204 protein-coding genes, 4 tRNA genes and 1 pseudogene (1 of these 209 only partly in view) are annotated in these 225,164 nt (G+C 59.1%); 61 read left to right on the top strand and 148 right to left on the bottom strand.

Annotated features, from left to right (window positions below):
• Positions 1–1,260 carry the 3' portion of an LCP family protein gene (locus tag HMPREF2860_RS05630; RefSeq protein ID WP_371199666.1) on the top strand. 375 nt of this gene lie to the left of the window's left edge, so only the last 1,260 of its 1,635 coding nucleotides appear in the window; the start codon falls outside the window, past its left edge; it ends in the stop codon at positions 1,258–1,260.
• Here HMPREF2860_RS05630 and HMPREF2860_RS05635 read toward each other — a convergent pair.
• Together HMPREF2860_RS05635 and HMPREF2860_RS05640 are read right to left on the bottom strand one after the other, a co-directional pair.
• On the bottom strand, positions 1,257–1,517 hold the full coding sequence (locus HMPREF2860_RS05635; protein WP_038627884.1) for a HypC/HybG/HupF family hydrogenase formation chaperone: 261 nt from the start codon (positions 1,515–1,517) through the stop codon (positions 1,257–1,259). The genes HMPREF2860_RS05630 and HMPREF2860_RS05635 overlap by 4 nt on opposite strands.
• Before the next feature lie 4 nt (positions 1,518–1,521).
• The gene (locus tag HMPREF2860_RS05640) at positions 1,522–2,877 is read right to left on the bottom strand and encodes a nickel-dependent hydrogenase large subunit (RefSeq protein ID WP_070628650.1); all 1,356 of its coding nucleotides are present in this window, start codon (positions 2,875–2,877) and stop codon (positions 1,522–1,524) included.
• Between the two features lie 40 nt (positions 2,878–2,917).
• Between HMPREF2860_RS05640 and HMPREF2860_RS05645 the strand changes: the two genes are divergently transcribed.
• Entirely contained in the window at positions 2,918–3,277 is a 360-nt protein-coding gene (locus HMPREF2860_RS05645; RefSeq protein ID WP_187271236.1) for a hydrogenase maturation nickel metallochaperone HypA/HybF, read from the top strand.
• Here the strand turns inward: HMPREF2860_RS05645 and HMPREF2860_RS05650 are convergent.
• From HMPREF2860_RS05650 to HMPREF2860_RS05675, 6 genes are all read right to left on the bottom strand, one after another.
• Positions 3,274–3,858: a hydrogenase maturation protease gene (locus tag HMPREF2860_RS05650; RefSeq protein ID WP_070628791.1), complete on the bottom strand. Its 585-nt coding sequence runs from the start codon at positions 3,856–3,858 to the stop codon at positions 3,274–3,276. The genes HMPREF2860_RS05645 and HMPREF2860_RS05650 overlap by 4 nt on opposite strands.
• Before the next feature lie 61 nt (positions 3,859–3,919).
• Positions 3,920–5,188, bottom strand: coding sequence for a Ni/Fe-hydrogenase, b-type cytochrome subunit (cybH, locus tag HMPREF2860_RS05655; protein WP_052155583.1), 1,269 nt, complete (start codon positions 5,186–5,188; stop codon positions 3,920–3,922).
• Positions 5,185–6,933, bottom strand: coding sequence for a nickel-dependent hydrogenase large subunit (locus HMPREF2860_RS05660; protein ID WP_038627878.1), 1,749 nt, complete (start codon positions 6,931–6,933; stop codon positions 5,185–5,187). The genes cybH and HMPREF2860_RS05660 overlap by 4 nt, the downstream gene beginning before the upstream one ends.
• Positions 6,934–6,944: 11 nt before the next feature.
• Complete coding sequence (locus HMPREF2860_RS05665; protein WP_038627876.1) at positions 6,945–8,183, bottom strand: hydrogenase small subunit; 1,239 nt, start codon at positions 8,181–8,183, stop codon at positions 6,945–6,947.
• A 337-nt stretch (positions 8,184–8,520) separates the two neighbouring features.
• Positions 8,521–9,327 carry a hydrogenase nickel incorporation protein HypB gene (gene hypB / locus HMPREF2860_RS05670; protein WP_038627874.1) on the bottom strand — a complete coding sequence of 269 codons (807 nt, stop codon included), beginning with the start codon at positions 9,325–9,327 and terminating at the stop codon, positions 8,521–8,523.
• Between the two features lie 16 nt (positions 9,328–9,343).
• A complete protein-coding gene (locus HMPREF2860_RS05675; protein WP_038627871.1) occupies positions 9,344–9,661 on the bottom strand; it encodes a hydrogenase maturation nickel metallochaperone HypA in 318 nt (105 codons plus the stop codon).
• 76 nt (positions 9,662–9,737) lie between these two features.
• On the opposite strand from HMPREF2860_RS05675, the gene hypF reads away from it, so the two are divergent.
• Positions 9,738–12,128 (top strand): carbamoyltransferase HypF, encoded by a 2,391-nt coding sequence (hypF, locus tag HMPREF2860_RS05680; protein ID WP_052155582.1) that lies wholly within the window; start codon positions 9,738–9,740, stop codon positions 12,126–12,128.
• Here hypF and hypE read toward each other — a convergent pair.
• The gene (gene hypE / locus HMPREF2860_RS05685; protein ID WP_070628651.1) at positions 12,125–13,267 is read right to left on the bottom strand and encodes a hydrogenase expression/formation protein HypE; all 1,143 of its coding nucleotides are present in this window, start codon (positions 13,265–13,267) and stop codon (positions 12,125–12,127) included. The genes hypF and hypE overlap by 4 nt on opposite strands.
• 123 nt (positions 13,268–13,390) lie before the next feature.
• Between hypE and HMPREF2860_RS05690 the strand changes: the two genes are divergently transcribed.
• Both HMPREF2860_RS05690 and hypD read left to right on the top strand, forming a co-directional pair.
• The gene (locus HMPREF2860_RS05690; protein ID WP_038629409.1) at positions 13,391–13,660 is read left to right on the top strand and encodes a HypC/HybG/HupF family hydrogenase formation chaperone; all 270 of its coding nucleotides are present in this window, start codon (positions 13,391–13,393) and stop codon (positions 13,658–13,660) included.
• A gap of 16 nt (positions 13,661–13,676) precedes the next feature.
• Positions 13,677–14,828 carry a hydrogenase formation protein HypD gene (hypD, locus tag HMPREF2860_RS05695; RefSeq protein ID WP_038627869.1) on the top strand — a complete coding sequence of 384 codons (1,152 nt, stop codon included), beginning with the start codon at positions 13,677–13,679 and terminating at the stop codon, positions 14,826–14,828.
• Here hypD and HMPREF2860_RS05700 read toward each other — a convergent pair whose 3' ends face one another.
• The 14 genes from HMPREF2860_RS05700 to HMPREF2860_RS05765 all read right to left on the bottom strand — a co-directional run bounded on the left by HMPREF2860_RS05700 (position 14,829) and on the right by HMPREF2860_RS05765 (position 31,968).
• Positions 14,829–15,692 (bottom strand): HpcH/HpaI aldolase/citrate lyase family protein, encoded by an 864-nt coding sequence (locus HMPREF2860_RS05700; protein WP_038627866.1) that lies wholly within the window; start codon positions 15,690–15,692, stop codon positions 14,829–14,831.
• Between the two features lie 129 nt (positions 15,693–15,821).
• A complete protein-coding gene (locus HMPREF2860_RS05705) occupies positions 15,822–17,030 on the bottom strand; it encodes an acetyl-CoA C-acetyltransferase (RefSeq protein ID WP_049182283.1) in 1,209 nt (402 codons plus the stop codon).
• Between the two features lie 58 nt (positions 17,031–17,088).
• Positions 17,089–17,757 (bottom strand): 3-oxoacid CoA-transferase subunit B, encoded by a 669-nt coding sequence (locus HMPREF2860_RS11245; protein ID WP_038627860.1) that lies wholly within the window; start codon positions 17,755–17,757, stop codon positions 17,089–17,091.
• Entirely contained in the window at positions 17,758–18,510 is a 753-nt protein-coding gene (locus HMPREF2860_RS11250; protein WP_038627858.1) for a CoA transferase subunit A, read from the bottom strand. It lies immediately after the preceding gene.
• A 4-nt stretch (positions 18,511–18,514) separates the two neighbouring features.
• On the bottom strand, positions 18,515–20,269 hold the full coding sequence (locus HMPREF2860_RS05720; RefSeq protein WP_038627856.1) for an AMP-binding protein: 1,755 nt from the start codon (positions 20,267–20,269) through the stop codon (positions 18,515–18,517).
• 103 nt (positions 20,270–20,372) lie between these two features.
• Positions 20,373–21,251 (bottom strand): HpcH/HpaI aldolase/citrate lyase family protein, encoded by an 879-nt coding sequence (locus tag HMPREF2860_RS05725; protein WP_070560895.1) that lies wholly within the window; start codon positions 21,249–21,251, stop codon positions 20,373–20,375.
• A gap of 7 nt (positions 21,252–21,258) precedes the next feature.
• A complete protein-coding gene (locus tag HMPREF2860_RS05730) occupies positions 21,259–21,801 on the bottom strand; it encodes a MaoC family dehydratase (RefSeq protein WP_038627852.1) in 543 nt (180 codons plus the stop codon).
• Between the two features lie 2 nt (positions 21,802–21,803).
• Positions 21,804–22,973, bottom strand: coding sequence for an acyl-CoA dehydrogenase family protein (locus tag HMPREF2860_RS05735; protein ID WP_049182292.1), 1,170 nt, complete (start codon positions 22,971–22,973; stop codon positions 21,804–21,806).
• A 62-nt stretch (positions 22,974–23,035) separates the two neighbouring features.
• On the bottom strand, positions 23,036–25,129 hold the full coding sequence (locus tag HMPREF2860_RS05740) for an acetyl-CoA carboxylase biotin carboxylase subunit (RefSeq protein ID WP_070628652.1): 2,094 nt from the start codon (positions 25,127–25,129) through the stop codon (positions 23,036–23,038).
• Positions 25,130–25,183: 54 nt separating this feature from the next.
• Positions 25,184–26,764, bottom strand: a complete 1,581-nt coding sequence (locus tag HMPREF2860_RS05745) for a carboxyl transferase domain-containing protein (RefSeq protein ID WP_049182293.1) — start codon at positions 26,762–26,764, stop codon at positions 25,184–25,186.
• A gap of 309 nt (positions 26,765–27,073) precedes the next feature.
• Positions 27,074–27,667, bottom strand: coding sequence for a TetR/AcrR family transcriptional regulator (locus HMPREF2860_RS05750; protein WP_038627845.1), 594 nt, complete (start codon positions 27,665–27,667; stop codon positions 27,074–27,076).
• A gap of 198 nt (positions 27,668–27,865) precedes the next feature.
• A complete protein-coding gene (gene purH / locus HMPREF2860_RS05755; RefSeq protein WP_016422167.1) occupies positions 27,866–29,413 on the bottom strand; it encodes a bifunctional phosphoribosylaminoimidazolecarboxamide formyltransferase/IMP cyclohydrolase in 1,548 nt (515 codons plus the stop codon).
• Positions 29,410–30,063 carry a phosphoribosylglycinamide formyltransferase gene (purN, locus tag HMPREF2860_RS05760; RefSeq protein WP_016422166.1) on the bottom strand — a complete coding sequence of 218 codons (654 nt, stop codon included), beginning with the start codon at positions 30,061–30,063 and terminating at the stop codon, positions 29,410–29,412. Before purN ends, purH begins: the two co-directional genes overlap by 4 nt.
• 57 nt (positions 30,064–30,120) lie before the next feature.
• Positions 30,121–31,968 carry a cell division protein PerM gene (locus HMPREF2860_RS05765; RefSeq protein WP_070560889.1) on the bottom strand — a complete coding sequence of 616 codons (1,848 nt, stop codon included), beginning with the start codon at positions 31,966–31,968 and terminating at the stop codon, positions 30,121–30,123.
• 531 nt (positions 31,969–32,499) lie between these two features.
• Between HMPREF2860_RS05765 and HMPREF2860_RS05770 the strand changes: the two genes are divergently transcribed.
• Both HMPREF2860_RS05770 and HMPREF2860_RS05775 read left to right on the top strand, forming a co-directional pair.
• A complete protein-coding gene (locus HMPREF2860_RS05770; protein ID WP_083300229.1) occupies positions 32,500–33,207 on the top strand; it encodes a M23 family metallopeptidase in 708 nt (235 codons plus the stop codon).
• A 152-nt stretch (positions 33,208–33,359) separates the two neighbouring features.
• The gene (locus tag HMPREF2860_RS05775; protein WP_049190290.1) at positions 33,360–33,851 is read left to right on the top strand and encodes a hotdog fold domain-containing protein; all 492 of its coding nucleotides are present in this window, start codon (positions 33,360–33,362) and stop codon (positions 33,849–33,851) included.
• Between the two features lie 67 nt (positions 33,852–33,918).
• On the opposite strand, the gene HMPREF2860_RS05780 is transcribed toward HMPREF2860_RS05775, so the two are convergent.
• Positions 33,919–36,618 (bottom strand): UvrD-helicase domain-containing protein, encoded by a 2,700-nt coding sequence (locus HMPREF2860_RS05780; RefSeq protein WP_070560885.1) that lies wholly within the window; start codon positions 36,616–36,618, stop codon positions 33,919–33,921.
• A 65-nt stretch (positions 36,619–36,683) separates the two neighbouring features.
• Here HMPREF2860_RS05780 and HMPREF2860_RS05785 point away from each other — a divergent pair, with 65 nt between their 5' ends.
• Positions 36,684–37,058, top strand: coding sequence for a chorismate mutase (locus tag HMPREF2860_RS05785; protein WP_038627823.1), 375 nt, complete (start codon positions 36,684–36,686; stop codon positions 37,056–37,058).
• A gap of 22 nt (positions 37,059–37,080) precedes the next feature.
• On the opposite strand, the gene HMPREF2860_RS05790 is transcribed toward HMPREF2860_RS05785, so the two are convergent.
• Complete coding sequence (locus HMPREF2860_RS05790; RefSeq protein ID WP_070628653.1) at positions 37,081–38,562, bottom strand: NAD-dependent succinate-semialdehyde dehydrogenase; 1,482 nt, start codon at positions 38,560–38,562, stop codon at positions 37,081–37,083.
• Between the two features lie 213 nt (positions 38,563–38,775).
• Between HMPREF2860_RS05790 and pgi the strand changes: the two genes are divergently transcribed.
• The 5 genes from pgi (at position 38,776) to HMPREF2860_RS05815 (ending at position 43,388) form a co-directional block, all read left to right on the top strand.
• Positions 38,776–40,413, top strand: coding sequence for a glucose-6-phosphate isomerase (gene pgi, locus HMPREF2860_RS05795; protein ID WP_070628654.1), 1,638 nt, complete (start codon positions 38,776–38,778; stop codon positions 40,411–40,413).
• A gap of 394 nt (positions 40,414–40,807) precedes the next feature.
• The gene (locus HMPREF2860_RS05800; protein ID WP_070628655.1) at positions 40,808–41,563 is read left to right on the top strand and encodes a 3'(2'),5'-bisphosphate nucleotidase CysQ; all 756 of its coding nucleotides are present in this window, start codon (positions 40,808–40,810) and stop codon (positions 41,561–41,563) included.
• Positions 41,564–41,579: 16 nt separating this feature from the next.
• Positions 41,580–42,416, top strand: a complete 837-nt coding sequence (locus HMPREF2860_RS05805) for a thymidylate synthase (RefSeq protein WP_049182304.1) — start codon at positions 41,580–41,582, stop codon at positions 42,414–42,416.
• A gap of 23 nt (positions 42,417–42,439) precedes the next feature.
• Positions 42,440–42,970, top strand: a complete 531-nt coding sequence (locus HMPREF2860_RS05810; protein WP_038627807.1) for a dihydrofolate reductase — start codon at positions 42,440–42,442, stop codon at positions 42,968–42,970.
• 139 nt (positions 42,971–43,109) lie between these two features.
• A complete protein-coding gene (locus tag HMPREF2860_RS05815; protein ID WP_038627805.1) occupies positions 43,110–43,388 on the top strand; it encodes a mycoredoxin in 279 nt (92 codons plus the stop codon).
• A 122-nt stretch (positions 43,389–43,510) separates the two neighbouring features.
• Here the strand turns inward: HMPREF2860_RS05815 and HMPREF2860_RS05820 are convergent, their stop codons facing one another.
• Together HMPREF2860_RS05820 and HMPREF2860_RS05825 are read right to left on the bottom strand one after the other, a co-directional pair.
• Entirely contained in the window at positions 43,511–44,920 is a 1,410-nt protein-coding gene (locus HMPREF2860_RS05820; RefSeq protein WP_038627803.1) for an NAD(P)H-quinone dehydrogenase, read from the bottom strand.
• A gap of 75 nt (positions 44,921–44,995) precedes the next feature.
• Positions 44,996–46,246: a M20 family metallopeptidase gene (locus tag HMPREF2860_RS05825; protein WP_191622307.1), complete on the bottom strand. Its 1,251-nt coding sequence runs from the start codon at positions 46,244–46,246 to the stop codon at positions 44,996–44,998.
• Between the two features lie 172 nt (positions 46,247–46,418).
• On the opposite strand from HMPREF2860_RS05825, the gene HMPREF2860_RS11045 reads away from it, so the two are divergent.
• Positions 46,419–47,102, top strand: coding sequence for a hypothetical protein (locus HMPREF2860_RS11045; RefSeq protein WP_141737476.1), 684 nt, complete (start codon positions 46,419–46,421; stop codon positions 47,100–47,102).
• A gap of 9 nt (positions 47,103–47,111) precedes the next feature.
• On the opposite strand, the gene upp is transcribed toward HMPREF2860_RS11045, so the two are convergent.
• Entirely contained in the window at positions 47,112–47,747 is a 636-nt protein-coding gene (gene upp, locus HMPREF2860_RS05840) for a uracil phosphoribosyltransferase (RefSeq protein ID WP_070628656.1), read from the bottom strand.
• Positions 47,748–48,094: 347 nt separating this feature from the next.
• Between upp and HMPREF2860_RS05845 the strand changes: the two genes are divergently transcribed.
• From HMPREF2860_RS05845 to HMPREF2860_RS05855, 3 genes are all read left to right on the top strand, one after another.
• Positions 48,095–48,415 carry a hypothetical protein gene (locus HMPREF2860_RS05845; protein WP_038627794.1) on the top strand — a complete coding sequence of 107 codons (321 nt, stop codon included), beginning with the start codon at positions 48,095–48,097 and terminating at the stop codon, positions 48,413–48,415.
• Positions 48,415–49,458: a C40 family peptidase gene (locus HMPREF2860_RS05850; RefSeq protein ID WP_070628792.1), complete on the top strand. Its 1,044-nt coding sequence runs from the start codon at positions 48,415–48,417 to the stop codon at positions 49,456–49,458. The genes HMPREF2860_RS05845 and HMPREF2860_RS05850 overlap by 1 nt, the downstream gene beginning before the upstream one ends.
• 132 nt (positions 49,459–49,590) lie before the next feature.
• On the top strand, positions 49,591–50,832 hold the full coding sequence (locus HMPREF2860_RS05855) for a hypothetical protein (protein WP_038627792.1): 1,242 nt from the start codon (positions 49,591–49,593) through the stop codon (positions 50,830–50,832).
• A gap of 30 nt (positions 50,833–50,862) precedes the next feature.
• On the opposite strand, the gene HMPREF2860_RS05860 is transcribed toward HMPREF2860_RS05855, so the two are convergent.
• Positions 50,863–52,092, bottom strand: coding sequence for an adenosine deaminase (locus HMPREF2860_RS05860; protein ID WP_038627790.1), 1,230 nt, complete (start codon positions 52,090–52,092; stop codon positions 50,863–50,865).
• 156 nt (positions 52,093–52,248) lie between these two features.
• Here HMPREF2860_RS05860 and HMPREF2860_RS05865 point away from each other — a divergent pair, with 156 nt between their 5' ends.
• The gene (locus HMPREF2860_RS05865) at positions 52,249–53,499 is read left to right on the top strand and encodes a D-alanyl-D-alanine carboxypeptidase family protein (RefSeq protein WP_070628793.1); all 1,251 of its coding nucleotides are present in this window, start codon (positions 52,249–52,251) and stop codon (positions 53,497–53,499) included.
• Here HMPREF2860_RS05865 and HMPREF2860_RS05870 read toward each other — a convergent pair whose 3' ends face one another.
• From HMPREF2860_RS05870 to HMPREF2860_RS05880, 3 genes are all read right to left on the bottom strand, one after another.
• Positions 53,500–54,525 carry a YhjD/YihY/BrkB family envelope integrity protein gene (locus HMPREF2860_RS05870; RefSeq protein ID WP_049182310.1) on the bottom strand — a complete coding sequence of 342 codons (1,026 nt, stop codon included), beginning with the start codon at positions 54,523–54,525 and terminating at the stop codon, positions 53,500–53,502.
• Positions 54,526–54,587: 62 nt separating this feature from the next.
• The gene (gene trpS / locus HMPREF2860_RS05875) at positions 54,588–55,643 is read right to left on the bottom strand and encodes a tryptophan--tRNA ligase (RefSeq protein WP_038627786.1); all 1,056 of its coding nucleotides are present in this window, start codon (positions 55,641–55,643) and stop codon (positions 54,588–54,590) included.
• A 143-nt stretch (positions 55,644–55,786) separates the two neighbouring features.
• Positions 55,787–56,218, bottom strand: a complete 432-nt coding sequence (locus HMPREF2860_RS05880) for a hypothetical protein (protein ID WP_070560858.1) — start codon at positions 56,216–56,218, stop codon at positions 55,787–55,789.
• 190 nt (positions 56,219–56,408) lie between these two features.
• On the opposite strand from HMPREF2860_RS05880, the gene HMPREF2860_RS05885 reads away from it, so the two are divergent.
• Positions 56,409–59,096: a DUF6541 family protein gene (locus tag HMPREF2860_RS05885; protein WP_070628657.1), complete on the top strand. Its 2,688-nt coding sequence runs from the start codon at positions 56,409–56,411 to the stop codon at positions 59,094–59,096.
• 25 nt (positions 59,097–59,121) lie between these two features.
• Here HMPREF2860_RS05885 and HMPREF2860_RS05890 read toward each other — a convergent pair whose 3' ends face one another.
• Positions 59,122–60,078 (bottom strand): exodeoxyribonuclease III, encoded by a 957-nt coding sequence (locus HMPREF2860_RS05890; protein WP_038627780.1) that lies wholly within the window; start codon positions 60,076–60,078, stop codon positions 59,122–59,124.
• Positions 60,079–60,121: 43 nt separating this feature from the next.
• Positions 60,122–61,432 (bottom strand): MFS transporter, encoded by a 1,311-nt coding sequence (locus HMPREF2860_RS05895; protein WP_038627777.1) that lies wholly within the window; start codon positions 61,430–61,432, stop codon positions 60,122–60,124.
• A 395-nt stretch (positions 61,433–61,827) separates the two neighbouring features.
• Here HMPREF2860_RS05895 and HMPREF2860_RS05900 point away from each other — a divergent pair, with 395 nt between their 5' ends.
• From HMPREF2860_RS05900 to HMPREF2860_RS05915, 4 genes are all read left to right on the top strand, one after another.
• Complete coding sequence (locus tag HMPREF2860_RS05900) at positions 61,828–62,865, top strand: molecular chaperone DnaJ (protein WP_070628658.1); 1,038 nt, start codon at positions 61,828–61,830, stop codon at positions 62,863–62,865.
• A 265-nt stretch (positions 62,866–63,130) separates the two neighbouring features.
• Positions 63,131–65,353: an NADP-dependent isocitrate dehydrogenase gene (locus HMPREF2860_RS05905; protein ID WP_038627773.1), complete on the top strand. Its 2,223-nt coding sequence runs from the start codon at positions 63,131–63,133 to the stop codon at positions 65,351–65,353.
• A 452-nt stretch (positions 65,354–65,805) separates the two neighbouring features.
• Positions 65,806–67,128, top strand: coding sequence for an O-acetylhomoserine/O-acetylserine sulfhydrylase (locus HMPREF2860_RS05910; protein ID WP_038629393.1), 1,323 nt, complete (start codon positions 65,806–65,808; stop codon positions 67,126–67,128).
• 45 nt (positions 67,129–67,173) lie between these two features.
• Positions 67,174–68,310, top strand: a complete 1,137-nt coding sequence (locus HMPREF2860_RS05915; RefSeq protein ID WP_038627771.1) for a homoserine O-acetyltransferase MetX — start codon at positions 67,174–67,176, stop codon at positions 68,308–68,310.
• On the opposite strand, the gene HMPREF2860_RS05920 is transcribed toward HMPREF2860_RS05915, so the two are convergent.
• From HMPREF2860_RS05920 to HMPREF2860_RS05940, 5 genes are all read right to left on the bottom strand, one after another.
• Positions 68,307–68,675 carry a DUF3017 domain-containing protein gene (locus HMPREF2860_RS05920; protein ID WP_038627769.1) on the bottom strand — a complete coding sequence of 123 codons (369 nt, stop codon included), beginning with the start codon at positions 68,673–68,675 and terminating at the stop codon, positions 68,307–68,309. The two genes, HMPREF2860_RS05915 and HMPREF2860_RS05920, sit on opposite strands and share 4 nt — an antisense overlap.
• A 20-nt stretch (positions 68,676–68,695) precedes the next feature.
• A complete protein-coding gene (locus tag HMPREF2860_RS05925) occupies positions 68,696–69,553 on the bottom strand; it encodes a bifunctional methylenetetrahydrofolate dehydrogenase/methenyltetrahydrofolate cyclohydrolase (RefSeq protein ID WP_038627768.1) in 858 nt (285 codons plus the stop codon).
• A gap of 68 nt (positions 69,554–69,621) precedes the next feature.
• Positions 69,622–70,161 (bottom strand): tRNA (cytidine(34)-2'-O)-methyltransferase, encoded by a 540-nt coding sequence (locus HMPREF2860_RS05930; protein ID WP_038627766.1) that lies wholly within the window; start codon positions 70,159–70,161, stop codon positions 69,622–69,624.
• Positions 70,162–70,192: 31 nt separating this feature from the next.
• Positions 70,193–72,157, bottom strand: coding sequence for an alpha/beta hydrolase family protein (locus tag HMPREF2860_RS05935; protein WP_038627764.1), 1,965 nt, complete (start codon positions 72,155–72,157; stop codon positions 70,193–70,195).
• A gap of 18 nt (positions 72,158–72,175) precedes the next feature.
• Complete coding sequence (locus HMPREF2860_RS05940) at positions 72,176–75,415, bottom strand: error-prone DNA polymerase (RefSeq protein ID WP_038629391.1); 3,240 nt, start codon at positions 75,413–75,415, stop codon at positions 72,176–72,178.
• Positions 75,416–75,662: 247 nt separating this feature from the next.
• On the opposite strand from HMPREF2860_RS05940, the gene HMPREF2860_RS05945 reads away from it, so the two are divergent.
• The 3 genes from HMPREF2860_RS05945 (at position 75,663) to HMPREF2860_RS05955 (ending at position 78,341) form a co-directional block, all read left to right on the top strand.
• A complete protein-coding gene (locus HMPREF2860_RS05945; protein WP_038627762.1) occupies positions 75,663–76,529 on the top strand; it encodes a MetQ/NlpA family ABC transporter substrate-binding protein in 867 nt (288 codons plus the stop codon).
• Positions 76,530–76,593: 64 nt separating this feature from the next.
• Positions 76,594–77,643, top strand: a complete 1,050-nt coding sequence (locus HMPREF2860_RS05950; RefSeq protein WP_038627760.1) for a methionine ABC transporter ATP-binding protein — start codon at positions 76,594–76,596, stop codon at positions 77,641–77,643.
• A 65-nt stretch (positions 77,644–77,708) separates the two neighbouring features.
• Positions 77,709–78,341 (top strand): methionine ABC transporter permease, encoded by a 633-nt coding sequence (locus HMPREF2860_RS05955; RefSeq protein WP_224433327.1) that lies wholly within the window; start codon positions 77,709–77,711, stop codon positions 78,339–78,341.
• A gap of 24 nt (positions 78,342–78,365) precedes the next feature.
• On the opposite strand, the gene HMPREF2860_RS05960 is transcribed toward HMPREF2860_RS05955, so the two are convergent.
• Positions 78,366–79,277, bottom strand: a complete 912-nt coding sequence (locus tag HMPREF2860_RS05960; protein ID WP_052155580.1) for a sucrase ferredoxin — start codon at positions 79,275–79,277, stop codon at positions 78,366–78,368.
• Between the two features lie 163 nt (positions 79,278–79,440).
• Here HMPREF2860_RS05960 and HMPREF2860_RS05965 point away from each other — a divergent pair, with 163 nt between their 5' ends.
• Positions 79,441–80,121 carry an AMIN-like domain-containing (lipo)protein gene (locus HMPREF2860_RS05965; RefSeq protein ID WP_038627758.1) on the top strand — a complete coding sequence of 227 codons (681 nt, stop codon included), beginning with the start codon at positions 79,441–79,443 and terminating at the stop codon, positions 80,119–80,121.
• Positions 80,122–80,160: 39 nt separating this feature from the next.
• On the opposite strand, the gene HMPREF2860_RS05970 is transcribed toward HMPREF2860_RS05965, so the two are convergent.
• From HMPREF2860_RS05970 to HMPREF2860_RS05980, 3 genes are all read right to left on the bottom strand, one after another.
• Positions 80,161–81,825, bottom strand: coding sequence for a Y-family DNA polymerase (locus HMPREF2860_RS05970; RefSeq protein WP_038627756.1), 1,665 nt, complete (start codon positions 81,823–81,825; stop codon positions 80,161–80,163).
• On the bottom strand, positions 81,825–82,520 hold the full coding sequence (locus HMPREF2860_RS05975) for a hypothetical protein (RefSeq protein ID WP_038629380.1): 696 nt from the start codon (positions 82,518–82,520) through the stop codon (positions 81,825–81,827). The genes HMPREF2860_RS05970 and HMPREF2860_RS05975 overlap by 1 nt, the downstream gene beginning before the upstream one ends.
• A 215-nt stretch (positions 82,521–82,735) precedes the next feature.
• The gene (locus tag HMPREF2860_RS05980) at positions 82,736–83,041 is read right to left on the bottom strand and encodes an antibiotic biosynthesis monooxygenase family protein (protein WP_038629377.1); all 306 of its coding nucleotides are present in this window, start codon (positions 83,039–83,041) and stop codon (positions 82,736–82,738) included.
• Positions 83,042–83,190: 149 nt separating this feature from the next.
• Here HMPREF2860_RS05980 and HMPREF2860_RS05985 point away from each other — a divergent pair, with 149 nt between their 5' ends.
• Positions 83,191–83,868 (top strand): hypothetical protein, encoded by a 678-nt coding sequence (locus tag HMPREF2860_RS05985; protein WP_038627755.1) that lies wholly within the window; start codon positions 83,191–83,193, stop codon positions 83,866–83,868.
• Positions 83,869–83,872: 4 nt separating this feature from the next.
• Here the strand turns inward: HMPREF2860_RS05985 and guaA are convergent, their stop codons facing one another.
• The 4 genes from guaA to guaB all read right to left on the bottom strand — a co-directional run bounded on the left by guaA (position 83,873) and on the right by guaB (position 90,057).
• Positions 83,873–85,447: a glutamine-hydrolyzing GMP synthase gene (guaA, locus tag HMPREF2860_RS05990; RefSeq protein ID WP_038627753.1), complete on the bottom strand. Its 1,575-nt coding sequence runs from the start codon at positions 85,445–85,447 to the stop codon at positions 83,873–83,875.
• 13 nt (positions 85,448–85,460) lie between these two features.
• Entirely contained in the window at positions 85,461–87,209 is a 1,749-nt protein-coding gene (locus tag HMPREF2860_RS05995) for an FAD-dependent oxidoreductase (RefSeq protein WP_038627751.1), read from the bottom strand.
• Between the two features lie 119 nt (positions 87,210–87,328).
• Complete coding sequence (locus HMPREF2860_RS06000) at positions 87,329–88,477, bottom strand: GuaB3 family IMP dehydrogenase-related protein (protein WP_038627749.1); 1,149 nt, start codon at positions 88,475–88,477, stop codon at positions 87,329–87,331.
• A gap of 50 nt (positions 88,478–88,527) precedes the next feature.
• A complete protein-coding gene (gene guaB, locus HMPREF2860_RS06005; protein WP_038629376.1) occupies positions 88,528–90,057 on the bottom strand; it encodes an IMP dehydrogenase in 1,530 nt (509 codons plus the stop codon).
• Between the two features lie 263 nt (positions 90,058–90,320).
• On the opposite strand from guaB, the gene HMPREF2860_RS06010 reads away from it, so the two are divergent.
• Positions 90,321–90,689 (top strand): DUF5319 domain-containing protein, encoded by a 369-nt coding sequence (locus HMPREF2860_RS06010; RefSeq protein ID WP_038629374.1) that lies wholly within the window; start codon positions 90,321–90,323, stop codon positions 90,687–90,689.
• A gap of 137 nt (positions 90,690–90,826) precedes the next feature.
• Entirely contained in the window at positions 90,827–91,150 is a 324-nt protein-coding gene (locus tag HMPREF2860_RS06015) for a WhiB family transcriptional regulator (RefSeq protein WP_083309519.1), read from the top strand.
• Between the two features lie 125 nt (positions 91,151–91,275).
• On the opposite strand, the gene groL is transcribed toward HMPREF2860_RS06015, so the two are convergent.
• The 9 genes from groL to HMPREF2860_RS06060 all read right to left on the bottom strand — a co-directional run bounded on the left by groL (position 91,276) and on the right by HMPREF2860_RS06060 (position 101,486).
• Positions 91,276–92,880: a chaperonin GroEL gene (gene groL, locus HMPREF2860_RS06020; RefSeq protein WP_038627745.1), complete on the bottom strand. Its 1,605-nt coding sequence runs from the start codon at positions 92,878–92,880 to the stop codon at positions 91,276–91,278.
• 19 nt (positions 92,881–92,899) lie between these two features.
• The gene (gene groES, locus HMPREF2860_RS06025) at positions 92,900–93,199 is read right to left on the bottom strand and encodes a co-chaperone GroES (RefSeq protein ID WP_005510054.1); all 300 of its coding nucleotides are present in this window, start codon (positions 93,197–93,199) and stop codon (positions 92,900–92,902) included.
• A gap of 458 nt (positions 93,200–93,657) precedes the next feature.
• The gene (tsaD, locus tag HMPREF2860_RS06030) at positions 93,658–94,731 is read right to left on the bottom strand and encodes a tRNA (adenosine(37)-N6)-threonylcarbamoyltransferase complex transferase subunit TsaD (protein ID WP_070628794.1); all 1,074 of its coding nucleotides are present in this window, start codon (positions 94,729–94,731) and stop codon (positions 93,658–93,660) included.
• A 58-nt stretch (positions 94,732–94,789) separates the two neighbouring features.
• Positions 94,790–95,218 (bottom strand): hypothetical protein, encoded by a 429-nt coding sequence (locus HMPREF2860_RS06035; RefSeq protein WP_038627743.1) that lies wholly within the window; start codon positions 95,216–95,218, stop codon positions 94,790–94,792.
• 55 nt (positions 95,219–95,273) lie between these two features.
• Positions 95,274–97,010 carry a pyruvate dehydrogenase gene (locus HMPREF2860_RS06040; protein ID WP_049182318.1) on the bottom strand — a complete coding sequence of 579 codons (1,737 nt, stop codon included), beginning with the start codon at positions 97,008–97,010 and terminating at the stop codon, positions 95,274–95,276.
• Between the two features lie 38 nt (positions 97,011–97,048).
• The gene (gene rimI / locus HMPREF2860_RS06045) at positions 97,049–97,528 is read right to left on the bottom strand and encodes a ribosomal protein S18-alanine N-acetyltransferase (protein WP_038627739.1); all 480 of its coding nucleotides are present in this window, start codon (positions 97,526–97,528) and stop codon (positions 97,049–97,051) included.
• On the bottom strand, positions 97,525–98,175 hold the full coding sequence (tsaB, locus tag HMPREF2860_RS06050; RefSeq protein ID WP_070628660.1) for a tRNA (adenosine(37)-N6)-threonylcarbamoyltransferase complex dimerization subunit type 1 TsaB: 651 nt from the start codon (positions 98,173–98,175) through the stop codon (positions 97,525–97,527). The genes rimI and tsaB overlap by 4 nt, the downstream gene beginning before the upstream one ends.
• A 30-nt stretch (positions 98,176–98,205) precedes the next feature.
• The gene (alr, locus tag HMPREF2860_RS06055; RefSeq protein ID WP_070628661.1) at positions 98,206–99,819 is read right to left on the bottom strand and encodes an alanine racemase; all 1,614 of its coding nucleotides are present in this window, start codon (positions 99,817–99,819) and stop codon (positions 98,206–98,208) included.
• Positions 99,816–101,486 (bottom strand): NAD(P)H-hydrate dehydratase, encoded by a 1,671-nt coding sequence (locus HMPREF2860_RS06060; protein ID WP_070628662.1) that lies wholly within the window; start codon positions 101,484–101,486, stop codon positions 99,816–99,818. The genes alr and HMPREF2860_RS06060 overlap by 4 nt, the downstream gene beginning before the upstream one ends.
• A gap of 24 nt (positions 101,487–101,510) precedes the next feature.
• Between HMPREF2860_RS06060 and HMPREF2860_RS06065 the strand changes: the two genes are divergently transcribed.
• Positions 101,511–102,599, top strand: a complete 1,089-nt coding sequence (locus HMPREF2860_RS06065; protein ID WP_070628663.1) for an esterase/lipase family protein — start codon at positions 101,511–101,513, stop codon at positions 102,597–102,599.
• Positions 102,600–102,818: 219 nt separating this feature from the next.
• Complete coding sequence (locus HMPREF2860_RS06070; RefSeq protein ID WP_070628664.1) at positions 102,819–104,171, top strand: HNH endonuclease signature motif containing protein; 1,353 nt, start codon at positions 102,819–102,821, stop codon at positions 104,169–104,171.
• Here HMPREF2860_RS06070 and glmS read toward each other — a convergent pair.
• Positions 104,154–106,028: a glutamine--fructose-6-phosphate transaminase (isomerizing) gene (gene glmS, locus HMPREF2860_RS06075; RefSeq protein WP_038627727.1), complete on the bottom strand. Its 1,875-nt coding sequence runs from the start codon at positions 106,026–106,028 to the stop codon at positions 104,154–104,156. The two genes, HMPREF2860_RS06070 and glmS, sit on opposite strands and share 18 nt — an antisense overlap.
• 111 nt (positions 106,029–106,139) lie before the next feature.
• On the opposite strand from glmS, the gene HMPREF2860_RS06080 reads away from it, so the two are divergent.
• Positions 106,140–106,991 carry a dienelactone hydrolase family protein gene (locus HMPREF2860_RS06080; protein WP_049182332.1) on the top strand — a complete coding sequence of 284 codons (852 nt, stop codon included), beginning with the start codon at positions 106,140–106,142 and terminating at the stop codon, positions 106,989–106,991.
• A gap of 15 nt (positions 106,992–107,006) precedes the next feature.
• On the opposite strand, the gene HMPREF2860_RS06085 is transcribed toward HMPREF2860_RS06080, so the two are convergent.
• The 17 genes from HMPREF2860_RS06085 to HMPREF2860_RS06165 all read right to left on the bottom strand — a co-directional run bounded on the left by HMPREF2860_RS06085 (position 107,007) and on the right by HMPREF2860_RS06165 (position 123,717).
• Positions 107,007–107,288, bottom strand: a complete 282-nt coding sequence (locus HMPREF2860_RS06085) for a hypothetical protein (RefSeq protein ID WP_049182333.1) — start codon at positions 107,286–107,288, stop codon at positions 107,007–107,009.
• The gene (locus tag HMPREF2860_RS11155; RefSeq protein ID WP_070628665.1) at positions 107,288–108,526 is read right to left on the bottom strand and encodes a hypothetical protein; all 1,239 of its coding nucleotides are present in this window, start codon (positions 108,524–108,526) and stop codon (positions 107,288–107,290) included. The genes HMPREF2860_RS06085 and HMPREF2860_RS11155 overlap by 1 nt, the downstream gene beginning before the upstream one ends.
• Positions 108,526–108,861 carry a hypothetical protein gene (locus HMPREF2860_RS06095; protein ID WP_049182335.1) on the bottom strand — a complete coding sequence of 112 codons (336 nt, stop codon included), beginning with the start codon at positions 108,859–108,861 and terminating at the stop codon, positions 108,526–108,528. The genes HMPREF2860_RS11155 and HMPREF2860_RS06095 overlap by 1 nt, the downstream gene beginning before the upstream one ends.
• A 99-nt stretch (positions 108,862–108,960) precedes the next feature.
• Positions 108,961–110,151 carry a hydroxymethylglutaryl-CoA synthase gene (locus HMPREF2860_RS06100; RefSeq protein WP_070628666.1) on the bottom strand — a complete coding sequence of 397 codons (1,191 nt, stop codon included), beginning with the start codon at positions 110,149–110,151 and terminating at the stop codon, positions 108,961–108,963.
• A gap of 194 nt (positions 110,152–110,345) precedes the next feature.
• Complete coding sequence (locus HMPREF2860_RS06105; RefSeq protein WP_070628667.1) at positions 110,346–111,401, bottom strand: hydroxymethylglutaryl-CoA reductase; 1,056 nt, start codon at positions 111,399–111,401, stop codon at positions 110,346–110,348.
• Between the two features lie 93 nt (positions 111,402–111,494).
• Positions 111,495–112,592 (bottom strand): phosphomevalonate kinase, encoded by a 1,098-nt coding sequence (locus HMPREF2860_RS06110; RefSeq protein WP_049182337.1) that lies wholly within the window; start codon positions 112,590–112,592, stop codon positions 111,495–111,497.
• 12 nt (positions 112,593–112,604) lie between these two features.
• A complete protein-coding gene (gene mvaD, locus HMPREF2860_RS06115; protein ID WP_038627703.1) occupies positions 112,605–113,582 on the bottom strand; it encodes a diphosphomevalonate decarboxylase in 978 nt (325 codons plus the stop codon).
• Positions 113,579–114,604, bottom strand: coding sequence for a mevalonate kinase (mvk, locus tag HMPREF2860_RS06120; protein ID WP_224786608.1), 1,026 nt, complete (start codon positions 114,602–114,604; stop codon positions 113,579–113,581). Before mvk ends, mvaD begins: the two co-directional genes overlap by 4 nt.
• 4 nt (positions 114,605–114,608) lie before the next feature.
• On the bottom strand, positions 114,609–115,265 hold the full coding sequence (gene idi / locus HMPREF2860_RS06125; protein WP_049182338.1) for an isopentenyl-diphosphate Delta-isomerase: 657 nt from the start codon (positions 115,263–115,265) through the stop codon (positions 114,609–114,611).
• Between the two features lie 16 nt (positions 115,266–115,281).
• A complete protein-coding gene (gene glmM / locus HMPREF2860_RS06130; protein ID WP_038627699.1) occupies positions 115,282–116,625 on the bottom strand; it encodes a phosphoglucosamine mutase in 1,344 nt (447 codons plus the stop codon).
• Positions 116,626–116,726: 101 nt separating this feature from the next.
• On the bottom strand, positions 116,727–118,415 hold the full coding sequence (locus HMPREF2860_RS06135; protein WP_070628795.1) for a VanW family protein: 1,689 nt from the start codon (positions 118,413–118,415) through the stop codon (positions 116,727–116,729).
• Between the two features lie 43 nt (positions 118,416–118,458).
• On the bottom strand, positions 118,459–120,381 hold the full coding sequence (locus tag HMPREF2860_RS06140) for an acyltransferase family protein (protein ID WP_070628668.1): 1,923 nt from the start codon (positions 120,379–120,381) through the stop codon (positions 118,459–118,461).
• Positions 120,382–120,601: 220 nt separating this feature from the next.
• Positions 120,602–121,162, bottom strand: coding sequence for a 30S ribosomal protein S9 (gene rpsI / locus HMPREF2860_RS06145; protein ID WP_038627693.1), 561 nt, complete (start codon positions 121,160–121,162; stop codon positions 120,602–120,604).
• Entirely contained in the window at positions 121,159–121,602 is a 444-nt protein-coding gene (gene rplM / locus HMPREF2860_RS06150) for a 50S ribosomal protein L13 (protein WP_005509852.1), read from the bottom strand. The genes rpsI and rplM overlap by 4 nt, the downstream gene beginning before the upstream one ends.
• Before the next feature lie 320 nt (positions 121,603–121,922).
• Positions 121,923–122,210 (bottom strand): WXG100 family type VII secretion target, encoded by a 288-nt coding sequence (locus tag HMPREF2860_RS06155; RefSeq protein WP_005509924.1) that lies wholly within the window; start codon positions 122,208–122,210, stop codon positions 121,923–121,925.
• Between the two features lie 73 nt (positions 122,211–122,283).
• Positions 122,284–122,610 carry a WXG100 family type VII secretion target gene (locus HMPREF2860_RS06160; RefSeq protein WP_005510029.1) on the bottom strand — a complete coding sequence of 109 codons (327 nt, stop codon included), beginning with the start codon at positions 122,608–122,610 and terminating at the stop codon, positions 122,284–122,286.
• A 396-nt stretch (positions 122,611–123,006) separates the two neighbouring features.
• A complete protein-coding gene (locus HMPREF2860_RS06165; protein ID WP_070628669.1) occupies positions 123,007–123,717 on the bottom strand; it encodes an ASCH domain-containing protein in 711 nt (236 codons plus the stop codon).
• Positions 123,718–123,764: 47 nt separating this feature from the next.
• Here HMPREF2860_RS06165 and HMPREF2860_RS06170 point away from each other — a divergent pair, with 47 nt between their 5' ends.
• Positions 123,765–124,358 (top strand): Type 1 glutamine amidotransferase-like domain-containing protein, encoded by a 594-nt coding sequence (locus HMPREF2860_RS06170; RefSeq protein ID WP_070628670.1) that lies wholly within the window; start codon positions 123,765–123,767, stop codon positions 124,356–124,358.
• A gap of 18 nt (positions 124,359–124,376) precedes the next feature.
• Here the strand turns inward: HMPREF2860_RS06170 and HMPREF2860_RS06175 are convergent, their stop codons facing one another.
• Both HMPREF2860_RS06175 and eccCa read right to left on the bottom strand, forming a co-directional pair.
• Positions 124,377–125,765, bottom strand: a complete 1,389-nt coding sequence (locus tag HMPREF2860_RS06175; RefSeq protein WP_049180787.1) for a type VII secretion-associated protein — start codon at positions 125,763–125,765, stop codon at positions 124,377–124,379.
• A complete protein-coding gene (gene eccCa / locus HMPREF2860_RS06180) occupies positions 125,765–129,538 on the bottom strand; it encodes a type VII secretion protein EccCa (protein ID WP_070628671.1) in 3,774 nt (1,257 codons plus the stop codon). The genes HMPREF2860_RS06175 and eccCa overlap by 1 nt, the downstream gene beginning before the upstream one ends.
• 247 nt (positions 129,539–129,785) lie before the next feature.
• Here eccCa and eccD point away from each other — a divergent pair, with 247 nt between their 5' ends.
• Positions 129,786–131,201: a type VII secretion integral membrane protein EccD gene (gene eccD, locus HMPREF2860_RS06185; RefSeq protein ID WP_224786682.1), complete on the top strand. Its 1,416-nt coding sequence runs from the start codon at positions 129,786–129,788 to the stop codon at positions 131,199–131,201.
• Between the two features lie 14 nt (positions 131,202–131,215).
• Positions 131,216–132,454, top strand: a complete 1,239-nt coding sequence (gene mycP, locus HMPREF2860_RS06190) for a type VII secretion-associated serine protease mycosin (RefSeq protein WP_222867342.1) — start codon at positions 131,216–131,218, stop codon at positions 132,452–132,454.
• Here mycP and eccB read toward each other — a convergent pair.
• A complete protein-coding gene (gene eccB, locus HMPREF2860_RS06195) occupies positions 132,413–133,855 on the bottom strand; it encodes a type VII secretion protein EccB (protein ID WP_070431969.1) in 1,443 nt (480 codons plus the stop codon). The genes mycP and eccB overlap by 42 nt on opposite strands.
• A gap of 115 nt (positions 133,856–133,970) precedes the next feature.
• Between eccB and HMPREF2860_RS10885 the strand changes: the two genes are divergently transcribed.
• Positions 133,971–135,125 (top strand): hypothetical protein, encoded by a 1,155-nt coding sequence (locus HMPREF2860_RS10885; protein ID WP_083309506.1) that lies wholly within the window; start codon positions 133,971–133,973, stop codon positions 135,123–135,125.
• A gap of 589 nt (positions 135,126–135,714) precedes the next feature.
• On the opposite strand, the gene HMPREF2860_RS06205 is transcribed toward HMPREF2860_RS10885, so the two are convergent.
• The 9 genes from HMPREF2860_RS06205 to map all read right to left on the bottom strand — a co-directional run bounded on the left by HMPREF2860_RS06205 (position 135,715) and on the right by map (position 143,720).
• The gene (locus HMPREF2860_RS06205) at positions 135,715–137,856 is read right to left on the bottom strand and encodes a DUF6541 family protein (RefSeq protein WP_070628673.1); all 2,142 of its coding nucleotides are present in this window, start codon (positions 137,854–137,856) and stop codon (positions 135,715–135,717) included.
• A gap of 59 nt (positions 137,857–137,915) precedes the next feature.
• On the bottom strand, positions 137,916–138,785 hold the full coding sequence (locus HMPREF2860_RS06210) for a tRNA pseudouridine synthase A (protein ID WP_049180801.1): 870 nt from the start codon (positions 138,783–138,785) through the stop codon (positions 137,916–137,918).
• Positions 138,786–139,098: 313 nt separating this feature from the next.
• Complete coding sequence (gene rplQ / locus HMPREF2860_RS06215) at positions 139,099–139,575, bottom strand: 50S ribosomal protein L17 (RefSeq protein ID WP_038627680.1); 477 nt, start codon at positions 139,573–139,575, stop codon at positions 139,099–139,101.
• Between the two features lie 37 nt (positions 139,576–139,612).
• Complete coding sequence (locus HMPREF2860_RS06220) at positions 139,613–140,638, bottom strand: DNA-directed RNA polymerase subunit alpha (protein WP_038627678.1); 1,026 nt, start codon at positions 140,636–140,638, stop codon at positions 139,613–139,615.
• A gap of 73 nt (positions 140,639–140,711) precedes the next feature.
• A complete protein-coding gene (gene rpsD / locus HMPREF2860_RS06225; protein WP_038627676.1) occupies positions 140,712–141,317 on the bottom strand; it encodes a 30S ribosomal protein S4 in 606 nt (201 codons plus the stop codon).
• A 24-nt stretch (positions 141,318–141,341) separates the two neighbouring features.
• Positions 141,342–141,746: a 30S ribosomal protein S11 gene (gene rpsK, locus HMPREF2860_RS06230; protein WP_016422078.1), complete on the bottom strand. Its 405-nt coding sequence runs from the start codon at positions 141,744–141,746 to the stop codon at positions 141,342–141,344.
• Positions 141,747–141,749: 3 nt separating this feature from the next.
• The gene (gene rpsM, locus HMPREF2860_RS06235; RefSeq protein ID WP_005509836.1) at positions 141,750–142,118 is read right to left on the bottom strand and encodes a 30S ribosomal protein S13; all 369 of its coding nucleotides are present in this window, start codon (positions 142,116–142,118) and stop codon (positions 141,750–141,752) included.
• 296 nt (positions 142,119–142,414) lie between these two features.
• On the bottom strand, positions 142,415–142,636 hold the full coding sequence (gene infA / locus HMPREF2860_RS06240) for a translation initiation factor IF-1 (protein WP_016422077.1): 222 nt from the start codon (positions 142,634–142,636) through the stop codon (positions 142,415–142,417).
• A gap of 283 nt (positions 142,637–142,919) precedes the next feature.
• Positions 142,920–143,720, bottom strand: a complete 801-nt coding sequence (gene map / locus HMPREF2860_RS06245; protein ID WP_038627674.1) for a type I methionyl aminopeptidase — start codon at positions 143,718–143,720, stop codon at positions 142,920–142,922.
• Between the two features lie 226 nt (positions 143,721–143,946).
• On the opposite strand from map, the gene HMPREF2860_RS06250 reads away from it, so the two are divergent.
• The gene (locus tag HMPREF2860_RS06250) at positions 143,947–144,528 is read left to right on the top strand and encodes a hypothetical protein (RefSeq protein WP_049180781.1); all 582 of its coding nucleotides are present in this window, start codon (positions 143,947–143,949) and stop codon (positions 144,526–144,528) included.
• Between the two features lie 179 nt (positions 144,529–144,707).
• On the opposite strand, the gene HMPREF2860_RS06255 is transcribed toward HMPREF2860_RS06250, so the two are convergent.
• Both HMPREF2860_RS06255 and secY read right to left on the bottom strand, forming a co-directional pair.
• Positions 144,708–145,259 (bottom strand): adenylate kinase, encoded by a 552-nt coding sequence (locus HMPREF2860_RS06255; protein WP_005509947.1) that lies wholly within the window; start codon positions 145,257–145,259, stop codon positions 144,708–144,710.
• Positions 145,259–146,590, bottom strand: coding sequence for a preprotein translocase subunit SecY (secY, locus tag HMPREF2860_RS06260; RefSeq protein WP_141737477.1), 1,332 nt, complete (start codon positions 146,588–146,590; stop codon positions 145,259–145,261). The genes HMPREF2860_RS06255 and secY overlap by 1 nt, the downstream gene beginning before the upstream one ends.
• A 354-nt stretch (positions 146,591–146,944) precedes the next feature.
• Between secY and HMPREF2860_RS11405 the strand changes: the two are divergent.
• A pseudogene (locus HMPREF2860_RS11405) lies at positions 146,945–147,607 on the top strand (6-carboxyhexanoate--CoA ligase); the annotation flags it as partial.
• Between the two features lie 9 nt (positions 147,608–147,616).
• A complete protein-coding gene (locus tag HMPREF2860_RS11410; RefSeq protein WP_370547474.1) occupies positions 147,617–148,804 on the top strand; it encodes an aminotransferase class I/II-fold pyridoxal phosphate-dependent enzyme in 1,188 nt (395 codons plus the stop codon).
• Positions 148,805–148,906: 102 nt separating this feature from the next.
• Here HMPREF2860_RS11410 and rplO read toward each other — a convergent pair whose 3' ends face one another.
• The 10 genes from rplO to rplN form a co-directional block, all read right to left on the bottom strand.
• Positions 148,907–149,353: a 50S ribosomal protein L15 gene (rplO, locus tag HMPREF2860_RS06270; protein WP_016422071.1), complete on the bottom strand. Its 447-nt coding sequence runs from the start codon at positions 149,351–149,353 to the stop codon at positions 148,907–148,909.
• A gap of 7 nt (positions 149,354–149,360) precedes the next feature.
• Positions 149,361–149,546: a 50S ribosomal protein L30 gene (rpmD, locus tag HMPREF2860_RS06275; protein ID WP_038629359.1), complete on the bottom strand. Its 186-nt coding sequence runs from the start codon at positions 149,544–149,546 to the stop codon at positions 149,361–149,363.
• Between the two features lie 5 nt (positions 149,547–149,551).
• A complete protein-coding gene (gene rpsE / locus HMPREF2860_RS06280) occupies positions 149,552–150,169 on the bottom strand; it encodes a 30S ribosomal protein S5 (protein ID WP_005510059.1) in 618 nt (205 codons plus the stop codon).
• A gap of 34 nt (positions 150,170–150,203) precedes the next feature.
• Positions 150,204–150,602, bottom strand: a complete 399-nt coding sequence (gene rplR, locus HMPREF2860_RS06285) for a 50S ribosomal protein L18 (RefSeq protein WP_038627668.1) — start codon at positions 150,600–150,602, stop codon at positions 150,204–150,206.
• Positions 150,602–151,138 carry a 50S ribosomal protein L6 gene (gene rplF / locus HMPREF2860_RS06290; RefSeq protein WP_005509895.1) on the bottom strand — a complete coding sequence of 179 codons (537 nt, stop codon included), beginning with the start codon at positions 151,136–151,138 and terminating at the stop codon, positions 150,602–150,604. The genes rplR and rplF overlap by 1 nt, the downstream gene beginning before the upstream one ends.
• Before the next feature lie 15 nt (positions 151,139–151,153).
• Complete coding sequence (gene rpsH, locus HMPREF2860_RS06295) at positions 151,154–151,552, bottom strand: 30S ribosomal protein S8 (protein WP_005509822.1); 399 nt, start codon at positions 151,550–151,552, stop codon at positions 151,154–151,156.
• 403 nt (positions 151,553–151,955) lie between these two features.
• Positions 151,956–152,852, bottom strand: a complete 897-nt coding sequence (locus tag HMPREF2860_RS06300; protein WP_038627665.1) for a GDSL-type esterase/lipase family protein — start codon at positions 152,850–152,852, stop codon at positions 151,956–151,958.
• Between the two features lie 378 nt (positions 152,853–153,230).
• The gene (gene rplE, locus HMPREF2860_RS06305) at positions 153,231–153,785 is read right to left on the bottom strand and encodes a 50S ribosomal protein L5 (protein ID WP_005509901.1); all 555 of its coding nucleotides are present in this window, start codon (positions 153,783–153,785) and stop codon (positions 153,231–153,233) included.
• 2 nt (positions 153,786–153,787) lie between these two features.
• Complete coding sequence (gene rplX / locus HMPREF2860_RS06310) at positions 153,788–154,102, bottom strand: 50S ribosomal protein L24 (protein WP_005509963.1); 315 nt, start codon at positions 154,100–154,102, stop codon at positions 153,788–153,790.
• The gene (gene rplN, locus HMPREF2860_RS06315) at positions 154,103–154,471 is read right to left on the bottom strand and encodes a 50S ribosomal protein L14 (RefSeq protein ID WP_038627660.1); all 369 of its coding nucleotides are present in this window, start codon (positions 154,469–154,471) and stop codon (positions 154,103–154,105) included.
• A 297-nt stretch (positions 154,472–154,768) separates the two neighbouring features.
• Here rplN and HMPREF2860_RS06320 point away from each other — a divergent pair, with 297 nt between their 5' ends.
• Both HMPREF2860_RS06320 and HMPREF2860_RS06325 read left to right on the top strand, forming a co-directional pair.
• Complete coding sequence (locus tag HMPREF2860_RS06320; RefSeq protein WP_070628675.1) at positions 154,769–156,010, top strand: multidrug effflux MFS transporter; 1,242 nt, start codon at positions 154,769–154,771, stop codon at positions 156,008–156,010.
• A 129-nt stretch (positions 156,011–156,139) separates the two neighbouring features.
• On the top strand, positions 156,140–156,856 hold the full coding sequence (locus tag HMPREF2860_RS06325) for a VIT1/CCC1 transporter family protein (protein WP_038627657.1): 717 nt from the start codon (positions 156,140–156,142) through the stop codon (positions 156,854–156,856).
• Positions 156,857–156,900: 44 nt separating this feature from the next.
• On the opposite strand, the gene HMPREF2860_RS06330 is transcribed toward HMPREF2860_RS06325, so the two are convergent.
• From HMPREF2860_RS06330 to HMPREF2860_RS06430, 21 genes are all read right to left on the bottom strand, one after another.
• Entirely contained in the window at positions 156,901–157,683 is a 783-nt protein-coding gene (locus HMPREF2860_RS06330; RefSeq protein ID WP_038627654.1) for a formate/nitrite transporter family protein, read from the bottom strand.
• 102 nt (positions 157,684–157,785) lie between these two features.
• The gene (locus tag HMPREF2860_RS06335) at positions 157,786–158,442 is read right to left on the bottom strand and encodes a class I SAM-dependent methyltransferase (RefSeq protein WP_049180779.1); all 657 of its coding nucleotides are present in this window, start codon (positions 158,440–158,442) and stop codon (positions 157,786–157,788) included.
• 53 nt (positions 158,443–158,495) lie between these two features.
• The gene (gene mgtE, locus HMPREF2860_RS06340) at positions 158,496–159,845 is read right to left on the bottom strand and encodes a magnesium transporter (RefSeq protein WP_038627650.1); all 1,350 of its coding nucleotides are present in this window, start codon (positions 159,843–159,845) and stop codon (positions 158,496–158,498) included.
• 198 nt (positions 159,846–160,043) lie between these two features.
• Positions 160,044–160,322: a 30S ribosomal protein S17 gene (gene rpsQ, locus HMPREF2860_RS06345; RefSeq protein WP_005509926.1), complete on the bottom strand. Its 279-nt coding sequence runs from the start codon at positions 160,320–160,322 to the stop codon at positions 160,044–160,046.
• Entirely contained in the window at positions 160,319–160,555 is a 237-nt protein-coding gene (rpmC, locus tag HMPREF2860_RS06350; protein WP_005509851.1) for a 50S ribosomal protein L29, read from the bottom strand. Before rpmC ends, rpsQ begins: the two co-directional genes overlap by 4 nt.
• A complete protein-coding gene (gene rplP / locus HMPREF2860_RS06355; RefSeq protein ID WP_005509813.1) occupies positions 160,555–160,971 on the bottom strand; it encodes a 50S ribosomal protein L16 in 417 nt (138 codons plus the stop codon). Before rplP ends, rpmC begins: the two co-directional genes overlap by 1 nt.
• Before the next feature lie 3 nt (positions 160,972–160,974).
• A complete protein-coding gene (rpsC, locus tag HMPREF2860_RS06360) occupies positions 160,975–161,715 on the bottom strand; it encodes a 30S ribosomal protein S3 (RefSeq protein ID WP_005509954.1) in 741 nt (246 codons plus the stop codon).
• On the bottom strand, positions 161,715–162,077 hold the full coding sequence (rplV, locus tag HMPREF2860_RS06365) for a 50S ribosomal protein L22 (RefSeq protein ID WP_005509775.1): 363 nt from the start codon (positions 162,075–162,077) through the stop codon (positions 161,715–161,717). Before rplV ends, rpsC begins: the two co-directional genes overlap by 1 nt.
• A gap of 3 nt (positions 162,078–162,080) precedes the next feature.
• On the bottom strand, positions 162,081–162,359 hold the full coding sequence (rpsS, locus tag HMPREF2860_RS06370) for a 30S ribosomal protein S19 (protein ID WP_005509882.1): 279 nt from the start codon (positions 162,357–162,359) through the stop codon (positions 162,081–162,083).
• A 14-nt stretch (positions 162,360–162,373) separates the two neighbouring features.
• Entirely contained in the window at positions 162,374–163,216 is an 843-nt protein-coding gene (gene rplB, locus HMPREF2860_RS06375) for a 50S ribosomal protein L2 (RefSeq protein ID WP_005509800.1), read from the bottom strand.
• A gap of 37 nt (positions 163,217–163,253) precedes the next feature.
• Positions 163,254–163,559 (bottom strand): 50S ribosomal protein L23, encoded by a 306-nt coding sequence (gene rplW, locus HMPREF2860_RS06380; RefSeq protein WP_038627647.1) that lies wholly within the window; start codon positions 163,557–163,559, stop codon positions 163,254–163,256.
• A complete protein-coding gene (gene rplD, locus HMPREF2860_RS06385; RefSeq protein ID WP_038627645.1) occupies positions 163,559–164,206 on the bottom strand; it encodes a 50S ribosomal protein L4 in 648 nt (215 codons plus the stop codon). The genes rplW and rplD overlap by 1 nt, the downstream gene beginning before the upstream one ends.
• The gene (rplC, locus tag HMPREF2860_RS06390) at positions 164,203–164,859 is read right to left on the bottom strand and encodes a 50S ribosomal protein L3 (protein ID WP_005509762.1); all 657 of its coding nucleotides are present in this window, start codon (positions 164,857–164,859) and stop codon (positions 164,203–164,205) included. Before rplC ends, rplD begins: the two co-directional genes overlap by 4 nt.
• A 31-nt stretch (positions 164,860–164,890) precedes the next feature.
• Positions 164,891–165,196: a 30S ribosomal protein S10 gene (gene rpsJ / locus HMPREF2860_RS06395; RefSeq protein WP_003938093.1), complete on the bottom strand. Its 306-nt coding sequence runs from the start codon at positions 165,194–165,196 to the stop codon at positions 164,891–164,893.
• Positions 165,197–165,866: 670 nt separating this feature from the next.
• Positions 165,867–167,057: an elongation factor Tu gene (gene tuf, locus HMPREF2860_RS06400; RefSeq protein ID WP_038627641.1), complete on the bottom strand. Its 1,191-nt coding sequence runs from the start codon at positions 167,055–167,057 to the stop codon at positions 165,867–165,869.
• A gap of 504 nt (positions 167,058–167,561) precedes the next feature.
• Positions 167,562–169,694 carry an elongation factor G gene (gene fusA, locus HMPREF2860_RS06405; protein WP_038627639.1) on the bottom strand — a complete coding sequence of 711 codons (2,133 nt, stop codon included), beginning with the start codon at positions 169,692–169,694 and terminating at the stop codon, positions 167,562–167,564.
• Positions 169,695–169,992: 298 nt separating this feature from the next.
• A complete protein-coding gene (rpsG, locus tag HMPREF2860_RS06410; RefSeq protein WP_016422052.1) occupies positions 169,993–170,463 on the bottom strand; it encodes a 30S ribosomal protein S7 in 471 nt (156 codons plus the stop codon).
• A gap of 3 nt (positions 170,464–170,466) precedes the next feature.
• A complete protein-coding gene (rpsL, locus tag HMPREF2860_RS06415) occupies positions 170,467–170,838 on the bottom strand; it encodes a 30S ribosomal protein S12 (RefSeq protein WP_038627636.1) in 372 nt (123 codons plus the stop codon).
• A gap of 447 nt (positions 170,839–171,285) precedes the next feature.
• The gene (locus tag HMPREF2860_RS06420) at positions 171,286–171,774 is read right to left on the bottom strand and encodes a hypothetical protein (RefSeq protein WP_038627634.1); all 489 of its coding nucleotides are present in this window, start codon (positions 171,772–171,774) and stop codon (positions 171,286–171,288) included.
• A 50-nt stretch (positions 171,775–171,824) separates the two neighbouring features.
• Positions 171,825–173,129: an SAM-dependent methyltransferase gene (locus tag HMPREF2860_RS06425; RefSeq protein WP_038627632.1), complete on the bottom strand. Its 1,305-nt coding sequence runs from the start codon at positions 173,127–173,129 to the stop codon at positions 171,825–171,827.
• Between the two features lie 72 nt (positions 173,130–173,201).
• On the bottom strand, positions 173,202–174,740 hold the full coding sequence (locus HMPREF2860_RS06430; RefSeq protein WP_080972800.1) for an FAD-binding oxidoreductase: 1,539 nt from the start codon (positions 174,738–174,740) through the stop codon (positions 173,202–173,204).
• A gap of 316 nt (positions 174,741–175,056) precedes the next feature.
• Between HMPREF2860_RS06430 and HMPREF2860_RS06435 the strand changes: the two genes are divergently transcribed.
• A complete protein-coding gene (locus HMPREF2860_RS06435) occupies positions 175,057–175,704 on the top strand; it encodes an SDR family oxidoreductase (RefSeq protein WP_038627630.1) in 648 nt (215 codons plus the stop codon).
• Positions 175,705–175,713: 9 nt separating this feature from the next.
• Here the strand turns inward: HMPREF2860_RS06435 and HMPREF2860_RS06440 are convergent, their stop codons facing one another.
• A complete protein-coding gene (locus HMPREF2860_RS06440; protein WP_070560804.1) occupies positions 175,714–177,408 on the bottom strand; it encodes a purine-cytosine permease family protein in 1,695 nt (564 codons plus the stop codon).
• Positions 177,409–177,675: 267 nt separating this feature from the next.
• Here HMPREF2860_RS06440 and HMPREF2860_RS06445 point away from each other — a divergent pair, with 267 nt between their 5' ends.
• The 6 genes from HMPREF2860_RS06445 to HMPREF2860_RS06470 all read left to right on the top strand — a co-directional run bounded on the left by HMPREF2860_RS06445 (position 177,676) and on the right by HMPREF2860_RS06470 (position 183,273).
• Positions 177,676–177,984, top strand: coding sequence for an urease subunit gamma (locus HMPREF2860_RS06445; protein WP_038627628.1), 309 nt, complete (start codon positions 177,676–177,678; stop codon positions 177,982–177,984).
• Positions 177,985–178,914: a hypothetical protein gene (locus HMPREF2860_RS06450; RefSeq protein WP_049180775.1), complete on the top strand. Its 930-nt coding sequence runs from the start codon at positions 177,985–177,987 to the stop codon at positions 178,912–178,914. It begins immediately after the preceding gene.
• Positions 178,901–181,027, top strand: coding sequence for an urease subunit alpha (gene ureC / locus HMPREF2860_RS06455; RefSeq protein WP_080972809.1), 2,127 nt, complete (start codon positions 178,901–178,903; stop codon positions 181,025–181,027). Before HMPREF2860_RS06450 ends, ureC begins: the two co-directional genes overlap by 14 nt.
• A 9-nt stretch (positions 181,028–181,036) precedes the next feature.
• Positions 181,037–181,744: an urease accessory protein UreF gene (locus tag HMPREF2860_RS06460; RefSeq protein WP_038627626.1), complete on the top strand. Its 708-nt coding sequence runs from the start codon at positions 181,037–181,039 to the stop codon at positions 181,742–181,744.
• A gap of 63 nt (positions 181,745–181,807) precedes the next feature.
• Positions 181,808–182,443: an urease accessory protein UreG gene (gene ureG, locus HMPREF2860_RS06465; RefSeq protein WP_141737478.1), complete on the top strand. Its 636-nt coding sequence runs from the start codon at positions 181,808–181,810 to the stop codon at positions 182,441–182,443.
• Between the two features lie 2 nt (positions 182,444–182,445).
• Entirely contained in the window at positions 182,446–183,273 is an 828-nt protein-coding gene (locus HMPREF2860_RS06470) for an urease accessory protein UreD (RefSeq protein ID WP_049180773.1), read from the top strand.
• A gap of 86 nt (positions 183,274–183,359) precedes the next feature.
• On the opposite strand, the gene HMPREF2860_RS06475 is transcribed toward HMPREF2860_RS06470, so the two are convergent.
• From HMPREF2860_RS06475 to HMPREF2860_RS06550, 16 genes are all read right to left on the bottom strand, one after another.
• On the bottom strand, positions 183,360–184,085 hold the full coding sequence (locus HMPREF2860_RS06475; protein ID WP_049180772.1) for a type 1 glutamine amidotransferase: 726 nt from the start codon (positions 184,083–184,085) through the stop codon (positions 183,360–183,362).
• 316 nt (positions 184,086–184,401) lie between these two features.
• Positions 184,402–188,373 carry a DNA-directed RNA polymerase subunit beta' gene (locus HMPREF2860_RS06480; RefSeq protein ID WP_005509745.1) on the bottom strand — a complete coding sequence of 1,324 codons (3,972 nt, stop codon included), beginning with the start codon at positions 188,371–188,373 and terminating at the stop codon, positions 184,402–184,404.
• Positions 188,374–188,521: 148 nt separating this feature from the next.
• Positions 188,522–192,010, bottom strand: coding sequence for a DNA-directed RNA polymerase subunit beta (locus HMPREF2860_RS06485; protein WP_038627624.1), 3,489 nt, complete (start codon positions 192,008–192,010; stop codon positions 188,522–188,524).
• 434 nt (positions 192,011–192,444) lie between these two features.
• A complete protein-coding gene (locus HMPREF2860_RS06490) occupies positions 192,445–193,410 on the bottom strand; it encodes a cell envelope lipid trafficking protein PgfA (RefSeq protein WP_049180771.1) in 966 nt (321 codons plus the stop codon).
• Positions 193,411–193,633: 223 nt separating this feature from the next.
• Positions 193,634–194,017: a 50S ribosomal protein L7/L12 gene (gene rplL / locus HMPREF2860_RS06495; protein WP_038627619.1), complete on the bottom strand. Its 384-nt coding sequence runs from the start codon at positions 194,015–194,017 to the stop codon at positions 193,634–193,636.
• A 124-nt stretch (positions 194,018–194,141) separates the two neighbouring features.
• Positions 194,142–194,654 (bottom strand): 50S ribosomal protein L10, encoded by a 513-nt coding sequence (gene rplJ, locus HMPREF2860_RS06500; RefSeq protein ID WP_038627617.1) that lies wholly within the window; start codon positions 194,652–194,654, stop codon positions 194,142–194,144.
• Positions 194,655–195,041: 387 nt separating this feature from the next.
• On the bottom strand, positions 195,042–195,674 hold the full coding sequence (locus HMPREF2860_RS06505) for a hypothetical protein (RefSeq protein WP_038627615.1): 633 nt from the start codon (positions 195,672–195,674) through the stop codon (positions 195,042–195,044).
• A 254-nt stretch (positions 195,675–195,928) separates the two neighbouring features.
• Positions 195,929–196,633, bottom strand: a complete 705-nt coding sequence (rplA, locus tag HMPREF2860_RS06510; RefSeq protein ID WP_016422044.1) for a 50S ribosomal protein L1 — start codon at positions 196,631–196,633, stop codon at positions 195,929–195,931.
• A 102-nt stretch (positions 196,634–196,735) separates the two neighbouring features.
• Positions 196,736–197,173 (bottom strand): 50S ribosomal protein L11, encoded by a 438-nt coding sequence (gene rplK / locus HMPREF2860_RS06515; RefSeq protein ID WP_016422043.1) that lies wholly within the window; start codon positions 197,171–197,173, stop codon positions 196,736–196,738.
• 350 nt (positions 197,174–197,523) lie between these two features.
• Entirely contained in the window at positions 197,524–198,372 is an 849-nt protein-coding gene (gene nusG, locus HMPREF2860_RS06520; RefSeq protein WP_070560802.1) for a transcription termination/antitermination protein NusG, read from the bottom strand.
• A 191-nt stretch (positions 198,373–198,563) separates the two neighbouring features.
• Positions 198,564–198,872, bottom strand: a complete 309-nt coding sequence (gene secE / locus HMPREF2860_RS06525; protein ID WP_016422041.1) for a preprotein translocase subunit SecE — start codon at positions 198,870–198,872, stop codon at positions 198,564–198,566.
• 511 nt (positions 198,873–199,383) lie between these two features.
• Positions 199,384–199,456 (bottom strand) — tRNA-Trp (locus HMPREF2860_RS06530).
• 103 nt (positions 199,457–199,559) lie between these two features.
• Positions 199,560–199,633: transfer RNA gene (locus tag HMPREF2860_RS06535), tRNA-Met, on the bottom strand.
• A 39-nt stretch (positions 199,634–199,672) separates the two neighbouring features.
• Positions 199,673–199,745 (bottom strand) — tRNA-Thr (locus HMPREF2860_RS06540).
• Positions 199,746–200,106: 361 nt separating this feature from the next.
• Positions 200,107–200,188, bottom strand: a tRNA-Tyr gene (locus tag HMPREF2860_RS06545).
• 179 nt (positions 200,189–200,367) lie between these two features.
• Positions 200,368–201,423, bottom strand: a complete 1,056-nt coding sequence (locus HMPREF2860_RS06550) for a polyprenyl synthetase family protein (RefSeq protein ID WP_070560799.1) — start codon at positions 201,421–201,423, stop codon at positions 200,368–200,370.
• 118 nt (positions 201,424–201,541) lie between these two features.
• Here HMPREF2860_RS06550 and HMPREF2860_RS06555 point away from each other — a divergent pair, with 118 nt between their 5' ends.
• On the top strand, positions 201,542–202,894 hold the full coding sequence (locus HMPREF2860_RS06555) for a geranylgeranyl reductase family protein (protein ID WP_222867343.1): 1,353 nt from the start codon (positions 201,542–201,544) through the stop codon (positions 202,892–202,894).
• Between the two features lie 51 nt (positions 202,895–202,945).
• On the opposite strand, the gene HMPREF2860_RS06560 is transcribed toward HMPREF2860_RS06555, so the two are convergent.
• The 5 genes from HMPREF2860_RS06560 to HMPREF2860_RS06580 form a co-directional block, all read right to left on the bottom strand.
• The gene (locus HMPREF2860_RS06560; protein ID WP_070560795.1) at positions 202,946–203,638 is read right to left on the bottom strand and encodes a demethylmenaquinone methyltransferase; all 693 of its coding nucleotides are present in this window, start codon (positions 203,636–203,638) and stop codon (positions 202,946–202,948) included.
• Between the two features lie 10 nt (positions 203,639–203,648).
• Positions 203,649–204,857, bottom strand: a complete 1,209-nt coding sequence (locus HMPREF2860_RS06565; protein WP_070560793.1) for a glycosyltransferase family 4 protein — start codon at positions 204,855–204,857, stop codon at positions 203,649–203,651.
• Positions 204,858–204,861: 4 nt separating this feature from the next.
• Positions 204,862–205,353 (bottom strand): DUF3592 domain-containing protein, encoded by a 492-nt coding sequence (locus tag HMPREF2860_RS06570; protein ID WP_038627602.1) that lies wholly within the window; start codon positions 205,351–205,353, stop codon positions 204,862–204,864.
• A 112-nt stretch (positions 205,354–205,465) separates the two neighbouring features.
• Positions 205,466–207,205 carry a 2-succinyl-5-enolpyruvyl-6-hydroxy-3-cyclohexene-1-carboxylic-acid synthase gene (gene menD / locus HMPREF2860_RS06575; RefSeq protein ID WP_168165001.1) on the bottom strand — a complete coding sequence of 580 codons (1,740 nt, stop codon included), beginning with the start codon at positions 207,203–207,205 and terminating at the stop codon, positions 205,466–205,468.
• A 338-nt stretch (positions 207,206–207,543) separates the two neighbouring features.
• The gene (locus HMPREF2860_RS06580; RefSeq protein WP_070628676.1) at positions 207,544–208,569 is read right to left on the bottom strand and encodes an o-succinylbenzoate synthase; all 1,026 of its coding nucleotides are present in this window, start codon (positions 208,567–208,569) and stop codon (positions 207,544–207,546) included.
• 13 nt (positions 208,570–208,582) lie between these two features.
• Between HMPREF2860_RS06580 and HMPREF2860_RS06585 the strand changes: the two genes are divergently transcribed.
• The gene (locus HMPREF2860_RS06585; protein ID WP_016422029.1) at positions 208,583–209,563 is read left to right on the top strand and encodes a 1,4-dihydroxy-2-naphthoyl-CoA synthase; all 981 of its coding nucleotides are present in this window, start codon (positions 208,583–208,585) and stop codon (positions 209,561–209,563) included.
• Positions 209,564–209,614: 51 nt separating this feature from the next.
• On the opposite strand, the gene pdxY is transcribed toward HMPREF2860_RS06585, so the two are convergent.
• Both pdxY and arfB read right to left on the bottom strand, forming a co-directional pair.
• Complete coding sequence (pdxY, locus tag HMPREF2860_RS06590; RefSeq protein WP_239392963.1) at positions 209,615–210,541, bottom strand: pyridoxal kinase PdxY; 927 nt, start codon at positions 210,539–210,541, stop codon at positions 209,615–209,617.
• Between the two features lie 41 nt (positions 210,542–210,582).
• A complete protein-coding gene (gene arfB, locus HMPREF2860_RS06595) occupies positions 210,583–211,026 on the bottom strand; it encodes an alternative ribosome rescue aminoacyl-tRNA hydrolase ArfB (protein ID WP_038627596.1) in 444 nt (147 codons plus the stop codon).
• Positions 211,027–211,165: 139 nt separating this feature from the next.
• Here arfB and HMPREF2860_RS06600 point away from each other — a divergent pair, with 139 nt between their 5' ends.
• The 6 genes from HMPREF2860_RS06600 (at position 211,166) to HMPREF2860_RS06625 (ending at position 216,982) form a co-directional block, all read left to right on the top strand.
• A complete protein-coding gene (locus HMPREF2860_RS06600) occupies positions 211,166–211,948 on the top strand; it encodes an SDR family oxidoreductase (protein ID WP_048759274.1) in 783 nt (260 codons plus the stop codon).
• A 16-nt stretch (positions 211,949–211,964) separates the two neighbouring features.
• The gene (locus HMPREF2860_RS06605; RefSeq protein ID WP_070628677.1) at positions 211,965–212,645 is read left to right on the top strand and encodes an alpha-ketoglutarate-dependent dioxygenase AlkB family protein; all 681 of its coding nucleotides are present in this window, start codon (positions 211,965–211,967) and stop codon (positions 212,643–212,645) included.
• A 33-nt stretch (positions 212,646–212,678) separates the two neighbouring features.
• Positions 212,679–213,932, top strand: coding sequence for a sensor histidine kinase (locus tag HMPREF2860_RS06610; protein WP_070628678.1), 1,254 nt, complete (start codon positions 212,679–212,681; stop codon positions 213,930–213,932).
• A gap of 52 nt (positions 213,933–213,984) precedes the next feature.
• Positions 213,985–214,692: a response regulator gene (locus tag HMPREF2860_RS06615; RefSeq protein ID WP_070628679.1), complete on the top strand. Its 708-nt coding sequence runs from the start codon at positions 213,985–213,987 to the stop codon at positions 214,690–214,692.
• 116 nt (positions 214,693–214,808) lie between these two features.
• Entirely contained in the window at positions 214,809–215,552 is a 744-nt protein-coding gene (locus HMPREF2860_RS06620; protein WP_070628680.1) for an ABC transporter ATP-binding protein, read from the top strand.
• Complete coding sequence (locus HMPREF2860_RS06625) at positions 215,549–216,982, top strand: ABC-2 family transporter permease (RefSeq protein ID WP_070628681.1); 1,434 nt, start codon at positions 215,549–215,551, stop codon at positions 216,980–216,982. Before HMPREF2860_RS06620 ends, HMPREF2860_RS06625 begins: the two co-directional genes overlap by 4 nt.
• 33 nt (positions 216,983–217,015) lie before the next feature.
• Here the strand turns inward: HMPREF2860_RS06625 and HMPREF2860_RS06630 are convergent, their stop codons facing one another.
• Both HMPREF2860_RS06630 and msrA read right to left on the bottom strand, forming a co-directional pair.
• Positions 217,016–218,197 (bottom strand): YkvI family membrane protein, encoded by a 1,182-nt coding sequence (locus HMPREF2860_RS06630; protein ID WP_070628682.1) that lies wholly within the window; start codon positions 218,195–218,197, stop codon positions 217,016–217,018.
• Between the two features lie 99 nt (positions 218,198–218,296).
• On the bottom strand, positions 218,297–218,953 hold the full coding sequence (gene msrA / locus HMPREF2860_RS06635; RefSeq protein ID WP_070628683.1) for a peptide-methionine (S)-S-oxide reductase MsrA: 657 nt from the start codon (positions 218,951–218,953) through the stop codon (positions 218,297–218,299).
• A gap of 134 nt (positions 218,954–219,087) precedes the next feature.
• Here msrA and menE point away from each other — a divergent pair, with 134 nt between their 5' ends.
• From menE to HMPREF2860_RS06650, 3 genes are all read left to right on the top strand, one after another.
• Positions 219,088–220,248, top strand: coding sequence for an o-succinylbenzoate--CoA ligase (gene menE, locus HMPREF2860_RS06640; protein ID WP_070431977.1), 1,161 nt, complete (start codon positions 219,088–219,090; stop codon positions 220,246–220,248).
• Between the two features lie 85 nt (positions 220,249–220,333).
• On the top strand, positions 220,334–221,230 hold the full coding sequence (locus tag HMPREF2860_RS06645; RefSeq protein WP_038627576.1) for a 1,4-dihydroxy-2-naphthoate polyprenyltransferase: 897 nt from the start codon (positions 220,334–220,336) through the stop codon (positions 221,228–221,230).
• 9 nt (positions 221,231–221,239) lie between these two features.
• Positions 221,240–222,409, top strand: coding sequence for an alpha/beta fold hydrolase (locus HMPREF2860_RS06650; protein WP_049180760.1), 1,170 nt, complete (start codon positions 221,240–221,242; stop codon positions 222,407–222,409).
• A 9-nt stretch (positions 222,410–222,418) separates the two neighbouring features.
• On the opposite strand, the gene HMPREF2860_RS06655 is transcribed toward HMPREF2860_RS06650, so the two are convergent.
• Positions 222,419–222,778, bottom strand: a complete 360-nt coding sequence (locus HMPREF2860_RS06655) for a DUF4229 domain-containing protein (RefSeq protein WP_038627574.1) — start codon at positions 222,776–222,778, stop codon at positions 222,419–222,421.
• A gap of 194 nt (positions 222,779–222,972) precedes the next feature.
• Between HMPREF2860_RS06655 and HMPREF2860_RS06660 the strand changes: the two genes are divergently transcribed.
• Positions 222,973–223,275: a hypothetical protein gene (locus HMPREF2860_RS06660; protein WP_049180758.1), complete on the top strand. Its 303-nt coding sequence runs from the start codon at positions 222,973–222,975 to the stop codon at positions 223,273–223,275.
• Here HMPREF2860_RS06660 and rfbA read toward each other — a convergent pair.
• Both rfbA and HMPREF2860_RS06670 read right to left on the bottom strand, forming a co-directional pair.
• Positions 223,272–224,147 carry a glucose-1-phosphate thymidylyltransferase RfbA gene (rfbA, locus tag HMPREF2860_RS06665; RefSeq protein WP_070560770.1) on the bottom strand — a complete coding sequence of 292 codons (876 nt, stop codon included), beginning with the start codon at positions 224,145–224,147 and terminating at the stop codon, positions 223,272–223,274. The genes HMPREF2860_RS06660 and rfbA overlap by 4 nt on opposite strands.
• 20 nt (positions 224,148–224,167) lie before the next feature.
• Positions 224,168–224,857, bottom strand: a complete 690-nt coding sequence (locus HMPREF2860_RS06670) for a dTDP-4-dehydrorhamnose 3,5-epimerase family protein (protein WP_070560768.1) — start codon at positions 224,855–224,857, stop codon at positions 224,168–224,170.
• Positions 224,858–225,164: the final 307 nt, after the last annotated feature.

The raw sequence follows: 225,164 nt of genomic DNA on the forward strand, positions 1-225,164 counted from the left end.
GCCACGAATACAGACACGATTATTGTGATTCGTGTTCCTGCCGATGGCTCTTCCGCGACGGCGATTTCCATTCCGCGCGATACCTATGTCCACACCAATCGCCTAGGCAACACAAAGATTAATGGTGTCTACGGCAATACAAAGCAGATGGTGGAAGAGGAACTCGCAGGAAGCGGGGCTTCGCCGGATGAGATTGAGCGTCGCTCGACTGAGGCCGGACGTAGAGCTCTGATTGAAACCATTAGCGACCTCAGCGGTATCACCGTTGACCACTACGCAGAAGTTGGCCTGCTCGGCTTTGTCCTGCTCACCGATGCCATCGGTGGTGTCGATGTATGTCTGAATGAGGCTGTTTACGACGAGTTCTCTGGTGCGGACTTCCCGGCGGGCTCACAGACGTTGATGGGTGCCGACGCGCTGTCATTCGTCCGCCAGCGCCACGGTCTGCCCCGCGGTGACCTCGACCGAATTACTCGCCAGCAGGTCTTCATGGCCTCGTTCACCAATAAGCTGCTCGGCGCTGGCACACTGTCCAATCCCGCGAAGCTGTCTGAACTGGGCAACGCTGTCCAGCGCTCGGTGGTGCTCGACGACAACTGGGATGTCACCGGATTTGCTACCCAGATGCAGGGCCTCAGTGGTGGCAACGTGAAGTTTGAAACGATCCCGGTGACCTCGATTGACGGTGTCGGCGACTATGGCGAGTCGGTGGTCACAATCGATAAGGGCCAAGTCCACCAGTACTTCGAGACCCTGCTGGGCACCAAGGAAGAAGAAGCTCCGACGAAGGAAGAAGACGATAAGAAGGCTGACCCCAACGCGGCTGAAACTACAGTCAGCGTTTACAACGCCACAGGCATTGAAGGTTTGGCCAGCGGCGTCTCAGGTTTCTTAACGGAAAAGGGCTACACCCAGGGAGAGGTCGGCAACGCTGAGTTCGCCGGCGTTGCCTCCAGCCAGATCAATGCGGCTGACCCAGAGGATCCGGCAGCTCAGGCCATTTCTGAAGCACTCGGTGGCGTACCGATTGTCCACGATCCATACCTCGATCCGCACCACATCTCAGTGACGATTGCCGGTGACTACGACGGCCCAGGATTGACATCAGAGGGAATGGACACTGATTCGGGCGAGAGTGCCGAACCCGCACCTGACGTCGAAGATGGTTCCAATGGCGACATCATCGGCCAAGAGGGCGGCGAAATTCCGCAGGAAGATCGCCCCGCTATCGACGCCGCTGGCGTGACCTGCGTGAACTAGGTCCGTCTCTTCGGGGAGACCTCAGCGACATGTTCGATGAGGTTATATTCCTCAATTGCGGCTAAGGAGTCCTTGGCCTCCTGTTCGTCCAGCACGTTCATGATGAACCCGTTCTGGACGAACACCCAATCACCTACCACCAGCTCAGGCACGTACATTGCCGAGCATTGCCGCTTCTGCCCCGCCATATCCACCATCGCCATCGGCAGTGGACCATCGGCGATTGCCAAAACCTTGGCAGGAATTCCAAGACACATCGTGTTACTTCGTCCTCTCCACTACGGTCGGGGCATCCGCCGAACTACGGCTATCCGTTGTCATATTGTCCGCAGGTGCACCGGCATGTTCCTGCATCTTGAATGTCATCACTCCCGCAGGTGCCGAGCTACACGGTAAGCACGGATCAGCGGCCCAGATGGACTTCTCGACCCCCGCAGTCTCCCCGCCACCGCACATCTGCTCGGTGAGCATACGCGTCAGCCAGGGTTCATTCTGCGCAGTTGGCGTCATAATCTGACAATCCGTGATGATGCCGTCAGCCCCTGCCGTATAGCGATGTACTAACAGCCCACGCGGACCGTCAATCATCCCGACACCACTGCGATGCCCTTCAAAGTCAGCGTTCTCAATCGCTGTCGCGGCATTCGGATCGCACACATGCTCGCCGAGTAGTTCCCCGTCGGCAAGCACCCGCCTCGCCCAAGCCGCGGTGTCGGCGAGGAGCTGGCGTTGGGCGTCGCGTGGGCTCACCCCACGCTTATCGACGACAACCTGCCTGGAGACCGGCCCCACCCGGTAGAAATCGGCCCGATGACCTTCACAGCCATGTTTGCCCAGCTGCTTCGAGGCATCAAACACCGGTCTGGGAGCGGCATCGCCCGGACGGGATTCACGAACACGTGTGGGCCAATCAGCAGCCGGGAAAATCTCCGCCGCGGTATCGGTGTCATGCCGCGCGACTGCCAGGTAATTTCCCAGCGGCGCAAGCTCACCGTCGGCATCGACAACTGCCACATCGAGGCCGTCAAAAGTATCTGTCCAAGCATCAGGAGCATCGGGAGTGGGAAGAAGCTCCACTTCCTTGATTACCACCGTCTCAGCCAGTACCTCCAGAGCAGTTTCTGCCTCAGAAACCAGCGTCTTATCCACTGTCGCGCGCACACCGCCGGGGACGGCGACATCCGGGAAGTGCGACGGTGCCCCCGCTGCACGCATCAGAGCTTTTCCGGCACGCTTCATTGCCCGCGCCCCCTCGCGGTCGACGGCCACAAATTTGGTCGCTAGATTATCCAAGGTCGACCCGGCCGCCAGCAGCTCTCGAATCAACTGTGCGGTTCGAGGAATGTCGGAGATCCCGTAGAGGTCCTCTACCGCCCGCACGCCTGCAAGATGATGCACAACCGGGCACAGGCCACACAGCCTCTTGGTGATATCTGGTACAGCCAGCGCCTGCTTGCCCACGAGCATCCCGTCGATACGCGGTAGCCCTGAAAGGTCGAAGGCCACCTGTGTGATGGCGCCGTTGTCATCGCGATAGACATCCAGTCGTGCCTCGAATGGGTCAACAAGCTCATCGAGCTGGATGTGCTGGGTAACCGGAACGGATTTGGATGACATGGTCCGCCTGCGCCTCCTTTGCGCTGAGTGCTTCGCCATAATGGTATCTGTGCATGAGCTTGGATTGTTGACCAGCGTGGTGGAAAAGATTGCCGAGGTCTGCCCGGGACGCACCGTGACAAAGGTGTCAATGCGTGTGGGCGACCGCTCCGGAGTCGTCTACGATTCCCTCATCGCCGCGTGGCCCGTGGCCAGTGCCGCGACGCAGTGTGAGGGCGCCGAGTTAGACGCCGAGCTCATTGTGTCGACGGTCTACTGTCCCACCTGCGAGGCCGAGCATGAAATCGATGAATTCTATGCTCTAACCTGCCCCGTCTGCGGCACTCCAACTGCGGATCTACGGCACGGTCGCGAGTTTGAAATCTCCAGTATTGAGGTCAACGCTGAGGGCGAGAGTTAGACGCCGCTGTCGTGCTCGTCGGCAAGCCAGCTGTCGATGAGCTCGCGCGCAACCTCAGTCGCTTCCTCAATGCCGACAAGTGCCGTGTCACTGAGCCCCACCACCATGTCAGCCGACTCGTAGACCACTCCCACCACACCGACGCGCGCAGGCTCCTGCCCCAACAGGCGCGCCGCGGTGAGCAAATCCAACAAGCCGACCTGGTGCGCGGACAGCTTTGCCGCCAATAGTCGAGGAATCTGGTCACCGACGAGCTTAACGACGGTACCGGGATCCCCCGGACCAGCGAGAGCATCGAGCAGCAATAAGTTCTTGGCCTCCTGCACGAGGGGCAGCAACTCCATACCGCAGGTGCCGCCATCGATGTAGGCAACCGCACCCGTCCATTCGTCCCCCCGCCCGGCGATGTTCGCAGGATCATCGAGATTAGAGGGCGACCAGACCAAATGCGCAGAATCTCCGGCCTGAGTTGTCTGCCTCATGCCTGCAGATTCCAGTTCCGGGGCGAGGCGCCTCAGCAGTTCGAGACCAATGCCGTCGTCGCCCATGACGGGGTTGCCGATGCCAAGAACCGTCACCAACGGGGTTCCAGTATCGGCGCCGGTGGCTGCGTCAGACGTCTTATCGTTACCCAATGATCTCCTATCCAATGCGTGGAGAGTCAACCGGTTGCGTGCCGCGCGGTAGCCAGACAGAGCCACCAATCATCGAGGACAGACCACCGTGGTTGTGCACCGCATCGGAGCGGATGACCAGGTAGACGTGAATGATGGCGAAGAGCCAAATCAGGTACATGATGATTGTGTGAATCAGGCGGAAGTAACCGATGCCAATCCAGTGCGTGGGCATAGCCAACAGCTGGAAGAACCAGTTGGACTGATCCATCATCGCATATAGCGACAAACCTGTGAGCATCTGGATGAAACACATCGCGTAAATACCGGTGTATGCCAGCTGCTGCAGCGGATTGTGCGCGAAGTAGAACGGCCCTTCCTTGCGCAGGAAGAGGTAGTACTGCATCGTGTGCCAGAGGTCTTTAACATCCTGCTTGTTATAAATCGGCCATAGCGCACGCCATCGTGTTTGTCGGTCGTGGGTAACAAACAACAGAATGGCACGCCACAATCCCACCGCAATCCATAGGAATCCGGCTAAGAAGTGCGCGAAACGCACATACCCCATCGCAAAACCCGCGGCCGTGCCGTCATAGGTGCGCTCGGTCAAATAGGGCTGCATGATGTACCAGCCAGTAAAGGTCATCACCAACATCAGCGCCAGGTTCAACCAATGTTGAACGCGCAGCGCCCATCCCCACAGGTGAACCTCGACCCACGAACCGGAACCCTTCTTGTTCTCCGCAATGGCCTCGTCGAGTTTCCGCAGCCCCATTGCCACGAATCCTTCGAAGATGAACTCTCCGATGATATTTCCGTCTTTGTCAATGGGCGCGAGAGCGACCCCCATGCTGCGATGACCGCGGCCATGGTGCATGTTCGCGTTACGACGAAGTAGAACACCTTCCTCGCGGGACATCGTGGATGCCTCTACGACTGAGTCCAGTTCACCACGCATGATTGCCACATCGACCGTTTGATCGGCGATATTGAGACCGTGCACCTTAGCGATGGAGTAACGGCGATCCGGTGTTGCCGGATCGTACGAATCCGGGGTCAATTTCATCAGTGGCGTGCCGTCGAGGTGGAAAAGATCGTCACGACGACGACGCAAGCTGACCTTCAGCGCAAGGTCGACAGGATCGCGGGACTCGTCCGGGACAATTGCTGCGGCCTGAATGACCTCAGATGGCGACAACCAGTGGCTGGTGTGTGCGTCAATAACCGCAATAACCAGGGGGTTGCCCTTGGAATCCTTTAGTCGCAGTTCCGGATTTTCACTCACTGAGGGGGTCATGCCGTCGTCACCTTAAACATCTCCTGACCAGACGGATCCAAAACATGGACTGCGCAGGCCATACATGGGTCGAAGGAATGAATCGTGCGAAGTGGCTCAAGCGGCTGCTCAGGATCGACCAGCGGATGCGTGCCATCGCCAGCCAGCGCGTGCTCGTACGGGCCAAGCTGCCCCTTGGGGTCACGGCCACCGGCCAGCCACGTGGTAGGAACCACGGCTTGGTAGTTGGTCACCTTGCCATTTTCGATTTTGACCCAGTGGCTGAGCATGCCACGAGCGACCTCGAGAAAGCCCACGCCCTGGCACTTTTCCGGCCACGAGGACGGCTCCCAACGGCTGTTGTCGAAGACATCAATATCGCCGTTCTTCAAGGCCTCAACGAACTCTGGGAAAATGTGATCTGCCAAGTAATTGGCGGTAGTCACAGATTCCACGGCACGAGCGTAGGTGCGTCCCGCAGTGGAGTTCATCTGCTCAATGCGTAGGTCGAGCTTGTCCATAACCTCGTCGACCAGGCGCACCGTCTCCGACTCCTTCTGCAGGTACGCCAACAGCACACGTGCAACCGGGCCGACTTGAACAGCGCGACCGTCGTAACGCGGCGCTTTCGACCAGGTGTACTTTTCATTGTCGGACAGCCACTCGTACGGCGGTTTCGGTCCGGTGTAGTTCACTGTGGTTTCACCGTCGTACGGCTTGAGGCCGACATCGTCGCCTGCTTCCTGCGTGTACCAGGCGGAGTTAATGAATTCCTCGATCTTCTCCGGCTGGAATGGGTGGAGCTTGGTGTAATCACCGTCGAGAATGACACCGGGCTTGATGTTTGGATGCACGGTCTGGACACGGGACTTAGCCGGGTCGCCGGAGTAAGTGGCACCGGCCATGCCGACCGCCAGGAAGCTGTCGGAGGAGCGACCGATGTCGAAGTAATCCTTGTAAACGCTCATAATGGCGACTGCATCTGGGTAGAAGCAGTCATTGACGAACTCCACGATCTCATCGATCCAGGACTTGATCTGGTCAATGCCGACTTGGTTGACCGTCTCCGAGCGTTCCGGGTCTATGGAGCACGCCATACCTCCGACCAGGAAGTTCGGGTGGGGATTCTTACCGCCAAATACGGTGTTAATGCGGATGATAGAGCGCTGGAAAGCCAAGGCGTCGAGGTAGTGCGACACTGCCATCAGGTTGGCCTCGGGCGGCAAGCGGTAGTCCTCATGCCCCCAGTAGCCGCCGGTGAAGATGGACAGCTGGCCGGAGTCCACAATGCCCTGCACGGTGTCCTTGACTCGGGCGAAGGTTTCTTCGTTATTGCCCTTCCACGTCGAGCCGATCGACTGCGCGAACTCAACGGTCTTCTTCGGATCTGCCTCGAGAGCCTTCGTGACATCAATCCAGTCCAACCCGTGAAGATGGTAGAAGTGCACGACGTGGTCGTGAATCTCCTGCGAGCCAATCACCAGGTCGCGAATACGACGTGCCTGCGGGGGCGGTGTCGAGCCAATGGCATCTTCGACCGCAGCAATAGATGCCACCGAGTGAGTACCCGTGCACACACCACAGATACGACCAACGAACGCCCAGACATCGCGAGGATCGCGGTTTTTCACAATGGTTTCGATGCCGCGGAACTGAGTGGTCTCACTCCACGCGGTTTTAATCTGGTCTCCCTCGCGTTCCAGCTCAATGCGAAGGTGTCCCTCGATTCGGGTAATCGGGTCAATTACAACTTTTTCCGTAGCCATGTCCTATGCCCTTAGTTGTCCTTCGAATCGGATGCTGTCTCACTCTGCGTGCCCGGTGAGTTTGAAGGAAGGTCGACCATCGGAGGCTTTCGGCCTTCCACACCACCAAACGCAGCCAACACCTTTTCTTCGCCGTTGGAGCGCCTTATCTTCAGTTCCTTCACCAATGTAAGTCCGCCATGGACTGCGGTACCCGCAGCAGTAGCAGCCAGCAGTCCAACGCCGACCTTGTTCACACTGGACTCCACCCCAATACCCGGGATACCCGGCAGCTTGTCATAGAACGGAGTGAACTGGTCGAAGAAGTCCTTCTCAGTACAGCCAATACATGGGTGACCAGCACCGATTGGCCAGCCAGACTTAAGGTTCCACTGCACGATTGGGCATGGGCTAAACGTGGATGGCCCCTTACAGCCGACCTCGTAAAGGCACCAGCCGTTGCGTGCACCCTCGTCATCGAAGGTTTTCACGAACTGACCGGCATCATAATGTGCGCGGCGCGGACAGGAGTCGTGAATACGCTGGTCGTAGGCAAACTTTGGCCGCCCCTCAGCGTCAACCTCCGGAGTCTTGCCATAAGTGAGCACGTACGTCAGAGTGGCGGTAATAACCTCACCAATCGGCGGACAACCAGAGACATTAATCACCGGCTTGTCCTTGATAATCTCATCGACGCCCTTAGCGCCGGTCGGATTCGGCTTAGCGGCCTGAACAGAACCCCAGACAGCACAGGCACCAACGGCCAGGATTGCCGTGGCCTTCTCAGCAGCCTCGAGCAGCACTTGTTCTGCCGACTTACCGCCGATGGTGCAATACGCACCGTGCTCGCCGGTCGGGATCGAGCCATTGACCACCAGAATGTGGTCCTCGGCATTCATGTCATCCAAAGCCTTTTCGGCCGCGTGCCCGGACGGCGCCATGAGCAGCTCGTTATAGTCCATCGAAACTAAGTTCAGCACCACGTCTTCAGCAGTAGTGCCTCCGGAACGCAATACGGATTCCATACATCCGGTGCACTCCTGCAATTGCAACCAAGCCACCTTCGGCTTCTTTACAGCTGAGAGCTTGTCTGCGATTTCCTCCGCCGAGGGAGTCAGCGACTGCGCCGCGGCCTCACCGACATTCGGAGTTCCCGCGGCAAAAATTGCCGCCATGGTGCCACAAAACTTCATGAAACTGCGCCGTGAGACACCAGCTCTAGCGAGGTTGTCGCCGAGGGTGCCTTCCTGCCAATTCGCGCCACTAATCATTTTTTCGCTGCGCCTTCTGCTTAGTTATTAGGAATATTGGTTTCGAGGTTTTACAACTACCCAGGCCCATTGCCTATACATGGCCAAGTATAGCGACCTAAGAACAACCTGAATAATGGCGCTGCGCTGCGGTTATAACAAAATAATATGCAAGATAACTGTTGCGTAAATATAGCTCCAGGTACAGGGAATGAACGTGAAAAACCGCCGCAGATTACAGCGGGATATCACCTATCCCCCACTAAGGTGGAGCGAAACGAGGGGGTGGCGGGACCGTCGTCAAGCATGCCGTAATGCCCCCCCCATTGCTTCACGACGCCCCCCCCCCGGCGCGCGCTTAATCAACCAGCGCAGGGTTGACCCAACGGAGCCATTCGTCGATGCCCTCCCCGGTCTTAGCGGAGACCTCAATCACCTTCACCCCTGGATTGACCTTTTCCAGGTTGGCGCGGAAGAGCTCCATGTCGAAGTCAAGGTACGGGGCAAGATCCATCTTGTTGATAACCACTACCTGCACAGAGCGGAACATCACCGGATACTTGACCGGCTTATCCTCACCTTCAGTAATGGAGTAGACCATTGCCTTGCGAGTCTCACCGACCTCAAACTCAGCCGGACAGACGAGGTTTCCCACATTTTCAATCATGACCAGGTCAAGCGTGTCCAGATTCAGCCCCTCGAGCGCGCGGGAGACCATGGGAGCATCCAAGTGGCATTCGCCACCGAATCCGTTGCCCGTGTTCAGCAGCGAAATCTGTGCCCCGTAGCCCTCCAGGCGATCGGCATCGAGGGCCGTCTCAATATCGCCCTCGATAATGCCGACGCGCAGCTTGCCCTGCGCAGCCACCAGTGTCTTCTCCAACAGCGCGGTCTTGCCTGAACCCGGGGAGCTCATCAGGTTGATGGCCTCAACACCATGTTCGGCAAGCAACTCGCGATTATGCTCCGCGCGGTGGTCGTTCTCGCTGAAGATGTCCTCGAGGATGGTCACGCGTTCCACACCAGTTTCATAACCCGAGTGGTCGCCGTGGCTGGTGTCATTGGGGTCGGCGAGATGAACGTGGTCATGGCCGTGGTGGTGGTCATGGTCATGATGATGGTGGTGGTGTGCGTCATCGCCGTCGTGCCGGTGGAAACGTCCCATGATTAAACCGTCTTTCCTACTTGTGCGCGTCGACGTCGATGTCGACGATTGTGAACTCTTCCCCCGAGATTACGCGTCCGGGCTTTCCGCACGTGGGGCACAGCAGACCGTCGAGTGGCCCGACCTGTTCGCGATGGCCGTGCGCGCATTCGACAACGGCAGGTACCCAGTCAATCTCCAATTTCGCGTGCCCCAAACCGGTATCGCGACTGACGAAATCCCACGCGTATGAAAGGGTTTCTGGAACAACCTGACGCAGAGCGCCTATCCGCAGGTGCACAGTGCGTACATTCCGCCCCTCGGCTGCTCTCGTGACAACCTTCGCCAACTGCATGCTCAACGCTACTTCGTGCACAATCTCCAAAGTAGCAGTGCGAACGGACCCGAGTCGCTTACGTAAAGTTGAACGCATGGAAAAGGCAGGCACGACCGGGGCGGGGATGGGCACGGGCATTCAACGCATTCGCTGGCGTATCGAAGGAATCGTCCAGGGGGTCGGATTCCGCCCTTTTGTGGCCACCATCGCCCGGCGCGCGGGTCTCGTCGGCTTCTGCGGCAATGATGAGCAGGGCGTATTCATCGAGGTAGAAGGCACGTCGGACGCCCTCGCGGCCTTCCGCAGCCAGCTTTTCACCGAACTGCCGGCGCTTGCCCGCATCATCAATCACTCCGCCGAGCACATCGCTGCGCTGGGCCATGAGCGCGAGTTCACCATCGTGTCCTCTCGCCACAGCTACCCCGGCCGCGCGCTGCTTCCGCCCGACACCGCACTGTGCCCGGACTGCCGCCGTGAGTTTTTCGACCCTACCAACCCGCGCTACCTCTACCCTTTCATTTCCTGCACCAACTGCGGGCCGCGTCTGTCCATCATCACTGAACTGCCCTACGACCGCCCGCGCACCACTATGGCGGCCTTTCCGATGTGCACCCCGTGTGAGCGCGAATACACCGACCCCACCGACCGCCGCTATCACGCCCAGCCAATCAGCTGTTTCGACTGCGGACCGCATCTGAGCTGGCACGATGCAGGCGGCACCACCACCGCTACCTCCCGCGAGGAGGTTCTCGCACTCTTTCGTCGCGCACACGCGCTGCTTGACGACGGCGCCTTGCTCGCCGTCAAAGGTATTGGTGGTTTTCACCTGGTCTGCGATGCCGCCAATGGCGCTGCCTGCGAGAAACTACGGATGCGCAAGCGTCGACCCGACAAACCGCTGGCGGTAATGGCTCCCACTGTTGACACCGCTGCCCAACTGGTTGAGTTAACTGAGCAGGAGAAGCGTTTCCTCGACTCCCCTGAGGCACCGATTGTGATCGCGCCGAAGCAGCGGTCGGGGCCGCTTTCCGATCTCATCGCCCCTGGCCTCGACAGCTTCGGCATTATGCTTCCATACTCAGGCATTCACCTGTTGCTTTGCGATCGCCCGCTCGTGGTCACCAGCGGCAACCTCAGTGGCGAGCCCGTGTGCACCGACAATGCCGACGCGCTGAAGAAGCTCGGTCACATCGCCGACGCTTTCATCCTCCACGACCGCGAAATCCACGTCCCCGTTGAAGATTCGGTTTTCATCGGCACCGCCCCATCGCGCCGGTCCCGTGGCTTCGCTCCCATCCCCGTTTCAATCACGGCCACCGATTCTCGTAGCCACACGGGCACTAGCACCGGCACCAGCGCCCGTAGTACGTCGCAACCCACCATTTTCGCGACTGGCGGGGAGCTGAAGAACACTTTCGCGATCGCGCATGGGGACCTCGTTCACGTCTCCGCACACATTGGTGACATGGGTTCGTGGGCCAGTCAGAAGGCCTACCAGAAAGCAGTTGATCAGCTCCTTTCCATGCGTGACGCGACCCCGGATTTTGTCGTCTGCGACCTTCACCCGGACTACGCCACTACCGCCTTCGCCGAACGCTTCGCTGCCGAGCACGACATCGAACTGCTCTCGGTTCAACACCACTTCGCCCACGCGCTCTCCCTACTCGCCGAACACCGCCTCCTTTCCCCCAGTGCCGGTCGCGCAGTCGTCGCTACCCTCGACGGCACTGGCTATGGCACTGATGGTTCCATCTGGGGCGGCGAGATCCTCACGCTCAGTCGCAGTTCCGCAAACTGGGAACGCACCTGGCACTGCCCCTCTTTCCCATTGGTAGGCGGCGATCGTGCAGTCACGCATCCGTGGCGGCTAGCCCTCGGTCTCGCGCACGAGTGGGAGCTTGACGACGACCGTCTCTTGCGCAACCTCTCCAACGAACACGAAGTAGCGCTGGTTAAAAGCCAGCTGGCGACGGGAATTGGCACCGTGCAAACTTCGTCTCTAGGCCGCATATTCGATGCCGCCGCAGCTCTGCTGCTGCCTCGCTGGCGCGGTGGCGCGGCCATCAGCTACGAGGCGCAAGCGGCCATGGAGTTGGAGGCAGTGGCGACTCGCTACGTGAGGTCACATGCGGAAGCGCTCGGAGCGATCAGTTCAGAGACGAAGCCGGTGCCCCTCCAGGACGTCATCCCGGAGGCGGCAGCATCGCCTGACGCTGAGCAGGCCGCATTCTTGTTTCACAGTGGGGTTGCGGGCGTCGTCGGCAAGCGACTGGTGCAGGCGGCGGAGGAAGCTGGAACCGATGTTGTCGGTGTCAGCGGGGGTTGCGCGAATAATGCGCTGTTAATGGAGTTGCTACGGCGCGAAGTTGCAGCTGAGGGCTTTACTCTGTTGCAGCATCAAATCGTGCCGCCGGGCGATGGCGGCTTGAGTCTTGGCCAGGCGGTGGCCGGTCGCCTGCTGGCGGCAACCGGCATGGATGTCTAGCAGATGCGCGGCAGCGGGTCGCCGACCAACATGTCCACCATGCGGGTGCCACCGAATCCGGTGACCAGCACCACGGAAGCGGCGGGATCGTCCTCGATGGAGCCGATATCACGAGCCTCGGAAGCCCCGGCTGCGTGGAGCGCACTGAGCGCTGCCTCGGATTGCTCAGCCGGGACAACGGCGACGAAGGTGCCTTCATTGGCGACGTAGAGCGGATCGATGCCGAGCATGTCACAGGCGCCACGGGTCATTTCACGGACTGCAATGGATTCGTCGTCAAGCACGACACCAAAACCGGTGCCACGGGCGAGCTCGTTGGCGACCGTGCCGAGGCCGCCGCGGGTGGCATCGCGCATCCAGCGAGTGCCGGGTGCAGCTTCAAGTAGCGCTTCGACCAGACCGTTGACTGCGCGGGTATCGGTCTCGATAGGCGCGGCCAGAGCCAAGTCGCCGCGGGCGAGCATGACGGCCATGCCGTGATCGGCGATTGGACCGGAGACGAGGATGCGGTCTCCGGCCTCGATGTTTGTGTAGACAGATCCTTCCGTAGCGGCACCTGCGTAGTCGCCGCGGACCACGCCCACCCCGGCCGTGGTGATGTAGACCTGGTCACCTGCGCCCTTCGGCACAACCTTGGTGTCGCCGGCGACGATGCTCACCCCTGCGGCATCGGCAGCGGTGCGCATACTCGCCACGATGCGACGGAGAGTCGCGATCTCCAGCCCCTCTTCCAGGATGAACGATGCGGTCAGCGCCAGCGGCCTGGCTCCGGCTACCGCCAGATCGTTGATCGTGCCGTTGACGGCCAAATCGCCGATGTTGCCGCCCGGGAACTCGATGGGATTGACCACGTAGGAGTCAGTGGACATTGCCAAACGCGCCCCGCCATGTGCAGAAGCTGTCGCAGCCTTGACGACGGCATCGGCAGCGAAGAGCCCGGAGTCGCCACCCTGCCCTAAAACTTCATTGCCATAGGCATCGAAAAAGACCTGTTCAACCAGAGCTGCGGATGCCTTTCCGCCGGAGCCGTGTTGCAGGGTGACGTAGTCGTCGAGAAGCCTGAACGGACGTGCCCGAACGCGACCAATATTGGTGTTTACCTTGGCTTCGTTGGTGTTCAGACGATTCTTCGGCTGCATGCTCACTATCCCTAACTTCACAGCTGCTGGCGGACAAAACTGCTTGCGTCACTCGTCCTTCGAAAACGAGGCTCGCTGCTCCTGATGGTAGTCTCGAAAAGTATTGCAAACGAGGAGAAGCGTATGTGTCTTGGTGTCCCCGCCGTCATCACGGAAGTCCACGATGCTGCCCGTGCAACAGTGGAAATTGGTGGCGTCGCACGCATGATTTCCACCGATTTACTTATTGACGAGAACCTCACCGCCGGTGATTGGGTTCTCGTACATGTCGGTTTCGCCATGAGCAAGATCGACGAGGAAGAGGCCAGGCTCTCGCTCCAGCAAATCAAACAGCTAGGTGGCGACGCTTACGAGGATGAGCTGGAATCCTTCTCATCGTCACAGATCAACTAAGGGGCTGGACGGCACCATGAAATACGTTGACGAATTCCGCGATCCCGCCGCTGCGAAGAAGCTGCTCGCACGCATTGAACGCGAGGCCACCAAGCTGGAAAAGCCCATCGCACTGATGGAAGTCTGTGGCGGGCACACGCACACCATTTACCGCTACGGCTTGGAAAACCTCCTGCCGGAGAACATCGAGCTGATTCACGGACCCGGCTGCCCCGTCTGTGTCATCCCCATGGGGCGCGTCGACGATGCCATCTGGCTGGCACAGCAGGAAGACGTCATTTTCACGACCTTCGGCGACATGATGCGCGTGCCGGGGTCCGAAACGTCGCTGATGCAGGCACGTGCGCGCGGCGCCGATGTACGCTTTGTCTACTCGCCTCTCGACGCGCTGAAAATTGCCACCGACAACCCCGATAAGCAGGTCGTTTTCTTCGCCGTCGGGTTCGAGACCACCGCCCCGTCGACTGCCGTGACCGTTGAGGCCGCACGCCGGCAGGGTGTGGAAAACTTCTCCGTGTTTTCCAACCACGTACTTATCGAGCCGCCGCTGCGCGCCATCGTCAACGGCGGCGAAACCAAGGTTGATGGGTTTATCGGCCCAGGCCACGTGGCCACCACCACCGGCACGGACGCTTTCGAGTTCCTGCCGCGCGAGTTCAATCTGCCAGTGGCGGTCACCGGTTTTGAGCCATTGGATGTACTCCAGGCCGTCGTCATGCTGCTAGATCAATTCGTCAGCGGCGACGTTGCTGCCGGTAAGTCGCGGGTGGACAACCAGTACGCGCGCGTTGTGCGCTCCTCCGGCAACACCACCGCGCAGAAACTTATGGACCGCGTCTTTTCCCTCCGCGACATCTTCGAGTGGCGCGGCCTCGGCTGGATTGAAAACTCCGGCCTCGGCATCTCTGAGGAATACGCAGCATTCGATGCCGAGCGCCGTTTCCAGGTGCCGGGGCGCCGGATCCCAGACCCCGTGACCTGCGAATGCGGATCTGTGCTCACCGGCCACATCAAGCCGTGGCAATGCGCGGTCTTCGGCACCGCCTGCACCCCGGCGACCCCCATCGGCACCTGCATGGTCTCCCCCGAAGGCGCTTGTGCGGCGTACTACAACTTCGGCCGCATCGACCGGAAAGTCACCGAGAACCTGGCGAAATCCCGCCGCTAGTTACTCCGTAATTCCCGCACGCGCGAGCGCTGCCACCGCCTGCTTTACGACGGGCGCGTCAATCATCTCGCCATCGAGCTGGAAGGCGCCAGTGTGCGTACCTGCGTGATCGACAATCTTCCGGGCGCGGGCGAGCGTTGCTTCCGACGGCTTATATGCCTTGCGCACCGGCGGCACCATCGCCGGGTGGATGCAGGCCGTAGCCAAGAAACCACAGCCCACGGCATCGAGAGCCTCTAGGTACTGGCCGCGCTCATCGCGAAAGTCAGTATGAACGGCATCAATGGCGGCAATACCCGCTGCAGCTGCATGCACCTGAACGAGTGCACGAGCCAATCGCTGCGGATCGCGGTAGTGGCGACGAGGGTTTTCATCCACACTCTGACGCGAGGACGCCCCACCGAGTTCGGCGGTCAGGTCTTCGGCACCCCAGAACAGCCCCACAACGTCCTGGTGCGTGGCAATCTGCTGGATATTAATCATGGCCTGCGGGGTTTCAATCATCGCGATGATCTTCAACCCTTCGAGCTCTGCGGGAATGGAGTCTCGAATCTTGGGCACCATGACGATGTCGTAGTCACATGTACGGGCAAAGGCGACATCCTCCGCGAAGGTCGGAGTCCCAGGACCGGTAATCCGAAGAATAGTCACCTCCGGGTCGAGCGGATTGTTGATGATGTTCGCACGTGCCTGCTCGTGATTGTCAACGGCAGCGCCGTCCTCCAGGTCAATAATGACCATGTCCGATCGTTCAGCAGCTTTCTGGAAACGTTCCGGACGGTCAGCCGGGGCGAAGAGTAGCGCCGGGCCAGAGGGAAGCCAAGGGAAGGTCTGTTCACCATCGAGGGAGCTAAAGCCTGTCATAGCTCCTAACCTAATTGAAAACTCGAATCACCTTCGCGCAGGCTCTCCCAGGAGACAACAAAACCCGCGTTGTGGGGTCCATAGAGTGGAAACCACAACGCGGGTTTACTGAGTTTTTAACCTATGCGATTAGTCGCGGTACAGCAGCAGCGCGTCGCCCTGGCCGCCGCCACCACACAGGGACACACCAGCGCGACCCGAACCGCGACGGTTCAGCTCCATTGCAGCGGTCAGAGTCAGGCGGGCACCGGAGCAGCCAATCGGGTGGCCGAGGGCAATCGCGCCACCGTGGATGTTGGTCTTTTCCAGCGGGTAGTCCAGCTCACGCAGGGACTTGACGGCCACCGCACCAAATGCCTCGTTGATCTCGATGAAGTCAAGCTCCTGCGCGTCCCACTCAGCGCGACGCAGAGCCTCCTTCAAAGAGTCCGCCGGCTGAGCGTGCAGGGAGTTATCCGGACCTGCGGTCTGGCCGGCCTTGCCCACAACTGCGAGGTAGTCCAGGCCGTGCTTCTCTGCGTAGGCACGCGATGCCAGCACAACTGCTGCGGCACCGTCGGAAATCGGCGAGGAGTTACCGGCAGTGATGGTGCCGTTTTCCTTCAGGAAGACCGGACGCAGCTTAGCCAGGGTCTCCACAGTGGTCTCCGGGCGAATGCCCTGGTCGGTGTCGACAACTACCGGGTCACCCTTGCGCTGCGGAATCTCGATTGGAGCGATTTCCTGCGCGAAAATGCCGTCTTCCTGCGCCTTGGCTGCACGCTGGTGAGAAGCGGCCGCAACTTCGTCCTGCTGCTCGCGGCTAATGCCGAGGTCGCTGTTCGGACCGTCGGTAAGCGTACCCATGGACACACCATCGAAGGAGTCGACTAGACCGTCGCGCTCCAAGGTGTCCTCCAGCTTCAGCGCACCGAAGGACTTGCCCTGACGAACACCGCGTGCAACGTGCGGAGCGTGCGTCATGGACTCCTGACCACCTGCAACAACAACGTCTGCATCACCGAGACGAATCAGGCGAGCGGCGTGAATGACAGCGTTTAGGCCTGAGAGGCAGACTTTGTTAACGATCTCAGCGGTCGTATTCCATGGCAGACCTGCCTTAATGGCGACCTGTCGGGCCGGGTTCTGGCCAGCGCCTGCGAGAATCACCTGGCCCAGAACGACGTGCTGAACCTCTTCCGGGGCAACGCCGGAACGCTGGACAGCGTGCTTGACAGCATGTGCGCCGAGTTCGACGGAAGTAAGCGGTGCCAGCTGGCCGAGCAGCTTGCCCTGCGGGGTGCGGGCACCGGCGAGGATAACGACATCATTCGGGCTGGGAGTTGGAAGGTTACTCATGGATGGATTCTCCTAAGTCAAATCTGATGAGTGTGGACTGACCATGATTGCTGCGTATTTAATTCTCGAGGTCAACCACGTATGCGGCTTCGGTGTTGGCCTCGATATCGGCTAGCGTCACCCCAGGTGCCAGCCTGCGTAACACCAGGTGATCATCAGCGACATCGAAGCTTCCCAGGTTGCTAATAATCCTTTTCACTACTTTTGCACCTGTGAGGGGCAGTTCGCAGGCTTTTACCAATTTTGGTTTGCCATCTTTGGAAACGTGATCGGTCAAAACCACCACTCGAGGGGTACCAGCGACTAAGTCCATCGCGCCGCCCATGCCCTTGACCATCTTTCCTGGAATCATCCAGTTGGCCAGGCCACCGCACTGGCTAACCTCCATTGCACCCAACACGGCCATTTTCACAGCACCGCCGCGAATCATGCCGAAGCTGGTGGCGGAGTCGAAGATTGCCGCGCCCGGCACCAATGTCACGGTCTGCTTGCCCGCATTGATAAGGTCGGCGTCCTCTTCACCTTCATATGGGAAGGCGCCCATTCCCAGAATTCCGTTTTCACTCTGCAGCAGAACACGCACACCTTCGGGAATATGGTTTGCCACCAGTGTCGGAATGCCGATACCCAGATTCACATAGTCGCCATCGCGCAGCTCTTCGGCGGCCTGCTGTGCCATCTCGTCACGGCTCCAGCCCTTGTCCATAATTGTCTTCGCAGGTGCCATTTAAATCTCCTCCCCTGCTGCCGCGTCACCGGCATCGTGGCTGGAATCGGTATTGCGTGGCCGAGTTGTGCGCTTTTCAATGAGCTTCTCACGGCCGTCACCGCGGACGATGTGCTGGATATACACACCCGGAGTCATCACCAGATCCGGGTCGATCTCACCGCGGCCAAGCAAGTGCTCCACCTCCGCAACGGTCACCCTGCCGGATGCTGCGCACAGCGGGTTGAAGTTCTGCGCGGTCCGGCGATAGACAAGGTTGCCCTCGATATCGCCGTGGTAGGCGTGCACCAGGCCAATGTCAGCAACGATGCCACGCTCCTGCACGTAGGTCTGCCCGTCGAAGTCGGCGTGGGGCTTGCCCTCTGCAACGAGCGTGCCGACGCCGGTTGCGGTGTAGAACGCGGGAATACCTGCGCCCCCTGCGCGAAGCCGCTCAGCCAGAGTTCCCTGAGGGGTGAACTCCACCTCGATTTCTCCTTCGAGGTACTGGCGGGCAAACTCCTTGTTCTCGCCGACGTAGGAGGCCACTACCTTTGCCACCTGTTTGTTCTCCAACAGAATGCCGAGTCCAGTACCGTCAATGCCCATGTTGTTGGACACGATGGTGAGGTCTTTTGCCCCGGAGTCGCGCACGCCTTCGATGAGGGTATATGGCACACCACACAGGCCAAAGCCGCCAACTGCCAGGGTCATTCCATCAGTGACAAGGCCTGCGACAAGCTCTCGGCCGGTCTGATCAGTTGTTTTTGACATTGTTCTACACCCAGCCCAGGATTCGCGGAGCCATCTCACGCATCTCGACCTTGCGGACCTTGCCCGACGCGGTCATCGGGAACTCTTCGACGACGTGGACGTAGCGCGGAATCTTGTGACGCGACAGCTTGCCGTGGGCAAAGGCCGCCACATCGTCAGCGGTGAGGTCTTCCACATCGTCGTGCAGAATTACCCATGCCATAATCTCTTCGCCGTACTTGTCATCCGGCACACCGATGACCTGCGCATCGACGACAGCCGGGTGGGTGAACAGGAACTCTTCAATTTCGCGCGGGTAGATGTTCTCACCGCCACGGATGAGCATGTCCTTAATACGTCCGGTGATGGACAGGTAGCCCTCGTCGTCAAGCACACCCAAGTCGCCGGTGTGCATCCAGCCGTCGGCGTCGATGGCCTCGGCGGTTTTTTCCGGGTGTTCCCAGTACTCCTTCATAACGGAGTATCCGCGAACGACAACCTCGCCCTGTTCGCCTCGCGGCAGCGTCTCACCCGTTTCTTCACAAATGATGCGGGCTTCCAAGTGCGGCATGATTTGGCCGACGGTGTTGACGCGCTTTTCCAGCGGAGAATCCGCGCGGGTCTGGAAGGACACCGGCGAGGTCTCCGTCATGCCGTAACAGATGGCAATCTCGTGCATATTGAGTTTGTCCATCACATCACGCATGGTCTTCGACGGGCACGAGGTACCTGCCATCACACCTGTGCGCAGCAGCGACAGGTCGTAAGGGGATCCGTATTCCTCCTGATCATGAGCTTCTTCAAGCTCATTGATGAACATCGTCGGCACGCCGTAGAGGCTGGTGGCCTTGGCCGAGTGCACAGCCTTGAGTGTTTCACGCGCCTTAAACGACGGGGCCGGGATGACAATAGCGGCACCGTGGGTGAAGGCGGCGAAGGTGCCAATCACCATGCCGAAGGTGTGGAAGAACGGCACCGGCACACAGATGCGGTCGGTCTCGGTGTAGCCCAACAGCTCACCGATGAAGTATCCATTGTTCAGCAGGTTGCGGTGCGTTAGCGTAGCGCCCTTGGGAAAACCTGTCGTGCCCGAGGTGAACTGGATGTTGATCGGATCATCCGGCTTCAGCTGGGAGGTGTACTCGCTCAAGTCGTCGATTTCGCTGTGCATGTGCTCGTACCATTCGGACGAACCGAAGTAAATGACCTTGTCCAAGCGCACACCGCGCTGCTTGGAGGCCTCGATCAGCATAGTTCGGTAATCGGAGTCCTTGTAGCGGCGAGCGGCAAAAACCATACGCACACCTGCCTTTTCCAGCACGTAGTTCAGCTCGTGCTGGCGGTAAGCCGGGTTGATGTTGACCAGCACCAAGCCGATGTGGTGGCAGGCGTACTGCACCACGGTCCACTCCCATCGGTTGGTAGACCAAATGCCGATGCGGTCTCCTGGACGGTAGCCCTCCCGGATGAAAGCGCTGGCCAGGCGCAAAACTCGGTTGTAGAAACGCTCAAAGGTAAAGGAGACATCCGCGTAGACGTCAACGACGGCGTCGCGGGAAGGGAATTTCTCCACAATCGCACGCAGGTTCTCACCGAGGGTCTCATCGCGAAGTGGAGCGGCACCTTGCTCGACACCGGCGCCGAACACGTGGCTCATCTTGTTGCCATCGGCATCGACAACATCCTTGCCGTATGGTGCCGGCACAGTGGTGAAGCCCTCCGGCAGCTTCGAAGGATCAGCAGTGCGCTGTTCTGCGTGGTTCTTCAATGTCGCGGTCATGGGGAGATCTCCTTGGTTTAAGTGACTCCGCAGAGTGCGGAGTGTGTGAGAGGAAAATGTGTTCTTTAGGCGGATAAATCAGTGGTCGTTACCGGCCGTGGGACTAACCGGTTACAGCAGCTCGCCGAGCAATGGCTTCTGCTTGACGGAAGAGCGGCGCATCCACCATCCGGCCGTCAAAGCTGAAGGCACCGGTGTTCTCTTCCGCTTCCGCCAAGAGCCGACGCGCCCAGTCAATCTCCTCGTCGCTGGGGCGGTAAGCCTGGCGAATTGTCGGGACCTGACCGGGGTGGATACAGACGGTGGCGGCAAATCCCAACGCAGCGGCATCCGCTGCCTCCGCAGCTAGCCCATTCGCGTCGGAGATATTGACATAGATGGAATCCAGACTGGCCTTACCGTGCGCCGCTGCAGCCAGGTGAACGTGGCTGCGGGTATGTACCGCCACACTGCGGTAGCTACCCGCATGGATACGGCCCGGCACGAGTGCAGCCTCTGCTTCGCTAAAGCGTGATGACGTTCCCGCCAATCCCGCCACCAGGTCCTCTGCGCCCCAGAACAGTGCAACGACACCATCGGCCCGTGCCAGCTCTTCGGCGCGCATGACCCCAAGCGGAGTTTCAATAAGGGCAATGACCTGGGTCTTCTCCCCCAGTGCCGCTACCAACTCATCCACTTGCTGAGCCGATGAAGCCTTGGGCAGCATCACCTGGCGGAAAGCGGTGCCACGCAGCATGTCAATATCCGCTGCGTAGTCCTCAACCTCCGGTGGATTGACACGCACAATCGTGCGGGCCGGGTCGAGGTCACAGGAGGCGATAGCCTCGCGGGCGGCCTCACGGTTTTCTGCGCGACAGCCGTCCTCCAGGTCCAGAATCACCATGTCGGCACGGTCAGCAGCTTTAGCGAATCGTTCCGGCCTGTCTGCCGGCGCAAACAGAATTGCAGGGCCCAGCGGCTGCCAGGAGTTATGCGTAGACATGGGCCACTCACTTCCCCGCTGAAGCTGCGTTCTCGGAGCCGTCGTCAAGCGAAGTCGGTGCGCATTGGACGAGCGTGGACCGGACGGCGCGGCAGACGACGGTGCCGTCCTGATTGCGACCGATGTGCTCGAGCTCGACAATGCCCTGGTTGGGGCGGGACTTGGACAGACGCTTGTTACGGCAGACGGTCTCTGCATACAGGGTGTCGCCGTGGAACATCGGTGCGGGAAACGCCACTTCGGTGAAGCCGAGGTTGGCGACGATGGTGCCGAGCGTCAGCTGCCCGACGGACAGCCCGACAACCGTCGACAGCGTCCACATGGAGTTGACCAGCCGCTCGCCGCCGAATCCCGGCTGCTGGCTCGACCAATGCGCATCCAGGTGCAGTGGCTGGGTGTTCATGGTCAGCGTCGTGAAGAGGACGTCATCGGTTTCAGTGACGGTTCGCCCCGGACGGTGCAGGTAACGCGCGCCGACCTCGTACTCTTCGAACCACAGTCCGCGCTGGACGACGTCGTGGGTGACTTCGGTTACGTTGTTGTCAGCCATTTTTACAGCCCCAATCCGCGTGCGATCAGCATGAGCTGAACTTCGGTGGTGCCCTCGCCAATCTCCAGAATCTTGGAGTCGCGGTAGTGACGTGCCACGCGGTACTCGTTCATGAATCCGTAGCCACCGAAAATCTGTGTCGCGTCGCGCGCGTTGTCCATCGCGGCCTCGGAGGCAATCATCTTGGCGATGTACGCTTCACGACGGAAATCTGCGCCCGCGGCCATCTTTGCGGCTGCGTCGTACCACGCCATACGTGCGGCATGCGCACGCGCTTCCATTCGTGCGATCTTGAAGGAAACAGCCTGGTACTCACCAATCGCTCGGCCCATGGAGTGGCGTTCCTTTGCGTGGCGAACAGACTCGTCGACACAGCCCTGCGCAGCACCAGTGGCAAGAGCTGCAATCGCGACTCGGCCCTCCGCCAAGATGGACAGGAAGTTAGCGAAGCCGCGACCACGGGTGCCCAGCAGGTTCTCCTGGGGGACGCGGACATCGGTAAAGGTCAGTGGGTGGGTGTCGGAGGCATTCCAACCGACCTTGTCGTAAGCCGGTTCCGCGACAAAGCCCTCCGTGCCACTCGGCACGATGATGGTAGAAATCTCCTTCTTTCCATCGTCCTTCTGGCCGGTGACTGCGGTGACAGTAACCAGCGAAGTGATGTCGGTACCGGAGTTGGTGATGAACTGCTTGGCACCGTTGATGACGAAATCATCGCCGTCTTCACGGGCTGTCGTGCGGGTGGCACCGGCGTCGGAACCTGCATCCGGCTCGGTGAGACCAAAACCGGCCAGCTTCTTACCAGCAGTCAGCTCGGGCAGGTAGGTCTCCTTCTGCTTGTCATTGCCGAAGTGGAAGATTGGCATGGCACCTAGGCCAACGCCCGCTTCCAGGGTGATAGCGACCGACTGATCGACTTTAGCTAGCTCCTCCAGAGCAATACCGAAGGACAGGTAGTCACCGCCCATGCCACCGACTTCCTCGGGGAATGGCAGACCGAACAGGCCCATTTCTCCCATCTGCGAGACAATCTCGTACGGGAAGGTGTGGTTGCGGTCATGCTCGGCAGAAACCGGATCGACAACTTCATTGGCAAATTCGCGAACTACTTTCTGCAGTTCCACGTATTCGTCGTCGAGGATGGCGGTTGCAATCTTGGTGCTTTCGGACATGATGAGTGCTCCTTAAAGATTTTGTAGGTGTGGGACCTGATTGGTGCGTTTTGTGTGGGTTTTTATTCCTCGGCTTCGGCTACGGTGATGACGGCCAGCTGCTGGTCACCGGTGACCTGATCGCCCGGCGCGACGGTGAAGCTAACCTCACCTGCAATTTCGGCGGTGAGAGTGTGCTCCATCTTCATGGCCTCCATGACCAACAGAGCGTCACCAACTTCGACGCGGGTTCCCTCCTCCACCGCCAGCGCGATAATCGCGCCGGGCATCGGAGCTTGGATAACTCCTGAGCCACCGGCATCGGCTTCGGCGCCGGTGGTGACTACCTCGGTGCGGGGCAATACCCAGGTGCCGTGGGCACCGGCGACGACGTATTCTTCGTGGTTCGCTGACCCAGCGTTGTCGATGGTTTCGACCAGGAAGTGCTGTGCAACTCCGTCGCGGACGATGCGCAGATGTTCCCCGTCGCGATAGACCGAAACTTTGTAATTTCGCGGTTCTGGAACGTCGATATCTTCGTTCTCCGCTTCGGCCGACAGACCTGCGACTACGTCACCGACAACGACGTCGGTACTCGACGGGGTGCCCACAATCGAGATCAGACGCGAGTTCTCCCCTGCCCCGAAGCGAATGCGCTGCGCGGCAGGCGCACTGGCACGCCAGCCATCCGGGGTGAGCCACGGTGAGTCGGTGGCCTCTTCAAAGCGAGAAGCCAGCCAGTCCATCGCGGCGGCGAGGTACACATCGTCCGGTGTTTCGGTGGTGGCGAAACCTTCGGCAACGCGGTCGAGCAGACCGGTATCGAGATCGCCGGCGCGAACCTCGGGGACGTTCAGCAGATAGCGACAAAAATCGATATTGACTCCGACACCTGCGACAACGGTGTCTCCCAGCGCCTTGTCCAGTCGCTCGAGCGCCTGCTCGCGGTTTTCACCGTAGGAGATGATCTTCATCAACATCGGGTCATAGAGAGATGAGACCTCGGAACCGTCGACAATGCCGGAATCCACCCGGATCCCCGCCCCGCTCGGCTCGACGACACGTGTGACCGTGCCACCGGTGGGCAGGAATCCCGCCGCCGGGTCTTCGGCGTATACGCGAGCTTCAATCGAGTGACCGGTAAGAGTTACATCTTCCTGAGCAACCGGCAGTGGGCGTCCCGAGGCAATGTCAACCTGCAGCGCCACCAGATCCAGGCCGGTGACCTGCTCAGTCACGGGGTGCTCAACCTGCAGGCGCGTATTCATCTCCATGAAGAAGAACGACGACGGGTCCTTCGCCGGCACAATGAACTCCACCGTGCCCGCGCCGACGTAGCCAACCGAGCGTGCCGCGTCACAGGCCGCTTCACCAATTGCGCTGCGCGTTTCCTCATCCAGCAGAGGGCTCGGCGCTTCCTCGATGACCTTCTGATGGCGTCGCTGCAGCGAGCACTCACGCTCGCCCAAGTGGATTACATTGCCGTGTTTATCTGCGAGAATCTGCACCTCGATATGCCGCGGGGTGTCGACGAAGTGCTCGATGAACAGGGAATCATCGCCGAAGGCACCCGCCGCTTCACGACGAGCTGTTGCGAGTGCCGCCGGCAGGTCAGCAGCATTTTCCACGCGGTGCATCCCCTTGCCGCCACCGCCTGCCGACGGCTTAATCAGTACAGGAAAGCCAATCGATGGGGCTGCCTCAATGAGGTCCTCGTCGCTAAGCCCGGGGCGAGAAAGACCCGGCACGGTGGGAACATCGCGGGCTTCGACGGCAGCGCGGGCGGAGATTTTGTCACCCATGATGTTGATGGCGCTGGCCGGTGGGCCAATGAATTCAATACCTGCTTCCTCACAGGCGGTCGCGAAGTCTGCGTTTTCAGACAGAAAGCCGTAACCGGGGTGGATTCCGTCTGCGTCGCAGCGGCGAGCGGCATCGATGATCTTGTCGATAACCAGATAGGACTCGCGTGCCGGAGATGGGCCAATGTGGATGGCCATATCCGCCATGCGGACGTGAGGGGCGTCGGCATCGGCATCCGAGTAAACCGCGACGGAGCGAATTCCGTTGTCACGAAGGGTTCGAATAATGCGGCAGGCAATCTCCCCGCGGTTTGCGACCAATACGGTACTCAGGCTGCCGCCAGCTGCGTGGGGCTGCGTGTTGTGCGCTGTCATGTGCCCTGTGTTTCCTTTCCAGAAAATGCGGTGTCGAGAGTTTTTAGCTGGTTACTACATGCGGAAGATGCCGAAGCCCTGTTCATCCAGGGGCGCGCCACTTGCCACATCGAGGGCCATGCCAAGAATTCGGCGGGTATCTGCGGGATCGATGACACCGTCATCCCACAGGCGAGCCGATGAGTAATAGCAGTGCGACTGGCGCTCAAACTGCTCGCGGATCGGAGCTTCAAACTCCTCCTGGTCTTCCTGCGACCAGCTCTCACCTGAGCGTTCAATCTGGTTGCGACGAACCGTCGACAGCGTCATCGCCGCCTGTGGACCGCCCATGACGGAAATGCGAGCATTCGGCCACATCCAGAGGAAGCGCGGCGAATATGCGCGACCGCACATAGAGTAGTTGCCGGCGCCGAAGGCACCGCCGATGACTACGGTGAACTTGGGCACGCGGGTGGTAGCCACGGCGTTGACCATCTTGGCGCCGTGCTTTGCGATACCGCCGGCCTCGTATTCGCGACCAACCATGAAGCCCGTGGTGTTCTGCAGGAATACCAGTGGGATGCCGCGCTGATCACACAGCTCGATGAAGTGCGCACCCTTCTGTGCAGATTCCGCGAAGAGAATGCCGTTGTTGGCGATAATGCCGACGCGGTGCCCGTGAATGCGGGCGAAAGCAGTGACCAGGGTCGTACCAAATTCGGCCTTGAACTCCTGGTATTGGCCTCCATCCACAATAATTTCAATGACCTCGTGAACGTCGTAAGGCACTTTGGCATCGACGGGGACGACATCGTAAAGATCGGTCTGGTTGCGAGTCGGCGCGACGGTGGGCTCTGTGTCCCACGGAACTTCCGGGTCCTTGGGGAGCGTTGCGACGATATCGCGGACACGACGCAGTGCGTCGGCATCGTTAACTGCGAGATGGTCAGTAACGCCGGAGGTCTTGGAGTGCAGTTCGCCGCCACCGAGTTCCTCTGGTGTGACATCTTCACCAGTTGCAGCCTTAACCAGTGGTGGGCCTGCCAGGAAGATGGTGCCCTGGTTTTTCACAATGACCGCTTCATCACTCATTGCCGGCACATAGGCGCCACCGGCGGTACAGGATCCCATCACGGCGGCAATCTGCGGAATCCCGCGAGCGGAGAGGTTGGCCTGGTTGTAGAAAATGCGACCGAAATGATCGCGATCAGGGAAAACTTCATCCTGGTTGAGAAGCATGGCCCCGCCGGAGTCGACCAGGTAAATGCACGGCAAGTGGTTAAGGCTGGCAATCTCCTGTGCGCGCAGGTGCTTCTTGACAGTCAACGGGTAGTACGTTCCGCCGGAAACGGTTGCGTCATTGGCTACAACCAGGCAGCGACGACCTTCGATGATGCCAATGCCGGCGATGACGCCAGCAGCCGGAACCTTGCCGCCATACATTTCGTGGGCCGCTAGAGGTGCGACCTCAAGGAAAGGGCTGCCGGGGTCAAGCAGTTGGTTGATGCGCTGACGTGGCAGCAGCTTACCGCGGGAAATATGGCGAGCACGGGCACGTTCGGAACCACCGCGTGCTGTCGTGCTGAGCAACTCTTTGAGCTCTGCGACGAGCTCTTCGTGGCGCTGTCGGTTGGTCAATGCTGGGGCGTGAGTCATGGGCGAAATACTTTCCGTTAATGACTATTAACTTTCTTGACGGAAAGGTTAATGTGACCACAGTCACTTCACAACAAGTTTTGTTTCCTAGGTCATACTTTTACCCCCGGATGCCTTTCAGACAGCTTGAAGTACACACCCCTCCCCGAGGTCACAACATGTTTCCAATAGAGATTTAAGTTTCTCCTAGAAATCTGTTTCGGGGGGGGTAAATTCACTTGGATAAGACCGACCGCTCCACACAATAAAACCGCCTGACCTCACACTGCTGAGCACAGTGAGGCCAGACGGCAGAAGAATAAATACGGATTATTGGTTGTTAATGCCCAGCGCAGCAAGGGCCATCTCAAAGGCATTATCCCTTGTCGCCTCGGGACCCGCCCATTTGAGCACATGTCTGGAAGAGTTAATCAACCCAGCGGTGAGCTGGACTTTAAGCTGCGCCTCGTCGGAGGTGAGTTCGGGCTGTAGTTCACGCAGAGCGTCCACCCATAAGACCATGTAAAGACGCTGCAAGGAACGCACTTTTGCGCTCTGCTCTGGCGCTAGATTTCCGCCTTCACGTTCTTGGACACGAATGCGATCGGGCTCCGTGACTGCAAAATGCACGTGATGCGCAAGGAGGCCCCGAAGAGTCTCCTCTGGACCCCAATCATTGCTCTTTGCTCGATCGAGAACTGCTCGCGCACCATCGACAAGTCGGATAGAAATATCGATGAGGATCTGCGCCAACAGCTCTTCCTTGCCGCTGAAGTAGCGGTAAAGAGCTGGGCCAGAAATGCCAACAGCGGAGCCAACATCCTCCAACCGAGTCTGATGAAACCCTCGGTCGGCCAGGATCGCAGCAGCAGCGGAGAGAATCTCTGCTTCTCGACGCCGTCGCGCTTCGGTTCTACGTGACATAAGCCCTTATGTTAAACGCATTGGAGCTGTTACGTCTGCATAATTCTCACCAATACCTGCCCCAACATGTGTCTGCATCGTCCGCCGCTCAGCAACGGACACGCATCCTCGCCCACAGGTCCCCACACGTCCGGGGATAGAAAAACCGCCGAAGTGACAGTTAGCACCTCGGCGGTTAGCCCTTAGCCCGTGAAAGAATTAGTGGAAGAAGTGGCGTGTACCAGTCATGTACATGGTGACGCCAGCTTCCTTGGCAGCAGCGATGACCTCTTCGTCACGGATGGAGCCACCTGGCTGGACAACTGCCTTCACACCGGCATCAATCAGGACCTGCAGGCCGTCAGCGAACGGGAAGAAGGCATCGGACGCAGCGTAGGCTCCCTGAGTACGGTTTTCTCCGTCGGCAAGCGTATTTGCGCGCTCAACGGCGAGCTTTGCGGAGTCCACGCGGTTGACCTGGCCCATGCCGACGCCGACGGTGGCGTTGTTCTTGGACAGCAGGATGGCGTTGGACTTCACGGCGCGGACGGAGCGCCATGCAAACTCGAGCTCAGCCAGCTCTTCAGCATTCAATGCCTCGCCGGTTGCCAGCTCCCAGTTCTCCGGCTTATCGCCCTCTGCCTGGTAGGTATCCGGATCCTGGGTAAGCAGACCACCCGAGATGAACTTGTTCTCGGTGGTCGGTGCTTCGTACTCGGCGACGAGAATACGCAGATTCTTCTTGGCCTTCAGTACCTCAACGGCACCGTCTTCGTAGGACGGAGCGACGATGACCTCGGTGAAGATGTCCTTGACCTGCTCGGCCATCTCAACGGAGACCTCGCGGTTGACGGCGATGACACCGCCAAATGCGGACATCGGGTCACATGCGTGAGCTGCGCGGTGAGCTGCGGCGATGGACTCATCCGAGACTGCGATGCCGCACGGGTTAGCGTGCTTGATGATTGCCACACACGGACGCTCGTGATCCCAGGCGGCACGCCATGCGGCGTCGGCATCCTGGTAGTTGTTGTACGACATCTCCTTGCCGTTCAGCTGCTTGGCGTTTGCCAGCCCCTTGGTACCAATGCGGGTCAGAGTTGCCGACTGGTGAGAGTTCTCGCCGTAGCGCAGCGGAGTCGGAGTGGATCCCTCAGCGCCACCGAGCTGCTCAACAAACCAGTTGGACACAGCTGCGTCGTAATCAGCGGTGTGCAGGAAAGCGTCGCGAGCGAACTCACGGCGCTGCTCGAGGGTGAAGCCGCCTTCCTTCACGGCGGTAGCGACATCGCCGTAACGAGCCGGGTCGACGACGATGGCGACCGACGGGTGGTTCTTCGCCGCAGCGCGAACCATCGACGGGCCTCCAATGTCGATCTGCTCCACGCATTCGTCGTAGGAAGCGCCCGAGGCAACGGTCTCCCGGAACGGGTACAGATTAACGACAACGAGCTGGAAAGCCTCCACACCGAGCTCCTTAAGCTGAGCCAGGTGGTCTTCCTTGCGAGTATCAGCCAGAATACCGGCGTGAACACGCGGGTGCAGCGTCTTCACACGGCCCTCGAGACACTCCGGGAAACCAGTGAGATCCTCAACCGGGGTCACAGGCACGCCAGCTGCAGCAATCTTGCCAGCCGTGGAACCGGTGGAAACGATTTCCACGCCAGCCTCGTGCAGGTCGCGAGCCAGCTCCTCGAGCCCAGTCTTGTCGTAGACGCTAATCAGAGCGCGCTTGATCGGTTTACGCTGCGTGTTGTCGTTGGTCATTTCAGATAAGCCTTTCGTCCGTCACGCTCAATTCCGTGATCGGCAATCGAGTGCAATACATCAACCAGGAGTCGGCGTTCGACAACCTTGATTCGTTCGTGCAGGGTCTCCACCGTGTCGTCGTCCTCGACGGCCACTGGCTGCTGCGCCAGAATCGGCCCGGTGTCCACTCCATTATCAACAATATGCACGGTCGTGCCGGTGACCTTCACCCCGTAGTCAAGTGCATCCGGTACCGCACGCGCCCCTGGGAAGGACGGCAGCAGCGCAGGGTGCGTATTAATGATGCGATTGCTGTAGGCCTCCACAAATGATGGCCCCAGAATGCGCATGAAACCCGCCGAGACAACGATATCCGGCGAAAAACTGTTCACGGCCTCTAAAACACGAATATCCCAACCTTCTCGGTCCTTCTTTGCCTCAGCATCGAAAGGCACCCGAAAAGTTGGGATATTGAGGTTTTGAGCCCTCTCCAGCGCCGGACAATCCTTGTCCGAACCAACCGCGACAATCTGAACCTTTTCAGCGTCCAGCAGTTCCAGCATCGACTGCAAAAGGGAGCCCAGGCCAGAGGCCAGGACTACGATGCGTAGCTGCTTGCTGGAGGAATTATTGTGCGAAATTTCTGCGACGGGCTGTGCTTCAGTCACGGCGTTTAGCTTACCCAGCCCGACAGAGACCCCAAATTCCGCTCCCCCTAAGTTGGCTTAGCTCTTTTGGCTTGACGACGGTTCCCCATCGCCACCCTCCTCCGAGTCTTCGGTGTCCTCATCGGATTCACCCTCATCGGTCGCATCTACTTCGCTCGGCTCTCCTCCGCCTGCGGCGCTTTCCGAATCCTCTTCAGAGTCGTCCGATTCCTCAGCGTCTTCTGAAGCATCTTCAGACTCAGCACCGGACTCTGATTCCTCCTCTGTGTCGGACTCGACTTCGTCTTCGGAGGTCGCTTCATCTTCGGAGGTCGCTACGACTTCCCCGTCGACAATCTCCTCCGACTCCTCTGACTCCTCCGAGCTGTCCCCGTCATTGTCGGACTTATCGGCGTCGCCGGCATCCTCAGCCTCAGCATGACCGTTTCCATCTCCCGCAGGCTTCGGCGGGAACTTTTCTGCGGCCACTTCCGAGACTCTCTTGTCCCTACCAAGTGACGGCAGACCGGTCATCGCAACAACCACGATGGCCCCCGGAACAACCAGCCACATCGAGCCGAGCAGTCCAGTCAGCCACCAGGAGGCACCGGCCCACCCAAAGATGCCAACCTCACCGCCGAGCAGCCAAGCCAGCCCCATGAGGAACATGATTGACCACACGGCAGCGAGAACGACGACCAGGTAGGGCTGCTTCGGTGCAGATTTCTTCAGGAATGCCACGACGCGCCAAGCTGCGACGGCTGGCGGTAGCACAATCAGCACTCCGAAAGCCCAGTGCGCCAGCGACTGAGGCATGGCAGCCAAAATCGGCAGGGGTGGCAGCTGAGCCGGGTGCACTGCGAATAGTCCAGCCTCCGCAGGCCCGAACGTCGATTTTCCACCTACCAGCACACCGACAGCACCGAAGGCTACATTCGGCAGGTACAGCAGCGAGAGACCGCTGACCGCAACACTTTCACCGGCGGTATCCGTGATTGCAAATGTCTCTGCCAGCAACTCTCGATGCCAAATCAGCGAAACGAGTGTCACCGCAACACCGACCAGCCACAGCCATGCCACGTAGCTGACCGCCAGTCGCGCAGACCCGAGCAACCATTCCGGCAACTTCCGGCGCAGCAGTAGTGCACGCAGCAACCGCTGCCCCATTCCCAGCACCAAGGCCACGAGATTTACGAGCAGCGCAGCCGCAATCGCCAGACCGAAACTGGGGGTCTGAACGCGGGGAAACACCTTCGACGCGTCGTAAAGCATGAGCCACGCGATGATGGTGAGAACAATGGGCGTGCCCAAATACGCGCCGACCAACGCGCGCACGTCCTTGATGCTGATGCGGTCAGCGACCTCGCGGCGCACCCGCCAAGCGATGAATGCCACCGTCAGCACTGCGGGTAGCGCCGGCGTGAGCCCCAGCGTCGTGCCGTTAAAGCGGAACGGGGCAAGGTTAAACATCATCCACAGCGACGCGATACTCGCTGGAAGCGGAGACATTCCAGCGCCGCTGACGATGACGCCAATCAGAGCTACCGAGATGATGAACAGCAATACGACGCCGTAAGAACCGGCAACAGACAGCCCAAACCGGCGCACACGGGGAGAGTTAATGAAACGACGGAACCCCGAGGGACGCCCCTTGCGTGACGACGTTCCGGAGCCCCCCGCTTTCATCTTCGTCGTGGCGCCTCGATTGCTGTCGGCACCGACGCTGCGCGCACCGCCAGTCCGGCCGGCCTGCGTGTTCTGCCATGCGCGGGCAGTGCGCTCACTGTGCTCACTGCGGACGCTACGGGAACCACCGCCGCTGCCACCGGCACCGGTGCGGCTTCGCCGATTTCGATCGCTACCGGAGGAACCTCTCCGCGAATCCGCGCCTTTCACAGTGACATCGTCCTTCCCGCGTCTAATCATTGACAGCTGATTGCCCACCTATATAGATAGGGTGCCACGCAAGGGTGCGTCACAGCCATGGCCATATAGTGCCATACATACAACGCCTCTTTGTTTAGGCATTGCAGAGTCTAATTTGAAGCTACGGATCCCAGGACGGACGGTATCCGTTGAGTCCGATCTCCTCCGCTGCCCCCCCCCAAAGTGGCTTCGCCGTTGGTTTCCATTTGCCAACGTCGATGGGTTACCTTTTGTCACCCCCGCTACCACACCCTTAGTTCACCCGGAAACTACTTGCCGACCTCCCTACCCACCCCCTCGATTAAGGGGCATCCGCCATAAATCCCCTGGCAACACACCGGTTGCGCTTCACCGGATCCGTGATACAAGACAACAGCCCCACGGTCGCAGCACGGCTCTATTGAACTGAAACTGACAAATTAGTGAACAAGTTCTCTAAATATGAGTTGCTTGCCCTATATCGAACCGTTATTATCGCAGAAGTTAGATAACAGTTGGGTTACAAAGAGTTTCGTTGGCAGGGAGATTGAAGTGACGTTTTTCAATGCTCGTCGCGGAGGCGGAAAGCACCGCAAGGTAGAGGTTTCCGCAACTTCTCGCGCAGCACTGGTCGCGCTGTCCGCATCGACGATTGCTTCTTCCAACGCGGTCGCCCACGCAGCTGAGACCGAGAATAAGGCTCCGGAGAACTCAGCTTCGACTCAGACCCGCGCTGCTCAGCCGAAGAACAATGCTCCGATGGTGCTGGCCTCCAGCTCCTTCAATCCGAGCACTAACCTCAGCGACCACCTCGCTACGGCGTTGCAGTACAACCAGGAGCGCGTTGCTCGCGACCAGGCTGCCCGCGCTCCGAAGCTCTCCATCCCGACCGTGGGGCTGCTGACCTCACCGTTCGGTTCGCGCTGGGGCACTTTCCACTATGGTGTCGACCTGGCTAACGTCACCAACACCCCAATCATGTCCGTCATGGACGGCACTGTTATCGATGCAGGCCCGGCTCAGGGCTACGGTCAGTGGATCCGCGTTCGCCATGACGACGGCTCTGTTTCCGTCTACGGCCACATTGAGTCCATCTACGTTGCTGTCGGCGAAGCTGTCCGAGCTGGCCAGGTCATTGCTGGTATGGGTAACCGTGGCTTCTCCACCGGTACGCATCTCCACTTCGAGATTCACCCGGATGGCACCACCCCGGTCGACCCGGTGACCTGGTTCATCGAGCGTGGTCTGAACCTGAACTAATCAGGTATCGGCACAAATACGAGCAGGCCTGGCCGCTCTGCGAGGGCTCTACTTGTGCACTGTCCCCCTGTTTGACTGCGGCTGCAAGCCTCGTCTGATTAATTTTTCAGAAACCGACATCACCGCCGGTACTGGGGCTTTACTCTTGACACATGGCAGAGACTCAAACATTCCGCATGTGGAAGAAGTTGGCTGCGACTCCGGTCGTCGGCAAGCGTTTATTTTCCTTAGCCGCCGCATTGACGGCGCCATATTTCCGCACGATCTGCCCCAAGTTAGAGACGATGCAGCCTGGACTGGCGGTAGCGCATATGCCCGCTTGGTGGGGCGTGCGTAATCACATTAAGTCCGTGCATGCGATTGCTGCGTGTAACCTCGCTGAGTTCGCGATGGGCATGCTCTGTGAGGCCAGCGTACCGACAACGCATCGCTGGGTTCCAAAGGGCATGACGACGAACTACAAGCGCATCTCCGTTGGTGGTCTGACGGCTGTGGCCAAGGCTGAGTTGCCGGACTTCTCCACCATCACACCGGAGACTGGCGGGGTAGATTTTCCCGTCCACATCGTGCTGACCGATGCCAACGGCACCGAAGTGCAAGATGCCACCATCAACTGCTGGGTGACGGCGAAGAAGCCTAAGTAGCCTCCACGCGATAGTGGCACGTGCACGGCCGCAGGTAGGGACGGCCAATCGGGCGGTGGTTGTTCTTTTACAACTTCTCCATGGGCACGCCGCCGATAAGCATCATGCGGACCTTACCTGCGGATCCAAAGTCAATCATCACAGTTGCCCGGGGCGCGGCCCCTTGGACCTCAAGCACAGTGCCTAAGCCGTACTTGTCGTGAACAACCTTGTCACCGGGCTCTAGGTGCAAGACCTGATTCTTCTTTCGGGATGACGCACCAGAGTTAGAGGATCCACCAGAGCCGAAGCCCGAGCTGGAACCGAAGCCCGACGAGGCACCATGGCCACGACCAAACGCGCTGCCTGCGCCGTAGCCACCAGAGCCGAAACCACCAGAACCGGAGCCCCAGCTTCGAGCCGGAGCCTCGCGCAGCCAATCGATCAGGTCGCTTGGGACTTCCCCCAGGAAACGTGAAGGCGGATTATTCTGCGGCGACCCCCACGAGGACCGAGTCACAGCGCGCGTGAGATACAGCTGCTTGCGAGCTCGGGTAATACCCACATAGGCCAGACGTCGCTCTTCAGCCAGCTCCTTCGGACCGCCCAGGGCGCGCAGGTGCGGGAACAGTCCGTCTTCCCAGCCAATGAGAAATACCACCGGAAACTCCAGGCCCTTGGCCGTATGTAACGTCATCAGTGTCACTACACCGGTGTCATCATCCGGAATCTGGTCCGCATCGGCGACCAGAGAAACTCGCTCGAGGAATGCCTGCAGACTTCCCGGTACCGCTTCCCCATCGTTGTCGAAGTCGGCCGCGAAATCACGCGCGAGGTCATTCGCGATTCCAGATTCCACCTCGGACTCGCCACTAGTATCAGTACCGCTTTCAGCATCAGCTGCAGCGCCAGAGCCTTCATTTACATCAGCGCTAATATCCACCGATGACATCATCCGCGCCTCTGCAGAGAACTCCCGCGCAACGCTGACGAGCTCATTGAGGTTGTCCAGGCGCGTGGCATCTTGCGGATCATTGGAGCGCTCGAGCTCCGACTTGTACCCACTGCGATCAATAATCGCGTTGACCAGATCACCGATATCGGCCAGTTCACCGGATGCCATATCCGCCGCCAAGCCATCAATCATCTCGACGAACGCCGCCATCGCGTTTCGACTCCGCGCCGCCACCGCCGGAACCTTGCCCTCCGCTACGGCACGTAGCGCCGTGCCGAACGAGCATCTCTCGTCCTCGGCATAGAGAGACACATGCGCCACCGCACGGTCACCGATTCCGCGGCGCGGCGTATTGATAATGCGACGCAGCGAAACATCATCGTCGAAGTTCTCGATAACGCGCAGGTAGGCGACAATATCGCGTACTTCCTTACGCTCATAAAACCTGGTGCCACCAACCACCGTGTACGGCACGCCCATACGAATGAAGACATCCTCTAGCGCACGAGAGGAATTATTGGTGCGGTAGAAAATCGCCACATCCGAATACGAGTACGGCCCGTAGTCGACCAATTGCTCAATCTCGTTAGCGATAAACCGAGCTTCATCGTGCTCATTGTCCGCTACGTAGCCCTTGATCTTGCCGCCCTCACCGAGATCGGTCCACAGCTTCTTCTCCCGGCGATTCTCATTCCGCGCAATCAACGCATTGGCCGCCGACAGAATCGTCTGCGTCGAGCGATAGTTTTGCTCCAGCAGAATCGACGTGGCCTCGGGATAGTCCTTTTCAAACTCTTCAATATTTCGAATAGTCGCACCACGGAAGGCATAAATGGACTGGTCCGAATCGCCCACCACACACAGCTCACTCGGAGGCACATCTCCACCGGGTTTGCCGACGAGCGTCGAGACCAAAACATACTGCGCATGGTTGGTGTCCTGGTACTCATCCACCAACACATGCCGGAAGCGGCGACGGTAATACTCTGCAACCTGCGGGTGATTGGTGAAAATCCGAACGACCTCACCGATTAGGTCGTCAAAGTCCACGGCATTAGCCGCCCGCAGCCTGGTCTGGTACTCCAGGTAAACCCGTGCAACAACATCATCAAAAGGATTGCGCGTCGTCGAGGCATCCGCGAGGGCCTTCTCCGGGTCAATCAACTCATTCTTGAGATTGGAGATACGCGACGAGAGCACGCGGCCCGTGAACTTCTTGGCATCCAGGTCCATGTCCTTAGCGATCATGGACAGCAAACGCCGGGAGTCGTCCGAATCATAAATAGAGAAATTGGAATTAAGCCCCGGTACTAGCGCATGCTGCATGCGCAGTATGCGCACACACATGGAGTGGAACGTGGACACCCACATACGCCGCGCCTGGTCACCGACCAGTCCCGCCACACGCTCGCGCATCTCGGCTGCGGCCTTATTGGTAAAGGTAATAGCCAAAATTTGGCTTGGCAGGACCCCACGCGCACCGATCAGGTATGCAATCCTGCGCGTCAGCACAGACGTCTTTCCCGAACCCGCTCCAGCCACAATCAACAGTGGTGAGCCAATGTGCTCCACTGCTTGGCGCTGCTGCGGATTAAGCCCCTCTAACAGCGACTCTGAATCAAAACTGGGCTCGAAGCCACCGCCAAAACCGCCGCCAAAGCTGGCAGCGCCACTCGGCGCACTATTGCTACCAGCGCCGGCGAAGTGGCCGAACCCACCACGGCCAGGCGTAGCACCGCCCGACTCACCGTGGTTCGAACCACCATGGCTATCACCACGACGGCCATCGTCAGCATTGAAGGACCCGAACAACATTCCAGTTTCATTTCCCATGATGGCTACTACAGTAGCCGAGCCCCCGGATTGGACTGTTCGAATCCTTTGGCACAATAAGAACTATGAGCGAAAACCCTGCGGACACTCCCGCCGCACACACCGACAACACCAACGGCGCTGAGCACAGCCAACAGGCTGCGGCAGTATCCCCTTTTGAAGTCCGCACCCCCACCGGCACCGATGACCCGTTGAGCTCCGCGGAGATCGAACAGTACCGCAAGGAAATCAACCGCCTTGACGGGCTGATTATCGATGCCATTCAACGCCGCACCGCAATCAGTAAGGCCGTCGGCAAAACCCGCCTGGGATCTGGCGGCACGCGTCTCGTGCACGGCCGAGAGGTGCAGATCATCAACGAGTTCCGTGACGCCCTTGGCCCAGAGGGCCCAGCGATCGCATCGGCTCTGCTGCGCATGGGACGCGGTCGCCTGGGCTAACCCTCGCCAACTACCTGTCCGGCTAGCCTTCCAGGGAAATCAGCTTTTCCTCTAGGAACTCATCGATACCGGTGAAGCCGCCCTCACGGCCAAGACCGGACTGCTTGACACCACCGAACGGCGCCGACGGGTCCGACAGCGAGCCCTTATTGACCGCAACCATGCCGGACTCCACTGCCTCTGCCGCACCGAGCGCCTTGGTCAGATTCTCACTGAACACATATGCAGCCAAACCAAAGATGGTGTCATTTGCCTGCTCAATCGCCCGGTCATCGTCCGTGAAGGTCGTCACCGCAACCACCGGACCGAAAATCTCTTCGCGGACAATATCCGCATCCTCGGGCACATCGGTCAGAACTGTGGGCTCGAAAAAGTAGCCGTCGGAAAGCGCACCGCCGAGATCTGGAATCTTGCCGCCGCACTCGACCTTCGCACCGCGCTTGACCGCATCGTCAACCAGATCACGAACCTTTTCCTGTTGATCGCGCAGCGCGAGTGGCCCAAGGTCCGTCGCAGGGTCGGTGCCCTCGCCCAACTTCAGCTCCGCAAAACGCTTGACGACGCCCTCGACGAACGCATCCTTCTTGGATTCATGAACAATAAAGCGATTCGGGGCGATACACACTTGGCCGCCATTGCGGAGCTTGGCGTCACTGACTGCCTGCACAGCCTTATCGACATCGCCATCAGAGAGAATGACAAACGGTGCATTTCCGCCGAGTTCAAGGGAGACCTTCATCGAGGTTTCCGTGGCCTTCGCAGCGAGCATCTGGCCAACTTCGGTGGAACCGGTGAAGGTGAACTTGCGCAGGCGGTCATCGGAAAGCAGAGCCGAAACGTTGGCTGAGTGCCCTGTTGGCAGGACGGAAATCACGCCTGCGGGAACACCGGCCTCGATAAGTAGTTTGCCCAGGTAGAGCATGGTCAGCGGAGTTTTGGACGCGGGCTTAATAATGACCGGGCAACCGGCGGCGAGTGCCGGGGCAATCTTGCGAGTCCCCATAGCCAGCGGGAAATTCCACGGCGTAATAGCCAAAACCGGGCCGACCGGCTGCTTAATCACCGCGACGCGCGAGGTTCCGCTCGGAGAAATTCGGTAATCACCGGAGATACGCACGGCCTCCTCAGCGAACCAACGGAAAAACTCGCCGCCGTAGCCGACCTCAGCTTTGGAATCCGGCAACGCACGGCCCATCTCCAGGGACTGCAGCTGGGCCAACTTGTCTGCATCCCGACGGATGAGTTCAAAAGCGCGGTAAAGAATCTCGCTGCGCTTGCGGGGCGGGGTTACCTTCCACTCCTTCTGGGCTGCGACGGCGTCGTCAAGCGCCTGCCTGGCGTCCTCCTCTGTGGCGGAAGTGACCTGGACCAGCGGCTTATCTGTCGCGGGGTTAACGACATCGAAGGTCTCACCATTCGACGCGGGACGGAACTCGCCGCCGAGGAGAAGGCCTGTGGGGACATCTTTAAGGATGTTGTCGTAATCAGGGGTGAACTCAGTCATATTTTCCAGGGTAGGTGCCTTTGCTGAAGCGGGCTAGGGGCTCGTAGGTGGCGGATGGTCGGCGCATAGGCGAAGCATAGGCATCGCGGAATCGAGTTGCCAGCAGATTGTGGTCACGCCTGATCGAATACTGTCGCCCGGCGAGAGCGCCAAAACGCAACTAGTCTGGGGAGGTATAAAGTGCATTTCGTCAAAACTCACCTGGGAGCAGGAATGACTGTAGATATCACCGCAACCGAACAGTGGGCTCAGCTGGCTAAGCGCGTGGACAATGTTCGCGCCACCTCGCTGCGTGAGCTTTTCGCCAATGAAGATGGCCGCACTGAGAAGCTGACTTTCGATGCGGGCACTCTCCACGTTGACCTTTCCAAGAACTTGATGTGCCTCGACGGTTTTGCCGAGCTGGTTGAGCTCGCTCGCGCCGCTGGCATCGAAGAAGCACGCGAGAAGATGTTCCGCGGTGACAAGATCAACACCACTGAAAACCGCTCCGTGCTGCACACAGCGCTGCGCCTGCCAGCAGAGGAAAATCTGACCGTCGGTGACCAGGATGTCGCTGCCGACGTGCATGAGGTGCTCGGCCGCATGCGCGACTTTGCTCGCAGCCTCCGCAGTGGAGACTGGCTGGGATACACGGGTCACACTATTAAGACTGTGGTCAACATCGGCATCGGTGGCTCCGACTTGGGCCCGGCAATGGTGACCAAGGCGCTGCGCACCTACGCCACTGCCGGCATTGATGCCCGCTTTGTCTCTAACGTTGACCCATCTGATCTACATGCGGTTCTGGATGAGGTCGATCCGGAGTCCACGCTGTTTATCGTCGCTTCCAAGACCTTCACCACGCAGGAGACGCTCTCCAACGCTCACGCAGCTCGCCGCTGGCTTATCCAGCAGCTGGGTAGCGAAGAAGCCGTCGCCAAGCACTTCGTCGCCGTTTCCACGAATGCCGAAAAGGTCGCCGAATTCGGCATCGACACTGAGAACATGTTTGGCTTCTGGGACTGGGTCGGCGGCCGCTACTCCGTCGACTCCGCCATCGGCCTGTCCATCATGGCCGTCGTTGGTCCGATGGACTTCATGCGCTTCCTGCAGGGCTTCCGCGCAATGGATGAGCACTTCCTCAACGCTCCGCTGGAGCAGAACGTGCCGGTACTGATGGGCATGCTGAATGTCTGGTACTCAAACTTCCTTGACGCCCAGTCGCATGCCGTGCTGCCCTACTCTGAAGATCTCTCTCGCTTCCCGGCGTACCTTCAGCAGCTCACCATGGAATCGAACGGTAAGTCCGTGCGTACCGACGGCAAGAGAGTGGACTACAACACCGGAGAAATCTTCTGGGGTGAGCCGGGAACGAACGGCCAGCACGCTTTCTTCCAGCTCCTTCACCAGGGAACTCGCCTGGTTCCGGCTGACTTCATCGGCTTTGCCCGTCCACGCCAGGATCTGCCGACGGCTTCCGGCGAAGGTTCTATGCACGACCTGCTGATGAGTAACTTCTTCGCACAGACCAAGGTGCTGGCCTTCGGTAAGACCGCAGAAGAAATTCGCGCAGAGGGCGTTGCCGAGGAACTCGTAGAGCACAAGGTCATGCCGGGTAACCGTCCGACCACGACCATCATGGCCGAGGAACTGACCCCGGACGCTGTCGGTGCGCTGATTGCACTCTACGAGCACATCACTTTCGTCGAGGGCATTGTCTGGGGCCTGAACTCCTTCGACCAGTGGGGCGTGGAGCTGGGCAAGCAGCAGGCCGGTGACCTGCTGCCTGCGGTCACTGGTGAAGTAGCACCGGATTCTGGCGATACTTCCACCGATGCGCTGCTGACGTGGTACCGAGATAAGCGCTAGCGGCTCTTAGACAGCTGGCCTAAATAGCTAACAGCCCGCCCTCGGCTTCTCGCTGCGGGCGGACTTTTGTTATTTGTATCCCTCTAAATCTTCACCGCGTAACCGTCAGCGCGATAGCCCTTAACAATCTCCTTGCCAGATGGGAAGCAGGTCACCGGGATCATCTTGACATTGGCCACAGGCCACCGAACAAAAGCCAAATGATATTCAGCAAGGTCTTCATGCCACTTAAGTCTAGTCAGGATGCGTAGTCGGCAACTGGAGCTAGCAAGGCTCAACTAACACCTGCGCAAGGTCTGGAGCTAAGCCAATGAGGCCACCTGGCCGCGGTGAGAATAAGTCGCGGCATCTCGTCGTAAAGCGGGGTTGGGAAAAAGTGAATAGTATCTAAGTCATGTCTGCCTACATTGAAGATGATGTTCTTGCCTATCGACTTGCCGTGGGCGCCAGTGAAATTCTCAAGGGTGTCCGCAACGTAGGCCTGCTGCGTGGCCGCATTCTGGGAGATGCCGGCGACGCACTGGCACAGGAGTGGATTGCCCGCGTACTGGAGCAGCACCGTCCGGACGACGGACTGCTGTCGGAGGAAGCCGCGGATAACCGTGAGCGCCTGGACTCAAAGCGTGTGTGGATCATTGACCCACTCGATGGCACTCGAGAGTTTGCTTCGGGCCGTCAGGACTGGGCAGTTCATGTCGCTCTGGTAGAGGACGGTCAGCCGACCCACGCTGCTGTTGGTCTGCCGGATCACTGCCAGGTTTTCCACACGGGTGAGGCCAAGGCTGTGCAGGGGCCGCGTGCGGGCAAGATTGTCGTATCGCGTACTCGCCCACCGGCTGTGGCGAAGTACGTCGCTGACAAGCTGGGCATGGAGCTGGTGGAGATGGGCTCCGCTGGCGCGAAGGCAATGCACGTGCTGCTCGGTGACTACGACGCCTACATCCACGACGGTGGTCAGTACGAGTGGGACTCGGCAGCGCCGGTTGGTGTCGCTAAGTCCGCCGGTTTGCATGTCAGCCGCCTAGACGGCTCCGCGCCGACCTACAATAATGTCGATACTTTCCTGCCGGATATGCTGTTCTGCCGACCGGACCTGTCGGAGGAGATTCTGGCAGCGGTGAAGGAATTCAAGAATCAAGAGCAGAAGTAGGTAAGTTAGGGCGGCTATGACCGACTCCACTGACATCACGACACAGCCTCATCAGGGCATTAAGACTCCGTACGAGGATTTGCTGCGCGAAATTCTCGCTGACGGAGCAGCGAAATCAGACCGCACTGGCACGGGCACTCGCTCAGTGTTCGGCCGCCAACTGCGCTTTGATCTGAGCGAGGGCTTCCCGCTGATCACCACTAAAAAGGTGCACCTGAAGTCCATCGTGTACGAGCTGCTGTGGTTCCTCCGCGGCGATTCAAACGTCCGGTGGCTCCAGGACCGCGGAGTGACTATTTGGGATGAGTGGGCAGACGACAACGGCGACCTCGGCCCGGTCTATGGCGTGCAGTGGCGCTCCTGGCCCACTCCGGATGGGCACCACATCGACCAGATTGCACAGGCGCTGGAGACTTTGAAGTCCAACCCGGATAGCCGCCGCAACATCGTCAGCGCCTGGAATGTCTCCGAGATTTCCAATATGGCGCTGCCGCCATGCCATCTGCTGTTCCAGTTCTACGTCGCAGATGGCAAGCTCAGCTGCCAGCTCTACCAGCGCAGCGCGGACATGTTCCTGGGCGTGCCATTTAACATCGCTTCCTATGCACTGTTGACGCACATGATGGCGCAGCAGGCGGGCTTGGATGTTGGTGAGTTCATCTGGACCGGTGGTGATTGCCACATCTATGACAACCACATTGAACAGTGCGAACTGCAGGTCTCCCGTGAGCCACGCCCCTATCCCACGCTGAAGCTTCGGAAGGCCGACAGCATTTTCGACTACGCTTACGAGGACATCGAGGTCATCGGCTACGACCCGCATCCTCTGATTCGCGGTCAGGTGGCTGTCTAAGTCAGCGAAAGGTGAGTGTCGACATGAACGAGTCCACCGCTTCCACCAGTGCAAGGCCCCCGTTTGTAGGGATGATTTGGGCGCAGTCTCGGGCCGGCATTATCGGCGACGGCGCGACTATGCCCTGGCATCTGCCTGAAGATCTCCAGCATTTCAAAACAACGACGATGGGCGCACCAGTCATCATGGGGCGCCGCACGTGGGACTCGCTGAATCCCAAGTTCCGTCCACTCCCGGGTCGTCGAAACATCGTCCTTTCACGCTCCGTGTCCGATTTCCCCGGCGGTGAATCCGCAGCCAGTCTCGAAGCTGCACTCGCAGCCGTCGCCGACGAGCCCGCAGCATGGATTATCGGGGGCGGACGTGTCTATCGCGATGCACTTTCGCTTGCCGACGAATGCGTGGTCACCGACATTGATACTGATGTCAATGTCCCGGTACCGGTCATGGCTCCCGACCTCTACGACTGGGTCCGCATTGAGGATGGCCCGTGGCAGACGTCAACGACCGGCCTACGCTACCGCTTCTGCACATGGCGGCGCATAGAGGATTAGCTTCCTTTAAAAGCCTCGGAAGGAAAGCCTCCGAAGAGCATCTGGGAAGGCTGCCTAGCAAGGCTCTGAGGTGGGGCTACTGCCCGGCGGACGTATTGCGCAATGGAATATCGGCCTTGGTCCGCGCGTTGGACTAAGTATGACTGATGTGAAGACTCCACAGACCACCGAACACGTGACCATTTACGCTGCGGCCTGGTGCCCTTTCTGCCAGAACCTCATTGCTGGCCTGAAGGAAAACGGCACTCCGTTTGAGGCTTGGGACGTCGAAAAGCACGACGACCTTTCGAAGTGGGTTGAGTCCGTCAATGACGGCAACCGCGTTGTGCCGACTGTGCTGTACTCCGATGGCGAGCACGCCACGAATCCGTCTGTGGAGGAAGTCACCGCTAAGTACGCTGAGCTCTCCAGCAAGTAAGCACAGCATAAGCGCATCGGTACGTTCTTATTGCACAACCAAAAAGCCGAGCCCCACTTTCGGGGCTCGGCTTGTTTTAATTACGAGTGCGGCCGGTCATGCTGCCAGTCGCGATACCAGCATTAATCCAAATCGTCGTGTGCCATCAGCTGACGAGCAGCCTCAGTAATCGAGCCAGACAGCGACGGGTAGACAGAGAAGGAGCTTGCCAGGTCATCGACGGTGAGCTGGTTGGAAACACACACAGCAATTGGCAGAATCAGCTCCGAGGCGGTCGGAGCGACCACCACACCACCGATAATCATGCCGGAATTCTTACGGCAGAACAGCTTGACGAAGCCGTGGCGCAGCGAGCGCATCTTCGCACGCGGGTTACCTGCCAGCGGGAAAACCTCAACACGAGCGGAGACCTCACCGGACTCAATCTGAGCCTGGGAGACACCAACAGTCGCAATCTCCGGGCGGGTGAACACTGCCGAGGAAACGGTGCGCAGGCGAATTGGCGAAACACCTTCACCGAGGGCGTGGTACATCGCAATACGACCCTGCATAGCTGCAACGGAAGCCAGCGGGAACAAGTCGGTGCAGTCACCGGCAGCGTAGATACCCGGCACGTTGGTGCGGGAAACACGGTCAACGTGAATGTGGCCAGACGGGGTCATTTTCACACCACTTGCGTCCAGCCCCATATCCGCAGTGTTCGGAATCGATCCAACGGTCATCAACGCGTGGGAGCCGAAGACCTCACGGCCGTCGGAAGTGACGACGCGAACGCCGCCGTCCTCAGTGCGTTCGACAAGATCACAGCGGGCGTTCTTCACAACGTCCACACCGCGCTCCAGCAGGACCTCCTCCAGGGCATCTGCAGCGTCAGCATCCTCGTGCGGCAGGATACGGTCACGCGAAGCGACCATGGTGACCTTCACACCCAACTCGGTGAAAGAGGATACGAACTCAGCGCCGGTAACACCAGAACCGACCACAATGAGGTGCTCCGGCAGCTCCTCCAGTTCGTAAACCTGACGCCAGGTCAAAATACGGTCACCATCAGGAATCGCACCCGGCAGAATACGTGGGGACGCACCGGTGCAGACCAGCACCAGGTCGGCTTCAAGAGTGACCTCGCCGCCCTCGAGCAAGTCGACGGTGACGTAGTGAGTTACACGGCCCGGGTCGTGGTCATCGAGACGACCGCGGCCCTGCAGCATCTTGATGCCCTCGCGCTCCATCTGTGCGCGAACATCGTCAGACTGCTGCTGCGCCAGGCGCTTAACGCGCTCGTTGACCGCAGTGAAGTCGATTTTACGCTGGGAGAAGTCCGGGCGAAGACCCATCTCGTCCGCACGGCGCATATCGGTACGAACGCCCGTCGCCGCGATGAAGGCCTTAGAGGGAACGCAATCCCACAGGACGGAAGAACCGCCCATACCGGCATCCTCAACCACAGTGACTTCAGCACCGTACTTGGCGCCAACCAGCGCTGCTTCGTAGCCGGCTGGGCCGCCGCCAATGATTACGATCCTCTGTGCCACAAATCCTCCAAAGTTGCCGTGGATATCACAATGTAACTACCGCGGGAGGCATTTTCCCCGCTTTGCCCCAATATTCTAACGGACAGTCATGGTTGGCTGCGCGCCATCCTCATAGCGTGCGACGATGCCAGCGAAGAGTTTCACACCAACGCCCAGGCAACGCTCGTCCACGATTAGATCATCTCGGTGCAAATCGTGCTTGTCTCCACGACCGGACCAGCAGCCCAGACGAGCCATCGCACCCGGGACGTGCTCGAGATACCAACCGAAGTCCTCGCCGCCGGACGACTGTGGGGCCTGAATGACAGCATTCTCGTCCACTCGTCGCACCGCTTCCGCAATCAGGGCGGTGCAGTATTCGTCGTTAAGCACAGGCGGCACGCCACGCTCGTAGTTGATGGTGCAATCGGCGCCGGTCGGAGCGAGGACCTGTTCAATCAGTTCGCGCACAAGTGGATCGATGTCGCGCCAGGTCTTGATGTCCGCGGTGCGCAGGGTGCCACTGACGCTGCCTTCCGACGGAATCGCGTTGTGCGCGTACCCGGAGTGAACGGAGCCGAACGTCAGCACGGTGCCCGTACGAGGATCGACGCGTCGCGACAGCAAGCCCGGCAAATCTACAATCAATTTACCCAGCGCATAGACAACATCGGCCGTCATCTGCGGACGAGAGGTATGCCCGCCCGGACCATGCACCTGAATCTCCAGGGTGTCGGCTGCAGAGGTGATGGCACCTGTTCGAACGCCAACGTGACCGACACGTAACTTCGGCTCACAGTGGACAGCAAAAATACGTTCAACACCATTGAGCGCACCGGCAGCGATAACTTCGGGCGCACCGCCAACCATGACTTCCTCTGCCGGTTGGAAAATGAAACGCAGCGGAGTAGGCAACGTGTGCTTCTCGTGGTACTCAGCCATGGCCAATGCCGTCGCGAGCGTAATCGCGGTGTGAAAATCATGCCCGCAGGCATGCATGACGCCATCGTTGGTGCTGGCAAACTCCAGCCCCGTGGTCTCAGTAATTGGAAGCGCGTCTATGTCACCACGGAAAGCGAGACGCCCTGGGAGTTCACCTCCGGCGTCACTACCGGCGAGTTCGGCTTCACCAATGTCAACCATCAAGCCGGTGTTGGGAAACAGCACTGGTTTCAGCCCTGCAGCACGCAGCTTCTCCTCCACAAAAGCCGTGGTGGCGTGCTCCATGTGAGATAGCTCTGGGTGCGCATGAAGATGCCGCCGCCACTCGAGAATCTCGTTCGCATGCTCGGCCCACCAGTGCTTAATAAACTCCTCAATCACAACTCTCCAGTGTAAGCGCTCCATCGACAGGCCGTAACAAGAGGCCTACCGACGACTGGGCCAGCGATAGCAGTGGCCGGCAAGCGCTTGAATGTCAGCGCCAGACGTACACATGACCAGGAGTCACTTCTTTAACTTTGACCTCTTCAATTATCAGATGTTTCACATTTTGAGGAAGTCTGCGATGATAATAGGCATGTCCGGCAATGGCACACCTAAGTCTCTCAGCATCCCCATCATCATCGTGGCCACAGCACTCGTGGTCGTCATCGGCATCGCCATCGGCCTGTCGCTGAACAATAGTGATGAGCCCCAGCGTCCGGAGGTCCCCTCCTCCTCGCAGCCGACGTCGCCCAGTTCGACACCGCCGTCCTCGACGAGTTCGACTTCTACGAGCAAGACGACCACCACGACGACAACTACGTCGAAGACCTCCGAGACGTCGTCAAGCACGCCGAGCACTTCGACATCTTCCTCGTCGTCGACGCCGAGCACCACGTCTTCGTCATCCACGACGACGAGCTCCGAGCCGACATCAGCTCCGGAGGGACAGGACTTCGGCACTGGGCGCTCCGACCTGGACGGCCTGGGCTTCGTGGGCAGCTCCGCACGCTGCGACAGCGGCGACCGTGCTTTTGCTGTTGTCGCCGCTGAACAGGGAATTAAGGCTGCTGCTTGTGAGACACGCTCCGGCGAGAAGTACTACCGCTCCGATACACCACAGGGTTCCGGATCGATGGACATCATCGTCGATGAGGGCGACCGCGTTGTTGCACAAAACGGCTCGTACAAGTACCAGATGTCCCCCGACGGAGTTCTTGTGACCAAGGACAACGAGGTCGTCAAAAAGTACGCTGCAGAAGCCTGGGGCACTGCCTAAGAAATCAACTTAAAGATCAATGTTGCGGGGACCGTAGAGGCGGTCGCCCGCATCTCCCAGCCCCGGCACGATGTAGGCCTCCTCGTTAAGATCCGGGTCCACCACAGTGGTGACAAGACGCACCGGGAAACCGGATTCCTTCAAGGCGTCGACACCCTGCTGTGCGGAAATGATGCACACGGCCGTGATGTTGTCCGCTCCGCGATCTGCCAACAGCTTCAGGGCATGCAGCAGTGAACCACCGGTTGCCAGCATTGGGTCGACCAGGAAGACAGTGCGCCCGGACAAATCCTCCGGCAGCGCCTCGAGGTACGGCACCGGCTCATGGGTTTCCTCATTACGAGCCAAGCCAATAAATCCCACCTGCGCATCCGGAATCATCGACAGCGACGGATCAATCATGCCAAGCCCCGCACGAATGACGGGAACAATAATCGGCGGATCCTGCAGACGGTAACCCGGCGCGGTGGTGATTGGGGTCTGAACATCGAAGTTATCGACGGGCAGCTCCCGGCTTGCCTCGTAAATCAGCATTGCGCCCAGATCGGCGAGTGCCGCACGGAAGCCCGCGTTATCAGTGCGCGCGTCGCGCAGAATGGTCAAACGTGACTGTGCCAAGGGATGGTTGACAACGGTAATCTCCATGCCTTCCAAAATACATTGCTTTGCTTTTGCCGCTCTGGTGCCGGCATCGCAAGTTTCTGAAAACGCGTTCCGCAAAAAAGATGGAACCGAATCGGCCTTTTTCGCGCCTAACAATACGAGGGCTTTTTACTGCGCCCCATTTGTGTAAGCCCGCTTACTACCAAATCCACTTGCCACTCAGTCGCCGTCCGAACCTCGCTAGCCGTTCTGCCACAGCACTGAGTGTTTAACCACACGCGAATTTCCTAGAGAGGCCGTAAATCTTGTCCCGTCCATCACCGCACAGTCCCCACAGCCAATCATTTCTCTCTCCGGCCACTAGCGGGAATGACTCAGTCTTTACGCTGGTGCCAGAGCTTATTTCTGCCAATGCCGCGCGCCTTGACGCATTGTCGCAGCAGGACAGCGGCACTGCCTTGGACATCAGCGCACTGCACTCGCTTGGCGACGTCCCGTTTGCCGGCCCCTTCTGTCACGCTGCAGCCACTGCTCTACAGCGCCAACATGAGCATGTGGCTGAGCTGAATGAGTACGGCACCAGCGCTGCTCGTGCACTGAACGCTCTTGTCTCTGCGGTGTCCACTGCTGAAGATGCAGGCGCACATGCGTTGCAGTCCATTTCACCGAAAATGGGAGCCGTTGCAGCTCGCGGGATTGGCGGTGCGTGATGCTTCCCACCAATCTACTTACGGAAGTCCCCAGCGCGATTGCACAACAGCTAAGTCCTGCCATCGCGCCCGCACTGGCAGGACTTGCTGGGGCCGCAATCCCCGCCGCGAGTACTGCCTGGCGCTCTGTGGCAGATTCCGTTGACCGCAACTGGGGCGATGGTGCTCGTTCCGGGGCAGGAGCCGCGGGAACAAGCCTCAAACAGGCTGCAAATGCGGCAGCCGACTTGGAAGCTCGCGCCGGAACCATTGACAGTGACATTGCCAAGGGCCTAGCCGCAGTAATGTCAGCGGCCACTGATTTGGCCCGGATTGCCATGGATTTTGTTACTTCCGCCATGGGCTCGCTGACTGCGACGGCTGCGGGGCCCGCAGGTCTCGCCGCAACCGGTGCCAGCCTAGTCTCAGCGGCCAGTTCCGCGATCTCACAGGCCATTGCGCGGCTCATGAAACTAGAACAAGAACTGCGGCCTCTGGTGCAGTCGCTGATACAGCAGGCAAGCACCGCGGTGGACACCCCTGCCCCACCCCGTCCGACGCAGTTGGAGGCCCCAGCAACCACTCAAGCCGCCTTCGCTTCTACGTCTACGAACACCCCAGGATTGGCCAGCGCTACCGACGCTGCAGATGGTTCGTGGGCGTCGTCCGATTCGGGCGGCGCGCCGGTGCCTGCGGATGCGGGGGCTGGCGCGCCGACACCAGAAGCCCAAGCTGCGGTGAAAGCTGCACTCAGTGCCGTGGGAACGCCCTATGGTTGGGGCGGAAATACTCCGGGGCAGGCGCTCGATTGTTCAGGCTTGACGCACTGGGCCTACGGGCAAGCTGGTGTTGATATTCCCCGCACGGCAGAAGCACAGGCCGTCGGCCGACAGGTGAGCCAGGATGAACTGCTGCCTGGCGATCTTGCAGTGTGGGACGGCCATGTCGCCATGGTTATCGGCGACGGAAAGATGGTCGAAGCGGGCGATCCGGTACAGGTAAACCCCGTGCGTACAACCAACATCGGCATGCCGTTTAAGGGGTTCTACCGCCCGACCGGATAGTGCGGTGGGTATCTGCGTCGTAAAACTTCTAAGATAGGACTACGCAAACTTGCCACCCGTGGGGGCGCTGCAGGTATGACAATTTTTGAGTTTTAACAATCACCGACAAGCAGAAGGGCTGCGACGAAAACTATGGCCAGGAAAGGCATCGTTCCTATCGAACTCGAGCTGACCTCGGGCACCTTTTACACGTTGTGGGCTCCAAGCTGGCGTGAAGGTGGCTCCGAGTGGCAGGCTCTGCTCGGCCGCGGCGATGACATCTATTTGTTCTCATCAGCGGCAAAGCTCCTGGCTTTCCTTCAGTCGGATGCTCCTCACGACTTCACGCAGCACCCCAGCTGGCGCAACTTCAACCAGCAGCTACCGGGAGCGGCCATCGCGGCGCCACGCCACCGCTATGACCTGATTGGGCTGCCAGAAATTTTGGCTGGCCGGGCCGACTACGACCATGTTTCGCGCGCAGACCGCATTCTTGCCATCACTCGCTCGATTGGTGCGATCGCGGATCTCAATCCGATCAACCAGATGTTCGCCTCTCACTCTGTCCTGGCTGCCACACAAAATGGTGCTGATCACTTCCAGGGCGGTGGCGCCGCTCAGTGGTCAGCTATCGGCAGTGTCATCTTGACCAACTGGGACAATTGCATTGACGCTATCGACGCCATCGGCGCAAATACTCCGAACATCGATGAAGAGTCTGAAACCACTGCTGCAGTCGCACTAAAGGAAGCAGAGGCCGCGGAGCGTGAGCGTCGTGAAGCAGCGGAGAAGAAGCGCGAAGAGGAAAAGAAGGCCGCAGAGGAGACCGCCGGCGATCCGTACGATCAGACGGTGTGGGCCAACGCTGGCATCGACCCGATCAAGATCTCCATCGCTGGCCGCACGCTCTACACCTTGCGTTGTTACATGGGGCGTCGCCCGCTATTCCTGGGCAGCGCCGGTGAGATTCACACGTTCTCGCAGCCACGCACGATGGTACGTTGGCTGCTGGAGAACAAGCATCACGACATGTCGGCGCTGACGACGTGGGATGAAATCATCACTGCAGCCAACGCAGGTGAGCTAGAGGCCGTGGTGCACGAGGACAATGAGTACTCGTTTACCGGTCTGGCCGAGGATATTGAAAAGGGCCCGAACGCCGTGGACACCGCCCAGCTCGCCCGCGCGTACGAGCTACTCGCAGATGCCGCTGACTGGGCTGGTGATGATGCCGTGAACGAGGTACTGGCGGGCAATCAGCAGCTGCAGTGGCTGCTGAACTTCCTGCTGGACACCGGAGAGCTGTCCGAGCCAGTTCCGCCTTACGACGATGAGGCCAAGGGCTGGAGGCAGCTGGAGAAGGACTTGGCCGCTCGGTTTACGACCAAGATCTAGCTCCCACCCAGCAAAGCTGGCCGGCGCTGGCTAGTCCAGCGTCAGGTTCAGCTCGTCTTCGGCACCGAAACCCGCACCGTTGACATCAGTTTCGATGTCCTCGTCGCTGTTGTCGATAAGCTGCAGGTAAGCGGGGTAAATAATGGTGTCCATGATGTGTTCGCGGGTCGGCAGATCCACGAATGCATTGTTTAGCGCATTCGAGGTCAGTTCGAACAGCTCGCTGTAGCCGTAGCCGAAGTTCTCCACCAGCTCCATGCACTCCCTGGTCATGGAAGTCGCACCAATCAGACGGTTATCCGTGTTGACGGTGCAGGCGAAACTCATATCGTCGAGAAGCGAGAACGGGTGATCCGCAACGCTGTCACAGACACCCGTCTGAACGTTGGAGGTCGGGCAGATTTCCAGCGGAATCTGGCGGTCACGAATAGCGGAGGCAACCTCCTGACATTCGATGCCCTCGAGGGAAGCACCGAAGTCCTCGTAGATGCGCACACCGTGCCCCAGGCGGCGAGCACCTTGCACGACAGCGTCCTGCAACGAATCCACACCGGCGTCTTCACCTGCGTGAATGGTGACCGGAATGAGGTTCTCCCGCAGCATAGTGAATGCTTCGGCGTGGTTAGCCGGCGGGAAGCCGTTTTCCGGTCCAGCGATGTCAAAACCGACAACGTACCCGTCGGAGTTCTTCCCGTAGTTGTCGATGACCAGCTGTGCGACTTCCTTGGAATTGTTATTCTGGCGCATCGCACAGACCAACAGACGTGCGGTGATGTGCTTTCCCTCAGCGGCGGCATGGGCTTCACCCTGCGCCAGGCCTTCGACCAGAGCGTCGATAACAGCCTGCATATCCAGGCCCTTTTCCAGATGGTTTTCCGGAGCGAGGCGCAGCTCAGCGTAGACAACGTTGTCGGCAGCCAAATCCTCGACGGCCTCACGCGCCACGCGCGTCAGCGACTCAGCGGTCTGCATGACGGCGCAGGTGTGCGCGAAGGCAGTCAGGTAGCTCGGCAACGAGCCAGAGTTGCCGGTGTCAATGAACCACTTCTCCAGTTCATCCACGTCGGTGGTGGGCAGCTGATCGGTGTAACCGCAGTCCGCGGCCAGGTCGATAACGGTCTGCGGGCGCAGGCCGCCATCAAGGTGATCGTGAAGCAGTACCTTGGGCAGGCTGGCGACAACCTTGCGCATCTCATCGAGATTCGATGCCGAAGACTGTGTGTCCAGAGACTGAGCATCACTGTGCAAAGAATTAGTCATAATGGCCAGACTATCGGTACTGCGCCCTCCGCTTCTACTTCACTGCCGCGGAATCGTATTTCTGCTTTGCACAAAGGCTTTCCCTCCCCCGTTTTCCCCCATCCACACACGAGAAATACGTCATTCCGAGTGACGTTTTACTACCCTTATTTCATCATGTTTCCCGCTCGCCGCTACTCGTCTGCCGTTACGCTGCTAGCCACCAGCGCTTTGCTTCTGCCGAGCACTGCCCCCGCAGCCATGGCGCAGAGCACCTCGCTTACCGACGACACTCCGATTGTCGGCCCCGCACCTGACATCCGTGACACGGAGGGCTGCCCCTACAAGACCCTCCCACCAGCACCAGTGGACTCCTCGGAGGTTCCGGCTCCCGGCGAAACATCTCCCCCTCCACTTCCGGTTCCCCAAAAACCGACTGGAGGTAGCAAAATGTCCGCCTGCGGCATTGTCAGCGGTGAGGGGTTTGACGTCCCGAAAGACCTCTCCGCCTCTGCATGGACGGTGTTCGATTTGAAATCCGGCGATGTCCTTGCGGCGAAGGACCCGCACGGCCGCTACCGTCCGGCATCGATTATTAAGGTGTTGCTGGCGATGGAGGCGCTCGAGGATTTGAAACTCGACACCTCGGTTAAAGCGACATTCGAGGACGCGAACATGGAGGGCTCTCGTGTCGGCATCGTCGAGGACGTGAACTACTCGGTAGAAACGCTCCTGACTGGCCTGTTGCTCAACTCCGGCAACGACACCGGCCACGCGTTGGCCCGCGAACTTGGTGGCATGGATAAGACCACCGAAAAGGTCAACGCCCTGGCAAAGAAATTGGGGGCGACGGATACGCGAGTGGTCAACCCGACTGGTCTCGATGCCCCGGGCCAGATGACGTCGGCATACGACATGTCACTGTTCTTCCAGCACGCATTCAACAATGAGACCTATCGCAAACTCTCGGCCACCCGCCTGGCCACCATCCCCGGAGACAAAGCTCTCGAGGTCGATGACTTCGAAATCGCCAACGACAATCAGCTGATTGCCCAGGACTATCCCGGCGCGCTTGGAGGCAAAACCGGTTTTACCGACGATGCCCGTCACACCTTCGCTGGGGTGGCTGAGCGCGACGGCCGTCGTCTCGGCGTCATCATCCTCGACGCCACTGTGGAGGATTCACCGCGCCCCTGGGAGCAGGCAGCATCGCTTCTCGACGCCGGCTTCGCGGCCCCGCAGGACAGCTCTGTCGGTGTCCTCGAAGCGGAAGCGACTGAGAATACGTTGGTAGAAAAATTGCCCGATATCCTGGACGACGAGTCAACAGGAACCGGGCTGAAAATTACTGTCAGCGCTGCCATCGTAGGTGTCATCGCATTGATTGCGATGGTCACCTACCGCTTCGGCAGACGCGATCGCGGCTAATTATTTCGAACCGAGCAGGCGGTTCAATCCGGACGGGTTGGCCGCTTCCGCACGGACGTTAATGACAGCAGGAGCAGGCGCATCCAGCTCCTCGTCGGCAAGCGCTTCTTCGGTCGTCGCGGTCCAGGCAGTGGCGTACATAGTGATGCGCCAGATGAGGTAGAAGACGACCATCAAACCGATGACCGGACCGAAAACTGCACCGGCCGGGTTCGACAGGGCGTTGGAGAAGAAAACGCTACCGAGCTGCTTGACAACCTCAAGGCCAATCGCACCGATAATCGCGCCCTTTGCCGCAGAGCGGAACGGGGCACCCCCGCGTGGCAGGAAAGCGAGCATCCAGAAGAACAGCAGCCAGTTGGCGACGAGACCAATGGCGATGGCAATCAATCCTGCGATTATTGTGATTCCCGGGACATGGGCCAGACCAATCTTGTCCAGCAGGGACTGTGTCAGTCCGGAAGAGCCGGCCGCGGTGACAGCGAAGGTCAGCAGGATCATAACCAGCATGCCCAGCAGACGCAGCAGGTCGCGAACCTTTCCCATCACGAAGTTGCTAGCGCCTAGCGGGCGCTTCCACAGCTGTGTCACTGCGTTGGAGAGGTTGCTCATCCAACTAAGACCCGACCACAGGGTGGCGATGAAACCGACGGTGAAAACGCCACCGGCCTGATCGATCGCACCTTCAATAATTGCGTTGATGGTGTCGCCCATCGACCCATCGATGGAGTCTGTGATAGCGGACTGAATTTGCTCGAGCAGTTGCTCATTACCACGCAACACAAGCGCGAGGATGGCAAATGCCGTCATGATAAGGGGGAAAATCGACAGCACGGAGAAGTACGTGACAGCGGCGGCAAAAAAGTTGCCACCCTGCTCAGAGTAGCGCTCCTGCATCCGCATAATGTGATCGAACCACGTCCACTTTTCGCGGAGGCGGTCGATTGCGCTCGGTTCATCGGCGTGTACACGCTCGATGCCATAGCGGTCCGTTCTCTTCGGATCTTTTTGAGTAGAGGTTGCCATGTCCTCTACCTTAACGTGCCAGCTTTCGGTACGGAGACTGAAGCGCAGAGTCTACAGCTGGATTAACGGTTGGCAGCCTTCAGGAACCCGACGCGCTCGTACACATCTGCAAGTGTCTTGGCGGCAACTTCACGGGCACGGTCAGCGCCTTCGGCCAGGATTCGTTCCAACTCACCGCGATCAGCCATGAGCTCCTCATAGCGAGCACGCAGTGGCGTGGTGAATGCTTCCAGCGCATCTGCGGTATCAGCCTTCAGCTGGCCGTAGCCTGCGCCTTCGTAGCCGGCAACGAGCTCGTCGACAGGCTTGTCGGTCAACGCCGACTGAATGACCAGCAGGTTGGATACGCCCGGCTTGTTCTCACGGTCGAAACGAATTTCGCCATCGTTGTCGGTAACGGCCGAGCGAATGCGCTTGGCAGAGACCTTTGGGTCGTCCAACAGATTAATAATGCCCTTCGGGTTTGCACCCGACTTGCTCATCTTCGAGGTCGGACCCTGCAAGTCATAAATCTTGGCGGAGCCTTCCATGATGTGCGGATCCGGCACAACGAACGTTTTCTTGTAGCGGGAGTTGAAGCGCTGCGCCAGGTTACGCGTCAGCTCGAGGTGCTGGCGTTGGTCCTCGCCCACCGGCACCAGCTGTGGGCGGTAGAGCAGAATGTCGGCGGCCATCAGCATCGGGTACGCAAACAAACCAGCGGAGGTGTGTTCCGCGCCCTGACGAGAGGACTTGTCCTTAAACTGCGTCATACGGCTGGCTTCACCAAAGCCAGTCAAGCAGGTCAGCACCCATCCGAGCTCCGCGTGCTCGGGCACATGCGACTGCACGAACAGCACCGACTTCTCCGGATCAATACCAAGTGCAATCAGCTGTGCGGCACCTGCGATAGTGCGCTGACGCAGCTCCTTCGGATTCTGCTCGACAGTGATGGCGTGCAGGTCTGGAATGAAGTAGTAAGCGTCGAAGTCATCCTGCAGATTAATCCAGTTCTTCAATGCTCCCAGGTAGTTGCCCAGGTGGTAGGAATCTGCGGTCGGCTGAATGCCGGACAGAACGCGCTGCTTACGAGCACTCGGTGCAGGATTAGTTGCTTCAGGACCCTTGCTTTCACTCATAGCCAATAAGTTTAGCGCGAGCTTCATAGTGGAGAGTCGGCGACGTACCCATTTCGACGACATCGCAGGCTTTACAGGAACGCCAATCCTTAATATCCGGTCTTTAAATCGACGTCGACTACCGGGAAAGCGACCACCAAAAACTAGTCCTGACGGCCCTTGTACCCTTGCTCCACAAGCATTCGATCGGATAGCAATTTGACGGTTCGCGCTGCAGCGGCTGGCGATTCCTCGGGGTACAGTGCGCGCACCAGCGTGACAGCCGGGCGGATGCCGTGTTCAGAGAGAACACGTCGAACACGCTCGCGCTCCCCCTGGGTCAACTCCAGTGGAGCTACGGGAGGCCTGCGGGTGTAGGACACGACCATGACGACTCCCAGCAGAACAATGAGTCCGAGGGAAATCCACAGTGGCCACGCGTAGGCAAAAGACAGCACGATAAACGCAACGATGACACCGGAAGTCACGACCACCGGGACATTGACAGCAGTACCAGGATCGTTCTGCAGGCTCCGTGCGATGGCTTCCAAATCGGCCATCTGGTGCCGCTTGTTATCTCTCTCGCCGTTTTTCACTGTGAATGTCCTCTCCTTTCCGGGTCCGCACCGAGCTCGCTTCAAGTCTCGCGCAAATTCGCGCTTGGGCTTTACAGCAGCTGAAGTCCCATCAGCCCTTCTTCAAATCTTAGGCGCTCGCGTCCCAAGTGCCGAACTAACCCACAGGTATTATTGGACTAATTCAATTCTCTTATCCGTCAGGAGTCCCATGCTCGCTGCCATTGCGGTTGCCGTCTTCATCCTGCTGATCCCAGGCACAGTTCTCGGTTGGGTCAGTGGGCTACGTCCCACGCTCGCGTTGGCATCTGCCGGCCCATTAACGATGGGTGTGATCGGTTTTTCCGCATGGTCGTCTCACGCGCTTGGGCTGGATTACACCTGGCTCTTCGTGGCCGGCATGTGGGCATGGTTCTGTGCCATTGGCTATCTGGTGCGCAGATTCATCCCCCGGGCAACGCCCGAAGACGGCTTCGATTCCGGCGTTGTCACCGCGATGATTGTCGCCGGGGTCACGGTAGTCGGCTCGATGCGCGCCATGCTCGTGCTTAACGACGTCCCCGGTGGCCCCGGCGCTATCCGCGAGGCCTGGGATATGCTCTGGCATACTAACTTCCTCCGGTTCATTGACGAGCATGCAATAGCCTCGCCCACCGCGGCCGGTGACCTGATGAATCAGGAGACCGGAGCCGAAATGTTCTACCCCACCGGCTGGCATGCCGTGGCGGGGCTGCTGCCCGGCTCGGTTTTCCTCGATTCCAACGTGTTTGCGTTCTTGGCCCCGGCGCTGCTTCTGCCCGCAGCAACTGCGGTGCTAGCCCGCACCGCAGTTGGCCCTAAGTGGGCGGCCTATGCCGGTCCCGCAGCTGCCGTCGCGACGCTGATGCTTCCGGAGATTTGGGCGGCTCTTTGGCGCACATCCTCCATGCCGTATCTGCTCGCGGTGGCCACTTTGCCGATCGCTGCGGCTTTGACCATGCGGGGCTATATTGTCCCCGCTACGCTTGCCCTGGTCGGCACGTTTATCACCCACCCGGCCGGCGCAATTGCTGCTGTGCTCTTTGTTGGCTTGTGGTTGATCACCCAACCGAGTGTCAGTGGCCTCGCTCGCACACTAATTATCGGAGCGCTCTCACTGGTGATGACTCTCCCGGCAGCATTGTCCGCTAGCGGGCAAGGTGAATCCGTTGCGGGCTTTACCGGCCAAATTGAGATTTCCCGCTCCGAATCACTGTGGCGGACTCTTATCGGGTTTTCCCGCTATGCTGACGAGCCCATCTTTTCCCAGACTGTTCTGGTTCTTGTGCTCATCGGCCTGGTGGTGGCGCTGGTCTCTCGCCTACCAGACAGCCCGTGGGCGCCGTGGCCGGCACTGGCTTTCGGGCTGCTCTTTGTGGTGTCCGATAGTGCGCAGTCCCGTTGGGCGGAGCCGTCCGGCACCTATCTGAAGTTTATTGGCACTTTCTTCTACGACATGCCGTACCGTATGCAGGCGGTTATGGGAATTCTGCGCGCAGTGCTGGTCGGCTACGCAGTCGCGGCTGCCGTTGTCGCGATTGTGGCTGCGGCGCAGTGGATCGTCGCAAAGCGAAATCAGCCGGTCAAGTCGTGGAATCCTGCGCTGGCGATGGGGCTCGTAGCGGCACTGGCGATTGTGCCTGCGACCTGGGTGAGTGGGCCTGCTCAGCGCGAGGCAATTCGTGGAAGTTTCGGAAGCACGTTTGTGACCGCTGCGGACATGGAAGCTATTGATTGGCTGTCCGAGCAGCCGCATGCGTTTGAGGGGCATATCCTCAATGACCGTCGTGACGGTTCTGCGTGGATGTACGCCATCGCTGGGCTGCCGACGCTGTTCCGCCATTTCTCCTTCTCCGACAAAACTGCCGAGGCAAGCAAGAAGCTGCCGACAAACGTTGACTTGCTGGGCTCACATCCGGAATTCGATGCCATGGCGAAAAAACTGGGCGTGCATTACATCATTAGTTCTCCGCCAGGTGTGAACACGGATGGCACGGAGGCGCTGTCGATGCGTTCCTGGGCATGGCACGCGCCGGGGCTCACGCCCGTGTATCACGACGGTTCTGTGATGATTTTCGCGGTCAACAAGATGTTTTCACCTGAAGAGTTGCACGCTGTTGTCAACAGTTCCCCACACCGCCCGGCGCGCCCCAATCCGCTGTGGATGCCTCCGCGCCAGCCGATCATCCCCTCCCCCGACGAGGCTGCCGATCCGCTCGCCGGCGCGCATATCACCGTCGACTCTCGCCGCGGGGCCATCGAGACTATCAACGCTGACCTGCCTCGCGCACTGCGTTTGAGTGGGGATACTTCCGCTCACATCGACAGCATCGTGCAACGTGCCAACGAGAAGCTCCGTCAGCGCGGCGCAATCGTTGGCGCGCATTCGCTTGCCGACGGCACGGAGAGCGCAGCCACCGTAATTGTCGGTCGCTCATCAGAGGACCAGACCCTTTCTGGGGATAACATCGGCGATCGTGGTTTTTCGGTATCCGCTGTGGTGGAGTCCCTCGAGCCAAAGGACGATGACCCTGCTGACTGGCAGCTGGCGGCAGGTGTGCGTGACGGAATGGTGTTCCGAGGTTTCAATCCGCACAGCAGTTACAGCACAAACGGGGTGCCAACAGAGTTTCGTACCGGTCTGGCGCCGGCAGTGGCGGTGAACCAGAGTTCGCGGTCGCATGCGCCGACGGTTGCGCTATCGCTGGGAGCGGTGGGCGCTGAAAAACTCACCCGCGATTTGGCCGACCCGGCTATGCAGGACAAATGGGCCGACGCCATCGTTGACGGCATTGCCTCCATGTTGCGGCAGAACCGACATCTCGTAACCGCTCCCGAGCCGGAGTTGATCCCAGAATTCGCTGGAGTCGGAGCATACTAGTCCGCGGCCTAGGCGCGTGCCGAGTCTAGGCGTACTCCACGATCACCGGCGCGTGGTCCGTCCAGCGAAGATCGTAGGCGGCAGGCTTGTCCACCACCGAGCTGACGGCACGCTTGAGCATTGGTTCGGTTGCCGCCTGGTAGTCGATGCGCCAGCCGGCATCTGTATCGAACGCCTTACCGCGGTAGGTCCACCAGGACCAAGGGCCGTCGGCCTCTGGGTGAAGACGGCGGGTGACATCAAACCACACCGGATCTGCATTGGGCGCCGGGGCCTCCCACACGGAACCATCGGAGAAGGCACCGGATTCCAGCTCCTTGTCGCTGGCCTGAACCTGCGAATCCTGGGGAACCTCATCGGGCCAGCAGCCGAAGACCGAGTCCATCCAGGCGCGCTCCTGTGGCAGGAAGCCGCTCTTGCGGCGGTTGGTCTTCCAGTTCTTCAAATCCTGTTCGCGGTGACAGATGTTCCAGTCGCCGCCGATAACTGCGTGGTGACCGTCGCGCCCCTTGGCACCCAGTTCCGCCAGGTAATCAGAGAAGGCATCGAGGAAGCGGTACTTCTCATCCTGCTTCTCACTAAGCGCGGCACCGGACGGCAGGTAGAGGCTGGCAATCTGGACATCCGCATCCAGGCCGGTATCCGCTGCCGGGGCAACCCCACTGATAAACCGACCGGATTCTTCGAACTCCTCCGAGCCGATGCCCACCTGGACGTCGTTAAGCGGAAAGCGCGAGAGAATGCCCACCCCGGCGCGCCCCTTGGCACCCAGGTTTTCAGCGCCGACCCAATGCCATCCGGCATCGAAAGCGGGCGCGAGGGCCTTGCGTGCCTGGTCGTCGGTGGCGCGGACTTCCTGCAGCAAAACGACATCGGAACTGGTGTGCTTCAGCCACTCCAACAGTCCGAGGTTGGTTTCGCTGCGCTCTTTGACGGCGGCGCGGATGCCGTTGACATTGATTGTCGCGATTGTAAGGCTCATGCCCTCATACGTTACCTATGCGTACGCTACGCCTTGTAGACCTCTAGCGCAGTTCGATGCGCTCGGACTTCTTCGCCTGTGAGCGGCGGTACAGAACAATGGTCGGCAGAGCGATGAAGATAGCCAGCATCGCCAACGTTGCGCCGCCCAAAGCCGGTGCGCGGTAGCCATAACCGGAAGCGATGACCCAACCACCGAGCGCGGCTCCGAATGCGTTGGCCATGTTCAATGCGGCCTGGTTGAGAGCTGCCGCCAGCGTCTGTGCGCGACCTGCGACATCCATCAGACGGGTCTGCAGATTCGGTACCAATACCGATCCCAGCAGACCGATAAGGAGGAAGTTGATCGTGCCCAGCACAGCATTCTGCGAGGTGAAGTAGAAAGCACTGAGCATGATTACCATCAGCACCAGCGCAACCATGATGCCCCACTCCCCGATGCGGTCGGAGAGCCATCCGCCAATGTAGGTACCGACTACCATGCCGATGCCGTAGGCCATCAGCACAATCCAGATGTGGTTTTCGCTCATGCCCGCTTCGCGAGTCATGGTCCAAGTGATATAGGTGTAGACCGCGAACATTCCGCCGAAACCAACGGTGCCGATTGCGACGGTCAGCAGCACCTGCGGTGTCACCAGGGCGGAGAGCTCATCCATCGGACGCGTCTTCGGCATACGGTTCATATGCGGCACAGCGAACCACAGCGAAACAAGTGCAATCAGGCCGATGACCGCTACAAACGCGAAGGCACTGCGCCAACCGTACATCTGCCCCAGCACCTGCGCGGCCGGCACACCTATCACAGTCGCCACCGACAGCCCCACGCCCGACAGGGCCACCATCTTTCCACGCTGCCCTGGCTTAGCCAGGGAGGCCGCCACCAGAGCAGCCACCGAGAAATACGCACCGTGCGGCAAACCGGCAATGAAGCGGGAGACCATGACAGCTTCGAAAGACCCCAGTGTGCCTGCCCATACCGTGGCACCATTGCCGATGGTAAATGCCGCCATCAGCAGCAGTAGCATGCGCCTGCGCGGAATCGAACCGGTCAGCACGGTAATCAGCGGTGCGCCCACGACAACACCGAGGGCGTACATCGAAATCATGCGCCCCGCGGCATCCTCATCGCGTCCGAAGGCGTCAGCGATGTAAGGCAGCAGGCCCATGGCCACAAACTCAGTAACGCCGATGCCGAATGCACCGACCGACAGAGCCACAATCACCAAGATTCGGCGTAGATCAGAGATGTCGTCCTGCACCGGAACAGGACGGCGATGCGAGCTAAACGCTCCCACACGACGTGCACGCGGTTTGTGGTCGTCGTTGTGGGTTGTTACTTCGCTTGACGACGTCATTGCGACCGTCTCCTTTTCTCTTCTTACGCCAGTTGGTGGGCTCTCAGTTCCCCTCGATTTTCGACCCAAGACGGGCTCGCAAAACCGCGAGGGGAGTCGAAAGGGAAAAATGAGACTCTACTCCGCAACACAAAAATTTCGCTATTCAATCCGTCTGTTCCCCGGGTATTTGTGCGCGGAATAACATCTACAGCCATTGGCGGTAGTCACTCACTCACGTTCTTCTAATACATTGTGCAATCGGCATTGTTTGCCGAGGGCTACCAATGCCCTCCGAGCGCCACGGACTTCCTACCATCGAGCGCTCCGGGTCTTCGATGCTGCCGTACTAGCTACCGGGTAAATTGTTTGAAAAGATATTTCGAACTGCAATACCGATAGGATCTTGAGCCGCTATGGGCGACCGCTATAACCTCTACGAGTCTCTGAAGCTGGATAGCGCAGCCAGCACCGAAGAGCTCCATGCAAACCTTTCTAGTCAGCTCTCTGAACTGCGGGATGCTGGTGTCTCGGAGTACTCCGGCGAGTTCCAGGAGAAGCTCACTGCGCTGCAAGTGCTAGGCGATGAGGGACGTCGTCGCGAATACGACGCTTTGCTGGCCGATGAGAACGCCACCATCACCATCGCGACGCTGCGCGGGCTGGCAAATCGCCCGGTACCCACTGCGCAGGAATCCTCGTTCCAGACACAAGCCCAGCAAGCCCCGCAAGCCCAGTCGCAGCCGTCATCGGCACAGCAGAATCAACAAGCACAGTGGTCCGCCCCAACTCAAAACGGACCTGCGACGGTAACCACCACGGTGACCACGGATGTACCGCCACTGCCGGCAAACGCCACACTGCAGAACATGTGGCAGCGCATGCCGCTCATTCCCCGAATTACTACCGGCCTGGTCGGTTTTTCAACCTTGATTGGCATCATCACAGTTCTGTACGCAATCAAGCTCAGCATCCAGGGCGCCAACAATCTCGGCAGCCTAGAGTCATCGTTGGGTGATTCTTGGGAGGGTATTGGCTACATGATGGGCGCTGCAGCCGCCCTCGTTCTCGTTCCAATCCTTTTACTGCTGGGAATGATGCTTGTCACCTTGACCGCATACTGGATTCACTCCATTCTCCGCGGCGAAGACTCAACGGCACCAATCTTTTTCTGCGTCACCGTGGCACCACTGGCGTTGACTATGACCATCATCCCCCTCCTGTTCTTGAGCTCCTGGGTGGATGTAGTCCTCTTCCTCGCAGGTGCCATGCTGATCGCCGCTTGCGTTCTTATGTTCCTCAAGGACATGCGCGCATGGTTCCGCGGCCAGAAACTGGTCAGGACTACCCAGTCAGCCCCGGGGCAGGTATATGCGCCGCAGCACCCCCAGTCTCAGAACATTCAGGGCTACCAGTTCGGCCAGAACAATCCTCCGAACAATACGCAGAACTAACTAAGCTGTCCTGAACCACCGCGCCGGCGTGCACGACACCCCAGCGCGGTTTTTCGTATTTGAGGGGCCTGAGCGCGGGGACCGTCGTAAAGCGAAAAATGGAATGAAAAGCGGTGAATAAGCGACAAATAAAAACGCATTTCGTGACTTACCTCACATAATTGCGTTATTCATATCACTATCACTGTTTTTGCGCTATGCCCCGACACAACCCAAGATTCAAAACTGGGTTATCGTGGAACAAAACAGATAGGAGACATGAATTATGGCGACAATTATTTGGACCCGTACTGACGAAGCCCCTCTGCTGGCGAGCTACTCGCTGAAGCCAATCGTGGAGGCATTTGCAAGCCAGGCTGGTGTCAATGTTGAAACCCGCGACATCTCCCTCGCAGGCCGCATTCTGGCTCAGTTCCCGGAGCGCCTTTCGGACGAGCAGAAGGTAGAAGATGCGCTGGCAGCCCTGGGCAAGCTGGTCAAGGAGCCGGACGCCAACATCATCAAGCTGCCGAATATCTCTGCATCCGTCCCGCAGATTAAGCGCGCTGTCGCAGAGCTGCAGGAAAAGGGCTACGACATTCCGAAGTACAAGTCGCAGCCGGAAGGCGACGAGGAGACCGCCGACCGCGCAAAGTTCGACAAGGTCAAGGGCTCTGCCGTTAACCCGGTACTGCGCGAGGGTAACTCCGACCGCCGCGCTCCGGAGCCGGTGAAGAACTACGCCCGCAAGCACCCGCACCGCATGGGTGCTTGGTCCGCAGACTCCAAGACCAACGTCGCCACCATGGCCTCCAACGACTTCCGCCACAATGAGAAGTCCATTGTCATGCCGGAAGACGACAAGCTGACTTACCAGCTCGAGTCCAACGACGGCCATATCATCACCCTGAAGAAGGACATGCCGGTCCTCAAGGGCGAGATTATTGACGGCACGGGCATGAACGTCCACATCCTGGACAACTTCCTCCGCGCTCAGATCCGTCGCGCAAAGCGCGAGAACATCCTGTTCTCCGTCCACCTGAAGGCCACCATGATGAAGGTCTCCGACCCGCTGATTTTCGGCGAGGTCCTCAAGGCCTTCCTGCCATCTGTTTTCCCGAAGTTCGAGTCCAAGCTGGCCGCTGCCAACCTGACTCCGGACTATGGCCTCGCCGCTATCCTCGACGGCCTGCACAAGCTTGACGACGCAACCGCTGCAGCCGTCAAGTCCGCGATTGAAAAGGACCTGAAGGAGGGCCCGGCCCTCTACATGGTGAACTCCGACAAGGGCATCACCAACCTCCACGTTCCGTCCGACGTCATCGTTGACGCCTCCATGCCTGCACTAATCCGCAACGGCGGCAAGGGCTGGGGCCCGAGCGGCGAAGAGAGCGACACTCTCGCTGTTATCCCGGACTCTTCCTACGCCGGCGTCTACCAAGCGGTCATCGATGATTGCCGCGCCAATGGCGCTTTCGACCCGGCAACCATGGGATCTGTCCCGAACGTCGGCCTGATGGCTCAGAAGGCTGAGGAGTACGGCTCCCACGACAAGACTTTCCAGGTTCCGGTTGACGGTGTCCTGCAGGTCATCAACTCCGCTGGCGAGGTTCTGATTGAGCACCACGTCGCCGAGGGTGACATCTGGCGCTCCTGCCAGACCAAGGACGCCCCAATCCGCGACTGGGTGAAGCTAGCCGTTAACCGCGCTCGTATCACTGGTGACCCTGCAGTGTTCTGGCTGGACCCGCAGCGTGCGCACGACAACAACCTGATCAGCAAGGTCAACGAGTACCTGGCAGATCACGACACCGAGGGTCTGGATATCCGCATCATGGATCCGGTGTCCGCCACCAAGTTCTCCCTCGAGCGCATCCGCCGCGGCGAGAACACCATTTCCGTAACCGGTAACGTTCTGCGTGACTACCTCACCGACCTGTTCCCAATTATGGAGCTGGGCACCTCCGCTAAGATGCTGTCGGTCGTGCCGCTGATGGCCGGCGGCGGTCTGTTCGAGACCGGTGCAGGCGGTTCCGCCCCGAAGCACGTCCAGCAGGTTCAGGAAGAAAACCACCTGCGCTGGGATTCCCTGGGTGAGTTCCTGGCACTGGCCGAGTCCCTGCGCTATGCCGCTGAGGATGACGACGACTCACGTCCGCGCGTCCTGGCCGAGGCCCTGGACAAGGCAACCGCTACCCTGCTCGACGAGGGCAAGTCGCCCTCCCGCAAGGCTGGCGAGATCGACAACCGCGGCTCCCACTTCTACCTGGCTCTCTACTGGGCACAGGAGCTGGCCAAGCAGGACGAGAACTCCGAGCTGAAGGAAGCTTTCGCACCGGTTGCTAAGGCCCTCACGGAGAAGGAAGAGTCCATCACCAAGACCCTGATTGATGCTCAGGGTTCCCCAGCTGATCTGGGTGGCTACTTCCTGCTGGACGATGAGAAGACCTCCGCAGTTATGCGTCCGTCCGCTGAGTTCAACGAGATTATCGACGGTTTGAAGAAGTAGGACTAACTGCTTGCCCCTGGGTGGTCTGGCTGGTCTGGTTGGCCGAGGCTGACCTAGACTGCCCGCCGATTTCAGGCGATAGCCCCTCGCTCATGTTGCATTTGATGCACATGATGCGTGGGGCTTTTTCTGTGCCCTGACCTCCATAACGGCCTTGACAACTTCGAGCGCCCTTCGGCGGTCTCCGGTACTTTTCGCCCATATCCAGCCCCCAGCTTGGCTCAACCCGACACTCGACACCGCAGCGCCCAATGCCCAGCCCCCCCCACAACTAATCACACCCCACGACTAATCAAACCAATCCGTACTAAGCGGGCTATCGCACTCTCGACACAGATGCACACACCCTCTTACCTTGGGTTTTTCCAAAACTTTGCAATAGACAGCTTGGTTCACTATTGTTTGTAAGCAACGTTTTGAACAACCTCAAAAACCGCAAGGAAGTATCTGAAATGACCACCAAGTACGACAACAGCAACGCCGCCAACTGGGGCCTGTCCACTCGCGCTATTCACGCCGGCTTCGCTCCGGACGCACAGACCTCCGCGCGTAACCTGCCGATTTACAACACCTCCTCCTACGTCTTCGATTCCGCTGAGCACGCTGCCAACCGCTTCAACCTCTCGGATGCAGGCCCGATTTACTCCCGCCTGACCAACCCGACTGTGGATGCCGTCGAGCAGCGCATCGCCAGCCTTGAGGGTGGCGTCGCAGCCGTACTGTTCGCCTCCGGCCAGGCAGCTGAGACCGCTGCTGTTCTCACTCTGGCTCGTGCGGGCGACCACTTCGTCGTTTCGCCGCGCCTCTACGGTGGTACTGAGACCCTGTTCAAGGTCACCCTGCCGCGCCTTGGCATCGACTGCACTTTCGTCGAGAACCCGGATGACCCGGAGTCCTGGCAGGCAGCAGTTCAGGACAACACCGTCGGTTTCTACGGTGAATCCATCGCCAACCCGCAGATCGACATCCTGGACATCCCGGTTATCGCAGAGGTTGCACACCGCAACAACGTTCCGCTGATTGTCGACAACACGGTTCCGACCCCTGCCCTGCTGCGCCCGCTCGAGCACGGTGCTGACATCGTGGTTTCTTCCACCACCAAGTTCCTGACCGGTAACGGTTCCTCCCTCGGCGGTGTCATCGTCGATGGTGGCAAGTTCGACTGGACTCAGACCCGCAACGGCCGCTCTATCTTCCCGAACTTCACCGAGGCCGACGAGGCTTACCACGGCCTGAAGTTCGCCGACCTGGGCGCCCCAGCCTTCGCACTGCGCGCCCGCGCTGGCATTCTCCGCGACACTGGTGCTACTCCGGCTCCGTTCAACGCGTGGGTTCTGGCTCAGGGCCTCGACACCTTGTCTCTGCGCATCGAGCGCCACAATGAAAACGCCAAGGCTGTCGCTGAGTTCCTCGAGAACCACCCGCTGGTCGCCAAGGTCAACTACGCTGGCCTGCCGAGCTCCCCGTGGCACGAAACCCTGACCAAGCTGGGTCTCTCCGGCGCCAGCGGCGTGCTCTCCTTCGACTTGAAGGATGCCGACACCGCCAAGGCTTGGAAGTTCATTGACGCTCTGAAGCTGCACTCCAACGTCGCCAACATCGGTGATGTCCGCTCATTGGTTGTCCACCCGGCCACCACCACTCACTCCCAGTCCGATGAGGAGGGTCTGACTCGCGCCGGCATTTCCCAGGCCACCGTGCGTCTCTCCGTCGGTATCGAGAACATCGATGACATCATCGCTGACCTCGAGGGCGGCTTCGCAGCACTCGCGTAGACCGTTTGTACACAGACATATGACGGACTAAGTAGTCTATAAGGCATGAGCTTTTCCCCATCTACCCCGGCCGCCCTCCCACCCGAGGGCGAGCCGGGGCGTGTCTTTATCGGCGATGTCACCACCGAGGCCGGCGCGGTCATCCCCGACGTCACCGTCGAGTTCGAACGCTGGGGCCGGCTTAACGACGACTGCTCGAATGTCATCCTCCTCGAGCACGCTCTAACCGGCGACGCCCACGCTTCCGGTCCCTCGGATGAGTACCACCCGACTGCGGGTTGGTGGAACGGGATGATTGGCTCTGCCCGCGCACTGGATACCGACGAGTACTGCATCATCTGCACCAACGTCATCGGCGGCTGTCGCGGTACAACTGGCCCCTCCAGTCCACATCCGGACGACGGCAAGCCCTGGGGCTCTCGCTTCCCCGCCATCTCCGTGCGCGACACGGTGACAGTGGAGCACCTTGCGCTGCAAGAACTGGGAATTTCCCGCCTCCAAGCTGTCATTGGTGGCTCCTTGGGTGGGGCCCGCGCGCTTGAGTGGTCACTGATGCACCCGGATTTCGTCGGCAAGGCATTGGTGATGTGTGTCGGCGCACGTGCGTCTGCTTGGCAGATTGGTATTCAGTCTGCGCAGATTCAATTCATTGAGTCCGATCCCGATTGGCATGGCGGCGACTACTACGACCGCGGTGTGACCCCGACCCGAGGTCTGGGGTTTGCACGCAGGGTCGCGCATTTGACGTACCGTGGCGAGCTGGAGATGGATGACCGCTTTGGTGCGGCAGCGCAGCCCGGTGAGAATCCGCTGGGCGCGATGCGCACGGAAGACCGATTCCAGGTAGAAAGCTACTTGGATCATCAGGCGAAGAAGCTGGCTCAGCGTTTCGATGCCGGGTCGTATGTCGTGCTCACCGATACCTTGAATCGGCACAATATTGGCCGTGATCGCGGTGGCCTCAACGAGGCGCTGCACTCGTCAACCGTTCCGACCATGATTGCCGGTGTGGACACGGATATTCTCTACCCCTTCCACCAGCAGGAGCACCTCGCCCGCAATCTGGGCAACTGCATGGGGCTAGAAAAGATTGAATCCGCCGTGGGTCACGACGGATTCTTGACGGAGTTCGAGCGAGTGGATTCGATTGTGCGTAATTTCCTCTCTCGCGATGTCAGCTAGCTTCCCAGCGCATCCACGCTGACTGCGAGGAATACGATCCCCATCCCGATTATGGAGCAAAACCATAGGTCAAAGGTCCGGGATCGTACAGAGAACACACCTAAAATACTGTCCGGCAGGTACTGCCTAGCCACACCGAGCAGCACCATTGTGCTTCCCAGCATGAATGTGGCGCGTCGCCAACGCTCCAGCCCCAGGAACACGACGAAGGCGGACATGCCGAAAAAGAGCGCGCCGTAAATCGTATACTGCACCCACATTGGCCACGATGCCCCCGGCGGCGGGGTCTTCGGGCTATGCGGGTTCAGCATTGGATCCGGCAGATCTTCCCGCCGGGCACGCTGCGCAATTTCCCTTTTCGACATGACTTCTTCCTCCCGGCTGACTAGGCCAGGCCAGCGAGCTTTTCAGCGCGCTCGACGACATTGCGTACGAGGAAAGCGCGAGTCAGTGGGCCGACACCACCTGGGTTCGGGGATACGTAACCGGCAATGTCCCAGACGTCATCAGCAACGTCACCGGCCAGCTTGCCGTCGACACGCGAAACTCCCACGTCGAGTACAGCAGCGCCAGGCTTGACCATGTCTGCCGTAAGCATATGAGCGACACCAGCGGCTGCGATGATGACGTCAGCCTGACGGGTTTCAGCGGCCAAATCCTTGGTGCCGGTGTGGCACAGCGTCACGGTGGAGTTCTCGCTGCGGCGAGTGAGCATCAGCCCGATTGGGCGACCGACGGTGACACCGCGGCCGATAACAACAACCTTGGCTCCATTGAGCTCGACGCCGAAGCGTCGCAGCAGGTGGATACAGCCGTTTGGGGTACACGGCAGTGGCGCTGGCTCGTTGAGAACCAGCTTGCCCAGGTTTACCGGGTGGAGCCCATCGGCGTCCTTCTCCGGATCGATGAGGCCCAGAATACGGTTTTCATCCAGGTGCTTCGGCAGTGGCAACTGAACAATGTAGCCTGTGCACTCCGGGCTTTCGTTCAGCTCGGTGATTACTGCCTCGAGTTCTTCCTGCGTGGTGTCAGCTGAGAGATCACGGCGGATAGAGGCGATACCAATCTGCTCACAGTCGCGATGCTTCATCTTGACGTAAGAGTGGCTGCCTGGATCATCACCAACCAACACGGTGGCCAACCCCGGGGTGTAGCCGGCTTCCTTCAAACGCTCAACGCGCTTTTCCAGGTCTTCAAAGATTTCGTCTCGGTAGAGTTTGCCATCAAGCTTTGTCGCTGCCATGGCATTTATCTTAGGCACAGGAGCGAATAATGCCCAGAAACGCCCTGTAACCGCCCTCGCCTTTGACCCTATTTACCGCCCATAAAGCCCTGTTGACGCCAGACTTCATAAGCAGCCACTGCAGCGGCGTTGGAAAGATTCATGCTGCGACGAGCGGGCAACATGGGAATTCGGATCAATTGCGTAATTCGCGAATCATCGAGCACTGACTGTTCCAACCCGGTTGGCTCCGGGCCAAAGAGCAGTACATCGGTGTTCGTGTACTCAATGTCTGTGTGCCAAGTGTCAGCGTGTGCGGTAAAGGCAAAGATGCGGCACCCTTGGCTGGCAAAGGTCTCCAACGCTTGATCGATGGAATCGTGAATACGCACATCGGCCAGGTCATGGTAATCCAGCCCGGCGCGACGCAGATTCTTGTCATCGAAGTTGAACCCCAGTGGCTTGGCCAGATGCAACATAGCTCCAGATCCCGCACACATGCGGATAGCGTTTCCGGTGTTCGGCGGGATGACAGGCCGGTCAAAAAGCACGTGGCAGGTGTGGCTCTTAATCCAGTCTGTGGAGTTGGTTGGCTCGGCGTTCGTCGGCTCGGTCGTGGCGCTATTCATTTCTTCTGTCAGTTCTTTTCCGCTGCTTCTATTACTGATCGTTGTTAGTTTCTACTGCCGTTGACGCGCTGGGCACCGCATCACACACGCCGTACTCGGCGAAAAACGCGATGATGGTCTCACCGATGAGCGCTCGGCTCCTCGGCTTCGAGAACTTATGGCCCTCTCCCTCAACCACCAGAAAATCAGTGGGCACACCATAGGCATCCATGGCGTTGCGCATCTGACCGGACTCTCGCGGAGGCACGTTGGTATCCCACTCGCCGTGGATGAATAGGGTTGGAGCCTTCATTTCCTCCGCACGGTGCAGTGGCGAGATATCGCGCAGAAGCTCAGCATCCTGGTACGGGTAGCCGTATCGAGGGAACGCGGCCTGCGCCAACCAGGGTTCTGTGGATTGGTAGTAGGTTTCAAAACTTGTCATTCCGCAGGCATCGACGATGGCAGCAAACTGATCCGGGTACCACGCCGAGGCCAACAGCGACATGAAGCCACCGTAGGATCGCCCACCCAGGGCAATGCGTTCTGGGTCCGCCAACCCGGCATCAACGAGGAAGGCACGCGCCGCTGCGATATCCGCAATAGCGGCAAAGCGTCCATAGCGGTCGCCCGCGTGCTCGAATGACCTACCGGACCCCGAGGAACCGCGCACATTAGGTGTGAACACCACGAAGCCCGCCTCCACAATGCTGGCTAGAACATCGTGGTGAATGGGTTTCGCCTGCAGTTCTGGGCCGCCGTGGATATGGATGAAAGCCGGCGGTAGTGCGTTTTCGGAAACGTCATTAGAACTATTGCGCACCGACTCTGGAAGGTAGAGCCAGCCAGAGAGTTCCAGCCCATCGCGGGAAACAAAGTAGACCAGTTCTGGGGCCGGCATGGTCTCCAGATTCTTCTCTTCCAGAGCCAAAATCCGTTCGGTGCGTTCCATATCCAATGGCTCAATGACACCACCGATATTGCGCAGAATCTCCACCGTTGGCGCAAGGCCTGGCCCTTCTACTGTCAGGGAGATCAGCTCACCGTCTCCGGAGATTGACAGCTCGCGCGCAACCATGCCCGGCAATTCCACGTTGCGGCGCACCATCACCCGCATGTCGTCAGTCTGCGGGTGAAAGCCAAGGGTTAGCACCTCGAGCGTGCTGACCCCACCGCTATTCCACAGCACAGCCGCAGTGGAGGAATCCTCACTAATGACGAATTCTTCGACGTCTTGATCCGGATTGCCAATGAACTCCTCGACATCGACTTCGATGCCGATCTTCATATCCAAAATCTCCGCTGCGGTCGATTCCGCTGTACGCGGCTCCGTGGTGCTGATACCACTATCGGGAGTAATACCCAGGCGCAGGATGCGACGCTGTTCCGCGCCATGATCTGAGAGCACGAATGCGGTCAGCTTCTCCTGCCCCGTATGCGCCAATAAGACACCGGCATCCGTGGTGGAGCCAGGATCGGATGGCAACAGCGGCTGCCACTGCTGCCCCGGCCCGACTAGTAGTAGCTCCCGGTGGCCTCGCGGACCCACCCGCACGAGGCCAAACCCACTTTCAGCCGCTACCAGCTGGCTGTCGGTGCGTCTATCAATGACCTCATACTTTGAGTTTGTCGGGTTGACCAAACGTGCATAGTTAATGCCCTGGGCATCGACCGCGTTCATCGCCAGGAGATTGTTATCCCATTCCACCAGTGTGGCGCGCATATCCGCATCCATGCGCAGGGGGCGGGCACCATCGACCTCCGGATCGGTGGATACCAGCCAGGTCTGCAGTCGCTCCGTACCGTACGGAGAGACCTCGCAGGCAATCCACTTTCCATCCGGGGAGTGCAGCACTCTGGTAACCGGGCCTTCCACCGGCAGTTTCACGGGGCGCTCCTCCCCTAGCCCCTCCGGAGTAATCTCCTGCTGTACCGCACGCGGGTAGCCGCTATCGCGGACAATAAAGGCGATTGCACTCCCATCCGGTGCTAACGAGGATTCATAGGTCTGGCGCATAACAATCCATTCTAATAGTCAGCGAAAATCTCTACTTCGACCTGCCACCACCGGCCGCCCCAGAGCCTCGGACATATCCACCAGACGATCGGCCACGATTGTCACCGCACCAGAGGCTGTCTGCGCGATACCGCGCACCACCATCGCCCGCGAATTCACCGCTACCGGCCGAAAACGATTCCACAGCCCCGGTGTACACAGCACATTCACCAGCCCAGTTTCGTCCTCCATTCCCAAAAATGTCACTCCGCCAGCTGTCCCTGGACGTTGCCTATGTGTCACGACTCCCGCCACTTCTACTCGTGTTCCATCGGGCACTGCTTTCAGTTCCGCCGCAGGCACCACTCCACGTTCCTGCAGGTCTGCCCGCAACGCAGCTACCGGGTACTGCCCCGGGGTCACTCCCGTTGCCATCAAATCGGCAGCTGCCAGCTCAAACTCCGTCATGCCGGGCAACGCCGGTGCGTCAGCAAGCGTGAGCCCCGGCAGCATGCCCTCACTTTCCGTCGCCGCCACGCCCGCCGCCCACAGTGCTTGACGACGGTCAATCCCCAGCGACCCAAGTGCTCCTGCGCGCGCCAGTGCTTCCATGTGCCCAACACCCAGCCGAGCTCTGCGGGCGACATCTGCTGCGTTGACAAATGGCCGCGCTGCGACGATACGTTCCGCCACGCCATTGCCCACACCGGCAATGGCACCGAGCCCCAAACGAATACGACCATCGATGACGCTGGCTTCCACGCCTGAAACTGCGATATCCGGACCATCGCAGCCGATACCGCGCCGGCGGGCATCGGCAATCAACGACTGCGGAGAGTAAAACCCCATGGGCTGAGCACGGAGCAACGCTACACAGAACTCCGCCGGATAGTGGTACTTAAACCAGGCCGAGAAATACACCAAGGAGGCAAACGACTGCGCGTGTGATTCAGGGAAACCGTAGGCGGCAAAGGCCACTATCTTGTTCCACAGTTGTTCCCCAATATCCGCATCAATGCCACTGGTGCGCTCCAGCCCAGCCAGAAAACGGGCATGGAGCGCTTCCATTTTGGCCACTGAGCGCTTCGACCCCATAGCGCGGCGCAGCGAGTCCGCTTCCGCCCCGCTGAAACCCGCCGCATCGACGGCCATTTGCATCAGCTGCTCTTGAAATAGCGGAATGCCCAGTGTCTTCCCGAGAGACTTCTCCAACACCGGATGCTCATAGGTCACCGGTTCGAGTCCATTTCGGCGGCGAATGTAGGGGTGCACGCTACCGCCTTGAATGGGGCCTGGGCGAATGAGTGCCACCTCCACCACCAGATCAAAGAACTCCCTCGGCTTCAGTCGGGGCAAGGTGGCCAGCTGCGCGCGCGATTCCACCTGAAACACGCCCACCGCGTCCGCGCGTGCCAACATCTCGTAAACCTCCGGTTCAGCGACATCTATTTCCCACAGGTTCACTCGGCGCCCGTGCTGTTCATAGACCAAGTCAATGCAATGGTGGATGGCCTCCAGCATTCCGAGGCCAAGCAGGTCGAACTTCACCAGTCCCGCTGCCGCACAGTCATCCTTATCCCACTGCACTACTGAGCGCCCCTCCATGCGTGCCCATTCCACTGGCACGACATCCGCAATCGGCCGATCACAAATCACCATTCCGCCAGAGTGAATGCCTAAATGACGAGGCTGCCCACGAAGCTGCTCTGCCAGTTTCCGCACCGGCTCCGGCGGACACGCTTCTCGGTCTCTGCCCCACGCATCGATAACGCCCGGCGAGTATCGCAACACCCGCGCCGCATCGCGCAATGCGCCGCGCCGCCGGTAGGTAATGACATTGGCCACCTGCGCAGCATTGTCACGACCATACTTTTCATAGACGTATTGGATAACCTCTTCCCTACGACCAGACTCGATGTCTACATCGATATCCGGCGGACCATCCCGTTCTGGCGACAAAAACCTCTCGAACAACAGCCCGGCGCTAATGGGGTCAACATTGGTGATCCCCAGCGCAAAACACACCACCGAGTTAGCGGCCGAACCGCGCCCCTGCGCCAGAATTCCCGCCCGGCGACAGAACTCACAGATGTCGTGCACGATGAGGAAGTAGCCCGGAAAGCCCAGCTCTCGAATCACAGTCAGCTCATGTTCTAACTGCGCCCACGCCCGCGCTTGCACGGAGCCGTCCCCAGCTCCATCGACCGGACCATACCGCCGCCGTGCCCCCGCACGGGTAATTTCCCGCAGCCAGGAGTCCTCATCGTGGCCCTCTGGCACTTCCCAGCGAGGCAACTCAGGCGCAATGAGGTCAAGCGTAAAAGCACACTCACCTGCAATGTCCTGTGTTGACTGCAGCACCTGCGCCCCCAGATACCGTGTTGCCGCCGCTAGCTCCTCCCACGAACGCAACCAAGCTCCGCCTGCCGGCTCCAGTCGTGACTCGAACCCGTCTAAGTCCTCTCTCACAGCAAGAGCCTGTTTAGCCCCCGCCAACCGGCTTGTCGCAGGCGAAGCCGACGTCGCAGCAGAGGAAACCACCTCCCGCAGGCCATACTTCACAGCTGCGGCTGAAATAGCTTCCGCGTCATCGGCCGCCTGCGCGGTGGGGCTCACGCGGTGTTCGAGTGCCACATTCTCCGCACCGAAGGCCGCAATAAGTTCTTCCAGGTCGCCGAGCCAGTTAACGTCGGCAAGCACCTGCCAGAAACCACCTGCGGCCTCCCCCAACTTTGGCAGTGGAGGATAGCGGACGACGGACTTCTCCCCCGCAGACATATGCGCATCACACAGCGCGTGACTCAGGCGCCGATAGCCCTCGGGACCCCGCCCCAGCACCGTGAGGGGCCGCTGCGGAAGCCCCAGCTCCGCGCCGATAATTGTGGCAATACCAGCCTCCGCTGCAGCCTCGGCAAAACGAGCGATTCCATAGAAACCATCGCGATCTGTCAGCCCCAACACGTTTAACCCCAAACGCACAGCCTCGGACACCAATTCTTCCGGATCCGATGCGCCATGCAGGAAGGAATAACTCGAACGACAGTGCAATTCCGCCTTAATATCCGCAGGCGTAAATGACATGCCACCTCTGCCACCAGCGCCGCTTTCCGGAGCTTCAAAAGCCCCAACGATGGAATCTGACAGCTGCCCCCGCCAGCCGTTGAAGCTACCATTAGGCTGTAGTTTTCCTGAAAATTTACCCGATAGAATACGCTCAATCCGCGACCAACTCAGTGGTCGACCGGACCGCTCCGACTGCCCGTCCGAGATGTTTTCCATGCCACGAACATTAACCCACACCGCGGACTGAATTCAAACGTATTTTCGACTGCCATCTGCATTAAACGTCACCCCCGGGACGCATCCGTAAGTCACATCTCAGCCACGTTCGACTGTTTAGGCTGAAGTTGAATTTTCAGCACCACCTGGGCAAGTGCTAGCCTTAACCCCAGAATTAAAGACAGCTTGGTCTAGTTCTGCCTTAAAACTTCAGCTAACAAATCCCATTAAATAAGGAGACCCCTCGATGAACCTCAAGCGTTTTTCCGCCGGTGTACTTACTGTCGCGTTCGCCGCAACCGGCCTTACTGCCTGTGGCGGCTCGGATGACGCCATTCGTATCGGCACCACGGATGCCGGCAAGAAGGCCTGGACCGTTTTCGAGCAGAAGGCTTCTGAACAGGGCATTGATCTGGATGTTCAGAACTTCTCCGACTACCAGACTCCGAACCGCGCACTCGATGAGGGCCAGCTCGATGTCAACCTCTTCCAGCACATCAAGTTCCTGGCTGAGTACAACGTCGGCGCTAAGTCGGACCTGACGCCGATTGGCTCGAGCGAGATTGTCCCGCTGGCTCTGTTCTGGAAGGACCACAAGTCAGTTGATGAGCTGAAGAAGGGCACCGAGGTCGTTATCCCGAACGACCCTTCCAACCAGGGGCGCGCTATTAACGTGCTGGCTCAGGCTGGCCTGCTAAAGCTGAAGCAGGATGACCTGCTGACTCCGTCCCCGGCCGACATCGATAAGGAAGCTTCCACAGTCACGGTCCTGCCAGTGGATGCTGCTCAGACCCCGGCCGCTTACGGCGAGGGTAAGCCTGCCATTATTAATAACTCCTTCCTGGACCGCGCCGGTATCGACCCGAACACCGCCATCTTCCAGGATGACCCGAACTCCACGGAGGCAGAGCCGTACATCAACGTCTTTGTCACCAAGGCTGAAAATGCTGACGACCCGAAGTACGCGGAGCTCTCCAAGATCTGGCACTCCAAGGAGGTCCAGGACGCAGTCGCAGAGGACTCCAAGGGCACCTCGGTTCCGGTTGACCGTTCGGCTAAGGAGCTGCAGGACATTTTGGACCGCGTCGAAAAGCAGCAGCGCGAGCAGAACTAAGGCCACTGCCGCTTAAGCACCGCCCACCACCAGGGAACACAGACCAAGGGGCACTGATTCATTCGTGACCAACAAGGGAACGAAGCTCGAATTCCGCGAGCTGAACAAGCAATTCGGCGACGTCACCGCGCTCGCCGACATCAACCTGACCGTTGAACCCGGCGAAATCCTCGGCGTCATCGGTTATTCCGGCGCCGGTAAATCAACGCTCATCCGTATGATTAACGGCCTGGAAAAGCCAACATCAGGGCAGGTTTTGCTGGACGACACCGACATCGTCGGCATCTCCGAGCGCCAGCTACGGGGCCTGCGCCGCAATATCGGCATGATCTTCCAGCACTTCAACCTCTTCCATTCGCGCAACGCGATTCGCAACGTTGAATATCCGCTGGAACTGGCCGGTATGCCGAAGGCCAAGCGCCGCGCTCGCGCCCAGGAGCTGTTGGAGTTCGTCGGTCTCGGCGACAAGGCGGAGTCCTTCCCAGAGCAGCTCTCGGGTGGACAGAAGCAGCGTGTCGGCATCGCCCGTGCGCTCGCCACCGAACCGACGCTCCTGCTTGCCGACGAAGCCACCTCGGCACTCGACCCGGAAACTACTTCTGGTGTCCTGGATCTGCTGCGTCGCATCAATCGCGAAATGGGTGTCACTATCGTGCTGATTACCCATGACATGTCGGTTGTACGCGGTATCGCTGACCGCATGGCCATCATGGAAAATGGGCACATCGTCGAAACTGGTACGGTCCACGGGGTCTTTGCCAATCCCAAGACTGAGGTTGGCCGCCGCTTCGCCACCACCGCGCTGCGCGATGTTCCGATTGGTCGTGAACGCGATTCGGTGAATCAGTCTGCCGAGAGCGCAGCGGCTCGCCTGATCACCATCACTATCAATGACGGTGTTGACCTCGGTGCTCTAGCACAGGCCACTAGTGCCCACGGTGTCGCCGCCTCGGTGGCACACGGTGCAGTCGCCAATGTGCAAGCGAAGTCCTACGGTCGCCTTACTTTGCGGTTGACTCCGCTGACAGGTGATTCCGCCTCGGATTCCTCTGATTTCGATGCCGCCATTGCTGCCATTTCCGAACTGACACAGGTAGAGGAGCTTGCATCATGATCGGTCTCTTAAACTCTCTGCCATCGGTGAGTGGCAAGGACACAAACTGGGATAGCCTCGGCCCAATGCTGGGCGAGGCATTCGGCCAGACGCTCTACATGGTCTGTGTCGCCATGCTGATTGGTGGTGTCGCAGGTCTGGCAATCGGCGTGCTGCTCTACACCACCCGCGACGGTGGCGTGTTGCGCAACAAGTTTGTCTACCAGGTCCTCAATGTCCTGATTAACTTTGTCCGCCCAATCCCGTTCATCATCTTGGTTACGGCCATTGGCCCACTGACAAAGAACGTGGTCGGCACCACAATCGGCACTGAAGCCGCGGTGTTCGTCATGTCGATTGCCGCCACATTCGCCATCGCGCGACTGGTGGAGCAGAACTTGATGTCCATCGACCCCGGCGTGATTGAGGCCGCCCGTGCGATGGGAGCGAGCCCGTGGCGCATCATCCGCACGGTCGTCGTGCCAGAAGCCCTGGGCCCGCTGGTACTTGGCTACACCTTCGCATTCATCGCCGTGGTCGACATGTCGGCTATGGCCGGCTACATCGGCGGCGGCGGACTGGGCAACTTCGCAATCACCTACGGCTACCAGGCATTCGACTGGAACGTCACTCTGGTGACAACCCTGGTCATCATCTTCATCGTCCAGTTGGCGCAGATTTTCGGCAACTGGCTCTCCAAGAAGATTATGCGCAGGTAGCCGCACACATTAGCTAGCCACTAGCTAGCGGCGGGTTACTTCGACCGCAGCCCAGCCCTTCTTTGGCCCTGGAGCATCACCGCAGGAAGACACAACGCCTTCCGTGGTGATTTTCTCCAGGGCCACTTCATATTCCACGACCTTGTCGCGGTCGCTGGGGCCGTCGTAAAGCGCGACGACTGCAGTCGTACCGTCGACGTCAACGCGTGCGACGTCGTCTACGCCCCACGCATCTGCTTGACGACGCGCAGCCAACTCGGCTGCCTGCCCCTGCGGGGTGTAGATACCACGGCCGCGGCAGCCCCCTGCATGCACGATGCCCCGCTGAGCGTCTTCGATAACCCCCTTGGCGTCCACCGCACTCAGACGTCCAAAGCTGTAATTCCATGGCAGCAGTACGCTAGCCGGCGCAAAGCGGTGCCCCTTAGAGTGGGAAGTTTCCCACACGACCTCTGGGTAGAGGTTGTGCATCGCCGCAGCGAGCGGGCGACCTTTAATCGCACAGCAACGATCGCGCTTACCGTGCGTACAGATGAGAAACAGTGGATGGTCTAGACGAGTGGCCCCCTCGGTGGACTGTCCAAGCCGGATATCCAGAGTCATCAGGTCTTCAACATCGGCAACCATGCGATGTTCGAGGAAAACCTCAGAGCCATCCGCTGACTCGCAATGCGCGATATAGACGTTAACGCCATCACACGGCTGCTGGCCGATTCGGCCTGGTTTGCGAATTAGCTGCAACGCGCCACCGCGCTCAGATAACCAGGCTTCTACCTGACCGGTGATCTCTGCTCCCCATACCCCGCCGTCAAAAATATCGTGCGACCAACCGAGTTGGTGCTCCAACGCAATAAAGAGCTTTCCGGCTTTTGCAGTACCGGGAAGCGGCTCAGCCATCTGAGCGGAACAGGTGGTATCAAATTTGGCCTGGCTCATACGCCTAAGCGTAATTGAGTACCTCTGCGATTGGGTCTTAGGTCGCAGCGTTCACCCCTGTTTTATTACTATTGTGCAACACTTTGACAACAAATAACTTTGACCTCGACTTTTGCAGTTCAACTTGTTGAAATTCCGCAACCGCGCACATACCGTCGGACGTATGAATACGAAATCGCTGGATGCTTCGCGCACTCGTACCCGTATCGCGGCATCCCTGTGCCTCGCATTGGGTCTAGCTCTCGGTGCCTGCTCCTCTGACTCCTCCTCAGACTCGGCTGCTGCACTGTCTATGAAAACTGACTCAACCGCTGGCACCTCCGATTTGTCGAGCAGCTCTAGCAGCTCCACTAGCTCGTCTGCGGCGGCGCAGACCACCATGGATGACGATGCTGCTCCGGCGGGCGATTTCAATAGCTCCTCTGCAGAAGCTGCTCCTTCCGATGGCGCTTACTTGGGTATTCAAGATGTCCGCGTCGGTTCCCACGACGGTTATGACCGCATTGTCTTTGAACTCACCGGCGAGGGCACACCGGGATACTTCGTCCGTTACGAGGATGTCCCAACCCAGCAGGGCTCCGGCAAGCCGATTTCTGTCGACGGTACAGCCAAGCTGGTAATCGACTTGCGGGGCATGGGCTACCCCTTTGATTTCCAGATGGAGGACTTCCCCTCTGACTCGGTCAAGCCGACATCGACTTCCGTTATTAAGGAAGTCGTCGGTGCCGGAACCTTCGAGGGGCAGACTCAGTATGTCGTCGGGCTCAAGGGAGATAAGACCCCGTTCAAGGTTTTCTCGTTGAGCAATCCAAACCGCCTGGTTATTGACTTCCAATCGAAGTAATCGGTTTGCACACCGACGCACTCCTCCTCCACTGCGTCTCTACGCGTAAGCACCCTCGATTCTCCATGCGCCGGCATGCCCTATGAGCAACCAGGCGGCGATGGTACCGTCATTCGCTACCGCACGGATTTGTATTCTTGCCGCTCGGCGAGCCTCATCGGGTACCCACCAGCGCTCATCAATCGGCCAGGGCCCAGCCCACGATGACACGCGATACGTTGTTACTCCATGTCGCACCAGGGACGGTTCCGCCGTCATGGTCGCTCGCCCAGTTACGCCCACGGTGTGCCCATCGGCGTCGAGCACTTCCACCTCTGCATTCGCAGTCGCGGGAATAATTGCCGGATTGGGGGCAAGAACAGCTCCCGGCCATGGCTGATTAATTTCCGCGGTTTTTGTGTTTTTGGGGTTTTCTCCGAAAGCGACAAATCCCACTCTTTCGCCTGGGCCACGCCCGCCTTGCATGATTGGTTGCTGTACTGCCTCTGGCCCCAGTAACCCCTGCACACGCTCTGCAGCCCGGCGCGCTTTAGCTCGCGCATCATCACTACCGTGCCACAAATCCTGCTTTACAGTCCCGGCGGCGACCACATCCAGTGGCTCTAACTGCAGCTCTACGATTCCGCGGCTATCATCTCCGTCATTTTCCTCAGCGCAGCCAACAACTCCAGCACCAGTGTCGCTGTTCCCTCGTGGCTGCTGCCGATTCCTGTTATTCAGCCAGCCATCGAGCTGCCACCGAACTCTGTCAGCCGTAGTCTGTTCTGCCAGTGGCTCAGTGCAGCGCCATACTCTGCGCACCTCTGAGCCGTCACTAAACTGCGCCACCACCGCTAAGCGGTAGCACGAATACCCATGGTTAAAAAGCTGTTCATGCAGTTGCCCAGCTAGAAAACGCGCCACGAATGAGGCCTCGTCCACTCTCCGGAGTGGACTCTCCCAAGACTGGTAGCTCGCAGCCAATCCTGGTGGCAAAGATCGCGGCGCTACCAACCGCACTTCCCCACGACAGGCCAAATCATGCCATCTAGCCCCCTGCACCCCAAACCTGTTGGCTATATCCCGCTTCGGCAACGCAGCGACATCTCCCAATGTGCGCAGACCGAGTTCCTGCCACGACTTCGCAAGCTCTGCGGGCATCTCCAGTGCACTTTCCGCCCTAAGCTCCACCAGAGAGATTCCCTGCCGAAATCTTTTGCCTTCATCCTCCCCGGGAGCTACCAGCACTCCCCGGCGCGCTGCCAAAATAGCTGTCACAATATCGTCCGCGAGCCCCAAGCTGCAGTCCACACCCGGTACTGCAGCGGCATCAAGCAGCTTTTCCAAGGCCACATCCTGTCCGCCGTAATAACGCATTACCCCTCGCGCTGCCACAACCGCCAAGCCTGGCCGTAGAGCTTCGACACCAGCTGCCACCGCCTCCAACCGTTGCAGCACGGACTCGAATTCCGCAGCGTCGCGCACCGCACTTTCCTCGACAACCTCCAGTTCCGGGCACAACGCTTCCGCATGACGACGACTTTGCCCGCGCCGTACCCCTGCACGGCGTGCACTTGGAGAACAAGCAGCGACTCCGCTATCACCCACAATTGCAACTGGACTGAGCGGATTAGCCTGCGACGTCACAGATGCTAGATGCGCTGCCTGCACTGGCCAATCAGGAAGCCATAGCGCCACCACACGGTTCGATTCCGCCGCTGCCATTAGGACCTCCTCTGTGCGGGAAAGGCGACCACATTGTTCTGTTCCACCTGTTCCCCCACCCGCCAACGGCACTGCCTCCGCGGAAACCGCGTCCCCGACACACTGACGTGGTAATCCACTGCCCGAATCCGGCCATACCCAGTACCAATCCCGGAAACACCAGCAACAGAGCTGGAAATTTCCGACTCAGCGCCCGGCCACTGCTGCCCGACAAAAACCAGAGCACAACCACTCGTGCGCAGTCGTGCCTGCAGCGGACGTGCCTGCGACGGCGGCGGAGTGGGTGCCAACGAAGCCACCACCAAGTCAACGCCGTCCGCCAGCAGCCCAATTACTTCAAGTGGCTGCATTCCAGGATCTGGCACACAGACAATGTTCGATAGCTTCCCGCCCAACTCCACCACGGAGAGCAACCCCTGCTCGGAGAGCCCAACTAGCGCAACATGACCTGTCTTCGTAACTTCCGCGATTAGGCCTGCTAATACCGCACCGGGCTGTTCAATGACACTGACAGCCCCTTTTCGCACTGCTCCCGCCAACGTATTTTCCAACGCCACCGGCACCGGCAGCGCCTCACCGAGCCCAAAGGTTGCACCAGTTACAGTCCCACCAGACTGGGCTGCCATCGCCTGCCGCAATGCCGCAATAGTCTGCTCCCTAGACTGCCCCGCAGCAATATTGACCGCCGTTGTCACTTCTTGTTCCACCTCATTTCGTTGTCATCCCGCTGTCGACCCTCTGTCGACTCACTGCCATGCTCACCACGAACCCTGCTCGAATATTCTTTCCCAACAAGCGGATTAAACACTACCTTAAATAGCACGTACGTTCGATATTAATGTGCGAAGAAAAGCGCCGCACACCACCGCGCGACGCTCTAACCTCAGCCGAACACTACATTGCGTAATGCTTACGCCTTCACATCCAGGACTACATCGAATTCGAGCAAATCAGCCGACGACGACACCGGCTTGCGCTTTTCGCCCTCATGCGATGCCTTGAAGGCACGGCCCTCACGCCACCCCTGGTAGGCCTCCTCGCTCTCCCACTCAGTGAAGACGAAGTAGCGGCTCTCCCCTGCGGTTGGACGCAGCAGCTGGAAACCAATAAACCCCGGGACATCGGTCATTTTCGAAGAGTTAGCGGAAAAGCGACGTTCGAGCTCTTCTCCCGCACCCTCAGGAACGGTAATAGCGTTAATTTTTACAATGCTCATAGTCATAACACTAGCCACACGACTCTCAACAATCTATAGTTCCACCGCTACTAAACTTAAGAAGTATGACTGAATGCAGCCGATACCAACACTCTTCAGGGTCTTACCCAGACGCGACTCAACGCACGACAAAATTTATCAATAATCCCGTGCGGCTGGGGACGGTGATTGGCGTCATCACCGCAGTGATTACACTGCTCGCGCTGCTTAACGCACATATCATCGGCTCCATTGGCTGGTGGATCATGATAGCGCTTTTACTGGCTCTCATCGGCGCCACTCTTTTCGTGCGCCAGGCAAAAACACCCACCAAAGAAACTCGGCCGTCCTATTTCGCCGAGCCGATGCGTGAGTCACCAAACGACATCTCTTGGACCTCCAGCGTAAGCGTGCTGCTGATTTTCCCCGGCGCATGGATTATTGCGGCTGTCGCCGAACGAATCTCCTCTACACCGATCGCCTGCATAGTGACCCTAGTTCTGTCCGCCATCACCGCTACCTGCGCAATCCTGCCGCGGCAATTCGGCTTCCTCCCGATGGCCGCACAACTTCCCGACGACTTCTCCCAACGCTGCCCTTATCCCGCCGACTCACCAGAGGCCCGCATCCTCGCGGTCCTCTTCACCGCACGTCTGCGCGACAACTACGTCTTCTTCACCGACCAGCTGCCTTACTTCGCCATGCTTGACGACGATGCCGTGAGCGCAGCCCTCCACACGCTCGTGGCCGATAAGCGCATCACCATCACCAGGAACAATTCTGCCCTGACGGAAAAGGACCGTGCCCGCGAGTTTGCACAACTCACAGACACGGCCCTTGCCAACTAGTGGCTTACTCCCACTCAATGGTTCCCGGCGGCTTGGAAGTCACATCCAGGACCACTCGGTTGACCTCTGGCACCTCGTTGGTAATACGGGTGGAAATCTTCTCCAAAGTGTCGTACGGAACGCGAGTCCAGTCAGCGGTCATCGCATCCTCAGAGGAAACCGGGCGCAGCACAATTGGGTGGCCATAAGTACGACCATCGCCCTGAACACCGACCGAGCGAACGTCGGCAAGCAGGACGACCGGGCACTGCCAGACAACCTCATCCATACCTGCGGCCGTCATTTCCTCGCGCGCAATGGCGTCGGCACGGCGGAGGGTATCCAGGCGCTCCTCATCGACAGCGCCGATGATGCGGATACCGAGCCCCGGACCCGGGAACGGCTGACGAGCAACGATTTCTTCCGGCAGCCCCAGCTCACGGCCGACCGCACGGACCTCGTCCTTGAACAGCAGGCGCAGCGGCTCAACGAGGGTGAACTCAACGTCATCCGGCAGACCACCGACGTTGTGGTGGCTCTTGATGTTGGCAGTACCAGAACCGCCGCCGGACTCCACCACATCCGGGTACAGGGTGCCCTGAACCAGGAAGTCCACGGTCTCGCCCTCCGGAGCGCCCTCCAGTGCCTGAGCGACAGCGCGCTCGAAGGATCGGATGAACTCACGGCCGATAGTCTTACGCTTGGTCTCCGGATCGGTGATACCAGCCAAAGCATCCAGGAAGACTTTGGAGTCGTCGACGGTGATCAGCTTCGCGCCAGTTGCAGCAACGAAATCCTTCTCAACCTGCTCGCGCTCGCCCTGACGCAGCAGCCCATGATCGACGAAGACACAGGTCAGACGGTCACCAATAGCGCGCTGCACCAGCGCGGCGGCAACTGCGGAGTCAACGCCGCCAGACAGACCGCAAATTGCGCGACCGGTCTCACCGACCTGATTACGGACCTGCTCAATCAGCTCTTCCGCGATATTAGCGGCAGTCCAGTCCGGCTCCAGGCCAGCAATCTCGTACAGGAACTTCTCCAGAACCTGCTGACCATACGGCGAGTGGTTGACCTCCGGGTGGTACTGCACACCGGCCATGCGCTTTTCCAAGCACTCGAAAGCGGCTACCGGAGCACCCTTGGTGGACGCCGTAACGGTGAAGCCCTCCGGTGCCTCAGACACCGCGTCACCGTGGCTCATCCACACCTCGTGCGTCTCCGGCACACCAGCGTGAGCGACACCGCCACCGTCGACGACGTTTAGCTGCGTGCGGCCGTACTCACGGTCACCGGTAGCAGCGATCGTGCCGCCGAGCACCTCAGTCATCACCTGGAAACCGTAGCAAATACCAAACACCGGAATGCCCAGCTCAAGCCACTCTGGGTTGAGCTTCGGGGCACCTTCGGCGTAGGCACTGGACGGGCCGCCGGACAGCACCAGCGCGGCCGGGTTCTTGGCCTTGATTTCTTCGGTCGTCGCATCATGCGAGACCACTTCGGAATAAATTTTTGCCTCGCGCACACGTCGCGCGATGAGCTGTGCATACTGCGCACCGAAGTCCACGACGAGGACGGGCTTAGTCACCTGTTCAGACACGCCCTAAAGCTTATCAAGACTTACGGACTGCAGGCATACCCAGGTTCAGTGCAGCCGGAGCATCTTCCGGCACAGCCGGGTTCACCGGAGCAATCGGCTCCAGTCGCACGTAGGACTCACCCTGCGCCGGACGCTGATCTTCCTCACCCTTATTCGGCCACAGCGACGTTGCACGCTCCGCATTCGCGGAAATCGACAGTGACGGGTTCACCCCCGGGTTGGCTGCCATCGCCGAGCCGTCGTGAATCGAGAGCGTCGGGTAGCCCCACACGCGCAGGTACGGGTCGACTACGCCGTTTTCGGGCGAATCCGAAATCGTCGCGCCACCAATGAAGTGAGCTGTCAAAGGAATATTTGCCAACTCACCGATAGTGCCACCAGCCAGCACACGACCATTCCGACCACGTGCATTGAGCTTGTCCGCCGCACGTTGCGTAGCTTCGTTGCCCGACGGAATCCACGTCGGGTTCGGCTCCCCCTCGCCCTGCTTACTCATCAGGAAACGCACCGGCCCGATCTTTTGCAGGTACGTCGTAATCGAGTTGTCGCGATTCTGCATCACCAAAGAAATCACGGTGCGCTGCGACCACTTACGCAGGTTCAGGAGTTGTGTCAGGTAGTTCGGGTGCTTTACGACGATCCCCACAGCCTGTAGCCAACGCGGAGTTGCACGACCCCCTTCGGTCATAATCATCTGCAGCATTGCAATGGCATTAGACCCCTTGCCGTAGCGCACTGGCTCGATATGGGTGTCCTCGTCCGGGAAGAATGACGAAGTGATAGCTACACCGTTAGAGAAGTCATTTTCCGGGTCCACCTTCGTACCCATCGCGCCCAAGATAGCCTCGGAGTTGGTGCGGGTCAGCTTGCCCAAAGACTTCGGCAGCAGCGGCAAGTACCCATCGGCCTGCTGCCGGTGCAGCAAATTCTGGGTTCCCCAGGCACCGGCGGCGAGAATAACGCGCTTAGCTCTAAACTGCTGCTTGCCCTTAGCTACCCAACGGCCACTGCGCTCAGTGTCAATAACCCAGGAGCCATCAGCCTGAGGATGCAGGCCAGTAACGGTAGTGCGGTCAAAGACCTGCGCACCGAACTTCTCCGCCAAGTAAAGGTAGTTCTTAACCAGGGTGTTCTTTGCATTGTGGCGGCAACCAGTCATGCACTCACCACATTCCGTACAAGCAGTGCGGTCCGGTCCAACGCCACCAAAGTAGGGATCGGAAACTGTTTGCCCTGGCACACCCTGACCACCAGTCTTGGCACCGAAGAACACGCCCACCGGGGTTGAGCGGAAAGTATGGCCCACCCCCATATCTTCGGCTACCTCACGCATGACAACGTCGGCAGGCGTGTCGGATGGGTTGGTGACCACCCCGAGCATGCGAGATGCATTGTCATAGTGCGGAGTGAGTTCTGACTCCCAGTCGGTAATGTGCCCCCACTGACGGTGCTGGAAGTACTCGGTACCCGGCTTATACAGAGTGTTTGCGTAGTTAAGGGAACCACCGCCGACTCCAGCACCAGCGAGAATCATGACATCTTTCAACATGTGCACGCGCTGGACGCCAAAGAGCCCCAGCTTGGGAGCCCACAGGTACTTATGAAGCCGCCAGCTGGTCTTGGCAAAGTCTTTATCTTCGAACCGTCGACCGGCTTCGAGAACTGCCACTCGGTAGCCTTTTTCGGTCAACCGCAAAGCAGAAACAGAGCCACCGAAACCGGAACCGACGATTACAACATCGAAATCACGTTGTTTACTCATGGGAAAAGCCACCTTCTCTAAGGGCGTAACACTAATGCGCGGAACTCATGTTCCTAACCCTAAGCGGAGGTGGCTTTTCAGTAAGGTAGTTTTGCGAAAAAACTATCCGATTACTTTAATTACAAACCCTTTGGACGTACCGACAGCTCAACGCGGTGGAAGGACTTCAGGTTGGTAAAGCCGCACTTGGCCATTGCGCGACGCAGGCCACCGGCGAGATTGCGGTCACCGAACGGCGAGGCGGACGGGCCAAACAGAGCCTCTTCCAGGCTGACCAATTCCTTCTCATCGTCGACAACCGGCCACACCGCACCTCGCGGGTACTTCGGGTGTGCCGCAACAGACGGCCAGACATAGCCCTGCCCCGGGGCTTCGTTGACGGTTGCCAGCGCACTGGACAGCGCCACAGCATCCGCACCGCAGGCGATTGCCTTGGCAATATCACCGACGGTATCAATGCCGCCGTCGGCAATGATGTGGACGTAGCGGCCCTCGGTCTCATCGAGGTAGTCCTTACGAGCAGCTGCAGCATCCGCAATAGCGGTAGCCATTGGCACATCGATGCCGAGCGCATCCGGGGACGTCGTAAAGCCTGTACCGACGATTACACCAGCGGCGCCTGAGCGCATCAGATGCAGCGCAGTCTGATAGTCGACAACGCCACCGGCAATAACCGGAACGTCCAGGCTGCCGATGAAGTCCTTGAGGTTCAGCGGCTCACCCTGAGCAGTGACGTGCTCTGCGGAAATCAGCGTGCCCTGGATAACCAACAAGTCAATGCCAGCTTTAATAGCCAGCGGCGCCAACTCACGGACGTGCTGCGGGGAGACACGAACTGCAGTGATCGCACCGGTTGCGCGGATTTCCTTGATGCGCTCAACCAACAGCTCCGTATCAATCGGAGCAGAGTGCAGTTCCTGCAGCTTGCGGTTCACTGCCTCGGATTCGCGCTTGGTGGCGGCATTCTTTGCCAACTTCACCAGCTCGGCAATCTTGTCCTGCGCATCGGCATGACGGGCCCAGATACCCTCGGCGTTGAGAACCGCCAAGCCGCCCAGGCGAGCAAACTCAGCGACGGATTCCGGGCTGGCGATGGCATCTGTCGGATGCATCATCATCGGGAGTTCGAAATCGTAGGCGTCAATTCGCCAGGAGGTATCGACGTCCTTGGACGACCGAGTACGACGAGTGGGAACGAGTGCAATATCGTCCAACTCGTAGGTCCGGCGTGCCTCGCGGCCAATACCGATTTCAACGATGTCGCGCATGAGCTTTCCTCACATGCCCTTTCCGTGGAATTTAACTCGACTAAGCCAGTTTAGCGCTGGTAGTAGTTCGGCGCTTCGACAGTCATCTGGATATCGTGCGGGTGCGACTCGCGCAGGCCTGCAGCGGTGATCTGGACAAACTGTGCGTCGTGCAGCTGCTCGACGGTAGCGGAACCGGTGTAGCCCATAGCTGCGCGCAGACCACCGACCAGCTGGTGAACGATGGAGTCGATGCTGCCGCGGAACGGAACACGGCCCTCGATACCTTCCGGAACCAGCTTCTCTTCGCTCTTGACGTCAGCCTGGAAGTAGCGATCCTTGGAGTAGGAGCGCTTCTCGCCGGTCAGGCCGCGGCCCTGCATGGCGCCCAGCGAGCCCATGCCGCGGTACATCTTGTACTGCTTGCCGTTAACGAAGGTAACCTCACCCGGAGCCTCAGCGGTACCGGCCAGCATCGAACCGAGCATGACGGAGGATGCACCGGCCGCCAGAGCCTTGGCGATGTCGCCGGAGAACTGCATACCGCCATCGGCGATAATCGGAACGCCAGCCTTCTTAGCTGCGACAGAGGCTTCCATGATGGCGGTGATCTGCGGGGCACCTACACCTGCGACAACGCGAGTGGTGCAAATCGAGCCCGGGCCGATACCGACCTTGATGGCATCTGCACCCGCGTCAATCATGGCCTGTGCAGCACCACGGGTAGCTAGGTTGCCGCCGATAATCTGGATGTTCTCGCCGAATTCCTTCTTAACGCGGGAGACCATCTCAAGTACACCTGAGTTGTGGGCGTGAGCGGTATCAACAACGAGCACGTCTACGCCTGCGTCAGCCAATGCGTGTGCGCGCTTCCAGGAGTCCTCGCCGGTACCGATGCCAGCACCGACCAGCAGACGGCCGGAACCATCCTTGGAAGCATTCGGGTACTGATCCTTCTTGACGAAGTCCTTGACGGTAATCAGACCAGTCAGACGGCCTTCGCCATCGACGATCGGCAGCTTCTCCACCTTGTGAGCGCGCAGCAGGTTCAGCGCCGCATCGCCAGACACACCCTGCTCAGCCACGACGAGCGGCATCGGTGTCATGATTTCGGAAACCTTGCGGTTCAGGTCTGCCTCAAAACGCATGTCGCGGTTGGTGCAGATACCGACCAGCTTGCCGTCCTCGTCGACGACCGGCAGGCCCGAGATGCGGTAACGAGCGCACTTGGCATCTACTTCGGCGATGGTGTCATCCGGGGAACAGGTCACCGGGTCGGACACCATGCCAGCCTCAGAGCGCTTTACAATCTCGACCTGCTGAGCCTGCTCCTCGATGGACAGGTTGCGGTGCAGGATACCCATACCGCCCTGGCGGGCCATGGCAACAGCCATGCGAGCCTCGGTGACGGTGTCCATAGCAGCGGACACAATCGGAATGTTCAGACGCAGCTCACGAGTGAGCTGCGTCGAAGTATCAACGCCGGAGGGGATAACGTCCGAAGCGTCCGGCAGAAGCAGGACGTCATCGAATGTAAGGCCGACTAGTGGAATCTTGTTGGGATTGTCTCCGCCGAGGCTAATTCCCGTGGGGTTGGTCATGGACTCCTCCTGCTCCACCCTTGCCGACATCCGGCCAGGGGCGCTATCGCTTCGTGGTTGCCAAACGTTATATACAGGGTAGTCCTTAAGTGATAGAACGCGACAATTAGACGGAGCGACAGGCGCCCGACAAGGGTTAGCCAAAAGCTAGCTGAGGGTTATACCAAGGTGAACTAAACCCCAACTAAGTAGATTGCCAATCGTCAGGATTGCCGTACAGAGCTGTTACGGTAGTGATTGTGAACCATAACTTTTTCTCATCCATGCCGCGGGATCCGTTCGAGGGAGATCCCAATGACCCGGCAAGCTTTCTCGAGCCGGATGAGCCGTTTGCTCCGCTGACAGACCAGGAACGTCGAGAGGTTCTTGAAGATCTGGCCGCAGTTCGCCTATTCCGCACCGCTTTGAGCCCAGAGGGATTACTGGGTGTCTGCATGTTGTGTGAGGACTGCGGTGACGAGCACTTTTACAACTGGGAAGTTTTGGAAAACCACTACCTGATGCTCCTGTCTGGACAGGCGTCCCCGGTTCACGAGCCACAATTCGATCCAGACCCCTCCCGTTACGCTCCATGGGACTACTGCGCAGGCTTTGTCGACGGTCTGCGTTCTCGCCGACCTGGCCGTTTCTAAAAATTTGGTAAGAGTTTCACGGAATTGTTTGCGTAGTATCCCGGCTGGCCTCCTTAGGTTTACCAACCGTTCATTGTTGGCCTCCACACTTGAGCTCACTGCTTCAAGAAAGCTCAATGAAGGAGACATCAATTCCGATGACGTACATCGACCACTTGCCCGGGCCCAATGCGGATTTGTGGGATTGGCAGCTGCACGGCTCTTGCCGCGGGCAGGACTCCGCGACCTTCTTCCACCCGGAAGGCGAGCGCGGACGCGCACGCAGCCTACGCGAAGCCCGTGCGAAGGCTATCTGCCGTTCTTGCCCCGTTCTTATGCAGTGCCGTAGTCACGCACTCAAGGTTGGTGAGCCATACGGCGTCTGGGGTGGTCTCAGCGAATCTGAACGAAATGAAATCCTTCGAGCTAAGCCGGCCTCACGTGAACGCGAACTTGAACGCGTTCTAGTCACTGCCATGTAGTCCCTCCCCTTCTCTCGGACTCCAGCCAGTTCCAGTTCACATAAAACCAAAATGCTCCCCACCCTCAGATTGAAAGGCGGGGAGCATTTCACGTACTAGCAGCTAGCACACTAGCTCATTAGCAATTAGTGAGCGTGATCGTGCTCCGGCTCCTCTTCCGGCTTGTCCACAACGGAAGCCTCAGTGGTCAGCAGCATGCGTGCCACGGAGGTTGCGTTGACGACTGCGGAGTGAGTGACCTTGACCGGGTCAATGACACCGGACTCAATCAGGTTCTCGTAAGTGTCAGTAGCAGCGTTGTAGCCGTTGCCGTTCTCCTGCTCGCCGATGTGGTAAACGACAACTGCGCCATCCTTACCAGCATTCTCAGCAATCCAGAAAGCCGGACGGATCAGAGCCTTGGCAACTGCACGGACACCGACTGCCTCGTCACCCTCGAACTCGTCAGCAAATGCCTCGAGTTCACGGGAAATCTGCACCAGCACGGAACCGCCACCGGCGATGACGCCTTCTTGAGCTGCTGCACGAGCAGCGTTAATGGCATCCTCGACACGCAGCTTGCGCTCGTTGACCTCGGTCTCGGTTGCAGCGCCGACCTTAATAACAGCCACACCGCCAGAGAGCTTCGCCAGACGCTCTTCCAGCTTCTCGCGGTCCCAGTCAGAGTCAGTGCGCTCAATCTCGGCACGAATCTGGTTACGACGCTCTTCCACGGCCTCAGCGGTGCCAGCACCGTCAACCAGGACGGTCTCGTCCTTGGTAATGGTGATGCGGCGTGCGTTACCCAGCACCTCAAGTCCAACGTCCTTCAGCTGCATGCCAGTGTCAGCCGTAACGACGGTTGCACCGGTGACAACTGCCAGGTCATCCATGAACGCCTTACGACGGTCACCGAAGTACGGTGCCTTCACTGCGGCAACCTTCAAGGTCTTGCGCATAGCGTTGATAACCAGCGCGGACAGAGCCTCGCCCTCGATATCCTCAGCCATGATCAGAGTCGGCTTGCCGGACTCGGCAATCTTCTCCAGAATCGGCAGGAACTCCGGCAGGGAGGAAATCTTCTCGCGGACCAGCAGCACCTGTGCACCGTCGAGAATTGCCTGCTGAGCCTCAACGTCGGTAATGAAGTACGGCGAGAGGAAGCCCTTGTTGAAGGACACGCCCTCGGTCACGGACAGCTCGGTGGCAATCGACTGCGACTCCTCCACAGAGACGACGCCGTCCTTGCCGACCTTGTCCATGGCACCTGCAACCAGGTCACCGATTTCAGTGTCGCGCGAGGAAACGGTTGCCACCTGTGCGATGGCAGCAGAGCTGCTGACCGGGGTGGCACGCTGCTTCAGCAGCTCAACCGCCTTGTCGGATGCAGCGTGAATACCGCGATTCAGAGAAATCGGGTTTGCGCCAGCTGCAACGTTGCGCAGACCCTCGTGAACCAACGCCTGTGCCAGCAGTGTTGCGGTAGTAGTGCCGTCACCGGCAACGTCATTGGTCTTGACCGCAACGGACTTAACCAACTGCGCGCCGAGGTTCTCAAACGGATCCTCAACGTCGATGTCGCGGGCGATAGTCACACCGTCATTGGTGACCAGCGGACCGCCGAAGGCCTTGTCCAGGACTACGTTGCGACCCTTCGGGCCAAGCGTGACCTTGACTGCGTCGGCAAGCGTGTCCACACCGCGCTTGAGGCCTTCGCGAGCCTCTTCGTTAAAAGCAATAAGCTTCGCCATGTGTGGGTACGTCCTCCCTTTAGTTCTCGATAACAGCCAGGATGTCGCGCTGCGACAGCAGCAGGTACTCCTCACCCTGGTACTTCAGCTCAGTGCCGCCGTACTTGGAGAAGATGACGATGTCGCCTTCCTTGACGTCCATAGGAATGCGGTCATCGTCATCGGCCCAACGACCCGGACCAACTGCGATAACGGTAGCCTCCTGCGGCTTCTCCTTAGCGGAGTCCGGGATAACCAGGCCAGAAGCCGTGGTGGTCTCTGCTTCGTTGATCTGAACGAGGACGCGGTCCTCCAGCGGCTTGATGTTGACGTTCGCCACGATGAATTCCTCCATACATGCGGTGATGTGATGTTCTTGTGCCGGTTGGTCTGCCGTGCACAGCCGTCGTCGCGGGTGAACAACTGTGTGTCAAACAACCTTCGTTAGCACTCTACCTCTGCAAGTGCTAACACTCAACAACAGTGAGCGCTAATGCTAATTGGTCAGCTTGTCGGGGTTGCAAGCCATATGACCGAACACAGTAACCGTCATCCCGTGTTCCTTGATGTACTCATCGCTAAAGCAGGGGCCACCAGAACCGGTCGTGTAACGACTGTCTGGCTCCCTCCTTTGCCAGGCACCTTCGTCCCATTGGTAAACCGCCAGTCCCCCCACTGTTTGTGCGTCCACCTATCGCCCACCATCCGTCACAGGCGACAATCGTAAAGTTTTCCTCCGTGGTTGGGAACTCCGGCGCCTCACAGTCTCCGCTAAACGGAGCCGAGTGGTAATCAGCCTCATTGCATTACAGGTTCTTCCACTGGCATCGATGGGTCGGTCGGACAGGCGTAACCAGAGGGATTGACCCCTGCGGCAATTAGGTAGGCGGCAGCTGCGCCAATCATGACACCGTTGTCGGTACACAGCTTAATCGGCGGCACGTGCAGCGTAATTCCCGCCGAGGTAGCTCGCGCCGCTGCGAGTTCACGCAACCTCGAGTTCGCAGCTACACCACCACCGAGCAGCAGCGTAGTAGCCCCCACACCCTGAGCCGCACGGACAGCCTTCTTGGTCAACACATCGCAGACCGCCTCCTGGAAGGAAGCACAAACGTCCTCTACGGAGTATTCACGACCTTCCTTCTCCGCTGCCTCGACATAGCGGGCCACGGCTGTCTTCAAGCCGGAGAAGGAGAAGTCATGGCGCGCATCCTGCTGGCGCATCATGGCCCGAGGAAACGCGATGGCCTTGCGATTTCCCTGCTTAGCCAACTTATCGATAATCGGGCCGCCCGGGTAACCCAACCCAAGCAACCTAGAAACCTTGTCGTATGCCTCTCCGGCTGCGTCGTCAAGCGTCGATCCGAGTTCCTCCATCGGACGATCAACCCCCTGTACGCGCAGCAACTGCGTGTGCCCGCCGGAAACTAGCAGCGCCACGGCATTGGACAGATCCGCGCCGTCGAGAGCTCCGACAGCAACGTGGCCACCAAGGTGATTAATGCCGTAGAAAGGCACACCCCAGGCGGCGGCATAGGCCTTCGCGCCTGCCGAACCGACCAGCAGTGCACCGGCGAGACCGGGCCCCACGGTAGCGGCGACGGCATCTGGGATAAAAGTATCGATACCGAGCTTGGCAGCTGCTTGCGCGCGCGCCTCGGAGACTACTGGCTGCAAGGCTTCCAAATGAGCGCGAGAGGCAATCTCGGGAACCACACCGCCGAAACGGGCGTGCTGTTCCATGGAGGATGCGACGACGTCGGCAAGCACTTCTACCTCAACAGCGGCAGGGGTGGCGGTGTCGTCGTAGCGCACACGCATCACTGCAGCGCCAGTCTCATCGCAGGAACTCTCGATTGCCAGCAGGGTCAACTCGGTCATAGCAGTCATGGTACTAGCGCACCACCGGGTCGCTTACCAGCGACCGAGTTTAAATTTCGAGGCGACCGAGGTTCCTCACTGCAGCACGCCAGAGGGCGTATTCCTCTGGGTAGTCATCGCGGTAGTGACGAACGGCGCGCATACCGTGCTTGATACGCTCAATTTCCTCGTCGCCGATGTCCTCGCCCTCGGCGTCGACGAATACGACCGTTCCGCAAATTGCGGTGGTGGGGTCAGTAAAGAAAGCCGAATTGCCCGTAGCAGCCTCATTGCGACCGAGGGACGCGACCGGGTTCGGTTCAGCGCCCTCAGCCTTGGCCGTCGGGTTGTAGAGAGCGGCGTAATCGACGCCATCTTCCTGAAACGCCACCGAAACACGGTCAGAGGAAACTCCGCCGAGGAATGTAGCAGCGGCCTCCAACTCAAATTCGACGATGCGATGCGTCAGGTCAGGGTTCACCAGAAAACCTTTAATCATGGAAACAGAGGTACCGCACCGCATCCGCTCCCGCATCTCGAGAGCGCTACCCCCACTATGGCCGCGGGATGTTGCGGAGGTTCGACCGTGCCATGTTGATCATCTGACCAACGCCGCCGCCAAAGACGGTGCGAGTAGCGGCCTTGGAGAATCCCATCAGCATGTCCCAGGTGATATTCGCCGGGATGGACAGGGCGTTCGGGTCGGTGACCATGTCCACCAGTACCGGACCGTCGTAGGCCAGCGCCTCTTGAATCAGGCGAGGTGCATCGGCCGGATCTTCAATTCGGATGGCCTTGATACCCAACGACTCCGCGACTCCCGCGTAGTCAACTGCGCCGTGATCGGTCTCGTGCTCCGGCAGCCCCTGAACCAACATTTCCAACTTGACCATACCGAGCGAGGAGTTGTTGAACACAAACATCTTGATCGGCAGCTGCTGCTGCTGCACGGTGATGAGCTCACCGAGCAGCATTGACAGGCCACCGTCACCGTTGAAGGTAATGACCTGACGGTCCCGGTCAGCAGCCTGCACACCAATAGCCTGCGACAGTGCATTGGCCATAGTGCCGTGACGGAAGGAACCAATCTGCTCTCGCCTGCCATTCGGCGTGACGTAGCGTGCAGCCCAGACATTGCCCATGCCGGTATCGACGGTAAAGACGGCATCGTCATCGGCGTACTTATCAATCAGGTCGGCCACATACTCCGGGTGAATCGGGCGCATGTTCTCAACGTCATGGGTGTATGCCTCGATGACGTGGCTGAGCAGGCGCTCGTGGTTCCGCAGCTGCTTGTCCAGGAAGGAGCGGTCGGTCTTTTCATCCAGGTACGGCAGGATGGTTTCGATCGTTGCGGCCACATCGCCGACGACTGGGTACTTCACCGTGGTACGACGACCGATGGCGCGACCATCGATATCGACCTGGGCGACGTTCTTAGTCGGCAGGAAGTCGTTGTACGGGAAGTCAGTACCGAGCAGAATCAACAAATCAGCATCGTTAGAGGCATCGTGGCAGGCGCCGTAGCCCAGCAGTCCGGACATTCCGACGTCATAGGGGTTGTCGTACTGGATGTACATCTTGCCACCCAGCGCATGCCCCACCGGCGACTTAATCTTCTCCGCAAGCTTGAGCACCTGTTCGCGGGCATCCTTCACACCTGCGCCACAGAAAAGCGTGACGGTTTTAGCCTCATTGATTGCGTCGGCAAGCGCGGCGGCCTGACCGGCATCAGGGAATACGACTGGGCGACCGCTGCTGATAGTGGAGGTGACGAACTCATCATTTTCCACTTCATGCGTTGTAATGTCGCCCGGCAGAACCAGCACGGAAACACCGTGGCCAGTCATGGTCGACTGGATAGCATGATGCAAAACGACGCCACCCTGCTCAGCGGAGTTCACCATCTCGCAGTAACCGGAGCACTCGTTGAAGATAAACTCCGGATGGGTCTCCTGGAAGAAGTTCGAGCCAATCTGGCGAGAAGGAATGTGCGATGCCAGCGCCAGCACCTTTGCGCCGTTGCGGTGGGAGTCATAGAGGCCCTGAATGAGGTGGGTGTTACCCGGACCGCAAGAGGCCGCACACACTGCTAATTCGCCGGTGACCAGGGACTCGGCACCGGCAGCGAAGGCCGCAGCCTCCTCGTTGCGGACGTGCACCCACTCAATGGAGGACTCACGCACCGCGTCGACAATGGGGTTCAAACTATCTCCGACGAGTCCGAAGATTCGCTTGACACCTTGATTCTCTAGGGTTTCTACGAGCTGCTTTGCAAAGGTTTTAGCCATGTGACCGGTCTAACGCAGAATAGTCGCTACGTCAACATTTAGCCGGCGGGCACAGGCCGGCACATTGTGTAAGCGTCCGCCCCAGAGCCCGGGTAGTAGTTTTTTCGTAGCCCCATATTTTCGAAGCCGTAGCGTCGATACATGGCGATAGCGGGTTCATTATCCGTGCGCACTTCCAAAAACACCGGGCCCGGATCCTCCGCCACAGCTGCCATCAGCGCGTCCATGAGCTGCGCCCCAAAGCCCCGGCGCTGCCACTTCTGCCCCACGCCGACGGTGTGAATCTCGTACTCGGCGCCACCCGCAGGTCCCAGCTTGGTAATCCCCGCATAGCCGCACAGTTCTTCGACCCCGTCTGCCTCTGCGATCAGCCCGACGTAGAAATTGTTCGGCGCGGCCAGCTCTGCCATAAAGGCCGATTCCGGCCAGGGATCATCGCCGGCAAATAGCTCCGCCTCAATCGCCGCACACGCCTTGGCTGCAGGAGGCCCGAGACGCACTAGCTTGACGACGCTCATCTCATAGCCTTCGGGACAACGGCATCCGGACGGCGCAAGTACAGCGGCACCAGTGGGCCCGGCGCGGAGTCAAAGTGGGCCGTTTCAACCATGGCTTTCGGAGTGGGAAAGACTTGTTCGGCAGCAACCTCAAGCCCGGCAATTTGCTCGATGTGGCTGAGGCTGCCGCGGGCGTGGCTCGGCGTGAAGTCGGCGACTTCTGCTGCGAGTTCTTCCTTGAGCAGCTCCATGACGTCGGCTGGCTTGGCCACTGCCGGGCCGAAAACTCGCTGGCCATCGTGGTAGGCCGCGAAGTACACCTCGCGGCGGCGAGCATCGGTGACGACCAGTTCATCGCCAACACCAACCGCGAGCGCATCCAGGCTGCAGATGCCGTAGCAGGGAATTCCCAGAGCGTCGGCAAAGGAGGCTGCGGTTGCCATACCAACGCGCAAGCCCGTAAACGGTCCCGGACCACAGCCGACAACCACGGCATCTAGCTCGGTTGCCGCCACCCCACTGTCGGTGAGGCACTGCTGAATCAGCGGCACCAGCACCTCGTTGTGCGCGCGGGCATCCAGGTGCAGCTTTTCGGCCACGGTTTCACCATCGCGGACAATTCCCGCGGTGACCTGTGGGGTCGATGTGTCAACGGCCAAAATGTTCATACTCAGTAACCTACTTGAACCGACTTGAAGCTACTTGCTCCACTTCCAGGTGACGACGCGGGTATCGTCGTCACGCGAACGATCGATGCTCACCTGCAGATAGCGCTCAGAGAGCACCTCGGCGAGCCCCATTCCCCACTCGGCGACCACGACGCTGTCCTCGAGGTCGGTGTCCAGATCGAGTGAATCCAGCGCATCGAAGGCCTCGCCATCAGAGCCGGGTCCCTCTTCGCCGAAGAGTCGATAGGCGTCGACATGGATGAGGGTGACGCCGTCTTTTGCGAGCGGACGGTGCTCGCGGGCGATGGTGAACGTCGGCGATGTCACGCGCCCGCGCACATTCATGCCGCGGGCGATGCCCTGCGTGAGAGTGGTCTTACCCGCGCCGAGTGGGCCATCGAGAATCACCAAATCCCCGGCGGCTAGCTCCCGGCCAATCTCCTCGCCGAGGTCACGCATGTCCTCTGCGGTTGGCGCAATGCGGCTGCGCACCCACTTTCGCTCGCTGCGTCCCTTCGGTGCGGTGAGGATTTCGTAGTTAATGGTGCCGGATGCCTCCGCGAGGTCATCGAGACCGGGCTCCCCCAGTGTGGGATCACCGACGATGACCGCAGTGTCGCCGGCCTCGACATCACTGTCGGGACCAAGGTCGACGACGAACTGATCCATACATACGCGTCCTACCTGCGGATAGCGTGTGCCATTGATGCTGACTTCGAAACGACCGGATGCCGAGCGCATCATGCCGTCGGCATAGCCGCAGGGCACGATGCCGATGGTGGTATCGCGGTCAGCTGTCCAGGTCTGTCCGTAGGACACCGACTGCCCTGCCGGCAGCTTCTTGACCAAGATGACCGACGCTTCCCACCGCATCGCTGGGCGCAATCCATGGGTGGACCCCACAATTGGCTCGCCACCATAAATCGCCAGCCCTGGGCGCACCATGTCGAAGGCCAGGTCAGGACGCGACAACGATGCCGGCGAATTCGCCGCATGGTTAATCAGCTCATCCAGCCCCGCCTCGCGCAGTGCAGTAATCGCTGCACGGAAATTCTGCGCCTGCTTATCGACGCTCGCGTTGCCCGGCTCATCCGCGCACGCAAAGTGCGTGAAAGCACCGGTGATGTTCAGCGCACCGGTCTTGTGCAGCTCGACCAGCTGATCAACCGCATTCTCAAAGTCCCCATTGGTCATAGAGAATCCCGAGCGACCCAAGCCCGTATCGACCATCACCGTCACACGTGGTGCCACCGATAGCGCCCGCCCGGCATTGGCCACGGCCAGCGCATGAGCCATCGACGGCAGGCCGAGGTCAATATCTGCAGCCACAGCACGCTGCAGCAACGAGGTGGCTGCCGCGTCCCAGATCCAGGCGAGGATGGGGATGGTGTGGCCGTCGTCAAGCGTGGTGCGGAGTTCCTCGCGGAGGGAGAGCGCCTCGTCGATTGTTGCGACGCCGAGCTGTGTTGCGCCGCCGGCCAGTGCGGCACGCGCCGTCTGCAGCGCACCCTGCGAGTAGCCGTCCGCCTTGACGACGGCCATGAATTCCGACACCCCTGCGATGGCCTTGACGGTCTTCACATTGTGGGTGATTGCGTCGAGATTAACGGTATGGGTCAGGATGGCTGGTGCCGAGGAAGTCATAGCCGTATTTTGCCACTGATGCCTTCATTGGTGAACCATGCGGTGGCATCTCGGATGGATTCAGCGATGTCCTGGGCGCTGCAGGGTGCTGGTCCGAACTCTGTCTGCGCGGCCAAGAATGCGGCGCGAGCGTGAATAATTACTGGTACGTAGAGGGATTCGCCTCGTGCTACCCAGGCGCCAAGAAGTCCGGACAGTACATCGCCGGAGCCCGGCGTGGCTGCCCAGGAGCTACCCGCGTCAATCACAACTGTGCGCTGCGTTTTCGGATTGGCAATCACGGTGCGGCGTCCCTTGAGCAACACTTCACAGGAGAACTGCTCGGCAAGTTCACGGGCATCTGCGATGGCGTTAGTGACCTCGTGCCCGGTAAGGCGCTCAAATTCGCCGGCGTGCGGCGTGAGAACAGTGCGCAGGTTGCGCTCCTGGCCGCGCTCGCGGACGAGCTGTCGGAGATTCTCATGCATCGAGAGCAGCGTCAGGGCGTCAGCATCGATGACTACTGGTTTGTCGGTGGCCAGGATGGCACGCAGTTCCTCGGCCGCGCGCTCATCAGTGCCCCGACCAGGGCCGGCAACCCAGGCATCGACGCGTACCTCTTTACGATCCACCGAGTCCGACTGCGCAATGACCGTCGGCAAGGCCGCGGTGATGCGGTTGCGGGCGGCCGCGTCGCCGACATAGATAACCGCGGGACTGGTCGCGTGCACGGCAGCGGAGGCACACAGCTGACCAGCGCCCGGATACGCCTCGCTACCGGCGGAGATACCTGTAACTCCGGTGGAGTACTTGTGGTCATTAGCACCGGGTTCGAGCTGAGTCTTCGCGCCAAAAGGTGCCGGAAAGCTCCCGCCTAGGGCTTCGTAAAACTCTACGGTCAGAGTCTGGTGGTGGACGGCATTGTAGTGACCGTTCTCATAGAGCGTCTGCCCCAGTCCTGGAAGTTCGAGGGAGAAGGCATCGAGCGCAATTTCGTGTAATTCGACCTCACCACAGGCTTCCGACAGCGCATGCGCGTAGCGCAGTCCGCCGAAGGTCACCGTTGTCGTGGCCTCGACGTGGGATGGCAGGTACGGATCCTGGCCCTCTTCCAGGTCGAGGTCGGGATTGATGGTCTGGGAGGGCGGATCAAAAGTGCGTCCGGTATCGGCTTCCACACCACTCGGCACGTCGACCGAGAGAATAGGCACCTCGCCTATGTTTGCCTCGCGCACCAGCCACGCAGCCTCTTCGCGCAGCGCACCATGACCACCGAGCCCCACAATTCCGTCGATAATCAGTGCGTAGTCTTCACTTATCGACCACAGAATCTTCGATAAATCCGTCTCCCGGTCACGCCCCAACGGCAGCACCCGCCCGCCTGCGAGCTCAAACGCTTTCAGCGCCCGTTCATGTGGCTTGGTACCCAGCAAAACTGCATCCACGCCATGTCCGCCCGACGACAAGTCCCGGCCGGCATAGAGTGCATCGCCACCATTGCCTCCCGACCCAACCAACAGCAGCACACGACCGCGACCAGGCTCCGGCGACACCTTAGCGAGCATCCGCTCCGCCACCTCCGACACAGCGGCGGCTGCGTGGCGCATGAGTTCGTCGTCACGCGTTTGTGCGTCCAGATAGGGCTGTTCCGCGGCGCGAATTTCGGCAGCTGTGTAGCAGTACGTCATAAACCCAGCCTACGATTAGCCCCTATGGATGACTACTCCCCGAGCACGCGAGTTTTCGGCCCTCTACTGCGCGCCTTTCCGCAGGCATACCTGCGCTCGTTGCGTCATCCCGAATGGATCCCCCACGGCGTGCAGGACGTTCGCGAAATCCTCGACGGCAAAGTCACTCCCGACCTGGATGGATACAACGGCCGCACACCAATTGTCCTGGTTCACGGCACCTGGATGAACTCGTTCAACTCCTTCGCCATGTTGGGGCCGTTCCTCGCCCGGAATCGCCCTGTATTCTCACTCGATTACGGCTCCGACCCCGCCGCGCTGGTCAGCCGCCTCCGCAGCGTCAAAGCCACCACCGATTTGAACGATGCGCTCGCCGAAGTCACCGACCTTCTCGACCGCTTCCGAGCCCAACTCTCCCTACCCCGCATCGACCTCATCGGTCATTCCCAGGGCGGTCTGCACTGTCGCAGTTACGCCAACGCGAGCATCGATTCGCTTTACGACGACGCCCTCAACCATGGCCTCAACGAAGAAGACGCCGAGCAGTTCGCCTCCGACAACAGCCCCGTGCGGGCAGTCATCTCGCTTGCGGGAAACCATCGCGGCACTACTGCGTGGGGCATGCGCCGAAGGCTCAGTGCCCTTGAGCGATGCGGCCTACCAATGCACAAACTCGTCGACCGCCTTGTCGGCCGTGCCTGTATTCAACAGCTGCTGGACTCCGACTATATTGCGACTCTGAACCGCGCAGCGCGTGGCATTACCCGACGCGGCCCGCACTACCTGAATATCGGCACCCCTTTCGACACCGTAGTTCGCCCGTGGACCGGCGCCTTTTTGCCCGAACAAGAGGGTCACCACATTACGAACGTCAACAACGCCACCGGCGGTGGCGACTGGTCTGACCACCTCGCGCTGCTCTACTCCCCCAATACCTTAGAACTCATCCACGAGTTCTTAGACGAGCTGGATCGCGCCGAGGAGGGTGGCGCCGAGGACTCTTCGACCAACAAGCAAACGCCGCGCCATGTACGGCAGCGAGTCCTGCCTATGTACGGCGCACTGCCGACGAGGCTCGGGCGGCGGAGACTCGGACGGCGCGGCCAAATCTAATTCAACATGGACTTTTAGAACATATTTCTAAAACCCTATTGACACTTTTTCAAACAGGTGTACGATTTGGGTTGTAGGGAAAATTTGTAAGCAAAAGTTCTTGGTCCGGTGCACAGAGGTTGGCGGGGGCTGGTTGAACGAGCCTCTCCACGCTTCTCTCCACCACAGAACTCAATCTTCAATTCTCCGGCGGACACGTAGTAATCAGGGGGATAACCAATGTCATCGCCGCCCACAGAACTTCTAGCACCAGGTCAAAAGCCCTCATGGGCCAACCAGCAATCCGACGACCCCATTAGCATCGCGGCCCGTGCCACCAACGCCGCAGACCTTCAGCTCATCGATATCTGCGCTCCCGGTGACGCGGTAGATGTCAATCACCATCTCGCCCGCATAAGCATTCGAACCGGCCTTAGCCGCGGCAAGTGCTCTACGCTGTGCGAGATTGCACTGATGTTCGAGCGCCTACCAAAAGTCCGGGCTCTCATCGAATCCACCTTCTGTTTCTCTCTAGCCCATCTCCGCGCCATCGCCAATGGCGTTGCCGGGCTGTCACCAGACCAGTTCGACACGGTAGAGCCCCATCTTTTGGAAATGCTCACTCCGACGCGATCTCGACAAGCAATGATTGGTGTCTACACGCTGTCTCGCCTAATCGGCGACTTGGTTTCTGAGTACAACGACTGCGCCCGCAACGACGGCACCCAACGGGTTCCAGAAGGCGAAGCGGTCACACTCGCCGACACGGGCGATGGCAAGCACAAAAAGGTCACAGCAATCCTTGAAAACGACCGCGCGACCGAGCTCATGGCCAGGATCCAGGGGATTCGCAACATCGCAATCAATCGTGGTGAACAGTGCACGCAGGCGGAAGCGCTACTACAGCTGGCACAGAATTCGACCAATGCCGAGATTGTCATCAATGTCTACCGCGAGGTCGGCGGTGGGCCAGCATGGATTGATGGCGTCGGCTGGCTGAGCGAGGTAGCCACCGAAGAATGGATTGCTCGCGCAACTCACATCCGTATCTCCGCCGACAGCAAGGTGGATGGTTACCGCCCCACCGAGAGCCAAGTGGCTCGCGTCCGTGGTCGCGACGGTACCTGCCGCTTCCCTGGCTGCGACGTCCCGGCATCCAAGTGCGACCTGGACCATATTCAGCCGTACAACCACGACAATCCCGACCAGGGCGGGCCAACTGACACAGAGAATCTGCACTGTCTCTGCCGCCGACACCACAACCTAAAAACTCACGAGGGCTGGGACATCGACAGGTACCCCGATGGAACGGAAGTGTGGACTTCCCGCGATGGAGACACCGCGACTAGCGTTCCGGTTGGGGCGCTAAAGAACGTCGGCAAGCAAACTTTTCATCAGCGCGTGACACGAAAGATGAAGACGATTCAGAAACGCAACCTCGATTGGATGTTGTCATTTTGCGACGTACCTGACGAGGTCTGGGAGCTAACAGAGGAGGAAGAAAAACGCATCGGGTCCCTCACGGATGAAGAACTCGATGCGGAAATTGAGCAGTACCGACGAAAGCAGGACGAACTACTCGACGGTGACTGACTTAGCCAGGTTGCGCGGCTTATCGATGTCCTCGTTACCGCACTGGCGAGCAATCTCAGCTGCCAGGAACTGCATCGGAATCGTAGACAACAGCGGCTGGAGCAACGTGGACGTCTCCGGGATCTCAATCAGGTAGTTCGCAAACGGAACCACCGACTGATCCCCTTCTTCGGCAATCACGATGGTCTTGGCGCCACGGGCACGAATCTCCTGGATGTTGGAGACAATCTTGGAGTGCAGCACGGCGCGTCCCTTCGGCGATGGCACTACAACGACGACCGGAAGATCATCCTCGATGAGTGCAATTGGACCATGCTTGAGCTCGCCTGCCGGGAACCCCTCTGCGTGAATGTAGGCAAGCTCCTTGAGCTTCAGCGCACCCTCAAGTGCGACTGGGTAGCCAACGTGTCGGCCGAGGAAGAGCATCGTCGGAATAGCACCGATTTCCTTGGCCATGTCGATGAACTCATCGCCCTTAGCAACGACCTTGTCAATCAGTGCCGGGATGGTCTCCAGCTCTTCAAACTCGCGAGTGACCTCATCCGGGTACTTAGTGCCGCGTGCCTGGGCAAGAGCCAATCCGACCAGGTAATTTGCGGCTACCTGCGCCAGGAACGACTTGGTTGCAGCAACACCAATCTCCGGCCCAGCGTGCGTGTAGAGCACGGCATCAGACTCACGCGGAATCTGTGCACCGTTGGTATTACAGACAGCCAGCACGCGGGCGCCCTGGCTCTTTGCGTGCCGCACGGCCTCGAGGGTGTCCGCAGTCTCACCCGACTGCGAAATAGCGACCACCAGCGTCTGGCGGTCCAGCACCGGATCGCGGTATCGGAACTCGGACGCGACCTCAATCTCGACCGGGATACGCACCCAGTGCTCAATGGCGTACTTGGCCAACAAACCGGAGTGGTATGCGGTACCACAGGCGACGACGAAGACCTTCTCGATGTCACGCAGATCTTGGTCACTCAGGCGGGACTCGTCGAGAACGATGCGGCCATCAACGAGGTGACCGGCCAACGTATCGCGGACGGCGGCAGCCTGCTCGTGGATTTCCTTCATCATGAAGGAGTCATAGCCACCCTTTTCGGCTGCAGCGAGATCCCAGTCGATGGTGAATGGTCGACCCTGCTGCTCGTTGCCGGCGAAATCCAGGATGCGGTAATCATCTGCGGTGATGATGACGACGTTGTCCTGCCCCAGCTCCACGGCCTCGCGGGTGTGCGCGATGAAAGCCGCAACGTCAGATCCGAGGAACATTTCGTTTTCGCCCACACCGACAATCAGCGGAGTGGAGCGACGAGCAGCGATGATGCGATCCGGGTGGTCTGCATGAGTAAACAACAGCGTGAAAGCACCCTCGAGGCGGTTGAGCACGGACAGCGCAGACGCCTCGAAATCACCAGCGGTAGATCCGCCGTCGGAACCGTCCAGGGCACGTGCGAGCATGTGCGCGGCGACCTCGGAGTCGGTTTCGGACTTCAGCTCAATGCCGGCATCCTCCAGCTCCTGACGTAGCGGAGCAAAGTTCTCGATAATGCCGTTGTGGACGATAGCCACCTTGCCGTCATAGGACTGGTGTGGGTGGGCATTCTCATCAATTGGGCGACCGTGGGTAGCCCAACGGGTGTGCCCGATTCCAGTGGTTCCAGTGATTTTGTCGCGCCCATCCGCGTCAAGGGCAGCCTCGAGGTTGGCGAGTTTACCGGCCTTCTTCTCTACAGTGATATGCCCCTGATTGTCGACAATGGCGACACCCGCGGAGTCATAGCCACGGTATTCCATGCGTCGTAGCGCATCGACAGCAATATCCAGGGCGGGCTGATGGCCCACATATCCAACGATTCCACACATGCCCTACAGAATAACCCGCGAAGCGGAAAATCGTCATAACGAAATAGACATTCTCGCTCATCCTGGCACTTTTTCAGCAAAGGTATGCCCCTTATAGTTAAGCTATTCACTGTGGCTGACAACTTGAAGACTCTGACATCTAATCTTTCCAAGCGTGGACCGCACCGCGTCATGGTCGGTGACCTAGCTTTTACTGGCCTGCCGGGAAAGGTCTACACGCCTGCAGAGGGCAATGGCATCCCCGGTATCGCCTTCGCACACGATTGGCGCACACCGATTGAGGAGTACCACGCCACGCTGCGTCACCTAGCTTCGTGGGGCATCGCGGTCGCTGCTCCGGACACCGAAAATGGCATTGTGGCAGACCACCGTGGTCTCGCCAACGATTTGGAGACAGCGCTCCAGATTCTCGCTGGTGTCCGCCTCGGTGAGGGCAAGGTCGTCGTCCACCCAAAGAAACTCGGTGTCGCCGGCCACGGCATGGGCGCTGGCGTAGCCGTCCTCGCCGCCGCTGGTCACGACATCATCTCCGGCGTTGGCTGCGTCTACCCCGCGACTACCGCGCCTTCCTCCAGCGCGGCTGCAACTAATGTCTCGGCTCCGGGCCTCGTCCTGGCCCCTGGCGAGGATAAGTGGCTCGATCGCGGCAACCCGGCTCGCCTGGCTGTTCAGTGGAAGGGCGATGTCGTTTACCGCGAAGTAGACAACGCTGACCAGAGCAGCTTCTCGGAGACAACTCTTCTACGTCGCCTAGCGGGCTTCTCTTCTTCCAAGGTGAAGTACCAGGAGGTTGCGCGCGCCGCGCTCACAGGCTTCCTGCTGGCCACGGTCGGTGACGACAAGAAGTACTCGGATTTCGCAGACCCGACCGCCACTATCAAGGGCACAACTAACCGCGATATGGAGTGGCTCATCAAGGAGCTGCCGGAAAACCCGGAGCACTCGCTGGTTCCCGGCAAGTAGTCACTAGGCCACGCTTCAGGACACGCCCCGAATCGACTTCACCGTCGGCGTCCCTTTCCCCGCCCGCCCGAACAACCGCGTAACGGTTCCCTTCGATCGGGCGGTTTTTTGCTGCTTCTCGACGCCCTTCGCCACCTCTCTCTCCTTAATTTCGCGTGCTTTACGACGCTCTTCCAAACCCTGCAATTCTTTCTGTGCCCTCTGTATCGTCGTTTCGAACTCCTGCCTGGTCATTGCAGCAGCGTCGTAATAGGCCTGCCCAATCCGGTCATATTTCGCGGCATGCTTACTCCCCATTACCACTCACCTGCCGTTGGCGAATTAACCGCGCCCACAAGCTCCTGTGCGTTGGGCTGCTCAGGGGGCTCGGGCACAGCTGAAGCAGATTCCTGCACTGATGCTGCCGCGTCCTGGGCTGGTTCTGGCTGTGGCTCTGCTTGTGTTTCTGGCTGTTGTGATTCTGACTGCGGTTCCTGTGGCAGCTCGATTCCCAAGTGCTTTAGTTTCTCAGCCGGAGGAGGTGGCTCAGGCGCATCTTCTGGTTCCGGCTCGGGTTCGGGTTCTGGTTCAGGCTTACAGTCCTCCGGCGCAGGAGCTGGTGCTGGCTCAGGTGCCTGTTCGCACACTGACTCTTCCATCTCCGTGCACATGTCTAAGTTGAGCAGCGAGGTGGCGACGCTGCCCGCAACACCCACAGCCTCCGCAATTCCGGCGATACTGGCAGCCCCGGCAGCGCCAATGGCACCTCCAACGGATATCCCAGCAGCAACGCCTGCCTCTATCCCAATATCAACGTTGGCAACAACCCCAGTTCCACCAGCGATAGCACCGTTGCCACCGGTTACAGTAGCTCCTTCGCCACTCACAGACTCAGCCACCTCTGCACAGGCCGCCGAGGTAGCACCCGAACTGGCAGGGACAGTAGGAGGCTGCGGCGGGGTGGCGACCACTGCGGCCTCAGTGTCACACGCTGCCTGCTCAAGACACTGCTCGATGCAGGCATTGCGCGCATCGTAGAGCTGACCAGTGGAGTCGACGAGACTGTTGCACACCTGCTGGGCCACTTGTGCGGCTTCGGTGCCGACCTCCGGATCGTCGACAAGCGCTTCGCACTGAGAGAGAACACCGTCGGTTTGCTCAGCCATATCTTCGGCCTGCTTTTCGCAATCCTCGAGGACCTCGTCGACTTTCTTGCCGCACTCGCCGACACTCTGCGCGCCATCGGCGGACTGCTCATCCTGATTCGCACAGTCCTGCGCGGCTTTATCACAGCGCTCTTTGGCAGCGCCGGCAGCATCGCCTTTCAAACCGCCCCAATCGAAAGCCATAGCAATAGTTATCGCGGAGGCTATCAACCCCACGGAGTTGGAGAACTTGGATAGGGCGCTGCCTTTCCAGCCGTCAGCGCGTCGCGCCTTATCCAAGACTTTGGGCAGATTCTTGCCGATGCCGCCGACCCCGCGCTTGGCTCCAATACGGCTTCCACGGCCAATAACACGCACCAATATCGGAAGAATTCGAGCAACCCATGGCATCAGTCCACTACCTCAATTCCACCGAGGTCGGCACTCCCGTCGCTGTCACAGCTTGCAAAGACACGCCACTGTTCCCGCACTGCCGGAGCATGGTTGCCAAGTCCCGCGTACATCGATTGCCCGTGCTCACGCAGCCGCACTGCCGCCTGCTGCAGACGATGCCCCTGGGCGGCAAAACCCTGGCCACAGTCTGCTGCTGAGATATTGGGAGCGCTTCCCCACCGCTCATGGCCGTCACGGCCGCGCTGCTCGATCTCTCGGGCAGCCGCTGTCACTGCATCCTCCGAAAAGTGCAGCAAGCCTCCGCCACTGCCTCCAGTAAAACTTGCGGACACGAAAAATCCCCTTCCCCCGCGAAAAACAGTTCTTATTACTGTTAGGCGCGAAAAAAGGGGATTCGGTTCCGTTGAGGTCCTAGCGCGGGTGCCCCCGGGCTAACGAGCGCGGTAGATGCGCTTACAGCCCTCAACACCGGTGAAGCTGAATGGACCGGTGCCGATCAGTGCGTCGTCTCCCAGGTTTGAGTACTCACCAGGATCTTCATGCGTCACCTGAGCGTGGCGGTAGTAGGTCGGATCATCGAGCTTTACGCGCTCTTCCAGTTCACGAGCATTATCTGCGGCGCGCAGCTGGGACTCGTAGCCCTCGACCACATTGCCGGTGAGGAACTCAGCAACTGAGCCGGAACCATAGGAGACAATAGCGACCTTCTTACCAGTCAGGTCCTTCTCGGTGTCCAGCAGCGAGAGCAGGCCGAAGTAGGCCGATGCTGTGTAGGAGTTACCGATGATGCGGTTGTACTCAGTGGTTGGGCCTAACTGGCGGGCCTCGTCCTCTGCGGTGAGCTCCACACCGTTATTGGCCGACAGCTGCCGGTGCGCCTTGTAGGCCATCTTGGTGAACGGCTGGTGGTAGCTGAAGTAGTCAATCTCGCTGAAGTCCACACCGCCGCGGGCACGGTAGTCCTCGTAAGCCCCCTGAACAGCGTCGATGTAAGCGCCAATCGAGAGCTTGCCCTCCACCAACGCCTGACTGCGGTGGTTCGGACGCCAGAAGTCCATAACTTCGCGGGTGAAGACGCCCGAAGCCGCATCGATGGCCAGGATGCGCGGATTAGCGGTCACCAGCATGGCCACAGCACCTGCGCCCTGGGTTGGCTCCGCAGCGGAGTCCAGGTCATAGCGGGCAATGTCGGAGGCGACAACGATGACCTTTTCCTCCGGATTGCGGGCCACCAGAGCGCACGCAAACTGCAGCGCCGCGGTACCCGAGTAGCAAGCCTGCTTCAGCTCAACAGAGCGCGCGTGCGGGTCAAGACCAACCAACTCGTGGACATAGACGGCAGCGGCCTTCGACTGGTCGATACCGGTCTCAGTGGCGAACATGATGGTGCGCACGCCGTCGATACCGTGGCGATCCACAATCTTCTTCACCGCAGTCGCGGCCATCGTCACCGGATCTTCATCAGAGGCAACCACGCTGGAGCGTTCCTGCCCCAGGCCCTTGTGATATTTTGCCGGTTCCGCTCCGAGTCGGGGCGCAATATCGGCGAGGTCAATGCAGTACGAACCCGTCGCAAAAGCGATGTCATCAATACCGACCGGGGTCACATTGCTTGTTGTCATCAAAACCGTGCCTTCACTACCTCTACAGATTTTAAGAAATAACGGGCAACGAAACATCCCATGTCATCAGAACGACCATCAGAGCAGTCATCAGACCACGGGATATTTTGCCCACAAAATATTAATTGCCTACTACAGAAATCTAGCGCGTTTACCTGAGATTTGTCTTAGGTTTTGCGAATTGTTGCGACGCACTACTTCGCCCGCTCGATAGAAACGTGCGCCTCCATCAGCTCACCCGGGTTCGTCTGTGCCGCGAGCAGGGAAAGCTCACCACACCAGACGATTGCCGCACAGCACGCTGCTAGACGACGGGCATTCTCACCCGGCTCACGGTCCTCCTTGCAGCCCAGCGCCGTGAGATTCTTCTCCACGAAGTCCAAGCCCTTGCCGTTGCCCACGGAACCGACGATCAAATGTGGCAGGGTGCAGCTAAAGCGCACGGAGCCGTCGTCAAGCGCCTCTACCTGCGTCAGCCCCTGCGAGCCCTCGACGATATTCGCAGCGTCCTGACCGGTAGCGAGGTAAAAGCCCAGCAGCATATTGGCGTAGTGCGCATTACCGCTGCGCAGCGAACCGGCCATGATGGAGCCGACGAGGTTCTTGCGCTCGTTGAGCTCGGCCAGACGCTTGGCAGTTGTGCGCAGACGTTCGCGGACAACTGGCTCTGGAATGACGGCTTCGGCAATCACGTACTTACCGCGACCCAAAATGCCATTGACGGCGGAGGTCTTCTTATCGGTGCAGTAGTTTCCCGAGATAGAGCCATAGCCCAACTCTGGCATCTGCTCCATCAGGTAGGACATCAAACGCTCAGACGCCAGCGTGGCCATGTTGTGGCCCGAGGCGTCACCGGAGAAGAAGTCAAAGCGGACAAAGAGCAGACGCGATGCGATCTGAAAGTGAATATCCACCAGCCTGGCAAAACGCGAGGAGGACTCCACGACCTTCTTCAGCTCGTCATAACGAGACAGGATGTTGTCGCGTGCAATGACGGCATCAGCTGCCGAGTCGAGAGTGAAAATCACCGAGCGGGTCATCTTCTCGCCGACGAAAGTACAGGTAATGCCACCTTCAATCATGCGGGAGACCTTCGCACCGCGACCACAGGACGGCCACAGCGGGGTCTCGTAAGTCGCCAGCGGAATCTTCACATCGTCATTCATGACGTTGCCACTAATGCGCACCGGGCCAATCCAGCTCAGTGGTACGTGTGCATATTCCAGGTCGTGCGAGCTCTTTTCAGCCATTATCCTAAGCGACCCTTTCTAGCTGCATGCAGCTTCGGTTCCCAGCTTCTGTAAATTTCAGCTGTCTTAAATTCTACGGTCAAAAAACTGTGGTCAAAGTTGAGCGGCCAGCTTCAGCGACAACGGCCGAATGCCAGCTGCCTGCCAGCGCGCGGTGATGTCCGCGGCAGTCTCTCGGGTCGAACTCTCAGCATCGGCACCATTTGAGGCTCCGACCAAAGCGATTCCACAGTCACCACCACCGGAGCCACTGCTCTTGCCCGCGGCCCCCGCGCCATCGGCGATGTCGGCGAGCGCTTTCAGTTTCTCCGTCTCAATGCACACAGCACGCTCGCGCTCATAGTCCTGCAGCAGCGTCCGATTCTCGTGCAGGCAGGCAAACGCCGCTGTGTGGTCGCCGTCGGCAAGCGCCTGCCAGAGTTTTTCGCTTATCGACGAGACCCCGCGTACAAAAACACGGTCTGCGCCACCGGCCTTCTTCAACTGAGAGTCCGTCTTCACCGGACTGCCCGTCCAGCCGACCAACAGTTGTAACCCGCCGAGGTCGGCACGGGCGTCAATGCGAAGATTCGGCCACGGTGCCGCCACGGCAGCGACAGGATCAGCCGCCACGAGTTCTGCGAGCGCCGTCGGATTCGGCCGGCGATAGAGCACCACCCCGCCGTGCGCGGAGCACGCGATATCGCCGCCGGAACCAGCCGCACCAGCCAGAAGCGTGGCCACCATCGCAATCTTGTACACGTCCAGCGAATTGAGCTCCAGGCCTAGGTGCGCTCCCAGCGCACGAGTCACTGCCACAGCGACAGCCCCGGAGGATCCCAGGCCGTACTTCGCACCGCTGTCGGCGTCATCGAGGTCCGATTCAATGACAATATTGATGGGGCTCTCTGGGGTGTTTTCCAGCTCGCCCGCAGCAATGCGATAGACCAGGGAAATCGTATAGGTAGCAATGTCACCTGGCGCATCGATATCAATGACGCGCCCCTGCGGGCCGTAATAGCTGGAGTACACGCGAGAGACCGGCTGCGATGGGTCGGCATCGTGGCACCGAACCGTCACATAGCGGTTGACTCCTGCGATGACGGCCAGCCCCTCAACATCCATCACCGCATATTCGCCGGTGAGATACAGTTTGCCACAGCCGCGGCCAATCGATTCGCCTTCGAGAGGTTCGCCCTTAGCGCTACTCAACTACTCCCCCAGCTACACCAGGTATGCGCCGGGGCCGGAGCCGGAAACCAGCACGTCAATATTCTCGAACTCTGCGCGGAAACGATCCGCGATGGTCTCGGCATCGCCGCTGCGGCACAGCACCTTCACATTCGGACCGGCATCCATGGTGGCGTAGCACTCGGTGCCCTCGTCGCGCAGCGTAGCGACGAGATCGAGAGCCGCCACCGAATCCGGATTCCAGTAACGCACCGGAGGAAGAGCCCCCAGCATAGTGGCGTGCATACGCATGGCATTGGCCTCGGCAAGCTCGCCGACCGCAGTGAAGTCCGCAGCGGCAATGGCGGCCTTCATGTCCTCGATATCGCGGGGCACCTGCTCCACCCACGCCGGGAAGAACGGTGAGGTCTCGACCGTGCGACGCATGGCGGCACGGCTGTCAATCTTCTTGCGGCCTGGGGCCAAAACCGCCACGACCAGGGAGAGGTCCAGGCCGGAATCCGGCAGAGCCACTGCATGGCTCGAAGCATCGTCATCGCCGGGCAGCCACTCGACGAGGCCGCCGAAAATAGAGCGACAGGCCGAGCCCGAACCGCGACGGGCCAGAGCCGAGAGCTGTTCCGGGGTGTAGTCCAGGCCGTAGGCCTTCGCCGCGGCCAGCGCGAGAGCACCGAAGCCTGACGCGGACGAGGCCAGTCCAGCGCCCGTCGGAATCTCGTTGGTGCTGGTCACCTCTGCGAAGCTAGTGCTGCCCGCACGCTCGCGGACCAAATCCAAAAACTTCTGAACACGGGACAGATCCTTGCCCGCCATCTCCTGGCCGTTCAAAGTGCCCAAGTCGGCGGTGACGCTGGGGTCGTCGATAAGCGACACCGTGGTGGTCGTCGGAGCGATGCCCAGAGTAAGGGACAGCGAACCTGTGGCCGGCAGCTGCACGGCCTCATCGCGCTTGCCCCAGTATTTAATCAGGGCGATGTTGGGATGAGCGACGGCGGTAGCGGTCGTGGTCACGAGGGATTTACCTCCACAGTCCAAGTAGCAACGGCATTGGCGCCCATCATGGCATGGCTAATCAGTTCCGCGTGATCGGCGGACTCTGCCAGCGCCATCACACAGCCGCCGCAACCGGCACCAGTGAGCTTTGCACCGTGGGCACCTGCCAGACGTGCGGCAGTGACGAGATCAGTGATGGACTCATGCCCAACACCTAGTTCCTCTAGCGCTTCCTGCGCCGAGTCCATGCGATGTCCCAGACGGGCAAAATCGCCCTTGGCCAGGTTGTGCACCGCAGCATCGGTCAGCTGCCCCAAGTGGTCCAACAACTCTTGGCCGTGGACTCGATGGGAATCGACGAAACCACGCACGCGGGCAACGGCCAGCGACGTCGAGCCACGCACACCGGTATCCCCCAGCACCAGCCACATCTTCTTGGCTACCTGCAGCGGATGGAACTCCCCCTGCTTGAAGTAGACCGGACGAGACGCACGGGCAACCGTGGCATCCAGGCCAGAGGGGTTACCGTGCGCCAGACGCTCAGCTTCCTGCACCAGGTCAAAGCGCTGACGCTCGGTCAAAGTGCCATCGGCGAGGTCACGCACTGCGTCGATAAGCGCATGTGCCACAGCGGCGGAACCACCCAGCCCTGCGGCGGGTGGGATACCGGAGCGGAGACGAATCAGCAGGTCACGTTCGGGAATACCGAAGGTGCGCAGGCCAGCGCGGAGTGCAGCGGCGATGGAGGAAAAGCGCTCCGGCAGCTCGTCGATGTCAATGACCTCGCCATCCATGGAAAACAGCACGGGAGAATCCTCCACGCGGTCAATCCACGCCATCGTGCGCAGCGATGTCACCGGCAGCGCAATAGCCGGCTTGCCATAGACGACAGAATGCTCGCCCAACAGAATCGACTTGGCATGCCCTTCACCGAATGCGGCACCCTGCTCGTTGGCCAGGGCATAGAACTCTCCGGTCTCCAATTCCTCGGACTTGTCGAGGCCGAAGTCGTCGACGCTGGCGTTTTCTACGCTGGTCACGAAGCTACACATCCCTTTCCGAAACCGACTGTGCGGCAGCCTGCGCCTCCGCGGGGCCATGGATACCCGGCACACCCGCAATGTCGAAACCGTACTTGGAGAACTTCTCCGCACCAACACCCCAGACGTGGTTAAACCACTCCGTCATCGGTTCGTTCGCGCGGCGTTCGGCGAGCTCCTGCGGGGTCACGTACACCACTTCATCGACCTCATCGGGGTTGATATCCACCGACTTCGGATCGACGATGCCGGCGTAGACATGGTTGTACTCGTGCTCCGCCAGTCCCGAACGATCATCGATGACCTGGTAGATAACGATGCCGATTTCCTCCAACTGGGAGACATCCGCACCGAGCTCTTCCTTCGCACGACGCTCAACGGCATCCGCCACCGGCTCCCCCGGCAGTGGGTGCGAGCAGGTCGCATTCGTCAGCAGCAGTGGTGAGTGATACTTCGACTCCGCACGGCGCTGCAGCAGCATGCGTCCCTGCTCATCGAAGAGGAAAAGAGAAAAGGCACGGTGCAAAATTCCCGGCGGAACGTGTGCTTCAAGCTTGCCGACGGTACCGAGAACTCGACCGTCACGATCGACTACCTCTACCTGGATGTCGGCTTCACCCGGGGCAAAGCGGGCTTTAATGTCCTCTGGCGCATCATTCATTTCCACACTCCTGACTTTAGACTGCGGCCACAACCGCAGCTAACTCCCCGGCAATCTTGCGGGCCGATTCCGCATCGGCGGCCTCCACCATGACGCGGAAGAGCTCCTCGGTGCCGGACGGGCGCAACAGCACGCGACCGGTGGAGCCCAGCTTCTCCTCGGCTGCATCGATGGCGGCCTTGACCTCATTAGACTCCAGAATTGCGGCCTTGTTGGACACCGGCACGTTGATAAGAGTCTGCGGCAGCACCTTCATTACCGAGGCCAGCTCAGCCAGAGACTTACCAGTGCGTGCCATCCGCGCCATGAGGTACAGACCAGTGAGGGTGCCGTCACCAGTGGTGGCGTGATCCGGAATGACCACGTGCCCCGACTGCTCACCGCCGAGCGAGTAACCGCCAGCGTTCAAATCAGCCAGCACATAGCGGTCGCCGACCTTGGTGGTGCGCAGGGCGATATCGTTTTCCTCCATCGCCAGCTTGAGGCCGAGGTTGCTCATCACAGTGGCCACCAGCGTGTTGTGGTGCAACAGCCCCTCTTCCTTCATGGCGACGGCCAGAATGGCCATGATTTGATCACCGTCGACGATGTTGCCCTGCGAATCCACAGCCAGGCAGCGGTCGGCATCACCATCGTGAGCCAGTCCCAGATCCGCGCCGTGCTCCAGCACTGCCGCGCGCAAAACCTCAATGTGGGTGGAACCGCAGTTATCGTTGATGTTGTAAGAGTTCGGCTTGTCGTGAATAGCGACGACGTCGGCACCGGCGGCCGCGTACGCCATGGGGGCTGCCTGCGAAGCAGCACCATTTGCACAATCCACCACGACGCGAATGCCGTCGAGCTTGGTACTGACCGCACGGGAGAGGTGGAACAGGTAGCGGTCGAGCCCGTCTGGGGCCTCCTCGATGACACGACCCACTCCGGTGCCCGTGGGGCCGGTCTCCGGCAGGTTGTGGAGAGCGTGTTCGATTTCCTTCTCCACCGCGTCGTCAAGCTTGGTGCCGCCCGCGGCGAAGAACTTGATGCCGTTGTCCGGCATGGGGTTGTGAGAAGCCGAAATCATCACACCCATGTCGGCACCGTAGTCGTCGGTGAGGAAAGCGACAGCCGGAGTGGGCAGCACACCGACACGCAAGACGTCGACGCCCTGGGAAGCCATGCCGGCAGACAGCGCTGCGGCGAGCATCTCACCGGAGACACGCGGATCGCGGCCAACAATGGCCAGGGGACGACGCCCCGATGGATTCGTGCCGCTAGTCAGCACAGTGGCCGCAGCAGCACCCAGCCGCATTGCCAGCGGTGCGGTCAGAGTCTTATTCGCCAAACCGCGGACGCCATCAGTTCCGAAAAGACGTGCCATTGTTGCTAGACCACTCCTTGGGGGTTTATGAGTTTTGGTATCGCGGACTGTTGCATTGTCAATGCTGTATTACTTTAGCCGGTCGCGCAGGCGAATCCAGACTAGCCACAGGACACAATTGGCTGCGGGTCATAAACCGTAGTCTGAGTTTCACGCGAGATTTCCGCGCCAGAGAGGTTCCGAATGACGCGTGTGTCGGAAGTGGTAAAACCCTGCGCACCCGACGACGGCTGGCAAGAGCTGCCACTGACCTGCATGCGCTGCGGTTGCGTGTATGCCCAACGGCCACCATTGATGGACTCGACGTTGACCCGCTTCACGCCCTTGATGCGCACAGTGACGTCGGAGCCAGTAGTAACGGCCTCGATAAGAATCGGAGTGTCGGAACTGTTCTTAAACGCCAGGTCGATTGCGCCCTCGTACACCGTCGCTTCACGGCCGGCCGGGTAACGCGAAATGTAGTAACTGTGCGGAGTGTGCGCGACATCCTCCATGCCCGCAAAGTACGAAGCATTGTACAAAGTAGTGGCGAACTGGCTAATGCCACCGCCGACAGCCTTGTCCGCATGGCCGTTGAGGATGATGCCCGACTCGACAAAGCCCTGCGCAGTACCGCGCGGCCCCGTGTAGCCGTTCAGGCTGAATGTATCGCCCGGCGCCACGAATGCGCCGTTGACCATCTGAGACACCAGGGCAATGTTTGTTCCCGATGCCGAGCTGAAACCACCGGTGGTGAACTCACCAATGACATCATCGAAGGTCGCACTTTCCGCTTGTTCAGTGGTGTAGGTGGCGGGCTGGTCCTCGTAGACCGCATCGAACTCGCGCTTATCCGTCGAAGTCACACGCTCGGCGAAGTCCTTCATAGTTTCATCCCACTTCACGGCTACGCCATCAACTGAGGGGACCACTTCACGCGAACCACCGCTGAAGCGTATCGACGCATTGCGCTTATCAACCTCGGAAGCAGCCAGCCCCTCCTCGAGGATCTCGCGTGCGCGGTCGACATTGATATCGGCGGCCAATCCGCCGTCGCGCGGCACAAAGCTGATGATCTCAGCCATGCGCTCCGGAGGAATTACACCATCTTTGCCATCGCGGCCCTTGGCAACAATCGGACCCGACACGGCATCGGCAGCCTCTCCCTCAGCTGCCTCACGAACCTGATCTTCACCGATAGCCGGGTCGTGCGCGGTGGTCTCCACATCGATGCCCTCCGGCGACAACCACTTGGCGGCCAAATCCCCGCTGACCGCATTGCGGTCGACATCTTGGCCGATGACCGGTGGAGTTGTTTCCACGCGGCCGTCAACAAGCTTGACCTCACCATCGACGGGAGCAATAGTCAGTTCGCCGACGAGACGGTCGACCTGCGGTTCGAACTTAGAGCTATCGATATCGCTGACCAAATCCAGCTCACGGGTAGTAAAGAAACTGCGCACCCAGGTAACTGGGTTCGCCGTCTGCTTGCCCGCCTGAGCAACCGTCTTCTCCCAGTCGATGCTCAGCCCCGCCTCCTCGGGCAGAACCTCCGCCGCGCGCTCGCCGGCACGCAACACCACTGGATGAGTGGAAAGATCACCGAGCTGTTCTTCGAGCTTCGCTTCAGCGTGATTCGCGCTCAGCGTGCTGATGTCAATCCCCGCAACGGTAGACCCGCGCGGGACATGGTCCTTATTCAGCACGTAATCGACAGCGTAAAACACACCGAAGAGCGCGAAGATACCGAGGACAATGCCGAGGAAAATCTTTAATCCGCGGTGACTGGAGGAAGACTTTTGTTTGGCCACAGCCACTTACTTTACCGTGGAAACACTACTAACTAGATTTTTATTAGATTCCGCAGGTGTCCGGAATGCGTTTCTTGTTCTTCGCATACTGCTGGAAAGCATCGACCACGGCATTGGCATAGACCTCGGCACCATCCGGGGTCGGGTGGATAAGGTCCGCGCGCAGCTTGGACAAATCGTCACGCACACCATGGCACCAGTCAGCCACATAGACATTGTCGCGCTTCTTTGCCGCGTCGAGGACTTCCTTCTCCGACTGAGGCATCCACACGCGATCACCGTACGGGTTGATTAGGACAATGATGCGGTCTTCACCCAGCGAATCGAGAATCTCATCCAACAGGTGTTCGTCCGATGCCGCAGCCGACTGATTGATACCAAGCCCCAGCACAACGAATGGATCGAGCGTACCCGCCGCCTTCATACTGGCGATAATCTCCGGCGCGGCCGGATAACCACGGGAAACTGCCGCATCGATGTAGATGCCGGGCAGCTTCTCCTCCAACGCGGACGCCGAGGCGAGCATCACAGAGTCGCCGATAGCAGTGATCTGGTCACCACGCGGCATAACGCGCTTGGCCAACTCGGCTTCCTCCGCCTTCTGTGCCTGTGCACGGCGCTCAGCTGCCTCCTGTAGCTGTGCCTCCAAACGCGTCATCTTCGGCGCCGTGGCCATCCCTGCCACTGCACCAACCACGACGACCAACGCCAGCACTGCTGCAACGCGCGGCTTCCAAGAACCGGCGTACTGCGTGCCCGAAAACTGCGACATCCAACGGCGGTAGCCCATCCGGCGAATTGGGGATTCCACATTCTTGTACGACCAATTCGCCAAAAGCAGCGCCAGCGCAATACCTGCAAAGGCAGCGAGTTTCTCATACTGCATCGCCTCATTGCGCTCCAGCAGTTCACGGATGAGCACAATGACCGGCCAGTGCCACAGGTACAGCGAGAAAGAAATCTTTCCCAACCAGCACAGTGGCTTGAACTCAAAAATCTGACGCACGGGCGAGACACCGCGAACGACAAGGTAGAGAATCGCCGCCGACAGCAACGACGCGAACACCAACCCACCGCGGTAAGTCGCCGACGCGGTATCTGACATCATCAGCAAAACCAACGACAGGAAAATCAGCGGCAGCGAGGCCACTACGAAAGCCTGGGCAGAACTGCCAAAGAAATCTCGCAGCAAGGGTTCTGTGCGTGGCCAGGAGTCCGCCTCCGCGCGTGACGACGTCGACGTCAACCACAATGCGAGGGCCGCACCAAACAGGAGACCAAAGGCGTGAGTATCGGTGCCGTAGTAGACCCGCGTGGGGTCAACCTTCGGATCGTAGAGTGACACCATCCACACGAAAGAAGCAACCGCGCCAATGCCCGCCACTGCTGCCAGCTTGCGAGATGCCAGCTTCAGCGCGAGAAGAGCCACAAAGATTAGTGGCCAGAGCAAGTAGAACTGCTCCCCTACCGACAGTGACCAGTAGTGGGCTAGCAGCTGCACACCAGAATCCGCGAAATAGGACTGAGAGCCCGCAATCTGCGTCCAGTTATTGACGAAAAAGACCGTGCCGAGAAACTGCGTCGACAATCCAACAGCGGGATCACCGCCAACCAGACCTGCGGCGGCGATGGAAATAAATAACACAAATATCGCAGCCGGGGCGATGCGGCGCAGTCGACGGAGCCAGAAGTCCTTTAGATCGATGCGCCCAGTGACCGCGCGTTCGCGCACCAGAAGCGAAGTGATAAGAAATCCGGAGAGCACGAAAAAGATATCCACACCGATGTAGCCACCGGGCAGCACATTATCGAAGTAGTGGTAGATCACCACAGTGGCAACGGCCAGACCGCGCAGCCCATCAATGCCTGGTACGCGTCGAATGCGGAAGGGATGCTTCGCCACCGAAGACGAGTTAGAGGAGCTCTTCACGTCGGAGGTCTTGGTGGCTGTGGTGCTCACCGCCATACGGTTTCCTTCTTCCCATCGCACTGCAATCGCACTTCCATCGCACCGCAATCGCACCGCGAACAACGATTCTCGTGGCAGTTTTTAACGGATAAAAGTCTAACGTACGGGGCTTGCCCCAAAAATGCAGCCATGCCTGGTCACGGCGGACTTTAACCCAAAAAAGCACCCCGGCTTGCGCGTAATACGCAAACTGAGGTGCTTTTCGAAGCAGTAAAGCTTAACGCTTGGAGTACTGCGGTGCGCGACGGGCCTTGTGCAGACCAGCCTTCTTGCGCTCGACAGCACGAGCGTCGCGGGTGAGGAAGCCAGCCTTCTTGAGAACGCTGCGCTCCTCCGGGTTGAACTCGTTCAGGGCACGAGCGATAGCCAGGCGCAGAGCACCGGCCTGACCGGACGGGCCACCACCGTTGATGTTGGCCTTAATGTCGAACTGGCTCTCGCGCTCGACCAGGACCAGCGGGTCCTTGATTTCCTGCTGGTGCAGCTTGTTCGGGAAGTAGTCCTCGAGCTCGCGGCCGTTGCAGACAATCTTGCCGGAACCAGCGGTCAGAACGACGCGGGCGACAGCGCGCTTACGACGACCGACCGTCTGAATCGGACGATCCAGGGTCAGCGGTGCAGCCGGAGCCGCCTCAGCCTCTACCTCAGTAGCAACTGCATCGCCGATGGAAGAGGTGAACTCTTCGGTGGCAGCAGCAGCGGCAGCCTGAACATCATCGTAGGAAGCCTCGGTGGCCTCTACGTTCTGGTTCTCGTTGACGTCCTGTGGGTTGGTCACTGTGCCACCGCCTTGATCTCGTAGTTTTCAGGCTTCTGACCGGCGAACGGGTGCTCGGAGCCGGCGAAGACGTGCAGCTTCTTGATGGACGCACGCGAAAGCTTGTTGTGCGGCATCATGCCCTCAATAGCCTCAGCGATAACGCGCTCCGGGTGAACCTCGAGGGAACGACCCAGGGTCATCGACTTCAGACCGCCCGGGAAGCCCGAGTGGCGGTAGCGCATCTCACGTTCCCGCTTGTTAGAGGAGACGTGCACCTTATCGGCGTTGATGATGATGACGTGGTCACCGCAGTCGACGTTAGGGGCGAAGTAAGCCTTGCCCTTACCGCGCAGCAAGTCTGCGGCGTGAGTAGCCAGACGGCCGAGAACAACGTCGGTAGCGTCGATGACGTACCACTTGCGCTCGATGTCACCGTCCTTCGGATGGAAAGTAGACAACATGACTCCTTTTAGGGTCCGTGTAGATTTGCCAGCCACCGTGCACACTGTTGTTATTCCCCGGCGGCCGGTGGAGACCCGAGGCAACATTCACGTGTGCGCACACAGTTTGGCTACTTTACCTTGAGATGGCGCTAGAACAAAAATGCCAAAGCCAGTCTCAGCTGCAAACTGCTGAGACTGGCCTCCCCCCCCCCCGGAGTGCTGCTAGCAAGAATACGTCAAAGGCAGATACCTAATTGAGGATCTCAATTGAGCAAATGCCCTCCCCCTCCCCCGGTTACATAGCTCAATCAAAAGTGCCTCAACCAGGATCCAAGCTATCCCCAGCTAGCTGCCGCACGGCGGTTAATATCCGCCATTCGCTGACTACCTGCGCTGACAGTATCCGCAATAGTTGTGAGAATCATATTGAGCTCCTCCGCTGCTGTGTCCCATTCACGCTGAGCCTCCTGATAAGAATCCGAAGACTCACCCTCCCACGTAGAGACCATCGGCGCGATGCGCTTCTTCAAATCTCCGAGCAGCCCGTTGATAGTGCCAGAAGTGGAACGAATGTCATCCGCAGCACCGTCGATGCCGCCGAAGCTGTACCTAATTGGTTGCATTAAGAACCCTTTCCCCAAAAGGTGATGTGTGTTGTGTGATTCAGTGTTGTAATTGTGCGATCCGACAAAACGTTTAGAGGTTCAGCAACGACGCACCCGCTGCTGCCACCTGCTTGAACGACGACGCCCCCTCGTCCTCGCCCGCATCGAAGCTGCTGGAATTTGCGCGGATGTTATCCGCAATATCCGTCAGCGCATTGGATAGACGCATAGCTGCGTCATCCCAACGAAGCATCAGATCATCGAAGCTGTCTTTAGCCTGGCCCTTCCATTCCCCCGCCAGACCGTCCACGACGCCTCGAATGCGCCCCAGCTCGCCCTGTACTTCCGAGTTGACGCCATCGACGTCCCCTGCGGTAGTGGTCATTTGATCTGATTCGGCTGCAAATAGGTTTGCCACTGTTTCCCCCTTTTTCGTGTTGAGTGACTGATTAACGACGGCATTTTTACCTCCCCGCGCGAGCCAGCCAGCTTCCCGCGTTAAAAAACCCGTCATATTGTTTGGCGCGAAAAACCCCGATTCGGTTCCATTTTGGTTTTCCGACCTTTACCCCTACCTACCCCCGCCACCTCCCGAGTCATCTTCTCTACGCCCATTACGTTGTTAGCAGTTCCACCACAGGGCGCCGAAGATTCATAGCCTGTCCACCCGATTGGGCTGGTTATGTTTAATTTCGTTCCCTCCGTCTGAAAGGACAGTGGAACTAGTCGCTGGCTTCGGTATGGCTTATTCCCGCCCCTGTCTGAAGATGATCCGGGGGGGTGATGCCCCCCGAAGGCAGTTAATTTGTTTGAACTACTGGAGTTTAAACTCTACGACGTCGACTTCATCATCTGCAGCTAATCCGGGATAGTGAGTATCTAGCGCTTCCTGAAGCTCAGTGAGGGAACCAAAACCGTCATTTTTGGCTTGCTCCTCCGACAATTCGCTTCGCCGGGTGGAGACAACTGACGTGACCTGTGCAGGAATAGTGACGACCTCTCCAGATTCTTTCTCGAAGACAATTTGAGCGCTTCCTTCACGAAAAGGATCATCTACCCGAATGGTTTGTTGCTTTTCTCCGCTACGAATTAATTCCTCGTAGCCTTCCCACATGTAAATGCGCTGTTCCTTTTCCAAGTCCCGCCAGTCAAATGCGAACGGCAAAAGCTCTCCCACGGTAGGTGCTTCAAGTCCATTACTTCCGCGCACGATGCACCGAATAGACGGGTTAACATCAAAAAGCACCTGGCGGCATTTACCGCAAGGAGGAACAACTTGACCAGTAGGTCCGTATACGGCGACTACTGCTTGGATGGGGTCCTCTGGATAACTAGCAGCATGGTTGGCCAAAGCTGAGACTTCGCCGCAAGGACCACCAAGGAAATGAAATGCGTTCAAACCTAGGACGTGTTTGCCCGACTCGGTAAGGAGGGCTGCGGCTACTGTGTGGTCTCCTCCGTCTTGGTAGCGCTGTACATGAGTAGTTGCTTCAGCTAGCAAATTTCGAAGTTTGTTAGAAATCATCCATTTAAAGGTAGTAGCTGCAAACGCTAGACGATAACTTGAGTTCTATGAAGTTACTTCTTTTCTCTTACCTGCATCCTGATCTCGCCATGTATTTGACTGGAAGAATTCTCTATATAGATGACGCGGCAGTCGAAATGCGACAGGCTCCATTTGCTCAGGAAGAGTTAAAAGCGGTTAGCGATGTGGCGGAAACGCTGGTGACTCTTACTTTGTCAGAGACACCACTGAGTGTTTTTCGCCATGAGCTTGAGCAAGCTGATTGCGTTTATGTGGCGAGTGGTGAAACATTCCGTTTGCTCCAGGCGCTGAAATCTACCGGAGCGGACCAGCTTCTTACTGACGCCGTGCGTAATGGAAAGTTGTATGCAGGAAGCTCTGCTGGGGCTATTGTTGCCGGACCCTCAACTGAGCCAGCAACGGTGATGGATGATCCTTCAGCAGCTCCGGAGCTTGCGAACTACACCGGACTTAATCTCACTAAATATGTGGTAGTTCCTCACGCCCAAGGAACGACCGGTCCGTATTCTATAGACATCATTAGTCGGACTGTGCAAGAGTACGGGCGAAAGTGGAATCTTCTTTTGCTGAGAGACGGTCAAGCGCTAGTAGTTGATGAGCGGGGTTCAGTGCTTATCTAGGTTGCCCCCACTTGCGTATTACGGCACCGGCCGAGCGCTTACTACTGCCTGGTCGCATACGGGCCGTACCGGCGCAATAGTCCTTCCTCTGAACTGGCACCCCACACTGACTTGAGTTCCGTCCATCACTTTGTGATGCCAGAGCACTATCGAATTACCTGACGGCAGCCGCTCTTCTAGGACTACGACATCGGTGCCCAGTACTTGCCTGCGTTCCGGCGCGGACTTTGTCTCATCCCCGGCAACGGAGCTACTCAAAGCTGCTGCTAGATGTTCAAGCGCCATGTCCTGCGAAAGCGGATTAGCGAGCACCAATACGCGCATATCTCCGCCATCCACCGCAATCAGACGGTCGAACGGACTTGCCGAATCAAGCTCCCACCCGCCGGGAAATCGAGCTTCCACGCCTGCATTGGCCAGCATGACTACTGGAGCAGAATCGGGAACCGGTTTCGATGTGGGTGGAGGCGTAGTTACAGGTGGCGTAGTTACAGGAGGAGCCTGTGCGTGCGATGTCTCACGCTGCTTCTGCCTCCCCTCGTTCTCCCTGCCTATGCCGCCACTAATGAGCCATGCAGCAATCCCAACAATCAGCACCACCACCGTCAACAAACCAACGGCAGCTACTGACACAACTGTGCTTTGATTCGACACTGCGCTGGCTTCTCCCCTGGCTGCAGGATGCCTCCCCGCGAGATCCTCCAATTGCTCCACTTCACCGGCTTCAGCGTCGCCGATGCTTTTCAACCAGGCCGGATTTACGCACTCCCCGAGCCGCGAGGCTGGACAGTCGAAGACCAAAAACCCACGGTCGCGCAGACGATCGACTAGTAGAGCTCGCCGCGGGTTCGCTAGCCCAGGTGGAACTTCGCCGACGATGAACTCAATATCCTCCTGCCAGCGAGGCGGATACTCGGTAATACCGCGCCCACCGCTAACTTCCACATCATCAGGTATCCCCTGGGGTACATCCGGATACATGGTCAGCTGATAAGCCAGCGCAATAACTGTTTCCACCAGCGGTGCGCTGTCGTTCGCTCCGACCAAATGTGTCATCCGACTGTCAATGTGCCCACCGCTCAGACGAGTGACACAGACACGCGTTTCCTCTACTTCCACCAACACGCTATGAGACACAGTTGCCTCATCGAGTTCCACAACGGCGTCGGCAAGCGTCAGAATGTACGGATTGAGTTCGGCAGCCAATAGCGCGGAGGCCAGCCGGCACTGTCGCACAGCACCCCAATAGCTGGGCACAATGACTGTTTGCATGCTCTCGAGAAGCGGTCTAGGGCCATGCACAGCCAGTTCTGTGGTGTCTGCAGGTGCCGCGAGTCCCCACAGATGCCAGGTACCGTGGCGCAGCGTCGGGGTCTGCGTGGTGTCAGGAGAATCGACCCGAATCATCAACTGTCCTCCTGGTCACCAGCAGTATCCAACAAACCCAACTGCACAACCTGCGGACTCTGGCCGTGCGCCACCCAATAGCCACGACCCGGCGGCTGTTCGCAGGGCTTTACGCCGAGGATGGGGCCGTCGTCGCGTGTGCCATCCATAACAAAGACGCTGGCGCCCTGATCCTTAACCGCACCCATGACCGGGTCGTGGAGGGAACGCAACGCCCCGCTGATTCGACGGGCGAAAAAGATATTGAGCCCAATGTCGGCGGCGTGAGCGATGACTTCTGCCAGCGGCTGCAAGGGGTTACCCCGTGAGCCAGCCACGAGGTCATAGTCATCCACGATGACATTGATGGTTGGACCACTCCACCAATTTCGGGCCTTCAACTGCGCTGGAGTGATATCCGGTTGCGGGAGACGAGCCTTCAGTACCTCTGCCAGCTCCGCCAGCATGGGCGTCGCCACCGCAGCCGAGCCTGCATAGCCGGCCAGCCGCTCTTGGGGCACGGCCTCCATTAGCCCACGACGGTAGTCAATCACGACGAATTTCGAGTCCGACTGCGAGTACCGCAGCTGGTGAACGATGCCCCTCAGCGCGGCGGTTCTGCCACTGCCCGCCGAACCGAATATCAGTAGGTGGCGATCCTTTTCGGGGTGGAATATCACCGCGCCCAGACCGGCTTCTTCGAGACCCACTGCAATCGCACCTCTCGTCGCGGCCGCTGGTCGCGGCAAACGCGCAATATCAATCCGCCGCGGCAACAACTGGAGCTTGGGCGCCTGCTCACCGTGTGGCACCGTCTCTACAATCCGCTTGGTGTCCGCAGCACCGGTGAGAGCTACCAACATCGCAAAGCCGCCCGGCGCGACCCCACGTCCTGGGCTCTCCGGCACCAGCTCCGCTGCCTTACGATCAATCATTGAATCCATCGACTCCGCCTGACGCAGCTCAATCCGAGTACCAATCAGGTCGCGAACGGCAGGTCTCATGTCCGTCCACCGATGGGCTGTGAGCAGGACATGAATTCCCACCGCCAATCCATCTGCAACCAGCGCCTGCACATCGTCACTCAGCGCCGGAAACTCCGTTTTGAACGCACCCCAGCCGTCAATGACCAACACTGAATCTGGCTGCCCTGCCGCCCGTGCTACTTCCGACGAGAGCCATCCATTAGTGCGAAAGAGCTGTTCCCGACGACTTACCTCACGACGCAAAAAACCAAGCGTACGGCGAATAAGCTCCTCGTCTCCGCGGTGTGCAACCGACGCGACATGCGGCAACTCAGCCAGGTCGCTCAAGCCGCCCGCACCACAATCAACGATATAAAAATGCAGGTCACGGGCGCTGATGCCGTCGGCAAGCGCGAGGACCGCTGTGCGTGCAGCAGTGGTCTTTCCTGACCGCGGAGCTCCGACGATTGCCACGTGCCCGCCGGTTGTGCGCAGGTCAATACGCAGTGGGTCTTGGCGCTGAAACAGCGGCTTGTCCACCAGTCCAATCACACCGGTCAATCGCTGTCGCGGCAGCTGCTCGTCGGGCTGGAACTCGATGGCCTCCGGTAATGGTGGCAGCCACACGCGATGCGCACGTGTCGGTACGTGCGATACCGCTGCCACCACGGCACCGAGCACCGTCTGCTCCGATGTCTGCACAGGCGGATCCACCATTCCACCATCGCTTGACGACGCACCGAAAGCCTCCCGCGTCCAATTTTCAGCGGTAAATTCAGCGACAGCGGCGACCTGCCCCTGCAGCCCCTGCTCTGCCCCAGCCGCCGCACCGTCAACAGGCTGCGGACGGACCACCGGGCCGGAAACATACGCCGACCGAAAACGCACCGGCTCGGCGGCAGCAGATTTGATATACCCAATGCCCGGGATGGCCGGCAGATGATAGGCGTCCGGAACACCCAACACGCTGCGGGACTCCGCGACGGAAAAGGTCTTCAACCCAATGCGATAGGAAAGATGGCTTTCCAGCCCGCGCAAGCGGCCTTCCTCCAGACGCTGACTGGCCAGCAGCAAATGCATGTGCAAACTGCGCCCCAACCGACCAATCGCAACGAAGAGCTCGGCAAACTCCGGGCGTGCGGAGAGCAGCTCCGAAAACTCATCCACCACAATCAGCAACGCGGGCATAGGTGGCGCATCTATCTGCCCAGCGCGCCGGGCCTGTTCATAGTCGCTGACACCGGCGAAATTCCCCGCAGCGCGTAGCTGCTCTTGGCGCCGCGTCATCTCACCGCGCAGTGCGTCTTCCATGCGGTTGATCAGGATAAGCTCCTGCTCCAAGTTGGTTATCACCGCCGAGACATGAGGCAATTGATCCAGTCCCAGAAACGTCGCACCGCCTTTGAAGTCCACCAGCACAAAGTTCAACTGATCCGGACTGTGTGTGGCTGCGAGCCCTACCACGGTCGTTCGGAGGAATTCCGACTTACCCGATCCTGTGGCACCAACGCACAGACCGTGTGGGCCCATGCCGCCCTCGGCGCTCTCCTTAAAATCCAGATAGACCGGCGCGCCGCCGTCATCAGCCCCAACGGGAATACGCAGACGAGCACTGCCAGAGCGCGGTCGGTAGCGCAGAGTTGTCGGAGGCGGATACAACCCGAGCTCCTCCATAACCGGATCTTCCGAGGTCTTAACAGAATCATCTGCGCTTGTTGGCACTTCAAAACGCGCCAAGCTCCGCCCAAGAACCTCCGCTTCTGCTGGACTCAGCTGATCAGGTACACCAATCTCCTCCCTTCCGGACGCGGTTTCCGCATGCACAGTAGTGGTGGAAACGGCCAGCGCGATGCCATGGTTAACCGCGGCCTCCCACAACATTGACTGCGCCTCCACGACGGTCAGCAGAACTACCGAGGTCTCCGACCCTGCCGCGTCAAAAATCGGTGTCAGTTCAGTGACATCGAGCTGTCCGCTCGAATCCGCCAGCACAATCAGCACTGCAGCTGGCAGTGTGTCGATAGCCGTGAGCAGCTCCGTCAGCTGCGCACACGTCGCTGCCCGAAACCGCGCTGAGCCACAGGCATCAGTAACTGAGGGGTGTCCGTGGTGTGGTGTCCATTTCAGCCATTCCCACCCATCTCCCACAACCGCAATCAGGCAATCCTCCGGATGATGCAGCGCAGCGGCTTGGGCGACCATCGCTCGAGCCAGCCCCTGCGCCGCGGTATCTCCAGTGAGGGCGATAATCTCAAAGGCCGACACATCTATGGCAAAGGGCACTCCCTCAACCTGACGAGCCGATCGAATAACTTCCCGCAGTGCTACGGCGGAAACCGGATCCAGTTTCTCGGGCGCCGGAATTGCCGGCGGTGTCACAGGCGTTGTAGGCTGCTGCGTTGCCACCCCGATGCGCAGCTGCAAGAAATCCGGGTCCCCCTTTCGGCGTTCGCACGCCCGCCCCATCGCCCCCAGCTGCCACAGAGTTCCAGGCCGAGGGTGGATAAACTGCGCCGATTCACGCTGCATCCTCGCTGCTTTCGCCACCGCCCGGCGAATACTGGACAAATGCCTTTGATAGTCCTTCCGCGCCGGTGCCATGTCCTTATTTCCCGCCCCGCCCGACACCATCATGCCCACAGTGGAAAACACCATCATCAGCGGAAACATAAACGACATCGGGTTACGTCCCATCCCAGAGACAAACATCAACACCACCATGCCAACCACCGCCACGACCATGATCAACGGCATGAGTGCACGCATCAGCGGCACCGGCTGTGGCTCCGGCGCTTCCGGTGGCGCATCCGGCGCGATTGTGCCCGTCATAGGCTGCGGCACCGCTTTTCGGGTAGCCGAAATCCCCGCCCGTGCACTAGTCACAAAAATCCCCCCGCTATGTGTCGCCCCTTGTGTTCACTCGACGGCCAATCCCCCGACCAATCGGTGTGCACATAGCTTAAAACACACTCCGGATTCTCGCAGCGCATGGCCGAGACTGTTAGCGGGGGCACGCGCAGTTACTACCCCGAGTAGCGCTCTAACGAGTTGTACGCCACTCTAGAGGGACTAAAGCATGCAGAATTCATGGGGGAAATACATGCTGGGGGAACTCATTCGCGTGCGCATTGATGCCGCACACATGCCCGAAGACGCCAACCGAGCACACGCAGACCTTGCATTACCGACCAACGTCGCAATCGCCGCACTCGTACCGGATATCCTGCAAATTTTCGATATCGACATTGCGGACTTCCCGCTGGCACAGTGGCAGCTACGGACCGCCGCCGGCACGATATTGCTTGCCGACGACACCCTGAACGATGCCGGTATTGCGCCAGGCGAACGCCTGGTTGTTATCAACGACCCAGGGCCCGTGCCCAAACCTCGGCTCTTCGATGCCGCCGATGCTATTACCGACACCACCTATACCGACGGTATCGGTACGGCTGATTTAGTTGTTGGCTGTACCGCCGCCCTCGTAGCCACAGCTTCAATTGCAGCTGCCTCACTGAGCTTGAGCAGTACCGATTCCACACTGGCCGCGGCAATCAGCTTCATCGCACTGCTGGCAGTAGCCGGTGGACTGCGCCTGGCTCTGTTGTGTAGCGCAAAACCGGCGATTGTCATGTCCCTGGAGCTGCAAGTGCTCATTCTGGGCACCGCTTCGGGGCTCTGCTTCGTTGGCCTCGACCTACACCGCATACTCACCGACTGGCCGCCGACTGCTGCGATTAGCGTCGCGCTTGCCGTCACCGGTTTGGTTTTTCTCATTTCCAACACCGACGACGGCGACAACCGCATCACTGTTACCCTGGGCGCCGCGAGTCTCAGCGCTGCAGTTACCTTCGGTATTTACGCTGCGGCTGTCGCACTTTTCCAGAACTCGGTTCAATCAGGAGCACTCACCGCTGCTAGTGCAGTCATCCTGATACTGCTGGCACCTTCCCTGGCTATCAAGGCTGCCGGTATTCGCGTACCCAAAGTCCCTGCCGCCGGAGAGAGCTTCGATGACAGCGAAACTCCCGAAATATCCCACAACGCACCTAAGCGAGCGGGTTGGATTCTCGACGGCATCCTCTGCAGTGGCACCGGAAGTCTCAGCATTTTCACCCTGGTGGTACTTTTCTCCGGAGCCTATGCGAACAGGTGGTGGCCTCTGGGCATGGCTGCTGCTGTCATAGTCTTTTGTGCAATTCACTCCCGTGGCCAAGCCCGGAAAGTAGCTTCCACCTGCACTGCTTTAGCTGGTCTTGCCGTCATTGTGGCTGTCGCCTTTCAACAGTGGTTCGAAGGCAATTGGCCAGTTTCCGCTGGCCTTGTCGTCCCAATGCTTGCAGCCACCGCCTTAGCCGCATTTCCAGCGTCACGCATCTCACCTACAACGCGCCGCATAGCTGAGCTAACCGAGGCCTGCAGCATCGCCGTCATTCTGCCCATTGCGGCCATCATTGCCGAATTCCCTGAGTTCGTAAGTGGGTTCTTCCAGTGAAAAACCCACTTTTCATGAATGCCATAAAAACCCGTCTCACCGCCACGACCGCACTTTCCACGGTGCTTATCTCCACGTTGACGGCGGCCACCGCAGTAGCACCGTCGGGCATCGCACCAATAGCGGCTGCCCAGAACAGCCAGGACTGCGTGGCCACGATGCTGTCGTCGGAAAGCGCACTGCGTGAACCGACAGTGATCGAAAAAACTCTTCGGTTTCGCCAAGCATGGCAACTGACGACGGGTGCGGGGATTACGGTGGCGGTGATCGATACCGGGGTCTCACCCAATGAGCGCCTAGGCGAGGTTCTCGACGGTGGCGATTTTGTCGACGGCGACAGCGGGTTCGTAGACTGCGACGGTCACGGAACTCTAGTAGCCGGCATTATTGCAGGCCGGCCCGGTGCCGATGGTTTTGCGGGACTGGCGCCCGACGCGCACGTGTTGTCGATAAGACAAACGGCCGATGGCGAAGGCAATTTGGAGTCGCTGGCACAAGCTATCGACAGGGCCGTCGCGGAGGGCGCGAGGGTTATCAATATTTCGCTCACATCGTGTGCCCCGGCAGGTGTAATGCCCCAAGGTGCAACGGATGTTGCCGAGAGCGTCGCACGTGCGGAAGTCTCAGGCGCAGTAGTGGTCGCAGCGGCAGGAAATAAGGGCGATAGTTGTCAGGCCGGATCCGTAGCGTGGCCCGCAGTCCTGCCGGAGGTAATCGCAGTATCAGCAGTACAGTTCGACGATGCTGGCCAAGCACAACCCGCGGAGTATGCAATCACGGGACAATGGGTCAATGTCTCCGCTCCCGGCGGTCCCGTACTCGGTCCCGATCCGCGCACCCCTACCGGCCTCATAGACCGCCACGTGTTCGGGTCCGGGGATAACACCCGAGCTCAGCAAATCGCCGGCACCAGTTTTGCCACGCCAGCCGTGTCGGGAACGGCTGCCCTGCTGCTGGCACGAAACCCAGAGCTTTCCCCAGCACAGGTTCGCGACATCATCCTTAATTCCGCGAGCCCAATTAGTTCCGGGCTTGGCCTTGGCCGCGGCATCATTGCACCGTATGACGCTCTGATTTGGACCACTGCGGACACCGCCGCGCAGCACGCCGCCAATCCCGCTGCCGCGCCGGCTCCACCAGATCTGCTTTCTTCGCAGGAGCGCAATGCACCGCTCCGGGCGACTGGGCTGCTCCTGATATGCGCACTGGGCCTAGGTGCCTGGCTGCTCTCGCGCCCCAGACAGCGGCCCTAGCGCCGCCTGCTTACTCAGCTCAGGGCCTCCACGCAACGCGGCCAGAACTTCCCAGTCCACTGGCCGCGTACCACCGCTGTCGGCGTTGGATGATGCATTAAACCCGAGAGCAGCCAACGTCGTGCGATCGTGCACAGCAAAGCGCATTCCCTCTGGCGAAATGACGTGTACAGCCCCATTTACGCTTACTGCGATCGAGCTGCGCTCACGGCTGCGACCATCCACGAAACCGTCGACGGCCACACCCGAACCGTCGGCATGCGGGTAATCCACGTGCCGCCCCTCCGGAGCATGCTGCGACCACTGCACGAGAGCTTGCGGCCGTCCTGCTATCCGGCCGGTACACAGCCAGCCATCAGCATCGGCAAACGTCAGCGGCTTTTCAGGTAGTCCCGGGACTACTGGCGCATTCGCAACGGGAACTGCCGCCAGCTGCCCTTCACTGGCCTGCAGAACTGGACTATGCGCAGCTAATAGCTCTCCTAGCACCGGGGAGAGAATCGCGGCACCGTCGTCAAGCACGATAACGCGCCGCTGCCCGACCTCGACCACATTGCCGACTGTGTCGAATGGGGTGGCGAAGTGTGTGGGTGCGCCGCGGTTTGGAATTGCTGGCGCGGCCAGAATCGGAACCTCCGGAATCGTTCTGAGCAATGCAGGGGTGACAGGCCGGACTGCAGAGCGCTCCAACCCCAGCGCTCGAGAAACAGCGGCGTGCTCCGGATGGTTAATATCCAACCGCGAGCGGTAGCCCTGCGTAATCAGCCAGTGGTTTTGGCCATCGGCAACAACGGCACTGTCCGAGTGGGTCCGGGTAAGCTGCTGCGGTTCCCCACGTACTTCCTCAAGACGCGCAAGTGACTCTGCAACAATCCACGGTTGCCCGAGGTCTTGCACCGTCCGCTCGCATAAAGACAGTGCCAGCTCCGGCGCACCTACGCTGCCCGTCTTGGCAGCTCCCGAGGCCCCAGAGCCTGCCGGCGTGGCCGGAACTGCTGGTGCGCCCTCAATCCCGACAGCAAAACTGATGTCCTCTTTGTCCAACTCGCTACTGCGCACCCGTTTCGGCTCAGCAGGATTGCCCAAAATTAACCGCGCCGATGCGAGATTCGCGACTGGATGCAATCGACCATTGACACGTACATGTAGGCCCTCCGACCCTGACACGACAATCAGCTGCTCATTGGAGCTAGAACCGCCCTGCGGTCGCACCAACGACAGCACCGCAGTACCGGCGGCCAGTAAAACCACCAGCGCACAGCCGATAAACAGTGCTCGGGTTCGCGTGCGCAGAGGGTCGTGCAGCATTCGCGAATCCGCACGCACAAGCGCATGCTCAATCCGACGAATCAAGAATCGATGACCGCTGACCTGGCTAGGCGTGGTCGGTGTACGTGGCATGAGTTTCCCCCAAAACTATTCCCCCAAATAATCTCTACCCTGCAGAGTAAGCCAGGCCGCGCTACTGTGCGACCAGGGGAATTTTAGTGGGGAACATATTGGGGGGGATTTTCACATGCCATTGTCATTGTGGCTGCTCATTACAGCAATAATCATCACTGCAGGCGCGCATGTCCCTGTGCGCGGACACAGCCTTCGCGACCGGCTGCGACGCACCGAACCAGGACAGTTCATCGGACTACGTCTCACACCAGGTCTGCGTAGCCAGCTAAGCGCTGCGGATATCGTCTCGCTTGCCGACGACAGCCCAGTGACCCTGGATGCGCTGTGTTTTTATCACATTGCGCCGGAAATCCGCGGAGAGCATGCGCACCGCTACTTCCGAGCGGCCGAACGCTCCGGCACAACCCCTGAGCCCTGGACACATCTGGTGGCAACTCTTCCGGTGGAAGCCTCCACTGACAAAGCCCTACGCTTCCTCATCCACAGGCTGGGGACCCTTGGCATTCGCGTACGGCGATTAACGGCACAGGAGTGTGCTCTGACTGAGAGCTCTGCGGAGGTAGTACAGCTGCGCCGCACTGGACGCTCTCATCATGTGGCGGCGTTGGGGCGCAAACCGCACCTGTGGTTAAGCCGACAACGTGACGTCGCTATCACTAATGGTCCAGCGCAGGTCATAGGGGTCGGGAGCAGTGGACAAACCATCACAATGTGTCCCGCGAACCTTCCCCGATTGGAGGTCGACTGCGGAAATCAGGACATTTGTGAGTTGCTCATCGGAATGCTCTCGCTCGGCTATCGAGTAGGAATTCGCACGTCCCGTCCACATTTCTTTACTGTGGCTCTTGATCTGGGCGCAGTACTTCTCGCGCGAGCTGGAGACGACACCGTCGATGTGGTTGTCGTCGAAGAGTATGAGCCCGACCTGCGTACGGGAATCGCGAGAATCATCGAGGTCAGTCGTGCAGGTTCGCCCACGGCAGCAGCATCGGAAATGCCAGCTTCATGCCCTCGACTGGTGATGGGCGAATTCACCTGGACGCTATCTACCTCCCGCACTACCGATGAACTGCAGCCACTGGCTATGCGGGCAACTAGCGGTTCAGTCCCGGAATCAACGCGCCCAAATCTGGCAGACCGCCCAGCGCCGGGGAGCCGTCAGGCTCACCCTGCTGCGCTGGGTCATTCGGAGCACCATTTTCTTGGCCACCCGGCTGACCGCCTGCTGCAGGAGGCACATCCTCCTTCGGCATCTGTGCACCGGTGACATTGCCATTGTCGATAGTGGCAGCGCCCGCTGGTCCCGAGCACTCCAGAGTCGACGGGCCATAGGCCGCGCAGCTGTATCCGAATGCGCTCAACTGAGAATTCGCTGGCAGCGTCTTCATCTCACCCGCCGGCGGGAAAGTAAGGACCTCGTAAGTAACTCCTCCCGGATTCCAGGACACAGCATTGGCGGGAACCTCGTTCCCCGTGCCGTCATCGACCATCGGAGGATTGGCAAGATTCACCTGACAGGCCAAGTAGGCGTCACCGCTCAAATCGTTGAGGAAACAACGTGTCGTGCCATCCTCCAACTGAAAGAGTCGAGTATTTGGGCCGTCCGCCGGAGTGTAATCCGCATCATTGACCTGGGTGATTGCAGGAGTCTCCGTCGGCGTCTCTGATTCTGTCGATTTCGTCGACTCCTCAGTCGGTTTCGGCGGAGTCGAGGATTTAGTCTTTGCGGAAGAACTGACGGAGCGATTCGAGACTTCCGGCTTAGCCGGCTCGTCGTCTCCACATCCGGCCAGCGCGAAAGTCATCATCACACCGGCTGCGATCGTTGCCATAAATTTATTCATCCGCATGGTGTCCTAACCTACCCGACCATCGCTCCATCCCCTAGTAGCCGAGGGAGGAATTACTTCCGGAGAACTAGCTCGCATCTCGTCGATGCGTTCTGGCGTGATCACATCATTGAAAGCGAAGATGGTTACTTCCCTATCTCGATAAACAGGGGTTACCCCTGGAGCTACCCAGAGCCCTTCACCAGGAAACTCTAAATCCTCCTTGGAATCCCAAATACCCGGGGGTGACAAATAGATGAATCCCACGTTCAGCTTTCGGGCTGAGCGGTCGACATCGTTCACCCCATCCGGCCGATCGGGGTCTGGAAAACCGAGGTAATCAGCGTGCCAATACAGCATTGAGGTGGCAGTCCACTTATTCGCAACTGGCCAGTCATAGTGCGGGAACACTACCGGCAGATCATTGCGAGCGTACATCCAGCTGGACCCCTCCGGCGGATTCGTAAACGTGCGGTACTTATGTGCCTCCGGCTGCTCGGCCAACCAATCAAATGCCTTCAGGTCAGCATTGGAAATGATTTGCCATTCTCGAGGGCTCTTGTAGGCGAAATCTGCAGCGCTAGCATTAGACGCCACTCCATAGACGACGAGTACAGCAGAGCTCACCGTCGCTAAGCTCAACCCCAGAACCCACCCCGTCGATGGCACCTTTGACTCACTAATTCGAGCCGCCCACGCGCAGCCCCACGCCACGGCGATACCCGCAAACGCGGAATACAGATACGCGGTGACCATCACCAACCGGTGAGGCGTGGAATAGTGAAGCTCCGTGTACAACGCGAGAATATCGCCCGGCATGCCACCAAAATGATTGAGCGCGTGGGTCGTCATCAACACCGAAACAAACCAGGCCGGTACTACCCACACCCGTCGGCGCGAAGTACCTGCGAAAACCAAAACCGCCATTCCGATGAAACCGAGGATAATAATTGGCCAGAACGGCCGGAATTCCTCAGTGTGGCGAGTCAGCATTGTGGCGCCTCGATACCACGCATCGAAACGATCGAGGTCGTCTACTTCAGCGCTAACCGCGCGCACATCCTCGGTCTGAGAAGTTCCCGTAAGCCACTGCGGCAGTAGAACTGCCACTGCTGGCACAAAGGCGGCTGCAATCACCGCGACGTCGTAAAGCTTGGCGCGAACCGCACCCAGTTCAGGATGCGCGGGACGCGGCAGGCGGTAGCACAACCACCAGATTGCACCGAGCATAACAACTGTAGGCACCGATGCCGGATGGAGCTCTCCGATACCGATTATTGCAAGAGCGGCGCTCAAGATGCGCTGAGGTGCGTGTGGGAGCGACGTAGCAAAGGCAAAAACGGTAATCGCTAGCGCAATCGAGACCTGGTACGGCCAAGCCCCCACGAAGACCCCGACGGGCATCAATACCGGAAGCGCTGCGGAAACAAGCGCCGCAACCCCCGCGGCAACGGCGGTGGACAGCTTTTGGCGATCAATAATTCGCCAGGTCAGCGCCGCAGCAGCCGTGGGTATGGTCACGGCCGGAATGATAATGCCGAGGTAATTGACCGCCTCGGTGATTGGTAGACGGACAATCAGTACCCAAAGCGCACCGAACGCATGCCATGCGGCGGGATAGTAGGACACCGCCTGAGTTTCCACATTCTGGATCTCGCCCATCCTAGTGGCCGAGGCCATGCCATCTTCCGTAATCGAACGGAGCACACTTGCATGCCAGAGTGTGTCCCAGCCTTGCTGGATGGTCGCCATCCCCTCGGACATTGAAGCGATGCGGCCGATAGCGGTCCACGTGAGAACCGCCGCTGCGATGATGACCCCGACACTTGCGATTAGCCCATAACCCAACTCGCGCCATCGACTTGCGGCGAGCGGCTGCGCCTCGGCCGACACCGAGCGATTGACACCACCGCGCCGTCGCCGAATCAAAGCGCTGCCGCCACGCCAGCACAGCGCGAGAAGTAATGTCACGGCGCAGCAGATAGACGCACTGACCAAGGTGAAGCGCACATCGATAGCGCCGAGCACCCACCCTGCGGTGCCTGCGATACCAAACGTCACCGCAGGACCGAGGGCCAGCGCCCACGGTGTACGAACGCCGCTGGCTCGCACTACAACAGCGCCGGGGATTACGAGCAGCGCAACCAAGCTAACAATTGCCCACACCACTACCGAACACTCCTCCTACGGTCACTTTCTTCAGGGAATTTTACCGAGAGCTTGTACATTTAAGCCTCGTCCACATCTGTCCGGGCATCACGACGCTCACGGGTCTGCTCCGCCCTGGCCGCCAGATCAGCATCGGCGGGGTAATCAACACCTACCAGGCTGAGCCCACGCGCCTCTGCCACCGGGACCAACGGGGAACGCTTCTCTTCACTCAACAACTGTTCAGTGAATCCAACCTCACGCCGCCCTTCACCGACGCTAAGGCAGGCCCCTACCAGTGAGCGCACCATAGACCAGCAGAACGCGTCGGCAGTCACATGGGCCTCGTACAGCTCCGGTTCTTCCCGCGTAGATACGTCGAACCACTGGAACCGCTGTAAATCTCTAGTGGTTGTGGCATGTGGCTTGTGTCGACAAAAAGCGGCGAAGTCATTGAGCCCCAGTAGAGCATCAGCTGCCACCTGCATACGGTCGATATCCACTGACCGTCGCCAGTGGGCCGTATCGCGAGCACGGGTAGGAAGCGGGCCACTGACGCAACTAGTGACACGATAGACATAATGCCGACGTAACGCGGAAAAGCGGGCATCGAAACCCGGGGGCGCAAACGAGGCGCCCCGAAGCGTCACGTCCGCGGGCAATAGTCGCGCTACACGACGAACCAAATTACCCGGGTCCCCTGCGATAGAACGTGTGTCTAAACAAGAGACAGGAACATCTGCGTGAGCCACCTGACCGGAGGCATGAACGCCGGCATCTGTACGACCGGCCACAGTCAGTTGCACTGGAGTGCGCAACACCTTCTCCAGAGTGGATTCCAACGTCGCCTGCACAGTCCGCACCGGTTCTCCCGTAGGCTTATCGCGCTGAGCAGCCCAACCGTGGAAATCTGTCCCATCATAGGCAATGTCAAAACGCAACCGAACCAGGTCGGAGGCGGTACTCCCCGTAGCGGCACGATCGGGAGAATCGCACGGGGTATCCGGAGTCGTTGGCGTAAGTGATGTCACGGTTAACAGATTGTAGCCGCGACCCCGGATTAGAAAATCACCAGTTTCCACCGAAGGGCCTCCGTACAGCTCCCAATGTTGGTACGTAATCTTCGGTGTAACCGGAGACAGAACTGGGGTCGGGCGCTGTGCGCCGTCGTCAAGCACAAAGAACCCCCGGTAGAGAGTTCAGATATGAACTACTCGACGGGGGTTCAAAGCTGTGACGGCCAAAAGCCGTCGGCGAGGGGATTTACTCCTCCTCTGCAGCCTCAGCTTCAGCAGCCTCAGCCTCGGCCTCTTCGGCCTTTGCCTCTTCAGCCTGCTTGGAAGCAGCGGCGCGAGTTGCGCGAGTTGCCTCAGCAGTTGCGGTCTCTTCCTCAACCAGAGCGATCAGAGAAATCGGGGCGTTGTCGCCCTTGCGGTTACCCAGCTTAATGATGCGGGTGTAGCCGCCGTCGCGATCAGCGAACTGCGGACCGATCTCGTCGAACAGCTTCTTAACTGCGTAGTTGTCGTTGAGCAGCTTTGCAACGTTGCGGCGATCTGCGAGAGTGCCGCGCTTTGCCTTGGTAATCAGCTTCTCAACGTACGGACGCAGCAGCTTGGCCTTGGTGTCGGTGGTCTTAATCTTGCCGTGCTCGATGAGCTGCTTCGCGAGATTGGCCAGAATCTTCTTCTGGTGCGAAGCGGAGCCGCCGAGACGGGAACCCTGCTTAGGGGTAGGCATAGGTATCTCCTCGTTTTAATGAAGTCGCGTCGGTGAACTACTCGTCGTAGCCAGCGCTTGCGCCATCAGTCCAGTCAGCGTCATCGCCCGAGGCAGCGTCCAAATCAGCGACAGCAGCCGGGTCGAAGTTGTTCGGGGAATCCTTCAGAGCCAGGCCAAGCTCAGCGAGCTTTTCCTTGACCTCATTGATGGACTTGTCACCGAAGTTGCGGATATCCAGCAGATCCGACTCGGTACGAGCAGCGAGCTCACCGACAGTGTGGATCTCCTCACGCTTTAGGCAGTTGTAGGAGCGCATAGAGAAGTCCAGATCCTCAATCGGAGTCTGGTACGCAGCGACATCCTCAGCCTCGCGCGGGCTCGGGCCAATCTCGATGCCCTCAGCAGCCTCGTTCAGCTCGCGTGCCAGACCGAACAGCTCAACCAGAGTCTTGCCTGCCGACGCCATTGCGTCGCGGGCGGTGATCGAGTTCTTGGTCTCGACATCGATGATCAGCTTGTCAAAGTCGGTGCGCTGCTCAACACGAGTAGCCTCCACCTTGTAGCTGACCTTCAGAACTGGCGAGTAAATCTGGTCCATCGGAATGCGGCCAATTTCGCCACCGGAGTTCGGGGTCGCCGGCACGTAGCCACGACCACGTTCAACGATCATCTCAATATCCAAGCGACCGGATTCGTTGAGAGTAGCGATGTGGTGATCCGGGTTATGAATCTCCACACCTGCTGGGCACTCAATGTCTGCAGCGGTCACCGCGCCTGCACCTTCGCGACGCAGGTAAACGGTAGCCGGCTCGTCGAACTCGCTCGAGAGCACCAGACCCTTGATGTTCAGGATGATGTCGGAGACATCTTCCTTCACGCCCGGGATAGTGGTGAACTCGTGCAGCACACCGTCGATGCGGATGCTGGTGACTGCAGCGCCCGGAATGGACGACAGCAACGTACGACGAAGAGAGTTACCGAGGGTGTAACCGAAACCCGGCTCCAGCGGTTCGATAACGAACCGGGAGCGAGAGGAATCAATGTAGTCCTCAGTCAGCGTTGGGCGCTGGGAAATGAGCATTTTCGAAAATCCTCCAGGTGGCGACCGCTATATGACGCCATAGGGAATGAATGGATGCAAGCGAAGTTAGTTATTACTTCGAGTAGAACTCGACGATCAGCTGTTCCTGAAGCGGAATGTCGATCTGTGCGCGTTCCGGGGTCTGGTGCACGAGGATGCGCAGGGACTCAGGAACAACCTGAAGCCATGCCGGGACGACAGCGTCGACCAGGTTCTCCTGTGCCTCTTCGAACCACATCATCTTCTGCGACTTCGGGCGCACGTCGATGATGTCGTACTGGCTTACCTGGAAGGACGGCACGTTGATCTTCTTACCGTTAACGGTGAAGTGGCCGTGGGAAACCAGCTGACGAGCCTGGCGACGAGTACGAGCCAGACCAGCGCGGTAGACAACGTTGTCGAGACGCGACTCCAGCAGGACGACGAGGTTATCGCCAGTCTTGCCCGGACGACGGTGAGCCTCGGCGTAGTAGCGACGGAACTGCTTCTCCATCACGCCGTAGGTGAAACGTGCCTTCTGCTTCTCCTGGAGCTGGAGCAGGTACTCCGACTCCTTGATACGAGCGCGACCAGCCTGCCCCGGAGGGTAGGGACGACGCTCGAAGTTCATGTCGCCACCGACGAGGTCGACGCGGAGACGACGGGACTTACGGGTTGCGGGACCGGTATAACGGGCCATTTCTGTTCTCTCCTTACCCTATTCCTAGACGCGACGACGCTTCGGCGGACGGCAGCCGTTGTGCGGCTGAGGGGTCACATCCGAGATCGAGGACACCTCAAGGCCAGCAGCCTGGAGGGAACGGATGGCGGTTTCGCGGCCCGAACCCGGACCCTTAACGAAAACGTCAACCTTCTTCATACCGTGCTCCATGGCCTTACGAGCAGCGTTCTCGGCAGCCATCTGGGCAGCGAACGGAGTGGACTTACGGGAGCCCTTGAAACCGACGTGACCCGAGGAGGCCCACGAGATAACAGCGCCCTTCGGGTCCGTGATGGACACGATGGTGTTGTTGAAGGTGGACTTGATGTATGCGTGGCCCTGAGCCACGTTCTTCTTTACAACGCGACGGCCGGTACGACGGCCGCGTGCGGACTTCGGAGCTGCCATGTTTTACTTCTTCTTTCCGGCGATCGTCTTCTTCGGACCCTTACGCGTACGAGCGTTGGTCTTGGTGCGCTGACCACGGACCGGCAGGCCACGACGGTGGCGCAGACCCTGGTAGGAACCAATCTCAATCTTGCGGCGGATATCAGCCTGAACCTGACGGCGGAGGTCACCCTCGACCTTCCAGGTGGCCTCAATCACGTCACGCAGCGCGGCGACCTGCTCATCAGTGAGAGCATCGGTACGCAGGTCCGGAGAGATGCCAGTCTTCTCCAGCAGCTCATTGGCACGGGCAGGGCCGATGCCATAAATGTAGGTAAGAGCGACCTCCATACGCTTGTTGCGTGGCAGGTCAACTCCAGCAAGGCGTGCCATACGGCAATTTCCTTCCGGTTGATGCGGTGGTTTACTCCACTGCCACCCTTCCCAGGCCCGGCTCACTCGGTCGGACGCCGAGTCGCGCAGGTGTTATAGAAAGGCTCCAGCCACCGTTGCCGGAGGTAGTCTCGCTTACTTCTGTGGAAAAGCTTTCATAAAGAACCGCCGCGCCAATCTGCTGAGACGCCAGGCCTCAACATCACGCGGCCGTCACCAGAAGCAGCTAGGACGGTGGAGTTTCTGTCTAGTTAGTAAATAAGCCCATAACCACTACCAACAGTGGTCAGGTCGATTTACTTGTAGCGGTAGACGATTCGCCCACGCTCGAGATCGTAGGGAGAGAGCTCCACTACGACTCGGTCTTCCGGGAGAATACGGATGTAGTGCTGGCGCATCTTGCCACTGATATGGGCGAGCACCTTGTGCCCGTTGTCCAGCTCCACTCGGAACATCGCGTTCGGCAAGGGCTCGACGACGCGACCCTCAACCTCAATTGCGCCTTCCTTTTTAGCCATGTCCTCCACGTCTCTCTGGCGGATACCCGGGACAATCCCGGCACCAGTTGGGAAATCTCTACTCTGCCTGGTGTTTTAGCAGTTCCGTGCAGGGATAATCATCACTGCAGCGACACTGCGCCCACACCATCGCCCAACTTTACACGCGACCTGCGTTTTTACCAAATACGACCATTATGGGACCGGTTGCAAGCGACGGCAGGCTGGTTCGCTCCACCCGTTCAGAATTCATCGCAGCCTTTATGGCAACATTCTGACCTTTCGCTTGGCCCTCACGCACTAGTTATTCGTATCGAGGAGTCAAAATACGGGGGCCGTCCGCCGTGGCGGCAACTGTATGCTCCCAATGGGAGGCCGGCATTCTATCCGCGCTGACGACCGTCCAGCCGTCGTCAAGCTCATCACTACCCCACTCGCCGCCGAGAATGAGCATCGGCTCAATGGCCAATACGGAGCCTTCGACGATGCGGGGGCCCTTTCCAGCTTTGCCCTCGTTGGGCAGGAAGGGGTCCATGTGCATCTCCCGCCCAATGCCGTGCCCGCCATATCCATCTACGATGCCGAGCTCAATATCGTGGCGCAGTTCAGCCTCACGGGTGGCCATTTCAAGCGCATACGAAATATCGGTGAGGCGAGCGCCCGGAACCATGGCCTTAATACCTTCGGTGAGGACCTCTGATGTCGCAATGTTCAGTTTTTCGACATCTTCACTCAGCTTTCCGACGCCGAACGTAAGTGCCGAATCACCGTGCCAGCCATCCAGGATTGCGCCACAGTCAATTGAGACTAAATCACCATCGGCGAGAACCGTAGAGCTTGACGGAATGCCGTGGACAACAACTTCATTCACAGATGCGCAGACAGACGCCGGAAAACCTTCATAGCCAAGGAAGGACGGCGTTGCGCCAGCATCGATAATGACCTGGTGCGCGATCTCATTGAGATCTGCCGTGGTCACCCCCGGCTTAGCAGCGTTTCTGCAAGCCAGCAATGCACGACCGACAATCTCGCCGGCCGCTTGCATCGCATCCAATTCTCCCTCGGTGCGGGCAGGAACTACTTTGCGGCGGCGTCGAAAACTCATCACGCTGGTTGAGTCTACTCTGACTTAGAAGGGAACCACCGGCTAGCCGAATCCCGCCACCTACGAGGGCATCGCTCCCCCAGCCAGCGCTCTGCTTCATGTATTTCTACGAGGCGTTGCATGGGAATCTTTATGGATGTTCATTCGTGACGCTTAATCTGCAATCGGCTTGCTTCGTTTTTCGGGCGGTTTACACCCAAAGTTGAGCTGCCCTACGATAACTGGCATGCATTCACTGTTGAAGTCCGCGCAGACTGCGGGCGCTGTTATTGTCACCAGCTCACTTTTCCTGGTTGGCGCTTGCTCAAGCAATCCCGAACCGTCGCCAGCGCCGACTATCCCCTCCACTTCCCCTGCCGCGGAATCGCCGGAGACCCCTGGAAGCACCTCGGGTTTCATGGGCACCTCTGCACTGCCTGAGTCAATCCAAAACTTCACACCTGATGCAATTAAGGAGGCGATTGGCAGCTGCGTCGAGTCGGATGACTCTAAACCCGTCATTTTTGGCAGCGAGAGCGTACATGGCTTCACCTGCGTAATGGCAGTTGGAGACGGTGGCACCGCAATGCTCAGTACGGCCGAGGACCCGGCCACTGTCGAGCGCATTAACGAAAAGGCTGAGTCCGTCGAAAACTACGTACCATACGAGCTACCCGGCAAGCACGCATTTAGCGGCATCAACAAGGGGTCCCCTTTCGTTATGGTCATTGACGAGGCCAACCGCATCTACCAAGAGTTCGTTTTCGCGAATATCAGCGCTGAGGCCGCGCAGCCACTCATCGACCAGATTATTCAGGACTTCCAGTAGCCCTCACTATCGGCTGCCCCCCACCCCCGCCCCAGACCCCAACAGCCACACACAAAAGCCGCCCTTCCAAACCTCAACGGTTCGAAAGGGCGGCTTCAACAACCACCTACAACCGGCAAACCCATCGGCTCCAGCCAGCAAAAAAGCTAGAGCGTCTAGTTATCCGGCGCGCCAGGAGCTTAGTTCAGCTTCTCCAGCTCAGCCATCGTGCGCTCGTTAATCTCCTCAACGGATCCCTCAGCGGCAATCTTGATGATCTTCTCCGAGTAGTAATCCAGCAAAGGAGCGGTCTCATTGGTGTACACATGCATGCGGTTGCGGATGACCTCTTCAGTGTCGTCTGCGCGACCACGGGCCAGCATGCGCTCGACTACGACATCCTCAGAAACGTCGAACTGTACGACCGCATCCAGCTCAGTGCCGAGGTTGGACAGCAGACGCTTCAGCTCTTCTGCTTGACCAACAGTGCGCGGGAAGCCATCCAACAGGAACCCCTTGGCAGCGTCGTCCTCGTTCAGACGGGACTCGACCATACGCACAGTCACGTCGTCCGGAACAAGGTTGCCGGCGTCGATGTAGGACTTCGCCTCAATGCCGAGCGGAGTACCTTCACCGATGTTTGCGCGAAACAGGTCACCGGTGGAGATGTGTGGGACACCGAGCTTCTCCGAGAGGATAGCTGCCTGAGTGCCCTTGCCTGCACCGGGAGGACCTACAAGTACGAGTCGCATTACTTCAAGAACCCTTCGTAGTTACGTTGCATCATTTGGCTTTCAACCTGCTTGACCGTCGTCAGCGCAACACTGACCAGAATCAGCAGGGCTGTACCTCCAAACATACCGCCTCGACCAGCGTTCGCGTCGCCAAGCCCCATATCAAGAGCGACATTTGGCAGAACAGCGATCAGTGCCAGGTACAGCGAGCCGACAGTCAGCAGGCGAATCAGGACGTAGGACAGGTATTCAGCAGTCGGACGCCCCGGGCGGAAGCCCGGAATGAATCCGCCGTACTTCTTCATGTTCTCCGCCTGCTCGTGCGGGTCATACTGCACGGAGGTGTAGAAGAAGGAGAAGAAGATGATCATCAGGAAGAACAGCAGAATGTACTGCCAACTGGACGGCGCCAGCAGGTACTGAATGACATTGCGCTGCCACCAGTTGTCCATGTTCGGATTCGACTGACCGGACTGAACAATCTGGGTAATCAGAACCGGCACGTAAATCAGAGAGGACGCGAAGATGACCGGGATAACACCGGCCTGGTTCACCTTCAGCGGCAGGTAGGTGGAAGATCCGCCGTACTGGCGACGACCAACCATGCGCTTTGCGTACTGCACCGGAATACGGCGCTGTCCCTGCTCAATGAAAATAACGCCGATGATGAGAATCAGCACGGCAACAATCACGGTGGCAAACACGACACCGGTAGTGGAGCGCAGAATGTTCGCTCCCTGCGCCGGCATACCAGCGGCGATACCGGAGAAAATCAGCAGTGACATACCGTTGCCGACCCCTCGGTCAGTGATGAGCTCACCCATCCACATGACCAGCACGGCACCGGAGGTCATCACAACGACCATCACCACGAGGTCAAAGACACCCGCATCCTTTACCAGCAGCGACTGCGAGCCGCCCAGCAGGGCGCCACGGTCTGCCATGGCCACAATGCCCGCAGACTGCAGCAACGCCAACGCCACTGTGAGGTAGCGGGTGTACTGGGTCATCTTTGTCTGACCCGACTGCCCTTCCTTCTTCAACTGCTCGAAGTGTGGAATCACCACCGTGAGCAGCTGGACGATAATCGAGGCCGTAATGTACGGCATAATGCCGATGCCGAAAATCGCCATCTGCAGCAGAGCGCCACCTGAGAACAGGTTGATCAGCGAGTAAACGCTGGACTGATCTTTCGAAATCTGCTCGAGCTGCGCGTTGACCAACTGGTAGTCGATACCAGGGGTTGGAATCTGCGAGCCGATTCGGTACAGAATGATCATCGTCAGAGTGAAGAAGATCTTCTTACGCAAATCGGGATCGCGCAACGCCGCAATGAGACCGGAAGCCACGTGCATCCTCCCGAGGTCAAGAAATCCGCTTCTCCCACGCTTTTCCCGAAAGATTTACCCGCTTATCCGCCAGTAGTCTTCCGTTTTAGTTAAGCAACGCGGATGACGTATTCCTCAAACCTTTAATTGACAGTATTTGACGTAGTGAGTCTACCAGCGTTTCTCCATATCGTCGCAATACGCCTCTATATCACCGTTAGTACAGCGCCCCGTCAATCACCCTCTTTTCGCTTGACGACGATTCCAGCGCTCATCCCCTCTGAGCCCCCGCCCTCTCATGTGCTCCACCCAACCTTCTCAAACAAAACTTGAACAGTGTTAAAGTTTTGCTCTGTGAGTACCTACAGCATCCGCATGCGCTCCAGCGCCGATGGCTGCCATATCTCTGGCGCTGAGCGTCTTGCACCGGCCACCGAACTACCTCAGTTGGCTTCTGCTATGACTAGCCGTGCACTTCACCACGACAAGGGGCGAGCCGACACAATTCACATCACTGCGGACAAGATTGATGAGTCGACCATCAGCACCGTGCCGGCGTTAGTCCCCTTTCTAGTGTCGAACTCCAGCCCTGGGGACGCCCGCAAGCTCATTACTCAACGCCTACACGCTGCAGGTATACAGGCCGCCGATATCGCCGTCGAGATGGCCTATTCACTCACGGGTCTTCGCGGCGCCGCTCTTATCGATGCCTCCTCCGGTGAGCGGCTCGACCCAAACCCAGCCCGCGGTGTACGGGTTTCCACTTTTGATGCCATCTCACACCCCAGCAAGGACTGCGCCAAGGACCATTTTCACGAGGCGCTCATCCTCGCATCCAAGGTTCACAGCGCCCCGGGCATCGTCGCAGAAATCTGCCTCTCCGACGATCCCTTTTACACGCGTGGCTATCTCGCACTGGACGGAATCTTCCACCGTATCCCCAATATCAAGGACCACGGCAGCACTCTTGGTACTCGCATTTTCATCGTTGAACCCGGCATCGATATCCCCGAGCTAATCGACTACCTGGAGAACACGCCGGTCTATATCGAGCTCCCAGCTGACGCCAGTTTCTCGACGGACACTACCGGCCTCAGCAGCGACCTCTCAGCAATCGCCGCCCAAAGAAACACGGCCTGGGCCGGTGCAGGACTTGCCCGCACACTGCGCACTTTCGAAACCGCACAACTACCGCATAGCCGAATTGACGGAGCCGACTACCTATTGTTTTCTTCTTCGGACTACCTCGGCCTGTCCACGCACCCTGAGCTCATCTCAGCTGCCACCGAGGCAATTGGATATTTCGGCACCGGGTCCGGCGGCTCTCGCTTAACCACTGGCACTAGCATCCACAGCGCACTTGAGAATGAACTCGCGCAGTTCTTCGGTTTCGACGATGCCGTTCTCTTTGCGACTGGCTACCAGGCGAACCACTCAACCATCGCTGCCATCGCCACCGCCGACGTTGAAATCTTCTCCGACGCCGCCAACCATGCTTCCATCATTGACGGATGCCGCAATGCCCGAGCTAAAGTCACGGTCTTTCCGCACACTGACTACCAGGCACTCGACCATCTCCTCGCAACATCGAGCGCCCGCCACAAACTTGTCATCTCCGACTCCGTGTTCTCTATGTCAGGCGAGGTCATCGACGGCCCGGCACTCGAGCGCACCTGTCACCGTCGCAACGCATGGCTGATGCTTGACGACGCCCACGGCGTCGGAGTTATCGGAGAACACGGTCGTGGCACTGCAGCGCACCTGGGCATTCGCCCGGACATTGTGGTCGGCACCGCGAGCAAGGCTCTCGGGGTCGAAGGAGGATACGTTCTCTGCTCGGCACCAGTTGGCGAACTGCTACGCAATCAAGCCCGTAGCTACGTGTACTCAACGTCCATGAACCCTGGTTCTGTCGCAGCTATCCGCGCAGCGTTGAAGCAGTTGGAGGTTGGGGACGTCGTCAAGCGATTGCAACGTAATATTGCGTGCGTCCGCTCCCTGGTTGGCGCGCAGTCAGACCCCGCATCTGCCATCATCCCGCTGCCCGTCGGGGACGAGACCGAAGCGATGGACGCCTCAGCACAGTTGGCGGAGCTAGGCGTGTTTATACCTGCAATTCGCTATCCGACGGTGCCCCGTGGTGAGGCAATGTTGCGATTGACCATCACCGCGCTGCACACCGACGCTGACATCGACCAACTGGAGTGGGCTCTGCGAACCACCGGCCTGCTGTAAGCCAGCGGTTTGCGCTGCCCTCCCCTCCAATTTCCTCCCTCTCAATACAAAAAAGCTCCTAACCACATGGGTTAGGAGCTCTTCTATTAAAGCTTAAATGCTTTAAGCCTCAGTGACAGAGCCGCCTGCAGCCTCGATCTTGGACTTTGCGGAGCCCGAGAACTTGGTTGCGGTGACGTTGACGGAGACGTTGATGTCGCCGTCGCCGAGGACCTTCACCGGCTGGTTAGCGCGGACGGCGCCCTTTGCAACCAGGTCGGCGATGGTGACGTCGCCACCGTTCGGGAACAGACGCTCCAAATCCGAAACGTTGACCACCTGGAAGGTGACCTTCGCCGGGTTCTTGAAGCCCTTCAACTTCGGCAGACGCATGTGAAGTGGCATCTGGCCACCCTCGAATGCTGCCGAAACCTGCTTGCGGGCCTTGGTGCCCTTGGTGCCGCGACCAGCGGTCTTACCCTTGGAAGCCTCACCACGGCCGACGCGAGTCTTCTTCTTCTTAGCACCCGGAGCCGGGGCCAAGTCGTGGAGCTTAATTGGTTCGCTCATGGTTTACCTACTCCCCCGCTACTTCTTCAACCTCGACCAGGTGACGCACAACGTTCACGAGACCGCGCACAGCCGGAGAATCCGGGCGGACGACGGAATCGTTGATGCGCTTCAGGCCGAGGGTGCGCAGCGAATCCTTCTGCTTCTGCTTGGTACCAGCGGTACCACGGACCTGGGTAATCTTCAGTGCCATGGAAATCACGCTCCCTGACCTGCGCGTGCGCGCAGCATACGTGCCGGGGTGACCTCTTCGAGGGACTTGCCACGACGTGCGGCGACCTCTTCAGGGCGAACCAGCTGCTTGAGAGCATCAACGGTTGCGTGAACAACGTTGATGGAGTTGTTGGTACCCAGCGACTTGGACAGAACATCCTGAACACCGGCGCACTCGAGAACCGGGCGGACAGCGCCGCCGGCAATCAGACCGGTACCCGGAGCAGCCGGGCGCAGCAGCACGATGCCAGCAGCGGTCTCACCCTGAACCGGGTGGGTGATGGTGCCAGCAATCATCGGGACGCGGAAGAAGTTCTTACGAGCCTCTTCAGCACCCTTCTGGATAGCTGCCGGTACTTCCTTGGCCTTGCCGTAGCCGACGCCGACCATGCCCTCGCCGTCACCGACGATGACCAGAGCGGTGAAGCTGAAGCGACGACCGCCCTTGACGACCTTGGAAACTCGGTTAATAGTTACTACGCGCTCGATGTACTGCGAACGCTCGTCCTGCTGGCGACGGTCGTTACCGCGGCCACCACGACGGTTGTTGTTCTTGTTGTCAGCGGAGTTACGTCCGCCTTCGCGCTTATCGCGTTCCGACATCACGCATTCCTTCCGTTGGACTTGTAAGTGCGCATTAGAACTTCAGACCACCTTCACGGGCAGCCTCGGCCAGAGCAGCAACGCGGCCGTGGTACTGGTAGCCACCGCGGTCGAAAACGACATTCTCGATGCCAGCATCCTTAGCGCGAGCAGCAATCAACTCGCCGACCTTGGCGCTCTTGGCCTTCTTGTCGCCCTCGAAGCCACGGAGATCTGCGTCCAGAGTGGAAGCAGCGGCCAGGGTACGACCGATAGAGTCGTCGATAACCTGAGCGGTGATGTGGCGGGAAGAGCGGTGCACGACGAGGCGCGGTGCCTCGGAGGTGCCGCGGACGTTCTTGCGCAAGCGTGCGTGACGGCGGGCGCGGGCGACACGACGACGAGTCGAGATGTCCTTGCCTACCGGGAGGCGCTTTTCGTTGGTGTTGCTCATTACTTACCCGTCTTTCCGATCTTGCGACGGATCTGCTCGCCATCGTAACGAATGCCCTTGCCCTTGTAAGGATCATCCTTACGCAGACGACGGATGTTAGCTGCGAGCTGTCCGACCTGCTGCTTATCAATACCTGTGATCGACAGCTTGGTGGTGCCGTCGACATCGAAGGTGATACCTTCCGGTGCTTCGATCAGGACTGGGTGCGAGTAGCCCAAGGAGAACTCGAGGTCCTTGCCCTTCTTGGCGACACGGTAACCAACACCGAAGATTTCCATCTTGATGGTGTAGCCCTCGGTCACACCGACAACCATATTGTTAATCAGCGAACGGGACAGGCCGTGCAGGGAGCGGCTCTTGCGGTGGTCATCCGGGCGGTTGACCACAATCTCATTGTCCTTCAGCTCAACGGTAATTGGAGCCGGGATAGAGACAGACAGCTCGCCCTTCGGGCCCTTGACGGAAACGTCCTGGCCGTTGACCTGTGCAGTAACATTTGCCGGGACAACGACAGGGTTCTTACCAATACGAGACATTGTGTAGTTCCCCCTTTACCAGACGTAAGCGAGGACTTCCCCGCCAACCTTCTTCTCGTAAGCCTGACGGTCAGTCAGCAGGCCCTGAGACGTGGAGATGATAGCCACGCCCAGGCCACCGAGGACCTTCGGCAGGTTAGTGGACTTTGCGTAAACACGCAGACCCGGCTTGGAGACGCGACGCACGCCAGCGATCGAACGCTCGCGGGACGGGCCGTACTTCAGGTTCAGGGTCAGGGTCTTGCCGACCTTGGCGTCCTCGACTGCGTAGTCCGCAATGTAACCCTCAGACTTGAGGATCTCGGCGATGTTAGCCTTCAGCTTGGACGACGGCATCGAGACAGAGTCGTGGTACGCGTTGTTAGCGTTGCGCACGCGCGACAGCATGTCGGCGATTGGGTCAGTCATGGTCATGGTTAGTGACCGCTTCCTTTCTCGCTGCGGTTCCTTCCCACCTCGTGGCTAACTCCAATGACCGCGCAAACAGCAACTGTCACACGACGAAAGCTTAAGTTGGAGCGATTACCAATATCGTGATTCCGGCGATTTAAGGGCTACTGTTCGCCAACTCGGTTCAATAGCCGAGTCAGCTCGCCACCCAGGTGACGCCAGAGACGATGCGAGGCGAGGGGCCTACAGCAAAGTTCTTACATTTTTACTGCCGCACCTCTTACAGAGGGCAGACCTGGTGATACTAACAAATACCGGCCGAAATGCAAAAACGCCGCGGCTGGACGTTAGTCCGCTCGCGGCGTGAAGCCCCACCAATTAGCAGTGGAACTCAATTTCTAGCCGATATGGCGCCGGCTAGAGGAAATTAGTAGAGCTGGTCGGCGATGATGTTACCCATAGCCTTTTCGCCAGCCACCGTCGGGTGATTGGTCATCGGGCCCATCACCGGATCTGCGAAACCGGCGACGAAGCGCTCATCCGGGTTTGGGTTGCAGGTACCGTGGCCGAGGGTTGCCTCGTAGACGTCGATGAAGCCGGCACCTACGTGCTGAGACGCGGAGCGAATGCTGTCGCGGAATGCCCCCTGAATCTCGCTGGCACCCGGTGCCGGGATCGGGAAGGTCTGGTTCGGGGCGTTCACCAGGCACAGCTGGTCATTGGTAGCGTACTCAGGGTACGAAGCCAGGACGACCTGAGCACCCGGAGCAACCTGGTGGACGCGGTCAGTGAACTGACGCAGCGTCTGCTTGAACAGCGACGGAGCCTTGGGGTCCGGCTTTGCGACCAGCTCGCCTGCCACGTCAACCCACTGGACCCAGTCCATGCCGCCGTACATCAGGACAACCTTCTCAGTGCCCTCTCCGATGTCGCCGTACTGGATGGAAGCTTCCAGGTATGCGAGGAGCTGACCCGGGAAGCCACCAAGACCGTTACAGGACCAGTCACCCAGGGACTTGTTCAGCTTCGACGCTGCAATCTTCGGCCAGTTTTCCATGTCGGTGGCACAGTTAGCGACCAGCACGTTCTGCCCCGGCGCCAGGCCACGCGGGCCACCCTTACCGGCATTAGCGGTGAAGGAGTCACCGAAGGTGACGATCTGCTTGACGCCCTTCGGGCCGGTGTCGCCGATACCCGGAATCGGAATGTTCGGCATTTCCGGCAGTGCCGGCTGTGCGTTGGCAGCACCTGCGCCCAAGCTCAGACCCAGAGCCGCAACAGTTGCAACAGCAGCCGAGCGGACGGCCACGGAGAAGTTCTTCATGTAGTTAATCCCTTTGCGTTTTAACTTAAGGACCGCTCTGTGTAGAACCACTGGCTCAACCACACAGAAGCTGAAGTCACTTAAATCTTGCCCAAAATGATAACGACCACAATGCATTTTGGCGGCCGTCACTATGACGAATGGCAGTTTACAACGAAATCATCACGAACGCCTAACTTTCATTTAAGAAAGCTTGTGACTTTACTAATTTTCAACCCCCAAAAAGGGTCAACTTTCACACCGGCAACACTGGTAACTTTTGCGCAGGCCCCGCACAGCGACATCCCCCCATGAACATAAGGGTTAACGGAGCAGCAAAAAGCCCCGGAGGCCAAGCGGCATCCGAGGCTTCAGACAGAAGCTACCGAAGAGGCAAAACTACTTCTTGAACGGGAAGCCCAGCTCGCGCAGCAGCGCGCGGCCTTCCTCATTGTTGGTAGCGGTGGTCACGACGGTGATGTCCATACCGCGCGGGCGGTCGATCTTGTCAACGTCGATCTCGTAGAACATGGTCTGCTCAGACAGTCCGAAGGTGTAGTTACCGTGACCATCGAACTGCTGATCAGACAGACCGCGGAAGTCGCGGATTCGCGGCAGAGCCACGGTCAGCAGACGATCCAGGAACTCCCACATACGGTCGCCACGCAGGGTGACGCGAGCGCCGATGGCGTCGCCTTCACGAAGCTTGAAGTTAGCGATCGACTTGCGAGCGCGACGGGTCTCCGGCTTCTGACCGGTGATCAGAGTCAGGTCGTTGATAGCACCGTTGATCTGCTTCTTGTCCTGAGCAGCAGCGCCGACGCCCATGTTAACGACGACCTTGGTAACGCCCGGAATCTGCATGACGTTCTCGTAGGAGAACTCTTCCTGCATCTTGCCGCGAATCTCATCGCGGTAACGGGCCTTCAGACGAGGGGTGTAATTTTCGCTCATGCTTAGATGTCCTTCCCGGTACGGCGGGAGATGCGAACCTTCTTGCCGTCCTCATCGAAGCGGTAACCAACGCGAGTCGGGGTACCATCTTCGTCGACCAGCATGACGTTCGACACGTGAATCGGAGCTTCCTGAGTGACAATGCCACCCGAGGATGCACCGCGCTCCGCAGCGGAGTTTGCAACGTGCTTCTTGATACGGTTAACGCCCTCGACCAGGACCTTGTCGCGCTTCGGGTAGGCCTCGATGACCTTGCCCTGAGCACCCTTGTCCGGACCGGAGATAACCAGCACGGTATCGCCCTTACGGATCTTCACTTAAATCACCTCCGGTGCGAGCGAGACAATCTTCATGAACTTCTTGTCACGCAGCTCACGCGCGACCGGGCCGAAAATACGGGTGCCCTTTGGCTCACCGTCGGCCTTGATGATGACAGCTGCATTCTCGTCGAACGAGATGTAGGAGCCGTCCGGACGACGGGTCTCCTTCTTCGCACGGACGATGACTGCCTTAACAATTTCGCCTGCCTTGACGTTGCCGCCCGGAGTAGCTTCCTTGACAGTTGCGACAATGGTGTCGCCAATGCCAGCGAAGCGTCGGGTCGAGCCGCCGAGAACGCGGATGCACTGGATTTCACGTGCACCAGTGTTGTCGGCAACGCGCAGACGGGATTCCTGCTGAATCACTGCGTTTCTCCTGACCTGGTTGCATTGTGCGTCAGATTTCCGTCCTAAACGCACGCGGTCTTTATGTCTTGTGTTTACGCTTTACGACGAAAGCACCTGCTAGAGGCAACTTCCATATCGCTTTGACCCCATGCTAGCTACGGTCATAGACCGTTGAGAGCAGCACGCAGCCACTTCGCGCAACCTGTGTATTATGGCACGTTCGTGCGGGACAACAAAATCCCTTAGTTTCATGCCCCCAACATGGTTTATACCCTCCGCAGCAACCCTATTCCGCGGAAACCCTAGACTGAGACAGTGACAAATCCACATTCCGAGAACGCTCAGACACAGCCAGCACAGACGCTTCCGGTATCGCTACTTGCCGGGTTAGCCTTATTATCCGCCGCCGCCCCGTTCGGCGCAGATACATACCTGGCCTCCTTCGTGGAGATAGCCAAGGAGTTCTCCACAACCGAGTCAATGGTTCAGCTCACTCTGGCAACCTTCATGATCGGTATGGCTGCAGGGCAGCTCGTCATTGGCGCTCTCTCCGATAGTTTGGGCCGTAGGAAGTTGCTTCTCATTGCGACTTTGGTGTTCTTGGGCTCGTCAATCCTCTGTGCAATAGCACCGAATATTGGCACGCTTATTGCAATGCGCCTGTTCCAGGGGTTAGCTGGTGGCTCCACAGTGGTTCTGGCTCGTGCTGTAGTCCCAGACCTCTTGAAGGGCAAGGCATCAGCGAGAGCTTTCTCGACGCTGATGGGCATTTCCTCCATCGCCCCGGCAATCGCTCCCCTTGTGGGTGGCTTTCTGGGCCCCGCATTCGGCTGGCGCAGCGTGTTCTGGTTTCTCGCAGCCATCAACGTCGCGATGGTCGCGATTGTGTTTCTGATGGTTCCGGAAACTCTACCGCCAGAGCGACGCTCCACAGGCTCTCTGCGCAATCTCCTGCCCAATATCGGCAGGCTGCTACAGCGGCCCGTATTTGTCGGCTACTTGTTAGCTTTCGCTGGTGGCTTCTCGGTGATGTTCTCCTATATCGCTGCGTCACCCTTTATCTTCCAGGAGCTGCTGGGGCTCACCCCTACTCAGTTCTCTCTCGTGTTCGCATCCAATGCAGCGATGTTGACCTTTGTGTCAATCCTCAACGGCAAGATGATCAACCGGCTTCATCCCCGCAAGGGCATTTTAGTTGCACTCACGGACATGCTCGTGACGTCGATAGGCCTGATTGTTAATGCCATAGTCGGGATTAACTTCTTCACTACTTGGCTGTTGCTGTTCATTACGGTACCGATGATGCCGCTGATCTTCGCCAATGCCACAGCACTCGGAATTGAGGAGGTTCGAGATATCGGAATTGGCTCAGGTTCCGGCCTCATGGGCTTCGCACAGTTCCTCGCGGCCGCCACGGTTTCCCCGTTGGTGGGGCTTGGTTCCAATCTGCCTTTATCAATGGCCATATCAATGTTGACCTGCGCGCTGATTGCGCTGATCGCGGTATTGACATTGACGCACGACGGCCTCCGCAAACACCCACATAAGCTGGCATAAAACTACATACGAGAGGACTGCCCTCGTTTCACTTCACTGGTTGAGAATGTGCCCGAATCGGCATTAAATCGATGGTGAGGCCTCGTACCACCCGTAGGCGTGAGGCTGACATGGGAGAAAGGTCCTGCCATGACCACGTACGCGCATCCTCATGAACCGCATAAGTCTTCTGAGACGTCGAAGCTCAACTGGCTTCGCGCCGGAGTCCTCGGAGCCAACGACGGCATCGTCTCCACTGCTCTAATCTTGCTCAGCGTGATTGCAGCAGGTTCTTCTCGCGAAGCCATTCTGACTGCTGGTGCCGCCGCCGTTATCGCTGGTGCTATCTCGATGGCTCTGGGGGAATACGTCTCGGTTTCAACTCAGCGCGATACTGAGCGAGCACTGATTGCCAAAGAAAAGGCCGAGCTCAAGGACTTTCCAGATGAAGAGCATAAGGAGCTCGTGGGGATTCTCTCTGGCTACGGCATCCCACAACATATCGCCGAAGATGCTGCCCACGGCATCGCACAAAATGATCCGCTGGCAGCTCACCTAAAGCTGGAATTGGGCATTGACGGCGAGGAACTTACCAACCCCTGGGCGGCTGCTGGTTCTTCGGCACTGTCGTTCCTACTCGGCGCCATCCTGCCGATGATTGCGGCTCTGGTGTTCACCGGCCCCACCTCCGGCGCGATTGCGGTCACCGTTGTCACCATCGTGACGTTGGCCTTGACCGGCTACATCAGCGCCAAGCTCAGCTCCACGCACTCCGGCAAGGCTGCGCTACGTCTGGTCATCGGTGGCGCGCTCGGTTTGATTGTGTCCTACTTCGTCGGCCTGCTCTTCGGGCAGGCCGTCGGATAGCCCTTGAGATAGGTCGTCGGATAGGCTCCGGCAAAGCTCAAAAGCTAATCAACATAGCTGGTCTTCGTCTGGTTCAACCAGGCGTAGACCGCGCCAATTCCCAGGCCACCGCCTACGAAGTTGCCCAACCACACTGCCACCCAGTTGCCTGTAATGTGCAGGCCATCGAAGCCGGCAGGACGCGGATCGGCGAAAAAGGCCAAGGAAAACAGCGAGAAGTTCGCAATCACATGCTCAAGCCCGAGCCCAACGAACACCGCAATAATCGGCAGAATCACAGCGAACTTCGAAATGATTTCTTTGGCTTGTAGCGCGCCTAAAACAGCCATATTGACCACGAAGTTCGCGCCCATCGCCTCTACGAAAGCACCGAAGAACGGCTTGGCCAGCTTCCCCTCGGTCAAGGTGGAAATCAGATGTGTGTCATCAATCCCACCGAGTTTGGCGCTCTGGCTTAGCACCAGCGCCACAATCGCGGCACCGATGAAGTTGTAGAACGTGGCGACGGCCACCATCCGAAGAGCCACTCCCCACGGCATGCGACCGCGTGCAGCGGACCAGGACACAAACATCATGCTGCCAGTCGCCAGCTCTGCACCGAGCACCACAATGGCGAACAGTCCAAGCCCGAACAGGCACGCAAAGACCAGTCCCCCAGTGCCCGGAGCAACAGCTTCGGCCACTTGGCCAGCTACCGCTGCAAAGGCCGTTCCCAACGTCAGATACATGCCCGCCAGGACCGCTCGAACCGCAAAACGCCCGTAGTCCTGCGTCATCAGTTCCTGTTTTTTGTCACCAGCCGTATCCAGCGTTTCGTATAGCGTCACCGCCGAAGCCTTCCCTGCGTGCCGTTAATTGCAGTTATTCGCATAAAAGAATAACGATAGTCCGGCACGGAATCGCAACCGCTTTACGCCGATCACAGCTCTCTACCCCCGTTCAAGCACTGCAACCAGGAACTGAGACTCATCCTCAAACGGACGAAGATCCCACGTCGAATAACGCTGAATCACGGTGAGCCCCGCCTCCTGCGCAGTGGTTTCAAAATCCGCAAAGTCCCAGCCACGGCCGGCACCGAAGCCGATGATGGCACGACCGCCCTCCGGATTCAGTGCCGCTGCGAAGGCCTGCAGTACCTTCGTGCGGTCTTCTGGCGCTACGAAGGTCAGGACATTGCCGGGGCAAATGATGACATCGAAAGCGGATGCCGTGTCATCGTGGGGCGTGTTCTCGAGGCCGTCGTCAAGCACGTGCGCCAATTGCGCCAAATCCCCTACCAACCACGTCGCGTCCGGGAACTGGCGTTTCGCCTCATCGATGAGATAGGGGTCGACATCGACGCCCATGACTCGGTGCCCAGCCTTCGCCAGGTAACCGCCCACGCGCCCCTGTCCGCAGCCGGCATCTAGAATTCGAGCGTGGCGTGGCGCCATCGCATCCACCAGCCGCGCCTCGCCATCGATATCGCGGCCCTCGCGCACGAATCCCCGCCACCGGTTGGCGTAGCGCCGAGAATGCTGCGGATCGGCGGCAATAATTTCTTTCCAAGTGCGGTGATTGTGGGTGCCATTGCTCATGGCCACCATTATGGCGCAGCTGGACACTTTTTATGTATCGGTGCAGCTGCGCACCGTGGGGTCTAAATCCCCAGTACCGACTTAGCGATCAGGAAGTAGATAATCAGGCCGGAGGCATCAACAAGCGTCGTAATAAACGGGTTCGCGAAGACTGCTGGGTCAATGCCGAACTTCTTACCAATCAGCGGCATGATGCCACCGACGGTTGCCGCGAGGGTACAAATACCCAGCAGCGTCAGGCCGATAACGAGGCCGATGTCCCAACCGTAGAACAATCCAGCCAATAGTAGGCCTAGAGAACCAAGCAATAGACCGAGGAACGCGCCGACCCTCACCTCTCGGAGAATGACCTTGAATATATCTCGCGGTTGGACATCCCCCAGCGCCAACGCACGCGTAATCGTAGTTGCAGCCTGGTTACCGGTATTGCCACCTGTACCAATCAGCAGCGGTACGAACACTGAGAGAACGACCATCTGAGACAGAGTCTCTTCGAAGGTTTCCAGGACTTGCACGGTCAATGTCGCACCGATTGCCAGCACGAGCAACCAGACCACACGAGAGCGAACAATCTCAAAGATTGGCGTAGCAAGGTACGGCAAGCGCAGTGGCTCAGAACCGGAAATACGAGCTTGGTCCTCGGAATCTGCTTCCTCCAGAATCCGGAGTGCGTCGTCCACCGTGAGCAGGCCGATAACACGCTGCTCGCTATCGACGATCGGTAGAGCTAAGCGCTTACGATTGGCGCACATGCGAGCCACCTTCTCTTCGGACTCGGTGGCCTCTGCGTAGTCGGCCTTCCTCAAAATTGCCGACACATGGATATCACGGTCGGCGCGCATCAAATCACGAAGACTTACCACGCCCATCAGTCGGCGATTCCGGTTCGACACCGGCAAGGTGTAGATAGACTCGGCATCATCCAGATGCTTGCAGACGGTCTCGAGGGCTTTCCCCACCGTCATGTCGTCGTGAAGCGATACCAGCTCCGGGCTCATACGGCGGCCAATGGAACCGTCGGGGTAGCCGAGAACAATGTTGGTGAGCTCGCGCTCATCATCCGGCAAATCGGCCAGCAGCTTTGAAGCAACCGAGGCTGGTAGCTCATCGAGCAACTCAGCTCGGTCGTCCGGTTCCATCTCCGCAAAGACTGCGGTGACTTCAGGATCACGGAGGCTGTCGATCAGATGCGCCTGCAGCGCTGAGTCCAGCTCATCGAAGGTTTCAACCGCCGTGTCTTTCGGCAGTGTGCGGTAGAACAGCGCACGTTCCTCATGGCTGAGGCGGCGCATCTTTCGAGCGGCAGCTTTGGGCTCAACATCAGTTAAGAGCCGCGACAATGTCGCCACGTCGTGTGAGCGAAGCGCGGACTCCAGGTCTCGATCATCAATCCTGGTCACGTCAGTAGTCACCGAACTTCTCCCCTCACAAAGCACAAATCGTCGCCAATGCTATCAGAGATAAAACCCAGCAAACCTGCACTGAAGAGACTAGAAACACGAAGAAACATGGCTTGCCAAAAACAAAACCCCGCCACAGAAAACACTTGCGTGTTTCCCGCGGCGGGGTTCTCGTCGTAAAGCCCTAGCTGTTTAGTTAGCCAACGGGTCTTACTTAGCCTTCTCGACGATCTCAATCAGGCGGTAGTGCTTGTCCTTGGAGAGCGGACGGCACTCTTCGATGCGGACGCGGTCGCCCACGCCAGCCTCTTCGTTCTCGTCGTGCGCCTTGACCTTGGAGTTCGTGCGCATGATCTTGCCGTACAGGGCGTGCTGCTTGCGGTCCTCGAGCTCGACAACGATGGTCTTCTGCATCTTGTCGGACACGACGTAACCGGTGCGCACCTTACGTGCGCCAGCCTCGGTGGTGTTCATGTTTTCCTCACTCATGCTGCATCACCATCGGTTGGTGCAGCAGACAGGCCGAGCTCGCGCTCACGCATAACGGTGTAAATGCGAGCAATATCCTTGCGGACAGTGCGGAGACGGCGGTTGTTGGTCAGCTGACCGGTAGCGCTCTGGAAACGGAGGTTGAACAGCTCCTCCTTAGACTCCTTGAGCTTGGCAACCAGGTCATCGTTATCCAGCGAGCGAAGCTCGTGGGCGGGAATGCCGTTCGACATCAGTACTGATCCTCCTTCCGAACGATTCGGGTCTTAATCGGCAGCTTAGCGCCTGCGCGCTTCAGTGCCTCGATAGCAACTGCCTCGTCCGGGTAGGACATCTCGAACATGATGCGACCCGGCTTGACGTTTGCAACCCACTTTTCGACCGGGCCCTTACCGGAACCCATACGAACACCCAGTGGCTTCTGGGTCAGCGGGCGGTCCGGAAAAATCTGAATCCAGACCTTACCACCACGCTTGACGTGGCGGTTGATGGCAATACGCGCTGCCTCAATCTGACGGTTGGTGATGTAGGCCGGCTCGAGAGCCTGGAGACCGTATTCACCGAAAGTCACCTTGTTGCCGCCCTTGGACATACCAGAACGGGTCGGGCGGTGCTGACGACGGAACTTAACGCGCTTCGGGATGAGCATGAATTAGCCCTCCTTCTTCTCAGATGCACGCTGACGACGCTTGCCACCGCGACGCGGGCGGTCGTTGCCGCGACGCTGGCGGGCGTTGCCGGCGTTGATCTCGGACTCGCGACGGCCACCGATCACGTCACCCTTGTAGATCCACACCTTGACGCCAATGCGACCGAAGGTGGTGTGAGCTTCGTGGGTGCCGTAGTCGATCTCCGCACGCAGGGTGTGCAGCGGAACGCGACCCTCGTGGTAGCGCTCGGTGCGGCCCATCTCGGCACCGCCGAGACGACCGGAGCAGACAACCTTGATGCCCTTGACGTGCGGCTGACGCATTGCAGACTGGATAGCCTTGCGCATTGCACGACGGAAAGCGACACGGTTGGCGAGCTGCTCAGCGATGGACTGAGCAACCAGCTTCGCATCCGCGTCAATGTTCTTGACCTCGAGGATGTTCAGCTGAACCTGCTTGCCGGTGAGCTTCTCGAGCTGGCCGCGAATGCGGTCAGCCTCAGAGCCACGACGACCGATAACGATGCCCGGGCGTGCGGTGTGGATGTCGACGCGCACGCGGTCACGGGTGCGCTCGATAACGACATCGGAGATGCCGGCGCGTTCAAGACCGGTGGACAGCAGATCGCGGATCTTGATGTCCTCGGCCAGGTAGTCAGCGTACTGCTTGTCGGCGTACCAGCGGGACTTCCAGTCGCTGGAAATACCGAGGCGAAGACCGTGTGGATGGATCTTCTGTCCCACTATCGGTCACCTTCCTTCTGGCTCTCGACGACCACGGTGATGTGGCTGGTGCGCTTGCGGACGTGGAAAGCACGGCCCTGCGCACGCGGGCGGAAGCGCTTCATGGTCGGTCCCTCGTTGGCGTAAGCCTCGGAGATGACCAGAGTACGACGGTCCAGGCCGAAGTTGTTCTCAGCATTTGCAGCTGCAGACGCAACAACCTTGGCAACTGGATCAGCAGCACCCTGCGGTGCGTACTCCAGGATGTTCAGTGCCTCGTCGACGGACTTACCGCGAACGGTGTCCAGGACGCGACGTGCCTTCATCGGAGTAACGCGGACGAAGCGCGCAGTTGCGCGTGCAGAAGTAATGTCGTTGCTCATGGCTTATCGACGTCCCTTCTTGTCATCCTTGACGTGACCCTTGAAGGTCTTGGTCGGGGCGAATTCGCCCAGCTTGTGGCCGACCATAGAGTCATCCACGAACACCGGCACGTGCTTGCGACCGTCGTGAACGGCGAAGGTGTGGCCGATGAAATCGGGGAGAATCGTGGAGCGGCGAGACCAGGTCTTGATGACCTGCTTGGTGCCCTTCTCGTTCTGTGCATCGACCTTCGCGAGGAGGTGCTCATCGACGAACGGGCCCTTCTTAAGGCTGCGTGGCATTCTCAGTTCCCTCCTTAGCGCTTCTTATTCTTGTTGGTACGACGGCGACGAACGATCAGCTGGTCGCTCGGGCGGTTCGGCTTACGGGTGCGGCCTTCCTTCTGGCCCCACGGGGAAACCGGGTGGCGACCACCGGAGGTCTTACCCTCACCACCACCGTGCGGGTGGTCGACCGGGTTCATGACAACACCGCGGACAGTCGGGCGCCAGCCCTTCCAACGCATACGGCCGGCCTTGCCCCAACGAATGTTGATCTGATCCTGGTTTCCGACCTCACCGACGGTTGCACGGCAACGAGCGTCGACGCGACGGATCTCAGAGGACGGCATACGCAGAACTGCGTACTTGCCTTCCTTACCGAGAAGCTGAATAGAAGCACCAGCAGAACGTGCCAGCTGTGCACCGGCACCCGGCTTGAGCTCCACGCAGTGAATGGTGGAACCGGTCGGGATGTTACGCAGCGGCAGGTTGTTACCAACCTTGATGTCGGCGTTAGCGCCGGACTCAACGATGGCACCCTGCTTCAGGTTCTTCGGAGCGATGATGTAGCGCTTCTCACCGTCTGCGTAGTGCAGCAGTGCGATGTTGGCGGTACGGTTCGGGTCGTACTCGATGTGAGCGACCTTTGCCGGAATGCCGTCCTTGTCATTACGACGGAAGTCGATGACACGGTACTGGCGCTTGTGTCCGCCACCCTTGTGGCGAGTGGTGATGTGACCGTGTACGTTACGGCCACCAGTCTTCGACAGCGGGCGCAGCAGAGACTTCTCAGGAGTCGAGCGAGTAACCTCGCTGAACTCGGAGACGGAGCTCTGGCGGCGACCCGGCGTAGTCGGCTTGTACTTACGAATAGCCATACTTTTGCTCTTCCTTAACTTCCTCGTCGGCTAGCGGCTAGGCTGCCGAACCGCCGAAGATGTCGATGGGATCGCTGCCGGCCGCGAGAGTCACGTAGGCGCGCTTGGTGTTCTTGCGCTTGCCGTAGCCGGTGCGGGAACGCTTGCGCTTGCCCTCACGGTTGAGGGTGTTGACGGAAGCGACCTTGACACCGAAAATCTCCTGGACCGCGATCTTGATCTGGGTCTTGTTAGCGTCGGTGTGAACCAGGAACGTGTAAACGCCCTGCTCCATGAGTCCGTAGGACTTCTCAGACACTACCGGTGCAACAATGATGTCGCGGGGATCTGCGATGGTAGCCATTACTTCTCCTCCTTACCGGCGGTGCGAGTGATGAAGTCATTAAGCGCCTGAACGGCGAAGATGACGTCATCGGCCTTCAGAACGTCGTAGGTGTTCAGCTGATCCTCAGACAGGATGTGGACACCTGGCAGGTTACGAACCGACTTCCACGAGTTGACGTCCTCGCGTGGCAGAACGACGAGCACGTTGTTGCGCTCAGTCAGACGCTCGACGAAAGTACGAGCTGCCTTGGTGGACGGGGTCTGACCTGGGACCAGTTCCTCGACAACGTGGATGCGGTCGTGGCGAGCACGGTCAGAGAGTGCGCCACGCAGAGCAGCTGCAATCATCTTCTTCGGGGTGCGCTGGCTGTAGTCGCGCGGCACCGGGCCGTGGACAATGCCACCGCCGGTCCAGTGCGGAGCACGGATCGAACCCTGACGAGCGCGACCGGTACCCTTCTGGCGCCACGGCTTGCGGCCACCGCCGCGAACCTCGCCGCGGGTCTTGACCTTGTGGGTGCCCTGGCGAGCTGCTGCACGCTGCGCGACAACAACCTGGTGCATCAGGGCGATGGACACCTCCGCGTCGAACACGGAAGCAGGAAGCTCAACCGAACCGTTCACGCCGCCTTCAGCGGTGTGTACGTCTAGCTTGAGGTTGGTCATGCGTGAGCACCACCCTTCGTGGCAGTCTTAACAACCAGCAGGCCGCCGCGTGCACCCGGAACTGCGCCCTTGATGAGCAGCAGGTTCGCGTCAGCGTCAACCTTCTGGATCTTCAGGTTCTGGGTTGTGACCCGGTCGTTACCCATGCGGCCTGCCATGCGCTTGCCCTTGAAGACGCGTCCTGGCGTGGCGCAGGCGCCAATGCCACCAACACGACGGTGAGCAGCCTGGTTACCGTGAGCAGCACCCTGGCCAGCAAAGCCGTGGCGCTTCATACCACCGGCAAAGCCGTGGCCCTTGGAGGTACCAGTGACGTCGACGTACTCAATTTCGCCAAAGATGTCGACACCAACGGACTGGCCGACCTCGTAAGAGGAAGCGTCCGGGGTGCGAATCTCGACGCTGTGGCGACGCGGGGTCACACCGGCCTTCTTGAAGTGGCCGGCCTCCGGCTTGTTGACCTTACGTGGGTCAATTTCGCCGTATGCAATCTGGACGGCGTCGTAGCCGTCGGTTTCCTTAGTGCGCACCTGAGTCACTACGCACGGCCCAGCCTCAACGACGGTAACCGGAACAACGCGGTTTTCCTCGTCGAAGATCTGAGTCATACCGAGCTTCGTGCCCAGGATGCCCTTGATCTCGTTTTCACTCATTTATCTTGTCTCCGCTACCAAAAGTCCAGGATCACTGAATGTTCACATCGACACTTGCCGGAAGGTCAATGCGCATAAGTGCATCGACGGTCTTCGGCGTTGGATCGAGAATGTCGATCAGACGCTTGTGAGTGCGCATCTCGAAGTGCTCGCGCGAGTCCTTGTACTTGTGCGGCGAACGGATAACGCAGTAAACGTTCTTTTCGGTTGGCAACGGCACCGGGCCAACGACGCGTGCACCCGTACGGGTAACGGTCTCCACGATCTTTCGCGCAGAAGCGTCGATAGCCTCGTGGTCGTAGGCCTTGAGCCTGATGCGGATCTTTTGTCCGGCCACGCTTGTCCTCTCCTCGGTCGGCGCGCCCCAATTAAAGGGGCGTCGACCCTGTCAATGTTTCTCGACGCCGTCAGCAACTATGGCCAGCGCCAGAAATTAAAACTGGGTTGTGCATTACTTCAAAGCGATTTCGTCTTCGATCGTCATGGCAAATTAACTTTTGGCCATGACCCGAGCGGACGAATAACGCCTTGCACTCAAATCCCAGTGGAAAACAAGTCCCCCTCGTGGGGCTCTTCATTTTGCCTACTGCCGCTGTTAATTTGCCATGCCACCTCCGACCCCCGCGGTCGGGCGTGTCGCCCGTTTTCTCCGTGAGGCACGATTGGGAAGAAACTTCCCTACGTGGTCATGCTCGCCTTACCATAGGCGCTAAGTCCAATTTCGTACTGGTTCCCAGCTGGGCCTGATACAACAATTGGCGCGAACGCCTTTGTTAAAGCAACCTCCGTATTAAAGCACGCCCACACTGCAAATGTAAAATCGCGATTCCAAAGTGCAACGTACATCACACCCATTACGGAACAGGCTGCTTAACGACGGCTATTGCGCCGGCCCCATCCCGTCTAATGTCGGCTATGTACAGATACAAAGAATCCCGACTTCCGCTTACGCGGAGTCGGGATTCTTCTAAGACCTAGTTAAAGCATTTCCCCATTGGGGAGAAGACTTACTTAATGATCTTGGTAACGCGGCCAGCGCCGACGGTGCGGCCACCCTCGCGGATAGCGAAGCGCAGGCCCTCGTCCATTGCGACCGGCTGGATCAGCTTGACAGACATGTCAACGTTGTCGCCCGGCATAACCATCTCGACACCTTCCGGCAGGGAAACGACGCCGGTGACGTCGGTGGTGCGGAAGTAGAACTGCGGACGGTAGTTGTTGAAGAACGGGGTGTGACGGCCGCCCTCATCCTTGGACAGGATGTAGACGGAACCCTCGAACTCGGTGTGCGGGGTGTAAGCGCCCGGCTTAGCAACGATCTGACCGCGCTCGATGTCCTCACGCTTGGTACCGCGGAGCAGCAGACCACAGTTGTCGCCAGCCTCAGCGGAATCCAGCAGCTTGCGGAACATCTCGATACCGGTAACGGTGGTCTTCTGGGACTTCTCCTTGATGCCCAGAATCTCCACCTCGTCGTTGACGTTCAGAACGCCGCGCTCAACACGACCGGTAGCAACGGTGCCGCGACCGGTAATGGTGAAGATGTCCTCAATCGGCATCAGGAACGGCTTGTCGGTCTCGCGGACCGGGTCCGGGATGTTGTCGTCACAAGCCTGCATGAGCTCGACGATGGACTCTGCCCACTTCTCGTCGCCCTCAAGAGCCTTCAGAGCGGAGATGTGAACAATCGGAGCCTCTTCGTCGTAGTCCTGCTCAGCCAGCAGCTCGCGAATCTCCATCTCGACGAGTTCGATGATCTCTTCATCGTCAACCATGTCGCACTTGTTCAGTGCAACGAGGATGTACGGAACGCCAACCTGGCGAGCCAGGAGAACGTGCTCACGGGTCTGCGGCATCGGACCGTCGGTAGCGGCGACAACCAGAATCGCGCCGTCCATCTGAGCAGCACCGGTGATCATGTTCTTGATGTAGTCGGCGTGGCCCGGAGCGTCGACGTGAGCGTAGTGACGCTTCTCGGTCTGGTACTCAACGTGCGAGACGTTGATGGTAATACCGCGCTCCCGCTCTTCCGGCGCCTTGTCAATAGCGTCGAAAGCGAACGACTGGTTCAGGTCCGGGTACTTGTCAGCCAGAACCTTGGTGATAGCGGCGGTAGTGGTGGTCTTACCGTGGTCAACGTGACCAATGGTACCGATGTTGACGTGCGGCTTCGTACGCTCGAACTTCGCCTTTGCCACTTTTAGTCCTCCTGGAGGTCTAGGTGGCCACGACTCTCGCAGCCACAATTTTGTGGTCACTCAATCCGCCTTCACAACATCAGAAGCTTTCAAGCTGTTCGCTTACGACTTCGGAACGTGCGCGCGCAAAAGAGCACTATTCTTTCACTGTGCCAGTTACTCGATACTAGGGCAGGATACTGGAGTTTTCCAAACCAGACCAACCCCCTAGTTAAGGGTGGGTAACGGCCAGCAACTCACATCGTCATTTACCTGCATAAATACTAGATATTTGAGTTGCGATCTAAAATCGCCCAACGATATGAATTGCGAGCAGCTACCCCCAAGAGCTTGCCTGTGCTAACACGAGCCAAGAGTCTGGCGACATCTCAGCACAGTCAAATCTTAAGGGAATCTACTAAAAAGCTGCAGACCCTCGCACTGCACCGTCTAAAAAGAGTGACAGCGCAGTGCGCACAGAGATGGAGTCAGCCCTGATAGAGCGCCCCACCCTGCCGATGCAATTTAAGCGCCGGTGCGCGCTGCAATGATCTCCTCGGCCACGGAGGAAGGAACCTCAGCGTAGGAGTCGAAGATCATTGTGTAGTTAGCGCGACCCTGGGTCTTGGAACGCAGGTCACCAACGTAGCCAAACATCTCGGACAGCGGAACCAGAGCCTTAACAGCCTTGACGCCCGTACGGTCCTCCATGGAGTTAACCTGACCACGACGGGAGTTGATGTCACCGATGACCTCACCCATGTACTCTTCCGGAGTAATGACCTCAACGGCCATCATCGGCTCAAGCAGGACCGGCTTAGCCTTCTGGACAGCTTCCTTCAGAGCCTGCTGACCAGCAATCTTGAAGGCCATTTCAGAGGAGTCAACCTCGTGGTAAGCACCGTCGAGCAGGGTTGCCTGGATGTTCACCAGCGGGTAGCCAGCCAGGGTACCGTACTGCATTGCGTCCTGAATACCAGCGTCGACAGACGGAATGTATTCCTTCGGAACACGGCCACCGGTCACCTCGTTGACGAACTTGTAAGTGGTGGACTCACCCTCTTCAACCTCGTCAGTAGACGGAGCGTAAGGCTCCAGAGCAATGATGACGCGGGCAAACTGACCCGAACCACCGGTCTGCTTCTTGTGGGTGTACTCGAACTTCTCGACCGGCTTGCGGATGGTCTCGCGGTAAGCAACCTGCGGGTTACCGATGTTTGCTTCGACCTTGAACTCACGCTTCATGCGGTCAACCAGGACGTCGAGGTGGAGCTCGCCCATACCGCCGATAACGGTCTGGCCGGTTTCCTCATCCAGGCGAACGGTGAAGGTCGGGTCCTCTTCAGCAAGACGCTGAATAGCGGTACTCAGCTTCTCCTGGTCAGCCTTGGACTTCGGCTCAATAGCAACGGAGATAACCGGATCCGGGAAGGACATGGACTCCAGAACGATTGGAGCATCCTGTGCACACAGGGTGTCACCAGTGGTGGTGTCCTTCAGACCAATGAAGGCGTAGATGTTACCTGCCACTGCCTCGTCAACAGGGTTCTCCTTGTTGGCGTGCATCTGGAACAGCTTACCGACGCGCTCCTTCTTGTCCTTGGTGGAGTTCAGGACCTGCTGGCCCGGCTCCACGCGACCGGAGTAAACGCGGACGAAGGTCAGCTTACCGAAGAACGGGTGAGCAGCGATCTTGAATGCAAGAGCAGAGAACGGCTCATCCTTAGACGGCTTACGAACCATATCGACGTCCTCGTCGCCCATCTGGTGGCCGTGCACCTCACCGATGTCCAGCGGATTCGGCAGGAAGTCAATGACAGCGTCGAGCAGCGGCTCAACACCCTTGTTCTTGTAAGCGGTACCACAGTAGACCGGGTAGACCTCAGAGTTCAGAACCATCTTGCGGATGGCGCCCTTAATCTCGTCCATGGTCAGCTCTTCGCCACCGAAGTACTTTTCCATGAGCTCCTCGTCGGACTCAGCGACGGTCTCAATGAGCTTCTCACGGTACTCGTTAGCCTTGTCGACCAGGTCAGCCGGAATCTCCTCGACCTGCGCAGGAGTGCCAATCTCGACCTTGCCCGGCCACATGAGGGCCTTCATCTCCAGCAGGTCAACAACGCCGTCGAAGTCATCCTCAGCGCCAATCGGCAGCTGCATAACCAACGGCTTAGCGCCCAGGCGGTCAACGATGGTGCCAACGGTGTAGTAGAAGTCAGCGCCCAGCTTGTCCATCTTGTTGACGAAGCAAATACGTGGGACATCGTACTTCTGAGCCTGACGCCAAACCTGCTCAGACTGCGGCTCGACACCTTCCTTACCGTCGAAGACTGCGACGGCACCGTCGAGCACACGCAAGGAACGCTCGACCTCAACGGTGAAGTCGACGTGCCCCGGGGTATCGATGATGTTGATCTGGTTGTCGTTCCAGAAACAGGTCACAGCAGCGGAGGTAATGGTAATACCGCGCTCCTTCTCCTGCTCCATCCAGTCGGTTGTGGACGCACCATCGTGAGTCTCGCCGACCTTGCGGTTAATACCCGTGTAGTACAGGATGCGCTCGGTCGTAGTCGTCTTACCAGCATCGATGTGCGCCATGATGCCGATGTTGCGGACCTTGTGGAGGTCCTTCTTAACGGGAAGTGCACCTTCAGCCACTTGATTCCCCACTCGTTTCAAATCGGTTTGGCGGTGAGGCTCAATTACGGGATTGCAATTGGCCGTCAAATCCGCCGTCGGTCGGGTTTGCTTTATCTATAATGCCACCGTCTTGGCGCGAAGTCGCGCCGTGACGTACACCTTTTGCGTAAATTCTACGCAAGACATCGGGTGTAAGCGCCGGGCTGGCCCTATTTGAGTGACCCTTAAAGATCCGTGGACCGCGACCGACGCGCGCCGTTGACATACCGGCAGCTGCTTTACGACGGTGACCACTCGCGGCCCCGTCGATAAGCGATTACCAGCGGTAGTGAGCGAATGCGCGGTTTGCTTCCGCCATCTTGTGAGTGTCCTCACGACGCTTGACGGATGCACCCAGGCCGTTGGATGCATCGAGGATCTCGTTAGCGAGACGCTCGGTCATGGTGTTCTCACGACGCTGACGCGAGAACATCAGCAGCCAGCGCAGCGCCAGAGTGGTGCCACGGCCCGGACGAACCTCGACCGGGACCTGGTAGGTGGCGCCACCGACACGACGGGAACGAACCTCAAGAGCCGGCTTGACGTTCTCGATTGCGCGCTTCAGAGTCAGCACCGGGTCAGTACCGGTCTTCTCTTCGCACAGCTCAAGTGCACCGTAGACGATGCGCTCTGCGGTCGACTTCTTACCGTCAATCAGAACCTTGTTGACCAGCTGCGACACCAGAGGGGAGCCGTAGACCGGGTCGTTGACGACAGGACGCTTCTGTACTGGGCCCTTACGTGGCATGGCTTACTTCTCCTTCTTTGCGCCGTAGCGGGAACGAGCCTGCTTGCGGTCCTTGACACCCTGGGTGTCGAGGGAACCACGGACGATCTTGTAGCGGACACCCGGGAGGTCCTTAACACGACCACCGCGGACGAGCACCATGGAGTGCTCCTGCAGGTTGTGGCCCTCGCCCGGGATGTAAGCGGAGACCTCGACGCCGGAGGTCAGGCGCACACGAGCGACCTTACGAAGAGCCGAGTTCGGCTTCTTCGGGGTGGTGGTGTAAACACGGGTGCAAACGCCGCGACGCTGAGGGGAACCCTTCAGAGCTGCGGTTGCAACCTTAGCCTTCTTGTCATGGCGGCCCTTACGGACCAGCTGCTGAATAGTGGGCATGAAGCCTCTTTCTTCTTTCTCTCGCCGCCTGAGATTCTCGTGCCCGATACCGACCGCAGCGGAGTAACCACCATCCGTGTGAATGCTTCACAAGAAAAGTTATTACTCATCCAGTGGTGAGCCCATCGGTTTAACACGAGAAAAGCGGAGGGATTTTGAACGTGCGAAACCCAGTCAGCCGCTCTCGCTGGCCTACTGGGTAATGTCTCAAGTTCCCAATTCTTTTCTGGGATCGTTGTATAACAGTACGCGAGCTGGGGCTTTACTCCAAACACCCAGGTAATAGCGTAAAAATTTCAGCCACTTTGATCAGTGCGAAGGCCGACTCACAAATTATCGTCGTAAAGCATGGCGCGCCTCCCCACGCGCTCTCTTTCGTCACTGCAGTCACGCGCATGCTTTACGACGACTAGTTCTGTGGCCTTATTTATAGCCGGTTTTACGCCTCTAATTCACTTCGATGACACAGTTGCCGGCGAGCCCCACTCGCCCATCGGCTTCCACCTGAATGTTCGGAATGGTGTCGTTGGGGATGTCTGTTGGAATTTGCATCTCGGTCAGCGTGCTCGAAAGCTCAAACCCTTGGGTTTCTGCTTCTCGCTCCGGACTATTGCTATTAATGGTCAGCTTGATGTGGTCACCAGGCTGACCGTGATATGTGATCCGCGCTGTGGGCTTTTCGTGGTCGATTGCGATGACGCTTTCATCACAGGCGCCATTAGGCCCGATATTGCCCAGAATCGGCTCATCGGGCTTTCTGCTGTGCGCATTATTAGCACTCGGGGCAGGCGTTGTAGGTGCCTCCGACTGCGTATCATGACTGCCGTCATCGGCCTCACGGCCGACCTGTTGCTGGTCCTGTCCCCCACAACCAGCCAGGGCAGCCGCACATACAACTGCCGATAATGCGATTACGCCAACTTTTTCTACCTTCATATACTTTCAGGCTAGCTAGCGGACATGAGAATTATCGACGCTTAAGACAATTAGTCTTTCCACCACTGACGCTGCGGGACATCACCACGGGAGCCGTCCGGGAACACCTTTACACCCAGAACCTGGTGCAGCTGGATCTGGTTACATGCGAAGTTGTACTCGGAACCAGCCATGTACATGCCCCACAGCTTTGCGGTCTGCTCACCAACCAGCTCGACGGCCTTGTCCCAATCCTTGTCCAGTCGTTCACACCAGTCATAGAGAGTGTGCTCGTAGTCGAAACGCAGGTTCTGCTGATCGAGCATCTCAAAGCCCTGATCCTGCATTGCTCGCATGATAGTTCCGACACCGGTGAGCTCACCGTCTGGGAAGATGTAACGGTCGATGAAGGTGCCCTTGCGGGTGCGGTGGTTATCCCAGTAGGTGATGCAGTGGTTCAGCATCAAACCGCCTTCTTTCAACTTGCCATAGAGGAAGCCGAAGAAGCTCGGGTAGTTCTCCACACCGATGTGCTCCAAAAGACCGATTGCGGAGATGGCATCGAAGCCTTCTTCAGGAACATCGCGGTAGTCCTGGAAGCGCACCTCAGCAAGATCTTCCAGGCCCTCTTCCTTAATCTTGGCCTGTGCGTACTCTGCCTGCTGCTTCGACAGAGTCACGCCGATGGCCTTAACGCCGCGCCTTGCCGCATAGAGAACCATGCCGCCCCAACCACAGCCAACGTCGAGAAGCCTATCGCCTTCCTTCAGGCGCAACTTATCGAATACCAGGCGGTACTTGTTTTCCTGTGCCTCTTCGAGCGTGGAGTTCTCATTCGGGTAGTAGGCGCAGGTGTACGTCATCGATGGGCCCAGGATGATCTCGTAGAATTCATTACTGACGTCGTAATGCGACGAAATCGAGTCTGCGTCGCGTTCCTTAGAGTGACGTGCTAGACCGTTTTGCAGGCGCTTCTTCCACCATGCAGTACGTTCAATCTCGGGCACAACAGGAACATATGGCAGCCCCATCGAACGCAGGGAGCGAACAATCTTCGCCAAAGTTGCTGCAGGTGGCATCACGAATTGTTCGTGCAATTTCATCAGAGCGTCGAACGCTTCAATTGGGTGTCCGAGACGGACGCGAGTCAGCTCGATCTCACCGGTGACGAATGCGCGACCGAATCCGACATCATCACGCAGATGAGTAACGATGTAGTTCAGCGCATCGAGCGAGCGGACGTTCAAGCCTACTTTTGCATCGTCGGGGCCAGCGACTGAACCATCAAAAGCCGTCAGGCGAATTGGCAGAGGCTTCTCCGAGGTATCGATGAAGGCCTCGAAAATCTCTGCAACGTTCATTGGAGTAAATGCCATGGTGAATCCTTGCTATTAACTGGCTATTTCGAAGAATTGGAGAAAAGCCGCTTGAAGTGGTTGGGCTTCTAGTTAGGCACCAGTGACGGTCTTGTCATACAGCCGCGGGAACCGGGAATCAGGGTCGTAGATTGCTTTGAGCTCATCGGGTAGGTTGCCACCGTAGAGTGCTCCGAATTGTTCTGGTGAGTAGAACGCCTCGGAATACAGTGACTTGTGACCGCCCAAATCGCTGACCTTGGCCTCAATAACGCGGTTGAACGCGCCGAGGCGAGTATCTCCTGGGACATGGTTGTTCGGCACTGCAGACCAGAACCCGACATTGATCCAGGTGGTCTCGGGATCTAGCGGATACAGTGGCCAAGCACTGCTGCTGCCAGCGAGCTTGTCGCCAGTACCAATTAGCTCGCTGGAGCCATCACGAAGGTGAATCGGGCATAGCCACACAGGCTGGATATCGCAGGCTTGGAAAAACCAATCCAGGTATTCAGCCAAGTGGTCAACAGTGACCTCGATATCTTGGACGACGCGCTCATTGGCCGGCAGGCCTTTTCGTGCTTTCATTTTCGCGTCAATGTCGTACTTGCGATCGAGGCCGACGAACTTCCAATACACCGAGGATCGTTTGAGCTCGCGCGGCCACATTGCACGAACTGCGGGATTTTGGGTACCGAAGGCTCTAGAGCACCAGAACCAGTCAATATCCCAGCGCCAGATGTAATCGCGAATCTTCAGGCGATCTCGAGTAACGCCGGAGGGGTGCTGCAGGGACCTGTAGTAGATCTTGTCTCGGGAGTAGTCCGAGACGGGACCTTCCTCATCAGTTTTGCGTCCCAGCACCAGGTAAATCTCATTCGGCGAGAAAGCGACACCGTCAAGGAAGTGAACAGGCTCGCCTTGGAACTCCTTTTCCACGGAAATCTTTGCCAGATCCTCTGCAGCTTCCGTCGTGGAGTTGTACCGAACGTGTCGCAGCTCGACGTATGGAAGTGCTTCTTCGAGCTCGATTTTTAACCGTACGGTGTAGCCGAGGGAACCATAGGAGTTTGGAAAGCCACGGAAAAGATCGACATTTTCCGTGCGCGAGCAGGTCACAATTTCGCCGGTACCGACTAGGACATCCATCTCGATGACGGACTCATGTGGCAGGCCGTTACGGAAACTCGTTGACTCCACGCCAATACCGGTCACAGCTCCACCGAGCGTAATTGTCTTTAGCTCTGGCACAACCAAAGGCATCAGACCGTAGGGCAAAGTGGCATCTACCAGGTCTTCGTAGGTACACATTCCCTGCACGTCGGCAGTCTTTTCAACTGGATCGACGGCGATTACTCCGCCGAGACCGCTGACATCTAGACCTGGTACGAGAGTTTTACTACGCCCGCGAAAAAGGTTTGATGTGCGCTTCGCCAACCTGACCCGCTGGTCAGCAGGAATAGCTTGAAAGCTATCAACTAGCTTCCGCACGCCTTCTTCATGCGCATGCCAGCCCACAGGCTCAATGCGCACTGAATCAATTCCTCGCCCCGGCGCCATTTGCGCCACCGTAGAAGTAATTTTTCCGATTAGTCGTGGCAACGTGCCGACATCAGAATTTGGTCGATGAGCCATGGTGAATACCGCAACGGCATTTCACAGGTATTTTCTACGCGAATTCGCCCTAATTTTGTCTTTTTGGAAAAACTAAGGGCCTCTGCTGGGCTACCAATATCGAAAAATACCCGGATTGAACAGGTAAATTACGTCTACATATATAACTTGATTTAGGACGACTTAACTAGGCGTTCTTGTACCCTGCAAATGGGGTGGCAAGAAGTACGCCTCGCCATACTCAGCGCTCACCGTTCGTCGCTCACCGTTCGTCATGTTCACTGCCAGCGAAGGCAACTGCATTGCTAGTACCAGCGAGCTGACGTATAGGTGGGGCATGGCTAAAAAAGTTATTGTTATCGGCGGCCACGGCAAGGTGGCCCAAATCGCTACTCCCCTACTCATCAATGAAGGCTACGAAGTAACCTCAGTTATTCGTAACCCTGATCAGGTCTCGGACATTGAAGCGCTCGGTGCCACCCCAGCTGTCTATGACATCACCGAGCTCTCGACCGAGAAGTTCGCTGACCTGCTACGCGGCAATGATGCCGTCGTTTGGTCCGCTGGCGCAGGCGGCGGTTCATCAGAGCGCACCTACGCAATCGACCGCGATGCCGCAATCACCTCGATGGCAGCTGCCAAGGCCGCCGGAGTTAACCGCTACGTAATGGTGTCCTACTTTGGTGCCGGCCCGAACCACGGAGTTCCTGAGGATAATTCCTTCTTTGCCTACGCCGAGGCCAAGGCCGCCGCGGATACAGCTTTGCGCGAATCTGACTTGGACTGGACAATCCTGGGACCGAGCACGCTGACCTTCGACGAAGGCCAGGATTCCATTGACACCGATGCCACAAAGGCCACAAAGGTTGCCCGTGCAACGGTTGCCAATGTCATCGCGCAGACCGTATTCAACGATCAAACGATTGGTCGCACCATTAACTTCAATGAGGGCGATACCCCCATCTCAGAGGCGCTAAAGGCCTAGCGCCTCCTCTCAGGACGTTCGCACTGATGCGCTACGCCCCCGCCGCGATTGAGCCGGCATAACATGTCGGCCGTCGCGGTCCATTGTCAGTGCGAGCGAGGATATGTACTGCTCCGCGCCATCGTCGCCACGCTCCGCCGAAAGGATTACATCAGGTCGTTCGACCTGTTCACCGGTGATGACACAGGTGAAAGACTCATTGGATGGGTTCCCGTGCTCGTCGAAAAGCGGTGCGGCGATGCCGTCGTCAAAGCGACGTCGGTAGTAGCGCCCCTTAGTCAGAATTGCCATCGTCGGCGTGACGACGAAGGCGATTGCTGCGGCGACGAGTGCGGAGTACGGCACCAAGCTCTCGCCGAAAGCGCCGAAGTACATGGCGATTGAGATTGTCGCGGAAGCAACGAGCGAGGTAATGCCGACGGGGTTGAAGTCGTGAATCATTCCGCGTCGGTAGTCGGGATAAATCGGCGAGATCTTCAGGACCCACTTGTTAATTGCAATGTCCGTAGCCACTGTGAAAATCCACGCAATGGCGAGGTTTGAGTAGAACCCCAGAACCGCATTGAGCATGGAGAACATGTCGAACTCCATAAGCGCCAGTGCGATGCCGAGATTGACGAAGACGAAGACAATGCGTCCCGGATAGGACTTTGCCACTCGCGTGTAGGCGTTAGTCCACGCCAGCGAGCCAGAGTATGCATTCGTGGCGTTGATCTTGATTTGGCTCATCACCACCAAGACGACCGCCAGCGTGATTGCCAGCCACGTGGGCACCATTTCCTGGTACACCGTCATGAACTGATGCACTGGCTCAACGGCTTCGGTCATGCCGCCGCCGACCACCGAAATCATGTAGACCGCGAGAAACACACCGATAATCTGCTTAGCTGCACCGAAGATAACCCATCCCGGCCCAGCCATGATGACCGAGGCCCACCACGACGTGGCGTTGTCCTTTGTCTTCGGCGGCATGAAACGGATGAAGTCAATGTTCTCGGCAATCTGCGCCACCAGCGCCAAACACACACCGGCAGAAGCCATCATTGCCGCCAGGCTAGGACCTTCTCCCTGCCCCTGATAATGCAAGAAAGCGTCCACGGAGTCAGGGTGCCTGACGACGAGATACACCATCGGTAGCACCATCATGACTAGCCAGAGTGGGTTGGTCCACGTCTGCATCTTCTGTAGCGTCTTCATTCCGAAAACCACTACGGGGATGATGATGAGCACGCTCACCAGGTATCCCAGCCAAAGTGGTATCCCGAGCCCGAGCTTTAGGCCCTGGGCCATAATTGCGCCTTCGGTGGCGAAGAAGATGAATGTAAAAGTCGCGAAAATGACGTTGGTGATTACGGAGCCGTAGTAGCCAAAGCCGGAACCGCGTGTGATGAGGTCGAGGTCGAGATTGAACTTTGCGGCGTAGATTGCCAGCGGCGCGCTGGAGAGAAAAATCAAGACTGCGGCGATGAGAATGCCAACCACAGCGTTTGTTGTTCCGTGAGCAATGCCGATTCCAGCACCGATGGAGAAGTCAGCCAAGTAGGCCATTCCTCCCAGTGCCGAGCCGGCAACTGCTACTGGTGTCCACGTTCGGTAGTGTCGTGGCGCGAATCGGAGCGGATAGTCGTCACCCAACTTCGATGACGACCCAGTATTTCCCGCCCTCCGCTTTCCCTGCTTAGCGTCGGCCATTGTGGTCGTCATGAGATACCCCTGATGTCAGTTCACGACAGCTACTTCCTTCAGCTACCCCACACCAGCCGCCCAACTATAGGCCGGTCATCAGCTGTAATGCTGCCCAGCAAATTGCTGCCTCAGCGCCGAAAACCCATACGGCTGGCTTAGGCATAGCCTGCAAGTAACCAGTCATGATTCGGTAGTGCAGCAATTATTTGCTGTGAAATCAGATATAGTACGAACTGGCGTTGAGTCTCAATGAGCACACATTTTGAGCAGTTAGGCAGGTAACACATGCGCCTCACCCCGCGCGAGCAAGATAAACTCATGCTCTTTCTTGCAGCTCGTGTCGCCGAGCGACGAAAGAACCGCGGTCTAAAACTCAACCGGCCCGAAGCAGTAGCACTGATTAGCGATGCCGTCGTCGAAGCCGCCAGAGATGGTGTGACCGTGTCCGAAGCCATGACCATTGGCACCGAGGTACTCGGACCTGACGATGTCCTCGATGGTGTCCGCGAGGCAATCATGCTGGTACAGGTCGAGGCCACCTTCACCGATGGCACAAAGCTCGTATCCGTCCATGACCCAATTGGCGGCAAATAGATGGCAGCCCAGACCCCACGTATCCTCATCGCTCACTGCGGAGTCGATGCCAGCCCAGAGTTCATCACCACCGCAGTAGAGGGCCTCGACACTTTTGATCAGACCATCGTGACCTCCACAGGCACCGAGCTGCGCAGCACACTGGCGGATTTGGGCCGCGAGGACACCGAGAATCTCCATATCGTCGTTATGCCCATGACAAGTGGCCGCAATCTGCCACTCATCGCCGACACGGCCAAGACTTGTCAGTGGTTCAAGCGCAATCACTCGAATGTGCGCATTGCACTCGCGGCACCGCCGCTGGGTGCCACCACCACGCTGGCGTTTCTACGCGCAACGCTCCGGCGCGAGACCTCGGCCGACGATATCGCGGTCATATGTTCCGCTGCCATCGATCCGTTCGCGGACGCGGAGCTGTTCCGTATCGCTCGTCTGGCGTGGACGCACAGTTCTGGCGCCGATGTAGTGGTCGCGTTCGACGATGTCTACCCATCCGTCTCGCAGACGCTGGCACCGTATAAAGCCACGCTTGACGACGAGTCCTTGCGCCCAACCCGTCGGAGCACAGTAATCCGCGCTGATTTGCAGACAGCCGAGAATCAAAAACCACTCATCACCAGTACTGCACTGGCGACGGCCATCTCCCAGTCTGCTAAAACCGCTCTGCATCTTTTGCAGTCGCATGATGATGACGGCATTGAGGCAGCATTACTTGCCGATCATGAGCACGGTTATGCCCATAGTCACGGCGAGGAGGATGGCGGCCATGGACACAGTCACGGCCACGTGCATGGCCACGGTCATCATCACCACGGCCACGTGCATGGGCACAGTCACGGTCATGGTCACAACCATCATCACCACCATCACAGCGCAGATGTCCACACTGAGTTTGACCTAGGAAATATCGATGCAGATGCAACCGAGTAACAACACAGATTGTCGACAAATAGTTCTGAATAAAGGCCGCCGCGCTCTGCGACTAAAGGTGGCCAATACCGGCGACCGCGCAATCCAGGTCGGTTCTCACTATCACTTCTTCGAAGCCAATGCGGCTCTTTGCTTTGATCGCCATCAGGCCTGGGGAATGCACCTAAATATCCCCGCCGGCCTGGCAGTGCGCTTTGAACCCGGCGATACCAAGACGGTCACACTGGTCGACTTCGGTGGAGACCGCATTATCCACGGCTTCGCGGGGATGACTGAGGGCCCGCTGGATGATGAAGCCACTCGGGAAGCTGCCTTTCAGCGAATTGCCGACTACGGTTTTGCGCACGAGCCTGCAGAACCGATGCCAGTTGCCGCGGATGAGGAAACGACGATCAGCTCGTCGAGATACGCGGAGCTCTACGGCCCCACAACCGGCGATGTAGTACCGCTGGCGGATACCAATCTGGTCATTCGAATCGAGAAGGACTACACGGCCAACTTCCCCGGCGACGAGTCCATCTATGGCGGCGGTAAGTCCATCCGTGACGGCATGGCCCAAGATCCGCAGGCAACTCGCGCACAAGGCACGCCCGATACGGTTATTACGAGCGCGATTATTGTTGATGCTCTCCTGGGCGTCGTCAAGGCAGACGTGGGTCTGCGAGATGGCAAGATTGTCGCAATTGGTAAGTCGGGCAACCCGCATACGCAGGACGGAGTTCACCCCGACCTGGTCATTGGTGCTGGTACCGAGGTTATTGCCGGTGAGCATCGACTGCTGACGGCCGGTGGCATCGATACGCACATCCACTACCTGGCACCGCAGCAGGCCGAAGAGGGTCTCTCCAACGGCATTACGACGTTCTTCGGTGGCGGTACCGGGCCTGCGGAGGGGTCAAAGGGCACGACGTGTACGCCTGGTCAATTCCATATTCACACCATGCTGCGCGCGGCAGAGGGTCTGCCGGTCAATGCTGGTTTCCTGGGCAAGGGTTCGGGCAGTCAGCCGGACGCGCTGGTTGAACAGCTACTCGCTGGCGCTGCCGGGCTCAAGATTCACGAGGACTGGGGCGCGACACCTGCGACTATTCACAATGCGCTGGACATCTGCGATAAGTACGACGTTCAGCTGGCCATCCACACGGATACGCTCAACGAGTCAGGTTTCTTCGAGGACACGCGCAAAGCCATTGGTGACCAGACCATCCACACCTTCCACTCTGAAGGCGCCGGTGGCGGTCACGCCCCGGACATTTTGAAGGTCACGGCGATTCCGAATGTTCTGCCGGCTTCGACGAACCCGACGCTGCCCTACTCCATCAACAGCGCCGAAGAACTGCTGGATATGGTGATGGTCTGTCATCACCTTTCCCACTCGGTGCCGGAAGATGTCGCTTTTGCCGATTCGCGTGTTCGACCTGAGACCATCGCAGCTGAAACCGTGCTCCATGACATGGGCATCATTTCCATTTTCTCCTCCGATTCGCAGGCGATGGGACGAGTCGGCGAGTCCTTCACGCGCGCATTCCAGACTGCTCATCACTGCCGCGCCCAGCTCGGCCCACTTCCCGGTGCTGATGAAACCAATGGCGATGACAATGAACGCGTCCTGCGCTACTTGGCGAAGCTGACCATCAATCCCGCCATTTCCGCTGGAATTGATGACTATCTGGGTTCGGTGGAAGTCGGCAAGATTGCGGATTTGGTGCTGTGGCCAATCGATTCCTTTGCCGCAAAACCGGATGTGGTTCTGCGCTCCGGGGTAATCTGCTGGTCACAAATGGGCGATCCCAATGCATCCATCCCGACTCCTGAACCCTGCTATTTCCGCAATATGTTCGGCAATTACGGTTCCGCTCTCACGGCTACTCGCATTACCTTCATGTCCCAGGCCGCAATTGATGCCGGTGTGCCGGAAGAGCTCGGTTTGCAAAGCCGTGTTCTGCCGGTAAAGGACTGCCGCGGAATTGGCAAGGCAAACATGGTGCGAAACAACACTCTGGCCAAGATTGACGTCGATCCGGAAACCTATGTGGTCACCGTCGATGGCGAGCCCGTCAGCATCGAGCCTGCCCAGGAGCTTCCGCTAACGCGCCTGCACTATCTCTTCTAGGCTCTGGTGATGAGCTTGACTTCGTCGTTTTACCAGGCCTTGCAGTGGTCTGACACCGCATTCCCCTCCGGTCGCTATACGCTGTCGCATGGTCTCGAGGGGCTGGTCGCCGAGGGGATCGTCGGCAAGCGTGACGAGGCAGCACTTGCCACCGTCGCCGAGGACATGTTGCGTTATTCCTTCGCGCCGGTCGATCTGGCTGCGCATTTTCGCACGTGGGAGCAGGATTCGGTCGCTGGGATAATGCGAATCGACGCGATGGTGCATGCGGCACGACCGACGTTTTCGCAGCGGAGGGGCAGCGTGCGCGTCGGCAAGCAGATGCTGTTTATGGCGCGTGAGTTAGGGCTTGACGACGATACCCTGCGCGCGTATTCGAAAGCGGTGAGCAGCCCGGATGCGTCCAGCCGCTTGGCGTATGGGCACAGCCCGGTGGTGATGGCGTTGATTCATCGGTCCGCTGGACTGGATTCCGATGAGGCGGCGCAGGCCGAGGCCTTTGGTTTCGTCTCTGCTGTGGCATCAGCGGCGGTGCGATTGCAGGTGGCTGATTTTGTCGGTGCGCAGCGTCTGATTCGACAGCTGGCTCCAGTGGTCACGGAGGTTGTTGAGACTTCGCGGACGATTGGCACCGACGATATTGGTGCCTGTACGCCGCTGTTAGATATTGCCTCTGCGCGCCACGAGACTGCGGCGGCCCGATTGTTTATTACCTAAAGCTCGGCTTTTGGCCTCTGACAAGCAACTAGCAAGTTAACTATTAAGAAGGAATTTTTGACAATGGTTTTTCACGTTGGCATTGGTGGACCAGTCGGCTCCGGCAAGACGGCCTTGATTGAAACGCTCGTACCTGAGCTGATTTCCCGTGGTTTCACACCGGGCATCATTACCAATGACATCTACACCCAAGAGGATGCTCATCACATCCGGCAGGCGCTGGACGGCGTGGTCGACTCCTCGCGCATTATCGGTGTGGAGACAGGCTCGTGCCCACACACTGCGGTGCGCGATGATCCCACTATGAACCTCATGGCCAGCGCCGAGTTGCTGGAGGAGCACCCAGATATCGACATTGTTTTCTACGAATCCGGTGGCGATAACCTCACGCTGACTTTCTCACCTGCACTGGCGGACCTATTTGTCTTTGTGCTCGATACCGCCGAGGGGCAGAAGATGCCGAAGAAGCGTGGCCCTGGCATCACGGACTCCGATGTTCTTGTCATTAACAAGATTGACATCGCGCCCTATGTCCGCTGCGATGTGGACCAGATGCACACTGATGCGCTTGCCGTGCGCTCTGACAAGCCGGTCATGCTGACCAATTGTCTAGACGGCTCCGGCATTGCGGAGTTCGCCGATCTCATTGAGGCTGCGGCGAAGTCTGCGTCGGTTGATTCCTCCTCTGACCAGGCATAACCATGCTACGACCTGGCAAGGACGGCTTACTCGACCTGGAGATTCTGCCTGCTGGCCCCGGTACCCGGCGTGTTCGTGCACCGCTGTCTCTGGGGCGCATTCTCCATTCCGACCCGTCCTTCCCCGATGCCCACGTGGTCTATATTCGTGCCACCGGCGGCGGTCTCGCCCAGGGCGACCATGTTCGCCAGCGGATACAGGTTCGAAGTGGCGCACATGCGATTGTCACCTCTCAGGCGGCTACTCGAGTGCACTCAATGACCAGCGGCTACGCCGAACAGCTGACTGAATTCACGGTTGAGCCGGATGCCGTCCTCGAATACCTGCCGGACCCGGCAATTCCTTCGCGTGATTGCCACTTCCGCCAGCACACAAAGGTGACTGTCTCCCCCGGTGCTACTGCAATTGTCGGCGACTGCTTTACCGCTGGTCGCGTCGCTCACGGAGAGCTCCACGATGCCGCCGAGATTGATCTGCGTGCAGAGTTACACGCGCACGACAGTGTTCCCGCATTTATCGAAAAGGCTCACTATCTCGGCAAACGCGACCTCTCCTCGCCCATCGCGCATGGCAACTACCGCGCCTGGGCAAACCTCTGGGTCATATGTTCGCCACCGCTTGTCGACGATGTCCTTACCTCTTGGCAGGACTATCCACACAGCGACACTGCCCCGCTTATCGGCGCGTCTTCACTTCCCGATGGCCTTGGCATCTGGGCCAGGTTCATGGGCAATTCAATCGAGCATGTAACAGACGCTCAACATGATTACTGGAATCTAGCGCGGCGCATAGTCCTTAATGCACCGGCGTTTTCGCTGCGCAAGATGTAGCACGTCGCGAGTGCCGCGGTAGTCATCTGCTTTCCCGCCCCCACCGCGGCCCCGGGGTGCGTGCTGTGTCTAATCAGGCAGCCTGCTTAGACACCCGCATCAACACTGCAGGCACGCTTGGGCTGATTGGCACCCACCTGCTCGACGAATGCCGCAATCAACGCACGCCCATTGGCTTCCACCTGCTTATCGACGGCTCGGAGCTTGGCCACAATCGCCTCCGAATCCGTGCCATTGGTCTTTGACCATTCCTCCACTAACTCTGGGGTGGCCTCTGGGTGGAACTGCACACCGACGATGCTGCCAAGCCGGAAGGCTTGGACGGGGCATGGCTCACCAGTGGCCAGTAACGTCGCCTGCGGTGGGAGTACATCGACTGCGTCAAAGTGGGACTCTGCCACCTCGAAGGTTGTAGGTAGCGCACCGAGAAGTGGATCGCACGCACCTTCCGAGGTCAACGTGACCTCCGCTGCGCCTTCTTGACCTTGACCAGGTGCTGCCACTGTCACCGTACCGCCAAAGCAATTGGCAATGATTTGGTGTCCGAGGCAGATACCGATAACGGGAATGTGGGTGGTAAGAGCGTCGTCAAGCAGTGTGCGTAGTGCGGGCAGCCACGGTGCCTTTTCTTCATTGAGGGCGTCCATTGCGCCGCCCAGAATGATAATGCCCTCGCCGCAGTCAGTGATTGCCGGAACTGGTTCGCGACATAGGCGGACGGTGGTGTACGTTGCTCCGATTTCTTCGAGCCATGGTGCGATTCGGCCGATGGGGACTGTCGGATCGGGTTGGATGATGGTGATTTCAGTCATGGCGGGCACCTCTCATGCGCGCTGCTATGTCTACCGTACGAACGTACTGTTTATTGTAGCCACAAATTACGCATTTCAATAGCAAATTACTTAAGTAAATAGCAAAAAATCCCCCAACACCTTTTGGCTAGCTGTTTAAAAACAACTGACCAACTGTGGTGTCGGGGGAATTTTTGGGTTGCCGCCTAATGTCGGGCTCGGTTAACCGCGTATTGCTAACCAGTAAGCCCTGTTAGGAGCGTGGCTCTGCTCAGCGGTGAACTGGGGGATCTCAAAGGATTGCCACCCCCAGCCGCGGCCGCAAAGCTATTGATTTTTACTCGAAGGTTCCGATGTCATCCAGCGGAACTGCGGAACCAACCTGGTCGATGCCGTAGGTGTCCTCGGCACCGTAGAAGCCCTCACCGAAGGAGGCAAATGGTGCGGCTGCCTGGCGGGCAGCTTCCTCAGTCGGCTCAACAGTGATGTTGCGGTAGCGCGAGATACCCGTACCAGCCGGGATTAGCTTACCGATGATCACGTTCTCCTTCAGGCCGATGAGCTTATCCGAGCGCTTGTTGATAGCGGCGTCGGTAAGCACGCGCGTCGTCTCCTGGAAGGAGGCCGCGGACAGCCAGGACTCGGTGGCCAGCGATGCCTTGGTAATACCCATCAGCACGCGACGGCCCTCGATGACGCTGCCGCCGGAGGCAACAATCTCGCGGTTCTTAGCCATGACCGTGGAGCGCTCGACCAATGCGCCTGGCAGCAGGTCGGAGTCACCCGGCTTGGACACAATCACGCGGCGCAGCATCTGGCTGACAATAACCTCGATGTGCTTGTCGTGAATGGCCACACCCTGGTCACGGTAGACCGACTGGACTTCCTCAATGAGGTGACGCTGGACACCGCGGCGCCCCAGGACCTCGAGGACCTCGTGCGGATCGGCAGCGCCCTTGAGCAGCTGCTGCCCCTTAACCACATGGTCACCATCGCGGATGGCGCGACGACGGCCATCGACGGTGATTTCAGCCAGACCCTGACGCTTGGACAGCTTGTCGTAGACGACCTCGTCCTCGCTGTTGGCATCCGGGATGAGGGTGAGCGTGTAGAAGTGCTCGTCCTCCTCCAGGCGCACGCGACCGTTTTCGCGAACCAGTGGAGCCTTGTTCTTCGGCACTCGGGCCTCGAACAGCTCCTGGACACGCGGCAGACCACCGGTAATGTCGCCACCGACACCACCCTGGTGGAACGTACGCATGGTCAGCTGGGTACCCGGCTCACCAATGGACTGCGCAGCGACAATACCGACAGCCTCTCCGATGTCGACCAGCTTGCCGGTTGCCATCGAACGACCGTAGCACTTGGCACAGACACCGGTTGCGGTGGAACAGGTCAGAACCGAGCGGACCTTGACTTCCTTGACACCGTGGCTGAGAGCCAGGGTGATGTGGTCGTCGTTCAGGTCGGTGTCAGCCTCGATAAGGACATTGCCCTCAGCGTCGGTGACATCTGCTGCCAGTACGCGAGCAATCGCGGCGGTCTCGACGTACTTCGCACGACGGATCTCGCCGGTCGGGTTGCCGGTTGCGTCCAGAACATCCTCGCCAATCTCGACAACGACACCGTCGTGGGTGCCACAGTCCTCTTCGCGAACGATGACGTCCTGTGCAACGTCGACCAGACGACGGGTCAGGTAACCCGAGTCAGCGGTACGAAGCGCGGTATCGGCCAGACCCTTACGGGAACCGTGCGAGTTGTTGAAGTACTCGAGAACCGACAGGCCTTCGCGGAAGGAGGTCTTAATCGGGCGGGTGATGTATTCACCACGCGGGTTCGTAACCATGCCCTTCATGCCGGCCAGCGAGTGAATCTGGCCCATGTTACCGGCAGCACCCGACTTCACGATCATCGGAATCGGGTTGTCATCCGGGTACAGAGCCTCGACCTTTTCACCGACCTCAGCCGTCGCAGCCTTCCACAGGTTAACCAGCGACTCGTGACGCTCAGCGGCCGAGAGCTTACCGCGGCGGAACTTCTTCTCCACCGTGGCGGCCTTCTCTTCGTAGCCGTTCAGGATCTCACGCTTGTTCGGGAGAACCAGCACGTCAGACATAGCAATGGTGACACCAGAACGGGTAGCCCAGTAGAAACCAGCATCCTTGAGCTTGTCGACGGTCTGAGCGACCGTAATCATCGGGTACTTGGCAGCCAAGTCGTTGATGATCGCAGCCTGCGGCTTCTTAGCCATAACGCCTTCGACGTATGGGTAGTTCCACGGCAGCAGGTCGTTGAACATAACGCGGCCCAGCGTGGTGGAAGCCAGCCAGGTATCGCCCTTGTTCCAACCATCTGGAAACTGCTCGGACTCAATCTCGGCCGGCGGACGCAGGTGGCTGATGCGAACCTTAATTGGGCTCTGCAGGCCAATTGCACCGCGGTCGTAAGCCATGATGGCCTCGGCCGGGCTGGTGTAAATACCCTGCTCCGGTGCGTCCTCGGTGGCATCCTGGTGGCCACCCGGCAGCTCCGGCTTCTCCAGTGTCAGGAAGTACAGGCCAGTGACCATATCCAGACGCGGCATAGCCAGCGGCTTACCGGAAGCCGGCGACAGAATGTTGTTCGAGGACAGCATCAGGACGCGAGCCTCGGCCTGTGCTTCAGCGGACAGCGGCAGGTGAACTGCCATCTGGTCACCGTCGAAGTCGGCGTTGAAAGCCTCACATGCCAGTGGGTGCAGCTGAATTGCCTTACCCTCAACCAGGACCGGCTCGAACGCCTGAATACCCAGGCGGTGCAGCGTAGGTGCACGGTTCAGCAGGACCGGGTGTCCGGTAATGACATCTTCGAGGACGTCCCACACCTCTGGGCGCTGACGCTCAACCATGCGCTTCGCGCTCTTGATGTTCTGCGCGTAGCTCTTGGCCACGAGCTCCTTCATAACGAACGGCTTGAACAGCTCAAGAGCCATCAGCTTCGGCAGACCACACTGGTGCAGCTTCAGCTGCGGGCCGACGATAATAACCGAACGGCCGGAGTAGTCAACACGCTTACCCAGCAGGTTCTGACGGAAACGACCCTGCTTGCCCTTGAGCAGGTCGCTCAGGGACTTCAGCGGGCGGTTACCCGGACCAGTGACCGGGCGGCCACGACGTCCGTTGTCAAACAGTGCGTCAACGGATTCCTGAAGCATGCGCTTCTCGTTGTTGACGATGATTTCCGGAGCGCCCAGGTCAATCATGCGCTTCAGGCGGTTGTTTCGGTTGATGACACGACGGTAGAGGTCGTTCAAGTCCGAGGTCGCAAAGCGGCCACCGTCGAGCTGCACCATCGGGCGCAGCTCCGGCGGAATCACCGGAATGCAGTCGAGCACCATAGCGGCCGGGTCGTTGCCGGACTGCAGGAATGCAGTGACAACCTTCAGGCGCTTGAGGGCGCGCATCTTCTTCTGTCCCTTGCCGTCGCGAATAATCTCGCGCAGCTCCTCGGCCTCCTTGGCCAGGTCGAAGTTGCGGATCAGGGTCTGAATAGCCTCAGCACCCATACCACCGGTGAAGTAATCCTCGTAGCGGTCGACGAGTTCGGTGTAAATACCCTCGTCGATAATCATCTGCTTCGGCTCGAGCTTGATGAAGGTGTTCCAAATCTCGTCGAGACGATCCAGCTCGCGCTGGGCGCGCTCACGGATGTGGCGCATCTCGCGCTCGGCTGCGGACTGAACCTTCTTACGGGCATCAGCCTTGGCACCCGCTGCCTCGAGTTCAGCCAGATCCTCTTCCAGGGTCTGGGCACGCTCGGCCAGCTCCTGGTCACGATCGTCCTCAACCAGCTTCTTGTCCACGAGCATGTCTGCTTCGAGGGTTTCCTGGTCGTTGTGGCGAGCCTCTTCATCCACGGAGGTGATGATGTTGGCAGCGAAGTAGATGATCTTTTCCAGATCCTTCGGAGCCAGGTCGAGCAGGTAGCCGAGGCGGGACGGCACACCCTTGAAGTACCAGATGTGAGTGACCGGAGCGGCCAGCTCAATGTGGCCCATGCGCTCACGGCGAACCTTCGACTTGGTCACCTCAACGCCACAGCGTTCACAGATGATGCCCTTGAAGCGAACGCGCTTGTACTTACCACAAGCACACTCCCAGTCACGGGTCGGGCCGAAGATACGCTCACAGAAAAGGCCATCCTTTTCCGGCTTCAGCGTACGGTAGTTAATCGTCTCGGGCTTCTTGACCTCACCGCGAGACCAGCGGCGGATGTCGTCGGCGGTAGCGAGCCCAATCCGGAGCTCGTCAAAGTTGTTGACGTCGAGCACCTGTTTTCCCTTTCCCTCCGCATCGAAGTAATGCGGAAACCAAATTCTCTGCGGAGGTTTTTGTACGTTGTCGTCTGTGTTGGGTTATTCGCGAGTTAGGGCTTCCCGACCCTGATACTCACGCAATGTTTCGTCGTTAAGCGAGAAACTATGCGGAGTCAGCGTCGGAACGCTCATCGCGGGACAGGTTAATGCCGAGGGAAGCGGTCGCGTGGTCGAGTTCCTCATCGTCGGAGGAGCCCAACTCAACCGGAACGCCGTCGGCCGAAAGGACCTCAACGTTCAGGCAGAGCGACTGCAGTTCCTTCAGAAGCACCTTGAACGACTCCGGAATACCCGGATCCGGAATGTTGTCGCCCTTCACGATTGCCTCGTAGACCTTGACGCGGCCAACCACGTCATCGGACTTGATGGTGAGCAGCTCCTGCAGGGTGTAGGCAGCGCCGTATGCCTGCATTGCCCACACCTCCATCTCACCGAAGCGCTGACCACCGAACTGAGCCTTACCACCCAGCGGCTGCTGGGTAATCATGGAGTACGGACCGGTGGAACGAGCGTGAATCTTCTCGTCGACCAGGTGGTGCAGCTTCAGCATGTACATGTAGCCCACCGAAACCGGGAACGGGAACTTTTCGCCAGAGCGGCCGTCGAACAGCGTGGCCTTACCGTCAGCGTTGACCAGCACCTCGCCGTCACGGTTCGGGCGGGACGACGCGAGCAGACCAGCGAGCTCCTCGTTCTCAGCACCGTCGAACACTGGGGTTGCAACCAGGGAGTCGGACGGAACGTCGTGCAGGTCGGCCGGAAGACGCTTAGCCCAATCCGGGTCGCCCTCAATGCTCCAGCCGGCCTTCGCCAGCCAGCCGAGGTGAACCTCGAGGACCTGGCCGATGTTCATACGACGCGGAACACCGTGGGTGTTCAGAATGATGTCGACCGGGGTGCCGTCCGGCAGGAACGGCATGTCCTCCTGCGGCAGGATCTTGCCGATAACGCCCTTGTTACCGTGGCGACCTGCCATCTTGTCGCCGTCCTGGATCTTGCGCTTCTGCGCAACGTACACGCGGACCATCTCGTTGACACCCGGTGCCAGGTCGTCATCGTCTTCACGGGAGAAGACACGGACGCCGATGACCTTGCCGGACTCACCGTGCGGAACACGCATGGAAGTGTCACGGACCTCGCGGGACTTCTCGCCGAAGATAGCGCGCAGCAGGCGCTCCTCCGGAGTCAGCTCAGTCTCACCCTTCGGCGTGGTCTTAGCGACCAGGATGTCACCGTCGCGAACGTCGGCACCGATGCGGACGATGCCGCGTTCATCCAGATCCTTCAGCATCTCCTCGGACGCGTTCGGGATGTCACGGGTGATTTCCTCCGGACCCAGCTTGGTGTCGCGGGCGTCGATCTCGTGCTCCTCGATGTGAATCGAGGTCAGGATGTCCTCCTCAACCATGCGCTGGTTCAGGATGATGGCGTCCTCGTAGTTGTGACCTTCCCACGGCATGAATGCCACGAGCAGGTTCTTACCAAGTGCCATCTCACCGTTGTCGGTACCCGGACCGTCAGCGATGACCTGGCCGGCCTCAACACGCTGGCCCTCGTCAACCAGTGGCTTCTGGTTGTAGCAGGTGCCCTGGTTGGTGCGCTCGAACTTGCGCAGCAGGTAGGTGTGGCGCTGGCCTTCATCGTCCATGATGGTGATGAAGTCTGCCGACACGGTCTCGACCACACCGGCGGCCGAAGCGACAATGACATCGCCCGCGTCGTAAGCAGCACGCTGCTCCATACCGGTACCGACGAACGGAGCCTCCGAACGCAGTAGCGGCACAGCCTGACGCTGCATGTTCGCACCCATCAGGGCACGGTTAGCGTCGTCGTGCTCGAGGAACGGAATCATGGCAGTAGCCACGGAGACCATCTGACGCGGGGAAACATCGAGGTAGTCGACCTCATCAGCGCGGACGGACTCGACGTCACCGCCCTTCTTACGAACAGACAGGGTCTCCTGAACGAAGTGGCCGTTCTCGTCGATCGGAGTGTTGGCCTGCGCAACGACGTAGCGGTCTTCCTCATCAGCGGTGAGGTAGTCGACCTCATCGGTGATGACACCATCGCGGACGCGACGGTACGGAGTCTCAATGAAACCGAACGGGTTCACGCGTGCGTAGCAGGACAGCGAACCAATCAGGCCAATGTTCGGACCCTCTGGGGTCTCAATTGGACACATGCGGCCGTAGTGGGACGGGTGAACGTCTCGAACCTCGAGACCAGCACGGTCACGGGTCAGACCACCCGGACCCAGTGCGGACAGACGACGCTTGTGGGTCAGACCCGACAGCGAGTTGTTCTGGTCCATGAACTGGGACAGCTGGGAAGTACCGAAGAACTCACGGATAGCCGCGGAGACCGGGCGCACGTTAATCAGAGTGGTCGGCTGGATCGACTCCACGTCCTGAGTGGTCATGCGCTCACGAACCACGCGTTCCATGCGGGACAGGCCCACGCGAACCTGGTTCTGAATCAGCTCGCCTACGGTACGCAGACGACGGTTACCGAAGTGGTCGATATCGTCGGTCTCAACCGGGATCTCGACCCCTTCCGGCGAGGTCATAACATTCTCGCCGTCGTGCAGGCGCACGAGGTATTCAATGGTGGTAGCGATATCCTGTTCGGTCAGGACCATCTCGCCAGAGACCTCAGTACCCAGGCCCAGCTTGCGGTTGACCTTGTAGCGACCGACCTTGGCCAGGTCGTAGCGCTTCGGCTTGAAGAAGTTGTTCTCCAGCAGAGCCAGCGCGGACTCGCGCGTCGGCGGCTCACCCGGGCGCTGCTTGCGGTAAATCTCCAGCAGAGCCTCGTCGGTGTTTGCAACACCGTCCTTCTCCAGGGTGGCCATCATGATCTCAGAGAAGCCGAAGCGCTCCTTGATTTCCTCAGTGGTCCAGCCGAAAGCCTTCAGCAGAACCGTGACCGGCTGGCGACGCTTACGGTCAATACGAACGCCGACGGTGTCCCGCTTGTCGACGTCGAACTCCAGCCACGCACCGCGCGACGGAATAATCTTCACCGAGTGCAGCGGGCGCTCGGTGGACTTGTCGATGGTCTCATCGAAGTAGACGCCCGGAGAGCGCACCAGCTGAGAAACAACGACACGCTCAGTTCCGTTGACGATGAACGTACCCTTGTCCGTCATCATCGGGAAGTCACCGATGAAGACAGTCTGGCTCTTGATCTCACCGGTCTCGCGGTTGGTGAACTCCGCGGTGACGTAGAGGGGAGCCGAGTAGTTGATGTCCTTATCCTTGGACTCATCCACGGTGTTCTTGACGGAGTCGAACCATGGGTCCGACAGCGTCAGGGACATCTTCTGGGAGTAGTCCTCGATCGGAGAGAGCTCTTCTAGAATATCTTCGAGACCGCTGGTAACCCGAGCGTCTTCTCCGAGCTCCTCCTGGCGACGAGCGCGCCACTCAGGCGTGCCAATGAGCCATGCGAAAGACTCACGCTGCAGGTCGAGCAGACCAGGAACCGCAATCGGCTCCTGAATCTTTGCAAACGAGTACCTCTTCGAAGCTCCGGGAATACCGGTTACTGCCTTGGTCTGGCGGGAGACTGCCAAGATGCGTCCTTCCAGCACCTCACGCGGTGGAGCACACCGGCAACCGGTGGTGCGCTCCGCCCGCTTGGTTTATACGCGATTCAAGTTGCAGGAATTATTTCTGTTGCGCACCGGGATACTTTGCGTCTAACCTTTGGTCACACACGAAAGTGATTCCCCCGCCACTTGGCCTCCAAGACCAGCCTTTAAAAGGCGAGCCCCCGAGCCCTAACGGCGGCGCCGCAGCAACTCCTTTAACAGCTAGATGCACGAAAAACGGTGCTACATAATAGCCCCGAGCCCCGAGCGCAAACTATAAAAGAGCTGGCGACAGATACACTAATTCCAGCGCAACGATTTAGCCTATATCAAAAACTGACAGTTGTCTAGTACAACTTGACAAATCGGGCGTGTCGCATTCACCCGTTACCGATATAACGATGAGGCCTGGGCGCTATGGCCGTCGTAAAGCGTTACTCTGCTTTACGACGGGTCGAAGGACGCACGATGCCCACGATTGCGATGAATACCAGAATCGAACCGGACGTAATGAGACCGATTGACCACGGCTCTAGAGCCGGGCGCTGGAAATTCTGTATTGCGCCGAAGAGAAGCTGATTGGAAAGGCCTTCGTCCATCTTTCCGTTGAAGCGCAGGTAGTCCATGATCGGCTCGCCATCGCGAGTCTCCCACCAAAGGTGGATGTCCTCGGCCATATCGATGACCGAGCCAGACTTCGGCTCAACCCAAAAATCACGGGTGCCCTGGTACTGGAGGAACCCGGATTTGTCATCCTGAGTTAGCTGAGAGACGTAAGAACGGTACTTCTGGGCGAGATTCGTCTTCTCAATATCCTGACGGAAATGCAGAACGCGGTTGCCGCCGCGTTCCTCTTCCCCGACAAACTTTGCTGGCAGGGAATCGTGGAGGAAATCATCAAAGATCAGATATTCCTTTTCCTCCGTGTCAGCCGGGAGCTTCACCCAGTTCCCCTCGAAAGCCACAGACCGCGGAACGCCCGCCATGCGGTCGACAAGCGTCGCAGGAGCCAGCGCCTCGCCGGTGAGTCGGTCGATGGTCACTGTCCAGATATTGGCCTCGATAAGCTCGGTCAGCGGGTCGGTGCCCATGACCTCCGGGGGAAGCTCACGCATTTCAGTCACACCGACACGGAGCGAAACCTTGTCCGCATCGGCAGGTTCGATGAGTACGCCGTGGAGCTGTCTCTGCAGCGGCGAGTGCACTTCTTCGCGCTTGCCTTCTTCGTTAATCCTGGTGGATACACCGTCTTCCGCCCGCAGGGTGTACGACACCGGCGGCAGGTTAAGCGGCATTTTGGGATCAACATTGAGCACTTTGGGCAGCAAGATGCCAGCAGCAAGCAGTGCAGTGCCTAGACCCAATAGAAGGATAGACAAAATTCTCGGCCGTGAGAGCATGTTAGATACTTTACAGGCCAATAAGGGCAATCAAGACAATGAGTGGGCTGGTTTTTGCCCCAACTTTCTGTGACGGGTGAGATTAGTGAGGTTTTGCCCGGGTCAGGTGGGTTAGCAAAGGCCCCAGAAACAAAAGAACCGCCAACCCCGGGCAAGAAGCCCAGAATTGGCGGTCAGAATTGGCAGCTTTAGGCCACTACCGGGGCCGAAGCAAGTAACTGAATTACTTGAGGGAGACCTTTGCGCCAGCCTCTTCCAGCTTAGCCTTAGCAGCCTCAGCGTCGTCCTTAGAAGCACCCTCCAGGATAGCCTTCGGAGCGGACTCAACCATCTCCTTAGCCTCCTTCAGGCCCAGGCCGGAGACGATCTCGCGGACAGCCTTAATAACGCCGATCTTCTTAGCGCCAGCGTCCTCGAGGACGACGTCGAACTCGTCCTTCTCCTCAGCAGCAGCCTCGCCGCCAGCAGCGCCTGCAGCAGCAACTGCGACCGGAGCAGCAGCGGTGACGTCGAACTCTTCCTCGAAAGCCTTCTTGAACTCGGTGAGCTCAACGAGGGTCATTTCCTTGAAAGCCTCGAGCAGTTCCTCAGTGGTGTACTTAGCCATGGATATTCTCCTATGAGTGTGGTGCGGCCGCTCCCCTCAGAGATCCCTGGGGTCGAAGCCGTCAAAGTGATATTTAAAAGTTTTTCGCGTGATTTAGTTCGCGTAGTTCGCGAGCCGCTCGGGATTACTTCTTTTCCTCGAGTGCCGCTGCAAGGCGGGCAACCGAGGAGGTCGGAGCATCGAGCAGGCCAGCGACGTTCGCCAGAACGCCGTTGAAGGCACCAGCCAGCTTTGCCAGCGTGGTCTCACGGTTATCCATATCCGCAAGAGCCTCGAACTGTGCTGCATCGATTGCAGCACCGTCCATGTAGCCGCCCTTGATCACGAGGTTCTTGTTGTCACCGGCGAACTTCTTAATCGCCTTAGCCGCATCCACAGCCTCGCCCTTGATGAAGGCGACTGCAGTCGGGCCGTTCAGGTGCTCATCAAGACCCTCAATCCCTGCCTCGTCGGCAGCGATCTTGATCATGGTGTTCTTGGCGACGGAGTACTTAACATCAGCACCGAGGGCGCGACGCAGTTCCGTGATTTCCGCAACGGACAGGCCGCGGTACTCAGTCAGCACGATAGCGTTGGACTCTTCGACGTCCTGCTTCAGCGCTGCAACAGCTGCAATCTTCTCAGTATTTGCTGCCATGTGTACTCTCGCCTCCTTCCTGGTCTTTGCAATTTTCCGCTCGGCCAAGTGAAGGATTCTTTTGCGCAAATACAACAAACGCCCCAATCCTCGCACAAGGATGGGGCGCACAATTCTTTTGGCATGTTCCACTTCAACTCCGCCGACCCCAGGGCCAGCAGGTGAAGCCAAACTGCGCAAGCGCTTCCAAGTCCTCCTGCGTGGGCCGCTCACTGTATTCCTACAATGAAACCTTCAATCCGCTTCTTTCAAAGCGAATGACCGACGGTCTTCGGTGAAACTTGAGTACCAACCTCCATCGTCCCAACTTAATGTTGGTGCCGATTGGAAGCCGGTCAAACTTCGTGAAGAAACTCTATACCAGACCCAGGCAATTAATCAAATCGCCTATCCAAAGCGCGCCGCACCAGGCTCTCCAAAGCGGCCGAACTCCAGGTCCTTCTCACGTTGCTGCACAATCATCTCGAGCTCGGCAAAGTACGCATTCAGGTCATCGTCGGCAAGCCAGAGCACTTGGTCTGCATAGTCGAGTACTACGCGCACCATGTCGTCGGGATGCGCGTCCAACCTGGCGGCATCGAGAATATCCACGGTGAGTGTCAATGCCACACGCACGACCGGCGGGATCTGCGATGCCAGGCACTGCTGCGCCACGGCGTTGCGAAGCTCCACGGCCTCCATCCGCGCAATGATGCGCAGCAACCGCACGACCACGACCTGCGCCGCCCGAGCTTGCAGAGCTTCCTCCTCGCTCATCCCCGCAAGCACCACAGAATCCTGGATATTGCGGCGAAGCACCTCAGCTACGCGCTCGTCCTCCCCTAGCCCCGTCAGTACCTCGCCCAGCAGCGTCTGCCCCGCGATGCGCAGGCAAGGCATGTCATAGGCGTCGTCGCCCAACGAGTCGAGGTACGAGATGAGCTGCGGTTCAATAATTCCGGAACCGTCGTCGAGCTGCGCCAGGCGATTAATCTCGCCAAGCGCCTCCAGCCCTTCTTCGGGTTCCAAAATCAACGTCATAGTCGCGATTTTAAGCAACAAACTTTGGCTGTGAGTCCATTTCGGCTCGATTAGTTCTTTGGATTAGCAATTCGCTTTACGACGTCTACCGCGCCCAAACCCCCACCGCGCTATCGGTATCCCTTATGAGAATGCAAAACCGCCGCCTCACACACCGGGAGAAAGTGCGCGTGGCGGCGGTTTTAAAGAGCTTGGCTCTGAGTCACCCTCGAGCGACTTGCGAAGAGCACACTCGCCTACCGGCTGATGCTGATTTAGGCGGTGTAGTCCTTGATCACGCTGGTGTCAACCGGGATGCCCGGGCCATTGGTGGCGGAGACGGTGATCTTCTTCAGGTACTTACCCTTAGCAGCGGATGGCTTGAGACGCATCAGCTCGTCGATAAGCGCACCGTAGTTCTCGGCCAGCTTCTCGGCGTCGAAGGAAGCCTTACCGATAACAGCCTGCAGGTTTGCAGCCTTATCAACGCGGAAGGAAATCTTACCGCCCTTAATCTCGGTGACAGCCTTAGCGACATCCGGGGTAACGGTGCCGGTCTTCGGGTTCGGCATCAGACCACGCGGGCCGAGGATACGAGCCACGCGACCAACCTTGGCCATCTGGTCCGGGGTCGCGATTGCAGCATCGAAGTCGGTCCAGCCACCCTGAATCTTTTCGATCAGTTCCTCGGAACCGACGAAGTCAGCGCCGGCCTCTTCAGCCTTGGTGGCGTTCTCGCCAGCGGCGAAAACGACGACTCGAACGGTCTTACCGGTGCCGTTCGGCAGGGAGACAGTGCCGCGAACCAGCTGGTCAGCCTTGCGCGGGTCAACGCCCAGGCGGATAGCAACGTCAATCGTGGCGTCGTAGTTCTTGGAGGAGGTCTCCTTGGCCAGGTTAGCGGCCTCGAGTGGAGAGTAGATGCGGCCGGCGTCGATCTTCTCGGCGGCGGCGCGGTATGCCTTAGAGTTCTTGCTCATGAAAAGTCCAATCTCAATTAAGTGAAATGGTTGGATTGTGGTGTTTAGCGGGCCGAAGCTGGCCCTACCACTTGATGAAGGTGCAGCTAAACGCTGACGGTTTTACTTAGCGCCCTCGACGGTGATGCCCATGGAGCGAGCGGTACCGGCGATGATGCGTGCACCCATCTCGATGTCGTTAGCGTTCAGGTCCGGCTTCTTCAGCTCGGCGATTTCCTTGCACTGCTCCCAGGTCACGGAACCGACCTTGTTGGTGTGCGGAACGCCAGAGCCCTTCTGAATGCCAGCGGCCTTCAGCAGCAGCTTAGCTGCCGGCGGGGTCTTCAGAACGAAGGTGAAGGAGCGGTCTTCGTAGACGGAGATTTCAACCGGGACAACGTTGCCACGCTGGTTCTCAGTTGCTGCGTTGTAAGCCTTGCAGAACTCCATGATGTTGACACCATGGGCACCCAGTGCCGGACCAACCGGCGGAGCCGGGTTAGCCTGACCAGCCTGGATCTGCAGCTTAATGATCGCAGAAAGCTTCTTCTTCGGAGCCATCGGATTAACCTACTTCCTAGTTACCGGGGCACGCCGCCCCGATGAAAAGGCGACTCACCCCGTCCGGATGCCGACGCTTTACGACGACCCTTGCGCCCACGACCATCATGGCCGCTGGCGCTGGTCATCGAGTTGGTGCCAGCCACCGGGGATACGAATTACTTGGCGCATCTGTGCTCAAGGCACAAAAATGCACGCCTAGCTACGTTACCGCAGCGTATGGCGTGCATCAAAATCCGTTACCAGATTGGTTGCTCGAGAGAGCTAGCTGGTGCCTTTGCTCGGCGCTTGGCTTGCCGCCCGGCTTAGTGCGAGGCCCGCTTAGTGCGAGGCCCGGCTTAGTGCGAGGCCTAGTTCAGCTTCTCGACCTCATCGATGCCCAGCTCGACCGGGGTCTCACGGCCGAAGATGGAAACCAGGGCCTTCATGCGACCGGTGTCCGGGTCGATCTCGGAGATGGTCGCAGCCACAGATGCGAACGGGCCGGACAGGATGGTGACGGACTCGCCGACCTCGTAGTCGATGGCTACGGCCTTCTTCTCTGCCTGCGGAGCCGCTGCGACAGCCAGCTCACCGTCGGCATTTGCAGCTTCCTCAGCGGCGTCCGCGGTGATGGTCTCCTTCGGCATGAGGAACTTAGCGACCTCACGAATCTTGACCTTGGACGGCTGACCCTCGCTACCGACGAAGGAAGTAACACCCGGGGTGTCGCGGACGACGGACCAGGACGGGTCATCCAGGCTCATGCGGACCAGAACGTAGCCCGGCAGCAGCTTGCGCTTAACGATCTTCTTCTTGCCGTCGTCCTTGCGCTCTTCGACTTCCTCAACCGGAACGATGACCTCGTGGATCTGCTCATCGACACCCATGGTCTGGGCACGCATTTCCAGGTTGGTCTTCACCTTGTTCTCGTAGCCGGAGTAGCACTGGATGATGTACCAGTCGCCCGGACGACGCTTGAGCTCACGCTGGAACTCGCGCAGGCGCTTACGGTACTCGGCGTCTGCGTCAGCAGCTGCTTGCGCCTCAGCGTCAGCGGCGGTCTCCTCTGCCGGCGCTGCTTCTGCTGCGGCTGCGTCGGCTGCGGCTGCACCCTCGGCCGGAGCTTCTACCTGAGCCGGTGCGCCCTGCGCATCCTGCTCAGTTGCGGCAGCATCCGCGGACTGGGCGTCGGAGAAAATATTCTGACCATCATTCATGTCGTGCTAACCCCTCTTGTATCTACATCAACGGTTCGCGACATTGGCATCTTCGCTCAAAGAGTCTTAAGAGCCAATATGCCATCCGCAATCACTTCGCACAGCAAGACACCAGCTGCGCTAACGAATAATCCCGCCGTCCGGAACTCGGAGGCGGGATGAAAAGCATCACTGCGAAACAGTATAACCGATTACTTGCCCAACACCGATCGGACACCCAAACCGGCCAGCGTGTCCACACCCCACACGAGAGCAATCATGGCAATCAGGAACAGGATCACGATGATACTGTAGGTGACCATCTGGCGGCCGGTCGGCCAAATCACCTTGCGCAGCTCGTCAACAACCTGCTTGATGAAAACCAAAGGGTTACGAGTCGAAAGCTCGTTGGTCTCCTTCTCACGCGCAGGCTTCTTCGCCACGGTGGTCTGCGCGCCCGTCGCCTGGCGCTTACCGGACGGGCGAGCCGCCGCCTGGAAAGTCTGGTTTTCCTCAGACACGATGCTCCTTCGCTACTTCGTGCATATGAGACCTAAAGATACTGCACAGTGAAACTCAAACGTGAATTCTTCAAGAGCAAACTCCAGGGACAATCTCCGGAGCCGAGCCCCCACTGTGCAGAGCAAGTCTGGTTCAGTGCGTAAATTCTAGCCGATTATCCACACTATCGAAGAAATGCGCTTCGTGGGAACCGCAGGCTTCGAGATTCGATTCCGCTGCTGGCCGCAGCGATACTCACTGACGGCCACTTCACTGCTGCTTCGCCCTAGCTCGTGCTGCAAGCCTGGACTGCTCGCTCGTGCTGCAAGCTTGGGCTGCAAAAAGGACGACCCACCAGACTACGGGCTGCAAATGTGAAACTGTGCGAGTTTATGACACTTTCAGGCCATTTTTCGAGCCATTTTTGACATAACCGCAGTCAGTAACTCGCATTGACCCACCGCCGCCGAATATAAACGAAAAACCCGCCACCCAGACGCATTTTCATACGCCCTGGATGACGGGTACTTGCAGGGGCGACAGGACTCGAACCTGCAACCTGCGGTTTTGGAGACCGCTGCTCTACCAATTGAGCCACGCCCCTTCACCACCAGCAAAAGAACTTTCCAGCCCTTAGCTGACAATGTCCCACCTTACTGCATTGCTGCATAATCAAGGCGGGGTTCGACGAACATCACTGTCCGTAGTAGCGATGGGGGGGATCGAACCCCCGACCTCACGATTATGAGTCGTGCGCTCTCACCATCTGAGCTACATCGCCCCTATTCTCTACCGGACATAAGTCCGTATAAAAGAACAGAGCCCCCTGACAGAATCGAACTGTCGACCTTTTCCTTACCATGGAAACGCTCTGCCGACTGAGCTAAGGGGGCATCAGCATCCATTGAACTCAGCACGTAACTCCGTGGCCAATTGTTGACCGCTTCGTTTCGCTCTGTGCTCTCCGTGAAGCCTTGCAAAGATTAACCCGAAATCACCACTGAGCACAAATCAGCAGGTAGGCAGCGGTATTTCTTGTCACGTTTGCTGACATTTTGGCGCGCACTTATGGATAATCTATTCACTTATCGATGAGCCCCACCGGAACCATAAGTGAATAGCTCATCGATGGGTGGCCGCCCCTAACCCAAACCCCTAGCCCGAACCCCTAGCCCGAACCCTGCCCCGTATCCCCACCAACAGCTCCTACAAACAAAAAATCACCGCGAGAAAAATCTCGCGGTGATTTCACTGTGCCAGATGATGGATTCGAACCAACGAAGGCAATGCCGACGGATTTACAATCCGCTCCCTTTGGCCGCTCGGGCAATCTGGCGTGCACTCTTAAACGGTGCGAATGGAATGCTACCCACTACTCTGTCATTTACACAAATCGGCAGGTAAGGAGGACATTTTCCTACTTGGATTCACCCCTCAGCAGGGGTCACCCCCAGCAGGGCCCAACTTTCAGCAGAGCTCGCCCCTAGGTTCGTCTCGACAGTGGAGCTCAATCCACTACCCCACGCGCTCCACGGTGTAGCGAGCAACGTGACGCAGAGCATCCTTGGCCGCACAGTCGGGAAGGTCAGCGATGACGCGGTCGGACTCATCCAGCAGTTCATTGACCTTCTCCATCGCGCGAGCCACGCCGTTGGTCTGAGCCAGGAGCTCGAGGGCCTCGTCGACAAGCGCGTCCTCGGAGACTGGGCCGACGAGAATCTCACGGAGGCGATTAGCGGCTGGGGTGTCCTCCTGCAGCGCGTAGAGAACCGGTAGCGTGAAGACGCCCTCGCGCAAGTCAGTGCCCGGAGTCTTGCCGGACTGATCTGTGTTGGAGGAGATGTCGATGATGTCGTCGACGATCTGGAAAACGATGCCGATTAGTTCGCCATAGCGGCGCAGTGCGTTGGAAATATCGGCGGACGCACCGGCGTGATAAGCACCGAGATAACCAGCCGATGCGATGAGCACACCGGTCTTTTCGGCAATGACCTTCAGGTAGCGCTCGATGCGCTCTTCAATCGGCAGGTCCAAGTCGTTGAGGCACTCACGCATCTGACCTGTGACAAGAACACCGAAGGTCTCGGCGAAGTGGGCTACGCTCTCGGAACCGAGCTCCGCCAGCAGGCGGGATGCAGCAGCGAAGAGGTAGTCACCGGCCAGAATGGCGACGGTGTTGTCCCAGCGCGAGTTTGCGGAGGGCACACCGCGACGCTTGTCCGCTTCATCCATAACGTCGTCGTGGTAGAGCGTCGCCAGGTGCGTCAACTCCAGCACAGTCGCAGCCGTGATGACGTTATCGCTCTCGGGCTGCTCACCGAACTGCGCGGACAGCATGGTAAACATTGGGCGGAAGCGCTTACCACCAGCCTGAGCTAGGTGGGAAACCCGCTCGGCTAGGAAGTCCTCGCCGCGCCCCAGCTCAGTAATCAGGAGGTCCTCGCTCTTGCGCATTCCCTCGGTGATTGTTGCTTCCAGCGCCTCATCAACGAAGTGAGAACTAGTGGCGGTGTGCTCACCAGTGCCCTGAGCACTTCCGGAACTAAGCCCGGAGTAGTCTCCAGTACGCATTCGAGACCTGCCTAACTGACGATAAAAGATAAGAAACTGCTAAATAAACTACCCTACGAGCATAGTGGCTAGCAGACCAGTTCCCATATTTGTTTCAACGTCGTTATACGCTGGGGCAATGACCTCAAGCCCGATTTCGCGAGTTTCCCCCACGTTCGACGGCGCCGTCGCTCTACCCAGCAGCACTGACGTGCTCATTGTTGGCGCTGGCCCCACCGGCTCCGCAGCCGCAATTCACGCCGCCCGCGCCGGTTTTTCGGTCACTGTGGTCGACTCGCAGCGCTTCCCGCGCGACAAGACTTGTGGCGACGGACTCACTCCTCGCGCTATCGCTGAGCTACATCGCCTAGGGCTTGACGACGAGCTCCTGCGCCGCAACCGTAACCGCGGACTCAAGCTGCACGGCTTCGGCGGCTCCATCACCGCACCTTGGCCAGATGATGCCTCCGGCACTTTTCCCGCTGTCGGATCCGCGATGCCGCGTGTTGAGCTCGACACTTTCTTGCTCAATGCCGCCGCTGATGCCGGAGCACAAGTCTTTGATGGGGTCACTGCGCGGAAGGTGGTTCTCGGAGCGCTAAGCAGTGGTGGCACGCGGGGTCACGGCGTGCGCGAGGTGGAACTTTCCGACCGCGAAGGCAAGCCACACACCATCTCGGCCCGCTGGCTGCTCGTGGCCGATGGGGTCCGAAGTACCGTCGGTAAGCAGCTGGGGCGTGCGTGGCATCGCGACAGCGTCTTTGGCGTGGCCGCGCGGTCATACGTCAGCTTCGACAGCGCGGACGTAGCGGATGGCTGGATTCACTCGCACCTGGAACTGCGCGACTCCGAGGGGCAGACGCACCCGGGCTATGGCTGGATTTTCCCGCTGGGAGAAGGCCGGGCGAACGTGGGGTGCGGGGCGCTGGCGACGTCGGCACGCCCGGCGCGCGCGAACGTGAAGAAGTTGCTACGCGAGTACCACGGGCAGGTGCGTGAGCAGTGGCAGATGAGCGAACCGGAGCACGTGACGTCGGCGCTGCTACCGATGGGTGGTGCCGTGTCGAATGTGGCGGGGCCGAACTGGGCGTTGCTCGGTGATGCTGCGTGCCTGGTCAACCCGCTCAACGGCGAGGGCATTGACTACGGCATGGAATCGGCGCGGCTAGCGGTGGAGCTGATGAGTTCGATTGGTGCGGGTCGCGATGGGCTGACTCACTCCTGGCCCGCCCTGCTTCGCGAACACTACGGCACCGGCTTCTCGCTGGCTCGCAAGTTGGCACTGACGTTGACGTACCCGAGCTTCCTGCCGACCGTCGGCCCGCTGACCATCGGCGCCCCGTGGGGCGGCCAGTTCATGGGTGTTGCCGCACGCCTGATGGGAAACCTGGTCACGGAACACGACCGGGATGTGGTAGCGCGACTGTGGCGCGCTTCGGGGCAGGCGGCGCTGGCCTCCGATAAGTGGTTTGGACGCCAGCCCTGGCGGTAAAAACTGCTTTACGACGGGCCCCGCGCCCCAGCCCGATTGCGAGCTCGCGAGCTACTGCACGGGCTTGGTTGCCGAGTGCAGCGCCGCGATGCCAAAGGTGAGATTCTGCCAACCAGCATCCTCCCAGCCCGAGGCATTGATGTCGCGGGCGAGCTGCGGCTGATTTGGCCAGGCGCGAATCGACTCCGCCAAGTACACGTAGGCCTCCGGGTTCGAGGAGACGACCTTGGCGATCTGCGGCAGTGCCCGCATCAAGTACTCCTTGTAGAAGGTGCTGAACACTGGCACCACAGGGGTGGAGAATTCACAGACTGTTAGCTGGCCACCGGGCTTGGTCACGCGGGCTAGTTCGGCGAGGCCCGCCTTGTAGTCCACGATGTTGCGAAGACCGAAGCTGATGGTCACCGCGTCGAAGGTGTTGTCCGGGAATGGCAGCTTCATGCCGTCACCGCAGACCTTGGGAACATTGCGGTGCGCACCGGCCTTGAGCATGCCTCGGGAGAAGTCACAGGCAACGACGTATGCGCCAGACTTTGCCAACTCCACTGAGGAAACAGCCGTACCGGCGGCCAGGTCGAGAACCTTCTGGCCAGGCTGCAGGTTCAGGCGCTTTGCCGTGCGCACGCGCCAGTAGTGGTCAATACCACCGGTGAGCACGGTATTGGTGATGTCGTAATTCTTTCCCACGCCGTCGAACATCGAGGCGACTTCGCTGGGATTTTTCGTTAAATCAGCCCTAGACACGCTGTCCAGATTACGCGACCGACTTCTGACGCGTAGCAGCACCTGTACGGGAAGCGTCCATCGTATCTGCTGCGACCTTGCTTGACGTCTCGGCCGCGGAGACCCCAGAAACCTCCTCATAGTGGCGAACAAGGTCTGCACACAGTGCTCCCCAGGTACGTTCGGTCACGGTGTCGCGGCAGCGGTTGCGCAGCTGCTTGCGTGCCAGCTCATCGTCGACGAGCAGTAGCTTGTCGACCGCCTCAGACAGATTGCGGGTGAAAGTCTTGGGCTCCAGCAGATAGCCGTTGACGTCGTTAGTAATCAGGTCGCGCGGGCCACCTGCGTTCGGAGCGATGGCCGGAACACCGGAAGCGTGGGCTTCCTGTACGGCCTGGCAGAAGGTTTCAAAGTCACCGGTGTGGACGAACACGTCCAGGCTGGCGAATGCCGCTGCCAACTTATCGCCGGTGAGCTGCCCGGTAAAGACGGCATTCGGCATCTGCTTCTGCAGCTTCGGCAGCTCCGGGCCATTACCAACAATGACCACCTGGATATCATCGCGGCCGTTCAGCGCTGCCAGCCGCTCCACGGATTTCTCCGCCGCCAGCCTGCCGACATAACCAACAATCGGCTTGCCCTCCGGGCTCCACTGCTTCCTGAGCTCTTCACTACGCTTTGTCGGAGTAAAGCGAACCGCATCAACACCACGACCCCAGCGGTAGACATCACGAATCTTGTGATTCTGCAGGTCTTCGATAGTCGGTGACGACGGCGCCAGCGTTCGGGCGCAGGAGTTGTGAATCACGCGCGTCCACAACCACGCTGCCGTGGAGAGCCCCGCCAACTTGTAGTTCTTGGCAAAACCCGCAACGTCGGTTTGATAAATGGCAACAGCCGGGATGCCCAGTGCCTTGGCGGTCAGCGCGCCCGCACCACCGAGCACAAACGGTGAGGCCAGGTGAACCACGTCCGGCTTAAACTGCGTCAGCGCCGACGCTACCCGACGGTTCGGCACACCAATCGGTAGCGAATCAATCAACGGCACCATCACGGTGGGCACACGCTCAATGCGGTAGTCGCAGTAGAACTCTGCTTCTTCTTGCCAGTCCCGAGCACCCGGCGCAATCACCAGCGCCTCGTGCCCCTCACGGCGTAAGTGTTCCAACACCCGCAGCACGGAGTTTGTCACTCCATTGATGTTGGGCAAGAAGCTTTCAGCAATGATGGCAACGCGCATGGTGCTAGTTTTCCATCTCGTCGGAAAGCGAAAGTGACCCTCTGTTTACCTTTTGGGGATCTCTTTGTAAACGACGGGTTGCGCGCAACGACAACCACCACAATGGCGCGACGACGATAAACGCAACCACAGCGATGCTGGCAGCCGGGAGAAGCGACAGCGTCCAAGTGCGTCCGGCGACGCGGACGACATTGGGGTCAGTGCGGTCGTATTCGACGCGGACGCGCTGCCCCTCTTCCAGCCCAACGGGATAGAGCAAGCCGGTTGGTGGCGACTGAAAGTCACCATTCTCGTCGACGAAATCGACCGTGGTGCGAAGAAGCTCGACCGAGCGCACATTGGCTACGGACTGCCCCATGTTCGACTCGATATTGCGGTCATTAATGAAGCAGCCAACCACCATGGCCAGGCACGAAAGTAACAGGCAAATAATTACAAAGAGCAGCACCTGACGAAGGAAGCGCGGCCAATTGGCCAGGGCAGTTTTCCACTGCATGGCGGTCGCGACCTCCTTATTCTTCTGTCCTTGATTGTTTCCAGCTCTAATCTGATGCTGCCGGCCAGCTAGTTCTTGTCCAGCGAGCCTTGCCCAGCTAGTGCTTGTCCAGCTAGTGCTTGTCCAGCACCCCAATCTCCGCATTGTATGCCAGCTTGTGATGCAACTGCCGACGTGTCGCACGCGTGGTCGCCACCTCGATGACGCGAATGCCGTCGACGTCGGTATCCGGGTGCAGCTGCGCGAGCAGATCTGGGAGGCGGTCAACGCGCACGTGCTCGACCCCGTAAGCCTGGCAGATGCCCTCAAAATCCACGTCCTGCGGGGTGCCGAAGATGCGCTCAAAGCTTCCCCGCAGAGCCGGGCTGCCCGCTTCCAGCGTCTCGAAAATACCGCCACCGGCATCATTGGCCACCACGATGGTGAGGTTTTCCGGCCTCGGCTCCAGCGGCCCAATCGCTAGCGCTGCGGAGTCGTGCTGGAACGTCAGGTCCCCCATGAGCGCAATCGTCCTTGGCGGGCGGATCTCGTCGGCATGCTCGCGGTCGGACGCCAGCGCAATACCAATCGCCGTCGCCACCGTGCCGTCGATGCCCGCGGCACCTCGTCCCGCATACGTGTTCACCCCCGGGAAAGGCAGGCCCGTGTACGATGCATCGCGCACCGGGTTCGACGCGCCTAACACCACATTGTCACCCGTGCGCAGGCTATCCGTCAGCGCCGCCGCCACATGAAATCCGGTCAGCGGTTCCTCCGCTTCAATCGACTCGGTAAGCGTGTCTCGCACGGACTTCACCGCCAATTCGCTGGCAGCCTCACAGATTTTCGTCCACTGCGGGTCCTGGTCCCCCATAGTCTGCACATGCTTTACGACGGCCCTTGCGTTCGCCGTTACATCCGGAAACTCCGCCCCAAAGCCGTGGTTTTCCGCATCCGAGACAACCGTCAACTCGATATCAGGATTGGCCAGCAGCTTAGAGATCCCTCGGTGCAGCGTCGGTCTGCCGACCAACACAATCTGCTCCGGCGGAATCTGCGCAAAAGTACCCGCCGCAAGCGGGTGAACCGGGTGCGCCGGCGCATATGCATTCGGCTCAGCGATGGTTGGCAAATCCTCCAACTCTGGCAGATGCGGGGCATTCGAGCCCGCAATCACGAGTGTGCGGCGGCTGATGTCAATTGTGGCTGTGCTAGCCGCGTTGGCCGGGCTGGTAGGGGCCGAGTTGGCCGCGATGGCGGCTGCGCCGACGTTGTTGCTGTTGGTAGGCGCAATCGTGGTCCAGGGGCCGCCGTCTGCGCGACCCTCGGGGATGTCGGCAACGGAGTCGTCGCCAGGCACGAGCGGTTCGACAAAACGGACGTTGAGGTGGCCGGCCCCGGATGTCATGGCGGCAACAACGCGATCAATGCGGGCGCGAATCTGCGCGGCAGTGGCATTCGTGACCGGGGCGGTGCCGTCCAGATCGAACTCAACGACGGAGGCATCGGCGAACAGGCGGTCCTGGACGATGGTCTGGTTCGCGCCGGTGCCGCGATAATGCGCGGGGCGATCGGCGGTCAGTGCCAGCAGCGGAATACCCGCCGCGGTGGCTTCGACCATGGCGGGCACGAGGTTTGCGACGGCTGTGCCGGACGTTGTAATTACCGGGGTCACCTTGCGGGTGCGCGAGGCCAGGCCGAGGGCGAGGAAGGCGGCGGAGCGTTCATCGATGCGCACATGGAGGCGAACCTTCGCCGCATCGGCGGCCTGGACCAGAGCGCGGGCCAGCGGGGCGGACCGGGAACCCGGGCACACCACGGCATCGACCATGCCGAGACGCAGCAGCTCATCGACGATGAGGCCCGCTACCACTGCGGATGGGGCCGCGGGGGCTGTATGGGCTGCGGAGGTGTGGGGCGTGGCGTCGGTTGCCGAGGCTGGGGTGCCAGCATCGGTGCCGGCGGCATTGGTGATGTTGGTGCCCTGAGCGTGCGAAGTCTGGGAGGTGTCCTGGTTGTCGTTCACACTCAATAGGCTACTTGTCAGGCCGGATATCGGGCTCGTTGGGAGTTACTGATCCCGTTTATGACAGTTTGGAGCCGTTTTTCGAACTCAAAGTGTCATAAACGGGGTCAGTATCTCTGGATGCTCCGTGAGTTGGAGCAGGTTGTAGAGCAGCTACAGGTGGGGATAGGCCGCCAGGTGCGCCGCTACAGGTGGGCGTACGCCGCGCGGAGGCGGTCGAACCACCAATCGCGGCGGGGACCCGGCGCGGCGAGCTCGGCCAGGCGGGAAGGGTCGGGGGCGGGGTTGGTGACGGGCAAACGGCCATCGATAAGTGGCCGGGGCTCGATGACGTCCTCAATAAAGAGTGACGACGTGGCCAAACCCGCCGCGTTCGGCTCCGGCTGCAGCTCGGTAGTAGGCAGGGCCGCCGCCGCGAACAAGCCGGCAGCCATGCCAACGCCGGTGTCCAACGCGCTGGCGACGGTCACCTTCATCTCCAGCTCCTCGGCCAACCGAAGCAAACGGCGTGGCCCACCAAGTGGCGCGACCTTCATTACGCCCACGTCAGCCGCCTGCTCGCGCGCAACCAAATACGGATCCTCAGCCTTGCGGATCGACTCATCGGCCGCAACCGGGCAAAACTCCCCCACTGCGTCGCGGACCTCGCGGAGCTCGGCGACAGTCGCAACGGGCTGTTCCATATACTCCAGCGGGCCCAACTCATGAGCGGCGCGGATGGCCTGCTCCACCGACCAGCCACGGTTCGCATCCACCCGCACCACAGGTTCATAGCCATAGGCTTCGGCCACCGCGGTGCGGACGGCGGCTACGCGCTCGATGTCGTCGTTAAGCGATTGGCCGCTCTCTGCGACCTTGACCTTGAACGTGCGGCACCCGGGGTAACGCCCCACGACCTCCGGCACCTGCTCGGGTGTGATGGCGGGGATGGTGGCGTTGACCTCGACAAACTCGCGCTTCGGGGTGGGCAGGCCAACGTATGCGCATTCGATGGCCGAGCGCAGCCACGCGGCAGCTTCGGGTGCCTCGTACTCCAGGAAGGGAGCGAACTCTCCCCAGGTGGCGGGGCCGTCGATGAGGAGCGCCTCGCGAGTGGTGACGCCACGGAATTTCACTGCCATGGGCAGAGCCACGACGTGGGCGCGGTCGAGAATGTCGTCGATTGGCGGAAGCTGGATGTTGGGCGCAGCGGACACACACATACCCCTCATGCTAGAGACCTTTATGCTGGAAGCCATGACTGATACCGCGAAGTACTCGACCGATAACCCCTTCCGCCCCGAGCAGTGGAAGACGGTTGATGGTTTTGAGGATTTGACCGACATCACCTACCACCGCCACGTCGGCGAGGGCCGCGAAAACGGCATTGTGCGCATTGCGTTTGATCGCCCGGAGGTTCGTAACGCATTCCGCCCGCATACCGTCGATGAGCTCTACCGCGCGCTCGACCACGCGCGCCGCACCCCGGATGTCGGCGTTGTGCTGCTGACCGGTAACGGCCCGAGCACCAAGGACGGTGGCTGGGCATTCTGTTCGGGTGGTGACCAGCGCATTCGCGGTCGTTCTGGATACCAGTACGCAACGTCCCACGAGCATGACGACGCTACCGCAGACGCATCCACCATCGATACCGCGCGCGCCAAGGTCGAGGGAGGTCGCCTGCACATCCTGGAGGTGCAGCGCCTGATTCGCACCATGCCGAAGGTTGTCATTGCCGTGGTCAATGGTTGGGCCGCAGGTGGCGGACACTCCCTGCACGTGGTGTGTGACCTGACGCTGGCATCCCGCCAGGAGGCCCGCTTTAAGCAGACCGACGCTGACGTGGGATCTTTCGATGCCGGCTATGGCTCGGCCTACCTGGCGAAGCAGGTTGGCCAGAAGTTTGCCCGCGAGATTTTCTTCCTCGGCCGTTCCTACGACGCTGAGACCATGCACCGCATGGGCGCTGTCAACGAGGTCGCCGACCACGCTGAGCTGGAAGATGTCGCGGTGGAGTGGGGCCGCATGATCAACGGTAAGTCCCCAACGGCGCAGCGCATGCTGAAGTTCGCTTTCAACCTGACCGATGACGGACTGATGGGCCAGCAGGTCTTCGCTGGCGAGGCCACTCGCCTGGCGTACATGACCGACGAGGCCGTCGAGGGCAAGGAAGCGTTCTTGGAAAAGCGCGACCCGAACTGGGACGAGTTCCCGTTCTATTACTAAGCACGGGGGCTGAACCCAGCACTACTGCCCCAGCCCCACCGCACCCCAGCCTTACGCCACCTTCGTTACCTCAAACCGCTGCTCCGGGTGGACGTACGCCTCCTGCGCACGAACGAGCTCCAGCTCGTCAGAGCCGGACTCGTGCGTGACCTTTAGCAGCTCAAAGATGCTGGCCGCGGTGTTGCCCAGCGCGACCGAGAGGTCACCGTCAATACCGCGACCGCGCAGCAGGTTGCCTGCAAACAGCGCGGCCGTGACATCGCCGGAGCCGTTGCGCTTCAGCGGCAGGTACGGCGTCGCCACCAGCCATGCGCCCGAGCCGTTGACGGCGAGCATCTCAATCTCGCCCTCCTTGCGCTCCGGACGCAGCACGCTGGTGACCAGCACGGCCTCCGGGCCCATCTCACGAGCAGCATGGGCTGCCGCAATGGTGGACTCCAGGTCGCTGACCTCGCGGCCTGTCAGGTATCCCAGCTCAAACTGGTTCGGCGTAATCACGTCTGCCACCGGCACAACCTTGTCGCGCAGCAGCGGCGGAATGTCATCCGAGACGTGGCAGCCACTCTTGGCATTTCCCATCACCGGGTCACACGAGTAAATGGCCTTCGGGTTGCGCTCCTTGGCCAGCGCCACGGCCTCGATGATGACATCCGCAATATCGCTACCGCCCTGGTAGCCGGAGATAATCGCGTCGACGTCGTCAAGCTTGCCCAGCTCATCGATACCCTTGATGACCTCACGCACATCCGTGGCCGGAATCATCGGGCCGCGCCACTGGCCGTAGCCGGTGTGGTTGGAGAAATCGACGGTGTGGACCGGCCACACTTCAAAACCTGCGCGCTGCAGCGGGAAAACGGCAGCGGAGTTACCCACATGGCCGTAGCTCACATGCGACTGGATGGACAGGATCGAGGGCACGCGGTTGAACTCCGCGACGGCTTCAGCTGCCTTTTCGGTAGGGGCCTGATTTTCGCTCATTCCTCTATATTGCAACGAATGCGTGAAAATCCCATATTCCCCTAGTAGGAGCTGGGTCGGCGCCTGCTGGCTTTGAGCTCAGAGCGGCGTTGCTTCTGCGCTTTACGACGGGCAATCGAGGCCCGACTTGGTCGAGTCCGCCGGCGTCTCGGAGGCGGTGGCTGCACGGCTTCCCGAATGAGTTCCGCCAAGCGACGCCGGGCTTCCGCGCGGTTGCGCACTTGGGAGCGCTGGGTGGTGACGGACACTGTGAGTGTCGTGCCGTCGAGTCGGTGGCTGAGGTTCTGGAGAGCGCGGCGGCGGTGGACGTCGGAAAGCACGGTGAGCTCGGCAATATCGACCGATAGCTGCACCTTGGAGTCGGTGGTGTTAACGCCCTGACCGCCCGGCCCTCCGGAGCGTGCGAAGCGTTCGGTGAGTTCCGCCGCGGGGATGACGAGGCCCTTTGGGATGCCGGGACCTGGTGGAATCTTCAGGGGTTTCATGGTGGCCAGTGTAGAGGGCGCGTTTGTAATCAGGGCGCGTTTCCTCCAATCCGCTGTTAAACAACAAATGCTCATCTAAGCTGGCGAATAACATTTATCCACTTATAAAAACAGCAGGAAAAGACAGGATTGAGGCGCTATGGCTACTTCTGATTCCCCGTCCATTTTCATCTCCGGCGGCGCGCAGGGCATTGGCCGCGCGGTGGCCGAGAAGTTCCTGGCCGCGGGCTGGACCGTAGGCGTCTACGACATCAACGAGGATGCCCTGGCGAAGCTTAAGGCTGAGCGCCCGGAGGTAATCGTCGGCAAGCTGGACGTGACGGACTTTAAGCAGTGGGAGGACGCGCTTGCGGACTTCACCTCCCACACCGGCGGCAAGCTGACGGTGCTGGACAATAACGCGGGCATCATCGGCGATGGCGATATCACTGACCAGTCGCCGGAGATTATTCGCGCGCAGGTGGACATCAACTGCACCGGCCTGACGCTGGGTGCGAAGGCGGCGCATCCGTACCTGAAGCGCACCAAGGGGTCTCACCTGGTCAACATGGGTTCGGCTTCGGGTATCTACGGTCAGCCGCACATCGCGCCGTACTCTGCGTCGAAGTTCTACGTCTCGGGTCTAACGCAAGCTCTGGATTTGGAATGGCGCAAGGACAAGATCCGCGTCGTCGCCATCATGCCGCTGTGGGCGAAGACCAAGCTGGCGGACGTTTCCGCTGGTTCGACCCGCCGTCTTGGCGTGCGCATCACGCCGGATCAGGTCGCAGATGCCGTGTGGAAGGCAACGCATCCGCAGAACTTCATTGAGCGCCAGCGGCACTTCTATTCGGTGTCGGCAGCGGACTTTATCCTGCGCTACCTGGGCAAGATTGGTCCGCAGTTCCTGTCCCGCCCGGTTAACGCAATCATCGCGGGTTAAGAGGCAAACTAGACCTATGCTCTTCGATCAGCTCCCGCGCGACGATGCCCGCATCACGCCGGGAGTTGTTCATCTTCCGGGGTGGCTTCCATTGGAGCGGCAGGCCGGCATCATCACGCAACTCCGCGACATCGCCCGCGACGTTGCCGGCACTCCCCTGGCCATGACTCGCCCGCAGCTCAAAAGTGGTCAGATGCAGGTCTTCATGCTGCATCTGGGGCGCATGTGGGCCACGAATCCGTACCGCTACGTCACGCACGCAGGCGGCGTTCGCGTCCCGCCTGTGCCTGACAATCTGCTGCAGCTCGCCACCGAAGCACTCGGCGCCGCCGCGCTTTACGACGAATCCCTCAGCCAGTGGCCTGCCACTTTTCGGCCCGACATGGCGTTGGTCAACTACTACCCACCCGGGGCCACCATGGGGATGCACCAGGATCGCAACGAAAACTCCCCTGCGCCAATTGTGTCGCTCTCTATCGGCGATGAGGCTCTGTTCCGCATTGGCGGAACTGAAAACCGCAACAAACCCTGGGATGACGTGACTCTCGCCAGCGGGGATGTGATTGTGTTTGGTGGTCCCAAGCGGCTTGCATTTCATGGTGTGCCCAAGACTCGTCCGGACACTTTGCCTGAGGGGTGCGGGCTTAAAGAGGGCCGCATCAATATCACTTTTCGGCAAGTGGAAAACTCACACTAAACCGCGCAAGCCACCGACCGCTAGCCTAGACACATGCAGCGCACCACTTCCTCCATGCACGCACAGGCTGCCACCACGCAGACTCCTGCCCCACTCGACTGGCGCAGCCGGGTGCGTTTCTTTGTCGGCTCGTTCCCAGCTGCCGATCTCGCTATTGCGGCTGCTTTCCTGCTGTGCTGCTGGTTGAGCATGACGCCGCTATTTACTTATGGCCCGAGCTTCACTTATGTCACCAATGTGGTTCTGTCCGCGATGATTGCCGGCGCCGCAGCGTTTCGTCGTAAAGCAGTGCGTGCATCGTTTGTGATTACGTACAGTGCCCTAGCGGGCCTCGCCTTGCTGGTGTGGCTATCCCCGGTGAACCTTGGGGTAGACCCTATTATTGTTGCCGCCCCACTATCACTATGGGCTGTGACCAGGTGGGAACAGAATCGCACCTGGGGCATAGTTGGGCTCTTTTTAGGGTTGATTGGCAGTTTCCTCAACCCAGCGGTTCCAGCCTTCGGTTTTACTCCGGAACGGCTGTTGGTCTTCGGTCTGCCCGCGGTGCTCATCACGGCGAGCGCGTACGCAGTGCCGCTGTGGCTGCGCATCAACGCCGAGGAACATGCCGCGGAGTTGGAGAACGTCGTGGCGCTCAACAAGCTGGAGTTGTCCAGGGAGCTTCACGACGTCGTGGGGCACGGACTCACCTCTATTAAGGTTCAGGCCCAAACAGCACTGTACCTGGCGGAGATGGATGACTCACGAGCGGAAAGCGCTGCTGAAAAGACCACGCTGGAAGGTATTGCCGAGACCGCAGAACAATCGTTGCGAGATGTGCATGCGCTTGTCGATGCACTACGTGAAGGCGGCGAGATTAGCGCTGATCCGAATGAGATTCCACGTCTGGTTGCGGCTACCTGTCCGCCGGGTCGCGATGTTTCGGTGACTCTGCCGGAGTCTTATGAGGCGCTGGCGGATTGGCCACTCGCGAAGCGACTGACTCTGGTGCGGGCAGTGACGGAGTTGGCTGCGAATATGGCTAAGCACTCATCGGGCGCTGGTCAGTTCACGTTGACGATTGAATCGCCTACTGAGTCGCCTATTGCCCCATCTGCCGATGCCGATATCAGCCCGGCGCGGGTTCATTTGGTGACCGCAAATCGGGCTGTGAGCGACGCCTTGGCACACAGGAAGCGAGCTGGTGCTGGCCTGATTGGTCTGGATGAACGCGTGGCGCAGCTCGGTGGCGAGATGACTTATGGTGAAAGCGACGGTATGTTCCGCGTCAGCATTCAGCTATAAGTGCTTTGGCCAAAGCAGGTCTAACTATTGACACTGCATAGAAAGACGAGCAATGGGTGTAATTCGAGTTTTAGTCGCTGAAGATCAAGCGCTGATTCGGCAGTCTTTTGCGCAGCTTATTGATGCCCACCCGCAGATGAAAGTCATTGGCGCCGTGGGCGACGGTGCTGAGGCTGTGCGTCTTGCCTCCGGCGCAGATGTGGTCGTCATGGACATTCGTATGCCAGTGATGGACGGTATCGAGGCCACGCGGCAAATCGTGCGAGGGGCATCGTCCGGAGGCGCGACCCACGCATCCGCTCCGAAAGTCCTGGTACTGACCACCTTCCGCGAAGAATCCCTCGTACTTGGCGCTTTAGAGGCTGGAGCCGCAGGCTTTTTACTCAAAGACTCCGATCCCCGTGAGTTACTTTCGGCCATCATGCGTATTCACCGCGGTGAAGGAGTCATCGATCCGAAGGTGACGCCAATGGTGTTGCGACACGTTTCACCGCGCGCACCGCACTCAGGGCAGCCAGCGAGGGCATCCTCGGCCAGTGGCTCTAGCTCAGATGCCATCCATTCAGCGCTTCAGTTCACACCCCGCGAACAGGAGATTTTGGACCTCGTCTGCCAAGGGCTTTCCAATGATGAGATCGCTCGCAGGTTGGTGGTCGCCACGACGACCGTGAAAACCCATGTGAAAGCCCTGTTGACCAAGACGGGCTCACGCAGTCGTGTGGATCTTGTCATTTGGGCTGCGAAAAACGGGATGCTTTAGATTCTCCTCGCTGGTGCCGTCACCCTCGCTAGCGACTCCTCCCTGGGGAGGATATTTCCGCCATCTCATCCTCAGGGAGGGCGCGAACCGAACCGGCCATGCCTATTACTTAAGGCATGAACGCACCAACCCCTATCTCAGGCCATTCCGCAGATGCCGCCGCTCCCCTTCTTCAGCTGCGCGGCATCACTGTCTCCTACGGCAAGAACGAACCGGTCCTGAACGGTCTCGACATGAGCGTTCGTGCCGGTGAGGTCTACGGACTTTTGGGGCTCAACGGTGCCGGTAAGTCGACGCTGATGAGCACGGTGCTTGGGCTAATTCCCTACGCCGGTGAAATCAGCATCGCGGGACACCCGTGGTCCATTGAAGACCTGGACCGCATCGGCGCCTCCATCAATGGTCCTGCGTTCTACCCGCAGCTCTCGGCCACCGACAACCTCAAAGTGCACGCACATTTGACCGGCACGGACAAGAGCCGTATCGCCGAAGTCCTCAACTTGGTCGGGCTTCATGCTGGTAACAAGCGTGTCCGCGCTTTCTCAACGGGCATGAAGGTTCGTCTCTCGCTGGCGATGGCGCTGCTCACCGACCCCGACATTGTGCTTCTCGACGAACCCACTAACGGCCTCGACCCCGAAGCTATCGTGAGCCTACGCACCTTGTTGCGGAATCTCGCCGATAGCGGCAAAGCGGTTGTGGTGTCTTCACATCAGCTCGGTGAGGTCGAAAAGAGTGTTGACCACCTGGGTGTTCTCGCTGGTGGCCGGCTGGTCTACGAAGGCCCGCTGACGGACTTTGCGGCTGCTGGTCAATCCCTCGAGCAAGCTTTCTTCACCGCAGTAGGTGTTGCCCGATGAGCGCTCAACCGCACACACGCACTCTTAACACGCGCGCTGTTCCCACGCGCCACTACTTCCGCGCCGAACTACTGCGGGCGAAGTGGTCGCTCACCATGTTCCTGCCCATCATCATGGTGGCAATCGCTCTGGTCAGCATGGTCTTTTCTACAGGCGTTGATGCCACCGCCATGGCGAGCGCCCACATCTACTCGCTTATCCTGCTTCCTCCCCTGGCTGCTATTACGTCCGTCATTGGCCAAAAACGTGAAGAAAAGCTCCGCCAAGGTGGCCTAATCTGGCGCAATATTTCGAGCATTCGGGTACTCCTGGCACGCGCAGCCACTGTCATCGCCTCCACGGCCCTCGGCCACGCACTGATGGCCACTCTCCTTGCCCGGAGCGTGAGCACCGCATTGCAATTCACGATCTTCAACACGTTGTCATTCTTCGTGTTCTGGGCATTCGGCCTTACCCTATGGCGCCTTGTGCCACGCGCAGCTCTCTTCCTTGCTCCGCTGACTGCCATCGCTTGGGCCATCGCGGGAACACTGGATGCCATGAGCCCAAACTGGCAAGTTCTCCCGTGGACCTGGGCCATCCGCCCAACGTTACCTATCCACGGAGTGCAGGCTAATTCCATCTCGGCTCCCGCAGACAGCGAAATCTGGGACATCGCCATCCTGCCGCCCGCGCTGCTGCATTTACTCCTCGGACTAGGCTTCTTCGTCATCGCACTGCTTGCTCACGGAAGAGCTCTCCGCTTGCCGACGGGCCGGGAACGCAGCACTTCGTCGTTAAGCCATGGCATGAGCGCGACCCTGCCCTGGCGCACTTGGTGGAGCCTCGCAGCGCTGATGCTTGCCTGCCTTGCGGCCGTGCGTATGGTGTGGACCCCGGAGTATGCACTCGGGTTGCTGAGTTTCGTCTGCGTGCCGACGGCCGCAACCGTGGTCGCCATCATGACGTGGACCTCGCAAGCTGATGCCTGGCCAGCGCTGATGTATCGGCGCTCGCGCGGGAGCATCACGCTTCGCTTGTTTGCCTTGGATATGGCGTTTCTCGTACCGGTGCTCGTGGTTGCGGTGATTATCAGCGGCGCAGGCGGCGAGACCAATGGCCAGACCGGCATTAACCCCTGGCCGTACCAGGCGGTCATCGCGCCTCTTGTGGCCGCAATGACTGTGGCCGTGACCGGATTGATTGCGCGTCGAAGTGTGGCGGCCGCAATCTTTGTCTCGGTCATGCTCGGCGGTTGGGCGGTGATGGTTGGCGGTGATGTCCTCAGTGCCTCACCGCTGTGGTGGACCTCAGAATGGGGATGGACCTGGGTGGTCCGTGATTACCCCGAGCGGTGGCCGCTGATGGTTCTGGCATCCGCCATTGTGACCGGGGCATTCGTGGCCTGGGCGCGGGCAACGTCGCTGAAAGCCATCCGATTCCTGAGCTGACAGCGACGCTGACTGCAGCCACGCGCCAGCCCCCTACTCCTCGATAGCTTCGCGGACCTCTTCGACGCTGAGGTTGGAGTCTTCGATTTCCTCGCGAGCTTCCTTCTTCCGACCACGGCGAACAAGGCGGAAGATGCGCTTACGGCGGGAAGTCTCTTCGCTGATGCGCTCACGACCGCGCAGCCAAGCAACGAGCATGACGGTAATGAGCAGCAACCCGATGTAGCCCAGGATTGGGTACACCCAACCGATTAGGTTCTGGAAGCCCATAAAGCTCAAGGCGAAACCGAGCAGAACCAGGCCGACGTAGACAATCTTGAACTTTTCCGGGTGCTTAGCGGTGACGCGACGGCCCAGCGCGTAAAACATGCCAAGCGCTGTGTTGAAAATCATGCCGAGGATAACCACGGCCATTGCCTGACCAAGCCACGGGTGCAGGCGGTTGATGACGGTGAGCATCGGCACGGCATCAGTGGCGACGGTACCAACGGTGTGGAACAGCGTGATGGTGGTAATCAGCAGCATTGCGGAGTACACCAAACCGCCGACAAAGCCACCGGCTCCTGCAGCGCGAGGGTTGAACAGGCTGCCGCCAATAACAATCGCCATGGAGACCGCAACCATCAGGTTAAAGCCCACGTAGTTCACCGCGGCGACAACCCAGTTCGGCAGAGTGGTCGGGACTTCCGCAACGGCAGCTGCCTGCTCCGCGGCCGGGGTGGCATCGGTGAATGCCAGCGTATAAATGCTGGCCAGTAGGATAAAGCCAACGATAAACGGCGTGATGGAACCAATCACGGTGGTCACGCGATCGACGTCGAGGAAACCAGCCGCGATGGTCACCATCACCATAATCACGGCACCAATCCACACGGGGATGCCCCACTGCTGCTCCATGTTGGCACCCGCACCGGCGAACATGACGAACCCCGTGGCGAAGAGCGTGATAATCACGCCAATATCCAGTACGCGCGAGAAGATGGGATGCGATACGCGTCGGAATACTTCACCGTGCTCGCTGGCCTGGAAATAGCTTCCCAGCTGCAAAATGATCATAGCCATCAGGCTCATGATCACCGCTGAGAGAACGGCGCCCCAGACACCATTGATGCCAAAGGCGACGAAGTATTGCATGATTTCCTGACCCGTCGCAAAACCAGCGCCGACAACTACGCCGACGAAGGCAAATGCAACGCGCAGTACTTGCTTCACCACAAGGGTTCACTCCTATTCAACTATCTGATTGATATAACCACCTTACTTTTCTCAGTGAGTTTTACTAATCGCGATTAAGCGTTCTACGAAATTTCGCCTTTAAATCCCGCAGGCCACGCCGGTCGAATGCACCGGGCAGTAGCCGTTCGGATTCTTAAACAAGTACTGCTGGTGCTCGTCCTCGGCTCGGTAGTACTCCCCTGCCGGAGTCTCCGACAGTGGCTTAATCTCCGTGGTGATGGGGCCCAGGCCAGCGTCGGCAAGCTTCGGCGCGTACGCATCGGCGATTTCCTGCGCCCGGCGCGCCTGCTCGGGCGTCGTCGTGTAAATCGCGGAACGGTATTGCGTGCCGACGTCATTGCCCTGACGATAGCCCTGCGTGGGATCGTGGGCCTCGAAGGCCTTGGCAATCAGCTGGTCGAAGCTAATCTGCTCCGGGTCGTAGACGACCTCCACAATCTCAGTGTGGTTGGTCCGTCCAGTGTAGGACTCACGGTAGGTGGGATTTGGCGTCACGCCACCGGCGAACCCGACCGACGTGCTGAGCACACCCGGTGTTTCCCAAAACAGCTTCTCAGCACCCCAGTAGCAGCCGATACCGATGTAGACGACCTCCTGGCCATCCTCCCATGGGCCGGTAATAGGCGTGCCGAGCACCGCATGCGGCTTCGGATTCTCCAGCACCGGGTGCGAGCCGCCCTTTAGCGCCTCACCTTCCGGCACAAGCTCCGCCGACCTACCAAAAAACCAACCCATCTTCGATGCCTTTCTATCTATGACTTCCTATGCTCTGCGCAACGCGTCCGCGGCGACGATTGTTCCGCCCGTCACCACCGCCACACTCACGTTTCACACGCCTCGTCACCAGAAACTACGGCACAACACGGGCTATGGTTTGGATTGTGCGTACGCTCAGCCTGCTTTCCGTCAATCCCCACGACTCGACCGATATCCTGCCCGACCTCCGTGCCGCGCTGGACGGCGAGGTCTCTTTGCTCCCCGTTCCGCTTCACGACGGCACGCGAGCCTCAATCTTGCGGAACTCGCAACGCGCAGGTGAGCCAATTGATGAGTCCATCGCACTTGTTGTCGGCACCTCCGGTTCCACCGGCACACCGAAGGGTGCACAGCTGACGGTGGATAACTTGGTCTCCTCTGCTACCGCTACACATCAGTGGCTCGGTGGTGAAGGACAGTGGCTGCTGGCGATGCCGGCCTACCATATCGCTGGCCTGCAGGTTCTCATCCGTTCGCTGCTCGCGGGCACGGATCCGGTGTGTGTGGATGTGACCGATGGTTTTGATGTAGCCGCATTCGCTGACGGTGCCGAGGCCCTCACTGGTGCCGGTGCCGGCGACCGCGCCTACACTTCGCTAGCTCCCATGCAGCTGGCGAAGGCCATGGAAGAACCCTTTGGCGTGGCAGCCCTGCGCCTCTTCGACGCCATCCTCGTCGGCGGCGCGGCCTTGAACCCGCAGGTGGCAGCACGTGCGGAAGAGCTCGGCATTAACGTCGTGACCACCTATGGCTCCTCCGAGACAGCCGGCGGCTGCGTCTATGACGGGCAGCCTATTGAAGGCGCACAGGTCGCCATCGAAAATGGTCGCGTCTGGCTGGGCGGGCCGATGATTGCACACGGTTACCGCAATGCGCCCGGTCACGAGGATTTCCATAAACCAGGTTGGTTCGCCACCTCCGATGCGGGCGAGATCCGCGATGGCCGGCTCGTCATCACGGGACGTCTGGACACCATCATCGACTCCGGCGGGCTGAAACTGCACCCCGAAGTCCTCGAGCGTGAACTGCTCGCCATCGATGGAGTTACGGGAGCTTGTGTGGTGGGCGTGCCACACCCACGGCTCGGCCACGCTATCGTCGCAGCGTATGAAGGCACCGCTGAGCTCGGTGATGTCATGGACGGGCTCGGCGATGCTGAAGACGCCGGGCGAATCAATCACTGGATGATTCCCAAGGACCTGCGTCGCGTGGAGGCCCTACCGCTAATTGGGCCGGGCAAGGTCGACCGGAAGAAAGTCGCGGCGCTCTTTTAGCCTTTGGACTTGTGTCCTCCAGCCTTTAAGCCACTCGAACCCGCATTAGTTCAAGGCATTTGGTGTCACGTCCTATTATTAATTCATGTCTGAAGCACCAAAGAGTCCTGCAACGGCGTCGTTAAGCGATTGGCTGGAAGGCGCGCGCCCCCATACCTGGGCGAATGCGTTTGCGCCGGTCATCGTCGGTGTCGGAGCGGCATCGACGCACGCGCCGATTATCTGGGGACGTGCGGTGCTCGCGCTGGTTGTCGCGTGGGCGCTGATTGTGGGCGTGAACTTCGCCAACGACTACTCCGATGGCATCCGCGGTACTGACGATGACCGCTCGGGCCCGCTGCGCCTGACTGGTTCTGGGCTGGTGGAGCCGAAGGTTGTGAAGTACGCGGCGTTCGGCGCCTTTGGTGTCGCGGGTCTTGCCGGTGTAGCGCTGTCTCTGATGAGCGCGTGGTGGCTCATTCTGGTCGGCGCGCTGTGCATTGCGGCGGCGTGGTTCTACACCGGCGGCAAGAATCCCTACGGATACCGCGGCCTTGGCGAGGTCTCGGTCTTCGTCTTCTTCGGTCTCGTCGCGGTGCTCGGTACGGAGTTCACCCAGACCGGCTCCCTGTCCTGGGTCGGCCTGGCCTGCGCAATCGGTATCGGTTCGGTGTCCTCTGCCGTAAACCTGGCGAACAACTTGCGCGATATTCCCACCGACGCTGCCACCGGCAAGATCACCCTGGCAGTTCGCCTGGGCGACTTCCGCACCCGCATCGTCTGGCAGATTCTCTCCATCATGCCTGCCCTGGCCAGTATCTTTATCGCTTTCTGGCACCCATGGGCGCTGGTGGGTCTGCTCATCGTGCCGCTGTGGGTGAGGGCCTCCGAGCCAATCCGCATGCATAAGAAGGGCAAGGAGCTCATCCCGGTACTGGGGCTTACCGGCAAGATGATGCTTGCCTGGTCCGTCATCACGGCACTCGCACTCGCACTCAGCTAAGGGGTACCGATGGACTTCCGCGCACTGACGCACAAGACGCTTGACGACGTCCAGAAGGCCGCAACCCGAGTAGGTGACACAGCAGCCAAGGCTCCAGCTTTCGTCCGCAGCGCTGCTCTGCGTTTGACCAGTTCGGGGCGTCGGCGACTGGCACTGGAGCACGGCGCGCTGCATTCACAGACCCGTGAACCAGGCCTGACTGATCTTACGGCCACCGGCGTAGTACATATCAAGACCACACCGGTCACAGCCGACATTGCGGCCAAGGATGACGAGCGAAAGGCCAGCGACAAACCGGATGCTGTCACCACCGATATTCCGGTGCACTGGTACGAGGTTGAACCAGGCGAGCCCGCCAAAGAACCTGTGACCATCGTCTTTATCCACGGCTTCACCCTGGCTGGCGAGTCCTGGTACCGACAGTTCAACGCACTGCGGAAGTCACACCCGGAAGCACGCCTGCTCACCATGGATCTACGCGGCCACGGCCAGACCGGCGCGGTTCCGGCTTCACTCTGCACGGTCGAAGGTGCTGCGACCGATGCGCTGGCCGTGATTGCAGAGCGCGCCGGGACCGGAAAACTCATCGTGGTTGGGCATTCACTGGGCGGTTTGATCGCACTGCACATGGTGCGCGCTGCCGAGGAAAGTATTCGCCGTCGGATCGCAGGCGTAGTGCTGATTTCCACGTCTATCGACAAGCTTGCCGCCCAGGGGGTACCGCAGATTCTCGCGTCCCCGGTGGCGGATGCGGCGCGCAATGCGATTGAGTCCTCGCCGAAGGAGATCCGCAAGTTCCGCGAGGCAATCGCGTCACTGATGGCGCCGTCGTTGGCAGTTGCGGTGTTCGCCCGGCGCACGGACTACGAGATCATCGAGTTCCACGCGGCCATGATTAATGAAACACCGCTGGAAACTTTCGTGGGATACCTCGACGACCTGCAGGACCATGACGAGTTCGCGGCCGGTCCTCACTTAGAGGGTCTGCCGGGAGCGGTACTGGTGGGCACGAAGGACGATGTCACTCCCCGCAAGCAAGCAGACCTAATTATGGAAAAGTGGCCGGACGCCGAGCTAGTTGAAGTCGACGGGGCCGGCCACATGTTGCCGCTGGAGGCTCCGGATGTGGTGAACCAGGCAATCGAGCGGGTGCTGGAGAAAGTTCAGAAAAGAAGCTAGAGCGGAGCGCTAATTTTCCTCGCGGTCCTTAATCTGCTGCGCAATGTATTCTTTGTGCGCACGGCGGTTCTCCGACCACACGGCAACCGACTCATTGGCCTGAACGCGCAGCTTCGGGAACACAAACACCGACAGTGGCATCGCAATAATTAGTGCAAACACAGCCGTAATTGCGGCCGGAATCCGCACGCCAACAAGGTAGATAATCGCGAGCAGGATGAAGAACAGCACCAGGAACAGCAGCAGACGCGCAAGGCCGTACCAGAACAGTCCCTTCATGGCATTGCCGCGACCAGCATTCTTGGTCACCGGAGCTACTGGCGTCTGAGCGTCAGAAGCCAACTTGTCCTGCTCTGCTGGATTGGTCATTACACCCTCACCTCTACGTATTACGCCTGTGCTGCGCCCGACGTTGTTAGCGCCCCATGGCCGTTCGTGTCCAACGTTCCTTTGTACCCTAACGAACTCTGTACGCCGTACCGCCTTGCGTTGCGATACCCCTCGTGGGCACTACGGGACTCGTTGCGTATTCTAGTCGGTAAATCCAGGAGGTTAGCTATTACATGGGTCGGCTCATTCTGCTGCTGTTCATCATCCTTGTCGTAGTCATGCTGTGGAAGGCATTTGGCCCTGGCAGTCGTGGCAACGGCATGCGTCGTATTTCTGCTCCGCAACCGGAGCCCCGCCCGCTTGCTCCCGACGATGATCCGGAGTTCCTCTGGAAGCTCAAGAAGGCCGAATTCGATCGCCGCAAGCGTGAGCAGGAGCTACAGGAACGGCGCGAACGCGAGACTCGTGACCGGGATAACCAGGGAGATAAACCAAATAGGCCCGATAGCCCAGACAATCCCGGCGAAACCGACTAAACGTCTTTGCCTCGCAGCAACAACTGCTGCAGGTACTCCCCGTAGCCGCTGGCGCTGAGTGCGTCGGCACGCGCGCTAAGCGCTGCATCGTCGATGAATCCCATGCGCCACGCCACCTCTTCCGGCGAACCAATCTTTAAACCCTGGCGCTGCTCAATCGTGCGCACGAAATCGCCCGCTGCCATCAGATTGTCCACCGTGCCCGTATCCAGCCAGGCTGTCCCACGCGGCAGCACCTCTACCCGTAGTTTTCCGCGCTCCAAGTAGGCGCGGTTAACATCCGTGATTTCCAATTCGCCGCGTGACGACGGTTGCAGCGAGCGAGCTATTTCAACAACATCGGCGTCATAAAAGTACAAACCCGGCACCGCGAAGTGGCTGCGTGGTTTCTTCGGCTTCTCCTGAATCGCCACGGCCTTGCCGCTTTGGTCGAAGTCCACGACTCCGTAGGCGGTGGGATCTGCGACCCAGTAGGCGAAGATTGCTCCGCCATCGACGTCATGGAAGCGGCGCAGCTGTGTGCCCAGGCCGGCGCCGTAGAAGATGTTGTCGCCGAGGATGAGCGCAACGGAGTCATCGCCGATGTGGTCAGCACCGATGATGAATGCTTCCGCGAGACCACGGGGCTCGTCTTGGGTGGCAAAGATGAGGTTGAGACCCCACTGCGAGCCGTCGCCAAGTAGGCGCTCAAACTGCGGGGCATCATGTGGCGTGGTGATGACGAGGATGTCCCTGATTCCCGCGAGCATCAGCGTGCTCAGCGGGTAGTAGATCATGGGCTTGTCATAGACGGGAACCAGCTGCTTGCTGACACCAAGCGTGATTGGAAACAGCCGAGAGCCCGTGCCACCTGCGAGGATGATGCCCTTCATAGTGCTCGCGCCTTTCTGCCTTACTGCCCGGCCGCTTCGTTGGCGATTGCCCACTCGTCGCGAGCCATGTTTTCGAGGTCCTTGCAGTCAAACTCACTGGGGAGCTTATTGCCCTGCGCCTCGAACTGCTCAATCGTCAGGGCCTTCTGATCGCGCTCGGAGAGAATCATGTCCGCTTCGGTGAGACCACCCTTGGCCAGCAACGCGGCCAAGTCGATTCCCAGCGTCGGGTCCTGGATGCTAACAGCGCGTTCAGCCTCCGGATTGTAGCCGGTGGAAGTGAGGTAGGTGAGCACGGAGTCGTCGGCAAGCGAGACGAAACCATGTCCGATGCCGTTGGGCAGATAGACCACTCGGCGGGTCTTGCTGTCGAGCTCGAAGACCTCAACCTTGCCGAAGGTATCCGAGCCGCGACGCAGGTCAACCGCAATGTCGAGGATATGGCCCGCGGGACAGGTGACCAGCTTCGCCTGGCCGGGATGACCATCTGGCGCGGTGCTGACGTCGGCGAAGTGAAGGCCACGGACAACGCCCGCCGCGGAGACACTCATGTTGGCCTGCTCCGGAAAGAACGGGTAGCCCGTGGCCTCGGCGAATGCGTCGAGGCGATACCACTCGTGGAAACTACCGCGGCTGTCGCCGTGGATGACCGGCTCGAAGGTGAAAACGCCGTCGATGGAAGTGGGCTGGAATGTGCTCTCAGGGCTCATGGATAACAAGTGTAGACGCGAGGGACAGGTTCGGGCTGGTGGTGGGTTGGGTGTGAGCTGGGTAGTCGCCGAGCCGAAATTAGCGCTTAACGACATTCATGCGGGAGTTGTTGCCCTAAGGTCTCGATTTGTGTGCCCTTTTAAGTGAATCCACACTTCTTGACCTGGGAGTTTCTAATCTGAAGCCCACACAAATCGAGACCTTAGGGAAAATGGCCCGAATTTGAGGCTTATTTGTTAATCCTGAATACGAAAACAACGTTTAACGACATTCACAAGGGGTGTTTTGACGCAGACTCGCATGTTT

The sequence above is a fragment of the Corynebacterium sp. HMSC064E10 genome, assembly GCF_001812505.1.
In the GTDB taxonomy this organism is placed as follows: domain Bacteria; phylum Actinomycetota; class Actinomycetes; order Mycobacteriales; family Mycobacteriaceae; genus Corynebacterium; species Corynebacterium amycolatum.

Excerpts from the sequence above, each read along its gene's own strand:
- menE (WP_070431977.1), top strand. The coding sequence starts at position 219,088 with ATGGTTTGGATTGTGCGTACGCTCAGCCTGCTTTCCGTCAATCCCCAC.
- HMPREF2860_RS06615 (WP_070628679.1), top strand. The coding sequence starts at position 213,985 with ATGGGTGTAATTCGAGTTTTAGTCGCTGAAGATCAAGCGCTGATTCGG.
- purH (WP_016422167.1), bottom strand. The coding sequence starts at position 29,413 with ATGACCAACGACAACACGCAGCGTAAACCGATCAAGCGCGCTCTGATT.
- groL (WP_038627745.1), bottom strand. The coding sequence starts at position 92,880 with ATGGCGAAGCTTATTGCTTTTAACGAAGAGGCTCGCGAAGGCCTCAAG.
- HMPREF2860_RS06435 (WP_038627630.1), top strand. The coding sequence starts at position 175,057 with ATGGCTAAAAAAGTTATTGTTATCGGCGGCCACGGCAAGGTGGCCCAA.
- glmS (WP_038627727.1), bottom strand. The coding sequence starts at position 106,028 with ATGTGTGGAATCGTTGGATATGTGGGCCATCAGCCCGCCCTGGATATT.
- HMPREF2860_RS05645 (WP_187271236.1), top strand. The coding sequence starts at position 2,918 with ATGGTATCTGTGCATGAGCTTGGATTGTTGACCAGCGTGGTGGAAAAG.
- rpsQ (WP_005509926.1), bottom strand. The coding sequence starts at position 160,322 with ATGAGTGAGGAAAACATGAACACCACCGAGGCTGGCGCACGTAAGGTG.
- HMPREF2860_RS05930 (WP_038627766.1), bottom strand. The coding sequence starts at position 70,161 with ATGAATAGCGCCACGACCGAGCCGACGAACGCCGAGCCAACCAACTCC.
- rplA (WP_016422044.1), bottom strand. The coding sequence starts at position 196,633 with ATGAGCAAGAACTCTAAGGCATACCGCGCCGCCGCCGAGAAGATCGAC.
- rplB (WP_005509800.1), bottom strand. The coding sequence starts at position 163,216 with ATGGCTATTCGTAAGTACAAGCCGACTACGCCGGGTCGCCGCCAGAGC.
- HMPREF2860_RS06105 (WP_070628667.1), bottom strand. The coding sequence starts at position 111,401 with ATGGCTGAAAAGAGCTCGCACGACCTGGAATATGCACACGTACCACTG.
- rplE (WP_005509901.1), bottom strand. The coding sequence starts at position 153,785 with ATGAGCGAAAATTACACCCCTCGTCTGAAGGCCCGTTACCGCGATGAG.
- HMPREF2860_RS11245 (WP_038627860.1), bottom strand. The coding sequence starts at position 17,757 with ATGGCACCTGCGAAGACAATTATGGACAAGGGCTGGAGCCGTGACGAG.
- HMPREF2860_RS06610 (WP_070628678.1), top strand. The coding sequence starts at position 212,679 with ATGCAGCGCACCACTTCCTCCATGCACGCACAGGCTGCCACCACGCAG.
- rplD (WP_038627645.1), bottom strand. The coding sequence starts at position 164,206 with ATGACCAACCTCAAGCTAGACGTACACACCGCTGAAGGCGGCGTGAAC.
- rfbA (WP_070560770.1), bottom strand. The coding sequence starts at position 224,147 with ATGAAGGGCATCATCCTCGCAGGTGGCACGGGCTCTCGGCTGTTTCCA.
- HMPREF2860_RS06035 (WP_038627743.1), bottom strand. The coding sequence starts at position 95,218 with ATGATTAAAGGTTTTCTGGTGAACCCTGACCTGACGCATCGCATCGTC.
- HMPREF2860_RS05775 (WP_049190290.1), top strand. The coding sequence starts at position 33,360 with ATGGCAGAGACTCAAACATTCCGCATGTGGAAGAAGTTGGCTGCGACT.
- HMPREF2860_RS06550 (WP_070560799.1), bottom strand. The coding sequence starts at position 201,423 with ATGCGTACTGGAGACTACTCCGGGCTTAGTTCCGGAAGTGCTCAGGGC.
- HMPREF2860_RS06250 (WP_049180781.1), top strand. The coding sequence starts at position 143,947 with ATGCATTCACTGTTGAAGTCCGCGCAGACTGCGGGCGCTGTTATTGTC.
- HMPREF2860_RS06065 (WP_070628663.1), top strand. The coding sequence starts at position 101,511 with ATGGATGACTACTCCCCGAGCACGCGAGTTTTCGGCCCTCTACTGCGC.
- HMPREF2860_RS06650 (WP_049180760.1), top strand. The coding sequence starts at position 221,240 with ATGGACTTCCGCGCACTGACGCACAAGACGCTTGACGACGTCCAGAAG.
- HMPREF2860_RS06460 (WP_038627626.1), top strand. The coding sequence starts at position 181,037 with ATGAGCTTGACTTCGTCGTTTTACCAGGCCTTGCAGTGGTCTGACACC.
- HMPREF2860_RS05915 (WP_038627771.1), top strand. The coding sequence starts at position 67,174 with ATGAGCTTTTCCCCATCTACCCCGGCCGCCCTCCCACCCGAGGGCGAG.
- HMPREF2860_RS06325 (WP_038627657.1), top strand. The coding sequence starts at position 156,140 with ATGACCACGTACGCGCATCCTCATGAACCGCATAAGTCTTCTGAGACG.
- HMPREF2860_RS05675 (WP_038627871.1), bottom strand. The coding sequence starts at position 9,661 with ATGCAGTTGGCGAAGGTTGTCACGAGAGCAGCCGAGGGGCGGAATGTA.
- HMPREF2860_RS06620 (WP_070628680.1), top strand. The coding sequence starts at position 214,809 with ATGAACGCACCAACCCCTATCTCAGGCCATTCCGCAGATGCCGCCGCT.
- eccCa (WP_070628671.1), bottom strand. The coding sequence starts at position 129,538 with ATGACGGGCACAATCGCGCCGGATGCGCCACCGGAAGCGCCGGAGCCA.
- HMPREF2860_RS05740 (WP_070628652.1), bottom strand. The coding sequence starts at position 25,129 with ATGACAGCGCACAACACGCAGCCCCACGCAGCTGGCGGCAGCCTGAGT.
- HMPREF2860_RS06220 (WP_038627678.1), bottom strand. The coding sequence starts at position 140,638 with ATGCTCATTTCCCAGCGCCCAACGCTGACTGAGGACTACATTGATTCC.
- HMPREF2860_RS06445 (WP_038627628.1), top strand. The coding sequence starts at position 177,676 with ATGCGCCTCACCCCGCGCGAGCAAGATAAACTCATGCTCTTTCTTGCA.
- HMPREF2860_RS05945 (WP_038627762.1), top strand. The coding sequence starts at position 75,663 with ATGAACCTCAAGCGTTTTTCCGCCGGTGTACTTACTGTCGCGTTCGCC.
- HMPREF2860_RS05980 (WP_038629377.1), bottom strand. The coding sequence starts at position 83,041 with ATGAGCATTGTAAAAATTAACGCTATTACCGTTCCTGAGGGTGCGGGA.
- ureG (WP_141737478.1), top strand. The coding sequence starts at position 181,808 with ATGGTTTTTCACGTTGGCATTGGTGGACCAGTCGGCTCCGGCAAGACG.
- HMPREF2860_RS05920 (WP_038627769.1), bottom strand. The coding sequence starts at position 68,675 with ATGTCGAAAAGGGAAATTGCGCAGCGTGCCCGGCGGGAAGATCTGCCG.
- HMPREF2860_RS06430 (WP_080972800.1), bottom strand. The coding sequence starts at position 174,740 with ATGGCTCATCGACCAAATTCTGATGTCGGCACGTTGCCACGACTAATC.
- HMPREF2860_RS05825 (WP_191622307.1), bottom strand. The coding sequence starts at position 46,246 with ATGGAGCGCTTACACTGGAGAGTTGTGATTGAGGAGTTTATTAAGCAC.
- hypE (WP_070628651.1), bottom strand. The coding sequence starts at position 13,267 with ATGCAGCCGAAGAATCGTCTGAACACCAACGAAGCCAAGGTAAACACC.
- eccD (WP_224786682.1), top strand. The coding sequence starts at position 129,786 with ATGCAGAATTCATGGGGGAAATACATGCTGGGGGAACTCATTCGCGTG.
- HMPREF2860_RS05815 (WP_038627805.1), top strand. The coding sequence starts at position 43,110 with ATGACTGATGTGAAGACTCCACAGACCACCGAACACGTGACCATTTAC.
- HMPREF2860_RS05850 (WP_070628792.1), top strand. The coding sequence starts at position 48,415 with ATGCTTCCCACCAATCTACTTACGGAAGTCCCCAGCGCGATTGCACAA.
- HMPREF2860_RS05750 (WP_038627845.1), bottom strand. The coding sequence starts at position 27,667 with ATGTCACGTAGAACCGAAGCGCGACGGCGTCGAGAAGCAGAGATTCTC.
- HMPREF2860_RS06040 (WP_049182318.1), bottom strand. The coding sequence starts at position 97,010 with ATGGCTAAAACCTTTGCAAAGCAGCTCGTAGAAACCCTAGAGAATCAA.
- rplJ (WP_038627617.1), bottom strand. The coding sequence starts at position 194,654 with ATGGCAGCAAATACTGAGAAGATTGCAGCTGTTGCAGCGCTGAAGCAG.
- rplV (WP_005509775.1), bottom strand. The coding sequence starts at position 162,077 with ATGAGCAACGACATTACTTCTGCACGCGCAACTGCGCGCTTCGTCCGC.
- tsaB (WP_070628660.1), bottom strand. The coding sequence starts at position 98,175 with ATGAACATTTTGGCCGTTGACACATCGACCCCACAGGTCACCGCGGGA.
- rpsG (WP_016422052.1), bottom strand. The coding sequence starts at position 170,463 with ATGCCACGTAAGGGCCCAGTACAGAAGCGTCCTGTCGTCAACGACCCG.
- map (WP_038627674.1), bottom strand. The coding sequence starts at position 143,720 with ATGAGTTTTCGACGCCGCCGCAAAGTAGTTCCTGCCCGCACCGAGGGA.
- HMPREF2860_RS05725 (WP_070560895.1), bottom strand. The coding sequence starts at position 21,251 with ATGTCTACGCATAACTCCTGGCAGCCGCTGGGCCCTGCAATTCTGTTT.
- HMPREF2860_RS11155 (WP_070628665.1), bottom strand. The coding sequence starts at position 108,526 with ATGCCATGGGTTGCTCGAATTCTTCCGATATTGGTGCGTGTTATTGGC.
- HMPREF2860_RS06440 (WP_070560804.1), bottom strand. The coding sequence starts at position 177,408 with ATGACGACCACAATGGCCGACGCTAAGCAGGGAAAGCGGAGGGCGGGA.
- HMPREF2860_RS05865 (WP_070628793.1), top strand. The coding sequence starts at position 52,249 with ATGTTTCCCGCTCGCCGCTACTCGTCTGCCGTTACGCTGCTAGCCACC.
- rplC (WP_005509762.1), bottom strand. The coding sequence starts at position 164,859 with ATGAGTGAAAACGAGATCAAGGGCATCCTGGGCACGAAGCTCGGTATG.
- HMPREF2860_RS05700 (WP_038627866.1), bottom strand. The coding sequence starts at position 15,692 with ATGACAGGCTTTAGCTCCCTCGATGGTGAACAGACCTTCCCTTGGCTT.
- HMPREF2860_RS05940 (WP_038629391.1), bottom strand. The coding sequence starts at position 75,415 with ATGGAAAACATCTCGGACGGGCAGTCGGAGCGGTCCGGTCGACCACTG.
- rpmD (WP_038629359.1), bottom strand. The coding sequence starts at position 149,546 with ATGGCACTGAAGATTACCCAGGTCCGTGGTACCGCTGGTACCAAGCAG.
- nusG (WP_070560802.1), bottom strand. The coding sequence starts at position 198,372 with ATGAATGATGGTCAGAATATTTTCTCCGACGCCCAGTCCGCGGATGCT.
- HMPREF2860_RS05900 (WP_070628658.1), top strand. The coding sequence starts at position 61,828 with ATGGGCGACCGCTATAACCTCTACGAGTCTCTGAAGCTGGATAGCGCA.
- rplK (WP_016422043.1), bottom strand. The coding sequence starts at position 197,173 with ATGGCTCCGAAGAAGAAGCTTTCTGCGATCATTAAGCTGCAGATCCAG.
- HMPREF2860_RS05860 (WP_038627790.1), bottom strand. The coding sequence starts at position 52,092 with ATGACTAATTCTTTGCACAGTGATGCTCAGTCTCTGGACACACAGTCT.
- HMPREF2860_RS06070 (WP_070628664.1), top strand. The coding sequence starts at position 102,819 with ATGTCATCGCCGCCCACAGAACTTCTAGCACCAGGTCAAAAGCCCTCA.
- HMPREF2860_RS06570 (WP_038627602.1), bottom strand. The coding sequence starts at position 205,353 with ATGCAGTGGAAAACTGCCCTGGCCAATTGGCCGCGCTTCCTTCGTCAG.
- HMPREF2860_RS06655 (WP_038627574.1), bottom strand. The coding sequence starts at position 222,778 with ATGACCAATCCAGCAGAGCAGGACAAGTTGGCTTCTGACGCTCAGACG.
- HMPREF2860_RS05885 (WP_070628657.1), top strand. The coding sequence starts at position 56,409 with ATGCTCGCTGCCATTGCGGTTGCCGTCTTCATCCTGCTGATCCCAGGC.
- HMPREF2860_RS06625 (WP_070628681.1), top strand. The coding sequence starts at position 215,549 with ATGAGCGCTCAACCGCACACACGCACTCTTAACACGCGCGCTGTTCCC.
- HMPREF2860_RS06585 (WP_016422029.1), top strand. The coding sequence starts at position 208,583 with ATGCTGGAAGCCATGACTGATACCGCGAAGTACTCGACCGATAACCCC.
- HMPREF2860_RS05965 (WP_038627758.1), top strand. The coding sequence starts at position 79,441 with ATGAATACGAAATCGCTGGATGCTTCGCGCACTCGTACCCGTATCGCG.
- HMPREF2860_RS06670 (WP_070560768.1), bottom strand. The coding sequence starts at position 224,857 with ATGAGCCCTGAGAGCACATTCCAGCCCACTTCCATCGACGGCGTTTTC.
- HMPREF2860_RS05970 (WP_038627756.1), bottom strand. The coding sequence starts at position 81,825 with ATGGCAGCGGCGGAATCGAACCGTGTGGTGGCGCTATGGCTTCCTGAT.
- HMPREF2860_RS06255 (WP_005509947.1), bottom strand. The coding sequence starts at position 145,259 with ATGCGACTCGTACTTGTAGGTCCTCCCGGTGCAGGCAAGGGCACTCAG.
- HMPREF2860_RS05720 (WP_038627856.1), bottom strand. The coding sequence starts at position 20,269 with ATGACCGCGACATTGAAGAACCACGCAGAACAGCGCACTGCTGATCCT.
- HMPREF2860_RS06100 (WP_070628666.1), bottom strand. The coding sequence starts at position 110,151 with ATGACAACAAGCAATGTGACCCCGGTCGGTATTGATGACATCGCTTTT.
- hypD (WP_038627869.1), top strand. The coding sequence starts at position 13,677 with ATGAAATACGTTGACGAATTCCGCGATCCCGCCGCTGCGAAGAAGCTG.
- HMPREF2860_RS05855 (WP_038627792.1), top strand. The coding sequence starts at position 49,591 with ATGGCCAGGAAAGGCATCGTTCCTATCGAACTCGAGCTGACCTCGGGC.
- HMPREF2860_RS06165 (WP_070628669.1), bottom strand. The coding sequence starts at position 123,717 with ATGATTTCTAACAAACTTCGAAATTTGCTAGCTGAAGCAACTACTCAT.
- HMPREF2860_RS06175 (WP_049180787.1), bottom strand. The coding sequence starts at position 125,765 with ATGATTCGGGTCGATTCTCCTGACACCACGCAGACCCCGACGCTGCGC.
- HMPREF2860_RS05890 (WP_038627780.1), bottom strand. The coding sequence starts at position 60,078 with ATGAGCCTTACAATCGCGACAATCAATGTCAACGGCATCCGCGCCGCC.
- HMPREF2860_RS05800 (WP_070628655.1), top strand. The coding sequence starts at position 40,808 with ATGTCTGCCTACATTGAAGATGATGTTCTTGCCTATCGACTTGCCGTG.
- HMPREF2860_RS06450 (WP_049180775.1), top strand. The coding sequence starts at position 177,985 with ATGGCAGCCCAGACCCCACGTATCCTCATCGCTCACTGCGGAGTCGAT.
- HMPREF2860_RS06015 (WP_083309519.1), top strand. The coding sequence starts at position 90,827 with ATGACGTACATCGACCACTTGCCCGGGCCCAATGCGGATTTGTGGGAT.
- HMPREF2860_RS05660 (WP_038627878.1), bottom strand. The coding sequence starts at position 6,933 with ATGGCTACGGAAAAAGTTGTAATTGACCCGATTACCCGAATCGAGGGA.
- rplO (WP_016422071.1), bottom strand. The coding sequence starts at position 149,353 with ATGAGCGAACCAATTAAGCTCCACGACTTGGCCCCGGCTCCGGGTGCT.
- ureC (WP_080972809.1), top strand. The coding sequence starts at position 178,901 with ATGCAACCGAGTAACAACACAGATTGTCGACAAATAGTTCTGAATAAA.
- HMPREF2860_RS06000 (WP_038627749.1), bottom strand. The coding sequence starts at position 88,477 with ATGCGCGACATCGTTGAAATCGGTATTGGCCGCGAGGCACGCCGGACC.
- HMPREF2860_RS05910 (WP_038629393.1), top strand. The coding sequence starts at position 65,806 with ATGACCACCAAGTACGACAACAGCAACGCCGCCAACTGGGGCCTGTCC.
- hypB (WP_038627874.1), bottom strand. The coding sequence starts at position 9,327 with ATGGGACGTTTCCACCGGCACGACGGCGATGACGCACACCACCACCAT.
- HMPREF2860_RS05805 (WP_049182304.1), top strand. The coding sequence starts at position 41,580 with ATGACCGACTCCACTGACATCACGACACAGCCTCATCAGGGCATTAAG.
- HMPREF2860_RS06490 (WP_049180771.1), bottom strand. The coding sequence starts at position 193,410 with ATGCTCTCACGGCCGAGAATTTTGTCTATCCTTCTATTGGGTCTAGGC.
- HMPREF2860_RS06060 (WP_070628662.1), bottom strand. The coding sequence starts at position 101,486 with ATGACGTACTGCTACACAGCTGCCGAAATTCGCGCCGCGGAACAGCCC.
- HMPREF2860_RS06505 (WP_038627615.1), bottom strand. The coding sequence starts at position 195,674 with ATGACGTTGATTTTGGAACCCGAAGAAGGGCTGGAGGCGCTTGGCGAG.
- HMPREF2860_RS06300 (WP_038627665.1), bottom strand. The coding sequence starts at position 152,852 with ATGAAGAACTTCTCCGTGGCCGTCCGCTCGGCTGCTGTTGCAACTGTT.
- HMPREF2860_RS05765 (WP_070560889.1), bottom strand. The coding sequence starts at position 31,968 with ATGATTAGACGCGGGAAGGACGATGTCACTGTGAAAGGCGCGGATTCG.
- HMPREF2860_RS06420 (WP_038627634.1), bottom strand. The coding sequence starts at position 171,774 with ATGAAGGTAGAAAAAGTTGGCGTAATCGCATTATCGGCAGTTGTATGT.
- mycP (WP_222867342.1), top strand. The coding sequence starts at position 131,216 with ATGAATGCCATAAAAACCCGTCTCACCGCCACGACCGCACTTTCCACG.
- rimI (WP_038627739.1), bottom strand. The coding sequence starts at position 97,528 with ATGAGCGTCGTCAAGCTAGTGCGTCTCGGGCCTCCTGCAGCCAAGGCG.
- rplL (WP_038627619.1), bottom strand. The coding sequence starts at position 194,017 with ATGGCTAAGTACACCACTGAGGAACTGCTCGAGGCTTTCAAGGAAATG.
- cybH (WP_052155583.1), bottom strand. The coding sequence starts at position 5,188 with ATGACCCCCTCAGTGAGTGAAAATCCGGAACTGCGACTAAAGGATTCC.
- HMPREF2860_RS06140 (WP_070628668.1), bottom strand. The coding sequence starts at position 120,381 with ATGGCGGTGAGCACCACAGCCACCAAGACCTCCGACGTGAAGAGCTCC.
- HMPREF2860_RS05995 (WP_038627751.1), bottom strand. The coding sequence starts at position 87,209 with ATGAGTAAACAACGTGATTTCGATGTTGTAATCGTCGGTTCCGGTTTC.
- HMPREF2860_RS05780 (WP_070560885.1), bottom strand. The coding sequence starts at position 36,618 with ATGGGAAATGAAACTGGAATGTTGTTCGGGTCCTTCAATGCTGACGAT.
- glmM (WP_038627699.1), bottom strand. The coding sequence starts at position 116,625 with ATGGCACGTCTTTTCGGAACTGATGGCGTCCGCGGTTTGGCGAATAAG.
- HMPREF2860_RS05730 (WP_038627852.1), bottom strand. The coding sequence starts at position 21,801 with ATGGCTGACAACAACGTAACCGAAGTCACCCACGACGTCGTCCAGCGC.
- rplW (WP_038627647.1), bottom strand. The coding sequence starts at position 163,559 with ATGGCTACCATCGCAGATCCCCGCGACATCATTGTTGCACCGGTAGTG.
- rpsS (WP_005509882.1), bottom strand. The coding sequence starts at position 162,359 with ATGCCACGCAGCCTTAAGAAGGGCCCGTTCGTCGATGAGCACCTCCTC.
- HMPREF2860_RS05745 (WP_049182293.1), bottom strand. The coding sequence starts at position 26,764 with ATGACTCACGCCCCAGCATTGACCAACCGACAGCGCCACGAAGAGCTC.
- HMPREF2860_RS06645 (WP_038627576.1), top strand. The coding sequence starts at position 220,334 with ATGTCTGAAGCACCAAAGAGTCCTGCAACGGCGTCGTTAAGCGATTGG.
- HMPREF2860_RS06155 (WP_005509924.1), bottom strand. The coding sequence starts at position 122,210 with ATGCAACCAATTAGGTACAGCTTCGGCGGCATCGACGGTGCTGCGGAT.
- infA (WP_016422077.1), bottom strand. The coding sequence starts at position 142,636 with ATGGCTAAAAAGGAAGGCGCAATTGAGGTTGAGGGTCGCGTCGTCGAG.
- rplQ (WP_038627680.1), bottom strand. The coding sequence starts at position 139,575 with ATGCCTACCCCTAAGCAGGGTTCCCGTCTCGGCGGCTCCGCTTCGCAC.
- upp (WP_070628656.1), bottom strand. The coding sequence starts at position 47,747 with ATGGAGATTACCGTTGTCAACCATCCCTTGGCACAGTCACGTTTGACC.
- rplR (WP_038627668.1), bottom strand. The coding sequence starts at position 150,602 with ATGAGCAACACCAACGAAAAGCGCCTCCCGGTAGGCAAGGACATCTCG.
- HMPREF2860_RS05785 (WP_038627823.1), top strand. The coding sequence starts at position 36,684 with ATGAGCGAAAACCCTGCGGACACTCCCGCCGCACACACCGACAACACC.
- HMPREF2860_RS06475 (WP_049180772.1), bottom strand. The coding sequence starts at position 184,085 with ATGACTGAAATCACCATCATCCAACCCGATCCGACAGTCCCCATCGGC.
- HMPREF2860_RS05705 (WP_049182283.1), bottom strand. The coding sequence starts at position 17,030 with ATGAGTAACCTTCCAACTCCCAGCCCGAATGATGTCGTTATCCTCGCC.
- rpmC (WP_005509851.1), bottom strand. The coding sequence starts at position 160,555 with ATGTCGAACGGCATTCCCGCCCACGAGCTTCGCTCGCTGGATAACGAT.
- HMPREF2860_RS05935 (WP_038627764.1), bottom strand. The coding sequence starts at position 72,157 with ATGCGCCAGACCTATGAATCCTCGTTAGCACCGGATGGGAGTGCAATC.
- guaB (WP_038629376.1), bottom strand. The coding sequence starts at position 90,057 with ATGACCAACCCCACGGGAATTAGCCTCGGCGGAGACAATCCCAACAAG.
- HMPREF2860_RS05895 (WP_038627777.1), bottom strand. The coding sequence starts at position 61,432 with ATGACGTCGTCAAGCGAAGTAACAACCCACAACGACGACCACAAACCG.
- rpsD (WP_038627676.1), bottom strand. The coding sequence starts at position 141,317 with ATGGCCCGTTATACCGGTCCCGCAACCCGTAAGTCCCGTCGTCTCCGC.
- msrA (WP_070628683.1), bottom strand. The coding sequence starts at position 218,953 with ATGGGTTGGTTTTTTGGTAGGTCGGCGGAGCTTGTGCCGGAAGGTGAG.
- HMPREF2860_RS06010 (WP_038629374.1), top strand. The coding sequence starts at position 90,321 with ATGCCGCGGGATCCGTTCGAGGGAGATCCCAATGACCCGGCAAGCTTT.
- HMPREF2860_RS05690 (WP_038629409.1), top strand. The coding sequence starts at position 13,391 with ATGTGTCTTGGTGTCCCCGCCGTCATCACGGAAGTCCACGATGCTGCC.
- hypF (WP_052155582.1), top strand. The coding sequence starts at position 9,738 with ATGGAAAAGGCAGGCACGACCGGGGCGGGGATGGGCACGGGCATTCAA.
- rpsM (WP_005509836.1), bottom strand. The coding sequence starts at position 142,118 with ATGGCACGCCTTGCTGGAGTTGACCTGCCACGCAACAAGCGTATGGAG.
- HMPREF2860_RS05925 (WP_038627768.1), bottom strand. The coding sequence starts at position 69,553 with ATGGCAGCGACAAAGCTTGATGGCAAACTCTACCGAGACGAAATCTTT.
- HMPREF2860_RS05665 (WP_038627876.1), bottom strand. The coding sequence starts at position 8,183 with ATGATTAGTGGCGCGAATTGGCAGGAAGGCACCCTCGGCGACAACCTC.
- HMPREF2860_RS05790 (WP_070628653.1), bottom strand. The coding sequence starts at position 38,562 with ATGACTGAGTTCACCCCTGATTACGACAACATCCTTAAAGATGTCCCC.
- eccB (WP_070431969.1), bottom strand. The coding sequence starts at position 133,855 with ATGCCACGTACACCGACCACGCCTAGCCAGGTCAGCGGTCATCGATTC.
- HMPREF2860_RS06660 (WP_049180758.1), top strand. The coding sequence starts at position 222,973 with ATGGGTCGGCTCATTCTGCTGCTGTTCATCATCCTTGTCGTAGTCATG.
- alr (WP_070628661.1), bottom strand. The coding sequence starts at position 99,819 with ATGACTTCCTCGGCACCAGCCATCCTGACCCATACCGTTAATCTCGAC.
- rpsE (WP_005510059.1), bottom strand. The coding sequence starts at position 150,169 with ATGTCGGAACGCGATAAGCGCGAAGGCGGACGTAACTCCGCTGACAAC.
- HMPREF2860_RS11250 (WP_038627858.1), bottom strand. The coding sequence starts at position 18,510 with ATGTCAAAAACAACTGATCAGACCGGCCGAGAGCTTGTCGCAGGCCTT.
- HMPREF2860_RS06580 (WP_070628676.1), bottom strand. The coding sequence starts at position 208,569 with ATGAGGGGTATGTGTGTGTCCGCTGCGCCCAACATCCAGCTTCCGCCA.
- HMPREF2860_RS05735 (WP_049182292.1), bottom strand. The coding sequence starts at position 22,973 with ATGTCCGAAAGCACCAAGATTGCAACCGCCATCCTCGACGACGAATAC.
- HMPREF2860_RS06170 (WP_070628670.1), top strand. The coding sequence starts at position 123,765 with ATGAAGTTACTTCTTTTCTCTTACCTGCATCCTGATCTCGCCATGTAT.
- pdxY (WP_239392963.1), bottom strand. The coding sequence starts at position 210,541 with ATGAGCGAAAATCAGGCCCCTACCGAAAAGGCAGCTGAAGCCGTCGCG.
- arfB (WP_038627596.1), bottom strand. The coding sequence starts at position 211,026 with ATGAAACCCCTGAAGATTCCACCAGGTCCCGGCATCCCAAAGGGCCTC.
- HMPREF2860_RS05810 (WP_038627807.1), top strand. The coding sequence starts at position 42,440 with ATGAACGAGTCCACCGCTTCCACCAGTGCAAGGCCCCCGTTTGTAGGG.
- HMPREF2860_RS06600 (WP_048759274.1), top strand. The coding sequence starts at position 211,166 with ATGGCTACTTCTGATTCCCCGTCCATTTTCATCTCCGGCGGCGCGCAG.
- trpS (WP_038627786.1), bottom strand. The coding sequence starts at position 55,643 with ATGAGTGAAAGCAAGGGTCCTGAAGCAACTAATCCTGCACCGAGTGCT.
- HMPREF2860_RS05955 (WP_224433327.1), top strand. The coding sequence starts at position 77,709 with ATGCTGGGCGAGGCATTCGGCCAGACGCTCTACATGGTCTGTGTCGCC.
- rplF (WP_005509895.1), bottom strand. The coding sequence starts at position 151,138 with ATGTCTCGTATTGGTAAGAACCCTGTCGTTGTCCCGGCAAATGTTACT.
- idi (WP_049182338.1), bottom strand. The coding sequence starts at position 115,265 with ATGAATGATGCGCCAGAGGACATTAAAGCCCGCTTTGCCCCGGGTGAA.
- rpsK (WP_016422078.1), bottom strand. The coding sequence starts at position 141,746 with ATGGCAGCTCCGAAGTCCGCACGCGGCCGTCGTACCGGCCGTCGCGTT.
- HMPREF2860_RS06085 (WP_049182333.1), bottom strand. The coding sequence starts at position 107,288 with ATGGGGAGTAAGCATGCCGCGAAATATGACCGGATTGGGCAGGCCTAT.
- HMPREF2860_RS06565 (WP_070560793.1), bottom strand. The coding sequence starts at position 204,857 with ATGCGCGTTGCCATCATTGCTGAAAGCTTCTTGCCCAACATCAATGGA.
- HMPREF2860_RS05905 (WP_038627773.1), top strand. The coding sequence starts at position 63,131 with ATGGCGACAATTATTTGGACCCGTACTGACGAAGCCCCTCTGCTGGCG.
- HMPREF2860_RS06605 (WP_070628677.1), top strand. The coding sequence starts at position 211,965 with ATGCTCTTCGATCAGCTCCCGCGCGACGATGCCCGCATCACGCCGGGA.
- HMPREF2860_RS06335 (WP_049180779.1), bottom strand. The coding sequence starts at position 158,442 with ATGGTGGCCATGAGCAATGGCACCCACAATCACCGCACTTGGAAAGAA.
- rplP (WP_005509813.1), bottom strand. The coding sequence starts at position 160,971 with ATGCTCATCCCGAAGCGCGTTAAGTTCCGTCGTCAGCACCGCCCGACC.
- HMPREF2860_RS05635 (WP_038627884.1), bottom strand. The coding sequence starts at position 1,517 with ATGTGTCTTGGAATTCCTGCCAAGGTTTTGGCAATCGCCGATGGTCCA.
- HMPREF2860_RS05640 (WP_070628650.1), bottom strand. The coding sequence starts at position 2,877 with ATGTCATCCAAATCCGTTCCGGTTACCCAGCACATCCAGCTCGATGAG.
- HMPREF2860_RS11045 (WP_141737476.1), top strand. The coding sequence starts at position 46,419 with ATGTCCGGCAATGGCACACCTAAGTCTCTCAGCATCCCCATCATCATC.
- pgi (WP_070628654.1), top strand. The coding sequence starts at position 38,776 with ATGACTGTAGATATCACCGCAACCGAACAGTGGGCTCAGCTGGCTAAG.
- HMPREF2860_RS10885 (WP_083309506.1), top strand. The coding sequence starts at position 133,971 with ATGCCATTGTCATTGTGGCTGCTCATTACAGCAATAATCATCACTGCA.
- HMPREF2860_RS06555 (WP_222867343.1), top strand. The coding sequence starts at position 201,542 with ATGACCTCAAGCCCGATTTCGCGAGTTTCCCCCACGTTCGACGGCGCC.
- HMPREF2860_RS05870 (WP_049182310.1), bottom strand. The coding sequence starts at position 54,525 with ATGGCAACCTCTACTCAAAAAGATCCGAAGAGAACGGACCGCTATGGC.
- HMPREF2860_RS05960 (WP_052155580.1), bottom strand. The coding sequence starts at position 79,277 with ATGAGCCAGGCCAAATTTGATACCACCTGTTCCGCTCAGATGGCTGAG.
- HMPREF2860_RS06425 (WP_038627632.1), bottom strand. The coding sequence starts at position 173,129 with ATGGCATTTACTCCAATGAACGTTGCAGAGATTTTCGAGGCCTTCATC.
- HMPREF2860_RS06470 (WP_049180773.1), top strand. The coding sequence starts at position 182,446 with ATGCTACGACCTGGCAAGGACGGCTTACTCGACCTGGAGATTCTGCCT.
- rpsH (WP_005509822.1), bottom strand. The coding sequence starts at position 151,552 with ATGACCATGACTGACCCAATCGCCGACATGCTGTCGCGCGTGCGCAAC.
- rpsL (WP_038627636.1), bottom strand. The coding sequence starts at position 170,838 with ATGCCCACTATTCAGCAGCTGGTCCGTAAGGGCCGCCATGACAAGAAG.